Source organism: Arthrobacter sp. NPDC080086, from assembly GCF_040702285.1.
In genome coordinates, this window is sequence record NZ_JBFBKP010000002.1 from 57,672 (window position 1) to 227,883 (window position 170,212).

A 170,212-nucleotide genomic window follows, 5' to 3' on the forward strand; every position below is an offset into this window, starting at 1 on the left:
AACCCAGGCCTTCCACCACCTTGACGTGATCGACGCCGTAGCCGTTCAGCTCAGGCGCGTTCACGTTATCAAAGGCGAGCTGGACGCAGTAGTCCATCTCGAAGTTGCGCTGCGCCTGGCGGATCAGGCCCAGGTACGAGTTGTTCACCACCACGTGGATGTACGGCACCTTGAACTGCGCGGCCACCGCCATCTCTTCGATCATGAACTGGAAGTCGTAGTCACCCGAGATGGCTACCACGTCGCTGTTGGGCGATGCCACCTTCACGCCGATTGCGGCGGGAATCGTCCAGCCCAGCGGGCCTGCCTGGCCGCAGTTGATCCAGTGGCGCGGCTGGTTGACCGACAGGAACTGCGCAGCAGCGATCTGCGACAGGCCAATGGTCGACACATAGCGAACGTCACGCGGGAAGTACTGGTTCATCTCGCGATACACGCGCTGCGGCTTGATGGGCACGTTGTCGAAGTCCGAGCGGCGCAGCATCGTGCGCTTGCGCTTCTGCACGTCAGCGTTCCACGACTTGCGGCACGGCAGCTTGCCGGCGGCCTTCAGGTCGCGGGCGACTTCAATAAACTTCTCCAGCGCAGCCTTGGCGTCCGACACAATGCCCAGGTCCGGACCGAACACGCGGCCGATCTGCGTCGGTTCGATATCGACGTGCACGAACTTGCGGCCCTTGGTGTAGACCTCGACGCTGCCGGTGTGGCGGTTGGCCCAACGGTTGCCGATGCCGAACACGAAGTCCGACGCCAGCAGCGTGGCGTTGCCGTAGCGGTGCGACGTTTGCAAGCCAACCATGCCGGCGTTGAGCGGGTGGTCATCGGCCAGCACGCCCCAGCCCATCAAGGTGGGCACCACGGGCACGTTCACCAACTCGGCAAACTCAACCATCAGCTTGGCTGCGTCAGCGTTGATCACGCCACCACCGCACACCAGCAGCGGGCGCTCGGCTGCGCACAGCATCTCGATGGCGCGTTCAGCCTGGGCACGGGTGGCCGCGGGCTTGTAGACCGGCATCGGGCTGTAGGTGTCGATGTCGAATTCGATCTCGGCGACTTGCACGTCGAACGGCAGGTCGATCAGCACCGGGCCCGGGCGGCCCGAGCGCATCAGGTGGAACGCTTGCTGGAACACGCGCGGCACCAGCGCAGGCTCACGCACGGTGACGGCCCACTTGGTGACCGGCTTGGCGATCGACTCAATGTCGACGGCCTGGAAGTCTTCCTTGTACAGGCGCGCGCGCGGAGCCTGGCCGGTGATACACAGAATAGGAATCGAATCTGCCCAGGCCGAGTACAGGCCGGTGATCATGTCGGTGCCCGCCGGGCCCGAGGTGCCGATACACACGCCGATGTTGCCGGGTTCGGCACGCGTGTAGCCCTCGGCCATATGCGAGGCGCCTTCCACGTGGCGGGCCAGCACGTGGTCGATGTTGCCGGCCTTTCGCAGCGCCGAGTACAACGGGTTGATGGCGGCACCGGGCACGCCGAAGGCGGTGGTGATGCCTTCTTTTTCCATCACCGCAACGGCGGCATCGATCGCTCTCATCTTCGGCATGGGGTGTCTCCAGGAAGGGATGGTGGGAATGTGTTGGAGCCGATCCTATTCCCGCATGCCGATACCGATAAACGCAGCTTTCGTCAGTTGATTGCGAACTCCGTGTATTGAATGTTTTTGCGTGGCGCAGCAACGCGCGATCAACGAAACGACTCGGAAGGCCGTCGCAACGCCATGGACAAGTGATTTTGCGCGGCGCACCAATTCGCCTGGTTGCTCGAGCATCGATCACATCACCCCGCGTCATTTCAGTCATTCGTCACAGGTGAGTTGCGCTGGATAGCAGCAATCCGCGTACGCAATGCTTCCTACAATGTCTCGACATTGCGAACCGGAAGGATGGAATGGACAAACTCAAGCAGATCGAGGCGTTCATCGCCGTGGTGGAGCACGGCAGCATGGCCGCCGCCGCGCTCACGCAGGACGTGACGCCCGTCATGATCGGCCGACGCATCAACGCGCTGGAGGCGCGTCTTGGCGTGAAGTTGCTGCACCGGTCCACGCGCCGCATTGCCGTGACAGAGCAGGGCGCGGTGTTCATGGAGCAGTGCAAGAAGGCGCTGGGCGAGCTGGACCGCGCCGAGTTGCTCGTCGCCGAAGGGCGGCACAAGGCGACGGGGCACTTGATCGTGTCCGCGCCGGCCGCGTTTGGCCGCAAGCACGTCGCGCCGCATGCACCGGATTTCCTGCGCGCTAATCCGGACGTGCGCATCTCGTTCAACCTGACCGATCGCGTGGTCGACCTCGTGCGCGAGGGGTACGACCTTGGCATCCGCATTGGCGGGGCGATCGATCCGAACTTCGTGGCGATCCGCCTGGCGTCAAACAAGCGCGTGGTGTGCGGCACGCCTGCGTACTTCGCCAAGCACGGCGTGCCGCGCACGCTGGATGACCTGGCTAAGCACAACTGCCTCGCGTTTAACCTGCAGGGCGGTCAGCAGCGCGGCTGGTATTTCCAGCAGAACGGCAAGGCTGTCACCGTGAAGGTCAACGGCAATCTCGACTGCAACGACGGCGAACTGCTGCACCGCTGGATGGGCGAGGGCCTGGGCCTGGGCTGGCGTTCAACGTGGGAGATTCAGCCCGAGCTGGAATCCGGCGCGCTGATGACGGTGCTCGACGATTACGCGCTGCCCGACTATGACATCCTCGCCGTGTACCCACAGCAGCGGCCGGTGCCGGCAAAGATCCGGTTCTTTATCGAGCACCTCAAGACGGTGTTTGCGCAGCCGGGGTATTGGTCGCGCGTCGGGTGAGCCGGTTTACCGCTTGGTGTCAGGCATCGGGTGGGGCAGCGTGTCCTTGGCCTCGACGAGGGTCAACTCGTAGTCGACCCAGGATTTGGCGAGGCTGCCGGCGCCATCGCCTTGATCACGCAAACGCAGGAAGCGCGCCTTGGCTGCGTCGAACTTGCCCAGGCGGCGCTCCAGCTCGCCAGCCACCAGTTGGAACGTCAGCGCGTTGCCGGGTTTGATATCCGGTTGTGCGAGCAGTGCTTCCAACGCGGCCAGCGTTTCGGCCGCGTATTGTTTGTACTGCGCTTTGCCTTGGGCTTCCCAGGTGGCTTGCAGCAGCGTGTAGGCGACCTCGTCCGCTGGCGTGCCCAGCTTGCGTTGGAGTTGCGCGGCCAGGTAGTAGTTGGTGTGCTTGTCCTTGAGCGCTACGTACTCGGGCGAGTTGACGTAAGGCGTCAGCGTTGCCAGGTCGGCGTCGGAAAGACGCTCGGAGAACATCACAAAGCCGTTCGACGGGCACTTAGGCAAAGGCGCCGGCGCAGCGATTGCGCCGTACGGCCGCAGATCGAGTTCGCGCCCGAACACCGTGCCCGACACCGCCTGCTGGGCTTGAAACACCTCTTTGCCGATGGGGCAGACAAATTCGGCATCCCGCATCGTCATGGCGTTCGCCATGATGGGAAGGGCCAGCACGAGACCGAGAGCAAAGCGCATAGGGAATTCCTGCGTGATGAAAAGGCGCAATTGAAGCACAGCTGGGTGATGGCAATGTGATGGGCCCTGCATGCGCGACCGCCACACCGCAGTCGAGCCGGCCTTAGCGCACCACCACACGCCCCTGCGTCAGATCCCGCAGCGTGTCCCGCGCCTCGGCTTCGTCCGTGACCGGCAGCCGCACCGTCAGCGTGACGCCGGCATCGTAGGCGGCATCGAGCAACGCATAGCCGTGGTCGTCGATCCACCGCCGGATGCGCGCCTCATCGGCGTAGTCGGTGACGAGCGTGAGCGAGGTGCGCGCGATACGCTCCACGCGTTCGGCCTGCATGAGCGCGGTGGCAATGGCATCGGTGTAGGCGCGCACGAGCCCACCCGCGCCGAGCTTCACGCCGCCGAAGTAGCGCACGACCACGCCCAGGGTGCTGTCCAGATCGTGATGGCGCAACACTTCCAGAATCGGCCGGCCGGCCGTGCCAGACGGCTCGCCATCGTCCGACATGCCGGACTGGCCCCCAGCCAGCAGTGCCCAGCAGACGTGCGTGGCCGTCGGGTGCTCGGCGCGCAACTGAGCCACCACGGCCATAGCCGCAGCTCGGTCTTCGACCGGTATGGCCCATCCGATAAAGCGGCTTTTCTTGATATCGAGCTCGGCCGAGACCGGCGCGCGCAGTGTGTACGTCGCCACGCGTGCTCAGGCGAGGAGGGCGGCCACGAGGTCCGTCGCGCGGCCACCCGGCGATTCGAACTTGAGCGAACTCTCCGTGTGCGCCATGTGCTCTTCCATGAGCGCGATGGCGCCTTCCACGTCGCCGCGCTTGGCGGCTTCCAGAAACGCGGTGTGCTCGTCGGAGGAGCGCACCGCATCGTAGGTCGACTGATACAGCATGGTGATGACCGAGCTACGCGCAGACAGCTCGCGCAGCATTTCCTTGAGCACGCTGTTGCCAACCACGTCGGCCATCAGCAGGTGGAAATCGGCCATCAGGCGATTGCGGCGCGGAACGTCGGCGACGTTGCCACTGGCGGCCACCTTATGCTCTTCAGCCAGGTGCTTCTCGAGCCGCGCATAGTCGGCAGGCGTGGCCTTGGCGATGAACTCGCGCGCCAGCGCCACCTCCAGCACGCGGCGCACGGCAAACACCTCGCGCGCCTCGGTCTCGTCCGGCTTGGCTACGAACGCGCCGCGATCCGGCTCCATGCGGATCAGCTTGTCCTTGGCCAGCATCAACAGCGCGGCGCGGATCTTCGTGCGGCTGACGCCGTACACCTTCGCCAGCGCCTCTTCGCGCAGCTTGGTGCCGGGCGGCAAACGGTGCGCGACGATCGCCTGGGCGATGTCGTCGGCAATGCCTTCGGAGGAGATGTCGGCGGCGGTGGTTTCGGTCATGGGGCCAATTTTACCGCCGTCCGACAGGAGGGCCGCTTCAGGCATGCGGCAGCGTGTGGGCGGCCGGTGTCGCCACACCGTGGCCGTGGGCAACCGCTTCGCCTTCTTCGGTGATGTCGATCTTGCCGTCCAGCACCGCGTTGGCACGCACACGGTCGATGTCTTTCTCCCACGCGGCGATGACCACGGTGGCGACGCAGTTGCCGATCAGGTTGCCCAGTGCGCGGGCAATGCCGATGAACCAGTCGACGGAGAGCACCAGCACCAGGCCGATGGCCGGAATGGCGGGAATGACTGACAGCGTGGCCGCCAGGATCACAATGGCCGACCCCGGAATGCCGTGCGCGCCCTTGGAGGTGACCAGCGCCACACCCAGGATCAGCAGCAAATCCTGGAACGCCAGCGGCGTGTTGGTCGCCTGGGCGATGAAGACGGCCGCGAGCGTCAGGTAAATCGAGAATGCATCCAGATTGAACGAGTACCCGGTCGGGATCACCAGACCCACCACCGAGCGCTTGATGCCCATCTTCTCGAGCTTGTTCATGACCGACGGCAGCACCGCATCGGACGAAGCCGTCCCCAACACCACCAGCAACTCAGCACGCAGAAAACGGATCAGCTTGAAGATGTTGAAGCCCGCCAGGCGCAGGATGCCGCCCAGCACCACCACCACGAAGATCGCCACCGCTGCATAGAACAGCAGCACCAGGAAGCCCAGCTGCTTGAGCGAACCTGCGCCGTACTTGCCCACCGTGAAGGCCACCGCGCCCAGCACGCCCAGCGGCGCCAGGCGGATGATCACCGCCATCATGCGGAACAGCACGTGCGAGAGCTGATCGATCAGATTCACCAGCGGCTTGGTGCGCTCACCCAGCAGCGACAGCGAGCAGCCGAACAGGATCGACACCAGCAGCACTTGCAGGATGTCGCCCTTCACAAAGCCGCTGACGAACGTATCCGGAATCAGCTTGAGGAAGAACGCGGCCACGCCGGTCGATTCCACTTGCTTGGCTGTCGTCATGTACGACGCCATGGCGGCCGGGTCGAGCGATTTCGGGTCCACATTCATGCCGTGGCCGGGGCCAAACACGTAGGCCAGCCCGATGCCCAGCGCCAGCGCAATCGTCGTGACGACCTCAAAGTAGATGACGGCCTTGCCGCCCACGCGCCCAACCTTCTTCAGCTCACCCGCACCGCAAATCCCGACCACCACCACCGAGAACACGATCGGCGCAATCAGCATCTTGATCAGCTTCAGAAAGCCGTCGCCGAGCGGCTGCAGTTTCTGCGCAAATTCAGGCGCCCAGATGCCCAGCGCGATGCCCACCGCCAAGGCAATCAAAACCTGCCCGAACAAGGGGCGCGTAAAGCGTTGCATGGTGAATCCTCCTTTGGATTTCAGATGTCATGAGCCTCCTCTCTCGTCTATCGCGATTGTCGGAAAAGCCCTGTCACGCTCGCTGCATCGCATCAAATTGTTGTCGCGAATTGTTGAGCGGTGACGGCATCATAGGCGATACATTTTTTGTATGCAATTCTTGAATTCACGTGCTAGGATGCCCCGCATGCAGTCCTGCAATGCCTTGTGCATGTGCGCTTAAACGCTGCACCTCCGGCCCGCTCCGTTGCGCTGTTCTTGCCCGACGTGGCCCGCCGTATAACATCCACGAGACCGATATCAAGGAGATTCCCATGGCGATGCCCACGCTCGATCCGAACGCCCCAGACTTCACGCGCCGTTACCCGAACCTGGCCGACCCGCGCCTGGGCGCTGAAGCCCTGTTCGCGACCGACGAATTCTTCGCGCCGAAAGACCGCATGCTCAACCCCGAGCCGGCAGTGTTCATCCCGGGCAAGTACGACGACCATGGCAAGTGGATGGACGGCTGGGAAACGCGCCGTCGCCGCAATGGGGGTTACGACTACTGCATCGTCAAGCTGGCCCGCCCGGGCGTTGTGAAGGGTGTGGATATCGACACCAGCCACTTCACCGGCAACTTCCCGCCGGCGGCGTCCATTGAGGCCGCCTATCTGCCGGACGGCGAGCCGACCGATGCCACGCAGTGGACCGAAATCGTTCCGTCGACCACGCTGCAAGGCAACAGCCACGCCTACGTGGCCGTGACCAACACCGGTGCCTACACGCACCTGCGCGTGAACATCTTCCCGGACGGCGGCATCGCACGTCTGCGCGTGTATGGCCAGCCGCAAGTCGACTGGAAGGGCGCAGACCGCACCAAGCTGTTCGACCTGGCCGCCATGGAAAACGGCGCCTACGTGGTCGAAGCCAACAACGAACACTTCGGGCCGGCCTCGCGCATGCTGATGCCGGGCCGCGGTGTGAACATGGGTGACGGCTGGGAAACGCGCCGCCGCCGCGAGCCGGGCAACGACTGGTGCGTGATCGCCCTGGCGCACCCGGGCCGCATCCGCAAGATCGAAGTGGACACCGCACACTTCAAGGGCAACTTTGCCGACCGCGTGTCCATCCAGGCCGCGCGCGTAGTGGGCGGCACCGACAGCTCGCTGAAGACGCAAGCGATGTTCTGGCAGACGCTGCTGCCCGAGCAGAAGCTGCAGATGGATCTGCAGCACTACTACGAAGCCGAAATCGCCGACCTGGGCCTCGTCACGCACGTGCGTTTCAACATGTTCCCGGACGGCGGTGTGTCGCGTCTGCGCCTGTGGGGAGTGCTTGAATGAGTGAAGACACCGCAGTGGCGGCCAATCCCCGCGTGGCGCTGACCATCGAGCCGCTAACGCGCGAAGCCTTCGCCCCGTTTGGCGACGTGATCGAGCTGGAGGGGTGCAAGCAGTTCCCCATCAACCAGGGCACGACCACACGCTTTCATGACCTCGCCAACGTGGATGTGGGCGAGGGCGGGCGAGCGCTGATCAACCTGTTTCGTGGCCAGCCGCGGGCGCTGCCGTTCGAGGTGAAGATGCTGGAGCGCCACCCGCGTGGCAGCCAGGCGTTCATCCCGCTGAACGACAAGCCGTACCTCGTGGTGGTGGCGCCGGCGGGCGAGCTGGATCCGACCAAGCTGCGCGCGTTTGTCTCGCGCGGCTGGCAGGGCGTGAACTACGCGCGCGGCGTGTGGCACCACCCGCTGCTGGCGCTGGGCGAGGTGAGCGATTTCATCGTCGTCGACCGTGGCGGCGAAGGCCATAACTGCGATGAGCAGGACTTGCCCGAATCGGTGTGGCTGACCGAAGCGGCCATGCAAGCAGCCAAGTAACGCGACCCGCATCGTTGCCAATCCTGGGCCCCCGCACAACGGGGGCTCAGTCACTTTCCAATCCCCCTTCCAACCACAACTCGGGAGACATCGACATGACGCAGGCCCAACTCACCAGCCCCGGCACGAAAGCGGACACCCAGGCGGACATCCGCGCGTTTGTCGAGGCCGCGCATCCGCAGCAAATCGCGTTTCTGCGCGAGCTGGTGAAGGTCCCGTCGGACAACCCGTCCGGCGACTGCGCCCCGCACGCCGCGCGCGCCAAGGTGTTGCTGGAAGCGCTGGGTCTGACGGTCGAGGCACACGTCGTGCCGCAAGCGCAGGTGCGCGCTGTCGGCATGATCAGCGCCACCAATCTGATCGTGCGTCACACGTTCGGCAGCGGCGGCCCGACCATCGCCATGAATGCGCACGGCGATGTGGTCCCGCCGGGCCTGGGCTGGACGCACGACCCCTACGGCGGCGAGATCGTCGGCGATGAACATAGCGAACACGGCCCCACCATGTTCGGCCGCGGCGTGGCGGTCTCCAAGTCGGATTTCGCCACGTACACGTGGGCGTTGCTCGCGCTGATCGAGGCTGAGAAGCGTGGTGCCAAGCTCAATGGCACGGTCGAACTGCACTTCACGTACGACGAAGAAACCGGTGGCGACATCGGCCCGAAATGGCTGCTGGATCAGGGCCTGAGCCAGCCGGACTATGCCATCTCGGCCGGGTTTGCGTATGGCATCACCTCGGCACACAACGGCTGCCTGCACGTGCAAGTGACGGTGCGCGGCAAGCAGGCGCACGCCGCCATGCCGCATACCGGCATCGACGCCATCGAGGCCGCCACGCACATCCTGCAAGCGGTGTACGCGTATCGCGCGGAACTGGCGACGCGCACATCTGCTGTGTCGGGCATTGACCATGCGACGCTGAACGTCGGGTTGATCCAGGGCGGTATCAACACCAACGTCGTGCCCGATCTGGTGACGTTCCGCATCGACCGCCGGATGATTCCCGAAGAAGCTGGGCGTGATGCCGAAGGCGAACTGCGCGCCGTGATTGAGCGTGCCGCCGCCGAGCGCCCCGGCATTACCGTGTCCGTCGAGCGCATTCTGCTGGCCGAGCCGCTGGCCGAATTGCCGGGTGTGCAGACGCTGATCGGGGCGCTGCGGCGCCACGCGTTGGACGTGTTTGGCGGCGATGTCCCTGTACATGGTGTACCGCTGTATACCGATGCCCGGCATTACACGGCGAAGGGCGTGCCGACGGTGCTGTACGGCGCGGGCCCGCGCACCTTGATGGAAGCACGCGGCCACAACACCGACGAGAACCTGCGACTGAATGATTTGCGCGGTGCCACGGTGGTGGTGGGTTGTGCGGTGGCGGAGTTGCTCGGCGGCGCTTGATCATCGCCGTTGTGTTTTGGATTGGGCTGGCGTTTGCCGGCCCTTTTGCTTTGGGGTGTCGGGTTCAACCTCGACGAATCCCCTCTTAGCGAGAGGCGAAATCATCCACAACACCAACCCATTAAGATGGCATCCCCAAGCACCCGTCAGCCATCTCGACCATGCAGATCTATCACAACCCCCGCTGCTCCAAATCGCGCACCGCGCTTGAACAGGCCGAGGCCTTTGCGGAAAAGCAGGGCGAATCACTTGAAGTCATCGAGTATCTGAAGACGCCGCCCACGCTGGCTGCATTGAAGACCCTCGCCCAGCAGCTCGACACACCGTTGCGCAGCCTCGTGCGTGAAAACGAAGACGAATACGCGCAACTCAACCTGGCCACCGCCTCGGACGACGCGCTGCTCAAGGCGATTGCCGAACACCCGAAGCTGCTGCAGCGCCCCGTGCTCGTGCGCGATGGCAAGGCCACCATCGGCCGGTCGCCCGAAGCGCTCGACGCGTTCCTGAAGTAACGCAAACGCCCGCGCCCAAAAAGTTGAACGGCCTGCCGATTTCCATCGGACAGGCCGTTCAGGGTTGGCCGTGTCGCCTTGCGCGAGGGCCGGGGCTGCGTCCGTCAAGACGCGCACGGGCTCTGGTTTATTCCAGGCCCATCCATCGGGCCATTTCTGACCCGAATCCAATTGCCAGCAGGGCGGCAAGCACCACTGCCAGCGCCACCGCAGTCGACACCACGGTGACTTTCATCACTTCCGCGTCGTCGCTCTCGCTGCTGTGCGGACGATGCAACTGCGCGCGCATGCTCAGCGGAACAGCCTTCGCGGACGATTTGCGATGCCAATGCAAGCGCTCCGTCATCGCTCGCAAGTGTTGCGTATCAAACGCGTCACGGGAAAAGCGCATCGCAGGACCTCCCGTCGTTGCCTAGCGGATAGCCGACGCCGGCACGCACCGGCGTCGGGGGTACGTGCGGCCCGAAAACGATACGGCAAGCAAATGGCGTATGCGAGTGGCTTTGCTTGTCGGCGCCGGGTGGCGCAGTCGTCTGGTCGCCTCGCACAAGCCCAGCGTAGACGCGGGTTTGCAGTGCCGCAAGTTGCGTTGCGTCATGGTGCGCGGATCACGCGGGCAAGACGCAAACGGTGTGCGGCTCTTCGCAAAATGCGTGATGCCTTCGACGCCCCACCAGACGTCCAATCCGGCGTTCAATCCTGAGCGGTTTGGTCGGACACTTGTGCGGCGCGCGCGGCGGCCTGTTGCGCTTCGCGCTCAGTTGCCCGTTTATGCAACTCGGCGAGCATGTTGCAGAAGAGGGCGCCTTGCTCCTTCGCATCATCGAGGGCGATGTGCGTGTGGGGCAGCGGGTCATGCCACTGCGCAGGGAAGGCCGCCTTGACGTTGCGTCGATATGGCAAGCCCGTGAGCGCAAAGGCCAGCGTCTTGATGTCGAGCGCCGCCCACCCAAACGGCGAGCGCCCGGCAAAACGCATCATGTACCAGAACATGAACGTGAAATCGAAGCCCGCCGGAAACGCCACGAACACCGGCTTGCCAGGTAGGCTCTCGACCCACTCCACGTAGCGCGGCAATGCCGCCTCGGGCGCTTCCAGGTTGCTGCGGCACGCGGCCCAGGCCTCAGGCTGGGTTTGCCACCATTGCATCTGGATCGGGTGGCCTTCTGCGCCGGGCAGCGTTTCCAGGTTCGCTTCAAAGGTGCCGATGAGGGTCTTGTCCGCCAGATACGCCGCGCTCGCAAAGCTCAGCATCGAATGCGGGCCAGGGATGGGGCCATCGGCTTCGACGTCGGTGCTGACGTAGATCTCGGGCCGTGTGTCGGGCGGCTGGTTACCGCGTTTGCGGCGGGGCTTGTCAGCCGGTGCAGCGGGCGCGGTGTCGGCGAACGTGTCGTCGCTGCCGCTCGTATCGCTGGGGGTGGCGGTGTCGCTCATGATGTGCCTTCGTTGGCGAACAGACGATCGGCAACGTACGGGTTGGTCGCGCGCTCATCGCCGAAGGTGGACACCGGGCCATGCCCCGGCACAAACGTGACATCGTCGCCGAGCGGCCACAGCTTGGTGCGGATCGCGTGGATCAAGTCCGCATGGTTGCCGCGCGGAAAATCCGTGCGACCAATCGAGCCCGCAAAGAGCACATCGCCGACGATCGCCACGCGGTCTTCCGCGCCGAAGAAGACGACGTGGCCGGGCGTGTGGCCGGGGCAATGAAAGACCTGCAGCGTGCGGCCCGCGGCTTGCACGGTATCGCCGTCTTCCAGCCAACGGTCGGGCACGAAAGCCTTGGCCGGCGGAAAGCCGAAGCGCTGGCTTTGCGTCGGCAGTTGATCGATCCAGAACGCTTCATCCTTCTGCGGCCCTTCGATGGGCACACCGAGCTGTGTGCGCAGCGCATCGGCAGCGGCGCAGTGGTCGATATGGCCATGCGTGAGCAGGATTTTTTCGATGCGCGCGCCGTGTTGCTGGGCAGCCGCCAGGATGCGATCGATATCGCCGCCCGGGTCGGTGACGGCAGCCGCGCCATCGTCGCCGATCAGCAGCGTGCAGTTCTGTTCAAACGGCGTAACGGGAATGACGACGACTTTCATGTGATGTTTCGCGCATGTATCGCGTAAGAGAGGATGGGCAATTGTATCGGCCCAAGCCCGCGCCAGCATTGGGCTGGCGGCGTTCGCTGTTACACCGGAAAGAAAATATTACAAAAATGACGCCAGATGCCCGCATGATGCGGTCGTTTTAATAGGAAATGTAAATAGTCGGTGGAATCTTGCGTGGTAGACTCGCGCCCATGCCAAAGTTGACCCACCCGTTCTCCCGCCTGCCGGCTGGCCGCTCCGTGCGTGCCTGGCTGACGCACGGCGCCGCGCTGCTGGTGCTGGCGGGCTGTGCCGCCGTGCCCGGCGAGCCGCCCACGGCTGGGCAAGCTGGCCAGCAAGCCAACAAGGCCGCTGCACCCACCGCCAAACTGGCCGACCCGCGCGACAACCCCGATGCCTGGGGCACGCTGTCGTTCCGCGGTGTGCCGGAATCGAGCGGCCTGAAGCTCGAAGATGCCAACACCGAGCCCGGCCTGCGCGCCGATCTCGGTACGTTCGAGCAGCGCGGCGTCGCCTCGTGGTACGGCCGTGGCTTCCATGGCCGCCGCACGGCCAGCGGCGAGCGCTTCGATATGAATGCCTTCACGGTGGCGCACCCGTCGCTGCCGCTGCAAAGCTGGGTGCTGGTGCGCAACCTGTCCAACGACCGCGTGGTCGTCGCCAAGGTGACGGATCGCGGCCCGTACCACGGCAAGCGCATCCTGGATATGTCGTATGCCGCGGCTAAGCGGTTGGACTTCGTCAAGCGTGGCTCCACGCAGGTAGAGATCCGCCGACTGTCGCGCGCGGAAGTCGAAGCCCTGCGCCCGGAACTCACGCAAACGGATCTCGCCAGCAATGATGGCGACGCCGATGTGGGCGCCGACGAACCGGCGCCGATCAAGAAAAAGGCCGTCAAGCGTCGCGCCAAAGCCCGTCGCTAATCCTTCCCTTCGTTTTTCAGTGCCAGCGCGCTTTGATACAGCGCGTCCACCGATGCCCCCGTAATCGCCCCGGCCAGTTTGGCCGCGCGCTTGGCAGGCAACTCGGCCAATAGCAGGCGCAACACCTGATCCGCCGCCATGGCCGTCGGCGCCGCATCCTGCGTGCCTGCGCCTTCCACCACCAGCACGAATTCGCCTTTGGCGTGGGTGGCATCGGCAGCCAGCCACGCTGGCGCCTCGGCGGCCGGCAACAAGACGATCTGCTCGAACAGCTTGGTCAGCTCGCGGCCGATCAGGATGCGCCGGGCTGGCAGGTGCTCGGCCAGCGCGGCCAATGTGGCATCAATGCGATGCGGCGCTTCGTACAGCACCCATGCTGGCCCCTGCGCGGCCCATTGGCGGATGGCCGTATCGCGCGCGCCCGCTTTGGTGGGCAGAAAGCCGACAAAGGTGAATTGCCCATCCGATGTCGCAAGCAGCTCGCCCGCGGCGGAGAGCGCTGTCACCACCGCGCTCGCGCCCGGCAGCGGGATCACGCGATAGCCCGCCGCACGCACGGCCTCGACAATGCGCGCACCCGGGTCCGACACACCCGGCGTGCCGGCATCGGACACATAGGCGATGCGCTCGCCCTGCGCCAGACGCGCAACGATGCGCTCGGCGGCCTCGCGCTCGTTGTGCTCATGCGCGGCCAGCATCGGCCGAGACAGGCCCAGGCGATTGAGCAACTGCCCGGTGTTGCGTGTGTCTTCGCAAGCCACGGCGTCGACCAGGCCAAGCACGTGGCGCGCACGCAGGGACACGTCGGCGGCGTTCCCGATGGGGGTGGCCACCACATATAATGCGCCGGCGGGATAGTGCTGGTCGTGCGCCAGCAGGGTCCAGTCAGGATCACTCACGAGAACTTCTCTTAGTCAGTCGGTTCAAACCGCCAATGCACGCGCCGCAGCCCGTACCTCCCCAGCCCACCACCACCGCTGCCACTGGCGAGGCCGGTGAAGACCGCGCGCTGCGTTATCTGCAGGCACGGGGGTTGGGTCTGGTCAGCCGCAATTATCGCTGCAAGGGCGGCGAGATTGACCTCGTGATGCGCGATACCGCCGGCGTGCTGGTGTTTATTGAGGTGCGTGCCCGCGTGGCGCGCTCCACGCAACGCTTCGGTGGCGCCGCCGCCAGCGTCACGCCCGCCAAGCAGCGCCGCCTGATTGCCGCGGCCGAAGATTTTCTCGCACGGCAGGCTGACGATGTGCCTGCCTGCCGTTTTGACGTCATTGCCATCGACGGCAACCGCATCGAATGGATGCGCGATGCCTTCGGTGTCGAAGCATGAACCTGGCATGAGCGCGGCATGAACCTCGCGCTTCTTCGCTCTCTCTCTTCCGGACTTCTTTCAAGGACAGCATGAAACTCTCGTCGCCACCGTCTGCCCGCCTCCATCACACGATCAAGCGCACCGTTGTGCTGGCCGCCCTGGCTGGCATCACCGCCACGCAGTTGACCGCGTGCTTCCCGCTGTTTGCCGGTGCTGTGGCTGGCGGCGTGGCACTGGCCACCGACCGTCGCCCGACCGCCACGCAGACCATCGACCGCGGCTTGCAGATGGAAGCCGAAAACACGCTGATCTCGCGCTACGACGGTCGCGCGCACGTCAACGTCACCGTCTACAACCGCAAGGTGCTGCTGACCGGCGAGGCCGGTACCGAGCAGACCAAGCAGGAGATCGGCCAGTACGCGCAAAAACTGCAGAACGCGCGTGAGGTCGTCAACGAGATCGTGGTGACCCCGATGTCCAGCACATTCGGCTCGCGCACCAACGATACCTACATCACCACCAAGGTGAAGAGCGTGCTGGCCGGCACGGAGGGCGTGCCCTGGAACTCCATCAAGGTCACGACCGAAGCGCAAACCGTCTTCCTGATGGGCGTGGTGACCGAGGCCGAAGGCAACAAGGCCACCGAAGCCGTGCGTACGGTGGGCGGCGTGAACAAGGTGGTGAAGGTGTTCGACTACGTGAGCGAAGACGAGCGCAAGCGCCTGGACACCAACGCCACGTCGACCAATCCGTCAACCAACGCGTCGACAGCGCCCGATGCCTCGCAAGGCACGCCGGCGCCGGTGCAAGGTACGCCGACAGCCACGCAGGCACCGGCCCCCGTGACCTCGGCATCGCCGGGTGTGACAGTATCGCCAACAACCTTGCCGACCACCTCGCCGGCGCTGCCGCCGGGCAAGCAACTGCCCTGAGCCACCGCCACAGCAACGCAAAACGCAGCCACCGCGCTGCGTTTTTTGTTGGCCGCGCGCATCACACAGGCACATGGCAAGCGGTGCGTGCTAGCGTATGACGCTCGCCCGACTCCGCAGCCCCCAATGCCTGTCGTCCACCGTCTTGCCGCCGCAGCCTTGCTTGCGGCGCTGCCTCTGGCCTACTCGGCCCACGCGGCCCATGCCGCCGATCGTCCGCCTTCCAATCTGCAGGCCCGCACGTGGGCGGCGTCGTGTGCCAGTTGCCATCACGCCGATACCGCACCGGCTGCCAAGCGCACCGCGCAGACGTTGCCCTCGCTCGAGGGCCGCTCGCAGGCAGAGCTGATCGACACGATGCAAGCCTTCCGCAACGGCACGCGCCCCTCCACGGTGATGGGGCAGATCGCGCGCGGCTACGACGACGCGCAGATCGCCGCCATTGCCGGCTGGCTGTCGCGCCAACCGCAGGAGGCGCCATGACCGCATCCACGTTCATCCAAGAGCGGCGCACGATGCTGCGCGCGCTGGGCGCCACCGCGCTGGTGGGCCCGCTGTCTGCATGCGCATCGCTATCCGGCGTGCGCAATGCGCGTGTGGTGGTGGTCGGCGGCGGTTATGGTGGGGCGACCGCGGCGAAGTACGTGCGGGTGTTTTCCGGCGGCCGTGTCGACGTGACGCTGGTGGAGCCAAACGCGGCCTTCGTCTCGTGCCCGCTGTCGAATCTTGTGCTGTCGGGCGACCGTGACATGGCGTCGATCACCGTGCCGTACGACGCGCTGATCGAACGCCACGGCGTGCGCTGGGTGCGCGACCGCGCCTCGGCCATCGACATTGACGCCAAGCAGGTGCGACTGGCCGGTGGCGGCACGCTTGAGTACGACCGGCTCATCCTCTCGCCCGGCATTGATTTCGTGCCCGGCGCAATTCCCGGTCTCGCCAGTGCGGCCACCGCCGCGCAGGTGCCGCACGCCTGGAAGGCCGGTACGCAGACGCTCGCGCTGCGCCATCGGCTCGAAGCCATGCCCAATGGCGGCACGGTGGCGATCAGCATTCCGCTGGCGCCGTACCGCTGCCCGCCCGCACCGTATGAGCGCGCGTGCCTGATTGCCCACTGGCTGCAGCGCGCCAAGCCGGATGCACGCGTGCTGATCCTCGATGCAAATGACGACGTAACGTCCAAGGGCGCGCTGTTCAAGCGCGTGTGGGCGGAACGTTATCCACAGCACATCGAATATCGCCCGCAATACAACGCCGTCGATATCGACGCCACCGGCCGCGTGCTCAAGTTCGACGTGCAGGACGACGTGCAGGCCGATGTGGTCAACCTGATCCCGCCGCAGCGCGCCGGGGCCATTGCCGTGCAGGCCGGGCTGGCGACGGCCAACGGACGCTGGTGCGAGGTGGATTTCCTGTCATTCGAATCGAAGGTAGCACTGGGCGTGCATGTGATCGGCGATGCCATCCAGACCGCACCGCTGATGCCGAAATCCGGCCACATGGCCAATCAGCATGGCAAGGTGGCCGCCGCCGCCGTGGTGACGATGCTGGCCGGCCACGCGCCCGACGCATCGCCGCTGTACGCCAACACCTGCTACAGCTTCACCACGCCCGACGAGGCGATGCACGTGGCGACCGTCCACCGTTACGACGCGGCCGAGCACACCATGGTGACCGTGCCGGGCGCCGGTGGGCTCTCCGATGCACCTTCCGCCGCCGAGGGCAAGCTGGCACAGGGCTGGAGCCGAGCGATCTGGTCAGACATGCTCGGCTAGGCGTCGTGGACCGGGTGGCACAAACAATGCGCAAGATTGTGCAAGTCGTGCGGCCCGCACGCGCCTAGAGTGCATCACAAGGCTGCGCGGGCGGCCGTCTGACTTTGCCAATCATCATGTCTCCCAAGGATCTGCTGCTGGCCCTGCTCGTTGTGCTGGTGTGGGGCGTCAACTTCGTCGTCATCAAGGTGGGCCTGCATGGCGTGCCGCCCATGCTGCTGGGTGCGCTGCGCTTTGCGCTCGTGGCGTTTCCGGCGGTGCTGTTCGTGCCGCGCCCCAAGATTCCGCTCAAGTGGCTGCTGGCTTACGGCGCCACGATCAGCTTCGGGCAGTTCGCGTTCCTGTTCTCGGCCATGTACGTGGGCATGCCGGCAGGGCTGGCCTCGCTGGTGCTGCAGTCGCAGGCGTTCTTTACGCTGGCGATCGCGGCGGTGGCGCTGCGCGAGCCGATCCGCTGGTTTCACCTGGCGGGCATGGCGGTGGCGGCCTGCGGGCTGGGCATCATCGGCATGGCCGGCAATGCTTCGGCCACGGGCATGACTACGGCCGGCTTCCTGCTCACGCTGTGCGCGGCACTCTCGTGGGCCAGCGGCAACATCGTCACCAAACGCGTGGGGCCGGTGAACGTGGTGAGCCTCGTGGTGTGGGGCGCGGTCGTCCCGCCCGTGCCGTTCCTGCTGCTGTCGCTCTGGCTGGAGGGGCCGGAGCAGATCGCGCATAGCCTGGCGAACATCAGCGCGTCGAGCATCGGGGCGATCGTCTATCTGTCGTTTGGCGCCACCATTTTCGGCTACAGCCTGTGGAGCAAGTTGCTGGCGCGCTATGCGGCCAGCCGGGTGGCGCCGCTGTCGCTGCTGGTTCCGGTAGTGGGGCTGGTGTCGGCCGCCGTGCTGTTGGGCGAGCGACTGGCGCCGGCGCAGTGGCTGGGCGGCGCCGTGGTGATGGGTGGCTTGCTGCTGAACGTATTCGGCGGCCGACTGGCGGCGCGGCGCGCGATGGCCTGAGTCAACGTGCCAGCGTTGGACCTAAAAGGTCCAGCGACGCCCGTCAAAGGGTCAACGTTGAACCTAAAACCTCCGGCGTTGAACCTAAAACACGCAACGATGACCCTCGCAGGGTTCGCGCATGCCCCAAATAGGGGCATCGCTGCTGAAAAAAGCATCAACGGCGGAGCAAAAAGATGCGCCAGTGAGCCTCTCGAGGCCCAACGCTGCTGCTTTTTTATGCAGCGATGCCGCTTTTTTATGCGCCGCCGAAGGTCAAAAGCCCCGACGTTGATGCTTTGTGCCTCAACGCCGGGGCTTTTTGCTCCGCGCGTGGCTGTCTGACCCGCGCGGGCGAGCCTCAGCGAAGCGCTTCGGGCACAATATCGGCGCAAGCGGCCCGCAACGACATGCGGGCCGCCCTTTTTCCGGAGACCCCATGAAGTTCGCCCCCACGCTCGCCGCCGGCGCGGTGTTGGCCGGCCTGGCGCTGTCCGCCACGCCTGCGCTGGCAGCCGTTGATGCCGCCCGCGCGCAATCCCTCGCCAACCAGAACGCCTGCATGGGCTGTCACGCCGTCGACCGCAAGCTCGTCGGCCCGGCGTACCAGGATGTCGCCGCCAAGTACAAGGGCGATGCCGGCGCCGAAGCCAAGCTCATCAAGAAAGTGCGCGAAGGCGGCATGGGCAACTGGGGCCAGATCCCGATGCCCGCCAACCCCAAGATTGCCGATGCGGACCTGAAAACCGTGATCGACTGGGTGCTCGCGGGCGCCCCGGCCAAGTGAGGGCAGGGCGATGAACGATGCAATCAACCTGACTGGCGTGACGCGTCGGGACGTGCTGCGCGCGGGCGCCATGATGGCGCTGCTGGTGTCCGCCGGCATTGCCACGCCGGCGCAGGCTGCGGAGTGGAACAAGGCCGCGTTCTCCGTCAAGGGTGTGAACGAGGTGCTCAAGCAACTGGGCGGTGGCGCTGTGGATAAGGCTGGTGCGGGCGTGCACCTGACCGCCCCGGACATCGCCGAAAACGGCGCCGTGGTGCCGCTGGTGGTGACCAGCACGCTGCCGGGCACCGACATGATCGCCATCCTGGTGGAAAAGAACCCGAACACGCTGGCCGCCACGTTCGGCATTCCCGCCGGCACCGAGCCGTTCGTGAGCACACGCGTGAAGATGGGCGAGACCTCGGTGGTCTACGCCGCGGTGCGCGCCAACGGCAAGTGGGTGCTGGCGAGCAAGGAAGTGAAAGTCACGCTCGGCGGCTGCGGCGGCTGAACATCAGGAAAGGAGCACACCATGGCAGACCCGATGCGCATTCGCGCAATGGAAAACGGCGGCACGACCGACGTGAAGATCCTGATGAAGCACGACATGGAAACTGGCCAGCGCAAGGATGCCTCCGGCAAGCTGGTGCCAGCGTGGCACATCACCAACGTGACCGTGCAGCACAACGGCAAGACGGTGCTGGACGCGCAGTTCGGCACCGCTGTGTCGAAGGATCCGTTCCTCAATTTCAAGTTCAAGGGCGCCGCCAAGGGCGACAAGGTGAGCGTCACCTGGGTCGACAACCACGGCGACAAGCGCACCGACGAGACGGCAATCCAATAAGCCCAAGGAGGCCGAGATGCGACGCAGCTTCTTTCGCGTGACCGCCGCGCTGGCGGCACTGGGCGTGGCGGGCAAGGCCGCTGCGCAGAACACGCCGCGCGCCGCTGGTTCCAGTGCCGGTGCCGGTGCTCGCTACAAGGTGGTCTACCAGTTGAGCGAAGGCATCGATCAGGCCGTGCGCGCGATCGGCAACCTGCGCAACCACCTCAACGGTGCACCCGGCACGAAGATCGTGGTGGTGGCGCTGGGGCATGGCATTGAATTCCTCGTCGAAGGGGCCAAGGACGCGCAGGGCCGCACGTTTGATGCGCCGGTGGCCGCGCTGGCCAGCATGGGCGTGGAGTTTCGCGTGTGCCACAACTCGCTGATGGCCTTCAAGGTGCCGGAAGATAAGCTGCTGCTGGAGGCCAAGGTGGTGCCCGCCGGCGTGGTGGAAATCACCCGGTTGCAGCAGGAAGAAGGTTTCGCCTATCTCAAACCGTAGGCGACCCACGGAGGGGATGGTGAAACGACTTACATTGACGGTCGCGGCAGCGGCGGTACTCGCAGCGGGCACCAACATGGCGGCCCGCGCGCAAGATCCAAAAGACAGCACCGCTGCTGGCATCGCGCAGTACCGCGAAATGCTGGCCGACGGCAACCCGGCCGAACTCTGGGAAGCCGCAGGCGAAGAGCTCTGGAAGAAGCCCGCCGGCCCGAAACAGGCATCGCTCGAAGCGTGTGACCTGGGCCTTGGTCCCGGCGTGGTGAAGGGCGCGTACGCCAAGCTGCCGCGCTTCTTCAAAGACACCGGCCGCGTGATGGATGCCGAACAGCGCCTCATGTATTGCCGCATGACACTGCAAGGGCTGACGAAGGAACAGGCGTCGGCCAATCCGTTCTCATCGCTGGGCAAGCCGTCGGACATCGAACGGCTGATGGCGTACATCACCTCGGAATCGCGCGGCGCGGCCATTGATATTCCGCTCGCGCATCCGGAAGAAAAGCGCACGTACGAACTCGGCCGCCGCATGTTCTTCTACCGCGGTGGCGCGTATGACTTTGCCTGCGCCACGTGCCACGCGCAGCCGGGCCTGCGCATTCGCCTGCAAGAGTTGCCCGATCTGCTGACCGCTGACGGCGCCCGCTTTGCGTATTCGACATGGCCGGGCTATCGCGTCTCGCAAGGCGAGGTGCGCACGATGCAGCACCGCCTGTACGACTGCCTGCGCCAGCAGCGCTTTCCGGAACCGCTCTACGGCAGCGAGGTGATCACCGCGCTCGAGCTGTTCCTCGCCCGCAACGCCAACGGCGGCAAGATGGACGCGCCGTCGATCAAACGCTGAGGTCAACCGACCATGCCACACATGATCCGACTGACCCTCATTGCGTTGGCACTCGTTGCCGGCACCGCACACGCTGCGGATGCCGCCCATGCCATCACCGCGCCCAAGCCCGATGCGAAGGCCGACGCCGCACTCGCCAAGGTTATCCACGAGAGCTTTGTCTCCACGGGCCCGGCCACCGTGGAAGGCGTGACGGAGCGCGACGACGTACAGAAGACCTGCAGCCAGTACGCCGACCGCAACGCTGTGCCCGCTGCCGTCGCCAAGACGCTGGAAGACGCGCAGATGAAGACCATCCATTACCCGGCTGACGGCAAGTGGCTGGGCGACTGGAAGGAAGGCGAGAAGACCGCGCAGAGTGGCCGCGGCATGCAGTTCTCCGACCCGGCTGGCGGGGCCAACGGTGCCAACTGCTACGCGTGCCACCGGTTGTCGAAAGACGAGGTGTCGTACGGCACCATCGGCCCGTCGCTGTACCAGTACGGCAAACTGCGTGGCGATTCCGAGGCGATCCTGCGCTACACGTGGGGCAAGATCTACAACTCCAACGCGTATGCGGCGTGCTCGAACATGCCGCGTTTCGGGCACAAGGGCATCCTCACTGAGCAGCAGATCCGCGATGTGATGGCGCTGTTGCTTGACCCGGCCTCGCCAGTGAATCAATAACGCCATGCAAGCCATTCGACGGTTCGTGATGTGGGCAGCAGCGGCGATGGTGTTTGCTGCTGCGCAGCTTGCCAATCATGCACAGGCCGTTGAAGTCGGCGATGTGGTGACGATGCCCGACGTACAACTGCTCGACGGTACGCGGGTGCCGGGCGACGCGTGGCGCGGGCATCCGGTCATCATCGCGACGTGGGCATCGTGGTGCCCGTTCTGCGCGTTGCAGAACCCGCGCCTGCAGAAGCTGGTCGACGCCACGCGCGGCACCGATCTGCGCATCCTCACCATCAGCATCGACGCCAACCCGCAGCTTGCCCGCGACTACGTCGCCAAGCGCGGCTTCACCTTTCCAGTGACGATGGAAACCGACGCGCTGTGCGCCGCCACCGGCCCACGCAAGGGCTTGCCCGAACTGCTCGTGCTCGACGCCCATGGCCGCGTGGTGCGCAAGGAAGTCGGCGAGATGCTCGAAGACGACGTGGCGGACTTGGCTCAGTACGCCCACCCGGCACACAGCCACAAGCAATGAACCGCCGCGAATTCGTCCAAGCCCTGGCGATTGCCGCCGCCGCCGGTCTGCGCCTGACCGACGCCCACGCCGAGTCCATCGCCTACAACGTGCCGCATTTCGGCAACGTTCACCTGCTGCACTTCACCGATTGCCACGCGCAGTTGCTGCCCATTGAATACCGCGAGCCCAGCGTCAACCTGGGCGTGGGGCAATGGGCGGGACAGCCGCCGCATCTGGTGGGCAATGCGCTGCTCAAGCGTTACGGCATCGCACCGGGCTCGCACACCGCACACGCGTTCACCTCGCTCGACTTCACCGAAGCCGCACGGCGCTACGGCCGCATGGGTGGCTTTGCGCATCTGGCCACGCTCATCAAGCACCTGCGCGCCACGCGCCCCAATGCGTTGCTGCTGGACGGCGGCGATACGTGGCAGGGCTCGGCCACATCGCTGTGGACCAATGGGCAGGACATGGTCGACGCGGCCCTCGCGCTTGGCGTCGATGTCATGACTCCGCACTGGGAGATGACCTACGGCGCCGACCGCGTGCGCCACGTGGTCGACCACGACTTCAAGAACAAGGTCGCCTTTGTCGCACAGAACATCCAGACCGCCGACTTTGGCGACCCGGTGTTCGATCCGTACGTGCTGCGCGAGCTGAACGGCGTGCCGGTCGCCATCATCGGCCAGGCCTTCCCGTACACGCCCGTGGCGCACCCGGCGGATTTCACGCCCGACTGGACCTTCGGCATCCAGGAAGAACGGCTGCAGAAGATGATCGACGAGGCGCGCGGCAAGGGCGCCAAGGTGGTCGTGCTGCTGTCGCACAACGGCATGGATGTGGACCTGAAGCTCGCCTCGCGCGTGCGCGGGTTGGATGCCATCCTCGGCGGCCACACGCACGATGCCGTGCCGGTGCCGGTGAAGGTCAGCAACCCGGGCGGCGTGACGCTCGTCACCAACGCGGGCGCCAACGGCAAGTTTGTCGGCGTGCTCGATCTCGATGTGCGCGGCGGTGCCGTGCGCGACATCCGCTACACGCTGCTGCCCGTGTTCGCCGATCTGCTGCCGCCGGATCCGACCATGATGGCGCTCATCGAGCGCGTGCGTGCGCCGTATCGAGACAAGCTCGGCGAGACGCTCGCCACCAACCGTGGCCTGCTGTACCGGCGCGGCAACTTCAACGGCACGTTCGACCAGCTCATCATCGATGGCCTGATGCAGGCGCAGGGCGCGGAGATCGCCTTCTCGCCCGGCTTCCGCTGGGGCACGACGCTGCTGCCCGGCGAGGCCGTCACCATGGAAGCGCTGATGGCCCAGACCGCCATCACGTACCCCGCCACCACGCTCACCGAGATGACCGGCGCCACCATCAAGACCGTGCTCGAAGACGTGGCCGACAACCTGTTCAACCCCGACCCGTACTACCAGCAGGGTGGCGACATGGTGCGCACCGGCGGCCTGCGCTACACCATCGACCCGATGAAACCGATGGGCCAGCGCATCACCGACATGCGCCTGGGCGACAAACCGATCGACGCCGATCGACGCTACAAGGTAGCCGGCTGGGCCGCCGTGTCGCCCGAGGCACGCAAGGCCGGCGGCCGCCCGGTGTGGGATGTGCTGGCCGACTGGCTGCGCGACCAGCGCGAAGTGACCGCCCGACCACTGAATACCCCGCGCATCGTCGGCATGGAAGGCAACCCCGGCATGGAAAACGCGGGTTGACCCGCGATTGAAGGCGCGCGGGGACTTCGGGTAGACTTATTTTTCACGGGCCGATAGCTCAGCTGGGAGAGCGCCGCGTTCGCAATGCGGAGGTCGGGAGTTCGATCCTCCTTCGGTCCACCAACTTACCGGCAAAGCTTGTCCAGCGTGAGACAGGGACCATATTTTTGCAGCAGATGCAAGGATATGCTTCTCTGACAAAGTGCAGCCTTATGCTTCAACAACAAAGCCGGCCTTGTGCCGGCTTTGTTGTTTTTCGGATGTGGGAACGAGGGTGCCTTGATTCGCCTCACGAACCGGTGCAACGAGGTACTTTTGCCCCAAGGACAAATCGTGAGATGATTTTTCCCACCGATTCGTTGGACTACGGGCCCGCGAGTGTGGCTCGCGGGCTATTTGCCTGCCTGTGGACCTGATCGTTCAGAGGAACTCCCAAACCAAATATCTCTACTGCTGAACGTAGCGGGTAGAGTCCGGAGCAACCGCGCCGCATAGCTCGCCGCCGCTCGTGCCTATTCGTTATGGGTATCGCCGGCAATAGAAGGTGCCATGAAAGCTACTACACGTCGCCGCCGAAACGATACCAAGCAGTTCGAATCGCTTGAAGCTCTTCGCGAACGACTGGCAGCGTTTGGATTGGCCACGCGCGACTCGGCCTTGCGCCGTGCCAAGGTGGAAGAGCCGATTTTCCCTGGGCCAGTTTTGGTGGGGCGTCGCGTTCGCCGTCCAAACTGAATCTGGCACATCTCCAGCACGCAGGGGCGGGCCATATTTCTGCAGCATTTTGGGCGGGATGTGGCCACAGGTTCCATAGGGCGTGTGTGGCATACCGGAGCTGTGTTGTTCAGCCGGATTGCATCGCGTCCTCTTTGCCCGCCGAATCTGGTATCGCAGAGCTCACTAGCTCAGTGCCTAGTGGCGTGAAGTGATGCACACCAACGCTTTGCTCAATAGCGCGACGTGCACAATGCCGGTTTCGCACCTCCGCAAACTCGGCAAGCGTAACCAGCACAGACAAAGCGGTCAGCCCGCCCACGATGGCTGCCCCTTTGAAATTGCTAGCCAGCAAAGCTACGACGACGATGATGAAACCGAGCACCGTTATCGCTATTGGTGCTATGAGCTGGCGAGCGGACCCCGGCTCAGGCGGTACGAAGGTATTCTCCGCGCTGAAGCCGGTCGACTCGTTGAAGTCCAGGTATTGCCTCCCGGCAGCAACATTCCTCGCTAACCGTAGTGCTTCTGGGTGCCGAACGATATAGCGCAGCTCGGCAAGTGTGAAATCCGAACCGTACGCGGAAAACATGCGGCCGGCGTCTGCCAATGTCGGCGCGTCGGCATTGATCTGCTCCCAGGCCTTAGCTACCGCCTCTGGATTTCGTGCACAGTGTTCGCGCACTATCCAGGGCAAGAAGCCGCTAACCAGTGATGCGATACCGCTAGACTGACTAGTCATTCGGAGTGTTCATCCTATTGTCGCCAACCAAAGCACTTCGATAGAGCGCCCCGCTACGGATTCTTCTCCGGAGCTATTCGGTCCCGCCTTTGTCTCTATTGAGGGCGGAATCTGCACGCCGCGAGGCAGGTCTCGCCTGCCGGCGATCCCGCGATTGCTTCCCCTCTCGCTTCGTTTCGAAAGCGCCGGAAGCATACCGTGTGGCCGCAGCCTCCGCGGCATTCGCCAGCGAAGGCAGCAGGGTGCATGAGAACCCTCCCAAAATGCCAAATGCAGTTAAGAGGGCTGGTGACGTGGAGTGAACGATTGCAGCCATCACGGTCGACATTACGAATCCTGACGGTACTGCCAGCAGCAATCTGGAGCGCAAGTATGCCGCGTGCTCTCTTTGCGGGCGCCCTCTGCCAAGCTGGCTCAACTTGAGATTTTCGTGATCCACAATTTTGGACAGCACAAAGACGTAGCCTCCAATGACGCCACCCAAAATACCTGCAGACGCGCCAGCCCATCCTCTCTGTGTGATAACAGGCTCGAAAAACATGTCGTATAAGGCGCATAAAACAAGCGCGGCAGTAAGAACGGCGATTGTCATCACAGACCACACATAGCGCGTCCCGGTTAAGAAATCACCTGCCTCCTCTGTCAGGCCATCGGTTTTCTCAGTCATCGTACTTCCCTTTCTCAATAGGAAATGAATGTAGTAGCGACCGCAAGCTGAAGAACTTTACCCCGCTAGTGCTGACGACAGGCCGATCGCATCTGGATCTGTAAGCGGCTATTCGTTTGCGCCAAATGCTGATCAAAATCAACCCCGTATTACTCGGGTGGTGTCAGCACAAACGGATTGCTACACTGCCCACGCAACGCGGGCGTAGTTATTCAGAAAATCTGCGGAGATGAGAGGGAGGGTCTTATGGGAAGCACAGGTTCCGGCCGTTTTTCCGACTATTCTGGTACGCAAAGAAAAGATTCGACAGGCCCGGGAGGCCGCAGCGGCGGCGCGAGCGGTGTCGACAAATGTCAGCAAGCATTTTCGGCCGTCTTGGAGGAAGTGGCTCAGTGTGACTACTACGGCCAACACGCAACGGTTCCCCCTGCTGGCGCTGAGCTTAGCATTGCCTTAAGCAAACGAGTGTTTGCTGTTGACTCCAACGGCACTGAGGTTGGCGCGCTCCCAACATCGCTTAACTACCTCGCCGCATGCCTGGAAAGCGGTGTGAGGTATGTTGGAGTTGTCAAATCGTCGGCAGCTACGCCGATTCCCACAGTCGAAGTCGATTTTGTCGCCCAGTAATCGTGGCCAATACCGACGCGGTTTTGATTGTTGGGGAGATTGTTGTTGACTACACCGTCCCTCAACAAGGTGCCGAGTGCAAGCTCCGACTGGGCGGTATAGTGCATGCCGCAAGAGGACTCTGGGCAGCCGGCTTAGAATATTCGGTAGCAACCTTCTGCCCTCAGTACCTTGTCGACCAGGCGAGTCACTACCTCGCTGCTCATGGTTGCAAGGAGTTTATCTGTTTGGGCGATGTCGTCGGCGCACCGAATGTGATCATTATCGGTGACCCAACAGAAGTCTCACACCAGGGCTACGAGGATCTGCTTCGGGACGACAAGAAAATCGTACCGCGTGATCCTCTCCCGAGCCTCGAGAGCTACCACAAGGTAATAGTCTTTCCCGGTAAATTTGATGTTGGCGTACTACTGGATAGATTTTCACCCAACGCGAAGTTCACGTTTGATGTCGCCTATGACGTTGACAGCATTGCTTCGCTTCAAGCGTTCTCTGGACGCACACAGGCCATCATCCTCTCGACATCGTCTCCGCTTTTTAGCCGCCGGGGACATGAGAACATCGACGCTCTGATCGCAGAAATTAGGACACTTTCGCCGGACGTCTTCCTATTGAAAGAGAACCGCGGCGGGAGCAGGCTTTTCGATCTGCGCGATGGCTCCGTTGAGGAGATCCCCGCGCAGTTGGGGAAAACCGTCAACTCCGTTGGTGTGGGTGACGTCTATTCTGCCGTCATGCTTGGCTACTCAGGAAGGGGGTGGATCGAAGCTGCTTGGCGCGGATGTCAGGCCGCAACAGCATATTCGCAGACAACATACCCCGACGATCTACGTCGTGATGTTCAGCGAGGGCTCAACCTGTCGGTACAGACACTGCGTGCGCTGGGCGGTACTACTCTGCCGTGGCACGACCGCCAGCGCTTCTCTCTCTATCTCGCTGGCCCCGATTTCTCGTATGTTGCGAAAGCTGAACTGGACCGGGCAGTGGATAGCCTTACGTATCACAACTTCAGGGTGCGGCGTCCTATCCAGGAGAACGGTGAACTTGCACGACCAGCGAGTCGAGCTGAATTGATTCGCACATATCACAAGGACTATCAGCTACTTGAAGAGTGCGATGTCGTCTTCGCGGTGCCCCTGGATCGTGACCCGGGGACACTAGTCGAAATCGGCATGGCGATCGCGCTAGGTAAGCCCGTGATTACCTACGACCCTCGGAACGAGAACAACAACACAATGGTCGTTGTCGGAAGTTCTGTATACTCTGCGGACCTTGATGAGTGCCTGAATGGCACCTTCGAAGCTCTTGCTAGGTTGCGGACCAAATCGACATGAAGAAAGCACTTCTTCTTGCTTCGGGCGGCCTGGACTCCACCACCGTTGGATACCAACTCCTGTCAGAAGGCGTCGAAGTTGTCCCCGTATTCTTCGACTACGGTCAGCATTGCGCCGAAATGGAGTGGAGTCGCGTTGGTGAGGTATTGCCCGCGGATATGCAACCACCGGAGCGGTATGACATATCGGACATCTTCAGGGGCTCGCGGTCGCGTTTGATTCACGAGGCGGACCTCTGGAATGAGGAAGTCCAAGACGATGATCTGTACATCCCGTATAGGACGATGCTGTTCTTCGCTGCGGCAGCGGCTAGGGCACAAACCGTCGGTATCTTGGACGTGTACACCGGGTTCATCAACAGCAACCACGCCAAAGAAATTGACTGTACGGCCACGTTCATGAATAGCCTTGACGGACTTACATCGAGCATTGGTCCTGTTCGCTTCCATTCTCCGTTCCGCTACTCGTCCAAGGCCGACGTAGCCCGCGCTGCTGTCAAGCTTGGCGTACCGATCGGTCGTACGTACTCATGCCAGGCTTCCGCGCGGTTCCCATGCGGCGCATGCCCCAACTGCGTTGAGCGGCTAAATGCGTTGAAAGCGGCGGGGCTGGTATGAGTCGACCCGAAGAGAAAGGGGCCGCCATTGCCGTTCTGCGGGCAGCGCGTCGTATTGCAGACTACGCGAAGGACGAGGGGGCACTCGGGGAGCAGAGTTTGCCAAGAGCTACATGTGAGCACCTGGGCGCGGTTCTAGCTGACTCGGTGCTCCAGGCGGGGCTGAACTACGCCACCGTTGTGCGGCCGAGAGTGCTGGCCATTCTACGAGCCTATCCCCAGCTTGATACGATTGCGGCCCTGCTGGAGTTGATCCAGGAGGGGGGGACGAGGCAGTTTCTTAATTGGCGACATCATGAAAAGGTGACCCGCTTCGAAGCATTGGTTGCTTTCCTGAACGAGTGGGGAGTCGACAACGTCCAAGATCTGCAGGCTCACCTGACGGTCGAGCAATTTTGCGATGCGATCCAGACTATCAATGGGGTTGGTCCGAAGACCGTTGATTACATGGCCTGTCTGGTTGGTATTGACTCCATCGCAGTCGATCGACATGTTCGCTCCTTTGCGAAGAAGGTTGGGGTCGAGAATGATGACTATCATTTCTTGAGACGGTCGTTTTGTTGTGCGGCCGACCTCCTTACTTTGTCGAGGCGAGAATTTGACGCCTGGCTCTGGAGACGGGCCGCAGCTCCCACGCAAATTCAACTGAGCCTAGGTATCTAGGACTCGTTGCTCGTCAATGGCGCTCGGATATAGCCGCTGGAACGATGGCAAGAAGGTGATCACAGTCCCAGCGACTACCGGCGCTATGAAGATCTAGGCTTGCCTCCCCTTCTCAGCCTCTCTGTGCTCACGAAATCGGAGACCGCACGCCGTAGCGCGGCTCGAACCTCCGGGCACGCGATCGAAATGCGTTGAGCTGCCAGCTCTGCCTTCACGATTTTCCGCGTGATGCGCTGCTTCGACGACAGTAGCCGCATCATAATTTTCCGACTTTGCGTCACGCTCGCCGCCAGTTTGGCTTTGGAGCTGTCCGACTTGAACTTCAGATGGGCCGCAGAAATCCTCCTGCATTCATCCGGGCATCGATAGCGCAGGAACGTGTATTTCTCACCCAGCGTTTTGGCGACATCGGTCAGCGCAAGGTGGTGTGGCCCGTTTCGAGCGATGCCGTCCAGCACCTTCTTCAGATCATCCAAGCGCTGCTCACTAACTGGCGGTCGGTGTTTAATCGGCTCCATGGCCGCCCGCTGACTCAAGTCGAACGCAGTCGCTGGATCATTCCGAAGCAATGCTACAGGGCTGACGCCAACCCGCTCGGACAGTTCGAAAAGAGACTTGAGCGAGAGCAGCTGGTGTTTGCGCAACCAGTTCAGCATCACGTGGGGCCTGAATCCTAAGCGACGCTCCGCTTCTGCTGTGATGCCACCAAAACGCTGCTGTATCAGTTCGGTGATGACCGTCGCGTGCCGACCCCGCGCCCCCAATGTCAATGCTTCGGGCGTTTGCCCAACGACAATGAGCTCCCCTATTGCTCTAGCCCGCGAAATGGCGCGCTGAGGGAGCGCCGGGGCGTTGCCATCGGCACGTTCCTCTTTACCCAGCCATTCCCCACAATACGAGCAGTAGTCGAGATAGGCGTGCCGAGTCACAAAGGGCTGTTGCCGACCGCATTGAGTGCAGCGATCAATCAGCGGACGCTCGTGAGCTGGACATACGGCCACCTGCTCGCAAAACCATGCGAGCGGAAAGTACGGCTCCTGGCCAGCCGCTCGCCACTCGTGAAAGCATGTCGGGCACCAGCACGGACGAGGATGCAGCAACGAGTTTCCGTTCGATGCGAGAAGCTCCCGCCACGGCAAGAACGAACCTGATGCTAGGCCGGTTTGCCCTGTTAACTGCTCCAGCGCACTGACAATCTCATGCGCGTACTTACCCAGCCCGTTCGCCGTTTTCGCATGAGTGTTGACGAAGCTGCTGCTCGGTCTGCGCAACTGTATGTCGGTGCGCGGCACGATCTCCCGGTTCAGTAGATCCAACGGCTTGACCGTGTGCGCACGTGCAATGCGAACCAGCAGGCTGCTGACACTCTCCAGCATCTGCGTGCCCGCTCCCATTGGCTTGAGCGTGACTAGGCGGCTTCGTGCCGGCGGTACCCAATCGTCGTCGAAATCCAAGATGAGTGGATCGATCATGACAGCAACCCTCCGACCGGATCCTTCGACGGATTGCGCTTGCCCGGCCTTCTGCGTCCTCGCTTGGTCGGCATCGCCGTCGGACTCGTTCCGGACAGTGTGGGCACCACACTGAAGCCCATTAGGCTCGCGACCTCTTGGTCATCTATGTCCTCCAGCTGCAGCTCACCGAGCTGGTTCTCTACAGCCATGAGCTTGAGTCGCTTGTTGGATTGTCGATTACGCTCCACGATCTTGGCCGTCACCATTTTGCTGCCCGTCCCGTATGCCTCTTGCAGAGAGCGGCGCAACCAAGTTTTCAGGTGCCCCGTACATCCCAACGAGTTCATCAGAAAGTAGTCAGGACGGCTTCTGAGGCACGGCTCGTATGGGATTGGCATCGCATCGAGCAGGCTGGTGACGATGTCGACAAAGCCCTTGCCATACGGGTCCATTCGCTCAAGATCGTGCGCCGTATAGCGTCTGAAGTGAATTGGCCGGGTGCGACGAGTCAGCTGACCGTTGAACCCGTCGATCTTCAGTAGGTCGTACGCGCCAACAAGCAGGATCAAGATGTTGAACTCGTTGGCAAGCGATTTCAGTAGTTCGAATTGCAGGAGATAGGAATCTCTATTCTTAGTGATGAAGAGATGGCTCGCCTCGTCGATGATGAGCAGCAACGTGCCTCGGTTCTTGACGCAATTCTCCACAGCACGTCGAAGCTCTTCGCGCACGAGCCTCGTAGTGTTGGTGATTCGCTCTCCATCAAGTTCCAGATGCAGCCTACCAGTGCTCTTTCGGCCAACAAGAGGCTCTTCAAAGGCTGTTAGCAAACGAATGAATGTGTCTTTCCAGTTGAACTCACCGGCGACTGGTGCTGGCAGTCGAAGCGAGACCACAGGCACAAAGTTGGGATCGGCGAGCATGCGCTCCAGATGGTGCTTTTGGTAGGCTCGAATAAAAGAGCCAACAACAGTCGACTTGCCCACACCGCTTGGGCCCGTCATCACGAACACACACTCATCGGTCACAGGATGAAGAAGGTTGCTGAGCTCGCTCCTTAGGTCGTTGAGCCTTGGGTGCACGATCTTCTTCGCGTCATATGCACACAGTGCCTCGATTTCTTTTGGGCTTGGGATACGTAAGTTCATTCCAGGTCTCCCAGTGCTTTCGGTTGATACTCAAACCAAGCGTTGGATGACGCGAGCGCTGCGGTGTCGGGCGCTACCAGTTCGTTCGGCACTTGCCAGCGGACGGTGCGTTGCTCTTTGTCATGAAGCCGGCGCATGGCAAGCACCTCTTCCGATTCCGTTGCCTGCAGGAATGCAGCGGTTTTGGCCGCGTCGGCATCTCGCAGGCGCCCCCCGATTCGCTTATCAAGTCGAGAATGCACGCTCGCAAGTTCGATTTCGCGGGTGGTGCGCCCTTCGAATACATAGAAGTACTCGGACTGAACGTCCTGCCACCTGTCTTGAACGAACACGTAGCCTATGCCCGCATTGAATGGGTCGTAGCGGACGGGCACATCTTTTTTTCGCAACGACAGATCCGCCAACGCGGGACCTGTGAAGTATGTGTAGTTGATCTTCACACCACGTGGCCCAACGCGCGCCGTGCCTTTGGCGGTGGTGGGGCATGTTTCTATGATGAAGTTGCGCGTGTATGGGATATACACATGCCTACGTTCGCCGGCCGTCGCTACGCCATCGAGGAACTTCTGGCGAGGCGAGCAGTTCAGCGTGGAGTGATGGTTGTTGGCGTAGACAGTAAAGAAGAACTCTTCGAGACGGTTCTGCAGTCTCTCGTACGTCCAAATTGCAAGACGGGCTGGTGAGATCTCTCGGCTCACCTTCCTGTATTGACGTTCTGCCTCTGTGTTGCCCTGCAGACCACGCAAGAGCACTTTTTCCGTGGTGCCGAAGAAGCGCTCGATCACTGAGCCCTGCCGAGGGCTACTGGTTTGACGACTCTTCTTGTTAACACCCGATCGCGCCAGAAGCGTTTCATAGTAGACAGAGTCAAACTCCGGGCCACGGTCTGTCACCAGGAACTGCGGCAATCGACCATGCCGTCGGACGCAATCACGTATGACCATCATGCAGGACACGTGAGACGGATCGTCGAAGCTTAGGTAGTAGCCCAACACGGTTCGAGAGTATGCGTCGAACATCAAGGTGAGCCAGACGCTTTTAACTAACGTGGATAGAGATTCATCCAGAAGCTTGATGGCAAGCGGTGTGTGGTCAATGTGGGCGATATGGAACGGGTGTGTCCCATGCACCGGCGTTGTGTAGGAAAGGTGCCAGTTCTGGATCGACTCCAGGTCGTATGCTGCTCGTTTGCCGAGGCGCTTCCTTTCGGAATCGATCGACCGACTGCGCTTTATTTCGGCCGAAACGGTCTTTCGTGATGGGGGTGTGAACCCTTGCTCCAGGCAAAGCGCTTCAACCGCGCCAAAGACCTGCGCAACCGTTCTGCGTCTCGGATCCTCGTACTTTTCTGCAGCGACAGCCACTAGAATTTCGTGGACTGCTTGATCAAGCTTTTGCGTCTTGTTTCCCTGCCGGCGTTCCCAGTTCGATACCAGACCAACTAGACCATAACCGTACTGCTCCTGTGCACGCCGGTAACCGGCCTTCCAGTTGGCTCGAGTTCGCCGACACACGCTGACATAGGGGTTGTCCTTGGAGGGCTCTCCATAGAGAATCTGATGGCGCCAGATCGCTTGCTGCTGCGCTTCTGGGCCGAACCGCTGAAACACCTCACCGGCTTGCTTGAGGTGGTCTGTTGCTTGATCCGGCTCCGGGATGATCTTGCCGCGAGTGGCGAGCTTGGAGAGGTGGTCATGCGAGAGTTCGACGAACCGTGATGACTTTCCCTCGGAATCCAAGCATCGTGCAGCGATACCTTCGTCGCCATAGTTCAATACCTCCCATCGTCTTCCGTCCCAGCTGAACAGCGTGCCGGGGTAGAGGGAAAGCGTCGTTTGCGCATGGGTGCCTAGGTCCGGCGTTCGCGTTAGCGAGAAGGTGGCGTAGGCTTGAGCAGACTCTGCATCGCGAAACACCACGGCTTCCTCAACCTGAGTCAAACGCTGCCGCGTGATGTCGAAGTGCACCGCTCCCGATACGATGGCTGCATAGAGAACATCGGCGCGGATGCCTTCCGCCAGAAGGCCATGGATCGTCCACCACGGACTATCGATGAGCTTCGCAGAGAGCGCGGCGAGGTCGGATTCTTCCAGTTGTGCAGGCTCGACAATGAAGTCCCGAAGAAATTCGAGGTTCTCAATAAGAATCCAGTTGTTCTCTTCGGATGACCTGACGTGGAACGCACACCCTAGTTCGGCGGCAGCGTTCCGCGCTGGTGGCGAGGTCCATATCCCATTGTCGGCTCGTAGCCACCGAGCCGGCTGCTTGAGCGCCAGCTCGAGCAGCGTCTTCTGCAATTTGCACTCAACGAATGTGAACCCGTCCTTCCCAATCAGGAAGAAATCGGGTGTGGTCATATGGGAAGTGGTGCGGCCGTTCGCACCTCGGTAGCTCAGCTTCAGCTTGTGACAGGGCTGGCCATACATCTCGTAGACGTCGGGGTCATGCTCCCACGTGACGAGGGCTGCGTACTCACCTTCGTAACTCTCAGCCTCGACAACGAATCCCATCTTCTTGCTGCAATAGCGGATGGTCTGACTTCGTGAGCCTCCGTCGGCTCGTCTGCCTGGGGGTTCATGGCGAATTGCCTGGATGCGAAGGCGTCCCGCTTCAGGCACGTTATGTTTGTCGAACAGCGCTTGGATCTCGGCGTCGGTCAGCATGGCAACCTCCCGACTTCCTGGGCCAGCGCGGTGTCGGCACGGGATGTGCCATTTGAAGTGAAACTGTTTGGTATCCCTGGCTGAATGTGCGCCAAACTTGGCTGCGAGCAGCTCATTATGTTTCTCCGGGATGTCGGCCTCCCTGGCGCCCTCCAAATCGAGCTGCCACAGGAATCCGACGGGTAAAGGAGTCCACTGATCGGATCAAGATCCGGCCGAAAATGGACGAACGGAGAGACCCCCGTTGACAAACGGGGGAAAACGGGGGATAAATGAACCGTCCCACTCCAAGGACAGTGCATTCCCCAAGACGGCCGTGCTTGCCAGAGCAGCGGCCGTTTTCATTTTCACGGTGCACAACCGTCGTCTGTTGTGCGCCGCATCTCACTCATTGGCTTCGTATCTTTTGCTGGTGAGCACCTCCATTGGCTGGTCGATTTTGGGCCGAAAATCCCCTTCATATCTGACGGGATTAGTCCTTTAATTTACCAAAATTCCCCTTGTAAATCAACGACTTGTGATTATGTTTGTGCTGTGATTCGATTATTTAAAAAGACCAAATAATTTAAATCACTAGAGGAGGTGATTAAAATTAATCGGTATATTTGGTGATTAAAATTTTTCGGGATTCCGCGAGCGAATGCCGAGAGCTTGTGGCGTGGGCGCGTCATATCCTTGGCAGGACGCCAAGCGAGGCAAAATAGAACCTCTCGCGCTGGTGGGCCAACAGCCGTAACCTCACCTAAGAGAATCGAACGATAGCGATAGGAAATAGCGAATGGCAGCATTCCCAGGCCCGGATGACGAAACGTGGAAGAGCATGAGTTCACTGGCACGGAAGGTGTATTGGGCCGTGATATTGCTCGCCTTCGGGTCCACCTTGGTGGTGTGGCTGATGTAGTCGTGAACGCCCGCCGCAGTCATGTTCTGGATGTGAGGTCACAAGCAAAGCTAGGAGCAGGGGCCTGGTATGAGTGAGGCAATACCCACGCCGCCCACGACCCTTGAAGATGCACTTCAAGCCGCACGCGCGCTCCTGAGCAGTGAGGACAAGGTGCTCATGCAGACACGATCGCTGGAAGATGCAATCGCGTCTTTGTACCTGACGCTCGGCTACCAACTTCGGTGTGCGCTCTCACTCTGGAGCGATGCGGCCGACCCGCTGATACTGGATATGGCGAAGAAGATGCCGGAATGTCCTCCGTTGGAGGCGGATTCAGCGTCGAGAGCCTTGATTCGTGCGCTATGGCACGAGTTCCACAATCACTAGACGACCAACGATGATGCTGATGAAGGAAGCCTCGCTCAGCGTGAACGAGCTCGTCGACCGCATACAGAATCTCCACGGCCAGCCTGTTGAGGTTGTTGGTTTGCTGACCTTCGAGTTCGAGCATACTTCGATCGATCATTTCCCAAAGGCCGAGCGCCGCGAAATCACCGACGACATAGATGCACCGCTTTACCGATCGAGTGCTTGGCTCGCCTTTGGATCAGGAAGTATGCAGGCGAATGAGCGCGTGCTTTCGCGATGGAACGGGAAACGCGTGAGAGTCACAGGGATCGCTTACGGTCCGCGAGGCCCAGGTGGATGCGGGCATTTTGGAGGGTGGGCATGCGAGATCGAGCCCTATTCGATCGAGCGCGCAGAGTGAGGCGTCGCTGGGTCACATCGCAGACATCCAGTCGCGATCTTCCAGATAGACAATAAAGTCGTCGATGGCATCCGCGGATAGGTCGAAGCGAGTGCGGTAACCACCCTTCGGATGCGCATCGATGATCTCAACGTTCCGGGTTCCCGGAGCCGATACCAAGAGCTGAAATAGCTCGGTGCGCTCGTCCTCCGTATAGACGTTCGCACTCCGTCGCCTCATCAGCCTATGGTATTGCCTCATTTTTTCTCCCTCGCTCTATGGTTCGCTATGAGTCAATCACGCACATGCTTCATTCACTTGAGGTGATTGGCGGCCACGACATGCTTCGAAGAATGACCATGTTGCGTGTAAATTCATCAAGGTACTCCTTGATAACGAGACCCTGTCTCCGCTGAGCAGCCATTTTTCGCGTCGCTTCGGCCATTTGTTGGTCTGACGCGCCAATCAACTTCATCGTCGCAAGAGCCTGCTGGGCGGACTTTTCTACAAAAATCGGGCCCACCGACGGCCCTGTTACGGCGATGAGGTTGTATTCCATGCGTGCTGTAAGCCTTACAGCATTTAGGTGTTCGCCGATGTGATGAACCTGCCTAGAAAGCGCGTCTTGGTCTGGTTTGGTGAGATCCTTTAACGGCGCGAAGACTTGGAGCTGGTCCGACAAACATTTCTCAACGTCGGTGCCGAGCGCTTCAGTGTAGAAGTCTTTGCTCCCCGGTTTCGATTGATCCGGAGCGGGTGTTAGTAGACCGCTACAAGCAGGTCCGACTATCCGCGCGAACTCGGCGGCAATCAATTTTCGGTTTCTGTCGTAGTTTTCTTGTAGCCGCTGCGTAAGCTGCGTCAGCTGTACTTGCTGCTTTGCCACTTGCTCGTCGACGACAGCTTTTTGGTACAGCGGGATCACGGTGTGGAACAAGCCCCACGCGGTGAGCGCGAATAGGCCAACTTGAGCCAGATGACTCAGAAGAGGAACGGTGCGCTCCGCTAGTGCGAGCGCTCGTTCGAAGCGAGATTTCATGTTTGCGGGACGGTGTTGTTGAGAGAGAAACGGGCGAGACGATGTCGTTCTATGAGGCTATGCAGCTACCCGTCTAGCACAGCTGAAAATCCGCCAACCAGCGCAAAAGCTCCTGACCTGTTCGCTTTCGGAAGTCCAGCGTGTTAGCTTCGGACAGAGCCCATGACTTCCAGGCGATGAACCGGCCGTCCGCTCGCTCCTCAGTCGTTAGGCGAGTCTCCACCTCCGCCACCAGCATCCTGAGCCGATCGGCACGTTCTCTTCCGTCCATCGCAGAGTCGAGCAGTTCTTGCCTCTGCTTTACTAGCGCAGCCTGCTTCGCAGCGATCTCCTGTCGCTTTCGTTCCTCTGCCTCTTTTGCCTTCCGAGTCGCTTCTTCTCTGCGCCGGATCAAATCGCGGTATAGCCAGTCGACCCAATCACGAAGCCGCAGCTCCTGCTCGGATAGCAACATCAGCGTTATCGACTTGAAGGCCGGCATGTCAAAGTCAGCGAAGGTGTGGACACCTTCACCTGGCTTGCTATTGCGGCTGTCGGATTCAAACCGAAGCTGAAACGGTTCGTCAGTGGCCTTGACGCCCTTGAGTGACGACGGCCCGTCCTTGTTCGTGAGCCCGACTTCGAAAGACTTGTGGTACTGCCCACAAGCGACACCTAGGCGGATGTGTCGTGTACCGCTGGAACTAGGCTTGAAGCCCAGATCAGTCCACCACCAGAGCAATCGGCTCAAGCCAGCGAGGAGCCGGTGTCCCTGCGGGCTGGCGAACTCAGGTTTTGTTCCCCAGCTGTAAGTGGCCAAGAGTTGTGCGCGTCGCTCATCTTCGGCCACGAGCTTCTCGACGGCGGGATGCGCGCCTCGAGTCGACTTCGGTAGGGCTACACGATCAATCAGTCCCTCATAGCGACGCAAAGCCTGCTCGATGCTTTCCTTGAAAGCCGGCAATGACGGGATCGGGATGTCCAGCGCATTCGGGTCCACTCTAGGGACCAGCCCGATCATCTCTTCGCGGTCTTCTGCAATCCGCTCGGCTACGGTGTAGGTGAGATCAGGTTTCACATAGCGCCGCTTGGCGCTTGTCCCGGCTGCGAGGCTAGCCCAATAGTCAGGCATTGGTGCTGGCACATTGAGTTGCCGACACATCTTGCCGATCATTACGTCAGATACACCGAGCTCCTTGGCGAGCTGCGTCCGTGGCATGCTCCAAACGAGGTCGTAGAGTTGTCTTCGTCCAATCGTCAACGAGTTGCTCATTCGGCCCGATCCAGTATGTCGAGTCTCAACGATAGCAATAGAAGGTGATGCCAGCCAGCGCCGACGAAGATGACTTGTGACTTGCCACTGCACAATCACTGCCGGGGCTGAACGGCTCTACGTGGTCCCGCTAGTTTTGCAGCGCACTCGAGAGCAGCTGAGATGAACGGGAATCAGCCTATTCGCTGTCGCTTGGCACGGCCTGATTGCGAGATACGTCGGCGAGTGCCGTTGAAAGTTCGTCCAGGCTCCCCTCCTTCCAAGCGGTTACCAATGCTTTTCCCTTCTGGGTGAGCTTGACGTTATAGGCAGTCTTTGTAAGTTCGGATGCAGGCACCGAAAACTTATGGCCTTCAATTGGGAAAAAACTGACCGGGCCGTCACCAACGAAATCCCGATATACGGCCTCTGCTAGTCCAGAAACAAGAAGGTCAGCGAATCGGACTACACCATCGCCTGTCAAGAACAGGTTCTCCGCAAACGGCGTGTCCAAAAATAGCAGCGCGTTAGCGGTCTCCCTCGCCCACGCGTGATTGGCCGCAACCAGCATCACTTTCCATGCTCTGACTGACTCATTTGGAATCGTCCCAGTATGGACCATTGCATGACAATTTGGACATAGCGGAATTAGATTGCCAACCCTGTCCGGCCCTCCATGCTCGACATGCACAATATGATGGATGTGCAGAAGCGGCAAACGACACCGCGGGTTAGCGCATGTATATCCGGCTTCAAGAAGTACCTCCCGCTTAGTCGCGGCGGAAAGATTTTTTCTACGGCTAGGCTTCGAGTTCTTCGTGGATTTTCCCGGCTTACCAGAAGTTGGCGACATAGGGGCCTTCAGGGCATGTGGTAGCGACGATTTTAGCGTTGGAACACGCGCATGTGTCGCACATGCGTAGAGGTGTATCGTGTCGCAAGTGCATACCGTTGCGCATGGGTTGTTACCCCCGCGCTGGAACGGCCGTCGGTGAAGTCGTCAATTTTTTGCCACTATCCGTCTGCCGTCAGGAACGTGGCCATTGCCACTGACGTACGCCGAGAAAAATCCTTGCCGGATGGGAATTGCAAAGGCATATCTCTTGTCGGAGTTGTCCTCCATTCCGAATGTGCCGCCCACCTAGACACTGCTAGTCAACACGAACATGCCGCGCCGCCTCTACATGCCGAACGAAGTTCTCCAGTCGATCAAGGAGCATATTGATATCGCCATTCCGCAAGCGGTCGCGGGCTTCATGTCCGCGAACGAAGACGAAGACACCATGACAGGCCAGTTGGGCGCGTACCTGCGAACGGGAGTGCATACAGTACAGGTTAAACAAGCAGAGATCGATGGAGCCTGGAAATGGTCCATCGACTACACGAAGTTTCGAGGGCGTGGGAAAGACGCCACCGAGAGTTTCATTGGCGCCGATGGCATCATTGAACTATCAGTTGACTGGACGGGGCGCAAAGAAACGAAGGCACTGCTTTTCCAAGCAAAAATGGATTGGCAATCGGACAGTTCCCTGGTACAGCAAGCGATGTTGTTGTCGACTTGGCGTGAAGCGTCCATCTTTGTCAATTACACCGAGACAGCTTTTGAGGCACTCTCGATCGACAGTGTTCTAAGAAGCCGAGGCGTCCGCTCAGATGCCAAAGGATTAATACCATTAGCCGATGCTCTATCGGAGTATTTTTTGCAGTGTAAAGTCGGCAGCACAGATTTGGCTTATGACCCGGTTGCGCGGCAATTGCGGTGGCGCGCGATGACCGGTGTCACAGTTGCCACGCAGTTCTCTATTCCTCACCGATTACGCGTCAAGGTCAAGGCGCCGGGTTATAAGCACAAGCTTGAGTGGGACAAGCTTATTCCAAAATCGGAGATTCATTCGCATCGTATGGCTGTTGAGCCAGATGAATTGATTGCTCCTCTCTTGACTTCTGTAGCGGTTGAGCCGAAGAAGCAGTTTCAAGCACTAAGTTCAGCTTACCATCCAGATAAGCTAGGGCAGATGGATCAACTCGTAAAGGACCTCGCAAATCGCAGAATGCAAGAAATCAATGCGGCCTATGCCGATATCAAGGAAAAGGGGAAAACCGGCAGTAGTTGACTGTAGTTTGAGCGGACACCAAGAGCTAGTAGGAGGCGTTTGCGGCAGGGACACAGGTGGCTCAGATCATCAAGCCAATTACGCAGGCCTTGCACGGTTTTTCCGGCCTCGAGCCAACTTGAAAGGCTAACTGAAAGTACCTTCCGGAGGGGACAACGTGTCTTTGTTGCAAGAAATTCAGAGCGAATCCAATGGGGCGCAGTTCCGACGCGCGGACCTGCATATCCACTCGTTCGGCGAGGGGGGCTCATACGATGTTAAGGATGCGACGATGACTCCCGAGGGTATCGTCGATACGGCGATAGCGGAGCGACTCGACCTCATCGCGATTACCGATCACAACCAAATCGCCAACATTCGTCCGGCGCTGAAATATGCCGAAGGCAAGCGGTTGCTTGTCGTCCCCGGCGTGGAATTGTCGACTCCCCAGGGGCATCTGCTTGTTTACTTTGAGACGGCTGACCATCTGCAGCGCTTTTTCGGAAAGCTGACTATCTCGGACGACAGGAAAGCCTGCCACAACACCATTCCCCAGTGCCTCCGCTTCGCTGAAGAGTTCAACGGTTTTGGCATTTGCGCCCACATCGAGCTGGACAGTGGCCTTGAAAAAGCACACCCAAAGTTTGACGCATTCAAACAGGAGGTTTTCAACTGCCCGAACCTCCTGGGCCTGGAGATCTCCAATGCCTCGAACAGCGCATGGTTCTCTCACGACGACACCGACGCAAATCGACGGAACTGCGCTGTAGACCGGTGCAAGGCTCTAGGTCTCGAGGACGGGATTGACTTGGCAAAGGTGATGTCTTCTGACGCTCACAACCTCAACGCGCTAGGTCGCAATGCCAGCGGCAACAGAAAGCTGACCAGGCTCAAGATGGAGGCCTTGACGTTCGCATCGCTACGGATTGCACTCATGGATGCGGCTGCGCGCGTGCGCCTGGAAGACCTAATCCCCGCATCCATACCGAAGTTCATAGGAATGAAGCTGGAGGGAGGCTTCCTAAAGGACCAAGTTGTGCGCTTCAGTCCGAACCTCACCTGCATCATTGGCGGCCGCGGCGCTGGAAAGTCAACCCTCTTGGAGTCGCTTCGCGCGGCGTCCGGCAACGCAGCGGAAAGCACCATCATTGACTCCGAAGTCTGGCCAGACGCAATCTCTCTCGTCTATGAGGACGAAGTAGGACAACTGCATACACTGACCCGCAGCAAACTCTGCGAGGTCGTGAACAGCGATCCCGAAGGCCCCGCGTCTGTCACTATTGAAAGCTACGGACAGGGAGAAACGGCTAACACGATCCAGCATTGCGATGATGACCCGGCGATCCTTCTCCGGTTTTTGGATGGTTTCATCGACTTTGGCGAATTGCGCGAGCAAGACGAGGCTCTGCGCGACGAGATCCTTGCCAACCAGGAGGTGATCGAGGCACTGCAGCTCAACATCAACCAAATTGCGTCCACAGAGAAGGCAAAGGGCATCGCCGACACCCAAGTCGCAGCCCTTAAGAAGCAGAACGCGAGCCAGGTCGTCGAATTAGAGGAAAAGCTGGCCAAAGAGCATCGATTCCGCGATGGACTGAAGCGCAACCTGGACCAACTTCTCACTTCAATCACCAACAGCTTGACTGGCGGCGAATTGCGCAAGTTGACGGCCGACGTCGACGGCAACGGTCTGGCCGTTGGCAAGGCGGAATTTGAAGTTGTCAAAGCGCTCGTCGATGGTCTCGCGACTGAGATCGAAACGCTCTCCGGCCAGCTCAAGCAGAAGGTCGTCGGCGCGAATGACAAGATCGCGGCGCAGCTTCGGGTCTGGATTGCGCGCGAGAAGGAGACGCAGGAAAAGATTGAGGAGATTCGACGGGACCTGGAAAAGCAGAACATCAAGCTGGATATGGCGTTCATCCGTAAGGTCACAAAGGATGCCGCCGATCTGCAGGCTCGACTCGTCGAGTTAAAGAAGAGCCAGCCGAGACAACAGGAGGCCCTCAAGGAACGCAGGCGCCTGCTCCAGGAGCGTGTAGACCTACGTGCGAAGATATTTAACGCCCGTCAGGCGTTTGCGACGACGATGAACAGCAATCTCGCCGCCGCTGTGGTTGACTACAAGGTGAAGATCCAGTTCTATGAAGGTCTGCTCTCCCCAGACTTGGAAGAGTTAATCAAGACCACCATGAACTGGCGAACCTCACAGGTTCCACGTGCTGCGCTCATCGCCGCCACGCTTTCGCCGGCTCGATTTCTAGCCGCAGTGGCTGCAAAGGACGCCTCGCCACTCGAACAGTTGAGCGACGCTGAAGGCAACCGCGTATTCTCCAAGACTGATGCGGCAGACATTATCGAAAAGCTCGGAGAGTGGCAGGCGCGATCCGTTCTAGAGCGGATCGCGTTTGAAGACAGGCCTGAGATCAAGGTTACGCGCGTCATTGACAAGCCCGATGGCACAAAGTCCCATCAGGTCCGCGATTTCGCCAAGCTCTCGCTCGGCCAGCAGCAGGCCATCCTGCTGTCGGTGCTGCTGTTCTCGAAGAGCCGCGTTCCACTGATCATCGATCAACCGGAGGACAACCTTGATGGCGAGTTCATTTACAAGACGGTTGTGCGTTCGCTCCGCAGTATCAAAGAGCACCGGCAGGTCATCATCGTCACCCACAACCCCAACATCGCCGTCTTGGGAGACGCTGAACTGATCATCCCGTTACGCGGCGCTAGCGAAGTGTCCGTGATCAGGGATCGCGGGTCGATCGACACCGGCCAGACCAAGGACATCGTCTGCACAATTCTTGAGGGTAGCCAAAAAGCTTTCAAGCGCCGGCAAGAGGTGTACGGATACTGACTCATCAAGGGTCCGCCGCCCCTAGAGCGTCCACATCCGCAATCTATTGGTGTCTAAGCCAGCACCCCGCACATTCGACAGCATTTACGCAATACCGATCGGTTCATCGCCGTCCGCCGATGGGCCGATGCGTAGCCACCTACCCAGCACTTCCTGTACGCAGTGCTGGCATAGATCAACGCTAACCATATTGCCATCGCCAAACACTGACTCGAAGCCGCAGCTATGATCGAACGACAGTCGTTCTTGCCACTCACCGGGTTCTTCTGGGGTCAGACGGCGCTTACAGCGATCGCAGGTACACGCGGCTAGCTCTTGAATTGTGCGACCTTGGTATTCGCGCATGATTGCCTCAGGATTTTGGATGGTTGGATGCCGATCCAGCCATGCTGATGGCGAGAGGGCGCACCAATGCAAGGCCGTACCATGCTTCAGTGCCACCATGGTCGACGGCATGCCCCGAAGACTCGGGGCAACACTCTAGGTCGCGGCGCCGACGCAGCCACTTAATCCCCTAGCTCGCCGTCTTTGGTTCGGACTACTTTCTTACGAATCAGCTTGCCCTCGGTATTCATAAGTTCGAGCGTCGCTACTTGGCTGGGTGTCGCGGACACGATTGCGTAGACTTCGGCAGCTTTCACGAGCTCCTCAGTGAGAAAGGGATATGCCGCTTTCAGTGCAGGGAATCCGAGCCCGCCTTTCTTCAGCGCGAGCAGGTTTGCAACGGGCAAGCGCGTACCAGAAAAGCATGGCATTCCGCCCATTACCTGAGGGTCCGATTGTATGACGCTTCTAGCATGTGCCATCTGCGTTGCGCGTCCCAGCGACGCGACCACGAAAGGCCACATGTCAGCGGTGATGCAGGACCAGGTCACGGTCCAATCGAAATCGGTCGAACCAAGCTGCTCGTGAAGTCCTAGGAAAAGTTCGAAGTCTTCTCGGGCTTCGATGCGTTCAATTAGCGTGCGGATAACCCGCGCTTGCCCCCACGGAGTCAGGCAACCATGCGTCGCAAGACAGAAGCTGGCTACCGGCGCAACCATTGGCACAAGCCGCTCTGCGTCTCCGTCGCAAATGAGTAGAGGCGCCAGCACCCGGTCTACGAGGAGCGCGCTGATCTCACGCTCAGTAGTTCCCGCCATGAAGGCTGTTTCGGCCAGAGAGATAAAGTGGGTAACACGCATGCGAATCCCCAAATGCCGTGCCTGCGGCGCAGGAGCCGTGCCCGCCGTCGGTCATGGAAATCCCCAGCCCACTGCGCCAACACGCTCAGTCGGGCTTGGTGAGCAAGCAGCGAACCGCTACCCGGTGGCTTCAGGTCCGCCGCCCTTAGCTTCGCTCCATTCGTCCGGCCAATTTCGACTCCTTCGGATGCATCCAGTCTAGTGTCTTTCGCGGGGGCGGAGGCACGTGGTACGAGGCCGATTTTTGCGACCGGCTGCAGCGCCTCAACCCTGACAGGATAGCGATTCGCGACAAAGTGCTGAGAATTACAGCTCGTCTGAGCAAAGTGCACAGATATGGTTCTGAGCAACGCTCCTTGACGAGCCGCGATCCGTTGTGTCACCGTTCCAAGGCGCAAAGATATGGGTTCAGGGTAATGCAAAGAGATGATCCCTGTCTCAAGCGATGCCAAAAAAACCCGCGATGCTGCAAAGCCTCGCGGGTTTTTTATTGCCGGCATTGCCCTGGTTTTACCGTTGACCCCGAGGTACCTCCCGCTCGGAGAACCGTGTCACATCAAGTGCGAGTCATGGAGACGCCGCCCTCGACGAGCAGCGTCGTACCCGTCACGAAGCTCGACAGATCGGACGCAAGATACAGCGCCGACTTGGCGATCTCTTCTGGATGGGCCATCCGTTTTAGCGCGTGGATGCTTTCGACAAATGCTTTCTGCTCGGGCGTGCTGGTTGCCTCACGCCCCATCTCGGTGTCGGTACCGCCCGGCATCAGCACGTTGACGCGCAAACCGGACGGACCGTACTCGGCGGCGAGCGTGCGCGTCAGGCCCACGAGGGCAGCCTTGCTTGCGGAATACGCAGCCATCCCGGGAAAGCCAACCGTGTAGCCGACGAACGATGACGTGAAAATCAGCGAGCCGTGCTGGCGCGCGAGCAGCGCTGGAATCTGATATTTCGCACCGAGGAAAGCGCTCGTCAGGTTGGTCTCGAGCGTGTCGCGCCAGCCGTCCAGCGTGATGTCGGTGACGCTACCGAGCGCTCCCATCGTCGCGGCGTTGTTGAACGCCACGTCAAGCCCGCCGAAACGGCCGACGGCCAACTCAACAGCATTCTTCGCGCAACGCTCGTCCCGCACGTCGCCTGCGAGTGCCACCGCCTTGCCACCGCGGTCGGCAATCTCGTCGACCAGCGTGTCGAGCAGCGCCGCACGGCGCGCAACTAGAACGACGCTCGCGCCTTCCTTCGCAAACATCTTTGCCACCTCACGGCCGATGCCTGAGCTGGCGCCCGTCACGATCGCAGTCTTGTCAGTGAGAAGAGCCATGTCCATTTCATTTTGATGATCCGAGCGGCAGCGTAGGCGTCGGTGCGCCGTCCAACACTCCGATTCTTGCGACTCAAATCCATGCGGTGCGTTGGCGTTGACGGCGCGAAGGCAAGGAGAGCGCGGCACGCCATGGAACGTGCCGCAGCCGATCAAACCGTCACGACGATCTTGCCGAACTGCGTGTTCGATTCAAGAAAGCGGTGCGCGTCGACGATCTCGTCAAACGCAAATGTCCTGGCGATTACCGGTCGCAGCGCTCCCGACGCCAGTCCATCGAGGATGAACGCCTTCGCAGCCTCGAGCTTGACTGGGTTGCCGGTGATCTCGTGCACGAGATAGCCACGCAGCGTCAGGGTCTTGCTCAGCACAGCAAACAAGGGGAAAGGCGTCGGCTCCGGGCTCAGGCCACCGTATTCGATGAGGATTCCGCCACGCGACATGGCTGCCGTGAGCGGCTCGAAGATCGGGCCGCCGATCGAGTCCAGCACCACCCGCACACCTGCCGGCCCTGCAATCTGCTGCAGCCGGGCCGCGAGATCCACCTCCTCGGTCGCAACCACGTGGGCGGCACCCGCAGCGAGCAGGGCGGGGGCCTTTGCCGACGTCCGGGTGATGGCAATGGGTGTCGCGCCGACGGTGTTCGCGATCTGGATTGCAGCCAATCCGACACTGCTGGATGCCGCCGTCACAGCCACAAAGTCGCCTGGGCCAAGCTTGGCGATGCCGATCAGCGCACCGTAGGCAGTGAGGTACGGCATCCAGACCGCAGCCGCTGCCTCCCAACTGAGCAACGGCGGATGCTTGACGACCAGCGCGGCAGGAAACGTGACCAGCTCGCCGTATGCAGGCCAGCGGACCATCGACTGCGGCGGCACGATGCTGACGGCATCGCCCGGCGCAAACGCCGTCACACCGGCACCCACCGCCTCGACAACACCCGCTGCCTCCAGCCCAAGCCCGGAAGGGAACGTCGGCTTCTCGATATACGCCCCCGCGCGCAGCAGCGCTTCGGCCCGATTGAGCCCCAGCGCCCTGACGCGGATCTGCACCTCGCCCTGGCCCGGCGGCAGCACATCGACGTGTTCAATGCGCAAGACCTCCGGACCCCCATGCTGATGAAAACGGACAACGCGTGCCATATAGCCTCCAGTCGAAACTCAATAAAGTTAATCCACTGTAGCTGCGCACTTTTTTTCGATAAATGGTCGATAATCGACGAGAGTAGAAACCAATGGTTTTTAATATGGACCGTCTGACCAGCATGGCCGTGTTTGTGAAAGCCGTCGACCTCGGCTCGTTTGCGGCCGCCGCGGACGTGCTCGGCCTATCCGGCCCGATGGTCGGCAAGCATGTGCTCTCGCTGGAAACGCGCCTGGGTGTGCGCTTGCTCATTCGCACCACGCGGCGCCAGAGGCTGACCGACTTCGGGCAGGCCTACTACGAGCGCTGCAAGGTCGTGCTGGCCGAGGCGGAAACGGCAGATGCGCTCGCGGCCGATCAACTTGGTGAACCGCGCGGGAGGTTGCGCGTCACCATGCCCGTGCACTTTGGCCGGCGTTGCGTGGCCCCCGTGCTGCTGCGGCTCGTGCAGCAATACCCGGCGCTGGAGTTGGATCTCTCGTTCAACGACCGTTTCGTCGATCTGGCCGAAGGCGACTACGACATCGCCATCCGCACCGGCAGTCTGGAGGACAAGGCAGGTGTGATCGCGCGTCGTGTGGCCCGGCAGCGCATGATCGTCTGCGCATCGCCCGCGTATCTCAATGTGCATGGGTATCCCACGACCGTCGACACGCTTGGTCAGCACCAGGCCATCGTGTACCGCCGGTCTGGCCGCATCAGCCCCTGGCTCTTTCCGAGTGACGGGCATCCACCGGAGGAGATCATTCCGCTCAATCGGATGCGGATGGATGATCTCGACGCGATTGCCGATGCCGCAGCCCTCGGCATGGGGCTCGCATGGCTTCCGTCCTGGCTGGTCAGCGATCGCATCCAGACAGGCGCGCTGGTTGCGCTATTGCCCGACCGCCCTGCGTTTCTCTATGACGCCTACGCACTGTGGCTGCAGACGCCGCACTTGCCGCGCAAAGTCCGCGTCGCCGTTGATGCGCTTGCCGAGGCACTGCCCGCGCTGATGACGTAAGCAGCGCCTGTGTTGTGATGTGGATAACCCCCACCTCCCGTTGTGAATAACTCGTCGGACAAGCGTGTTGGTTTTGCGGGGGCGGAATGTCGATGGTGCGCGAACAACTTGTCCACACGCAGACGACCGTGGATGCGAATTACCCCACTCATCCACACCGGCACACATTCGGTCCGATGGGTTGTGCGTGCTGCAAGCCATTGACGCTAAAGGGCTTTTTGGAGATATCCACAGAAACTATCCACCGTTATCTACTACTACTATCTTTATATATACAAAGACGTAAACAGAAACAGACAGCAGGCAGGTTGGTGCCGCCTCATTTTGATGCGCGGCCGAATCGCGTTACGTCACGGCAGCGGCCATCGCCTGGGCGCTGACCACCAGGTTGCGTCCGGCGGCCTTGGCTTGGTAGAGCGCGGCGTCAGCAGCTTCCACCAGTGCGTCGGTGCTGATGGGTTCCGCGCCGGGCACCACAGTGGCACAGCCGGCGCTGACAGTGACGTAGCGTGACGGCGCGGCGGCTTCGATGCGCAAGCGCAGTACGGCTTCGCGGGCGCGCTCGGCAAGCGATTGGGCGTCGGCAGCGCTTGTTTCGGGCAGGACGATGACGAACTCTTCACCGCCGTAGCGCGCGACGAAATCCGCCGGCCGACGCACCACGCCCGCCAGCGCAGCGGCCACCGCCACGAGGCAGGCGTCGCCGCGCAGGTGGCCGAAGGCGTCGTTGTAGCGCTTGAAGTGGTCCACATCCATCATCACCAGCGAAAGCGGACGTCCGCTGCGTTGTGCGGCACGCAGGTGGGTGCCGATCCGCTCATTGAAGACGCCGCGGTTGTACACGCCGGTCAGGGCATCGTGCATGGAGGTCTGCCGCAACGACACGTGGGCGTCGGACAGTTGCCGGTACAGCGAGGTGATTTGCCACACCAGCACGCATACCAGTACGCCGGGTGCAAACATGCTGAACAGGCGCGCGACATACCAGCCGACGGTAAAGCGGTCTGGGCTGAGCAAGTTCAGGGTGGTATCGGTCAGGCAGGCGAGTGCAGCAATGGCCAGCCAGACATCGAGCACGGCGCGCAAGCGGCCGCTGACCACCACGGCCAGCACGGCAATGACGTTGATTGTCCACAGGGCGGCGGCCACCGGGTTGCCGGCATTGGCATGGCTCAGCGGAGGCGGCAGGTTGGCCAGCAACGCTACGCCGCACAGCAACCCGCCCACGGCCACCGGCCCGCCAATCAGCAGCCAGGCCCACTGGTAGACCTGGCCAGCGCGAATAGCGTCTTGCGACACCCGCTCGCGCACCAGCACCGCAACGATCACGAACCATGGAAAGCCGCCGTGCCAGAAGACCCACATCCACACCGCGCTGGCGGGCCGTGCGCCCAGCAGGCCGGTGGGCGAGAACAGGCCCGGAAACATCAGCAGTTGCAGGGCAACGGCCAGTGCCGTAAAGGCATAGGCCCCGCCCAGCGCCGCCAGCATCGGCTGACGCGTGACGGTGAACTGCGCGCCCAGCAAGAATGCCGCGATGACGGCCGTGGTGAAGACGGTCAACGCGCACATCGGCATGAACGGCGGGATGGCGGGCCAGGGCAGACTGGCACTCGGCGCGCATAGCCCCAGCGTCAGAACGATCAGTAGTGCGATGGTGCCGGCCATGACGAACTGCCCGCGCGTCGTCGGCTGGATCAGCAAGCTTTCCATCTACACCCCCGGGGCTCGTTGCGGTCTTAAATGTGCGATTCGCCAGGAGGGCGTTGTGATTCCGGCAGCGCCTGAGCATGCCATGTTGGGCGCCCTGGCGGCGCGTTGATGTGTCTCCATCATAGGCAGCCGCTAGCGAGGGGAAAAGCCTAGGCAGGGATCAGGGTCGCTGTGCTCCGCCTAAGTCTGGCGGCATAGGCTTGCGGGCAGTCCGGCTCCAAGGCAATTGAAGGGAACGCCCGGTACGGTGCACCGGACAAACCGCCGTCAATGAAATGACGCCAGCCTCTGGCCTACGTTGTATGGAATCGCTGAATCACACCCTGTTTCTCTGGATCAACGCGCCGGTCGAGCCGTCGCCTGCCATCGTCTGGCTGGCCATGGCGTTTGCCGAATACGCCATCTGGCTGGTGCCGCTCACCCTCGTGGCCGGCTGGCTATGGGGCGAGCCGACCACGCGCCGCCAAGCCTTGCAGACCGGGGTGGCTGCGGCGCTGGCGTTGCTCATCAACGTGGGTCTGGGCCTGATGTGGTACCACCCGCGCCCGTTTGCGATCGGCCTGGGCACGAATCTGTTGCCGCACGCGCCGGATTCCTCCTTCCCAAGCGATCACCTGACGGCGTTGTGGACGGTGGCATTCAGTCTGATGTGGAACGCCCGTCTGCGCCGCGTGGGCGTGTTGCTGGCGCTGCTGGGTTTGCCGATGGCGTGGGCGCGCATCTACCTGGGCGTGCACTATCCGTTCGACATGCTGGGGGCGGCGGCCGTGCCGGCGTTCAGTGCATGGCTGTGCAGCGGGCGCGTCGCGCATACGCTGTCGGAGCCGTTGCACCGCCTCGGGCTGGCGGTGCATGGCGTGGTGCTGGCGCCGTGCGTTCGGCGTGGGTGGGTGCGCCGGTAGGCGTTCACCCGTGCCGGCGCCACGCGCGCCAGAACAATACGAGGGCGACCACCGTGGCCGCCACGTTGTACAGCATCGCCATGGCAAAGGCGTGGTCGTAATGCGCGGCGTGGCTGGCGGCGTCCACACCCTCTGCGCCCTCCACATGGCCGAGCAGCGAGAACAGCAGCACACCCACCACCGTCACACCCACCGCATTGCCGACCGCCTGCATGGTGGTGACGGTGCCGGCGCCCATGCCGGCCTGGGCGGTATCCACACTGCTCAGGATGGTGTTGAGCGACAGCGGTAGCACCATGCCCTGGCCGAAGCCGCCAATCACCAATGGCACGAGTAGCCATGCATTGCTTGCACCGGCCTGCGCCATTGTCGCGAGCAGCGCTAGGCCGCCGGCAAACAGCGCCATCCCGAGCCATAACGCGCGCTGCCCGATGCGCTCGGCCAGTCGGGGCGCGATCAGTGAGCCGGAAAAATAGGCAATCGCCGCCGGCGTAAACACCAACCCCGCCATCAACGGCGACAACCCGCGCCCAAACTGCAGCAGGATCGTCAGCGCCAGAAAATACGAGCTGATGGCCGTGTAGAACAGAAAGATCGCCAGCACGCCTAGCACGAAGCTGCGGTTGTGGAACAAAGCCATCTCGATGATCGGCACGCCGCCCGCGGCCGACAGCGCGCGCTCCACCCGGACAAAGTGCCGGAACACCACCAGCGAGGCCAGCGGCACGGCCCAGGACCACCACGGCCAACCGGATTCGCGACCCTGCATGATGGGCACCAGCAGCATGCCCAGCGCCACCGCGCCGGCCACGGCACCGTGCACATCGAGCCGCGCCGCCACCGGCGCCCGCGACTCCGTGACAAAGGCACGCGCTGCCAGCAACGCCGTAATGCCGATCGGCACATTCACCAGGAACACTGTTCGCCAGCCCGCAGCCTGCGCGGCTAGCGGATGCGCGATCAGCAAGCCACCGATGATTTGCGAGACCGATGCCGCCACGCCCTGCACCGCGCCCATGGTGCCGAACGCGCGGCGACGTGCATCGCCATCAAACAGCACGCGCACCGAGGCCATCACCTGCGGCATCAGGATCGCCGCGCCCAGGCCCTGGCCGACGCGCATGGCAATCAGCATCCACGGTGTCGTCGCCAGCCCGCACAGCGCCGAGGCCAGCGTGAACAGCGCCATACCCGCCAAGAACATGCGCTTGCGCCCGAACAGATCGCCCAGGCGCGCACCGTTGAGCAGGAACACCCCATACGCCGCGCTGTAGCCCACCATCACAAGTTGGATCTGCGCAAAGCTGGCGTGCAGCCCTGCGCGGATGTCCGGAATCGCGACGTTGACGATGAACAGGTCGAGAATGGTGACGAAGTTGCCGGTCAGCAGCGCGGCCAGCGCCGGCCAATGTCGTGTAGCCGCAGGCGCGACGAGGCGGCCACCCGAAAGCGATTCCGTTGACATGAAGGAACTCGATAATTAATATACGGTCGTACGTATACTAAGACTGAATCGGCTTGCGTCAAGGACCGATTGCGGAGGCCCCACTTGTCCACAGGGTATTTGCCATGAATGAAACCGACGGTCGCCGCCTGCGGGGCGAACGTGCGCGCACCCAGGTGCTTGAACACGCCACCACCATTGCGTCTACCGACGGGCTTGAGGGGTTGACCATCGGCCGCGTGGCCGCGGATGCGGGCGTGGGCAAGGGCAACATCCAGGCGCTCTTCGGCGACAAGGAAACGCTACAGCTCGCCACGCTCAATGCCGGAGTCGAGCATTACTTCACAACGGTGGTGGAGCCGGCGCTGGCGCTGGACAGCCCGCTGGCCCGCCTGCGCGCGCTGACCGAGGGCTGGTTCGACTACGTGGCCAGCGGGCAGTCGCCGGGCGGGTGCTTTGTCTGCGCGGCCAGCTACGAATACCGCGCCCGCCCAGGCGCCATCCAGGATCGCGTGCGCAGCCACCGCCAAGCGATGCGTGCGCGTTTTCGTGACGTGATGACGGCGGGCATGGCCGCGGGCGAATTGCGCGCCGATCTGGATGTCGATCAGCTCATCTTTGAAATCGAGTCGTTTCGCTCCAACGCCAACGTCGCATTTTTGATGGACGACATGACGGTGTTTGAACGCGCCCGCCGCAGTACGCAAGCGTGCATCAATGCCGCCGTTGCTTAAACCGGCCCGGTGGTCGGGGCCGCCCCGCATAGCGGCGAGCGTCCGCACCGCATCGTGGTGTACGGAACGTTATGGCCACGGCCCTCTCTATGTCCGGGGTAGCCACAACACTCGGTATCTATTCAGTCGCATTCAACACAGTCCACAAAGACATTAATATGCGGGCTTTTCTGATGCGCAGAATGTATGGGTGGCGTGATGCCCGGGGCGCGCCTGCAATCTGACCTAAAATGTGTGCCGCAACGTTAATTTTTGCGGCGATGTTGTGGCACATTGGAGCCAGTTTTATTTGCAGCCGTCTCAAAACAAGTCGAATAGGAACCTGCCAACATGAACTGGACCGCGACCCGACCGATCCGCGTGGTCGTGCTCGATGACCATGCGGTCGTCCGTCACGGGCTGGCTGCGCGCCTGAAGCAAGAGGCCGACATCGAGGTGACCGGGATGTTCGCATCGGGCCGGGAAGTCTCGCGGGCCCTCAAGGACAACACCGTCGAAGTGGATGTCCTGCTGATGGACTACTCGCTGGGCCCGACCGAAATCGACGGGCTCAATCTGATCCGCCCGCTCCTCAAAAAGTATCCGGACTTGAAGATCCTGGTGGCCTCGGCACACCACAACCAGGCCACCGTCGGGATGGTCATGGATGCGGGCGCCCGAGGGTTTGTCGGCAAGGAAGAGGAACTGTCAGAGCTGGTCCGGGCGATTCGCACCGTGGCCGGCGGCGGCAAACGCCTAAACCCCGCGCTGGCCGCCGATATGGAGCGCGATACGCTGGCCAGTGGGTCGGGCGCTGCGCCCGACGGTGAGGCCGCTGAGTTGACCGCCCTCGTTGACCGCCCCGAACTGAGCCCGCGCGAGCGCGAAGTCCTGCGCTGCTGCCTCGACGGCATGTCGGTGACGGCCATCGCCGAAAAGTTTGCACGCAGCATCAAGACCATCAGCTCGCAAAAGCAATCCGCCTATCGCAAGCTGGGCATCCGCACGGATACCGAGCTCTTCAAGATCAAGCACGAGCTGGAGAAGCGGTGAGCGCTGGCGAATCGGCTCGGTCCTGCCCGCGCGTGTTGGTGGTGGATGACCAACCGGCCAATCTGCTGATCCTCGAGCACCAACTCCGCGCGCTTGATTGCGATGTCGAGCTGGCTGCCGATGGCGCCCAGGCGCTGGAGAAAGCCGCTGCTGAGTTGTTTCAACTGGTTCTGCTGGACTGCCAGTTGCCCGATATCGACGGCTACACCGTTGCCGAGCGCATCCGCACGCGGGAATCCGCCACCGGCGTTCACACGCCTATTCTTGCGATCTCCTCCGCCACCGACGACGAACACCAGCAACGCGTGATGGCGAGCGGCATGGACGGCTTGCTGACCAAGCCGATTCGAGACGACGTGCTGCGCGACCTGATCGCGCTGTGGTGTGACAGCGGGGATGCCTCGCCAGCGCATGCGCCCGGTGCCGCCGATGCCGGGCAGGATCTGTGGCGCGTCTATCTGGATTCGCTCGATGACGATCTGGACAGCCTTGCCCGCGCCGTGGTCACCGACGATCTGGCGGTGGCGCGGCATGTCGCGCACCGCATCAAGGGCGCGGCGTTGACGGTGGAGCAGGGCGCGATTGCAGAACGCGCAGGCGCGCTCGAAACCGCGCTGAAGCAAGCCAGCGCACTCCCAGGCGATGCATCCGAGGCCGTGGCCGAGCTGCGTCGCCAGCGCGACGCATTGCGTGCCGGCAGCGCCATCGGCTAACCGCCACGGAACGCCTGAGCGACTCAGGCGTTATGCAGCACGCGCAGCAGCAGGTTTTCCAACTGCTTGACCTCGGCTTGCGAGAACCCGCGCAGCATGTGGTTCAGCACGTCGATGATCAAGGGCCGGATTTCCGGATACAGCGCGCGCCCTTGCTCGGTGAGTGAGACCACCACCGAGCGGCGGTCCGCATCGCTGGGCGCGCGCTTGACGATGTTCTTCTTCTCCAGCCGATCGATCAGCCGCGTCATCGCGCCCGGATCGTAGTGCAGCAGGCGCGAAAGCTCGGCCGGTGTGGTGGCCAGGTCTTCGGCCAGGTAGATGACCACCGTCCACTGCGCGGCAGTTAAATCCAGCGACGCCAGGGCGCTGTCGATGTTCGTCACCAACGCATGCCGGACCCGATGCACGAGCCGGCCAATGTTGGTATCACGATCCATGGTGTCAAGCTGATAGGCGCCCTCCGTGATGGTGCTGGCGGTGGCGGCCTCTGGTGGTGTCTGTACGTCAATACTCATGATGGTGCTCCCCGTTCTGCCGGTGATCCGGCTTGTCAGGCGCGCCTTGCGTTTCCTGTCTGCCGCGGTTGCGCGGGCGTGCTTCGTTGCACACTAATCTTCGCTTGCCCAGGCCGTCAAGCCGGGATCGACACCAACGCGCATCATCAAATTCCATTGGATACCGCTCCAAAACGATTGCGGCTGCCAAGGGGCGGACGGGTTCGTATCATGGTTGAAACGTCGATGCCGCGCGTGGCGCAGAGCATGTGGCGCGACGTGCCTTTCCTCGTCCAAATTCCCTTTTTCAATGCCATGAACCTCCACCTTCAGAACAAGCTCGCCCTCGTCAGCGGGTCCACCAAGGGCATCGGCTATGCCATTGCTGTAGCACTGGCTGCCGAAGGCGCCCGCGTCATCGTCAATGGGCGCACCGAAGCGTCCGTGACCGACGCCGTCGCGCGCGTGCAGGCCGATGTGCCCGGCGCGCAGGTCGAAGCGTTTGCCGGCGATTTGTCCGATCCGGCCCAGGTCGATGCCCTTGTCAGCCGCTTTCCCAAGGTCGACATCCTCATCAACAACCTCGGCATCTTTGACCCGCAACCGTTCGAAGCCATCGACGATGCGCAGTGGCTGCACTTCTTCAACGTGAACGTGATGAGCGGCGTGCGCTTGTCCCGAGCGTACCTGCCCGGCATGCGCGCGCAGAACTGGGGCCGCATCGTATTTCTCAGCAGCGAGAGCGGCGTGCAGATCCCGGCCGAGATGATCCATTACGGCGTGACGAAGACCGCGCTGCTGGGCCTCTCGCGCGGGCTGGCGGAAGTGACCGCGGGCACGGCCATCACGGTGAACGCCGTGTTGCCGGGGCCGACGCGCTCGGAGGGCGTCGATGAGTTTGTCGGCAAGCTCTCGGGTGGCCAGAGCTTTGAGGCCTTCGAGAAGACCTTCTTCGAGACCGCCCGGCCCACCTCGCTCATCAAGCGTTTTGCTACCCCGCAGGAAGTAGCCAATCTGGTGGCGTATGTGGCGAGCCCGCTGTCGTCGGCGACTACGGGCGCTGCGCTGCGGGTGGATGGCGGCGTGGTCAAATCGGCGTTCTAGGTGCGCCGAGGTTGGCTCAGCACCCACCAAGCATTGCAATCGGCTGCCTGACCGTCACAATGCAGGCCTGAACGGCTTTTGAGGACCCTGATGCAACGGCGTTGGACGATGTGGCTGGCGGCAGCAGCGCTGGCGCTGGTGAGCTTACATGCACAGGCCCAGCCGGCCGCCCCCGAGGTCGAGCCGCAAATTGCGTTCTACTACGGGCGCGATGTGCCGGTTCCAGAACTGCAAGCGTTCGACTGGGTTGTGCTGGACCCGGCCAGCGCCGGTGCGTTTGACCCGAAGCAGCCATCGCCTACCGCGTGGTTCGCGCGGGTCGATCTTGCGCAGCAGGCCGATGCAATGCGCACGGCCAACTGGCCTGGCGCTGTGCTCGACACGGTGTTTGCCCCGCTGCTGGCGCAGGGCTACCAGGGCTTCCTGCTCGACGGGCTCGACACGCTGCAGCGTGTTGCCCCCGACGCCGGCAATGCGGTGGCGGCCTTGCTGCAGGCGCTACACGATCGCGCACCCCAAACGAAGGTGCTGGCCGGTGGCACCGCATGGCTGGATCGGCTCGCCCCGCAGCTGGCGGGTGTGGTCACCTCCGGGCTCGTACGCGAGCGGGCGGGCGACGCGAGTTTGCGGGACGTGTCCGAGGCCGATCGCGCTGCCCGCATCGCCGCGCTGCACAGCATCGGCACGCAGTATCACCTGCCCGCTGTCGCACTCGATTACTGCCCCAGCTACACCCGAGCGTGCTTGCGCGACACCGCCAACGTGGCGCGCACGGCGGGCGTCACCGCCTACGCCACCACGCCCGCCGTCGATGTCATCGGGATCGGCCGCCTGGAAGTGATGCCGCGTCGCGTGTTGCTGGTCGAGCCGCAAGAGCCGGGCACCAGCACCAATACGCTGCCCTCGGTGCTGTACCTCGCCATGCCCCTCAACTACCTCGGCTACCGGGTCGAGGTGGCGGACGCGTACCAGCCGTTGCCCGCTGTGATGCCGGATCGCTACGCCGGTGTCGTCACCTGGTTCGATGCCAATGCGCCGCACCCGGGTGCCTGGGCGGCGTGGCTCAGGCGCGTGATCGGTGCCGGCGTGCGCGTTGCGATGTTCAATCAGTTCGGCTTGCGCATGGACGCCGCCATGGCGCAGACGCTGGGGTTGGAGGCGGTGCCCGGGACGCCGCCTGAGGCGCTGTCGATCGTCTCGCGTGATCCCATGGTCGGTTTCGAGCTGCAACCGCACCCCGACCGACGCAGCGCCGTGGGCGTCAAGGTGGGCCGGGACACGCCGGGTGCGAAATCGCTGTTGCGTTTATCGGCGGGGAGCTATGTGGTTGACGCAGCGGCCATCATGCCGTGGGGCGGTTACGTGCTGCAGCCGTTTGGCGTGTTTCGCATGCCCGATGTGGACCAGGCGCGCTGGGTGATCCAGCCATTGGCGTTTCTGCGCGAGGCGCTGGCGTTGCCCGCCATGCCCGTCCCCGATACCACGACGGAAAACGGCCGCCGCCTGATGACGGTGCATATCGATGGCGACGGTTTTGCCTCGCGCACGGAGTTTCCGCCGGGCGAGTTTTCGGGGCAGGCGCTGCAGCGCGAGATCTTTGCGCGCTACAAGGTGCCGACCACGGTCTCCATCATCGAAGGGGAGGTGGCGGCCAGCGGTATGTACCCCAAGCTCACGCCCCAGTTGGAGCCGATTGCGCGCAGCATCTTTGCGCTGCCCTATGTTGAGCTGGCGAGTCACACGTTCTCGCACCCGTTCAACTGGCTGCGGACGGCCAGTCCACCTGAAGAGACGGTCACGCCCACGGCAGGCGCCGCCGATTCCTTCTCGCTCAGGATTCCCAACTATCGCTTCAACCTCGACCGCGAGGTGGGCGGCTCCATCGACTACATCAACACCCGCCTTGCACCGCCGGACAAGCGCGTGAAGGTGCTGCTGTGGAGCGGCAACGGCCAGGTGCCTCCGGCCGCCGTGCAAGCGGCCAACCAGGCCGGCGTATTCAGCATGAACGGCGGCGACACGTACATCACGCGTTCCAACCCCAGTTGGACGGCGGTGGCGCCGCTAGGCGTCGACAAGGGTGGTGGCCTGTTCCAGGTCTTTGCTCCCGCGCAGAACGAGAACATCTACACCAACCTCTGGCAGGGCCCGTATTACGGCTTCAGGCGTGCTGTCGAGACCTTCGAGCTGACCGACAAGCCCTATCGCTTCAAGCCGATCAGCATCTACTACCACATGTACTCGGGCACCAAGCTGGCGTCGTTGACGGCGCTGCGGCAGGTGTACGACTGGGCCCTCGCGCAGCCGGTCATGCCGGTGTACGCGTCGGACTACATCCGCAAGGTGCTCGACTTCCGCAGCGTGGCCGTCGCCCGTGACGGTGACGCCTGGGTTGTCCGAGGCGCGGGCGACTTGCGTACCGTACGTTGGAGCGCCGAGGGCGTGCCGCACCTGGCCGACGCGCACGATGTGGCGGGCTATCTGGCCGGCCCGGGCGGCACGTACATCCACCTGACCAGCGGCACCGCACGCTTCTCGATCGACAGCGCGCCACAGGCATTGCCCTATGTCCGCGAGGCCAGCGGACGACTGTCGAACTGGCGCAGAGGAGCGGATGGGCATTCGTTGTCGGTGGACGTGGCCGGCTATGTGCGCCCGTTCATCCGCTTTGCTAACGCGGGCGGATGCAAGGCCACCATTGATGGGCGTGATGCGGGCAGCGCACCCGGCGCAGATTGGCGGCTCGATCTCGGTACCGGCGACCCGGAGAAACTGGTGCCCAAGCACGTTGAGTTACGCTGCAGCCGCTGATACGGGGGCGGAATGTTCAAAAAAGCGCACGGATAAACGTTTGCGCTCAAGCTTTTCCCAGGCGATCCGTTGTTAACCCGACTGACGACCCTGAGGAGCAAGCATGCGAGCGTCTGCACCCCAACGCCCATCTTCTGAACGCGCCACGAGTCTCGGCACGCGGCTGGCCGTGATCGGCTTGGCTGCGCTGGTGCTCGTGTTCGGCCTCTTTGCGCTGGCGATTTCCCAATCGAGCCTGCGCACGCTCGAAGCCAACATGCAGTCCGCCATGCACGATCAGGAAGCCGCCATGCGCGACATGATCGCGCTGTTCGACGGCACCATGCGCACCGAGGCCGACCGCTTCCTCACCGCCTTTGCCGATGCCGCCCCGGGCCCATACACCGTCGATCCGGCGCAGACCGTGGAGGTGGCCGGCAAGCCCACGCCCACGTTCAAGAGCGGCGACACGGTGTTGAACCTCAACTTCGCCGTGCCGGACAAGTTCTTCGCGCGCACCGGCGGCACCATCGCCACCGTCTTCGCCCGCACGGGCGATGATTTCGTCCGCGTGACCACCTCGCTCAAGAAGGAAAACGGCGAACGCGCCATCGGCACGCTGCTTGATCGCGCCCACCCGAGCTATAAGGCCCTGATGTCCGGCGAACCGTTCCGCGGCTTGGCGTGGCTGTTCGGCGTGCCCTACATGAGCAAGTACGAGCCCGTGCGTGATGCGTCGGGCAAGGTCATTGGCGCGCTGTACGTGGGCGTGGATGTGCGCTCGGAACTCGCGCTGCTCAAGGACAAGATCCGCGCACACGGCATCGGCCAGAGTGGCGGCTACTTTGTCATCGACGGCAAGCCGGGCGCCGACCAGGGCAAGGTGCTGATCGATCGCAACACCGCGCGCGAAGGCAAGAACCTGCTCGACGCCAAAGACGCCGATGGCCTGGCCTGGGTACGCGAGATGATCGACCGCAAGGACGGTACGCTGCGCCATACGCTGGCCGACACCGACGGCGCGCAGGGTGGTAAGGCGCGTGAACGCTTCACCGTGTTCACGCAATACCCGGATTGGAAACTGGTGATTGCGGGTACGGCCTATGTGGATGAACTGGAAGCCGATCTGGTTTCCGCGCGCAACCGCTTCCTGCTCCTGGGCTTGGCCCTGGGCGCACTGCTGGCTAGCGGCCTGTACTGGATGCTGCGTCGTGCCGTGAGCACGCCGCTGGCCGAGGTGGTGCACGTGGCCCAGCGCGTGGCCGCTGGCGATCTCACGCATCGTCTACCCACCACGCGCCGCGACGAAATCGGCCAGCTCATGCGCGCCGTGAACGGTGTCGGCGATGGCCTCACAGGCATCGTCGACAAGGTCCGCGCCAGCGCCTCCACCATCGCTTCGAGCACTGGCCAGATCGCCGCCGGCAATGCCGACCTGTCTGCCCGCACGGAAGCGCAGGCCGGCAGCCTGGAGCGCACCGCGTCGAGCATCGAAGAGCTGGCCGCCACCGTGCGCCAGAACGCCGACAGTGCCCAGCACGCGCACGACATGGTGCAGTCCGCCAGCGAGGCAGCCCATGCGGGCGGCCAGACCGTCGAGCGGCTGGTCGGCACCATGTCGGGCATCCACGCGACGGCGCAGAAGATTGCCGATATCACCGGCATCATTGATGGCATCGCGTTCCAGACCAACATCCTTGCCCTGAATGCCGCGGTGGAAGCGGCGCGCGCGGGCGAGCAGGGCCGCGGCTTCGCAGTCGTGGCCGGCGAGGTGCGCAGCCTCGCGCAGCGCAGCGCGGCCGCTGCCAAGGAGATCAAGGCGCTGATCAACCGCTCGGTTGACGAAGTGCAGGCCGGCAACGAAGCCGCACGCGGCGCGGGCGACGCGATGCAGGACATCGTCACGCGCGTGGAGCGTATCGCCGGCCTGATGGGCGAGATCAGCCATGCTTCGCGCGAGCAATCGCAGGGCATCGAAGAGGTCAACCGTGCGGTGACGTCGATGGATGAAGTGACCCAGCAGAACGCTGCGCTGGTCGAGGAAGCGGCCGCCGCCGCAGAGAGCCTGCGCCAGCAAGCGCAGGAATTGCGCGGCGCAGTGGATGTCTTCCGGCTGACATGAGCCGGAAGACGCGCGGATCGTGACACCGCGTTGCAATTGACAAGGATCTAGCGGTCAATCGGTGCAAAGCTGTACCGGATGGAACTGCGGCGGTGCCGGGGCGCTCGCAACAGGCTATCCGCCGGTTCTTTTTGCAACGGAACGTGGCGGGCGACCCACCAGCTCAAGCACCAACGTCCATGTCACCTGTCGGTCACGCCTTTCATTCCGTCGTCGCCATTGACGACCACCCCATCGTCCTAGAGTCGATTCAGGCGCTATTGGCGGGCTCGCCGCACCTGCAACTGGTCGCGACTGCCGCCGATGGCGCGCAGGGCCTGCAACTGATCCGCTCGGCGCGGCCCAAGCTGGCCATCGTCGACATGAACCTGCCCGGTCTGGATGGCCTTGAACTGGTGCGCCGCGTACGAGCACAGCAGCAAGACATCGGCCTAGTGATGACCTCCGCCGAGACCACCGGCAACGAGGCCCGCCTTGCCTTCCTCGCCGGCGCCAACGCTTACGTTCCCAAATCCGAAGCGACGTCCGTGCTCACCGCAGCGCTCCTGCTGGCCGCGCGCGGCTACCTGTCCTTCCCGACGTCGGCGATGGGAGCATCGGAAGGCGCCGGTCTTGCCACGCTCACCAAGCGCGAAATGCGCGTGAACCAGCTCGTCGCAGAAGGCCATCGGAACACCGAGATCGCCAAGCGCCTGGGCATCTCGCCCAAGACGGTGTCTACCTTCAAGCACCGCATCAGCAAGAAGATCGGCCACCCCGCCTGATCGGCCAGCGTTCGAGCAAAAAAAAGAGACCGCTGTTGGGCGGCCTCTTAAAGTCGATATGAAGCTGTGAAACTGTCATTCAAGCTTCGATGCGAATCATAAGCGAAAACAGAGATCCCTCAGGATTTTAATTTTTATCATCGATCGGCTTATTTTAATAAATGACTGGATTACAAATCGTAAGCCGGTGGCTTTCAAATCTGTGAGGTGCACTTACGATGGTCACTGTTGTTTGTGTAAGTGGTTGATTTGTTTGGTTAATTTTGGATCGCCGGATTGGGTTTCATATTTACCACAGAAGGGGGCGTCCATTGTTTGATAAGCGGCATCGGCATACATAATGGCCGTCGATCGCAAATCCTTGCGATAGTGTTTTTCAAGGAAAACGATATGAAGATCAAGCTGTTTGCGGCCGCTGCTGCCGCCCTGGTTTCCGCCGGCGCATTTGCGCAATCGAGCGTGTCCCTGTACGGCGTGGCTGACGCTGGTGTTGAGTGGGTGAACAAGGCTCCGGGCAACGGCGACTCGCGCGTTGCACTGCAGTCGGGCAACATGTCGGGTTCGCGTTGGGGCCTGCGTGGCACTGAAGACCTGGGTGGCGGTCTGAAGGGCATCTTCAACCTGGAAAGCGGTTTCAACATCGATGATGGTCGTTCGGCACAAGACAACCGCCTGTTCGGCCGCGCTGCATACGTTGGTCTGCAAGGCCAGTGGGGCCAGCTGACCCTGGGCCGCCAGACCAACCTGCTGTATGACTTCGCGCTCCAGTACGATCCGATGGCCATCGCCTCGCGTTACTCGATCGCTTCGCAAGACGCTGCCATGGCTGGCCGCACTGACAACGCCGTCAAGTACACCGGTACGTTTGGTGGCCTGACCGCCTCGGCGCTGTACTCGACGCGCAATGATGGTCAAGAGGTTGCCGGCAACAACAAGCTGGGCCGTGAGTGGAGCGCTGGCCTGAACTACGCCAGCGGCCCGTTCGCAGTGGGTGCTGTGTATGACCAATTGAACAGCAACACCACCGGCCTGCTGGCTGACGTCAAGACGCAACGCGCCACCGTTGGCGGCACGTACGCCTTTGGCCCAGCCAAGCTGTACGCGGGCTATCGCTGGGCCCACGCAACCGGCCTGCCCGTCGACTCCGCTCGTTCGAACCTGTACTGGCTGGGCGCGGGTTACCAAGCCACACCGGCTCTGACGCTGACGGGTACCGCCTACTACCAGAACTTCAAGACCACCGGCGCGGGCAACCCGTGGCTGTTCGTGGTGAGCAGCGACTACGCGTTGTCCAAGCGTACCGATGCGTACCTGAACCTGGCCTACGCCAAGAACAGCAGCAACGCAGCACTGCCGCTGGGCGTGAATGGTATCGGCGACGTGTTCACGAGCGCCGATGGCAGCACTAACAACCAAATGGGTGCCGTGGTCGGTATTCGCCACAAGTTCTAATCGACGTTCTGTCGGCTAGATCAGAAAACCCGGGCTTCGGCCCGGGTTTTTCATTGGCGCATCGTGTGCGGCGGTCTAGTGCAGCATCACTCGCCGCACCAGCGCCACCAGCGGCGGCCGAATCGACCGCTCCAGCCCCGGACGCAGCCGCAACGGCTTGAGTAGCATCTTGGCCGCCATGTCGATTGGCAGGTGCGCCCGCACCATCGCGCTCACGCTGGAGTTCAGCGCGCGCACGTCGGCTTCGGGCACGTCTTCCTCGCCGCGTTCGATGCGCAGCACGTTGCGCAGGGCGATCATCGAATCTTCGTTTTTGATCTCGCGCAGGCGCGAGGCGAGTGCCTTGAGCACCCGCATCCGACCCACGCCTTCGCGCGCGTTACAGGCGTTGAAAAAGCGGAAGAAGTGTTTGTAATGCCGGACCTCGTCGGCCGAGATGCGGCTGGCGAGATCACGCAGCACGGGTTCGTCGGCCTCGGCAGCGGCCTGGGCGATGGCTCGGTAGAAGGTGGCGGTGCCCATCTCGACCACGCAGCGCGCGACCATTTCCAGCGCTTGTGTCGGCTCGAACTGGTCGACCGAACAGGTGACGGAGTATTCCTCGAAGAAGCGGGCGTAGCCGCGTTCCCAGTCGAACTCGGGCCACACGGTTTCGACGTAGCGGCGCAGAGCGCGGCCGTGCTGCAGTTCTTCGCGCTCCCAGTGGTGCATCAGCCAGTGCGCAGCTTCAGGTTGGTCTGCGTAATACTGGGCGAGGTTGCCGGCGTAGAGGTCGGAGCCGCTTTCCACGAACGAAGCACAGACCACCAGGTAGAACAGCGTGCGGTTCTCGCGCACGCGCGCGACGTTGATGCCGCTGTAGTCGATTTCCTGCATCGACCACGGCATCGGCGGGCTTGCGGATGATGTTGCTTGATGAGCCTGTGACACTGCGCGTCCTCCGTTGGCGGTGCCGCAAAAAGCGGGCCGCTTCTAACATGAGAATGAAACATCACGTCTCGTGTTTCAATGACAGATTCGCGTCAACAAAGGTTCCTAACAGTAATCTTCCGCCGTTTAAGTGACGATGTCGTCATGACGTCGGCGTCGCTTCGGCGTGTTGGACCCCCTCCCGCGCTGAACGCGTAGGCGCGTGCCGCAGCCCATACGTGAAGGCGCACAGGGCGATGAGCGCGCAGGCCACCATCGCCCATTCCACAGCCGCGTAGCCGCCCGTCGCTTTCCACAGCAGTGCCCCGAGCCATGGCGCGCTGGCCTGGGCCAGCAGCACGGGCGTCATCATCAGGCCGTTAAGGGTGGCGTACTGGTTGCGCGACACCAGCTCTGGCATGGCGATCGCGCGCAGCATGGTGTTGATGCCGTTGGCCGCCCCGTAGATGAGCGCGAAAGCCAGTAGCAGGGGCCCGCTGGAGAGCGCCAGCAGAACGAGCGCCACGGCCATTGCGGCATACGTGGCCGGGGCGACGCGGACGGGGTGTGGCAGGCGAAAACGCATCATCGCCAGCCGGCCGAGTACTTGCGCCGGGCCAATGAGCGCCGCGATCAGCAATTGACGGCCCGTCGGCACGCCTTTTTCGGAGAGCAGCGGGATCAGATGGGCGCCGAGCACCGTGGCGATCAGGCTGATGGCCACGAAGGCCAGCACCACGGCCCAGAACACGGGCAGGCGCAGCACCATGCGCCATGCTGAGGTGTGGATCGGCGCGGGATCATCGACGGTACTCGCTGATGCCTGCTGCTGCGGCCGCACGCGCAGTCGCAGATGCACTGGCAGGCAGACCAGCACCTGCGCCAGGGCAAATACCTGCAGCGTATGCCGCCAGCCGATGTGCTCCACCCCCCATTGCGCCAGCGGAATGCAGATCGTGCTTGAGAACCCCGCGATCAGCGTGAGCCCGATGATGGGCCGCTGATAGGCATCACCAAACGCCTGGCGCAGCACAACAAAGGCGGGGTCGTACAGCGTGGTGGCCATGGCCACCCCCATCGGTAGCCAGAGCAATAGGAACGCGGTTTGATTGGAGACCAGCGACCACGCCAGCAGGCTGCCCGCCGCCAGCATCGTGCCTGTGCCCATCACGCGGCGCGCGGGCCACCGGTCCAGCGCGCGTCCCACCCAGAACGAACACAGCGCCCACACCAGCAGCCCCAGCGAGAACCCGCCCGCCAGAAACGGCCGCGCCCAGCCGAGCGTGTCATGCATCGGCGCCAGGAAGACGGTGAAGGTGAAATACAGCGTGCCCCACGAGACCGTTTGTGCGAGGCCAAGCAGCAACACAAGGCGCCGACCTTCGGGCGAGGCCGGCGAGAGCGGGGAGGTCATGGGGGCGGAAGCGAAGGGGCGGTGGGCTTGCGTAGCGTGTGGGAAATTCTAGCGGCGCGCGCTGAATTGCGCGTGCCCCGATCGGAGGAGCACATCGTTAGTGGCTACCCGCGAGCGCGCGCAGCGCCGGCGTATCGACAATTTCCACCGTTCTGTAGTGGCAGCGAATCCACCCGGCGCGCTGCCACGCCTGCAAATACTTGGAGATGGTCTGTCGCGAGCGCGCCAGCATGCGGCCCAGTTCTTCATTGCTGGCGGCCACGGTCCGCCCGTCGCCGGCGCGGGCGAGTTGCAGCAGGCGCTGGGCGAGTCGCGCATCGGCGGGCATTTCGCTGGCGTGCTCGAACTCGTCAAAGATCAGCCGGATGCGCTGGCAGAGCTGCTGCATCAGCGCCCACATACCGGCCGGATAGGCAGACACCACGCGCGCAAATGCCGCACTGCCCAGCAGGATGAGCGTGGTCGGCCCTTGTGCATGGGCGCTGTGCGTGCGGCCGCCGCCGTCGATGAGGGCGATCTCGCCAAACCACTCGCCCGCGCGCAGGACGCCGTAGACGAGTTCGCTGCCGGCATCCGTCGTCCGGCTGATGCGTACGCGGCCGCGCACGATCAGGAACATGCCCTGGGCCGGTCCGCCGTGCGGGTGGATGCATTCACCGTCGGGATAGGTGATCAGGCGCGCGGTGGGCGCGATTTCGGTCAGCAGGTCGACCGGTGCGTCGCGCAGCCAGCCTTGGGCCAATTGCGCAGGCGTCGGGGCCGAAGTGGGGAGGCGTGCGGCGTGAGAAGCGTCTGCGGGCATGGCGACAAGATGCGGCAAGGGTGGTCCGATCATTGTCAAACGCTTGACAGTCTGCGGGCAAGGCCCGGGCAGAGAATGGCTCGGCGTTATCCACAGGAATTATCCACAGCAGTTATCCACAGTGGTTATCCACAGCAAGCTGCGCATCCACGACGCAGCGCCCCAGACCTCTTCAGGCGACGAAGGAGACACCCCATGACGCAACACACCGCCGCGCGCGCGACGTTCTCACACATGGAGCACGGCACGCGCGAGGACTGGGCCGCCATCTCCAGTGAGTTCATGCCCTACGCCCGTGCGCTGCCGGACCGCGTGCTTGCGCACCTGAAGCTGCTCGACGGCGATTGCGGCGGCTTCCCCATCGACCGCCTCGCGCACTCCCTGCAAACCGCCACGCTGGCCCACCGCGACGGCCGCGACGAGGAATACGTGGTCTGCGCGTTGCTGCATGACATTGGCGACACGCTGGGCAGCTTCAACCACCCGGACATCGCCGCCGCCATCCTCAAGCCGTTCGTCAGCCCCGAGAACCTGTGGATGGTCGAGAAGCACGGCATCTTCCAGGGCTACTACTTCTTCCACCACCTGGGGCTCGACCGCAACCTGCGCGAGCAGTACCGCAGCCAGCCCGCGCTGTTCGAGCGCACCGCCGAGTTCTGCGCCAAGTACGACGGCGCCGCCTTCATGCCGGATTACGACAACCTGCCGCTGTCGTTCTTCGAGCCGATGGTGCGCCGCGTGCTGGCCAAGCCGCGCAACTCCATCTACGTGAAAGAGGGCGAGAGCGAGCTGTCCCAGCCGTCGGAGGCCTAAGCTTTCACCACGTTGACGGGCGCACCGGCCGCCCATGCCGCCACGTTGGCGAGTGTGGTGTCGGCAATGCTCGCCAGCGCTTCGCGCGTGAAGAACGCCTGGTGCGCCGTGACGATGACGTTGGGAAACGTCAGCAGCCGCGCCAGCACATCGTCTTGCAGCACGTCGGCGGAGCGGTCTTCGAAGAACAGGTCGGCCTCTTCTTCGTACACATCTAGCCCCAGGTGGCCGAGTTGGCCCGTTTTGAGCGCATTGATCAGGGCGGGGCTGTCGACCAAGCCGCCGCGGCTGGTGTTGATCAGCATTGCGCCGGTCTTCATGCTGGCGATTGCGCTGGCGTCGATCAGGTGGTGCGTATCCGCATTGAGCGGGCAATGCAGGCTCACGATGTCGGACTGCGCCAGCAACTCGGGCAGTGGTAGATACGTCACCCCCGCCGCCGTCAGCGAGGCTTGCGGAAAAGGATCGAACGCCAGCACCCGGCAGCCGAAGCCGGCCATGATGCGCGCAAACACTTGCCCGATCTTCCCCGTGCCGACCACGCCGATCGTCTTGCCGGCCAAGTCGAAGCCGAGCAGGCCATCCAGCGAAAAGTCGCCCTCCCGCGTGCGGTTGCAAGCGCGGTGCAGGCGACGGTTGAGCGTGAGGATCATGCCGACCGCGTGCTCGGCCACCGCATGCGGCGAATAGGCCGGCACGCGCACCACCGTCAGCCCCAGGCGCTGTGCGGCGGCCAGGTCGACGTGGTTAAAGCCCGCTGAGCGCAGCGCAATCAGCCGCGTGCCAGCGGCAGCGAGCGCGGCCAGCACATCGGCGTTCAGGCAATCATTGACGAACGGGCACACCACCTCGAACCCCGCCGCAAGCGGCGCGGTGTGCGCGTCCAGATGGGCGCGCTGGAAGACCAGATCGAAGCGCTGCCCACCGCGCGCCAGGGCGGCGCGGAAGCTGTCTTCGTCATAACGGTGGCTGCTGAAAAAGAGAATGCGCATGGCGATAGAGCGGGCGAAGGTGACGCTCAGAGCTTACTCGCCCCGTGTCTGGCGTGAGGGTGAACCGGTGCTTACAGGGTCAGCACGATGCGGCCATCCACCTTGCCGGCCTTCAGATCGGCGAACACCTGGTTGATGTTGTCGAGCTTGTCGCGGTGGATATGGGCGCGTACCAACCCCTCGGCCGCAAACTGCAGCGACTCCTGCAAGTCGCGCCGCGTGCCCACAATCGAGCCGCGCACCGTGATGCCATTGAGCACCGTGGAAAAGATCGGCAGCGGAAAATCCCCCGGTGGCAGCCCGTTGAGCGAGATCGTGCCGCCGCGCCGCACCATGCCCAGCGCCTGTGCAAACGCACTGCGCGACACCGCCGTCACCAGCACGCCGTGCACACCGCCAACCTCTTTCTGGATGAAGGCTGCCGGGTCCTGCTGAGACGCATCGACGACCAGTTTGGCGCCCAGCTCGCGTGCCAGTGCCAGCTTGTCGGGCGCCACGTCCACAGCCACCACGTGCAGACCCATGGCAATCGCGTACTGCACCGCCACATGGCCCAGCCCGCCGATGCCCGAGATGGTGATCCACTGGCCGGGCCGCGTATCCGTCATGCGGATGCCCTTGTAGACCGTCACCCCCGCGCAGAGGATCGGGGCGATCTCTTCAAAGCTGACTTGTGCCGGCAGGTGGCCGACGTAGTTTGGGTCGGCCAATACGTATTCGGCATACCCGCCGTTGACGGAGTAGCCGGTGTTCTGCTGCGCGTGGCAGAGGGTTTCCCAGCCGCTCAGGCAGTGCTCGCAATGGCCGCAGGCGGTGTAGAGCCAGGGCACGCCCACGCGGTCGCCTTCCTTGACGTTGGTCACGCCTTCACCCACCGCCGCCACATAACCCACGCCCTCGTGCCCGGGGATGAACGGCAGGCTCGGCTTGACGGGCCAGTCGCCATCAGCGGCGTGCAGGTCGGTATGGCACACGCCCGAGGCCGCGATCTTGACCAGAATCTGCCCGCGCCCAGGTGTGGGAATCGGCACCTCCTCAATGCGCAGGGGTTCGCCAAACGCATGGACAACCGCGGCTTTCATCGACTGGGCCATGAGACATCTCCAGGGGTAGGGGGTGCTACCAGTCTGGTCGACGAGCGCCGGGTGCGGGTTGATGTGAGTCAAGCGCGGGGCCGGCCGCCAGAGGGCATCGGCAAGGCTGTTAGCATGCCGGCATCTCTGGCCTTTTTCTGCGAGCCACTGCTTTGCCCGTCACCCCAACCTTCCTCTGGCACGACTACGAAACCTTCGGCGCCGTGCCGCGCCGGGATCGCCCCGCGCAGTTCGCGGGTATCCGCACCGATGCCGAACTCAACGAAATCGGCGAGCCGGTCGAATTGTTTTGCCAGCCGTCCAACGACTGGCTGCCGGACCCCGTGTCGTGCCTGATCACCGGCATCACGCCGCAGCAGTGCGCCAAGCAGGGCATTCCGGAGTACCAATTTGCGCAGGCCATCGAGCGCGAACTGGGCACGCCCGGCACCATCGGCGTCGGCTACAACACCATCCGCTTTGACGACGAAGTCACGCGCCACCTGTTCTGGCGCAACCTGATCGACCCATACGCACGCGAGTGGCAGAACGAGTGCGGGCGGTGGGACTTGCTGGATGTGGTGCGCACCACGTGGGCGCTGCGCCCGGATGGCATCCAGTGGCCGAAACACGAAGACGGCAAGCCGAGCTTCAAGCTGGAGCATCTGTCCAAGGCCAATGGCCTGGTGCATGAAGCCGCGCACGATGCGGTGTCTGACGTGCGCGCGACGATTGCGCTGGCGCGCCTGATCCGCAACGCGCAGCCGCGCCTGTTCGACTTCTGCCTGGCGTTGCGCAAGAAAGACCGCGTGATTGCCGAGATTGGCAATGCACCGCGCCCGCTGCTGCATATCTCCGGCATGTACGGCGTGGAACGCGGCTGCATGGCCCTGGTGTGGCCGCTGGGCGGTCACCCGACCAACAAGAACGAACTGATCGTGTGGGACTTGGCGTTTGATCCGTCGGAGTTGTTCGACATGGATGTCGCCACCATCCGCGAGCGTATGTTCACGCGCACCGCAGACTTGGCCGAGGGCACCGCGCGCTTGCCCATCAAGTCGATCCACATCAACAAGTCGCCCATCGTCATCAGCAACCTGAAGACGTTGCAGCCGGCGCAGGCAGAGCGTTGGGGCATCGATTTCGCCCTCATCGAACGCCATGCCGGCATCGCCCAGGGCGCACCGGACCTGCGCGAAACGTGGCGCCAGGTCTACGCCCGCGAGCTGGAGCCGATCGAAGACGTGGACCAGAACCTCTACGGCGGCTTCGTCAGCAACGACGATCGCCGCACGCTCAACGAACTGCGCACGCTCAGCGGCGAGCAGCTTGCGAACCTGCACCCGGATTTCGCCGATGCGCGTCTGCCCGAGCTGCTGTTTCACTATCGCGCACGCAACTTCCCCGACACGCTTTCCGAAGACGAATACGAGCAGTGGGAGCACTTGCGTGCCGAGCGCCTGTTCGAGGGCAGCGGCGGCTATCTGACGTTTGAGGCTTTCGGTGAGCGGCTCCAACAGCTCGGCGCCGAAGCAGCAGAGTCCGGCGACGCGCGCGCGCAGAACATCCTGCAAGACCTATACGACTACGCGCAGCAGATCGTGCCGGGTTGACGGATCAGACGGTGCAAGCCGCCTGCATCGTCTCCAGCCGCCGCCACGCGGCTTTGATCTCGCGCGTCAGGTCGGCGCACATCCATAGGTAGGTGGCGTGGGTGACAGCGTCCAGATGCTGAAAGCGCTCGTTGCCCAAGTCTTCAATCACCTTGAACAGCGTATCGAGCTTGGCGATGCCCGCGCCGAGTTCTTCGCGCGCGGCATCGATGCAGGGTTGCAGGCTGGGTGCAATCGGGGAAGTGGTGCCGGTCATCAGCGTGTCTTCCTTGGCAGGGGTGAGGAACCACCCACCGCAAGGGGTGGGCGGGCACACGACAGGCTGGAAACACCGGCGAACAACCAAAGCCGGCACGGCCGAAGCCGTACCCGCCGAGGCCCGCCCGTATAGGCGAACGACGGCGCAGCAAAAACCTTCAGTGGTTTTTCCTGGGTTGTTCAAAAGGCGGGGTTTCCAAGCCCGGCCGCGCCTGTTTGACGCGAGCCCGGGCAGTGTAGCGAGCAGCGGCGGGCCTGGGCAAGCGGAAGGGGCGGGGCGCGCCGGGTTTCTTGAATATCGGAACCGTCCGATAGAGATCAGCCGGCAACTCAGCTAGCTTGGCCTGTTTTCGTCCGCCAGAGAGAAGACCATGTCGAGTTCTGCCGCTTGCATTGCCCGTGCCCAGGCCAGCACTGTTTGCCAGTCGTTGAATCGCTACCGCAACACGTTGCCAACCAACACCCTGCCGAACAGCGTTGATCCGCTCTGCCGAGCCGACGGTTGGCACATCGGCACCGAACTGCTGAATGGCGATTTCGACCTTGACCCAGCGTTGGCCGCGCAACTGATTGGCAGCATGCTCGCCGTCGATGCACAGCCGGCACCGCAGAACCAAGGCAATACGTCGTGGATGATGGAGTACCTGTATGGCAGCCCGGGTGGTGCGCCTGGTACCGCTGAGCGGTTCATGTCGGAAGCACGCGGCGCAGCCATTGGCCCCGGTGGCTTGCTGGCCAACTTGAATACGGGTGTGTCTGCAGCGCACGCCGGACATGCCGCACGCCTTGAGAAGTCGATTCAGACTGGGGCGCAGCGGATTCTGTCTGGGCAGAGCAAGTCTGTACGCATCAACGCCTACGTCACGCTCTACAACGGCAACACCAGCGGCAAGGGCCGACCACGGCCGAAGATTCGGATTACCAACATGCCGATCGAAACGGTGCAACCGGCGCTGCTAGGGCAGAACGGCAAGGTCAACCTCCGTACGCAAGTGGCGAGTGGGGCGATCAAGAATGCGAATTTGCGGGAGCTGGCGCCCAAGGTGTCGCCGCTGGCGCGGGTGTATATCCGAGGTGGAGTTGGAGCAGGTGTGTTGACGTTCGGCCCAAGTGCGGTGCTGGACTTGGCAGACGCTATTCGCCGGGATACCAATGGAAAGCTGAAGTTTGATGCGCGTCGGTTTGCTATTAGCTCGGCGCGGAGTCAGAGCGGGAATTTGGTGGGGTTTGGTGTCTCTCTTGCCACGAGCGCGGTGGCTGTGGGCTTGTTTGGACTTGCGGCGACAGGTGCCCCGGTTATCCTTGTCAGCTTCGGACTCGGTTTCTTTGCACAAATTGCCTGGGGAGCTCTCGATATGGGAAATAGATCGGCGTCTCTTGTGGAAGAAAGGATGGGGCGATGAAATGCTGGTAACAATTGAGCGTGCTACTTTCTTGGTTCCAAGGGCGCCTTACATTTTTTCTGCATTTAATGCATTTTTAGGGCTGCTTGTTGTGGGCGTTGCGATCGAGTTCAAGGCGGGGGATGGCCAAGGATGGTTTGTCTTGATGACTACTCTGGTGTTCTCTTGTGTTGGGATAATTCATGGAATTTTCGTTAAGTACAAGGCAAAATTCTCCGTTCAGTATGAAATAAATTCAATAATTCTAGGGTATCTATTGCTAGCCGTGGCGATGGGAGGAGGGGCGGCGTTGCTTGCGGCAGATGTTTCTGGTGCGAGTCATAAGAGACTGATTGTTCTAATAATTTACGAGTTATCAATATTGCTCCCTCTTTGGTTTGGTGCGAAGAGGCGCTTCAGTGGCCTCGGTTATTATCAAGCGGTCCGTACAGGCGAGTGGAAGAAAAAATTCAAAGGTGCTGTGGATTTCGACAGGTATATCGTGATGCCGGACCGATCCGCAGCTCTTTCACCCGAACGTAGTCCCCTCGCGTCGGTTTGGATGTGGGCGCCGGTGACCGTCAATGTGCCGTTGCTCTTCCAAATCTATACGGGTTCCAAAAACAATGCGATTTTCCTGGCTGTGCCATTGTTGGTCGGTGCGTTCGCATATCTAAGCTTGAAGGTCCTCGGCCCCAAGATCGCCAACCTATACGTCCTTCGCCAATACGAAAAACAAACCAGCCGCCGCTTCGTCAACGCCGACTACGAGAAAATCCAAGAACTCCGCCGCACGTTTTTCCTATCGCGCTGGCTGATGAAGGACTACCGCCCGGCAGCAAAGCAGTAAAAGAAAACGGAGGCTGAAGCCTCCGTTTTTTCATGGCGATGCTGAATGCCGATCAGGCCGCGCGTTGTGCCCCCGCCGGATCTCGCCACTGCGCCAGCAGCTTGTTCCAGCGGATGCGTGCGGCGGCAAGGTTGGCGTCCTTCACATGGCCGAAGCCGCGAATGTCTTCCGGCAAACGCGCCAGTTCCACGGCCTGCGCCAGCTTCTGCGCGGTCAGCCCCTTCACCAGTTCATCCACCAGCGCACGGTATTCGCTGATGAGCGCGCGTTCGGTGCGGCGCTCTTCGGTCTTGCCAAACACGTCGAACGCCGTGCCGCGCAGGCCCTTGAGCTTGGCGAGTACCTTGAAGATGCGCATCGTGTTCGGGCCGAAGCGCTGCTTGACCAGGTGGCCCTTCTCATCGCGCTTGGCCGTCATGGGCGGGGCGAGCCAGAAGTTGAGCTGGTAGTCGCGGCCGGGCTCGCCTTCAAACTGCGCGCGCAGCTTGTCGAGGAACGCCGGGTCGGTGTACAGGCGGGCGACTTCGTATTCGTCCTTGTACGCCATCAGCTTGGACAGGTTGCGCACCACGGCTTCCGTGAGCGCCAGCGGTTGGCCGGCGCCAACCACCGCCGTTTCCGCCGCACGCACCCGCTCGACCACCGCGCGGAATTCAGCCGCATACGCAGCGTTCTGGTACGCGGTCAGCAGATCGACGCGACGGGCGATCAGCGTGTCCAGCGAGGGCAGGGCGATGACGTCGGCCTTGGCACGCGGCGCATCGTCAGCCAACTTCAGCACCGCATCGCGGTCTTGCGCGAGGTGGCGGCCCCATTCGAACGCGGTCTTGTTCTTGTCGACCGCCACGCCGTTGAGTTCGATGGCGCGGATGAGCGCGTCGTACGTCAGCGGTAGCCAGCCTTTCTGCCACGCAAAGCCCAGCACCAGCGGGTTGGTGTAGATCGCGTCGCCCAGCAGGCGCACGGCCAGCGTGTTGGCGTCTTCAAATGCGCAGGCATCGCCGATGGCGGCGCGGATGTCGGCTTCCGCCGAGCTGCCCGGGAAGCGCCAGTTCGGGTTCTTGATGAAGTCGGCCGTGGGCGATGCCGTGCTGTTGACGATGGCGCGCGTCTGGCCGTACTGCACCTTGGACAGCACTTCGTCTGATGCCGAGACAATCGCATCGCAACCGATCACGAGGTCCGCCTCGCCCATGGCGATGCGCGTGGCGTGGATGCTGTCCGGGCGCTCGCCGATCTGCACGTGTGAGAGCACCGCGCCACCCTTCTGCGCGAGGCCCGCCATGTCGAGCACGGTCACGCCCTTGCCCTCGATGTGCGCGGCCATGCCGAGCAGGCCGCCGATGGTCACCACGCCCGTGCCGCCCACGCCCGTGACCAGCACGCCATACGCGCGCTGGATGGCGGGCAGCTCAGGGTGCGGCAGCAGCGGCAGGTCGCTCATCGACACGCCGTGCGATTCTGGCTTGCGCACCTGCGCACCTTCGGCCGTCACAAAGCTCGGGCAGAAGCCGTTCACGCACGAGAAATCCTTGTTGCACGACGACTGGTTGATCTTGCGCTTGGTGCCCAGCTCCGTTTCCAGCGGCTCGACCGACAGGCAGTTCGACTTGACCGAGCAATCGCCGCAGCCTTCGCACACGGCGTCGTTGATGAACGCACGGCGTGCCGGGTCAGCCATCGTGCCGCGCTTGCGGCGGCGGCGTTTCTCGGTGGCGCAGGTCTGGTCGTAGATCAGCACGCTGGTGCCTTCGACCTCGCGCAGCTCGCGCTGGATCGCATCCAGGCGATCGCGGTGATGCACGGTCACGCCTTCGGGCAGTTTGATGGCGGCGTTGTACTTCTCCGGCTCGTCCGTGACGATGACGATGCGCGACGTGCCTTCGGCATGCACCTGCGCGGCAATCTGCGGCACGGAGAGCGGGCCGTCCACTGGCTGGCCGCCGGTCATGGCCACGGCGTCGTTGTAGAGGATCTTGTAGGTGATGTTCACCTTGGCCGCGATGGACGCGCGAATCGCCAGCAGGCCCGAGTGGTAATACGTGCCGTCGCCCAGGTTGGCGAACACGTGCTGGTCGCCCGAGAACGGCATCTGGCCGATCCACGCCACGCCTTCGCCGCCCATCTGGCTGAAAGTGTCGGTGCGGCGGTCCATCCACACGGTCATGTAGTGGCAGCCGATGCCGGCCAGCGCGCGCGAGCCTTCCGGCACGTTGGTCGACGTGTTGTGCGGGCAGCCCGAGCAGAACCACGGCTTGCGCTCGGCGGTGATGCGCGGCTTGGCGAGCGCCTTTTCCTTGGCGTCGATGATGGCGATGCGCGCTTCAATGCGGGCGCGCACATCGGACGGCAGCTCAAACTTCTCCAGCCGCGTGGCGATGGCGCGGGCGATCAGCGCGGGCGAGAGCTCGTAGTGCGCCGGCAGCAGCCAGTTGGCCATCGGCACGGACCATTCGCCGCCGGCGTTGTCGCGTTCATCAAACTTGCCGTACACGCGCGGGCGCACGTCGTCGCGGTAGTTGTACAGCTCTTCCTTGAGTTGGTATTCGAGGATCTGGCGCTTCTCTTCCACCACCAGAATCTCTTGCAGCCCTTCGGCAAACGCGCGTGCGCCATGCGCTTCGAGCGGCCACACGCAGCCGACCTTGTACAGGCGGATGCCGATGCGGCGGCAGGTTTCATCGTCGAGGCCGAGGTCGACCAGCGCCTGGCGCACGTCCAGGTACGCCTTGCCGGCGGTCATGATGCCGAAGCGCGCCTGCGGCGAATCGAGCACCACGCGGTCGAGCTTGTTGGCACGCACGTACGACAGGCCCGCGTACCACTTGTAGTCGAGCAGGCGGGCTTCCTGCACCAGCGGCGGATCGGGCCAGCGGATGTTCAGGCCGCCCTGCGGCATGATGAAATCTTCCGGCAGGATGATCTCGGCGCGGTGCGGATCGACGTCCACCGAGGCCGACGATTCCACCACGTCCGTCACGCACTTCATCGATACCCACAGGCCGGAGTAGCGGCTCATCGCCCAGCCGTGCAGGCCGTAGTCGAGGTACTCCTGCACGTTCGACGGATACAGCACCGGAATGCCGGCGGCCTTGAAGACGTGCTCCGACTGGTGCGCCAGCGTGGACGACTTGCAGGCGTGATCATCGCCTGCGAGCACCAGCACGCCGCCGTGTGCGGACGAACCGGCCGAGTTGGCGTGCTTGAACACGTCGATCGTGCGGTCCACGCCCGGGCCCTTGCCGTACCACATGCCGAACACGCCGCTGAACTTGGCATTCGGATACAGATTGACCTGCTGCGAGCCCCAGACCGCCGTGGCGGCCAAGTCTTCATTAAGCCCCGCCTGGAAGACGATGTTGTGCCCCGCCAGATGCTTCTTGGCCTTCCACAAGGCCTGGTCCAGTGCCCCCAGCGGCGAGCCGCGATAGCCGGAGATGAAGCCCGCCGTGTTCAGCCCGGCAGCGCGGTCGCGCTCCTGCTGCAGCATCGGCAGACGCACGAGCGCCTGCGTGCCGCTGATGTAGATGCGGCCACGCTCGAGCGTGTACTTGTCGTCCAGGGAAACGGTTTCGAGCGCGCGGCGTAGCGCGTCGTTCAGAGGGGCATTCATGCGTGCTCCGGGTGGGGTGTGTCGGGATCACCGACAGCAGGTCTCTTTTGGTGCCGTCCGCGCCGCTTCTTGTGGAAACTGGCAGACGGCCATGGGTCGGGGCATCGTAGCATCGCGTGACATTCCGAACACCGTGCAACGCAGCAAGAATGGGGGTGGGTTTTCCCGAGGTTGCGGCGTTTTCGGCACAGAAGTGGCGCGTTGGTCGGGGCGCGGACATGGTGCTGCACCGCATGCAACGTCGGTTGCGGAAAGCGCCGCGTATTCGCAAACTTGCGTCAACAAGCTGCGCCTGCGTCACCTTGCTACTGGACTTTCGATGCGGCCGCGGCCATCCTTCGCGGTTACGTCTGAAGACCACCCAACCGCGATCATGCTCCGCCCCCAACCCCTCCACGCGCTGCGTCGGCAAGCCTTGCCGGCTGCCTGCACGCGCGTGCGTTGCGGTGCTGCGCATGACTCCTCGCTCCTGCACGTAGCCCTGCGGCACTTCCTGCTCGCCCGGCTTTCGTAAGCCGTGCGGGGCGCCGCCCCATCTGGCGCACCCGCCCCGCACGGCCTTCTCCGCTTTCACCCTCCCTTAACACCGGCCTGGCGCTGACACGCGCCGGCGCCGGCTCGCCTGCCATTGCCCGACACGACCCGGCACGGCGGCGCAGGAACCGCCATGGAACTCACGCAGAACTTCGTCAAGGCCAAGCGGCCTTGCGCGGATGGCTACCGCTGGTACATCCGCAACCGCCACAACGGCACCGACTACCAACACCTGCTCAACAGCCTCGTGCACGAAGGCCGCATTACCGATGCGATCTGGCTGCTCGACAACTTTGGCCCGACCGATGCCGTGCTCGAAGCCGACGACATCGAGGCCGATGCGCTGGTCTTCGCCGGCACCATCGTTGTGCGTGGTGGCATCCACGTGGGTGGCGTGTTGCGCGCGGGCCAAGCGATTCGCACGGGCGGTGGCGTGCGCGCTGGCGAGTCGATCACCACCGGCGGGGATCTTGAAGCCAAGGCTGGCCTCTACTGCGACGGCAGCGTGCACGTGGGCGGCGATCTGCGTGTCGGCTGGAGCGTGACGACCACCGGCGCATTGCATGTTGGTGGCGTCGCGCGCGTGCACCGCGATTTGCATTGCGATGCCGACATCGACGTGACCGGCGACCTGCTGATTGGCGAAGCGCTGGCTGCGCGCGGCAACGTGCGCTGCGGCAAGGGCTTGCGTGCCGGCGCCGACGCGCGCAGCGAGGCCTCCATCGTGAGCGCGCACGGCATCCTGGCTGGCGCCGACTTGCACGCCGGCACGCACCTGGAAGCGGGCTGGGGCATCAAGGCCTGGGGCGACATCGAAGCCGGTGGCGCCATCCGCGCAGGCGAGGGCGTGGAGGCGGGTGGAGTGATCATCGCCGGGCCGGGCTATGGCATCCACGCGGGCTTGAGCGTGCGCATGGACGACTGGCACGCCAGCGCCCGCATTCGCGCCACCGAGCCCCCGGCACGGCTCATCAGCGGCCATTGGGCGGAGGCCGCATGAGCACCGTACTGACCCTGCACATGCCGCCACCGGCCGTGCCGACGTTGGCATCGATGGTGCAATCGCTGCGTGGATGGCTTGCGCCGCTCGGCTTGCGCACCGACGTCGAATTCAACAACGAAGACATCGAGCGCGAACTCGATGCGTTGTATGAACGCATGCAAACGCCCGGCACGCCGCTGCATGGCATGACCGTCGACGACGGCACCTTGCCGGGTTTTCGCTTGCACACACGCGAGGCCGATGGCGAGATCTACGTCTATGTCGAAGACGTGGCTGCACGGCGCTTGGCCGGCTACACGGTCTTTAACCGCTTGATTGAGCTGGACAAGCGCGCGGATCGCTATCTGCGTGCACCGCACTCGAAGTACGCGTTGGCGTACCAGCGGCGCGGATTGGCCTCGACCGTATTCCGGCGCGCGCTCGACAGTGGGATGTGTCTGATGAGCGGCGCGCGTCAGTCCGTCGGGGTGCATGGGGTGTGGCAGTCGCTCGCCAGGCGCTACCCATCGGGGTATGTGGAGGTGCGCGACAAGCGCCTGCGCTACCTGGGCGAGCACGTGGACGATGTCGCGCTGCTGGAGGACTTGCACACCCGGCGCGTTCTGGTGGGGGCGGGCTGGAGCTTGGCCGAACTGGCCGCCGCCACAAGAATGGTTGTCTGATCAGCCGGTCAAGGTTTCGATGACGTTGCGGATGCGTACGACCAGCCCGTCCATCATGCTGGCCGGCACGTTGCCGTAGCCGAGCACGAGGCCGTTGTACTGCGTGGTGAATGTGCCCGGCAGGCAGAAGCGCGACAGCGGCCGCAGCACCATCCCGTGCGCGCGGGCCGCGGTGCTCACGTCCACATCGGGTACAGGCGCGTCGAGCCGGGTGGAGAGGTGCATGCCACCCGCGCCGCCGGACACCGTCACCATGCCGGTCAGATGGCGCTCAATGGCGGCTTGCAGCGCGTCGCGGCGCTCGCCATACAGGCGCCGCATGCGACGCAGGTGCCGCGTGAAATGCCCTGCCTCAATGAACTCCGCCAGCGCCAACTGCTCGGCCACGCGCCCACGCAGCATCATCGCGCCGGCAGCCTTGCGCAGTACGGGCGCCAGGGCCGGCGGCACGACCATGTAACCGAGCCGCAGCGCCGGAAACAGCATCTTGCTGAACGTACCCAGGTAGATGACGGGCGCGTCGGCGGTGAGCCCCTGCACGGCCGATAGCGGCGCACCGCTGTGGCGGAATTCGCTGTCGTAGTCGTCTTCGATGATCCACGCGCCGGCCGCCCGAGCCTGCTGAATCAAGGCCAGACGCCGCTCCAGGCTCATCACCGCGCCGAGCGGGTACTGATGTGACGGCGTGATGTAGATGAGTTTTGGCGGGCGATCGCGCCAGTCGTCTGCGGTTGGGGCGAGGCCGTCGGCATCCACGCCGATCGGTATCAGGCGCAAGTCTGCCGCTTGCAGGGCCGCGCGGGCGCCGTAATAGCCGGGGTTCTCGATCCAGGCGGTATCGCCTGCATCGGCCAGCGAGCGGGCGCACAGGTCCAGGCTGTTCTGCGTGCCATCGGTGATGAACACTTGCGCTGCTTCGCAACGCACGCCACGCGACACCCGCAGGTATTCCGCCACGGCCTGGCGCAGCGCAACGTTGCCTTCCACCGGCCCGTAACCCATCTGGCCTGGGCCGATGCGGCGCCAGCCGTGCTCCATGCAGCGCCGCCATTGCGCCAGCGGGAATTCATCCAGCGCTGGCGTGCCGGGCAGGAAGGGCAGTAGATCGCTCATCTCGCCGCTCGGGCGTTCCAGTCCGGCAACCCGGCGCGAAAGCACGGGCAGCGCTTCCGGCGTCTGCACCGGCGCCTGCTGCAGACCGACGCGCGCGACCACCGTGCCCTGCCGTCGGCTCAGCACAAAGCCTTCCGCGGCCAATTGCTCGTAGGCGTAGAGCACCGAATTGCGCGCAATACCGAGCTCTTCCGCCAGCGAGCGCGACGGTGCCAGACGTGTGCCTTCCTCGATCTGCCCGCTCAGGATGGCCGCGCGCAGGCACGCATACAGCCGATGCTGTTGCGAGGTCCGCACGCCGGCATCGCCGCGTTCACTGCCGCGCGCGGCGGTGCGTTCGTAGTTCGACAGCAAGACGCCGTAGTCCATCCTGGCTCCAAGGTTTTGCATTTTGGTGGGTCTACGCATGGTGCCACGGTTTTTCTATCGTCGGCGGATCGCATCCCTATCTGGAGCCTTGCCATGACGACCACTTCTGCAACCTCACCAACCGACCGTACGCGCGTGAACCGTGTCGCTCGCCGTGGCCACTACGATGCCGCCACGCTGCACGCCATCCTCGACGAAGCCTATGTCTGCCACATCGCCTTCGCTGACGAGCATGGCGTGCATTGCATCCCTACCGCGTGCTGGCGCGAGGGCGATCACCTCTACATCCACGGCTCCAACGGCAGTCGCATGCTCAAGCTGGCCGGCAGTGGCGCACAGGTGTGTGTGACCGTCACCCATATCGACGGGTTGGTGCTCGCGCGATCGGCGTTCAACCACTCGATGAACTACCGCTCGGCCGTGATCTACGGCGCCTTTGAGGTTGTGCCCGACGCGCACAAGCCTGCCGTGCTGGATGCCTTCATGGAATTTCTCGCACCGGGCCGTTCGCAGCAGGCCCGCCCGGGCAATGCGAAGGAGTTGGCGGCTACGACCGTGTTGCGCATACCGCTGCACGAAGCCGCGTGCAAGGTCCGCACGGGCGGGCCGAAGGATGATGCCGAAGACCTCGATCTGCCGGTGTGGGCTGGGGTGCTGCCGATGGCGTTGTTGCCGCTGGCGCCGGTGGTTGAGGCTGCGCCTGCTGGTACGCCGGATTATGTGCAGGAGTGGAGGGATAGTGCTCGGGAGGTGGTTTTGTGAGGGTGATTTTTGTGGGGATGGTTTTTTGTTTGTGGTGCATCCCTTGTTTCATCCCCTGCCGGGGCTGACCTACTTTCTTTGTCTTGCCAAAGAAAGTAGGCAAAGAAAGGCGCGCCCGAGATGGCAACCCCTCCCTTGAATTTCCGTAACCGGGCGGAGATGGGGAAAACTCGCTTCGCTCAGACAGTTCCCCATCTTTTTTCCGCCCGCTTACGAAAATTCAAGGCGCCATCAAGGGCAGGAACGTCAAAGGCCAAACCGGCGGAGTACAAAGGCGAGCGCCAAAGCGTGATTGATCGTGAGATGCGCGCAGAGGGACTCAAGACGAAGTCGTGCGCAGGCAAGAGATGGTTTGCTTTTCCCTTGCCCTATGCGGCGCCTTGAATTTCTGTTGCAAGGAGGAAAAAAGACGGGGAACTGTCTGAGCGCAGCGAGTTTTCCCCGTCTCCTCCTTGCGACATAAATTCAAGGAGTCTTTCGCCGCATCGGGCGCGCTTTTCTTTGCTTACTTTCTTTGGCAAGACAAAGAAAGTGAGTCAGCCCCGGCAGGGGATGAAACAAGGGATGCACCACAAACAAAAATTCAGTGCACCAGCTGATTGATCTCAATAATCGGCATCAACACCGCCAACACGATGAGCAACACAACCACCCCCATCGTCAAAATCAACGCCGGTTCCAGCAGGCCCGTGAGGAATAGCGTGCGACGCTCCAACTCCTGAGCCTCACCCTGTGCCGCCCGCTCCAACATCGCCGGCAGATTACCGGTCGCCTCGCCAGAGCGAATCAAATGCACCAGCACGGGCGGAAACTGATTCTGCGCCGCCAACGCCCGCGCTAGCGACGTCCCTTCCCGCACGCGTGTGGAGGCATCCTCCACGTTGGTCTTGAGCGCGACGTTGTTCAACGTCTCCCCGGCGGCCTGCAACCCACGCAGGATCGGCACGCCAGCGCTCGTGAGAATCGCCAGCGTGCTCGCAAACCGCGCGGTGTTGTAGCCGCGAACAAGCTTGCCGAACAGCGGCGCCGTCAGCAGCCACTTGTGCCACGACAAGCGCAACGCCGGCTGCTTGAGCAGATTGCGGATCAGCACGCCGATCACCGCCAGCACGATCGCCGCCAGCCACCCCCAGTTCCGCACAAAGTCCGACAGCCACAGCATGATGATCGTGAGGGTCGGCAGCTTCTGCTTGGTGTTGGCAAACACGCTCACCACCTGCGGTACCACGTATGACAGCAGGAAGATCACGATGGCAAACGCCACCACCGTGACGATGGCCGGGTAGGTGAACGCCAGCTTGATCTTGGACGTGAGCGCGTTGCGGCTCTCGATGTAGTCGGCCAGCCGCGAGAGCACGAGGCCAAGGTTGCCTGAGTGCTCACCAGCGGAAACCAGCGCGCGATAGATGTCAGGAAAATCCTTCGGATGCTGCGCCAGCGCGACCGACAGCGAGCTACCGCCCACCACTTCCGCGCGGATTGCTGCGAGCAGCTCGCCCACGTATGCGCGTTCGGCTTGATCGGCAAGCGCAGCCAGTGCCTCGTCGAGCGGCAGCCCGGCGACCAGCAAGCTGGCGAGCTGGCGCGTGACCAGTGCGTTCTCCTGCGCGGAGAGCCGCTTGCCAAAGCTCGAACCGCCGCGCTTGGTGGCCTGCGCGCCGAGCGCGTCGACCACCAGCGGCGTAAGCCCGCGTGCGCGCAGTACGGTACGCGCCTGGCGTGCGCTGTCGGCTTCGATGACACCTTTGTCGGTCTTGCCGGCGGCGTCGGCGGCTTCGTAGCGGAAGGCTGGCATGCGTTATTCGTTCAGTCGCGTCTTGGTCGCGGCTCAGTCGCGCGTCACGCGCAACACTTCTTCCAGCGACGTCGCACCCGTGTCGATCCAGCGCTGCGCATCCATGCGCATGGTCTGCATGCCCTGGCCGATGGCGAATGCCTTGATTTCGGATTCGGCGGCCTGGCGGTGGATCATGGTCTGGATCTCGGGCGTGACAGTCAGCAGCTCGTACACGCCGGTGCGACCCTGGTAGCCGGAGTTGCTGCAGCGCTCGCACCCGACGTGGTGCCACACGGATTTGCGTGCCGGTGCAGCCGGCACCACGCCCTCCGCAACCGGTGTGCCGGCCACGGCTTCGACTTCTGCGGGCGTGAGTTCGAGCACTTCTTCGCGGCGGCAATGCACGCACAGGCGGCGCACCAGCCGCTGCGCCAGCACGCCGAGCAGCGACGACGACAGCAGGAACGGTTCGATTCCCATGTCGATCAGCCGGGTCACCGCCGAGGCCGAATCGTTGGTGTGCAGCGTCGCCAGCACCAGGTGACCGGTCAGCGAGGCCTGCACGGCAATCTGCGCGGTTTCCAAGTCACGGATTTCCCCGATCATCACCACGTCCGGGTCCTGGCGCAGGATGGCGCGCAGGGCCTTGGCGAAGGTCATGTCGATCTTCGGGTTGACCTGCGTCTGGCCGATGCCGTCCAGGTCGTATTCGATCGGGTCTTCCACCGTCATGATGTTGGTGGAAGCCGAGTCCAGCCGCGACAGCGCGGCATATAGCGTTGTCGTCTTGCCCGAGCCGGTCGGGCCGGTCACGAGCACGATGCCGTGCGGCTGGTTGATCAGGTGGTCGAAGCGCGCCAGCGTGCCAGCGCCCATGCCGAGCTTGCCGAGGTCGAGCCGGCCGGCTTCCTTGTCAAGCAGACGCAGCACCGCGCGCTCGCCGTGGCCGGTGGGCAGGGTGCTCACACGCACGTCCACCGGGCGGCCACCGACGCGCAGCGTGATGCGGCCGTCCTGCGGCAGGCGTTTCTCGGCAATGTCGAGCTGCGCCATGATCTTGATGCGCGAGATGAGCGCGCCGTGCAGCGCTTTCTTCGGGCGCACCACGTCGCGCAGCGTGCCGTCGACGCGGAAACGCACGACGGACGCATTCTCGAACGGCTCGATGTGAATGTCCGATGCGCCCTCGCGCGCGGCCTGCGTGAGCAGCGCGTTGATCATGCGGATGATCGGCGCGTCGTCTTCGGATTCGAGCAGGTCTTCCACGGCGGGGATGTCCTGCATCAGGCGCGACAGGTCCACCTCGCCTTCCACCTCGCCCACCACCTGGGCGGCGCTGCCATCTTGCGCGTTGTAGGCCGTTTGCGTGGCGGTGGACAGCGCGGCGGCATCCAGCGTCACCAACTCCAGCGCGCCGAACACGCGGCCAAGCTCGGCCAGCGCCGTGCGCGAGGTTTCGGGGCAGACCCACACTTCCAGCGTGTCGACGTCCTGGCGGGCGACGAGCAGCTTGGCGTCGCGCGCAAACGCGTACGGCACCAGCCGCACGGCCGACTGCGAGGGGGCCTCGAGTGTGCGGGCGTCGGTGATGGGAGCTTGCGTCGTGGCCATGAGTCTTTAACCGCCCTTGCGCGGCGCGTTGCTGTCGTAGCCGCCGGAAGTGGGCGGCGCGAACTCTTGTTGGCGCGGCTGGCTGCGCGTGGTCGATTGCGGCATCGGCATCGGGGCGCCCGGGGGCACCTGCACGCCTGCGGGGCCCTTCGGCACGATCGACACATCGCCGTAGTTCTCGGCCGGGCGCATGGTGTTCGGCGACGGCAGGACCGGTGTGTCCTTGTCGTAGGTGCTCGGCAGCATGTTCGGCGAGACAAAGCCCTGCTGCGTGTCACGCATGTAGTTATAGCGGTTGTCTGACAGCGCACCGGTTGCATCGGCTGTGCGCAGGATGATCGGGCGCAGGAAGACGAGCAGGTTGGTCTTTACGCGCGTCTTGTTTTCCGAGCGGAACAGCGCGCCCAGAATGGGGATGTCGCCCAGGCCCGGCACCTTTTGCTCGCCGTCCTGGTAGTTGTCTTCCAGCAGGCCGCCCAGCACCACCACCTGGCCGTCGTTGGCCAGCACGTTGGTTTCGATCGAGCGCACGTTGGTGGTCGGGCCTTGCGTCGCATTCTGCGTGCCCGGCACCACGGCCGACGACTCCTGGAAGATCTGCAGCTTCACCAGCCCGCCGTCGGTGATCTGCGGCTTGACGCGCAGCGTGATACCGACGTCTTTGCGGTCAAACGTCTGGAACGGCGTGACCGAAGCCGCCGTGCCGGTCTGTGCGTACGAGCCCGTGGTGATCGGCACGTTCTGACCGATCAGGATCTTGGCTTCTTCGTTGTCCAGCGTGATCAGGTTGGGGGTGGAGAGCACGTTGACCGAGCCGTCCGAGCCCAGCGCCGACAGAAGCACGCCCAAGCCCGACGCCTTGTTGAATACGCCGAACTGGCCGCCGTTGAGCTGGCCGACGTTGACGCTGCCGAGCGCTGTCTGCGCGGCCGAGCTGCCGATGCCGCCTGAGGTGATGGTGGCAATCGTGCCGGCCAGCGTGAGCAGGTTGCCCGAGCCGGTGCCGAAGTTGGTACCGCCGCCGCCGTAGGTATTCGGGCCGCCCGCGCCCACCATCCACTGGATGCCAAGCTGCGACGCCTTGGTGGCTGTGACCTCCACGATCATCGATTCGATGTAGACCTGCGCGCGCCGCGCGTCCAGATCGTCGATCACGGCGCGCAGGTTGCGGTAGACCGGCTCGCTGGCGGTGATGATCAGTGCGTTGGTGGCCGGATCGGCCTGGATGATGCCACCGGTAGTGGGCGTGTTGTTCTGCCCGAACGAGGCGCGGAACGATGAGCTGCCGCTACCCGAGCCACTGCCCGAGCCGGAGCCGCTGCCGTAATTGGTGTTTTGCGTGTTCTGGTTGAACTGCGAGCCGGCCGCGCCGCCCGCGGGCTGCGAAGTTGCGCCTTGCGCAGCGCTCTGGCCGCCCGGGCCGGTCGATTGCGCGGCCGATAGCGTCGCGTCCGCCGCAACGATCGCGCGCAGCGTGGTAGCCAGTTGCACCGCGTTGGCGTTCTTGAGCGGCACCACCCAGATGTTGCCGGGGCGTGCGGACGGCACGTCCAGTTTGGCGATCAGTTGCTTGGCTTGCGCCAGACGCGCGGCGCTCGAAGCGCGGACCATCACGCTGTTCGAGCGCGGCTCGGCCACCACGGAGGTCCGCAGGCTGGGGTCCGACAGCGCGGCGCCGGCCCCCGCGCCTGCCGCACCGCCACCCGACGGGTCCAGCAGCTTCTGCAGCGTGGCGGCCACGTCGATGGCCACGGCGTTCTTCAGCGGAATCAGTTCAGTCTCACCCGCCGCCGGCGTATCGATCGACGCAATGATGCGGCCGATGCGGCGCAGGTTGTCGGCGTAGTCGGTAATGACCAGCGTGTTGTTGGCCGGGTATGCGGTGATGGTGTTGTTGGGCGCGATCATCGGCCGCAGCACCGGCACCAGGTTGTTGGCCGATTCGTGCTGCAGGCGGAAGACCTGCGTGACGACCTGCTCGCCGCCGCGCGATGCCGCGTTCACTGGCGAGCCCTGCAGCTTGGCATCGGCTTCCGGCACGACCTTGGTAAAGCCGTTGCCTTCGACAATCGCATAGCCCTGCATGCGCAGGATCGAGCCCAGCGATTCCAGCGCCTGCGAGCGTGTGACCGGCTTCTCGGTGACGAGGTTGACCGAGCCCTTGACGCGCGGATCGACGATGAAGTTCTTGCCGGTGGCCTGGCCGACGGCCTTCACCACCGATTCGAGATCGGCATTGACGAAATTGAGCGAGACCTCATCCCCCGGATTGCCCGGGTTGCCACTCTGGGCGGATGCCGCGCTTGGCGGGGCTGCGTAGGCGGGCATCGAGCCGGCCACCATTGCTGCGCAGCATGCCAGGACGATGGCGCGAACGGTGAGTCGGGAAGAGGCGTTTTGCATGGTCTCGTTCATGGTTGTCGGCGCGCTGGCTCGCGCACCGGCTGGGAATCAAAAGCGTAGTCGATGGTGCGACCCGTCGCGCGGGCCCAGCAGGCTCAACAGGCCAATCAATTGTGGTTCCGACTCCGGCGTGGCACTCGCCACCCCGTCAAAATGCGCGCCCTGACCGAGGGAGCCCTGGCCTTGCAGTGTCAACGGCCCTGCCAGCGTCGACAGGGCCAGTTGGGCTGTTGGTCGATCATTCGCGCCACCCGCGCCGCCAAACGACATGACGGCCTGGTAGCTGCCCAGCGGCCGCACCCGGCTGAGGCTGGATGATACCTGCTCAAGCGTGACGGTCAGCGCGCCCTGGGCCGTGCCCGGACGGCCCAGGCCGTGGCCAAAATCTCCCGACAGCGGCGTCCACCGCGCGCTCAGCCGGCCGTCCAGCTTGAGCGTATTGAACGGCGCGCCAATGCCCTCCAGCAACGAGGCCGGCAACGTCATCACACCGGGCTCGGCCTGCCAGCGCGCTGGCGACACCGTCAGCGTGACCGGCTGTTCGAGCGCGCGGTCATGCGTGACGTGGGCGCGCAGCGTGCCCGTCAGCAGCGGTAGGACATCCACCGACCACGACAGCCGCCCCGGCAGCACGGTCGCATCGGCACCACCGTTGCCGGCCGTGAGTGCCAGTGTGGCACTGCCATGCCAGATACTGCCTTGGCTATCGGCCAGCAGCACGCGGTGTCCGGTCGCTTGCGCGATGCGCTCGGCGGCCCAGGCGGCCGGATATTGCGATACCACCGTCACGCCCACCGCCAGCAACGCGACGACACACCACAGCACGCGCCTGCCGAGGCTCGGCCGTTCGTCGGCATCGGCTCGACGGCGCAGGCGCAGCGGCGGCAGTGTTTCGATCCCCATCGGCGGCGCGGTCCGTTAATGGCCTGCGGCGGCGGGGCCTTGCAGCGTCGCCGTCACGTTGACCAGGGCGGTAGCGCCCACGTACTTGATGCTTGCGTCAATCACCTTCATGCGCTGGGCCTGTCGCACTTCCTGCAGCCACTCGGCTACGGCGCCGAAGGGCACCTTGTCCAGTTGCACCTGCACGCTCTCCCCCGACATCGCCATCCGCGTGGCTTTCAGGCCGTGGTTGGTGAGGCTCGTGGTGAGTGCCTGTTGCAGCTCGGCGCCGTGCGGCACAGGGGCGGCCGCAATGGCGGACAGCCCGCGCGCCTCCTGCCCCAGCGTTTCCATTTCGGCCAGTTGGGTGCGCATCTGGGGCAGGGCCTTTTCGATGCGGCGTTGGCCCTCAAATGCCGGCTCCCACAGCAGCAGGTACACGATCACAAGCAGCAGGATCACGCCGCCCCCGGCCAGGATGCGCCGTTCACGCGGTTCGCGCTGCATCCAGAATGTGGTGGCCGCATCGCGCACCGAGTCCGGCACGCCGATGCGCGGCAAGCGGCGTGATGCGGATGCGCCCGAAGCGGAAGAGGGAGAAGTCGCCATGTCGAACTCGTTATTGGGCGATGGAGACCGTCCAGCGCGAGCCAGGTACGGTGGCTTCGGCGCTGCGCGGCGCCTCGGCGGTGTCCATGTTCAGGCCGACGCCGCGGGCTGCCGTGCGCAGGGCGGCGGTGTCGGTGCCGTCCTTGAGCGTGACCGTCAACGCGCGGCCGTGGTAGTCGAGCGCGAGCAGCGCATCGGGCGCGAGGCCTGTGGCGGCTTGGGCAAAGCGATCGGCCAGCGGCAGGAAATCTTCTGGCGCCGATTTGCCGGCGGCCAGGCGCAACTGTTCAACCTGGCGGCGCATCTGCGCGGGCGGGTCGAGGATCACCGGTGTGTTCGGGAAGGCGGTCTGCAGTTGCGTGCGCATGGCGGCATCGAGCCGCTTTTGCTCGGCACGCAGCGTGAGCCAGCGCGCGTTCATGCCGATGAGCTGCACCATCACGATCAGCACCGCCAATGCGATCGGCAGGCGCCAGCGCCGCCAGTCCACGCCGGCCATGCCGCCGTTGGCGAAATCGAACTGGCACAGATCCGCCTCGCCGGATGCCAATGCAGCGCGTGCGCCGGCAGCCCAGGTGGCCCAATCCAGCGTGGCAGCGGCCGGGTCGGTCGACAGGGTCGGCGCCAATTCGCGCAACGCGGGGGAGACCATCAGCGTGGCCGGTGCCGGGGCGATGGCGAGCCAGTTGCCGACGTTGGCCGGCATCAGGCGCAGGCCGTACCCATCGGCTGGACCGGTGCGCACGGTGATGTCGACGGCAGCGGGCGCGTCCGGGTCGGACGGCGGCGCAGCATCGAGCGCGATGGTGGCCACGGCCACGGCTGTTTCCGCCACCGCCACCACAGGTTCGGCCGGCGCATCGAGTGAGGGCTCGGCGCGCTCCGCGTCGTTGGCGGCCTCCGCTTGCAGCACTGTCGCCGGCGTTTCAAACGGCAGGCAAAGCTGGGCGGGCAGCAGATGGCAAGTGCGATGCTTGTGCGTGCCAAAGGTGTCCAGGATGAAACGGACCCACGCGCGGTCGGCAATCATCAGCGCGCGCGATTGCGGCTCGCGCGGGGCACGCCAGCCACGGGCCGGTGCGGCACCCAGGCGTGGGCCCAGGGCGATATGGCATTGCTGCGCGTCCTGCACGAGGCGGTCTTCCACCAGGTTCGGCAGCGCCAGACGCAGCTTGGGTAACGCCAGCGGGGGCACGTTGGCCGGCACCAGCAGCACATCGGCGGCGGGCAGCAGGAGGATGAGGCGATCAGCGGCCGGCAGCTCGTCGGTGCGCGACGTGCCTTCACGCAGAATGCGTTGCGACCCTTGCGTGCCTTCCTCGCGCACCAGCGCAAACGGCACGGAGGCGAGCGCACCCGCTTGCCAGCGCTCGGGCGATTGAATGGGCCGGTGCGGCAGGCGCACGTACAGGGAGGTCGTCAAACCGCTCCTCTATTGATCTTGAGAGTGTGGATGCGGGGTACCAACGGAGCCGCCGGATTGCGCAAGACCCGCGATGCTGAACGATGCGGATGACAATACGGCGAAGGCTGGGGTCTGTCTACTTGCGGAACCTACGCATAGGCAGGGGTGTTGTAGCGCCGTCATGACGGAATCGCATCCGCGCGGCGGACCCAGACAATGCGGGTGGCGTTATTGTTGACTGGATCACCACGTGAAACAAGCGCCACTTCGCCGATGCGGGCCCGCTCGTGGCGGGCCATGCCGTAGACCAGGAAATAGTGCGTCTGCACGTCCAGCAGGTTGGCGGCGGCGGTGGTATCTGCCCCGGGGGCGATGCCGCGCAACTGGTTGGTGACGTCGCCGATGTTGCGGAAGTACGCCCGATCGCGCGCCTGCACCAGCGCGCGGGCGCGGTCCAGGCTCAGGTTGGGGATGACGGCGGCCAGCACCTCGGCGCTGGCGGTGTTGGCGTTGATCTGCGTGCGGGTGGGCAGCACGATCACGTAGGGGCGCAGCTTGGTGATGGTGTCGGCGGTGTAGCCAGGGATGGTCAGCAGGCTGTCGACATCATCCAGCGGGCGAGGGCCGTTACCGTTACCGCTGCCGCCGCCGGTGTCTGCGCTGCCGGCCGGTTGGCCACCTTGGGTGCCCTCCTGCGATTGGAAGCCGCCCAGCATCTGCGCCAGGTATGTCGCCGTGACGTTGGCCAGGCTCGGATCCACATTCAGCGATTGCAGCAGCAGGCCGTAAGCCTTGATGCCGTCCTTGTCGCGGCCGGTGACGACGGTGCGCGTGCCCAACGTCTGCATGGTCAGCAGGTTCATCAGGTTGAAGCGCGCCTGGGCGTCGAAGATGCGGCCCGACAGGTACGACTCCTCGCCGGCGGCATCCGTGCGCAGCGAACTGCCAAGAAAATCCGACAGCTTGGTCTCTTGGATGGGCACGGCCCAGATTTCGCCCAGGTGATCGACGGCGCCGGTGCGGCGCTGGTCGTCGCGCAGGATCAGGCGCGCCCAGTCGACGCCCGCGCGCGCGATCCAGGAGGCCTGTGCTTTGAGGCGCTGGTTTTCCACGGCGCGGATTTCCACCTGCTGGCGCCAAAGCATGCCTGAGACGATCACCACCGCCAGCGTGACCACCAACAGCGCGGTAATGATGGCCGCGCCGCGCTGGCGTGCATCACGTTGAGTGAGTCGACGGGAGCATCGCGCCATGTCAGAGCCCCGTCATGCAGATGCGCGTAAAGCGCTGCGGCGCGCCCTGCGGGGTCATGCGCACGAGCAGGGCCAGCTCCACCGCGCGCACGGAGGCCGCCGGCACCACCACACCGGTGTTGTTGGCCGCCACACCCGACGCGGCGGGCGTGGACGCGGGCGGCACCTCTGTCAGCGTGGTCGTATTGCTGCCGGCCGGAAACAGCGCTGCAGACAGCGCGCCGGCGTTGTCCATCCAGCCGCCGGGTTCAACCCAGGCCCGCGCGCTGATGCCATCGACGTTGTTGGCGAGCAGGTAGCGTGCTGCAGTGCCGCCACCCTGGCGCAGGTTGTCCAGCGCGTTGCGCAGGTCGCTGCGGGTGGTGATGGGCGGGCTCTGCAGGCGCTCCAGGCGGCCATCGAGGGTGCGGTAGAGCACCACTTGCCATGCCGGCGGCTGGCCATCGTCGCGGCGGTCGCGCACCAGCAGCACGCGGTTGGCATCCACCTCGATGGGCGAGCGCGACAGCGTGTTCGGGTCGGCCAGTTGCGTGCAGTCGGCGTCGAACTGGGCGTAAGCGGTTTTGAGCGCTTCGATGCGTTCGTCGCGCTGGGCCAGCGCTTCGTGAGTGCGCGTCATGCTGTCCAGTCCGCGCCAGGCGATGACCGCCAGGATGGCCAGCAGCGTGATCGCCACCAGCAGCTCGAGCAGGGTGAAGCCGCGCGCGGGCTGCTTAGAAGACATTGCGCGCATCGTTGGGTAGCAGGGTCACGAGCCAGGCCAGACGCACGGATTTGGTGGCGTCCGGATAGACCGCCACCTCCACGCGGCGGAACACCGGGTTGGGTGTGCTCGCGATGGTCTCTTCGCACCAGAGCTGCGTATCGCCCTGCGGACACGCAAAGCCACGCGAGCCCGGGTCGGGGAAGGTGCGCGCCAGCCGGAGATTGGCGAGGTGGTTCTCGGCACTCCAGGTGGCGATCATGCGGGTTTGCAGGGAATCGCTGGCGGTGGTCATGCCGCCCATGGCGCGCATGGTGGCCGTGAGGGCGACGGCCACGATGGTCAGCGCCACCAGCACTTCGAGCAGGGTGAACCCACGGGCGCGTGCGCGTGGGAGGGAGCGGGCCGGGCTCATTGCATTTCCGTCAGCACGCGCGGGCCGCCGTCGGACAGCACATCCACGCGCGACCCCTGCGAGGACAGCGCCACGCGCCACGGCAGCCCGATCGCCTCGCGGCCGAAGACCAACCGCTGTGGTGCGCCCGGCGCCACAGCGGCACCGGCGACGATCTGTACGTTGTCCATGCCTTGGCGCCAGTGGCCCGGGGCCAGCACGTCGCGGTTGAGCAGGCGCCAGCCGTTGGGTGTCGATTCGTAGAAGCGCCAGCCCTGTGTGTCGCCTTCCCATGCGACGGGCAGCGAGGTCAGTTGCGCCTCTTCCTGTGCGAGTTCGATCAGGCGGGCCAGCTTTTGCGCGTCGTCGACCAGTTGCGAGCGCGGGTTAGGCGTGGCGTTCACGGCCACCACGCCCAGCACGATGCCGATAATGACCACCACCACGAGCAGCTCCAGCAGCGTAAAGCCGCGCAGGGGCCGGCGATGGCGAGGTTGGCCGAGCATGGCGAATTGGGTTCGGGTGGCCTGAGGTTCAGTTGTCCCAGTTGCCGATGTCGGCGTCGTTGCCTGTGCCGCCGGCTTGGCCGTCGGCGCCAAAGCTGAAGATGTCCACTTCACCGCGTACGCCCGGGTTCAGGTACTGGTACGGATGGCCCCACGGGTCTTTGGGCAGACGCTCCAGATAGCCGCCGGCCTTCCAGTTGTTGGGGATGGGCTCGGTAGTCGGCTTGGCAACCAGTGCGCCAATCCCCTGCTCAGTGGTCGGGTAGCGGCCGTTGTCCAGGCGATAGAGCTTGAGCGCCTGCGAGATCGAGGCGATGTCCTGCTTGGCGGCGATGATGCGCGCCTCGTCGGGGCGGCTCATGATCTTCGGCACCACCAGCGCGGCAAGAATGCCCAGGATCACCACCACTACCATGATCTCGATCAGGGTAAAGCCGCGCGCCGCATGGCGACCGAATGCGCGTTGCCGGAAAGATGAGCGGAGTTGGCCTTGCATCATGGCGAGAGAGTTGGCGATAAGAGGAAGGAAGACAGTATATCTGTGACATATGACCATAGAACGCTCGCCAGGGTCCTGCGGTTTCGGCGGGCAGACACGGCCATCCATGCGCTTCACCGAATCGGCATGAAGGGCGGATAGAATCGACAAATTCCACCGGTGTTTCACCAATGTTCATGAATGCTCAACAGTCGTCCCGCTTGCTCAGTCTTGTACTGTTTGCTGCCCTGTGTGCGCTGTTGACGCATTGGGTACTGACGCTGTCGTCGCTGCGCTCGCTGAGCGTGCCGCGTGAGGCCCGCGTGGCGCAGACGGATGCGCTGGAAACCGGCGCCGCCGTCACCCTGTTCGGCGGTGGCCCGCAGAGCGGCCCGCGCGACGTGCAGGTGATGGGCGTGGTGGCGGACCTGACGGACGGCTCCGGCGCAGCGATCGTCTCCGTCGACGGTGGCCCGCCGCAGGCTGTGCGTGCGGGCAAGTCACTGTCGTCCAACCTGAAGCTGGTGGAAATCAAGGCGCGCTCGGTGGTGATCGAACGCAATGGTGCGCGCCAGGAGATTCCGCTGCCGGCGAGTGCCATCGCAGGGGTGTCCCAAGCCGGTCGCAATGCGCCGCCGCCCATGCCGCTACCGCCTTCTGGCGCGGCCGCCCCGCTGGCCACGCCGGCGGCGCCACCCCCGCCCGCCGTGCCCAATAATCCTGCCAATACGGCCATGCCGGGCGCCATGCTGCCCATCGCACCGCCGCAGATCAATACGGGTGATGAGGGCGCAGCCCGCAGCGGCGGCATCGTCGGCCCGCGCCACCGGGCCGCTGCGGCCGCGCGCAAGGGCGATGTTGCGCAGCCGCCTGAGGAGTAGCGTGTTCTGGCCCACCGTGCTGTGGGGGCCATATTACAGCGCATGTCATTGGGGTAACAGCGTGTAAAACACGGCAACGCGCTGACATTGTCGGGTTCTAATCGGCATCACAGTCCTGTGAATCCATGTGAAAAGGAGCTGATCATGACCAACAAACGTGCTGTCCACGCCTTCCTCGCTACCTCGGCCCTGTTTCTGGCCATGTCGGGCATGAGCGCCCGCGCGCAGGATGCCAACGCACCCGCCGCCCAGGCGCCCGCTACCGCCCAGGCCCCGCAGAACACCGCCCGCGCCGGCAAGCCGGGTCACCACGGCGGTTTCAAGGCCCTCGACACTAACGGCGACGGCCAGATCTCGCGTGACGAGGCCAAGGGTCACGCCTGGCTGGAGAAGAACTTCGACCAAATCGACACCAACCACGACGGCCAACTCAGCAAGGACGAACTGGCCGCCTGGCACAAGGCGCACAAGGGCGAAATGCGCGAGAAGATGGCGCAACGCTTCGACGCCAAGTTCAAGGCCGCTGACAAGGACGGCGACGGCGCCCTGACCAAGGAAGAGGCGCAAGCCGGCATGCCGCGCCTGGCCAAGAACTTCGACCAGGTTGATGCCAACCACGACGGCAAGGTCACGGAAGACGAAATCCGCGCCTACATGAAGGCCCGCCACGACGCGCGCAAGGCGCAGAAAAACACGCCAGCCGCTGCCGCCATGCCGGGCGGCCCGTCGGCCACCAAGGGCGAATAAGCCTCAGAACCCTTCCGCACTTGCAACGCATGGCGCCTTCGGGCGCCGTTTTTCATGTGCGCAAAAAAACACCCCGATGGCGAACCACCGGGGTGCGGGTGCAGCTTGTCTGAAGTTGAGGGCTTCAGGCTGGCTGATCGTCGGCCTTGAGCACGCCGCGGCGCATCTGGTCGAGCTCGATCGACTCGAACAGCGCCTTGAAGTTACCCTCGCCAAAACCTTGGTTGCCCTTGCGCTGGATGAACTCGAAGAAGATCGGCCCAAGTTGGTTTTCCGAGAAAATTTGCAGCAGCAGGTCGCCCGGGGCACCGTCGATCAGGATCTTGCGCTTCTTCAGTTCTGCCACGTCTTCGCCATGGCCGGGGATGCGCTTGTCGACCAGTTCGTAATACGTGTCGATGGTGTCCAGCAGCTTGATGCCGCTGGCGCGCAGTGCGTCCACCGTGGCGGACAGATTGGTCGAACCCAGCGCGATGTGCTGGATGCCCTCACCGTGGTACATGTCCAGATACTCTTGAATCTGGCCGGCCTTTTCCGTCCCTTCCTCATTGATGGGGATGCGGATGTTGCCGCACGGGCTCGTCATCGCCTTGCTCTTCACGCCCGTGACCTGGCCTTCGATATCGAAGTAGCGCACTTCACGGAAGTTGAAGAAGCGTTCGTAAAACTCGGCCCATTCCTTCATGCGGCCACGGTAGACGTTGTGCGTCAGGTGGTCGATGTAGGTCAGGCCGTGCCCGGTGGGGTTCGGGTTGGCGCCCGCGATGGGCACGAAATCGACGTCATAGATGCTGATGTTGCCGATGTCGCCCGCCTTGGCGTCGTTCTTGCCGGTCCAGCGGTCCACCAAGTAGATCAGCGAATCGCCGATGCCCTTGATGGCCGGAATGTTCAGCTCCATCGGGCCGCTGTGCGTGTCGAAACCCCAGGCGCCCAGTTCCAGCGCGCGCTTGTAAGCGAACGCGGCATCCTGCACGCGGAACGCAATCGCGCAGATCGACGGGCCATGCAGACGCGCAAAGCGCTGCGCGAACGAATCGGGCTCGGCGTTGATGATGAAGTTGATCTCGCCCTGGCGGTACAGCGTCACGTTCTTGTGGCGGTGCTTCGCAATGGCGGTAAAGCCCATGTTCTCGAACAGCTTGCCCATGGCGACGGGGTCCGGCGCAGCGTATTCGATGAACTCGAAGCCGGCCGTGCCCATCGGGTTTTCCCAAGGCGTGAATTGCATAGCGATCTCCTGCAGGGCGGGCGCCGCGTGGATCAGTCCCGGGCGCTCAGGTCTTTGACGATCCTCGCAGTGTAGAAGTGTCACGCAAAGCAAAAATTGCGAAGTTGTGCCCGCCTTGCTAAATTTGCGCAAGAAAATTGCCGAATTAATTGGTGCGGAGCAACAAAATGAGCAAGGTGGAACTCGACAAGATCGACCGCAAGATCCTGGAAGTCCTCCAGAACAACGGCCGCCTCACCAACCTGGAAGTCGCCGAGCGGGTGAACCTGTCGCCCAGCCCGTGTTTGCGACGCATTCGCCGCCTGGAGGAAAGCGGCGTGATCCGCCAATACGCTGCGCTGCTCGACCCGACCAAGATCGGCCTGGGGCTGTCCGCATACATCAACGTGCGGCTGGAAAAGCAGGGCGGGGCGCCCAAGGGCAAGGGGCCGTCAGACATCTTCCGCGCCGCCGTGGCGACGTGGCCCGAGGTGGTCACGTGCTACGCCATGACCGGCGAGATGGACTACCTGCTCAAGGTGTTCGTGGAAGACATGGAGCACTTCGCGCGCTTCATCCGCGACCAACTGCTCGCGCACCCGGCGGTGATTGATGTGAAGAGCAGCTTTGCGCTGGAGCGGATTAAGGATACGACGGCGTTGCCGGTGGTGGTTTGAGGGGGAGAAGATAGTCTCCCTTGAAAATCTATACCACCGCCGGCGCAGGCCTCTTGTAGCTTTTCATGGATGCGGCGTTCTGTAGGTCGGTTTTATAACCGCGCATCAATTGGAGTACTTCGTCGACAAGATCGCCAAATTCTCTTCCTCCGAGGTCTAGGTACTCCCCATGCGCAACCTTGTTGCGTCGGCTGACCAGGCTTTCATCGATAAGATTGAATTTCGTTTCATAGCCACTGACGCTTATGTCCAGCGACGTGGCGATGTTTGCAAATACCTTGGACGTGAGGTTCGATTCAGTATCGATTGCCGAGGACATGTGCATGCGTGCGGGTTGCTCCATCTCTGAGAAAATAAAATCGAAAGCTTCAATATTTGAGGCTGATTTTCTAGAGGAGGATAGCATTTGGAGCTTACTTTTTAGGACAAAAACTGCAAAGCAGCTTTTTAGCTCGCGATAGGTGTGATTTTGATTTTTTATGAAATTCAAGTAATGTTCGGATGAAGTTTTTATAAATCCTTCCCAATGAGCGTAGACAAGGGTAACTCCGGCTCGAATAAAAAATTTTCTCTCAGGGCCGTTTACTTTGGATGCTATTCTGAAAGCCCCGATTTCCTTCACTCGCCAGCCCATTTCCCCATCCAGAGTGTCCTGTAGTTGAGTCAAGGTATGGATATCCGCCATGAACTTGGCCTCTATGGTTTCAACAAGTCCGCTGCGATTGGCAGCAGCCGCGAGAGCCGTGTAGTGCCTCTGACGCCGGCGCCGGAATTCTGATTGAATACGGGATTGCCCCAGAGGTCTCTGGCGGCCCGCGCGATGAAATCTACTCGTTGCTGCGGCTGTAAGGCTTCGAGTTCATCTACATTGTGGGACACGCCCGTTGCCAAGACTTCAAAAACAGACATCAAAAACTTACCGGAGAAGGTGTGGCCGTTCCAACGCTTGAATGCCATGTCGCCGAGTGCTTCGTCGAGGAACTGAAATGTCTTGGAAAAAACCGCGGCCTCCGTCTCCATATCAAAATGTGGGTCAGTTGCCATCTTCATCAGCGCCCCGTCTAGGTATTCGTGAACGTCCAAGCCTGCGTCATAAGGAACTGATCTGAATGAGGCGAAGCGCAGTGCGAGCTCCACGCCGGCCTGCGATTCCAACGCGGCTTCTGTCTGATTGGTCGTCCGCACGAACGCTTCCTCTGTGGAGCGATCTATCAGCCAGTTATAGAATTGCCTATTTAACGAAACTGCGATGCTATTTCTGACTTCTTGTTCCGACAGGCCAGCACCGCCAGTGTTCAGGCGTTGAAATAGTTCGAATTTTGCAGAAATATCGCTGTCAGCCTTGAGTATTTCGACTCTGATTCTGGCGCGTTTGATTTCTATCTGCAAAGCTTGACCGATGCCGTCGTTTGCCTCAGGGGCTGATTCTTTCCAGCGCTTGCCGTTCAGACTCGGCAAAAATCGCGTCCCATTAAGAATAAGAGGTCCCAACTGTTCAGCGCGCTCACCTTTGAGGTCACCTGTGAGTTGTAGTACCGTCGAAAGGCGCTGCAATCCATCAATAAGCTCCCAAACTCCGTTGTCGTCCTGGTAGACGAAGATTGGTGGAATGGGGATTCCTAGAATAAGGGATTCAATGAATCGCGTTTTGCGTTCGTCCTCCCAGCGATACAGACGTTGGAAAACAGGGTCGATGACCAATTCCTTGTCTCTGTACAGATTGATGATTTCGCCAAGCGACATTTCATATCCGTCGGTGACAACCTTCTTTCTTGCCGCTAGGATTTCTTCTGCCAGTGCCATGCTTTCTCCAAATGTCGGCACGCAGGCCGATCAAGATTTTCGGTGATTCTATCTCCGTCACAATACTAGTGACTATATCAATGTGGGTTGAATAGCGTACTGGGGGTGAATCATATCCGCTCAAATCGCGCTAAGCCAAGGCGAGTCGGGGGACAAAATTGATGCTTCGCATTGTCAGTGGGTGGACCTCAGCACCGGTTGGAGGTGGGGTGTTAGTGGTCTTGCTGGCTTCGGTAGCTGGGGTCTTTTGCCCGGTCGGTTGAGCCTGTGACACTGCGGGCAAGGATGCGTCGCATTTTTGGGGTAAGGCGCAGTCATTCGGTGGCGTGAATTCAGGGCTATATCGCGGAAAGCGGTCATCCCATCGACCGCGCCACCTGCTTCTCGCAATCGATTCGCGGTCGGCTAGGCTTGTTCGAAAATCAGAACACGCCACGTGTTTGCGGAGGCGCTTTCAAGGCATCACTCGCTATAATTCGGGCGCTGCTGCGCAAGCGGTGGCACGGGTCTGGCGACCCACAGGACTAGGACGGCGAACGCGTTACGCGCTCGCCGCGCTCGCGCACGTCATGTCTCATATGGCGGGCCGGGTGGGGAGACCGCAAGGTCTGCCGAGTCCTAGCCTCGGTTCGCCAGCCCCGCCGTCAGGCCCGCCACCCTCGTCTGGCGATGAGGTTGCGGCCTGTTTTCAACAGTCGCTAGGAGACGCTATGTCGTTCGCCTCTTGCGGGCACCGCCCCGCATCCTACCCATCCCCACCGCCTCGCACCCCTGCGCGCACCGCTCACGGAGGTGCCCAATGACTCACCGCAAACGCCAATACCTCGCCGGCGCACTGGCCGCGCGGGAATTCCTGCGTCGCACGCAATCTGATTTGCACGTGCACCGGCAATTCCGGCCGAACGCCTTGCGCTGGGAATTTGCGTACGCGGTCGGGATGCATCCACCCGAATATCGCGCCGGCTTTCTCGACGCGATCGGGGCGTATCTGCTGACCACGCTGGAGGGCGTGTTGGTCGATCCGTACCGGTGGGAAGTGTTGGACCTGCTTGAGCGGGAAGAGAACTAAAACAGCAGGAAGGCTTCCCCGAGACGGGCGGGGATGCTGAGTCAGGCGGGCTCTAGCGAGCCATCACCGAATACTAGCGGCGGATGTTTCGTGGGGTCCCATGATTGCAATGCGGCGCCCAAGCGGTTGATTACCGCAGCCTCGACTGAAACAGCAAAGCGGGCAGCCTCGCGATTCAGCCGATTACCGCGCTTCTCATAGTCGATTTCTAGTGCCGTTGCGCCAGCGTCGTTCACCACAAACGCGCGGATAGCTAGCCAGAGATTGGTGTTGTCGCCCTTGACGCCTCTTTCGAACGTTGCCTCGTCGCTGATGCTGGCTGGGAACGCCGCCAATCGTGCGCCCCACGCTGTCAGACTGGGCGCGTAATCATAGAAGTCGACTGCGACGGATTGCGTTGCGTTCTGGGTTGATAGCCGTAGTTCGAGCATGCCGTCGTCGGGATCGCACCAGAGTCGTTCGAGAGAGAGTCGCATGAGGGACGGGGCCTAGGTCGACGTCAGGTGCTCTACCCAAATGGGCTCGCCTGGATGGTGCTCCGCGATCGTATCGACCGCACCTTGTAGCGCTTCGGCGGAGGCGCTACTCAGTGGGTAGACAAACCGCGAGACGTTGCGTCCAGCGAGTTTGCTGTAGTCGGCATCGGATACGGCATCCGATCCGCACCAGATCGGCAAACCGGTATCGCCTGCTAGTTGGAGCGCGCGCTGCAAACCTTCCGGAGTAATAGTTAAGAAGACCATGCTTACGATGTCGCCTCTGCCATCACCAAATTCGCATCCCGCACCAACCGCCACTTCCCATCGGCTTCCTTGCGCAAGATGGTGAGCGTCTGCCCCGATCGCCGCGCCACCTTCCCGTCCGGTATGGTGATGACGATACGCAGCGCGTTGCGCAGGTAAGCAATCTCGCCAAACACCTGCACCTCCTGAATATCGCTCGTGCCGTCGACGTGCACGTCCTTCATGCCCTCGGACATCTTGGCGAAGGCGTCCTTGCCGAAGGGCGGCTGACCGGGCGTGAGGAAGAGCACGTCGTCGGTCATCAGGCTGAGCACCGTGGCTAGATCGCCCGCCTTGCTGGCAGCGAGCCAGGTATCTACTACGTTGCGGATGGCGCGTTCGTCGTCGGTCATGGCGGTGCGGGTGTCGGTGAAAACGGGGTCTTTCACTCTACACCGCGGGCTCGACCGGCGGCGCCACACGGCGCTTGATGAAGACGGCGGGCGACAGCACCGGGATGTGCCGCGCGCGCAGCGTGACCAGCCAATCGCCGACGGCATCCTCGCAGGTCAGGCGGAAGTGGTTCGCGTCGATCCATTCGATGTCATCCAGCCAGAACGTGTAGTACGCCGCACCGATGGTGCCGGTGCTGATTGCGCGCGAAAGGTCGGGGGCGACCAGCGTGATGGAGACGGCCTCTTCAAACGGGCAGTCGTAGTTGGTGATGAGGACGAAGCCGAGATCGGTCTGGTACTGCCGCAGCAGTTCGTAGCCGGGGATGGCGAGTGTGGGGTGCGGCACGCCATCGACGATCACGCGCGTGCGCATGGGCCATTTCTCATACGGGCCGCTGTGTTTCTCCAGGGCGAAGCGTTGGAGCGGCTGCATGGCGGCGGTGCCGGGCTAGTCCTTGCGCATGCCGCAGTTGGCCACTTGGCGGCCAGGCTCGGTGGCGTCTTTCCAGCCGGGTTCGTTGCGCTTCTCGTACGCCTCCAACGACGGATAGCCGTTCACGTTCCAGAAGGTGTCGTTGTAGCGCTCGACTTCAATGACGGCCAGGCCGCAGCGCTTGCGGTGGTCTGCGATCTTGTAGGCGGCGCGCGGCTTGTCGCCGGCCAAGGCCTGGTCGAGCACCTTGTAGCGCGCGGGGCCGCATTTGAAGAAGCTGGCGTTCCACTCGATGGTCTTGGGCCGCACGAACAGCGCGCCGAAGCAGGCACGGCCATCGCCGCGGTAGGTGCCGGCGAGGGGGCTCGTCGCGGTGTCGGCGGCCATGGCCGAATGCGCGGTCAGCAACGACAGCGCGATGAGCAGGCGGCTTACTTGCATGCGACGGGCTTTCCGGTGTGGATGAGCGTGAGCGCGTAGTCGAGCTTGCGCGTGTACGCAGGGTCTCCGATGTTATACAGCGCCCCGACGTTCTGCGTGGTCACCGGACGCCAGCCGGTAATGACCTGGCGCATCGCCGCCTTGCGGTACTTGATCACCTGGCCGGGTTTGAGTGCGTTGGCGCCCGGGTTGAGCGCACGCAGTTCTTCAAGCGTCGAGCCTTGTGTGCGGGCGATCTTGTCCAGGCTGTCGCCGGGTTTGACGGTCACGTCGTAGATCTTGTTGTCGGCGTCTGGCACGCTCTGGATGCTGAACTTGGCCATGCGCGTGAGCATGTAGCCGATGCCCGCGCGGATGTTCAGCGCCGGCTGCGTCGTGGCCGATGCGACGTTCAGCTTGGTGCGGATGGCGGGCGGCACGACCAGGTTGCTGCCTTCCTTGCCGTTGATGAGCGTGTTCAGCGCCGGGTCACCGGGGTTGCCGATCTGGATCGGGTTGCTGCCCCACTTGGGCGAGTCGGCCCCGGTTTCCACCCACAGCATTGCCTTGATGATCTGCCAGTCCAGCGGCAGGTAACCGGCGTTGCCCATCAGGTAGCGGTTGTACTCGATCACGGCGGACTGGATCTCGCAGTCATAGCCGTTCCAGCGATCAGGGTGCTGGGTGGCGGTGTTGACGTAAGCCTGCCAGCGTTCGAAATCGGTTTTCGGTTTGGCTTGGGCCTTGGTGACCATGTGCCCCTCCGTGGTTGCATGACCTGTGGAGGGGCATGGTAGCCAGCGCCGGCCAGCCGAGTGTTAAGGGCTGTTTATGTAGTTTGCTAGCGGCTGGCGGTCATGGATGCTGCGCGCGTCACTGCTTGGGCGACGGGTCGTCTTGTGGATTGACGTACTTCACGTCCAGCGGCCCCGTGCCGTGAATCTGCACGACCGTCGTTGTCTTGGTGAAGGCGTAGTGATGCATGCCGCCCGGCAGGTTGTGGAAACCGCCCGTCTTGAGCGCGTGCGCGGCGCCCATGTCCATGGTGTCGCCGCTGCCCAGGTAGAGCGTGCCCGAGATCACCGTGAGGTTCTCGGTTTGGGTGTGCCAGTGCGGCGGCACCTTGTAGCCACCGGGCGCTTTCAGGCGGATGACGTAGGGGCCATCCTTGCCGGGGTCGCCGTAAAGCACGGCGAGCTTCGCACCCTTGGGGAGGCCCGGCGGGGCATCGACCCATTTGAGATCGGACGGATTGGCCATCGTCATGTCGGCCATGGCGGTGTCCTGTGCGCTTGCGGGCAGGCTGCCCAGGCACAACAGCACGGTAGCCGCGAGCAGCGGCCATTGTGCAGAGGGGGTCTTCTTCATCGTGGTCTCCTTCTTGCCGCGGCACGGGCTCGCGGGCGACGCGGATGGCTGCCACTGGAGGGCGAGCGGTGCCACATCCTCATCGTAGGGAAGGCCCCTGCGCGGCTGACAAGCACGCAATTGTTCTAGGCGACCACCTTGTGGATCGGAACGAAAAAACGCCCGGTCAGAGCCGGGCGTTTTCTTGCGTAGGCGGATGCAATCAGACCACGCGCTTTTGCGGCACCAGCGAGCGCCAGAAGCGCTGGCCGAAGCGGCGCACATCGCGCAGGTTGCGCTTGAGCATGTAATCCAGATCGGCCACTTGCTCGTCGATGGCCTCGGTCAGCAGGCTCATCGTGTCGGCGGGCGGCAATTCCAGGTAGGCATCGGCCTCGCCGTAGGCGTATTGCACGCGCATGCCCGCCTTCTTGGCGATGTGCATCATGGCCGCGTTGCGCGACAGGCAGTGCATGTACAGCGTACGCACCTTGGTGTTCTGGCCGTGCATCGCCGCGCGTTGGAACAGCGCACTGCCCACGCCCTTGCCGCGCGCCGATTCCGACACCGACACGCCAAACTCCGCCACGCGCCCTTGCGGGTTGTCGCGCAGATAAGCAAGGTGGCCCACGCCGACCAGCGTCAGGCGGTCGTCATACACGCCAAACACCTTGTCGTGGTCAAAGTCGATGCTGTCGACGTACGCTTCGATGACGTGATCGCCCACCACCTGGCCAAAACGCAGCAGGCGGTCTTCCTGACCAAGGGCGAGCAGGTGTTTGAGCAGGCGCGACCGGTGATGCGCGGCAAGCTCGCGCACCAGCACGGTGGAGCGCGGCGCGCCTTGCGCCGCCTCGGTCTTGTCAATGTCGTCCTGGGTGACGACGCCGATGGCCTTGCTCAGTTCGAGCGGGTTCACGACAACGTTTCCTATGCGGATTGCCCCCGTTCATACGCGGGCAAAAGGGATCGGATGCAGAGGCGGATAGCGCCTGCTGAGGCACACAGTCGGATGCAACTGGGTGTTGTGCAATGCACCATGCTATTGTAGGGCAATCAGGGATTTCCCGTAAGGCTGACGTCAGCCTCGCGCCGGAATTTCTCGTCAAATCATTGATTTACCGCTGTGGAACGCGCCCTCTGGCTTTGTGGTACATCAACAACGGGCGTTGTTGCGTTGCGCAAAAAGCGGCGTCGGCATCGCTTGTTTTGCGCAAATGTCGCGGCGTCACGCAACGAACGGCGTAGCGGCTGTAACGCTGCTCCACATTAGCCGTGCGAAGATGCGCGTTCAAGCTGCCCCGCCTCCTGATTTTCCCTTTCTCGTCTATGCAGCCTTCGCGCATTCTTGTGATCTACGCGCACCCTGCGCCGCGCCGTTCGCGTGCTAACAAACCGCTGGCGCGAGCGCTGGCCAGTCTGCCTGGCGTGGCCATGCACGATCTGTACTGGCACTACCCCGATTTCGACATCGACGTGCGCCTTGAGCAGGAAGCGGTGGAGGGGGCGGAACTGATCGTCTTCCAGTTTCCGGTGCAGTGGTACGCCACGCCGTCGCTGCTCAAGGAGTGGATCGACGTGGTGCTGGAGATGGGCTGGGCCTACGGCCCGGGCGGTACGGCGCTGCGCGGCAAGCACGTGATGGTGCTGGCCACCACGGGCGGCCGTGCCCACGCCTACAGCCAGGAGGGCACCCACGGCCACACGTTCGACATGTTTCTGTTGCCGCTGCAGCAGACGGCCGCGCTGTGCGGCATGCAATGGGAGCCGCCGCATGTGCTGCACGACGCCGACGATGCGTCGCCCGAGATGATCGCCGCCCATATCGATCGCATTCGCACGGCTTTGCAGCCGTGGCTGCCGGTTGAACCCGACTGACTCCTCTTCGTCCATGCAATCGCACGATCTGCTCGTCAATTTCGTCATCTACCTGGCAGCGGCCGTGGCGGCGGTGCCGCTGGCGCGCCGGCTGGGGCTGGGCTCGGTGCTTGGCTATCTGCTGGCCGGGGTGATCGTGGGCCCGTGGGGCTTGCGGCTGATCACCAATGTGCAGTCGATCCTGGATTTCTCTGAGTTCGGCGTCGTGCTGATGATGTTCGTGATTGGGCTGGAGCTGGAGCCGGCGCGGCTGTGGTCGCTCCGGCGCAGCATCTTCGGCTACGGCGGGCTGCAGCTGATGGTGTGCGCGCTGGCCGTCGGCCTGGCTGTGATGGCGGTGGGCCATCCGTGGCGTGCTGCGGTGGTGGCGGGGTTGGGGCTGGCGCTTTCATCCACGGCGATCGCGCTGGCGACGCTCTCCGAGCGCAACCTGATGCGCACGCCAGCGGGCACGGCCAGCTTCGGCATCCTGTTGTTCCAGGACATTGCGGCCATCCCGATGATCGCGCTGCTGCCGCTGCTCGCCACCGACGCCAGCGACACCTCGGGTGGCCATCACTGGATGGCGGCGGCCAAGGCCGTGGGCGTGGTGGCGGCGGTCATCTTTGGCGGGCGCACGTTGCTGCGACCGGTGCTGCGTGCCATCGCCCGCACCAACATGCGCGAGATGTTCACCTCGTTCTCGTTGTTGCTGGTGGTGGGTATTGCGTTGCTGATGCACAGCGTGGGCCTGTCGATGGCGCTCGGTGCCTTCATTGCCGGGGTGCTGCTGGCCGATTCCGAATACCGCCACGCGCTGGAAACCGACATCGAGCCGTTCAAGGGTCTGCTGCTCGGGCTGTTCTTCCTGGCCGTCGGCATGTCGATCGATTTTGGCGTGCTGATGCGCCAGCCGCTGGCGGTGATCGGCCTCGTGGCCGTATTCCTGGCGGTGAAGATCGGTGCGCTGCGCTTGCTGGCCACGCGCTTTGGCATTGCACGCGGGCAGGCATGGCTGTTTGCGTTCCTGCTCTCGCAGGGCGGTGAATTTGCGTTTGTGGTGTTCGGCCCCGGCGTGGCGGGCGATGTGCTCGGCGCCGAAACGGCTGCCGCGCTGAACTTGGTGGTGGCGCTGTCGATGGCCGCCACCCCATTGCTGCTGCTCTTCCACGACAAGGTGCTCGTGCCCCGCCTGATGGATGGCAAGAAGCGCGCGCCCGATGCCATCGACCCGCAGGACAACCAGGTCATCATCGCTGGCTTTGGGCGCTTCGGGCAGATTGTTGGCCGGCTGCTCTACAGCCAGGGCTACAGCGCCACCGTGCTCGACCACGACCCCGACCAGATCGACATGCTGCGCCGCTTCGGCTTCAAGGTCTTTTACGGCGACGCCACGCGCATGGACCTGCTGGAAACCGCCGGCGCCGACAAGGCCCGCATGATGGTCGTCGCCATCGACGACATGGAAACCAGCCTGGAAGTGGTCGACCGCGTGCGCGAGCGCTTTCCGCACCTGAAGCTGTACGTGCGGGCGCGCAACGTGTCGCACGTGTACCAGTTGCGTGACCGCGGCGTGGAGGTGATCGAGCGCGAGATGTTCGAGGGTTCGCTGATGATGGGCCGCCGCGTGCTGGAGGGGTTCGGCAAGGAGCCGTACGAGGCACACCGCATCGCCCAGACGTTCCGCCGCCACACGCTCAACGCCATGGAGCAGGTCTACCCCGTCTACCGCGATCAGAAGAAGCTCGTTTCGCTCGCGCAGCAAGGCCGGGATGAGTTGGCCGAGATGTTCCAGCGCGACCGCACACAGCGCAAACGCCTGCGCGAATCCGGCTTGCCGTGGGGCGAAGGCGATGCGCACGACGACATGGCGGACAGCCAGCCGGATGCCGACCTCGCCAACGAGGTCGATGGAGGGGAACCCGGCGCGCCCATTGATTGCCCGGCACGCGCCGGCCTGCGCCGGGAAGGCTGAATTCGGAACAGGAAAGAAAAAAAGGAGCGCTTCGGCGCTCCTTTTTGGGGGGGCGGCATGAACGGCGCTAAACCGCCACGCTCACGTTCCGCCGCAACTCGCAGGTATTGAGCGAATCGGCCTCGCCGCGCAGCAGCAGTTGGCCGTTGCCGACCAACTCGCGGCAGCGCCAGAACACGAACCAGTCGCTGGCGAGCAGCCCATCGATGGCGCCCATGATGCTGCCGACCACGTCGCGCGCGCTGGCCCAATCGGTCGGCACGTGCTCGAGGATCACCTCATCGACGGTGCCATACGACACGGGTACCAGCGTGTTGCCCTTCCACAGGCGCACGTCGGCGTTCTCGCGCACGGTCTGCTGCCATTCGTACGCCAAGCGACCGATACGCAACACCGACACCGGCGCGATGGTCGAAAACCGCCGCGCCAGCCGCGCGCCCGAATACATGCCGATGGTCGTGAGCGGGCCCTGGCCATTGGGGGCCTCAAGTTCACGTACATCCATGCCGACTTCATTGATGCGCTGGGGCGACTGATGCAGGTGAAAGGCGACCCGGCGCAGCATGAGCTGATCCGACGCGCTCTGGCCGTGCCAGATGGCCACTTCGGTCGTGGCGTCTCGCAGGTCGGCTAGCGAGGCCAGGCCGTTGCGCATTTCGGCGGCGAAGTCGATGTTGCTGTTCGGGGCCACACGCTGCCAGAAGCCCGAGCGCGCCATCGCCACGCTGTCGACGTCGGCCAGCGGCCCGACGGCGAGATCGTCGCGCAGTACCACTACGGAATCGGGGCGGCCAGCCTGTGCGAGCGCCTGCTTGAGCGTGGCGCCGGCAACATCGCCGTTGACGACATGGATGTATTGCATGGCAGCAATTGTAGCGATAGTGCTCGCAATGCGCTGTCGTTTTGCGCAAGTCTGTCGGGATTCCTTTGCGTTGCGTCATGGCGCCCGGCGCGACGGAGAAATGGGATGCAGGCAACGCTCAGATGCTCATGCGAAAATCGCCGCTTTGCTGCAAACCATAACGAAAAACAGGTGAGGAAACAGTCATGAGAGCCCCATTGTTTGCCCAGGGAACGCGACCGGCAGTGCTGGCCGTGCTGGCAATGGTCGGTGCGCTGGCAGCGGGTCAGGCCGCCGCCGTGCCGCCGGCTGAAATCTACAAGCGCGCCCAGCAGGAAAAACCAGCGCTGATCGATACCATGAAGACGCTGGTTTCGATCGAGTCCGGCAGCAAGGACATCGAAGGCCTGGACAAGATTGCTGGCGTGATTGCCGAGCGCCTGCGCGGCATGGGCGGCGACGTCAAGCTCATTGACCCGAGCGACCATGCCTACCGCATGGCCGACACCCCCGAGAAGGTCGGCAAGATGGTGCTGGCGCGCTTCAAGGGCGAGGGCAAGCGCAACATCATGCTGATCGCGCACATGGATACGGTGTACCTGAAGGGCATGCTCGCGCAGCAGCCGTTCCGCATCGACGGGGACCGCGCCTACGGCCTGGGCATTGCCGATGACAAGAACGGCGTGGCGGTCATCCTGCACACGGTGTCGATCCTGCAGGCGGTCAACTTCAAGCAGTACGGCACGCTCACCGTGCTGATCAACGGCGATGAGGAGATCAGCTCGCCGGGCGCGCGCGCCATGCAGGCCAAGTTGGGTGCCGAGCAGGATGCTGTGTTCTCTTGCGAGGGCACGCGCGTGACGTCGGACAAGCTGTCGCTGGCCACCAGCGGCATCGGCGCGATCCTCCTGGATGTGAAGGGCAAGGCATCGCACGCTGGCGGCGCGCCGGAGCAGGGGCGCAACGCGCTGTACGAGTTGTCGCACCAGGTGCTGCAGATGCGTGATCTGTCCAATCCGCAGTCTGGCCTGAAGGTCAACTGGACGGTGGCGCAGGCTGGCACCAACCGTAACGTGATCCCGGCCGTGGCCACTGCCCAGGCCGACGTGCGCCTGCTGCGCGCAGCCGATGCCGACAAGCTGGAAGAGACCGTCAACGAGCGCATCAAGAACAAGCTGATTCCGGATACGCAGGTCACGGCCAAGTTCGAGCGCCGCCGTCCGCCGCTGGAAGCCACACCGGCCTCGCGCGCGCTGGCCGAGCACGCCCAGAAGATCTACGGCGAACTCGGCAAGACGCTGGAGATCGACGACAAGGCCGAAGGCGGCGGTACCGATGCCGCCTTTGCCGCGTCGAAGACCAAGGCGCCGGTGATCGAGCGCTTCGGCCTGGCGAGCTTTGGTGCGCACTCGAACGACGCGGAGTACGTCGACCTGAACTCAATCGTGCCGCGCCTGTATCTGCTCACGCGCATGGTGATGGATGTGTCGCGCGACCGCGTCGGCACGGCCAAGTAAGACCCTGCAACGCGGCGCGTAAGCCTTACACGCGCCGCAGCCAATCGCCTGCGCGAGGCCGCTGGTCTGTGGCCTCCACTCGCCCGGGTGCCGGGTATTTCTCTTGCTTTCGCCTCACGCATGTCCCCGTTTCGGCCGCTGGCCGGTGGAGCATGCGTGATGTCAGAAGAGCGTTCCGAACATTTCCCCACTGCGCCAGGTGGCTCCGATCATGGATCGGACGGGTCACCCGCGCGACCAAGCCGGCGCGGTTTTCTGCAGAGCGCAGCGGCGGCGGCGACGGCATTGGCGCTGCCGCATGAGGCGGCTGGTGCCTCTGCTTCCGCCTACACCCCCGCGCGTCCGGCTGCGTTGGCGCCGGCGCGGCCGGTGTCGCTCAATATCAACGGCAAGCCGTATGCGCTGTCCCTGGAGCCGCGCGTGACGCTGCTTGATGCGCTACGCGAAGTGCTCGGCCTGACCGGCACGAAGAAAGGGTGCGACCGTGGCCAGTGCGGCGCGTGTACCGTCCTCGTCAACGGCCGACGCATCAACAGTTGCCTGACCCTGGCGATCATGCACGAGGGCGATGCCGTTACCACTGTGGAAGGGCTGGCCCACGGACATGACGGCGTGATCGACCGCGCCGCGCTGCACCCGATGCAAGCGGCGTTTCTTGAGCACGATGCCTTTCAGTGCGGGTATTGCACGCCGGGGCAGATCTGCTCGGCCGTGGCGGTGCTCGACGAAGCCCGGCGGGGTATGCCGAGCACGGTGACCCGGCCTGCGGCGCTGGGCAACGACGGGCCTGTCGCGCTGACTGAAGATGAGATCCGCGAACGCATGAGCGGCAACCTCTGCCGCTGTGGCGCGTACCCCAACATCGTGGCGGCGGTTCGCGTGGTGGCTGCCAAGTCCGGCAATACCGTCTGAGGAGCCGCCATGCAATCGATTGCCTATGACCGCGCCTCTTCTGTGGAGGCCGCCGTGCGCCTGGGCCGCGAGCCGGGCGCGCGCTATATCGGCGGCGGGACGAACCTGCTGGACCTGATGAAGGGCGGCGTCGAGCAGCCCCTGCGGCTGGTGGATGTGAGCCGACTGCCGTTGGCAGAGATCCGCGCGTTGCCCGACGGCAGCCTGCGTTTGGGTGCGATGGCGCGCAATGCCGATACGGCGGCGCATCCGCTGGTGCGCTCGCGCTATCCGTTGCTGACAGAGGCGATTGTCTCGGGCGCGTCCGGCCAGTTGCGCAACATGGCCACCAACGGCGGCAACCTGATGCAGCGCACGCGCTGTCACTACTTCTACGACACGGCGTACCCCGCCTGCAACAAGCGGCAGCCCGGTTCCGGCTGCGCGGCGCGCGAGGGGTTCAACCGTATGCACGCCATCCTTGGCGCGAGCGAGGCTTGCGTGGCGACGCATCCGTCTGACATGGCCGTTGCACTGGCTGCGCTGGATGCCACGGTGGTGGTGCATGGCGCGCACGGCGAGCGGCGCATTCCCATCGAGGCGTTTCATCGGCTGCCGGACGCGCATCCCGATGTCGATACGACACTGGAGCCGGGGGAGTTGATCGTCGCGATTGATCTGCCGCCGCCCGCGTTCGGCATGCACGTGCACTACCTGAAGGTGCGTGACCGCGCGAGCTACGCGTTTGCGCTGGTGTCGGTCGCGGCTGCGCTGGTGTTGCAGGCCGATGGGCGGACCATTCGCGAGGCGCGCATTGCGCTGGGCGGCGTCGCGCACAAGCCATGGCGCGCGCATGCGGCCGAGCAGATGCTGGCGGGGCAGGTAGTTGACGCGCAGTTGTTCGCCCAGGCCGGTGCGCTGACTGTGCAGGGCGCGCAGCCGCTGCGCGACAACGGCTTCAAGGTGCCGCTTGCACAGCGCGCGGTGGCGCGCGCGCTGACGGTGGCGGCCAGGCCGGCGAAGGAAGTGACAGGAGGTGTGGCATGAGCAACGTCGGTCAACCGCTGGACCGCACCGATGGTCTGCTCAAGGTCACGGGGCAGGCGCGCTATGCGGCTGAGTTTCAGGTGCCGCATCTGGTGCATGCCGTGCTGGTGCAAAGCACCGTGCCCGCCGGACGCATCACACGCGTCGACACGCATGTCGCGCAGGCCATGCCCGGCGTGCTGCTGGTGATGACACACGAGAACGCGCAGCGCCTGCCCAATGGCGGCAAGCCCGCGCTGGAGCCGCCGGCCGGCCGCATGCTGTCGTTGCTGCAGGATGATCAGGTGCACTACAACGGCCAGCCCGTCGCGCTGGTGGTGGGCGACACGCTGGAACACGCGCAGGCTGCCGCGCGCATGGTGCGGCTGGAGGTTGCGCAACAGCCGGCACGGCTCGATTTCGAAACCGCCCGGGCGGATGCGCATTCGCCCGGCAAGGTGCAGATGCAAGCCGCTGATACCACCCGCGGCGACATGGCCGCCGGCATGGCGCAGGCGGCGCAGCGCATCGAGGCTGTGTACGGCACGCCCATGGAAACGCACAACCCCATGGAGCCGCACGCCACCATCGCCGTGTGGGACGGCGATGCCCTCACGCTCTACGACAGCACGCAGTACGTCTCGGGCGTGCGGCGCACCGTCGCCAAGACGCTGGGCCTGTCGCCCGACAAGCTGCGCGTGGTGTGCCCGTTCGTTGGCGGTGGGTTTGGCTGCAAGGGGTCGGTGTGGTCGCATGTGGTGCTGGCGGCGATGGCCGCGCGGCAGGTGGGGCGGCCCGTCAAGATCGCGCTGGAGCGCCCACAGATGTTCGGCCCCGTCGGGGGTCGCCCGCGTACCGAGCAGCGCATCGCATTGGGTGCGACTCGCGACGGCCGCTTCACCGCCATTTCGCACGACGCGTTGACCACCACGTCGATGATCGAAGACTGGACCGAGCCCTGCGCCATCGTCACGCGCATGCTGTACGACACGCCCAACCAGCGGACCACGCACCGGCTGGCGCGGCTCAACATTGGTACACCGACCTTCCAGCGCGCACCGGGCGAGGCCACCGGCACCTTCGCGCTGGAAGTTGCATTGGATGAGATGGCCTACGCGCTCGGCATGGATCCGGTGGAGCTGCGGCTGCGCAACGACGCCGCGCAAGACCCCGAAAGGCGCATCCCTTGGTCGAGCAAATCGCTGGCGGCGTGCTACCGCGCCGGCGCCGAGCGCTTCGGCTGGGCGCGCCGCAACCCGCAGCCTGGCAGCATGCGCGAGGGCAACACGCGCATCGGCTGGGGCATGGCGACGGCCACGTATCCCGCCAATCGCAGCCCGGCCGGCGCCACCGCGCGCTACCTGCCGGACGGCAGCGCGCAGGTTGAATCCGGCTCGCAGGATCTTGGCACCGGCACCTACACGGTGATGACGCAGGTGGCGGCGGATGCCATGGGCATGCCCGTCGCGCGCGTGCACTTCAGCCTGGGCGACACGCGCATGCCCGAGGCACCGGTCTCGGGCGGCTCGCAGAGCGCCGCCAGCGTGTCGCCCGCCGTGCAGGCCGCCGGCGCCCAGGCGCGCGATGCGTTGATTGCCGCGGCCATTGCCGATGCAAGTTCGCCGCTGCATGGGCTGGCTGCTGGCGACATCACCGTGACCGATGGCGTTTTGAGTGCCCGCAGCGGTGTGCGCGAGCCGGTGGCTGCCGTCGTCGCGCGCCACGGCCGGCCAATCGAGGCGACCGCCAAGGTGCAGCCCGGCGAAGAGAAGCAGAAGTTCTCGATGCACTCGTTTGGCGCGGTGTTTGCCGAAGTGCACGTCGATGCGGACTTGGGCGTGATCCGCCTCTCGCGCATCGTGGGGAGTTATGGGGTGGGGCGGTTGCTCAACGCCAAGACGGGCCGTAGCCAACTCATGGGCGGCATCGTCTGGGGCATGGGCATGGCGTTATTCGAAGAGAGTCTGCTCGACCCGCGCTACGGCCGCATCGTCAACAACAACCTGGCGGAGTACCACGTGCCCGTCAACGCTGATGTGCCCGACATCGACATCCTCGTGCTCGATGAGATGGACCCGCATATCAACCCGCTGGGCGCCAAGGGCATAGGCGAGATTGGCATCACCGGGGTGCCCGCTGCCATCGCCAACGCGGTCTATCACGCCACCGGCCGGCGCGTGCGCGAATTGCCAATCACGCTGGATAAACTCATTTGATGGATCCGGCCCGCGCATGAAAAAGCCCCGCTGGCGCAATACCAGCGGGGCCTGAGTGGGCCAAAGGCGGGAACGGAGGTGCCTGGAGACCGGCCCGTAACCGGTAAATGCGGTTGCCTGGGTCAATGCCCCAATTTGGCACCGGATACCCTAGACTGCGCCGCCGCCTTCACGCGCGCGGCCGGCAGGGTCAGTGCGCATGCCTTCTGCGTACGGATCAAACCGCCCGCTGCGCGCGCCTTCTGTATACGTATCGAAACGTCCGGTGCGGGCACCGTCGCTATACACGTCAAAACGCTCGGCCCGTGCGGCCTGGCCGAACACTTCCACGCGGCTGGCCTGCGCCCAAGCGCTGCCCGCCGCCAGGGCGCTAGCCGCCAACAGCGCGGCCATTCCAATCTGCTTGAGTCGCATGGCGAACTCCTTCTTCAACTGATTTTCGGTGCTGTTTTTTTAAGCGTGGTCTTGTGATGTCCTGCCACGGTCTACAGCCTAGGTCAGGGGGCATGGCGTATCCACGGTGGTGCGACGAACGGTTTGTTGTCGGCGCCGAAATGATGCGGGCCAGCGTGAATCGCGCCAAAAAGCGCCTCGCTGGCGTAATGGCGCGGTCGGCCGCTTCACCTTTTTGCTTAATCAGCAGGATGTTTGGGGCGCTACCCCAGCATTGATGCACCACAGCAGGGCGCAACGAGCCGGCAAGCCTTGTCGGAGGCCGGTCTGGTGCGGTGCACGAAAAGCGATGCGCGCTTACCACACTTCGCAGAACGATTCTGTGAATTGCTTTGCCCGCCATAAGGGCTTTTGTTAAATTTGCGCGGCACTTCCGACACGGAAGTAAAGGAACGGAGGAGCCCAACCTCATGCACACGGGGGCGGGCGGTTTGAGACAACTTTTTATTTACGAGCCCACATGAAAAAGTCTGCCATTCTGGTTGCAGTCGGCGCCCTGTTCGCAGGTTCGGCCTATGCCCAATCGAGCGTGACGCTGTACGGTATTGTCGATACCAGCATTCACTACATCAACAACGCGAACCAAGCTGGCAACAGCGTGACGCAGATGGAAAGCGGTGCTGTGTCCAACAGCCGCTGGGGCCTGAAGGGCTCGGAAGACCTGGGTGGCGGTAACAAGGCGCTGTTCGTGCTGGAAAGCGGCTTCAACTCCGACTCGGGCAAGATGAGCAGCTCGGGTACGCTGTTCAATCGTCAATCGTTCGTGGGCCTGTCCAACAAGGACCTGGGCACCATCACGCTGGGCCGTCAATACAACTTCGGCTTCACGACCGGTGGCAATTTCGACCCGCTGGGCGTGGGTAACTATGACGGCAACTCGTGGATGTACTACGGCCTGACCGGCCTGCGTGAATCCAACATGCTGAAGTACGAAGGCAAGTGGAGCGGTCTGTCGGTTGGCCTGGCTTATGGCTTCGGCGAAGTGGCAGGCAGCACGAGCCAGAACTCGTACGTCGGCGGCACGGTGGCCTATGAATTCGGCCCGGCCTACATCGGTGCCTTCGCACAGCAGCACAAGGATGTTGCTGGCAACAAGCAAACCGTGTGGGGTATCGGTGGTAACTACACCATCGCCGCAGCCAAGCTGTTCGCTGGCTACATCGACAGCAGCGACGCCACGGGTTGCGTGAACAGCTCGTCGAACTGCGTTGGCGGCAGCGCCTTCGGCCTGAACATCTACGGCAACGCCACCACGGGTGCTGGCCTGACCCCGGGCGCCACGAAGCGTCGTGACCACGTTGGCATCCTGGGTGTGACGTACAACATCACCCCGGCACTGGCTCTGACGGGCGCGTTCTACTACGACAGCATCAGCAACGCAGCACTGACCGCCGGCAACGACGGCAAGCGCTACACCGGCGTTCTGCTGGCCGAGTACGCCCTGTCCAAGCGCACGCAAGTGTATGGCACGGTCGACTACAACAAGGTCAAGGACGCAGCTCTGCCGGAACTGTCGGGCGGCGGCAACACGACCGGCACCGGCAAGTCGAACCAGACCAGCGTTGGCGTGGGTATCCGCCACATCTTCTAATCGACGCTGTCACTCGATTGGGAACGGAAAGGCGCCTTCGGGCGCCTTTTCTTTTGCCTGCGAGCTTGCCTTGGCATCCGCCTACAATGTCAGCATCTGTGTCTTCTCTGACTGCTGAGCTATGCGTTTTGCACGTACTTCCCGTCGCGCGCTGATTACCGTTGCCGCGCTACTGACCGTGGGTTTCATGCCTGCCCAGGCGCAGGACTACCCTGCCAAGCCGATCCATATCATCGTCGCGTACCCGACCGGTGGTATTTCCGACAACGTGGCGCGCGCGCTGGGCGAGAAGCTTTCCGCCCAGCTCGGCCAGCCGGTGGTGGTGGAAAACCGCGCCGGCGCTGGTGGCAGCATCGGCATGGACGCGGTGGCCAAAGCGGCGCCCGACGGCTACACACTGGGCTTTTCTTCTGTGAGCCCGCTCACGCTCAACCCCTATTTCGGCAAGCTGCCGTACGAGCCGCTCAAAGACATCGCGCCCGTGGCCAACGTCATGTACGCACCGATGATCCTGCTGGGCACGCCGTCGTTCACCGGCAAGAGCTTTGCCGACATGCTGAGCCAGTCGCGCACCAAGCCGGGCTCGATCCGCTGGTCGACGTCGGGCGTTGGCACGGTGGGGCACTTGGCGCTGGAGCAGGTCAAGGCGCAGGCGCGCGTGGACATCACGCTGATCCCGTACAAGGGCGGTGGTCAGCAACTGACGGATGCCCTGGGTGGCCAAGTGGAGGTGATGTCGACCAACGTCGGCCCCACGCTGATGCAGCACATCACCAGTGGCAAGTTGCGCCCGCTCGCCGTGGGCGCGCCGCACCGTCTGGACGCGCTGCCCAACGTGCCCACCTTCACCGAGCTGGGTTATGCCAAGGCCAATATGGCGTCGACGTTCGGTGTATTCGCGCCGGCCAAGACGCCCGCACCGGTCATCACACGGTTGAACGCGGAGATCAACAAGGCGCTGTCCGCGCCTGACCTGCGCGATCGGCTTACGCAAGCCGCCGTGGTGCCGGTGGGCGGCACGCCGCAGCAGTTCGCCGCCGCCATCCGCGCGGAATACGACAGCAACGGCCGCATCGTGCGCGCCGCTGGTATCAAGGAGCAGTGAGCCGGCGCTGATGCGGATTTAAGCGGTGAAGCGGTAGCCGACACCGACTTCGGTCAGCAGATGCTCGGGCCGCGCCGGATCGCGTTCAAGCTTGTGGCGCAGGTGGCCCATGTAGATACGCAGATAGTGGCTGCTGTCGGAGTGCGCGGGGCCCCAGACTTCGCGCAGCAACTCGCGATGCGTCATTACCGTGCCGCGCCGGCCGAGCAGCACGGCCAGCAGCCGATACTCGATGGGCGTGAGGTGTATCGCTTCGCCGTTGCGCGTGACCAGACGGCGCGCCAGGTCGACTTCCACCTCGCCGAAGCGGATGACGCTGCCGCCGTCCTCGCCGCGCTTGGCGTGTCGCCGCAGCAGGACGCGCAAGCGCGCAATCAGCTCGCCCACGCCGAAGGGTTTGGTGAGGTAGTCGTCGGCGCCGGCATCGAGGGCGGCGATCTTGTCGCGCTCGTCCACGCGGGCGGAGAGCACCAGCACCGGCACCTCCGTCCACGTGCGCAGCTCGCGGATCAACTGCATGCCGTCGCCATCGGGCAGGCCAAGGTCGAGGATCACCGCATCGGGCTGGCGCGTGCCCGCTTCGATCAGGCCGCGCTCAATGCGATCGGCTTCATGGACTTCGCAGCCTTCTTCCTCCAACGCAGCGCGGACGAAGCGGCGGATGTGCGGCTCGTCATCGATGACGAGGACGGTGGGCGTGAATGTGAACGGCATGGCTCGCATTGTAGAGCGAGCGACCATGAAAAACGGACCCCGCAGGGTCCGTTTTGCTTGGGCGCGAAGCCGCGATACCGCTTAGGCCTTCTTCGCCCAGGCGCTGCACCAGCCCTTGTTGGCGACATCCTTGCCGGCAAACAGCGGGCAGCCGCCTTGTGCGGCGGTACCACCCTGGTACAGGGCGCAGTTGCCGCAGTGCTGATCCGGCGTGTGCTTGGGGAACTTGGCCTTGTCGGCCTTGGTGGTGTCGGCCACGTAGCCCAGGGCTTTGGCTTGCGGGTCGCTTTCAGCAACCAGCGGTGCTGCCAGTGCCAGATCCGACATCGACATGACGGCGCCTGCGGCGGCCACGATGGGGATGCTCTTCAGGAATTGACGACGATTGGACATGCTGATTCCTTTTGTGGGAGTGTGTTGTGTGGCGTCCCGTGCCGCGCCCGTGCCAAACACCGGCTCGCCCTGGGGGACTACGGACGGCGTCGGCGCGCCGCTTTCCGCTCGTGCATTCTGGCACAGCAATCGCCCGCCAGCATCTGCGCGCGGTCAATGTTCCCCATACCTGGATGCAGCAATCGCGCACATTCGATGGAGGCAAGCCGCGTGCGATCGCGTTGGCCATCCCCCATCCGGCCGGCGGTCGATGACAATTTGCCGCAGGGTCAGGCCAGCAGCGTGCGCAATGCCCCAATCAACGCGTCACATTCGTCATTGGTACCCACGGTGATGCGCAAATGCTGGTCGATGCGTGGCAGCTTGAAGTGGCGCACGAAGATCTCCTGCGCTTTGAGATGCGCCGCGAGCGTGGCCGCGTCGTGCGCCGGATGTCGCGCGAAGATGAAGTTCGCCGCCGATGGCACGACATCGAATCCCAGTGCCCGGAGGCTTTGCGTCAGCCGTTCGCGGGTCGCACCGACACGCTGGCATGTGGCACGGAAATACGCGTCGTCTTCGTAAGCGGCCTGGGCGGCAGCCTGGGCGAGGCGATCCAGCGGATACGAGTTGAAGCTGTCTTTCACCCGGTTGAGCGCCTCGATGAGCGCGGCGTGGCCAAACGCAAAGCCCACGCGCATCCCTGCAAGCGAACGCGACTTGGACGTCGTGTGCACGACGAGCAGGTTCGGATAGCGGTCGATCAGCGCGATGGCCGACTGCGCACCGAAATCGACGTACGCCTCGTCGATCACGACCACCGACGACGGATTGGCCGCGACGATGCGCTCGATGTCCGCCAGGGGGAGGGCGCGCCCGGTGGGGGCATTCGGGTTGGGAAACAGGACGCCGCCCGCATCGCCGAGGTAATCGTCGGCATTGATGGAGAAGTCGTCTGCCAGCGGTACCACTTCACACGGCACGCCGTACAGGCGCGCGTAGGTCGGGTAGAAGCTGTACGAGATGTCGGGAAAGCGCAGCGGTTTGTCGTGCTTGAGCAGCGCCTGAAACACGTGTGCGAGCACTTCGTCCGAGCCGTTGCCGGCAAAGACCTGTTCGGGTTTCAGGCCGTGATGGGCCGCCACTGTTTCGCGCAACCGACGCGACAGCGGGTCGGGATAGCGACGCAGGCTGTCGCCGGTCGCGCCCAACTCATGCGCAATGGCTGCGACCACGCGCGGCGATGGTGGATAGGGATTTTCGTTGGTGTTCAGCTTGATGGGGTGTGCTAGCGCCGGCTGTTCGCCCGGCACATACGGCACAAGTTGCTGAACCACATCGCTCCAGTAACGGCTCACTGCTTGACTCCTGATCGGGCAAGGGGCGTGTGACTGCGCGGGGCCGTGTTGGACAGCGGAACCGCATGTTGCGGACCCTGCAGTTCGGGCGCAGGAACGTCCCCAAAACGCCTCAAAACGTGGATTCTTGGCGCGCCCGGCTGGGATCGAACCAGCAACCCCTGCCTTCGGAGGGCAGTACTCTATCCATTGAGCTACGGGCGCATGTCGGCACAGAACGTGCCGAAAGGAAGCCCCGCAGAATAGCGTATTTGTCGCCGGGCGTCCATTGCGCCCAGGTGACGGCGCGCGGCGCAACGCCGTTTTCAGGGGTTTTTGACCCAGGTCGAAAAGCGCTGCCTAGGGCTCTCCCGCGTGTCAATGGCCTAGGCATTGCGGCTATAATCGCCCGACATTTGCCAAGAAATAATGCGGGGACAGGTCTGTTTGGGCCAATCGGCAATCAGCAAGCGGCGATTGCCCGGGTCTTCCTGCCCTCATCGTGACCCAACGTGGCCCCACGCACTGTCGGCAGAGCTCGTGACTCATGCCGGTGGCGCTCGGAGGCCTCCCGAGAGCGGTTCCACCATCCTGAGAGTTGAGCATGAGCGACGCGCAACACGACGAACACGAGCCCCTGATCAAGACCCCGAAGCAGTTGATCATCGCGGTGGTTGCCGCGTTTGTCGTCCCGATTCTCGTCATCATTTTGCTGGCCAATTATGTTGGCCTGGGCGCCAAGGAAGGCGCCGGCAGCTCCAGCACATCGGAAGAGGCTGCCAACGACCGCATCAAGCCGGTTGCGCACCTCGAACTGAAAGACCCGAATGCGCCGCGCGTTTTCAAGACCGGCGAGCAACTCTATAAGGAAGTCTGCGCAACCTGCCACGCGGCCGGTGTGGCCGGCGCCCCCAAGTTTGGTGACGCGGCAAGCTGGGGCCCGCGCCTGTCGCAAGGCCTGGACGGCATGACCAAGGTGGCGCTGGCTGGCAAGGGCGGTATGCCCGCACGTGGCGGCACGTCGCCGGATGATGTGAGCGACTACGAAATCGAACGCGCCATCGTCTATATGGCGAACTCCGGTGGCGGCAAGCTCCAAGAGCCGGCCGCGCCGGCAGGTGGCGCGGCGGCACCGGCTGCCGCACCGGCAACGGAGGCTGCTGCGCCTGCCGCATCGGCCGCTGCCCCCGCTCCCGCTCCCGCAGCGGCTGCCCCGGCAGCGCCTGCTGCAGCCGCGGCTCCGCAGGCTTCCACGGGCGATGTCGGCAAGAAGGTCTACGACTCGACCTGCCAGATGTGCCACGCCGCCGGGGTGGCTGGCGCGCCGAAGTTTGGCGACAAGGCCGCCTGGGCGCCGCGCATTGCCGAAGGCAAAGCCAAGATGTACGACATCGCACTGCACGGCAAGGGCGCAATGCCGCCCAAGGGCACCTACGCCGGCTCGGACGACGATGTCAAAGCCGCCGTCGACTACATGGCAGCCGCCGCCAAGTAAGTCGTTACGCCCCGCCTGAAGAAGCCCGCCCCGTGCGGGCTTTTTGCTGCCTATCAACGCAACATTGCAAGCGCGGCATACCGATTGCTAGTCTGTTTTCTGATGTGCGGAGTCCGATGCAGCGGCGCTGTCGTCGCCCGCACGTGCCCAGGATGATCCGAACGGAGGTAGCCATGCGAAGGAATCGAACAACAGTGGCCAATTGGGCAACACGCGGGGCAACATGCGGGGCGATATGCGCCCTGATAACTTGCAGTGCAGCGGCCATGGCCGCCGACAACTGGGTGAAGCTGACCCCCTTGGCCGACAATGCCGGCACGCTCTACTTGGACAAGGATTCCATCGAGCGCAACAACGACGGCACGGTACGCGCCACCTCGCGCGATGCCTACGACGCGCCACGCAAGCTCGCCAACGGTAAGGCGTATCAATACGATTCACGCACGTCGGTTTACGACTGCAAGAACGATCGCATCCTGCCGGTCAGCGCGCTGATCCAGGACAGCCAGCACGCCACCGTGCTGGCCCGCAACATCGACGGCCCGCGTTGGGAGGCCGTGGTACCCAATTCCGAAGGCGAAGCCGTACTGCGCGCGGTCTGTCAGAAGTAGGGCTGCAGCGTTATTGCACGGCGGCGGCGGGGGCTAAGTCCACGCGCAGCGTGCCGTCTGCATCCATGCGCGTGGTGCCGCGCGCTGCGGCTTCGCGGTAGTGGTAGAGATCGAAACGCAGCGGCCCTTTCGTCGATGTGTCCGTCACGAGCACCCGGCTGTTGGTGACCAGCACGTTGTACATCTTCAGATCGCCGGACTGGATCCAGATGCGGCTGGCGGCAGTGGTCGGGGCGGGTGCGCACGCAGCCGGCGCCGGGCCGAAACCGAGCACCAGCCCATCGGGCGTCACGCGCGCTGTCTTCATCTGGCCGACGAGGCGCGGCGGCGGGAACACCGTGTATTGGTCCAGCACCATGTCGTTGCCTTCGAGCTTGGCGCCGGGCCGATCCAGCGGCGCGAGCTGCGATAACTGCAACCCCATCGCCTTGAGCAACGCGAGCGTCTGGATGCCCGTCACGCGCGCCTCGGTGGGCGTGTAGACGAGGTAGCGCGATTCCTTGAGCTGCAGGGTGCCGCGCATGCCGAACGGCAGCCATACGCCGGGAAAGTGATTGCGCAGCTTGAGCCCGCCCGATACATCGAGCACGCCATCGCCCGGCGTAAGCGACAGCGCATTGAGCGAGCGCGGCGAGTAGTCGAGCAAATAGGTGTTGAACAGCGCATCCAGCGAATCCTTGGGCACCGTGACTTCCCCGCCGAGAATACGGATGTCGAACTGGCCGGGGTCGTCCATGTCGACGGCTTGGCCCGGCGTATGTGGCACGAGCTGCGCGGTGAGTTGGTGAACGTGGAAGCCGATGCTGCCGGTGATGCGGAAATCCACGTCGCGCATCTGCACCACGGGCGGCGCGGTGCCGGAGTTGCGCGGCGTGGCGGCATCGCTTGCGTTGGCGGCGCCAGAGCTTGGGTCGCAGCGTTGCATCCACTGCTGGCGGACCGGGCTCAACGCCTTGCGCTGGGCGCCGGCCATGGGCGGTTCGGCGGCGCGGGATAGTGCGCTGGCCATGAGGCCAGCCAACCCAAGCGCGACCAGCGCCAGGCGCAGCATCAACACGGCAAAAGCGAAGGCGGGGGCGATCATGGCGCGGTCCTCTTGGCGAGTTGCACGGCGGGCTTGGCCGCTTTCGCGGTCAGCGTGTCGAACGACGGCATCAGCACGCGGATACCCCCATCCGGCGAGAAACGCAGCGACCCTGCCACGAGCTGATCCCGATAGCGATACAGGTTGAACACGAACGGCTTCGCCGGATCGGCCACGACGATATCGATGCGCGCATTCATCGGCATCGAGCGCATGAAGCGAATGTCGCCGCCACGAAAGAGGATGTAGGGGCGCTGCGCGTCGGAGGCATTGGCCAGCGGCGGCATCTGCGGGTTGCCATCCCCGATCTGCATGAACAGCCCATCGCGTGTGACGCGGATGGCGGAGAGCTTCAGGTCCAGCGCTGGCGGCGGAAATAGCTTGGGCACCTGCATGACGATCTCGCTGCCGGCAAGTTGCACCGCGGGCGTGGATACCGGCAGCAGATCGGCCAACTCGATATGCGCGGCGCCCATCAACGCGCTGGCATCCTGCCCGCGCACCTTGACGACGTTGGGCCGGAACACGAGGGTCTGCGCATCGCGCAGCACCAACGGGCCACGCAGCTCGATCGGCACCCATGCGCCGCGGCGGCGCATCTCGGCGCGCATGTCGAGCGTGCCGTCGTCGAGCGTGAAGCTGAAGTTGCGCAGCGGCGGGTCACTGTTCGGACCACGTGCGAACACCACGGTGTTGAACAGCGCGGCCATGCTCTCGGCCGTGACTCGCACGTTGCCGCTCTCGGGCTGCAGCGTGTACGACGACACGTCATCAAGCCAGACCGGATCACCCGCCTGGCGCGGCACCATGCGCAGCGCGAGCTGGTCGATCACGAAGCCGACGCCGCCGTCAAAACGGAAATCCACATGGCGCAAGTACGAGATGGCATCGGGCTGCCCGGAATCGCGCAGCGTGACGGCCCGCACCTCGCGCGTGGCAAGTCCACCGGACTGGAATGGCGCGCGCGCCTGCGCCCGGGCGTCTTCAAGCTGCTTGGCCTTCTCCGCCTCGATACCGCCGTGGTTGTCACCCGCACTGGCGCAGCTTTGCAACAACAACGCAGCCATCAACGCGCCAGCAGCCCGAAACCACGCCGCCCGCGCCTGCACCGCGACGGTTTGGCCGTACCCTGCCCTAGATGGCGCCTTGGATTTTTGTCGCGGGGAGGAAAAAGAGGGGAGGCTTGTCTGAGCGCAGCGAGTTTGCCTCCCCTCCCTCCCCGTGACACAAATCCAAGGGGAGGTCGCCATCTCGGGCGCGCCTTTCTTTGCTTCCTTTCTTTGGCAAGACAAAGAAAGGGAGTCGGCCCCGGCAGGGGACGAAACAGGGGATGCACCATCAGCATCCACTCGCAGCCAACGCAAACGCAACACCGAATCCCACATCGACGGTCTCCTCGTCGTGAGAGGCCGGAAACCACCCGGCGACTGGCGCGGTCGTTTGCCGCGCTCGTGTAGAATTTTTTCCATGCCCGCCCGCAAATCCACCGGCGATGCCGGTTCACCCACCGCTCCGTCTGCCCGCGAGTTCACCATCGACGAACTCGCGCGCGCAGCCGACACCACCGTCCGCAACGTCCGCTCATACCAGGACCGCGGCCTGATCGACCCGCCCGAGCGGCGCGGCCGCGTCGGCATCTACACGCAGGTGCATCTCGGACGGCTCAAGCTCATCAATCACCTGTTGGCGCGCGGCTACACGCTCGCCAACATCCAGGAACTGCTCAAGGCCATTGTCGAGGGCCACGACCTGCGCTCCATCCTCGGGCTCGAATCCGCCATCGCCAGCCCGTGGTCGGACGAGTCCCCCAAGCACTACTCGCTGCTGGCGCTGGCCAAGTTGTTCGGCAAATCCATGTCGCGTCAGGCGCTGGCGCGGGCCATCTCGCTCGGTCTGCTCGAACCCGATGGCCTCGGCTATCTGGCGCGCAGCCCGAAGGCGCTGATGGCCGGTGCGCAGATGGCCAAGGCCGGTTTCTCGCTCGTCGAAGTGCTCGACATCATCGAGCGCGCCCGGCCGCATACGCAGGCGGTGGCCGATGACCTAGTCTCCATGGTCGTGCGCGAACTCGACAAGTACGGCAGCGACTTGCCGCCGGTCGAAGACGTGCCGCGTCTGGTCGACGTGATCTGGCGCATCCGTCCGCTGGCGCTGGTGGCGGTCGAAGCCGAACTCATGCGCGCGCTCGAAACCGCCGCCAACAAGTACCTGGGCGATCGCGTGGCGCAAGTCATCGAGCACATGCACGAACCGTCGGGCCCGCCGCCCGCGTCGGACAAGGGTTAGTGTCTCCGGCGCGCCCATGCGTGGGGCGCGCTTTCTCTATTTCTAGTTTGATCCCGATGCCGCCGCGATTGGCAACGACGGCAGGCGTTTTGAATGCCTGTTCAGGATCCGGCTGCACCGGCTGCTGACAACTTGCGGCGGATCGATGGCGACGGCGCTTCGCCATTGGCGGCGGCATACGCTTCGATCTCCGAGATCAGCTTGGGCAGGCGTTCGAGTGCTGCACGGTTGTCCTCATCCCACGGGTGGAACGACGGCCGGAAGAAATCGAGGAACTCCGGAATGATCTTGCGCAGCGGCGCCGGGTAGATCCACAAATAGTGGAACGCTTTGCCCAGGCCGAGGAATTTGTGCTTGATGGTGCGGTCGGCAAAGATCAGCCGCAGGTGCACGTAGAACACCATCGCCCAGAACGTGAGGGTCGTCAGCAGCATCGTCGAGGTGCGCAGGATGTAGCGACGCAGCCCCGGCTTGATGGCGAGGTTCCACACGTCGTAGCTGACCGCCTTGTGCTCGGTCTCTTCCATGGCGTGCCACAGCCAGACCTGACGATAGCCGGGTTGGGAGTTGCGTCCCAGGCCATCCTCATGGGCGAGCACCTGCCCGGCCAGCATGGCGGTGTAGTGCTCCAGTGCTACGGTCACGGCCAACTGGTGCGACTTGGGCGTGTACTTGCGCAGCACGTTGAGGAACTTGCCAACAAAGCGGTCGATGCGCGTGGCAGGCAGGCCGGCGCGGTCGAGTAGGTCGTTGTACAGCACGTGCTCACGCGTATGCATGGCCTCCTGGCCGATGAAGCCGGCCACGGCCTGCTTGAGTTCGGGGTCGGTCACCAGATGGCGGTAGTTGCGCACGCTGTCCATGAAGAAGCGCTCGCCGGTGGGGAAGAAGATCGACAGCGCGTTCAGGAAGTGGGTGACATGCGTGCCTCGCTCGTGCCAGTTGCTGATGCGATCAGCCGGCAGGTGAGGATGCACGTCGCGGCGGACTGGCATCATGGGCGGTTCTCCTGGTATGTGGTTTCTGCAAGGTGCGCTGCTGCGCGGCCCTGGTCTAGGAATGCACAGAGGTCGGTCCCCACGCGTACGGGGTCTTCCTCCATCGGGATATGGCCGAGCGCCGGATACATGCGCAGCGTGGCACCCCGAATGCGGCGGGCAAATTCACCGGCGTGCGCGGGCGGGATCCACCGGTCGCGCTGGCCCCACAGGATGAGCGTCGGCACGCGGATAGCGGCCAGCCCGCTGGTATCGACATCGTCAAAGCGGAACTTCGGCACCATCTGGCCGATGGCCTGGCGGGCACCGTCGGCATAAAAGAAATCGGTGTAGCGGCGCAGCGTGGGTTCGGACACGCGCGACGGGTCGCCATACACATCGCGCGTGGCGGCGCGGATGATGCCTTCGGGCAGCATCCACGGCGAGGTCAGCCGCACGGCGAGGTGGTTGAACAGATCGATGTAGATCGGCAGCTTCATCGGGAAGCCGGCCGAGTCGATCAGCACGAGCTTCTCCACGCGGCCCGGATGCCGCACCGCAAAGTCCCACGACACCATGCCGCCGAGCGAGTTGCCGATCAGCGTGAGCTTCGACAGGCCGAGCGTGTCGACAAACGCGTCGATGAAGTCGCGGTACAGCGGTAGCTCCATCGTGCGCGGGCGGCCTTGCGCATCGCGCAGCGGGCCGGTGATGCCGAACGGCGGCAGGTCGAGCCGGATCACGCGGTAGCGGCGCGTGAGCTGCGGCAGCACACCGTCCCACGTGTGCAGCGACGCGCCAAAGCCGTGGATGAGTAACAGCGTGCCTTCTGCGTTGGCGGCGCCCTCATCGGTGTAATGCACGCGCGTGCCCATCAACGGCAGGTAGCGCGATTGGGGCTTGGCGTAACGGGCGATCAGCACGTCGCGCCCGATGCTGCGCAGGCCGATGCGGCCGGGGCGCAGCATCGCGCGGGCGACGTTGAGCAGGTTCGCGCGCGGGGGGCTGGCGAATTGTTCAAGTTCAGCGGTGGTGGCCGGGTTCATCGGCGGCCTCCTACTTGGCGCGTGCGGTAGCGGGCGCGGTGTCGTCGCGCAGGCTCTTCTTGCGCGTGCGGCGGGCTTCGCGCACGACCAGCGCCTGATAAGCGGCGGGCAGCACGCGGGCCATCACGTCGGCGGCGTGAGCGTCGGGGCCGATCAGCACGCGGCGCTTGTTCTTGCGCACACCGTCGAGAATCACACTCGCCGCCTTCTCGGCGCTGGTGATGAAGAACTTCTCGAACTCGGCCTTGCCCTGCTGCTCGTCGCGCACCAGGAAGCCGTTCATGCTCGGCGACACGCGGCTCGACTTGGCAATGTTGGTCTTGATGCCGCCGGGGTGCACGCAGGTGGCAGAGACGCCGCAGTTCATCAGGTCAAGTTCCTGGCGCAGCGCTTCGGTATAGCCGCGCACGGCGTACTTGCTGGCGTTGTAGGCGCCCATGCCGGGCTGCGCGAAGATCCCGAAGATGCTCGATGTGTTGATGATGTGTCCATCGCCTGTGGCTTTGAGCAATGGCAGGAACGCCTTGGTGCCGTGCACGACGCCCCAGAAGTTGATGTTCATGATCCAGGCCAGCTCGTCGTCGTCCATGCCTTCGATCGTGCTGGACAGCGCCACGCCCGCGTTGTTGAAGATCAGGTTGACCTTGCCGTGAATAGCGTGTGCTTCTTCGGCCCAGCGGTAGACGGCGGCGCGGTCGGCTACATCGACGGCGTGCGTGGTCACGCGGATGCGGTCGCCTTCATGCGCGCGTACCAATTGCAGCGTCTGTGCGAGTGCGGCTTCATTGCGATCGGCCAGGGCGAGGTGGCAGCCCTCGCGTGCCAACTGCAGTGCCAGCGCGCGGCCCATGCCCGATGCTGCACCGGTGATGGCGGCGACCTGGTTGTTGAATGACTTCATTGGCGTGGTCTCCTGAACTTTTTGCTTGCTATGCGCTGGTGGTGCATCTCTTGTTTCATCCCCTGCCGGGGCTGACTCACTTTCTTTGTCTTGCCAAAGAAAGGAAGCAAAGAAAAGCGCGCCCGAGATGGCGACCCATCCCTTGAATTTCTGTCGCAGGGAGGGAAGGGAGGCAAACTCGCTGCGCTCAGACAAGCCTCCCTTCTTTTTCCTCCCTGCAACAGAAATTCAAGGCGCCATCTAGGGCAGGAAACGGCCAAACCATCGCGGCGCTTGGCTTGGCGGCAAGGCATGCGTGGTGGTGTCTTAAACACGGTCGAGCGCTTCTTCGTTTGAGGTGTTCTGGGCCGCGGCTGGCACCGTGCGGGCAGGCACGCGCAGCGGCACGCTCTTGGGCACCGGCATCGGGCGCGTGCGGTAATCGGCCAGCCGGAAATGCGCGGTGGCGCGGCGGAATTGCCACGTGAATCCCGGCCACAGCGTGGTGTTCTTGCCGGTCTTCGGATCGAGGTACCAGCTCACGCAGCCACCGGCCGACCAGATCGCGTTCGAGAGACGCTTCTGGATGCCGTCGTTGAAACGGCGCTGCACATCAAGACGCACGTCAATCGTCGCGACGTTGTGCGCACGCATCGACTTGAGCGCGTCGACGATGTACGCCACCTGCGACTCGATCATGAACACCATCGACGAGTGGCCGAGCCCCGTGTTCGGGCCCACCACCATGAAGAAATTCGGGAAGCCCGACACCGTGGTGCCCAGGTAGGCCTCGGCGCCGCGCTTGTCCCACGCATCCACGATGTCTACGCCTTGGGCACCGAGCAGCACGCCACGCGGGAAAGGGTCGGTGGCGTGGAAGCCCGTGCCGAAGATCAGGCAATCGACTTCGCGCCGCGTGCCGTCGGTGGTGACGATGGCGTTGGGCTCAACACGCGCGATGCCGGTGGTGATGACGTCGACGTTCTCGCGCGTGAGCGCCGGGTAGTAGTCGTTCGAGATCAGGATGCGCTTGCAGCCGATGGTGTAGTCGGGCGTGACCTTCTTGCGCAGTTCCGGGTCCGCAATGCGGCGCTTGATGTGGCCGCGCGCCATACGCTCGACCGCCTTCATCAGCTTGGGGTGCACCACGAAGCCGAGCACGCGCGATTCGAGCATCCAGTAGATGCTGGTGCGCATCAGCTTTTGCGTGAAGGGCAGGTGGCGGAACAACCAGTGCTCGGCGCGCGATACCTTGCGGTCGGGTTTGGGCAGGATCCACGGCGGGGTGCGCTGGTACAGGTCAACGCGGCCGGCCTTGGGCGCGATCTGCGGAACAAACTGAATGGCCGATGCGCCCGTGCCGATCACGGCGACGCGTTTGCCACGCAGGTCGTAGTCGTGTTCCCACAGCTGCGAATGGAAGGCCTTGCCCTGGAAGGTTTCGATGCCGGGAATGTTCGGCCACGCCGGACGGCTCAGCCCGCCCATGCCCGAGATGAGCGTGCGGGCGCGGTAGCGGCGGCCGTCGGCCATGTCGAGGTTCCACACGCCGGCGGCATCGTCGAACGCCGCGCGCGCCAGCTCATGGTGAAAGCGCACGTGTGGGCGCACGCCAAAGTCATCGGTGCAGCGCTCCAGATATGCGCGGATTTCCGGCTGCGGCGAATACATGCGCGACCAGTCCGGATTCGGCGCGAACGAAAACGAGTACAGGTGCGATTGCACGTCGCACGCGCAGCCCGGGTAGTGGTTGTCACGCCACGTGCCGCCCACCGAGCCCGCTTTCTCGAAGACGAGGAAGTTGTCGATGCCATGCTGCTTGAGCTGGATCGCCATGCCCAGGCCGGCAAAGCCCGTCCCGATGATGGCGACATCGATCAGGGGGGCGGCCTCGGTGTTTGGATCGGGGCGATGGAATTCGGACCGTGCGTTCACGTGGCGTCTCCGTGGGCACCACATGATGGGCGCCTCTTAATGTGACATTGATCGATGTCATCGTAGGGGGCGCCGCCCGAGCGAGTCAATCGCCCGATTGGAGTCGAACTTCTAGAAGCGGCGCATGCACCGCTTGAAACGGATTTTCCTTACGAATCCGCGACTTGCGTGCGGTGCACAGCGCTCTCGCACGTTGTTTTGAGGGTGCCCAGCAGTTGCCTGATGTGCGCGAGCAGCCGGACAACTTGGGCACCGGCGGTGCGGATGTCGCTGTCCGTACCGCCGTGGATGGCATGGCGGAAGGCTTCCGTCTCGGCATCCACGACAGGGCTGCGCAGCAACGCCAGGGCGCCGCTGGTCCGGTGTACCCATTTGCGCAGGGCGGGGCGGTCGAGGCTGTCGAGCAGCGGGCGCAGCCGCTCGGCATCGTCGTCCAGTGAGGACAGGAAGACCTGCGCCAGGCTCACAGCCGCTGGGCCTGTGCCCAAGGTACGGCGCAGGTCTTCGAGCGAGATTGGGAAGGCGTTGTCGTCCGCCGCTGTGGCATCCGGGGCGGTGCCGGGTGGTGGCGGTGCGTTGGTCCACAGCGCAGACAATGCTTCTTGCAGTGTGGCCAGAGTGGTCGGCTTGAGCAGGCAGGCGTCCATGCCGACAGCCCGGGCGCGGGCGTGCTCCTCGGCCAGCGTGGTGGCGGTGATGGCAACGATGGGCAGGCGGCGGCCCCCGGCCTGTTCTGCCTCTTGCTGACGGATCTGCTGGGCCAGGTCGAAGCCGTCCATGTGCGGCATGTGGCAGTCGGTGAGCAGGGCGTCGAAGCGGCCCTCGCGCAGGCGCTCGAGCGCGACGACACCGTCTTCGGCCAGCGTGACACGGTAGCCGAGCAATCGCAGTTGCTTGGCGATCAGCTCGCGGTTGATGGGGTGGTCTTCCGCCACCAGGATGTGTGCGCCCAGCGCTTCGCTGGCGGGCGCGGCCACCACGGGGCGTGCCGGCGCGCTCGGTGCCTGGGTGGCTTCTGGCCGCGGCAGGGCGCGCTCGCAGGCGCGCACGAAGGCGTACCAGCTCAGCGGGTTGGTGCTCAACGCCGCGCCGCGCTCGGCGTAGCCCACTTCGCTGGTGACGTGGATGGCGCCAGGGTGTTTGCGTGCTGCGGTGCTGAATACCAGGTCAGCATCGTCCCCCGATGCCGCGCGCAACCCGGCCGCCATGGCGAATTGCGTCAGGCTGTGTCGGTCTGCGACGTCATCCACCACGATCGCGACACTGCGGCCCGCCAATTGCGGCAGCGTGTAGCGGGCGTTGATGATCGGCACCGGCAGCCGCAGCGTGATGGTCGTGCCCATGCCGGGGGCGCTGTCCATCGATAGCGTGCCGCCCATCAGACCGGCGAGCTGACGCGAGATGGCCAGACCCAGCCCGGTGCCGCCGTAGCGGCGTGTCGTGGAGCGCTCGGCCTGCACGAACGGCGCGAACAGCGTCTTCTGCACGTCAGACGCGATGCCGATGCCCGTATCGCTGACATGGATCGCCAGGTGCGCCGTGTCGGCGTCGATGGCGCTGCATTCCGCCGTGACGCGCACGCTGCCGCGCTCGGTGAACTTGATGGCGTTGGAGAGCAGGTTGAACAGAATCTGCCGCACACGCACGCTGTCCACCGACACGATGGCTGGCACGTCGGCCGCCACATCGACGCGCACCATGAGCGATTTTTCGTGCGCGCGACTGGCCAGCAGGCCGACCGTGCCGTCGAACACCTCGCGCAGGTCGGTATCCACGGGGGAGATGTCCAGGCGCCCGGCTTCGATCTTGGCGTAGTCGAGGATGTCGTCCAGGATGTGCAGCAGCGCGCGGCCCGAGTCCTGCACCAGCGACACCATCTGCTTCTGCTCGCCCTCCAGTCGCGTCTGTTGCAGCAGTTCAACCAGGCCCAGCACGCCGTTCATGGGCGTGCGGATTTCATGGCTCATCATGGCCAGGAAGCGGTCTTTGGCGAGCAGCGCCGATTCTGCTGCGTTCTTGGCGGCTTCCAGCGCGTCGGCCTGTTCGCGCTCCACGGTGGCATCGCTCAGGTAGCCATTCCAGACCGTGCGGCCGTCTGATGTGCGCTGCGGAATCGAGCGCGCGTGTAGCCAGCGGATCGAGCTGTCGTCGCCCAGATGTCGGAACTGCTGGTCAAACGGCGTCAGTTGCGCAGCGGAGACGTGCACCGCTTCGAGCACGCGTTCGCGGTCGTCTTCGTGGATCAGCAGCTCGGGCGTGGACAGGTAGGTCAGCAGATCATCGGGCTGCCCGCCCAGGGTTTCGTGCGCCTTGCCGGCCACGTAGGTCATGCGGCCCAACGGCTGGCCGGGGCACAGTTCAAACTGGTAGACCAGCGCGGGCAACGACTCGGTGACTTGGCGCAGGCGTTGCTCCAGCCGCTCCGCACGGGCCTGCGCCTCGCGGATCTCGCTGATGTCGACCAGCGATGCCACGGTGCCAGCCGGTTGCCCGTCGGGCAGGTGGAACGGCTCGATCCAGTACAGCACATTGCGTGCTTGCCCATCAGGCGTGACGATGTGCAGTTCTTCCCGCGTGCTTTCGCTCAGGTCCACCGCGTGCTGGTTAATCTCCGACAGGTGCGCGACGTTCTCTGCCGAAAACAGACCAAGCTCTTGCGGCGTGCGGCCCAGCAGCGCCTTGCGCGACAGGCCGAACATATTGCAGAACGCGGCGTTCACGGCCATGTAGCGGTGCTCGGCGTCCTTGGCGACCAGCGGAAACGGCACGGCTTCCATCAGCGCACGCTGAAAGCTCAATTGCTGCGCCAGGGTTTGCTCGGCCAGGCGACGCTGATGGTTTTCCCGACGCAACTGCATCTGCTTGATGAACAGCGCCACCAATGCCACCAGCACCAACGCCGCCGCCGGCCCGAATCTGGTGAGCACGGCCGAGGCTGTCGGTCCCAGTTGATAGCTGACCGACAACCATTTGTTGCGGATGCTGATCTGCTCCCCTTCCGGCATGGCGAAGAGCGCACGGTTGATGAGCGGCACCAGCGTGGCATAGCGGGCCGATACGCCCACGCCAATGCTCTCGACGGTATTGGCCGAGCCCGTGACCTTCAGCTCCCCCGGAAAATGATGGCGGATCAGCGCGTCGGCCACCGGCAGATTGACGATGGTGAAGTCTGCGTCCCCGTGCGCCACCATGGACAGCGCATCGTTGACGGAGATGGCGGACAGGATGCGGATCTTCGGTACGTTCTGGTGCAGCAGGTTGGCGAGCGTGTCGCTCGTCGGCAGCGCAACCGTCTTGCCGGAAAGCTCGGACAACGACGCCACCGTGATCGCATCGCTGCGCCCGACGATCACCATCGGCGTGGCATCGATGGCTTGGCTGAGCGTAAAGCCAGGCGGGCGCGAATCCTGGTCGGACATGCCGAGCAGGATGTCGAGCTCACCATTGCGCGCCTTGGCGAGCGCGTCAGACCAATCGCGCACGCTCACGCGTTCGAAGCGCAGGCCAAGCGTGCGCGAAAGATAGCTCTGGTACTCCGGCAGGATGCCGAGCACGTCGCCGCGCGCCTCGTTGAAGGTGTACGGCATGTAGTCGGGGTCGGCCGCATAGCGCAGCGGCGGCAGCGCCGCCAGCATGCTGCGCTCGCTGGCAGACAGTTGCAGACCAACGCTGCTCGCGCCGCCTTGCGTGATCCAGCGTGTGCGCAGTTCGCTCATGGTGGCGTCGGGCAACTGCGCGAGATGGCGGTCGAGATAGCGGATCAGCATGGCGCGATCGCGCGGCGCAGCAAAGTGCAGCGCGTCGACCTGCTGGTTCACCAGTTGCACGATCGAGAGGCGCCGATAGCGCGATAGCGACAGCAATTCGCGGGTGGGGTAGGTCACGCCCACGTAGGCATCGGCCGTGTCCTGCAGTACGGCGTCCAGCGCATCGGCGGGTGTGGGAAAGCTGACCACGCGAATGGTGGGGTACTGGTGCGCCAGTTCTTCTTCCAGCGAGGAGCCTTGCTCCACCGCGATGCGCATGCCCGAGGCAAACGGGTTCTGTGCTACCCGCGCGTTGTCGCTGCGCGCGACCACGGCTGTGGGGCGCTCGAGGTAGGGCGCGGAATATTCAAGGCAGCGCTCGTATTGCGAGCGCGGCGCCACGCTCATCACGATGTCGACCTCGCCCCGGCAGGCGGCCTTGAGCAATTCGTCGCGGCGCGTGAACACACGCGGCACGACGCGCACCTGATCCTGCGGAATCAGGTGCATGAGCAAGTCGCCAGAGAAGCCGTTGAGCCGGCCAGCCTCTACGCCTTCGAGCGGCATCATCGCGTCGCCGATCACACCCACGGTCAGCCGGGGTGGAAACGAAGCCATACGCGGGATGGTGCGCGCGGCGTCTTCCGCATCGGCGTTGCGCGTGCCGCCCAGCCAGGCCAGCACAGCCACGCACAGGAGCAGCCCCGCACCGATGCCGATACGCAGCCGGGCCCGGGTAGAGAGCTTGACGCGCGCTTTCATCGCGTCAGACCTCGCTATGGCCGAGCAGCCCGTGTCGCACGGCAAAGTCGAACAGCGCGGCTTCGGTATCGAGCTTGAGCTTGCGCATGGCGGTCTGCTTTTGCGCGCTGATGGTCTTGACGCTGCGGTTGAGCTGCAAGGCAATCTCGCTGACCGTCTTGCCGGTGACGTACATGCGCAGGACTTCGAGTTCGCGCTTGCCCAGCAGGCGGATGGGGTCGTCTTCGTCGGGCTCGGGCGCTTCGAAGCGGCGGATCAGCTTGGCGTCGAGCTGCGGTGATAGATAGATGCGGTTGTTCAGCGCCGCCTGCACGCCCTCGAGAATGTGCTGCGGCTCGTCCGATTTGCTGACGATGACCTTGACCCCCGCACGCAGGATGTTGCTCATCAGCGCGCGCGTCTCGAGCATGGTCAGCACCATGACGCGCAGGTCAGGGTGGCGGCGCATGAGGAATTCAAGCATGACGATGCCGTCTCCATAGCGGCTGCCGGGCATGGCGTAGTCGGTGATGGCGATATCGCAGCGCACGCGGCTAAGCAGGGCGAGCAGCTCGTCGGCGTCACCGGCCTCGCCCACCACTTCAAAGCCGTCAACGGCCGATACGAGGTGACGCACTGCGGCCACCACACCGGGGTGGTCATCCGCAATGACGAGTTGAATGGGGGGCTGCATGTCGACGGGTCTCCGGAAGCGCGTAACGTGCGGCAACCTGTTTGCCGCATTGCTGAGAATCGCCGATGCCGCAAGCGTCGAAAATCGGAAAAGTCTTATTAATAGGGCGTTATCTGCGCCCTTCTGGTGCAAATTTGTCCAAACATGTTGCCTATGCCGTCCGGCATCCGAAATCGGGGCCGACATGACCGCGTGGCACAATGCTGGCGATTTCCTGCGTGCCCATCTCCATGACCTCCCATCAGCCCATCGCCTCTTCCGTCGCCACACGCCAGCAGAGCGCCGAGCGCTCCACGCTCGTGAGCGCGGGCGTCAATTGCGTGCTGTCCGTGGGGCAGATCGCGGCGGGGTTGTGGTCGCATTCGCAGGGTCTGGTGGCCGATGGGCTGCATACGCTGTCGGATTTAATTGCCGATGGCATCGTCTTCATTGCCAACCGCAACAGCCACAAGGGGCCCGATGAAGATCACCAGTACGGCCACGCGCGCTATGAGAACGCCGCATCGCTAGGGCTTGGGTTGCTACTGATTGGCGCAGGCGCCGGCATGATCTGGGCCGCGGTGGAAAGCCTGCGCTCGCCGCAAGGGCCGACACCGGTGCATGGCCTGGCACTGGTGGTGGCGCTGATCGCGCTGGTGGCCAAGGAAGGCCTGTTTCGGTACATGCTGGCGGTGGCCAAACGGATCGGCTCGCGCATGCTGATCGCCAATGCGTGGCATGCGCGCTCGGACGCGATTTCATCGTTGGTGGCGGCCGTGGGGGTGGCCGGCAACCTGATGGGCTACCACTGGCTGGACCCCGTGGCCGCCTGCGTGGTGGGCGCGATGATCGGCCGCGTGGGCCTGCGCTTCGGCTGGGAGGCGCTCAACGATTTGATGGACCGTGCGCTGCCGCCGTCGCAGGTGCAGGCCATTCGCGCGAGCCTGGCGGGCACGCCGGGCGTGATCAGCGTGCATGACCTGCGCACGCGCGTCACGGGCGACCAGGCCCTTGTCGATGCGCATATTGAAGTGGACCCGCGTGTGTCCGTGAGCGAAGGCCACGCGATTGCCGTGCGCGCCCGCACCAACGCGCTCGCCGCACATACCGCGATGGCGGTTCTCGATGTGCAGATCCACGTAGACCCCAGCGAGCGTATCGCTACCGACCCGCTACCGCTGCCCGACCGCGATGCGCTGGTGGCCGTGCTCACCCCGCTGCTGCCAACCGGCACGCCGCTGGATGCGCGCCACTGCGTACTGCATTACGTGGATGGCGTGGTCGAGATGGACCTGATCGTGCCGGCCGCGCTGGCCGCTGAACCTGCGCGTATTACCGACGCCATTCACGCAAAGTGGAATGGCCTGGTGCGGGTGCGCGTGCTGGCTTCGCGCGCTTGAAGGCCTAGCGGCATTGATCCGCTGCGTTGGCCGCCTGGGCCTTCTCGGGGTCGAAGCGTAGCGGTTCCAACCCTTTTTCCGTCAGCGACAGCCAGTCGAGCGCTCCTGACGTGCGCAGCAAGCCGACGCTGCCCACCGGCCGCCAGTGCACTGGTTTGCCGTCGGTGTTCATCAGCGTGCCGGACAGCGTGAGGGCGTCCGGCCCCGCCTGCAGTTGCAGCAGGCGGCCATCTGCGGCGGGCGTATAGGCGGTGCGCTGGTTGACGGCGATACCCGCCTCGCGCACGGTGGCCGGCATGCACGGGATGGACGCACGCACGTTGCCCGCGCTGTCGATCAGATCGGCAAAGCCGTTGCCCTTTGCCACACCCACCAGCAGAAAGCGCTCCACTGCCGGCAGCCACGCCACGCTGTAGGTGTAGTACTGCAGGTGCTTGTGCAGGACCTGCTCGCCGGTGATGCGGCCGCTCACTGGGTCGAAAATGGCGATCTTCAGGTTGGCCTCCGTCTGCCCCGGCACGAACTCCTGCCAGACGAGCAGCGCGTGGGTGGCACCACCTGCCACGAGGGGCCACCACTCGCGGCGGTCATGCGCCACGTCGACACTGCGCAGCAGCTTGCCGTGCCCGTCGTACACCTTGACGTAGACGCCGTTGCCGCTGCCAAGGTTGTCGACGCCGCCGCCGTTGACCCAGCCGTCGGAATAGAACACCACGAAGCGATCACCCACGGCCGTGATGTGGCCCGAGTGCCCGCCCGACTCTACCTGCTGCGGATACGGCTTGATCGGCCGCAGCGCGGTGTCGTAGATGCCATAGCGCTGCGTGACGTTTTCCGGCGCATTCCAGCCATCTTCAAACGACACCATCACGTGGCCCGCGCGGTTGCGCGCCACCGTCACCGGCTCCTGCGCCTCGGGCTTCTGGATGAAGAGGTGCGGTGCGTCCAGCGTGCCGGTGTCCGCATGCCATTGCGCAACGTACACATCATGCGGCCAGCTTCCACTGCGGTCCGCCCCGCGCGGCGGCAGGCCCGAAGCACTGAAGAACACGTTGAACGTGTTGACGGTCGTGGCCGGCACCGCACCGATGCCGTGCATGTACTGGCGCGGGTCAGGCCCGCCGGCCATGGCGATGGTCGGCGCCACCAACTGGCAGACGAGTGTGCAGGCCAGGGCCAGCATGGGGCGGCGCAGTAAGGAGGATCGGGCCACGTCATGCTCCATCTAAGGCTCCATCTTTGTGTCGGTTCCGGAACCGATTGGGCCACATGCCCGCGCCGAAGTTGCTGCGCGAATGGGGGAGCCCGTTTGGTGGAGGCCCTCGGTTTACCCCTCGCCAAAGCCGTCAAGTTTCAGTCCTGCGTGCCGTTCTCCATGGACAAGAGCGGGAGCCATTCCGCCGAACCCTTCCCAGCACGGCCAGAGCGGGCATCAGCCGGCCGACCCTCCGTGCCCGACCCAGACCGACAACAACATGAACCAGCGACTCGACGCCCGATGGCGCAGCGAAGTGACGGAGGCTCTACGTACCGTGGAGGCGCAGTTCGGCGTGGCACCGCAAAGTCTGCCGCGCGATGCGCTGCTCGCCGCGCTGACGGACGCCATCTGGGCCCAGCGCGCCGCCTATGCGCGCGTGCGCCAGACGCTGGTGGTGTCGCCCGAACTGGCCGACGAATCGATGTAACGCGCGTGCCCCCGTGCCGCGCCAATGTTTGAAGGTGATGTGATGCGGTACTGCGGTTCGCTCGATCTGGAACATCTGCTGCACCAGCCGTTTGCCGAGCTTGGCCGGCTGGTGCGTGATCAAGCCACGGGGCAGGCTTTGCCACCGGTGGAAGTGGCCGCGCGCGCGGTATTGCTGCGCGCCGCCGGCTACGAAGTGATGCCGATGTGCGCGCATCACGACCTGCGCGGCTTCTGCCTGGGCCACGCAGACGAGAGCATCGGGATGTAGGCGCCGCGCCTACGACGCACGCTTCACCTGCGCGCAGGCCTCCGCACACCCTGTTGCGAAGTCGCATCACCCGCGCGAAAAACGCGCCCATGGCGTGAGGTGTACGACACCTGAGAAGCGTTGACTGGCGCACCTTTGCGGGCGATTCGTTGCCAAAAAGCAAACGGTAAAAATGACTTACATTCCCGTGCTTTTTCGGCCCATGGTTCTCGTGCATCCTGAACCAAGATAGGTCGTACGGAAGGCCTGTCGCGCGATGTTGGATCGGATGTCAGACCGAACGTTGAAAGCGAGTCAAGCGGATCAAGCGAGTCGGCAGCGAGTGCACACCCGGGGTCAGGGGAAAGAACATGAAGACGCAATATCTCAGCAAACAAGAAATCTACGACGGCGCGGTTCGCCATCTGTTCGGCCAGGGCGGCGCCGCCATCCTGCCGCGCGGTGGTGCCGCGTACCACGGCCAGGGCGGCCGCTGCTGCCCCATCGGCAACCTGATCGGCGTGCGTGACTACACCACGTCGATGGAAAGCGTGCCGGTACGCTACATCCTCAAGCCCGCCAACGAGATCCCGCGCTACATGGATGCCGGCGTCATCGCGCTGCGCCGCGCACTCAAGAAAGCCCGCATCGACGTGGACGACCAGGACACCGTCGAACTGCTCTCCAAGCTGCAGAACGCACACGACGTATTCGGCACGTGGGAGTGGAAGGAGCGTCTGCACTCGATCGCCCGCCAGTTCGGCCTGAACGGCGCGGTTGTCGATACGTTCTAAGCCGCCGATTGAACAGATCACCAACGATAAGGTGACACCCATGCAAGGGAAGGAGACGTTCCTCGCCATCGAGGACATTTTTGAGCGTGTGCGCACGCACCTGCTGGCGCAGCAGTGTCGCTCCGAAGACGCCGACGGCGAGCCCCGCTATCGCGGGCTGGACAACCGCCGCTGCGGTGTCGGCATTCTCATCAACGACGCGTGTTACAGCGCAGACATCGAGCGACTGGGCGTCAGCCTGCTGCGCGTGCCTGGCGACGATGCGCTGGCGCGCGCGCTGCGCTGCTCCGGTGTGAATGTCGACGATGACCGTGTGGTCGAGTTGCTGATTGATCTGCAGGACATCCACGACCTGGCGGCCATCGAAAACTGGCCGACCGCACTCGAAGACGTCCGGCGGCGGCTCCCCGCCTGACGTGTTCGCACCCCGCCCAGACCCGGCCTTGCGCCGGGTGTGTCACTTCAGCGCATCCAATTCTGAATAGTGGCGAAAGATGCCCATGGTGTTGAACGGAATGCGGCGCGGCGACTGCAGATAGGCGGCGATGTTCGGCAGCCCGGCCACGCGATCATGCAATGCCGCGAGGTGGGGAAGCTCACGCTCGTAACGCTGCATGTGATGCGGAAACGCATAGCGCAGCCCCGCCACGATCTGGAATAGCGACAAGTCCACATATGTCAGTGCATCGCGCACGGCCCAGGTGGGGCCGGCGGGGTTGCGATCGAGCACGCTCTCGAAGTAACGCAGGAACTTGGGCGCACGGTGCGCGAGGAAATCCCGCGTGCGCCGTTTGGCTTCGGCCAACTGGTCTTCGTAGTATTCGCCCGAGGCAATGGGGTGGTGCGTATCGTGAATCTCCACCACGAAGTCGGCAATTGTGAGTTGCAGGCCATGCGTCCACAGACCGCCGGCTTCGTCGCTGGGCGCGAGGCCGTAATGCTGACCCAGGTAGAGCAGGATGTTGGCCGTTTGCGCAATCACCAGCTTGCCGACCACCAGAAACGGCGGCGCGAACGGCGGCGTGGTGATGCCCGCATCGTCGAGAAACGCTTCGATGGCGGCGGCATCCTCGCGGCCGAGGTCGATGTAGGGCACGGCGGCCTGCTCCAGCGCGAGGCGGACGAACTCGCCGCGACCTTGGATCTCAGGCCAGTAGTAGAGCGTGGTCTGCATGATGGGCGGAAAAGAAGACATGCGAGGGGCGACGCAAGACCGGTGCCGCGCGGCGCTCCGCAGCGGGCACGGCGGCTGCGAACGATAATAGGCGGCTTCCCCAGCGTTTGTTCTCCACCTGCCAGCCGCGAACACCTTGTCCAGCGCCACACCTGCTTCCTCAACCGAACCCGCTGACCCTGCGCACTGGTTGGTGCGCGGCTCTCCCGGGTACCTGCGCGCCAACCTGGCGCTGTTTGCGGCGGGCTTTTCCACCTTCTCGCTGTTGTATTGCGTGCAGCCCCTGATGCCGCTGCTGGCGCACGACTTTGGCCTGACGCCCGCGCAGACGAGCCTGGTGCTGTCGGTGTCCACGCTGCTGCTGGCCTTTGCGATTCTGTTTGCGGGACTGCTGTCGGAGTCGATCCATCGCAAGACACTGATGGGCGTGTCACTGGTGTTGTCATCGGTGCTCACGCTGGCGGCGGCCGTGCTGCCGGGCTGGCATGGGCTGCTGGCCACGCGGGCGTTGCTGGGTATCGTGCTGGGTGGGGTGCCGGCCGTGGCGATGGCGTATCTGGCCGAAGAGGTGCATCCGCAGGGCTTGGGGCTGGCGATGGGCTTGTATATCGGCGGTACTGCGTTCGGCGGTATGGCGGGGCGGGTGCTGACTGGCGCCGTGGCCGACCACGTTGGTTGGCGAGCGGCCATCGGTTTTACGGGCGGACTGGGTTTGCTGGTAGCGCTGGCCTTTCTGTGGCTGCTGCCGCCGTCGCGCCGCTTTGTGCCGCGCAGGGGCGTCGCGCTGGGCGATCTGCTCGACACGCTGGGCGCGCATTTGCGCGAGCCGGGTTTGCGTGCGCTGTTTGCCATGGGCTTTCTGCTGATGGGCGGCTTCGTCACCATCTACAACTACGCGAGCTTCCATCTGCTCGATGCGCCGTATGCGCTCAGCCAGACGGCGGTGGGTGGCATCTTCCTGGTCTATCTGGTCGGCATTGGCGCTTCCGCATGGTTTGGCCGACTGGCCGATCGCCATGGCCGGGGCCGCATGCTGCTGGGGGGCACGGCATTGATGTCGACGGGCGTGCTGTTGACGCTGGCTGCGCCGCTGGCGCTGGTGGTTGGCGGCATTGCGCTGCTGACCTTCGGGTTCTTTGGCGCGCATGCGGTGGCCAGCGGCTGGGTCGGGCGTCGCGCACAGCGGGCCAAGGGGCAAGCCGCGGCCCTGTATCTGCTGGCGTACTACCTGGGCTCCAGCCTGGTCGGCACGACGGGCGGCAAGCTCTATGCGCCATGGGGCTGGCCCGGTGTGGTGGCGCTGGTGATGGCATGCATGGTGTGCGCGCTGGGGGCGGCTGCTTGGCTGTGGCGCCGCGCGCCGCTGCCTGCGGGCGCCAAGCGCTGAGGTCGGCGGCTCCGCGAATTCGCCCCCATGGGAATTCGCCCGCAAGGGGAATTCGCGTATCGTGCCGTGATTGTTGTCTGCACGATCGCTTTCCTGTCATGCGTACTCGTTCCTTCTTCTGGATGCGGCGGCTGTGGCCGGTTGCGTGGCTCCTGCTGATGCTGGGCATCCCCCATCTGGCGGCGGCTGTGCCGGTGTCGTTTGCCAAACTGGCCGGGCTGCCATCGTCCACGGCGAGCGCATCGGCGCCGCCCGCCACGCCTGCACAGACCCGTCAATCGCTCGACGCCGTCATCACGCTGCTCGACAACGACCAGCAACGCGCCGCGCTCGTCACGGAACTCAAGCAGTTGCGCGATGGTGTGGCCGCGCAGCAAACCGCGCAGACGGAGCAGGCGCCCGGTTTGCTCGGCGCGGTGGCCTCACTCATCGAGCATGGTTCTGTCGAAGCCGATGTGGAAGCCGGTGCGCCGCGCTACTGGCTGCGCCGCGTCGATGCGGCCATCGGCAACGTCAGCCTCCTCACCGCGCCGGACAAGCGCATGCCGCTGGCCGCCGATTTTGCGAGCACCGTCGCCGTCTGGGCCGCGATTGCCGGTGGGCTGCTTGGCCTGGGCTGGCTGTTCCGGCGTGTATTCGGCCTCAAGGCGGGGCTCGGCCCCCATCCGACCACGCGCGCGTTGTTTGTCGATGCGCTGCGCAAGATCGGCCCGTGGGCCGTGTCGTTTGCCGTGATCATGCGCGTCTCGCACGACGCCACGCCCGGCTTTGTGCTGGCGCTGGTGCTGGCTTACGCCATCGTGTGGGGGGCCATCATCACCGCGGCCGTGGCGATGCTGTTCTCGTTGTTTGCCGGCAGCGCCCACCGGCGTGTGGCGGTGGAGCACCTGCTCAAGCACGGCATGTGGCCGATCTTCCTGACCGCCACGCTCGGCGCGTGCGGCGATGCGCTGCTGGACCCGCGCGTTGCACTGGTGCTCGGTGGCGCGCTCAGCCTGTTGCTGTCTACGGTGTGCAACGCGGTCTCGTCGATGATGCTGGCGGTGGGCGCGCTGTGGGCCCGTCGCCCGGTTGGCCAGTTGATTGCCAACCGGCCGCTGGAGCAGCGCCAGGGCGAGCACGCCGGCAACCAGGTCCGCCATGTGATTGCCGCGCTGTGGCCGGTGCCGGTGCTGGTATTGGCGGGCGTGACGGTGCTGGCCACATTGACCATGCCCGACAACGTCGATGTGGTATCGCGCCGCGCGGTGATGACCTCACTGCTGCTGGTGGCGGCGCTCTTTCTGACGGCGGTGGTGCGGCCGCGCAAGAGCTGGCGGCGGCATTTGCGGCTCGCGCGCAGCTCGCCATACGTGGAGCGGCTCAAGCATTTCTTCACCGCGCTGCTGCAGCTCGGCATCTGGGTCGTCTTTGTCGAACTGGTGCTGCGCGTGTGGGGCCACACGCTGGTGGAGGTCACGCACAGCTCGGTCAACGGCAAGCGCATTGCCGATGCGCTGGTCGGCCTGGTCAGCACCGTGTTTGCCACGTGGCTGGCGTGGATTCTGCTGGACACGGCGATCCTGCGGGCGCTGTCGCCGGCCTCGGCGCGCGCGCAACCCAGCACGCGTGCGCTCACCATCCTGCCGCTGCTGCGCAATGGCTTGAAGGTGACGCTGGTGGTGACGGCCAGCATCGGCGTGCTCGCCAACCTGGGCGTGAATGTGACGCCGCTGGTGGCTGGCGCCGGGGTGGTGGGCTTGGCGGTCGGTTTTGGTGCGCAGTCGCTGGCGCAGGATCTGATTACCGGCATCTTCATCCTGATGGAAGACACCATCAGCGTGGGCGATACGGTGGACGTGGGCGTGGCGACCGGTACGGTGGTCAACCTGACCATCCGCACCGTGCGCCTGCGCGACGGCACGGGGGCGGTGCTGTCGATTCCGTTCAGCCAGATCAAGACGGTGCGTAACCTCTCGCGCGATTACTCGTTTGCCGACTTTGAGGTGCGCGTGGCGATGGACGCGCACCCGCAGCAGGCCATTGACCTCGTGCGTACCGCCGCGGACCAGGTGGCCAGCGAACCGCGTTTCACGGCCACGCTGCTCGGCAGTGCGGAGGTGTTCGGGCTGGATCGCTTCGAGGGAGGCGCGATGGTGGTCAAGGGGCGCTTCCGGACGCGCCCGCAGAAGCAGGCCGATGTGCTGCGGGCCTTCAACGTCGTGCTCAAGGATGCGTTCGACAAGGCGGGCATCCCGCTGGCGACGCCGGCAACGGTGTTGCGGACTTCGGCGGCATTCGAGCAGTGGATGACGCGGGCGGCGCCGGATGGGGAGAAGGCGCCCACGCCAACCGCACCACCCGCGACCCCGGCTTGAGACGACACGTATTGCCCTCGTGTGACGGCGTTCCCAACGCCAGCATCGGAGCCCCAAGCCTCGACATCGGCACTAAAAGGTTCGAATCTGGAGCTGCGGAGCCCCGCGTGTGAGGCGCAAAGCGCCCGACGTTGCTGCAAAAAGCAGCAGCGGTGATGAAAAAAGCAGCAGGGTTCGCGTGTTTGAGCTCCGGCGCCGGACCTTTAAGCTCCGCCGTTGCTGCTTTTTGCATCAACAGCGGCGCTCTGGGGCTCCGGCATCGGCACTTAAGGCTTCGAATCCGATGCATGCCCTCTCTGCTGGGATCAATCACCCATGCGGCGGAGCAGGGTGGGTGGGGGCGATCCAGCGGCCGCTGACAGAACGCAGCGTAGATCGTCCATGAAGGCGCAAGGTTACAGGCGCGAGACCGCCAACCCGATCGCCAGCAAACTTCCCAGCCCGAAGATCGTCCAGCCGACCGTGCGGCGCTTGGTGGTCATCACCCACAGGCACAGGCCCGAGAGCGACAGGAAGATCAGGCAGCCGGCCAGCGTATCCACCAGCAGAATCCACGGCACCGTCATGCCGGTGCCCTTGTGCAGGTTCATCAACGTGCCGAGGAAACCGTTATCCGTTTGCCGGATCGACACCGAGCGGTTGCCGGCCCAGTACTCGGCCTGGATCTGCCGGGTGGCGCCGCCAAAGTTGAAGGTCCACTGCTCAGGCTGCATCAGTGGTTTGGCGCTGCCTGCCTCGCCCTTCTCGTCACTCTTGGCCGGGCGCTCGGCCCACGCGACCGGTTTGGCTTTTTCCACGCGCACGCGGTTGGCGGGCTCCGGCACATTCAGTGCCTGCTGCAGCCAGGTGTTCATTGCCTCCGGCGTGGCGGGCAGCGGATCGGGCAGGGCGATCTGCGTGTTGGTGCGCTCTTGCGCCACGGGCAGCTTGAGCACCGCGCGATGGTTCAGCCAGATGCCCGACACGCCGAAGATCAGCCCCATCACCGCGCCCCACAACCCGAACCAGCCGTGCGTCTTGCGCAGCCAGCGCACTGCCGTGGCACGGCGGTTGACAGGGTGCTGGGCATGGGTCCGCGCAGGGCGAGCGTGTGCGGCGGGCTCGGCTGAACGTGGGGGCTGGGACAGGTCGGTCATGAAGCACAAGGCGGCGCTGCGGCCGCAGACTAAGGGGCAAATCGACCGGCCAATATAAGTGAGAATGATTCTCGTTGCAATGCGGGCGTCGTTACAGCGTAATACGTTCCAGGGCGCCCCGCGATGCGTCATCCGCCGGATAGAAGCACTCGATGCGCATCTCCTGCAGCCCCGCATCGCGCGGGGTGCCCAGCGTGGTGAGCGTGGTGAACAGCGAGATCGTCACGCCATCGCGCTGCAGCGTGACGGGCAGCAGGGGCGGCGGGTCGTCCGTGTCGTGCACGGGCGGGGTGGGCGCGGCCAACTCACTGGCCTCGAACAGGGCCGGCTGCAGCGCGCGAATGCCGTGCAGCAACCGTTGCGTGGCCGGGTCGATGGTGTGCAGCGCCAGTTCCTGCCGTACGCGCCGGGCGAGGTAGCGGCCGACGGCGTCGCGATTGACGATCGCCGGCCACAGCGCGGTCGGATCGAACACCAGCTTCATCATATTGACGGTGCCCGGCGCGCCTTCGGCCCGGTCATCGCCGATGGCCCAGCGCATCAGGCGGCGGTGCGCGACATTGGCGTCGAGCACATGCCAGAAGCGGTCGAGCACGATGGCCGGATAGGGTGCCTGCTTGTCGAGGATCAGCTTGACGGCGTGGCGGACCGCCTGCCGCATGGGTGAGGCCTCGTCGGCCGGTGCGCTCAGGCCCTGCTCGGGGTACGCGGGGGCAAAGCCGGCCGCCAGCAGCATCTGGTTGCGGTGGCGCAGCGGCACGCTCAGTTCCTCGGCCAGTTGCAGGATCATGTTGCGGCTGGGCGTGGCGCGTGCCGACTCCAGAAAACTGACATGCCGCTGCGACACGCCCGCCGCCAGCGCCAGGGCCAACTGGCTGTAGCCACGGCGCGTGCGCCAGAAGCGCAGCAATTGCGGGAAGCGGGCAATGGGTGGGACGGCGGCTTCGGGCGGTTCACCGGCCACCTGGGCGGTATCGGCTTCATCAAGCATGGGCATCTCGGCGGGTTGGGCGCGTCTTACATCATCGATCACGTCATCTATTGAAGCAGGGCGAGGTAGGTGCCGCGATTACCTGTGGCGTTATTGTGAGCCGACTGGCCGCCGCCAATACTGCCTCCATCCCGACACCGCAGCGGAGTGCCTCATGCAGCGCGAGCCGATCGATTATCCCGCCGACGCCCTCCCCACCCGCGAAGACCATGTCCGCACCGCCGACGGCTGGACGCTGCCCATCACGGTCACAAGCCCAGGCCTGGGCTCGCACGGCACGGTGGTGATCTGCTCGGCGCTGGGTGTGCCGCGCCAGTTCTACGCCGCCTTTGCGCGGGCGCTGTGCCTGGCCGGCTGGCGCACGGTCACGTTCGACTATCGCGGCATTGGCGAGGCGCTGGCCAGCGGTCCCGCATCACCCACTGCGCCACGCTTTGCCGACTGGGGCCGGCAGGACATCGACGCGGTGCTGAAGTGGGCACACGACACGCTCGTCCCCGAAGGTTGCGGCGGCCGCAAGCTGGTGGTGCTCGGGCACAGCGCGGGCGGGCAGCTGGCCGGGCTGGCGCCGCATATCGTGCATGCGGATGCGCTGGTGCAGGTGGCATCGCCGCTGGCGAATGTACGTGGGTGGCCATGGCGCGGCGCCCTGGGGCGGCTGCCGTTTGCATGGCTGCTGCATGTGCGGATTCCCCTGGCGGTGGCACGCGCGCGTGGCGGCATGCTGCCGCTGGCGGACGTGGGCATGGGGCCGATGTCGATTCCCGCCGCCATCCTCAGCGATTGGGCGGGCTTTGCTCGCCAACGCGGCTATTTGTTTGCGCCACGCGCCGGGCTGGACACCCGCCGCTATGCACGCCTCAAGGTGCCGCTGCTCGCCTGGGGGTTTGACGACGATCCGCTGGCGCCCGCGCAAGCCATCGACGCGCTGGTGGCGCGCTTTCCTGCCGCGCGCATCACGCGGCGGCAGATTGGGGGCGCCGCGCTGGGCAGCAAGGGTGTCGGCCACATGGGTTTTTTCCGGGCATCGTCCGGGGCGCCGTGGTGGCGCGAAACCGTGGCGTGGCTCGATACCCGCGTCCGCACTCAGAACGCTCAGAACGCTCAGAACGTATAGGCGATGCCCGTGCCGACGAAGTAGCCCTGCTTGTTCTGCACGATCGGGCTCTTGGCGGCATTGCCGAGCAGGCGCGACGTGCCGACGGCCGTGCGCAATGCCCAGTGGCTTGAGAAGACGTGGGTCCACGCCACCGTGACGGACGCGGCCTGCAAGCCACCGTTGGTCGAATACTCCGCAAAACCGCTGTTGGCCGATTGCTCGGCCGTCACGCCAAAGTACGTCTGCATGTACTTGCGCGAGCCGAATTGCAGGCTCGGGTTCACGGTGATCTTGTTGGTGCCCCAGCTGACGACCGGCGCGTTCAGGTCGAGGTGGCCGGACCAGCCGCGCTCGCGGTGGGTGAGCGGCACCTCCAGCGTGGCGCTGGCCGTGGCTTCGCCGACGATCTTGCTGCCCACCGTGAAGACGCCCAGCAGCGAGCCCTTGACGTTGCCCATGCCCTTCAGGTGGTCGGAGCCGGGGCGGCCGAAGCTGTTGTGGTCGGTACGGCCGGGGTCGTAAGACAGCGCGCCCGAGGCGAACATGCCGTTCAGAAAGCGGATGGCGTAGCCTGCGCCGCCCTGCAGCGGGTCGATGAACCAGCCGTTGCCGAAATCTGCCCGCACGCCGGGACCGCCGATCAAGGTGCTCTGGCTGCTGCCGGCATAGCGCGGCCGTGTGCCCACGTTGAGTGACACCGTATACGAAGCCTCCTCGGCATACACCGCAGAGGGCGACCACCACAACGCAGAGAGCAGGGCGAGAGACGAAACCGTCAGGCGCGGAGCCAGACGCAGGGGGAGACGTAGATGCACGTTGGACCTCTTGTTGGATCTCTGGAGAGAGAGACCGCAGTCTGGCGAGATCCGCCGCGCACGTCTGTCTGCAAATTGCCGGGAAGTTGTGCGCAATTGTGCGCGAGTGTTTTCAAGTTTCTGCGCAGCAACCATTGGCAAGGCAGTGCGCATACACTGCGCGCCATCAGAAAAACAACGGGGCGAATGGACGATGACGGCGATCACCGATGGGCCGCTCAAGACCAAGGTGCTGCTGATCGAAGACGACGACCGCCTTGCGCAGCTCGTCAGCGAATACCTGGGCAACTACGAATTTGCAGTGGAAGTGGTGCGCCGTGGCGACATTGCCGTGGCCGCCGTGCGCGAGCATCAGCCGGCTCTGGTGATCCTGGACCTGATGCTGCCCCACATGGACGGCATGGAAGTGTGCCGGCGCATCCGCGCGTTTTCGCGCGTGCCGGTGCTGATCCTGACTGCGCGGGTCGATACGTACGACCAGGTGGCGGGGCTGGAGATCGGCGCCGACGATTACGTGCTCAAGCCCATCGAGCCGCGCCTGCTGGTGGCGCGCGCCCGGGCACTGTTGCGTCGCGCGTTGCCGGCCATGTCAACGTCGGAGCCGGCCATGCCGCGTGACGACACGCTCGTCTTCGGTGAACTCACCATCTCGCCCCCGAACCGTGCCGTCACGTGGCGCGGGCAGTCGGTCGACCTGAAGACGGCCGAGTTCAACCTGCTGTTGATCCTCGCGCGTGCCGCCGGCACCGTGCTCAGCCGCGACGACATCCTCAAGCAACTGCGCGGCATCGAATTCGACGGGCTGGACCGCACGGTCGATTCCGGCATCTCGCGTCTGCGCCGTCGCTTTGGCGACGCCTCGCCCGAGCCGCACAAGATCAAGACGATCTGGGGACGCGGCTATCTCTTCAGCCCCTCGGCGTGGGAGGACTGAACGATGATCCGCTCCCTGATCAAGCTCTACGCGATGGTGGTGCTGGCCGCGGCCCTGGCGGTGTTCGCCGTCAACCGATCGTTTGTCTGGATGTTCTACGACACCCTCACGCAAGGCGAGCGCGAAGTGCGCAAGGGCTATGCCTTCGTGCTGCGTGACTATCTGGACCGCGCCGGCGGCGACCGCGCTGCCGCCATCACGCGCCTGAACCAGAACGCGTGGGAGCAGTTCGATTTTGTCGACCCCGCCACGGTGCCCACGCTGTCGGCCGAGCAGCGTGACGACCTCGCGCACGGCAAGATGGTCCTGCAGACCAACGGCCGGGATTACTACCTGCCGCTGCGCGACGGTAGCGTGCTGCACGCCTACAACGCCGACATGGACTACGGCCGCATCCGCGCCATCGCCTACGCCCTCATCGCCGTGGCTGCATTGGTGCCACTGCTGCTCTGGGTGTGGCTGCATTGGCGTGACCTGCGCACGCTTGAAGACGCCGCACGCGGCTTTGGCGCAGGCAAGCTGGCCACGCGTGCGCGCCTGAGCAAGCGTTCCAACGTGTACGGCCTGGCACGCCAGTTCAACGACATGGCCGAACGCATCCAGGGCTCGATCCAGCACCAGCGCGAGATGATGAACGGCATCTCGCACGAACTCAAAACGCCGATCGCGCGGCTGGAGTTCGGCATTGCATTGCTGCAGACGCCGGTGCCCGATACGCAGCGTGCCTCCCGTCTGGATGCCCTGCGCCGTGACGTACGCGAGCTAGACGAACTCGTGAGCGAACTGTTGGCGCTCAGCCGCCTGGAGCAGGGCGCCACCCATCTCGTACTGATGCGTGTGGCGGTGGGCGAATGGCTCGACAGCGTGGTCGCCAGCGTCGCCAACGACGTGGCCGACCGCCAGCTCAGCCTGACCGTGCATACCGATGCTGCGCCCGCGTACCACGTGTGTGACCCACGCCTGCTGGCACGCGCGCTGCTCAACCTGATCCGCAATGCCGCGCGCTATGCGCGCAACACCATCACCCTGCGGATTGAAGCCGGCCAAGCAGGCGCGCTCTGCGTAGTGGTGGAAGACGACGGCCCCGGCATCCCCGTGCCAGACCGCGCCCGCGTGTTCGAGCCCTTCCTGCGCTTGGATGCCAGCCGCGACCGGCATACCGGCGGGTTTGGCCTGGGCCTGGCGATCGTGCGGCGCATTGCGCTCGTACACGGCGGCGAGGTCCAGCTGGATGCCGCGCCCAGCGGCGGCGCACGCTTCACGGTATCGCTGCCGGCGATGCCCCTACCGCTGATCTAGCGCCGCTCAAGCGGCTTCGTTATCGGAGCCCGGCCGATGCAGGAACGCGCTCGGGCTTTGCCCAAACGCCCGCCGGAACATCGCGGAAAACGCGCTCTGGCTGTTGTAGCCCAGCGTTTGTGCCACCTGCGCCAGCGGCATCCCCTGCGACATCATCGGGATGGCGCTGGCGAGCACCGCCTGTTGGCGCCATTGCGAAAAGCTCACGCCCAGCTCGTCACGAAAACGCCGCGCCAGCGTGCGCGTGCTGGCACCCACGTCACGCGCAAGATCATCGAAGTTGAGCGCCGAGCCCGGGTCGGCCATCACGCGTTCGCACAGGGCGCGCAGGCGTTTATCGGCGGGCATGGGCAGATCGAGCGGCAGCGGGGCGCTGCGGCGCAGCTCGTCCAGAATGAGCGCGGCCAGCGCCTGCTCGCGCGCGGGCGGCAGCGGCTGACGCACGTCCATCGCGGCGATCAACTCGCGCAGCAGCGGCGAGACCTCCATGACCCGGCACTCGGCCAGCGTGCCCGTCACCACGGACGGATCGGCATACAGCGTGCGCAGGAACGCCGCCTCCACCACCCACACCTCGTGTTCGATGCCGGGCGGAATCCAGATCGCCCGCGAGGGCGGCACCACCCAGGCCGTGTCGCCCGCCTGCACGCGCAGCACGCTGTTGTGGCTGTACGCCACCTGTGCCCACGGGTGCGTGTGACGCGGAAAGCGCGTGTTGGCCTCCATCTGGCGCGTGTACAGCCGCACGGGGTGCGCGAGCGATGGCGGCGTGCGGCCTTCAACATCGGTGGGCAGAATGCGCTGCGGCATGGTGGCGTGGGAGGTTTGCGACAGAACGATCGAGCGAGTCTAAAACGCCCCCGTCAGGACTTGTCGAAGCCCCTGCCCGATGGCAGGCTATCGACCTCGCGGGGCAATGTCTCGCACGACCAGAACAACAAAAGTGAGCCGCCCTTGGCACAGCCGGGCGGTCTCGACAAAACGCCGCCGCCCACGAGGCCGCGGTGAAGGGTGCTAGGAATGCAAACGGGAAATCACGCGCGCTGCCGGGGTGCGCGCTGGCGCCGGCCTCTGGCTGCCGCATTGACGCTCTGCGCCGTACTCGGGGCGCCGGCCGTCCGCGCCGATATCAGCATCATCCAGTCATTGCCGTTGACGGGCTCGCAGGCCGCCACGGGGCGCGCGCTCAACGCCGGCGCACGGCTGTACTTCGACTGGCTCAACCTCGACGGCGGCATCAACGGCGAAACCATCCGCCTGGTCGCCCGCGACGACGAGCAGAAGGTCGAGCAGACCCTGCGCAACGTGCGCGACATGGCCAAGATCGACAACCCCGTGGCCGTGCTGACCGTGGTCGGTACCGCTAACGTGGAAGCGCTCATGCGCAACGGCGTGCTGGCCGAAGCCGGTCTGCCGCTGGTCGGCCCCGCCACGGGTGCCTCGAGCATGACGAGCGACCCGCTGGTCTTCCCCATCAAGGCCAGCTACCAGCAGGAAATTGACAAGATGGTCGGCGCGCTGGTCACCATTGGCGTGACGCGCATTGGCGTGTTGTATCAGGACGATGCGCTGGGCAAGGAGGCGCTGGGCGGCGTGGACCGCACGCTCAAGGCGCACAAGCTGGCGATGGCCGCCACGGCTTCGTACCCGCGCAACACGGCGGCGGTGGGGCCGGCGGTGGACAAACTGCTCAGCGCCGATGTGCAGGCGATCTTTCTGGGCGCCACGGCGGAGCCTGCCGCGCAGTTCGTCAAGCAATACCGGGCCCGAGGTGGCGGGGCGCAACTTCTGGGGCTGTCGTCGATCGATCCCAGCATCCTGCTCAAAGTGGCCGGCATCGACGCCGTGCGCGGCTACTCGCTGGCGATGGTGATGCCCAACCCCGGCAAGAGCGTGAACCCCGTCATCCGCGAATTCAACCGAGCGCGTACCGCCGTGGGTGCCAAGGACGTGGAGTTGTCCTTCCGTGCGATCGAAGGGTTTGTCGCCGCCAAGGTACTGGCGGAAGCGGTGCGCCGCGCCGGCCCCAAGCCCACGCGCGAACAGGTGCGCCGCGAGCTTGCCCGCCTGCGCAACTTCGATGTGGGCGGCGGGTTCATGGTCGATTTCTCTGATCGGACGCGGCCGGCTTCGCATTACGTGGAGCTGGGCGTGGTGGGGCCGAACGGGCTGGTGATTCAGTAACGCTGATGGGGCCGGGGTGGGATTGTTTTGGTTTTGGTCCATCCCCGGTATCGTCCCCTGCCGGGGCCGACTCACTTTTCTTTGTCTTGCCAAAGAAAAGTAAGCAAAAGAAAGGCGCGCCCGAGATGGCGACCCCCCCTTGGATTTGTGTAACCGGGCGGAGAGGGAGGCAAACTCGCTGCGCTCAAACAGGCCTCCCTCTTTTTTCCGCCCGCTTACAAAAATCCAAGGCGCCATCAAGGGCAGGAACGGCCAAACCGCTGGTGCACTGCCGACGACGCTTCTTTCACCGTCGTCCCCGCGTAGGCGGGGACCCAGTGTCGTTGCTTGCCCCGAAAACGCCGCTGGGTTCCCGCCTTTGCGGGAACGACGAAACTGCGATGGTGTGGCCGTTGATGCCCTAGATGGCGCCTTGAATTTCTGTAAGCGGGCGGAAAAAAGAAGGAGGCCTGTTTGAGCGAAGCGAGTTTGCCTCCTTCTCCGCCCGGTTACATAAATTCAAGGGATGGGTCGTCATCTCGGGCGCGCCTTTCTTTGCTTACTTTCTTTGGCAAGACAAAGAAAGTGAGTCAGCCCCGGCAGGGGATGAGGGATGCACCACCAAGCAAAACGCCCCTCAGAGGAGGCCCTCCGAGAGGCGTTTTATTCATACACGCGGCTGGTCAAGCAGCGCGAGCAGCGTCCGCGCCATGTACATGCTTGCCGGCCGGTTTGACGATGGCCAGCGTGGCCACCAGCCCGCACAGTGCAGCAAACGACACCCACACACCCGGCATCGCCTTGTTGCCGGTGGTGTGGATCAGCCAAGTAGCAATCGCCGGGGTGAACCCACCGAAGATGGCGGTGGCCAGGCTGTATGCCAGCGAGAAGCCGGTGGTGCGCACTTCCGGCGGCATGATCTCGGTGAGCGTGACGACCATCGCGCCGTTGTAGCTGCCGTACAGGAACGACAGCCACAGCAGCACGGTCAGCATGCGGGCGAACGACGGTGCGCCCACCAGCCACTGCATGGCCGGGTAGGCGGTCAGCAGCATCAGCACGGTAAAGAGAATCAGCAGGGGGCGGCGGCCGACACGGTCAGACACCGCGCCCATCACCGGCAGCCAGAAGAAGTTGGAGGCGCCCACGCACAGCGTGACGATCAGGCTGTCGAAATCCGACAGGTGCAGCACGCTCTTGCCGAAGGTCGGCGTGTATGCAGTGATCAGGTAGAACGACACCGTGGTCATCACCACCATCAGCGTGCCCGCGCCCACCAGGCGCCAGTTCTGGCCCATCGAGCGGAACACGGCGGCCAGGTCCGGGCGGTGCTTGCGCTTCTGGAACTCTTCCGTCTCTTGCAGCGAGCGGCGGATGATGAACAGGAACGGCACGATCAGGCAGCCGACGAGGAACGGCACGCGCCAGCCCCACGCGCTCATCTCAGACGGCGGCAGCAGCGACGACATCAGCACGCCCAGCAGCGCGGCAAACATCACCGCCACTTGCTGGCTGGCCGATTGCCAGCTCACGAAGAAGCCCTTCTTGCCCGGGGTGGAAATCTCGGCTAGGTAGACCGATACCCCACCCAGTTCCACGCCGGCCGAGAAGCCCTGCAGCAACCGGCCGATCAACACCAGCAGCGGCGCCGCCAGCCCGATGGTGGCGTAGCCCGGCACCAGTGCGATCAACAGCGTGCCGCACGCCATCAGCGCCAGCGTGACGATCAGGCCCACACGGCGGCCGTGGCGGTCGATGTAGGCGCCCAGGAAGATCGCGCCCAGCGGCCGCATCAGGAAGCCGGCGCCGAACGTCACCAGCGACAGCATCAGCGAGAGGAACTCGTTGCCGGCCGGGAAGAAGGTGTCGGCAATGGCCTTGGCGTAATAGCCATAGACCATGAAGTCGTACATCTCCAGGAAGTTACCGCTGACCACCCGGAAGATGGCGCGGGCCTTGGATTCGTTGGGGTTGTGGTTATGCATGATGTGTCTCACTCAACAGCTTGGGGTATTGCATGAAGATGAGGCGGACAGCGTTGTGCGGGCTGCCTCATAGAACGTGGTGATGTGGTACGGGGTGCTCGACGGCATGTCGGCGCGCAGGCGCTGGCCCGTTGCGTCGATGACTTCATGCCAGCCGTGTGCGTGCAGGAAGCGCGCCGACCAGGCGGGTAGCAGACGCGCGAGCATGGTGCCCTGCGTTTCGGTGCACAGCGCGAGTGCGCGGCCGTATTCGGTCTGAGCCCAGATGCGCTGGGTGGTGTCGCGCGGCGTGCCGTCCAGGTTCAGCGACAGGCAGACGCCTTGCGTTTCGGCATCCACGCCCTGGCGGCAGGCGGCATCCACCGCTCGGCCGAGGGTGTCGGCCAGTTGCCGGCCGGCGTCCGAGCGGGTGAACACATCGGTATGTGCGCGCACGAGATAGAACCACTCGAACTGGTGGCCGGGCTCGATCCGGTTGTCCGCGTTGGGCTCATCGATCGGCAATTCGGTGATGCTGCCCGTGCGCGGCTCGATGAAGCGCGCCAGGATGCCCTCGGTCAGGGTACGCACGCAGGCTTCGGCCCAGGCGGGCGGTTCGTCCAGCGCGGCGGCTGCCAAGTAGGCCTCGGTCAGGTGCATCACCGGGTTCTGGGCGACACCCGACAGGGTCTCGGTCAAGGTGGCGTCCATGGCGGCCACCGGCAGCGGTGTTGTGCCCGATTCACCAGCGGCGCGCACAAAACGGTGCGCGATCACGTTATGTGCGTCGTGCATCAGCGCGGCGGCGCGCGGGTCGTCGCTCACGGCCAGCCAGTGCGCAGCCGCAAACAGCACGAAGGCGTGCGTGTACAGGTCTTTGCTGCTGTCTTGCGGCGCCAGGGCGCTGTCGATCGAGAACACCCAGCCGCCGTGGAGCGTGTCGCGAAAGCGCGTATCCAGCGCATGGCACAGCGCGGCGGCGCGCTCGGCGCAGAGATCGCGATGTTTGGCGGAAAGCTGCGTCGCACGGGCAAATGTATACAACTGGCGAGCACAGGCCATGGCCCGGTAGCGGGCCGTGGAGGCGGGCACCAGCGCGTCGTTTTCAACGACGAGCGCCTCATAGCAGAGACCGGCCTGCGCGTTCCAGCCCGGCCCGAGCCACATGGGCAGCAGGACGTCGTCGTAATAGCGGTCAAACGCCTCCAGGGCCGTGGCCGCCGCAGTCGCGGGGGACAGTTCGGCAACGCCGGCAAGCGGTAGCGTGGAAGACAGTGGAAGCATGTGCGCCGTGAGGATCGTGGCGGAGTGGGCCCGAATCTGGGCCCCCGGGCCCGGTAGGGCGTAGATTGTGCGCCAATTGAAGGATAGGCGCCACGCGTGCTGCGCGGAATCCCAATTGCGGCGCAGGGTTGTGGGTCCAATGAAAGCTTTCTGTCGGATGCTGCCCGGGCGAGGGTTGTGCCACACTGCATGGACTCTGGCTCCGCCCTGATCCATGCATCGTCGCGACCTGCTCAAGCAGTTGGCCGCCGGGCTGCTCGCCCTGGCGCCCGGTGTCCCTTATAGCGCCACCCCCCGCGCCACGCCCGGCGTGCCGGAACCCTTTGATGAGACCCGCCTGCTAGCGCGCGCCCGGGCCTTGGCGGATCGGCCATATCGCCGCCGGAGCACGCAGTTGCCGCCACCGCTGGCCGCGCTCGACTGGGACGGCTATCAATCCATCGGCTATCGCGCCGATCACGCCTTGTGGGCCGGGCAGCACCTGCCGTTCGAGGCGCGCTTCTTCCACCTTGGGCTGTTCTTCAAATCGCCGGTGCGCATGTACGAAGTCGTGGATGGGCAGGCGCGCCTGATTGCCTACGACCCTGCCATGTTCGACTACGGCCGCAGTGGGCTGGACCACCAGTCTCTGCCGGCCGATCTCGGCTTTGCCGGCTTTCGGCTCACCACCAAGGCCGACCCGACGCGCGATGTGGCTGCCTTCCTGGGCGCGAGCTACTTCCGCGCGGTGGGCGGCCAGTGGCAATACGGCATGTCGGCGCGCGGGCTGGCGATCGACACTGGCCTGCAGCGCGCGGAGGAGTTTCCCGATTTCACCGAATTCTGGTTGGTGCGCCCGTCGGCAGATGCCGAGGTGTTGCGCGTCTACGCCTTGCTCGATTCGCCCAGCGTGGCGGGCGTCTACCGCTTTGACGTGCGCCCAGGCGACACCCTGGTGATGGACGTTCGCACCACGCTCTATGTGCGCAAGCCGATCGAACGCTTGGGCATCGCGCCGCTCACCAGCATGTTTCTTTATGGCGAAAACGACCGCGCTGATCGTGCTGGCGACCGGCGCAGCGCCGCCCGCCGCTGGCATGCGTCTGACTGGCGCCCGGAAATTCACGATTCCGATGGGCTCGCCATCTGGCGCGGCTCGGGCGAGTGGATCTGGCGCCCGCTGGCGAACCCGCCCATGCTGCGCAGCCAGCGCTTTGCCGACGACGGCCCGCGCGGCTTCGGTCTGCTGCAGCGTGACCGCAATCCCGATCACTATCAGGACGACGGCGTGTTCTACGAGAAGCGCCCGAGCGTGTGGGTCGAGCCCACGCATGACTGGGGCGAGGGCGCGGTCGAGCTGGTTGAGCTGTCGGCCAATGACGAGACCTTCGACAACATCGTTGCGTTCTGGCGGCCGGCGGTGGCGCCGCACGCCGGGCAGGAGATGGCGTTCGGCTATCGGCTGACGTGGGGCGCGCAGCCGGCTGCGGCTTCACCGCTGGCGCGGGTGGTGGCCACGCGCACGGGGATCGGCGGCGTTGTCGGGCAGCCCCGCAAATATTTTTCCTGGCGGTTTGTGGTGGATTTTGCGGGTGGGGAGTTGGCCCGCTTGGGGCGTAGCACCGCTGGGTCGACGGTGGAACCCGTCATTCGGGCTTCGCGGGGGCGGGTGGAGATTGCTTCGGCGCGGCCACTGGCCAGTATCGATGGGGTGCGGGCGATGTTTGATGTGGTGCCCGATGCGAGCAATGCGCCGATTGAGTTGTCGCTGACGTTGCAGTCGGGGGAGCGGTTGCTTTCTGAGACTTGGGTGTATCAGTGGACGCCGCCGGGGGATCGGGCGGTTTGAGGTTTGGTTTTTTGACCGCGTGGGGCTTTGCTACCGGCGGTGGTGCATCCCTTGTTTCATCCCCTGCCGGGGCTGACCTACTTTCTTTGTCTTGCCAAAGAAAGTAGGCAAAGAAAGGCGCGCCCGAGATGGCGACCTCTCCTTGGATTTTTGTCGCGAGGAGGGGAAAGAGCCAAACTCGCTGCGCTCAGACAAGGCTCCTTCCTTGATCCTCCCCGCAACAAAAATCCAAGGCGCCATCAAGGGCAGGAACGTCAACGGCCAAACCGTTGGTCTGCTTGGGTTGGCGGCTCAGTCTTGGTGTGGCTTCCCGCTGAATTTTTCTACCATCGCCGCCCAACCTTCTGGGCCCAGTTGCTCCATCGTCGCGATGTTCCGTTCGTAGATGTCCGCTGCATCGGGTACGGCCGCGGCGGCGCGCGCGATGCTGTCTTCGCGCAGCAGATGGAGGATGGGGGCGGGCGCGCGGTTGGTGGCGTTGGCGATGTCGTCGGGCTCAGCGTCGGCGAAGACGAAGTCGGGGTGGAAGCTTGCGAGTTGCAGTTCGCCTTCGAAGCCGGCCTTGGCGAGCAGCGCTTCGGCGCGGTCGGTGAGGGTGTGGAAATCCAGAAAATCGGCCAGGGCGGGGACGATGAGCAGCGTGGTGTCGATTTCGCTGGCGGGGGTGGTGTGCAGCAGGTCGGCTTCGGCGCGCAGGTGGTCGAGTACGTCGCCGTCCATGGTGGCGCGGCTGACGACGTAGCGCACCTGCCGTTTGACGTGCACGGCCTTGGCGAAGGGGCACAGGTTCAGGCCGATCACGGCGTCTTCCAGCCAGCGCTGCACGCGCTTGACGTGGCCGGCGGCGGCGTCTTCGGCCAGGGGCAGGGCGTCGGCGGGCGGGTCGAGCAGGGTGAAATCGGGGGTGGAATCAGGCACGGCGCAGCATCCGGGGAGAAACAGCGCGCAGTGTAGTGCATGGCCCGGGAGCGGTTCTTGCGCCACCAAGGGTGTTGTCTCTTGCAACGCTCCGGCACGTGATCTTTGATGCGCGCCGAGACCGTTTTTGTGGTGCGTTGCGCGCCGCTTTAGTGGTCAGACATTCCCGTGACTGTGTAAAAGAAGGAGCCCAACCATGATTGAACTGCGCCTGAAACCCGCCCTTGCCGTGGCAGCCACGCTTGCTGCGTCGGCTGCTTTCGCTCAGATGACACCGGCGCCGCAGACTTCGCCGCAGACGACCGGCACTGTGCAGGCCGCACCGCAAGGCGGACCGGCCACTTCGTCGTCGGATCCGCTGGTGCAGAAGCGTATTGAAGACAAGGCGGCGAATGACGAATACAAGGCTCGCAAGTCCGACGCCAAGGCCGCTTACAAGGAAGAAAAGAAGGCCGCCAAGGCCAACCGCAAGGCTGAGAAGAAGGAAGCCCGCGCCGAGCGCAAGGAGGCCATGAAGGAGCAAGGCGGCCCTGCCCAGACGCCGAATAGCGAAGGCAAGTAAGCCATCCACCGCACCATGAAAAAAGGCGACCCGCGAGTCGCCTTTTTTCTGGCCGCGAGATGACGCTTCAGTGCCCGCGGGTGGTCGGCAGGCGGACCTGCGCGACGGCCATTTCCCACTGGGCGATGCGGTGCGCGGCCTCGTCGCGGCTGATGACGGGGTGGAACGTGCGCGAGGCACGCCATTGCTGGGCGACCTCGTCCTCGCCTTTGTAGAAACCGGTGGCGATGCCGGCCAGGTAGGCCGCGCCGAGTGCCGTGGTCTCGATGATCTCCGGGCGCACGACCGGAATGCCGAGCAGGTCAGCCTGGAATTGCAGCAAGAGGTTGTTGGCCGAGGCGCCGCCGTCCACGCGCAGTTCCGAGATGGTGGAGACGGCATCGCGCGTCATGGCCTGCAGCAGGGCGGTGCTCTGGAAGGCGATCGACTCCAAAGCGGCCCGCGCGATGTGGCCGATGGTTGTGCCGCGCGACAGGCCGACGATGGCGCCTTGTGCGGTTGGGTCCCAGTACGGCGCGCCCAGGCCGGTGAACGAGGGGACGAACACCACGCCGCCGGAATCGGGCACCGAGGCGGCCAGGCCTTCCACGTCGGCCGAGCGCTGGATGGCGCGCAGGCCGTCCCGCAGCCATTGCACCACCGCACCGCCCACGAACACGCTGCCTTCCAGGGCGTAGCTGCGCTTGGGGCCGCTCTGGCAGGCGGCTGTGCTGATCAGGCCATTGTGCGATTGCACCGCGCGGTCGCCCGTGTTGAGCAGCATGAAGCAGCCGGTGCCGTAGGTGTTCTTGGCCATGCCGGGTTTGAAGCAGGCCTGGCCGAACAAGGCCGATTGCTGGTCGCCCGCAATGCCGCCAATGGTGAGCGAGGCGCCGAGCCAGTCGGCATCGGTCTGCCCGAATTGATACGCCGACGGATGCACCTCGGGCAGCAGGCTCGGGTGAATGTCGAGGGCGCGCATGAGGTCGGCATCCCACTCGCCGGTGTGGATGTTCCACAGCATCGTGCGCGAGGCGTTGGACACGTCCGTCACATGCAGGCGCCCGCGCGTGAGTTGCCACACGAGCCAGCTGTCGATGGTGCCGAAGGCGAGTTCGCCACGCGCGGCGCGCTCGCGGGCACCGTCGACGTGGTCGAGAATCCAGCGCAGCTTGGTGGCCGAGAAGTACGGGTCGATGACGAGGCCCGTGCGCTTGCGCACTTCGTCCTCCAAGCCCTGGGCGCGCAGGCGTTCGCAGATGCTCTCGGTGCGGCGGTCCTGCCACACGATCGCGTTGAAGATGGGTTTCCCGGTGGCGCGCTCCCACACCACAGTGGTTTCACGCTGGTTGGTGATGCCCAGCGCCGCCATATCGGCGGCAGTGAGCTTGGCTTGTTCGAGTGCGGCGCGGCAGGTGGCGAGCTGGCTGTTCCAGATGTCGAACGGGTCGTGCTCAACCCAGCCGGGCTGCGGAAATTGCTGCGGAAACTCCTGCTGGGCACTGGCGACGATCTGGCCGGCGCGGTTGAAGACGATGGCGCGTGAGCTGGAAGTGCCCTGGTCGAGCGCGAGGAGGTATTCCATAAGACGACTGATGAAGTAGAGCTACAGAAAGCGGGCGAACCGCTGCGTTGTCGTCCCCGCGCAGGCGGGGACCCAGTGACTTTAACGGCGCTGGGCTCCCGCCTGCGCGGGAGCGACAACAATTTAACGCAGGCTTAACGCACCTTGCCGGCCTTCCAGGCGGCGAGCAGCTTGTCGTAAGCCACCGTCTCACCCTTCGGACGCTCGTTGTCGAGCTTCTTCCACGGGGCGTGTTCGGTCGACAGCCACTTGTTCGGATCGCTTTCCGGGTTCAGCTTGGGCGCGCAGTTCTTCATGCCGGCGCGCTGCAGGCGGCCCATCACCTGATCCATTTCCTTGGCCAGGTTGTCCATGGCGGCTTGCGGGGTCTTCTCCGCGGTCACGGCCGTGGCGACGTTCTTCCACCAGAGCTGCGCCAGCTTCGGATAGTCGGGCACGTTGTTGCCGGTCGGCGTCCAGGCCACGCGGGCCGGGCTGCGGTAGAACTCGATCAGGCCGCCGTACTTGGCTGCGTTCTTGGTGAAGTAGTCGCTGTGGATGTCGGAGTCACGAATGAACGTGAGGCCGGTGATCGACTTCTTGAGCGACACGGTCTTCGACGTGACGAACTGCGCGTACAGCCACGCAGCCGAGCGGCGCTCGAACGGGGTGGACTTGAAGAACGTCCACGAGCCGACGTCCTGATAGCCGTTCTGCATGCCGTCCTTCCAGTACGGGCCGTGCGGCGATGGCGCCATGCGCCACTTGGGCGAGCCATCGGCGTTCACGACCGGGCCCGGCTTGGTCATCGGCGCGGTAAAGGCGCTGTACCAGAACACTTGCTGCGCGATGTGGCCTTGCGCGGGCACCGGGCCGGCTTCGTTGAAGGTCATGCCGGTCGCCTCGGGCGGGGCGTACTTCTTCATCCAGTCGATGTACTTGGTGAGGGCGTACACGGCGGCCGGGCTGTTGGTGGCACCGCCGCGCGAGACCGATGCGCCCACCGGGGTGCACTTGTCGTCGGCCACGCGGATGCCCCATTCGTCGACCGGCAGGCCGTTCGGGATGCCCTTGTCGGCGGAGCCGGCCATCGACAGCCAGGCATCGGTAAAGCGCCAGCCGAGCGACGGGTCTTTCTTGCCGTAGTCCATGTGGCCATAGACGCGCTTGCCGTCGAGCTCCTTCACGTCGTTCGTGAAGAAGTTGGCGATGTCTTCATAGGCCGTCCAGTTGACGGGCACGCCGAGGTCGTAGCCGTACTTGGCCTTGAACTTGTCCTGCAGGTCCTTGCGCGCGAACCAGTCGGCGCGGAACCAGTACAGGTTGGCGAACTGCTGGTCGGGCAGCTGATACAGCTTGCCGTCGGACGCGGTGGTGAAGCTCGTGCCGATGAAATCCTTCAGGTCCAGGCCCGGGTTGGTGAACTCCTTGCCTTCGCCAGTCATGTAGTCCGACAGCGGCATGATCACGCCGTAGCGGTAGTGCGTGCCGATCAGATCGGAATCGGAGATCCAGCCGTCATAGATGCTCTTGCCGGACTGCATCGAGGTCTGCAGTTTTTCGACGACATCGCCCTCTTGCATGATGTCGTGCTTGACCTTGATGCCGGTGATTTCTTCGAAGGCCTTGGCCAGCGTCTTCGATTCATAGGCGTGCGTGTCGAGCGTTTCCGACACGACGTGGATCTCGGTCACGCCCTTGGCCTTGAGCTTGGCCGCGGCGTCGATGAACCACTTCATTTCCGCCATCTGCTTGTCTTGCGACAGCGTGCTGGGCTGGAATTCGCTGCTGATCCACTTCTTGGCTTCGGCTTCGCCGGCATGTGCTGCGCCGACTGCCAGGGCGCTTGCCAGTGCGATGGCACTGATCTGAAGCGTCATGCGCCAGGATGTTTTCATCGGTATCTCCTCGTGCTTTTTGTTCTCCCCGCAGCGAAAACATCCGACATTCCGACGCGGGGAGCGTGGTGGAATGCGTGTGCCCGACTATCAATTCGGGCGTGGAAGCGCGGCATTCTGCCGGCGCTTCCGGTCTTGCGTAATCGAGACTGCGTTCTCACCCAACTGCGAACTCAGCCGCGCCACATCACGATGACGAGCACCACCATCGAGGCGATGAAGCCGCCCCAGGCGCCGGTCTCTTCCGACGTGAGCCCAACCCACGCCAGGTTGATATAGGCCGCGGTCAGCAGCCCGATAAAGAGGCGGTCGCCGCGCGTGGTGGCAATCGGCAAAAAGCCCTTGCGCTCCACGGTCGGGCGAGCGATCTCCCACACCGTCATGCTGGCCAGCATCAATGCGATGCAGCCGAAGAAGATCGCCACTTCGGGCGTCCAGGCCATCCAGCTGAACATGGCTGTGTCTCCCGTTTTCGTTGTTAGACGCGGCCCATCGCGAAGCCCTTCGCGATGTAGTTCCGCACAAACCAGATCACCAGCGCGCCGGGAATGATCGTCAGCACACCGGCGGCCGCCAGCACGCCCCAGTCCATGCCCGAGGCCGACACCGTGCGCGTCATTACGGCGGTGATCGGTTTGGCATCGACCGAGGTGAGCGTGCGCGCGAGCAGCAGCTCCACCCAGCTGAACATGAAGCAGAAGAACGCCGTCACGCCCACGCCCGCCTTGATCAGCGGCAGGAAGATCTTCAGGAAGAACGCGGGGAAGCTGTAGCCGTCGATGTACGCCGTCTCGTCAATCTCGCGTGGGATGCCCGACATGAAGCCTTCCAGAATCCACACCGCCAGCGGCACGTTGAACAGCATGTGCGCCAGCGCCACGCCCAGGTGGGTGTCCATCAGGCCGACCGTCGAATACAGCTGGAAGAACGGCAGCAGGAACACCGCAGGCGGCGTCATCCGGTTGGTCAGCAGCCAGAAGAACATGTGCTTGTCGCCCAGGAAACGGTAACGCGAGAAGGCGTAGGCCGCCGGCAGCGCCACCACCGTCGAGAGCACCGTGTTCATCGTCACGTAGATGATGGAGTTGATATAACCCCAGTACCACGACGGGTCGGTGAAGATGATCTTGTAGTTGTCGAACGTGACGAGCTTGGGCCAGAGCGAGAAGCCGGCCAGCGTCTCCTCGTTGGTCTTGAGCGACATGCTCAGCATCCAGTACAGCGGCAGCACCGCAAAGGCCACGTACACGACCAACGTGATGGCGCGGGCGATCTTGCGCTGCTGTTCGTTGTTGTTGTTGTTGTTGTTGTTCTGCTTAGGCATGGTCGTCTCCCACGGCCGCGCTGGCGCTGCCCACACGCTGCATCCAGTTGTAGAGGACGAAGCAGAACAGCAGGATGATGAGGAAGTACACGATCGAGAACGCTGCCGCCGGGCCCAGATCGAACTGGCCCACCGCCTTCTGCGTCAGGTACTGCGACAGGAAGGTCGTGGCATTGCCGGGGCCGCCGCCGGTGAGCACGAACGGCTCGGTGTAGATCATGAAACTGTCCATGAAGCGCAGCAGCACGCCGATCATCAGCACGCCGCGCATCTTCGGCAGCTGGATGTAGCGGAACACGGCCAGGCGGCTCGCACCGTCAATCTCGGCGGCCTGGTAGAACGCGTCCGGAATCGAGCGCAGGCCGGCATACGCCAGCAGCGCCACCAGCGGCGTCCAGTGCCACACGTCCATGATGAGCACCGTGATCCACGCGTCGAACGAGTGCGACGTGTAGTTGTAGTCAATGCCGATCTGGTTGAGCCAGTAGCCCGCCAGGCCGATGTCTGAGCGCCCGAAGATCTGCCAGATGGTGCCGACCACGTTCCAGGGAATCAGCAGCGGCATGGCGAGTACCACCAGCGCGGCCGAAGCCTTCCAGCCCTTGCTCGGCATCGACAGCGCCAGGCCGATACCCAGCGGAATCTCGACCGCCAGCACGCACAGCGAGAAGATCAACTGACGGGTGAGGGCGTCCTGGAGATCGCCATCGCGCAGGATCTGGCGGAACCAGTCGACGCCCACGAACACGTGCTGCTCGGGGCTGATGATGTCCTGCACCGAGTAGTTCACCACCGTCATCAGCGGCAGGATGGCGGAGAACGCCACGCACAGGAACACCGGCAGGATCAGGAACCACGCCTTGTTGTTGAGCGGCTTGTTCATCGGCCGATCCTCTCGTCATTGCTGTAGTACAGCGTCTGCGGCGCATCCAGGCGCAGCCACACGCGGGAATCGGTCACGCTCACTTCGTTCGGTAGCTTGGCCTTGATGGGAAGGCCGACCGTGCTGTCGCCATTCGCTCCGAGGCTTGCTGTCAGCAACTGGTGCGTACCGAGTTGCTGCACCTGGTGTACATCCGCCGCCACTGTGCCGACTTCACCCGGCGCAGCCAGTTGCACGAACTCCGGACGGATGCCTAGCTTGAGCGAACCGTTTGCGCTCTTGAGCGTGGCGAGCGTGTCGCGCCCGACCGACAGGCGCTGGTCACCCAGTGCGATCACATCCCCATCCACCGTCACCGGGTAGAGGTTCATGCCCGGGCTGCCGATGAAGTAGCCGACGAAGGTGTGGTCCGGCCGCTCGAACAGCGCTTCCGGCCCACCTTGCTGCACCACCTTGCCTTCGGTCATGACGACCACCTCGTCGGCAAAGGTCAGCGCTTCCACCTGATCGTGCGTCACGTAGATCAGCGTGAGCTTCAGTTGCTGGTGAATCTTCTTGAGCTGGCGGCGCAGTTGCCACTTCAGGTGCGGATCAATGACGGTGAGCGGCTCATCAAACAGGATGGCTGCCACGTCCTTGCGCACCAGGCCGCGGCCCAGTGAGATCTTTTGCTTGGCGTCCGCCGCCAGGCCCGAGGCGCGGCGCTTGAGTGCGTGCTGCAGCTCAAGAATCTCGGCCACTTCCTCCACGCGCTTCTTCACTTCGGCTTCCGGAGTCTTGCGATTGCGCAGCGGGAAGGCGAGGTTGTCGAACACGGTCATCGTGTCGTAGATGACCGGGAACTGGAACACCTGCGCGATGTTGCGCTCGCGCGGCGTGGCGTGCGTCACGTCCTGGCCGTCAAACAGCACCTGGCCCTCAGACGGCACCAGCAGCCCCGAGATGATGTTCAGCAGCGTGGACTTGCCGCAGCCCGACGGGCCCAGCAGTGCATAGGCACCACCGTCGCGCCAGGTCATGTTCATCGGCTGCAGCGCGTAGTCGCTCAGGCTTTGCGGATTGGGGCGGTAGCTGTGCCCCAGGTTGCGGAATTCAATGCGCGCCATGTGCGTCTCCCTGCTTGGGCGCGCTCACCAGCTTGCCCGCGTCATCGAACAGGAACAGCTCGGCCGGATCGACAAACACATCCAGCGCCGCACCCAGTTCGAACTCGTGCACGCCCGGCAACTGCGCGACCAGGCCGATGCTGCTCGGCTGGCCGGCGGCATGCGCGCGCACGTGCAAATAGGTTTCGGAGCCCGACAACTCGGCCAGCTCGACCGCGCCCGGCAGGGCAACGCTGCCGCCGTTGCGCGGCGCCAGGCGGATATGGCTCGGGCGCAGGCCGATGCGGCAGCGCGTGCCGGCCGCCATCGGCAGCGGGCGCGTCCACGGCACGTCAATGCCGCTTGCGCCGGTCTGCAAGCGGATGTGGTCGCCTTCGGCCACGGTGGCGTCCAGCACGTTCATCGGCGGGTCGTTGAAGATGGCGGCGGCGTTGACCGACACCGGCACTTCGTACATGTCGAGCGTCGGGCCCGACTGAAGCACGCGGCCTTCATGCATGACGACGGTGTGGCCGCCCAGCAGCAGCGCTTCCTGCGGCTCGGTGGTGGCGTACACCACGGTCGTGCCGCCATCGGCAAAGAGCGAGGCCAGTTCGGCGCGCAGTTCTTCGCGCAGTTTGTAGTCGAGGTTGACCAGCGGCTCGTCCAGCAGCACCAGCGGTGCACGCTTGACCAGCGCCCGCGCCAGCGCGCAACGCTGCTGCTGGCCGCCCGACAGCTCGGCCGGTAGGCGCTGCAGCAGGTGTTCGATGTGCAGCTTGGCGGCGACTGCGCGCACGCGCGTATCGATCTCGCCCTTATTGGTGCCCTGCAGACGCAGCGGCGACGCGATGTTGTCGTACACCGTCATCGCCGGGTAGTTGATGAATTGCTGGTACACCATCGCCAGATTGCGATCGCGTACGCCCACGCCCGTCACGTCCTTGCCGTCGACCAGTACGCGGCCGGTGGTCGGCCGGTCCAGCCCGGCCATGATGCGCATCAGCGTGGTCTTGCCGGCTTGCGTCGGCCCGAGCAGTACGTTGATCGCGCCGGGCGCCAGCCGCAGGCTGGTCGGGTACAGATGCGTCTGCGCCCCGACCATGGCTGTTACCTGGTCCAGTTCCAGAATCAATTGCGTCTCCCGTCTTTGTATTTCGACTGCTTGTTTTTTTTGGGCCCCCCGGCCCCGGGTACTGCTATGTCGCTTGCCTCAGGGGGCGCGTTCTGCGACTGGTACGGCTTCGTTCTCAGGCAGATGCCGCATCAGCCAGCCCTCCAGCCGGCTGCGATCGGCATCGCTCGCATGCAACCCCAGCTTGGTCCGCCGCCACAGGATGTCCTGCGCCGTGCGAGCCCATTCGTGTTCGACCAGATAGCGGATTTCCGCCTCATACAGGCCGGGTGTGATCTCGGTGCCGAGTTCTTCCAGGCGCGTTGCGCCGGCCAGCAACGTGTTCACGCGCGTGCCGTACTGGTGCGCATAGCGCGTGGCCAGCTTGGTCGGCAGCCACGGCAAACGTTTTTGCAGGCGCGCCACAAAATCGTCGAAGGTGTATTCGGCAACCAGTTGCCCCGGCGCTTCCAGATCGCCACCCGGCAACGATGCGGTGGCCGTCCACGATGGCTTGCCGGCTGCGGGCAGATGCGGAGCCAACTGGTCCAGCGCTTCTTCGGCCAACTTGCGGTAGGTCGTGATCTTGCCGCCCCAGACGTTGATGAGCGGCGCGCTGTTGCCGTCGGCGCCGGTCTCGCATTCGACCAGGTAGTCGCGCGTGATGGCCGAGGCGTTGGCGGCGCTGTCATCCAGCAGCGGGCGTACGCCCGAGTAGCTCCACACCACATCGGCCGGCGTCAGTTGTTGCTCGAAATAGCGGCTGGCCATCTCACAGAGGTACTGCGTTTCGCCTGCATCGATGGCGACGTGGTCCACCGAGCCCTTGTATTCCAGGTCGGTCGTGCCAATCAGCGTGAATTCGTTCTGGTACGGAATCGCAAAGACGATCCGCCCATCCGGGTTCTGGAAGATATACGCGAACGGATGGTCGAACATCCGCCGCACGACAATGTGGCTGCCCTTGATCAGGCGCAGGCCACGCGTGCTCGGCAGTGCGTGCGCCGAGCGGGCGAATTCCGCCGCCCACGGCCCGGCCGCGTTGACGACGGCCTTGGCGCGTACCGAGCGGATGCCGTCCGGACCCGCCAGCGAGGCGTGCCAGCCGTCGGCGCGGCGCTCGGCGTTCAGGCAACGCGTGCGGGTGAGGATGTGCGCGCCGCGGTCGGCTGCGTCGCGTGCATTGAGTACGACCAGCCGGGCGTCGTCCACCCAGCCATCGGAATAGACGAAGCCACGCGTGTAGCCGGGCTTGAGCGGCTTGCCTGCCGGATGCCGCCCCAGCTTGATCGACGCCGAGCCCGGCAGAAAGCGCCGGCGCGCCAAGTGGTCATATAAGAACAGACCCGCGCGGATCATCCAGGCCGGGCGTTGCGCGGCATCGTGCGGCATCACGAAGCGCAGTGGCCACATGATGTGCGGCGCCATGCGCAGCAGCACTTCACGCTCCTGTAGCGCCTTGCGCACGAGGCTGAATTCGTAATATTCGAGATAACGCAGCCCGCCGTGGATCAGCTTGGTCGAGGCCGAAGAGGTGTGCTGGGCCAGGTCGTCTTTTTCACACAGGACGACCGACAGGCCCCGCCCGACAGCGTCGCGTGCAATGCCGACGCCGTTGATGCCGCCTCCGACCACCAGCAGATCACAGTCCAGATGCGACGCATCGGTGTGTTGCATGGGTTTGGGTTGGATTCTGTTGGTTTGCGCGCCTTTTCTTGCGAACTGCAACGCGTTCGCGGATAGTGTAGTGAAGGGCGAAAATAAAGCAACGTAGGGAATCGCCTAATTCGATCATATGTGTTCGTTTGTGTTCATTTGATGCTTCCGCGACACCGCCAAATTCTTGAGTACGTCCGCCAGCACGGCGATGCGTCCGTCGACGCGCTCGCTCGCGTGCTCGGGGTAACCACCCAGACCATCCGTCGCGACATCCGCCAGCTCGAAGACGAGCGGTTGCTTGCGCGCTATCACGGCGGCGTCGGCCTGCCGTCCTCGGTGGAGAACATCGACTACGACCAGCGCCAGGTTCTGCACATCGACGCCAAGCGCCGCATTGCCGAAGTCGTCGCCCGCCATGTCGAGCCCGGTCGCTCTCTCATCATCAATATTGGAACGACCACCGAAGAGATCTCCAAGGCGCTCGTTGGTCAGAACGGGCCGCGAGGGTTGCGCGTCATCACCAACAACCTGAACGTGGCGTCCATCCTGTCCGGCAGCCCGGACGCTGAAGTCATCGTCGCCGGCGGCCTGGTGCGCAACCGCGACCGCGGCATCGTCGGCGAAGCGACGATCGACTTCATGAAGCAGTTCCGCGTCGACATCGGCATCATCGGCGTCTCCAGCATCGACGAAGACGGCACGCTGCTCGATTACGACTACCGGGAGGTGCGCGTGGCGCAAGCCATCATCGAGCAGTCGCGCGAAGTCTGGCTCGCCGCCGACCACTCCAAGTTCGGCCGCCGCGCCGTGGTGCGCCTGGGGCGCATCTCGCAGATCGACAAATTTTTCACCGACATCCCCGTGCCCGAGGCCATGACGGAAGTCTTCCGCGCTGCTGAGGTCGACGTGGTTGTTGCCAGCGAAGCGCGCTGAGGCTTGATCTACGCCGCCACAGTTTTTCCCCGTCGCCTACAGTGAAATGACAGGGCGCGCACCTTGCGTGCCTGTCGGCGTATTCGGCCAAGTCCAACGGGGAGCATCGTGAGCCAGCACTCACATGCTGAAATTCTTTCTGTTTTCGCCGGCATCGTCACCGAACATGTCGCGGCACTGCGCGATGCGCTCATCAAGCTGGGTGAGCCGACCGCCAGTGGCGAGGATCTTCATCAATTCCGCGTGACGCTGCGGCGGCTGCGGTCTGCGTGGGTGACGTTCGCCCCAGTGCTGCCTCGCGCGTTCATCGCCGAATGGAAGCCGCGCCTGCGCACGCTGGCGGGCTCGACCGGCCCCGTGCGCGAATGGGACGTCATGCTCACAGACTGGCTCCCGGCCGCCCGAGCCGCGCTTACAGAAGACGATGAGGCGGGCCGCGCATGGCTCGCCGCCGCATTTGATAGAGCAAACCAAGCCCGCCATCTCGCCTGGCAAACATTACGTGTGGAGTTGGCGTCGCCCGGTGTCACGGATGCCCTGACGGAGTTGGCGGGCGCCGTGGCTGCGTTTCGCTTGCCCGCACAGCCACCGAGACTTGCGCGCTTTGCGCATTCACGAGCCGTGGCACTCAGAAAGAAGCTACTGCACCGCGGGCGTCATCCCAAGCGGGCCACGGCTGCGCGTTTGCATCGCGCGCGCATCGCGGCCAAGCAGTGGCGCTATCTATATGACGCGTTTTACCCGGCCCTCGGGGTACGCGCAGCCAAGCGCTACCGAAAGCACCTGCGCAAGCTCCAAGAGGTCTTGGGCGAGATCCATGACGCCAGCGTCTCTTTAGAGCGGGTTGCCTCGCTTGTGAATGAGGCTCCCCCAGCCTCCGTAGTGAATACCTTTCACATGCGTGCGCGTGCGGCCAGAATGCGCGCCGCCGAAGGGCTGCGCTGGATGCGCGGCCATGCAGCGGTTTGAGCCCATCAAAAGCGGCCAAAAAACCCTACTAAAAGAAAGGGCTTGCCAAGTTCGGCAAACCTGCCTATAGTTCGCCCCTCGCTGCACGACACGGCGCCGAAACGAAGGTTGAGGCGGAGTGGTTGGAGCGGTGGAGAAGTAGGAGTGGTGCGGGTT

159 protein-coding genes, 2 tRNA genes and 1 pseudogene (1 of these 162 running past the window's edge) are annotated in these 170,212 nt (G+C 64.0%); 76 read left to right on the forward strand and 86 right to left on the reverse strand.

Annotated elements, in window-relative coordinates; all coding sequences use genetic code 11:
* A protein-coding gene (gene gcl / locus AB0305_RS01400) for a glyoxylate carboligase (RefSeq protein ID WP_366170754.1) crosses the window boundary here: on the reverse strand, nt 1-1,558 show its 5' portion. 218 nt of this gene lie to the left of the window's left edge; only the first 1,558 of its 1,776 coding nucleotides appear in the window; its start codon is at nt 1,556-1,558; its stop codon lies off the left edge, out of view.
* A gap of 344 nt (nt 1,559-1,902) precedes the next feature.
* On the opposite strand from gcl, the gene AB0305_RS01405 reads away from it, so the two are divergent.
* Nucleotides 1,903-2,814: a LysR family transcriptional regulator gene (locus AB0305_RS01405; protein WP_366170756.1), complete on the forward strand. Its 912-nt coding sequence runs from the start codon at nt 1,903-1,905 to the stop codon at nt 2,812-2,814.
* A 6-nt stretch (nt 2,815-2,820) separates the two neighbouring features.
* Here AB0305_RS01405 and AB0305_RS01410 read toward each other — a convergent pair whose 3' ends face one another.
* The 4 genes from AB0305_RS01410 to AB0305_RS01425 form a co-directional block, all read right to left on the reverse strand.
* Entirely contained in the window at nt 2,821-3,507 is a 687-nt protein-coding gene (locus AB0305_RS01410) for a hypothetical protein (protein WP_366170758.1), read from the reverse strand.
* 103 nt (nt 3,508-3,610) lie between these two features.
* Nucleotides 3,611-4,195, reverse strand: coding sequence for a YigZ family protein (locus tag AB0305_RS01415; protein WP_366170760.1), 585 nt, complete (start codon nt 4,193-4,195; stop codon nt 3,611-3,613).
* Between the two features lie 6 nt (nt 4,196-4,201).
* Nucleotides 4,202-4,897: a GntR family transcriptional regulator gene (locus AB0305_RS01420; protein WP_366170762.1), complete on the reverse strand. Its 696-nt coding sequence runs from the start codon at nt 4,895-4,897 to the stop codon at nt 4,202-4,204.
* Between the two features lie 37 nt (nt 4,898-4,934).
* Complete coding sequence (locus AB0305_RS01425; RefSeq protein ID WP_366170764.1) at nt 4,935-6,275, reverse strand: C4-dicarboxylate transporter DctA; 1,341 nt, start codon at nt 6,273-6,275, stop codon at nt 4,935-4,937.
* 314 nt (nt 6,276-6,589) lie between these two features.
* On the opposite strand from AB0305_RS01425, the gene alc reads away from it, so the two are divergent.
* The 4 genes from alc (at nt 6,590) to arsC (ending at nt 10,042) form a co-directional block, all read left to right on the forward strand.
* The gene (alc, locus tag AB0305_RS01430) at nt 6,590-7,600 is read left to right on the forward strand and encodes an allantoicase (RefSeq protein ID WP_366170766.1); all 1,011 of its coding nucleotides are present in this window, start codon (nt 6,590-6,592) and stop codon (nt 7,598-7,600) included.
* The gene (locus AB0305_RS01435) at nt 7,597-8,136 is read left to right on the forward strand and encodes an ureidoglycolate lyase (protein ID WP_366170768.1); all 540 of its coding nucleotides are present in this window, start codon (nt 7,597-7,599) and stop codon (nt 8,134-8,136) included. Before alc ends, AB0305_RS01435 begins: the two co-directional genes overlap by 4 nt.
* A gap of 95 nt (nt 8,137-8,231) precedes the next feature.
* Entirely contained in the window at nt 8,232-9,530 is a 1,299-nt protein-coding gene (locus AB0305_RS01440) for a M20/M25/M40 family metallo-hydrolase (protein ID WP_366170770.1), read from the forward strand.
* Nucleotides 9,531-9,691: 161 nt separating this feature from the next.
* On the forward strand, nt 9,692-10,042 hold the full coding sequence (gene arsC / locus AB0305_RS01445) for an arsenate reductase (glutaredoxin) (protein ID WP_366170772.1): 351 nt from the start codon (nt 9,692-9,694) through the stop codon (nt 10,040-10,042).
* A 127-nt stretch (nt 10,043-10,169) separates the two neighbouring features.
* Here arsC and AB0305_RS01450 read toward each other — a convergent pair whose 3' ends face one another.
* The 3 genes from AB0305_RS01450 to AB0305_RS01460 all read right to left on the reverse strand — a co-directional run bounded on the left by AB0305_RS01450 (nt 10,170) and on the right by AB0305_RS01460 (nt 12,132).
* The gene (locus tag AB0305_RS01450; RefSeq protein WP_366170774.1) at nt 10,170-10,388 is read right to left on the reverse strand and encodes a hypothetical protein; all 219 of its coding nucleotides are present in this window, start codon (nt 10,386-10,388) and stop codon (nt 10,170-10,172) included.
* Nucleotides 10,389-10,735: 347 nt separating this feature from the next.
* Nucleotides 10,736-11,479 carry a hypothetical protein gene (locus AB0305_RS01455; protein WP_366170776.1) on the reverse strand — a complete coding sequence of 248 codons (744 nt, stop codon included), beginning with the start codon at nt 11,477-11,479 and terminating at the stop codon, nt 10,736-10,738.
* Nucleotides 11,476-12,132 carry an MBL fold metallo-hydrolase gene (locus AB0305_RS01460; RefSeq protein ID WP_366170778.1) on the reverse strand — a complete coding sequence of 219 codons (657 nt, stop codon included), beginning with the start codon at nt 12,130-12,132 and terminating at the stop codon, nt 11,476-11,478. Before AB0305_RS01460 ends, AB0305_RS01455 begins: the two co-directional genes overlap by 4 nt.
* A 200-nt stretch (nt 12,133-12,332) precedes the next feature.
* Between AB0305_RS01460 and AB0305_RS01465 the strand changes: the two genes are divergently transcribed.
* The gene (locus AB0305_RS01465) at nt 12,333-13,064 is read left to right on the forward strand and encodes a septal ring lytic transglycosylase RlpA family protein (RefSeq protein WP_366170780.1); all 732 of its coding nucleotides are present in this window, start codon (nt 12,333-12,335) and stop codon (nt 13,062-13,064) included.
* Here the strand turns inward: AB0305_RS01465 and rsmI are convergent.
* Nucleotides 13,061-13,963 (reverse strand): 16S rRNA (cytidine(1402)-2'-O)-methyltransferase, encoded by a 903-nt coding sequence (gene rsmI, locus AB0305_RS01470; RefSeq protein WP_366170782.1) that lies wholly within the window; start codon nt 13,961-13,963, stop codon nt 13,061-13,063. The genes AB0305_RS01465 and rsmI overlap by 4 nt on opposite strands.
* Before the next feature lie 35 nt (nt 13,964-13,998).
* Between rsmI and AB0305_RS01475 the strand changes: the two genes are divergently transcribed.
* The 14 genes from AB0305_RS01475 (at nt 13,999) to AB0305_RS01540 (ending at nt 24,025) form a co-directional block, all read left to right on the forward strand.
* Nucleotides 13,999-14,394: a YraN family protein gene (locus AB0305_RS01475; protein ID WP_366170784.1), complete on the forward strand. Its 396-nt coding sequence runs from the start codon at nt 13,999-14,001 to the stop codon at nt 14,392-14,394.
* Between the two features lie 71 nt (nt 14,395-14,465).
* On the forward strand, nt 14,466-15,308 hold the full coding sequence (locus AB0305_RS01480) for a BON domain-containing protein (protein WP_366170786.1): 843 nt from the start codon (nt 14,466-14,468) through the stop codon (nt 15,306-15,308).
* A gap of 126 nt (nt 15,309-15,434) precedes the next feature.
* Nucleotides 15,435-15,791: a c-type cytochrome gene (locus AB0305_RS01485; RefSeq protein ID WP_366170788.1), complete on the forward strand. Its 357-nt coding sequence runs from the start codon at nt 15,435-15,437 to the stop codon at nt 15,789-15,791.
* Nucleotides 15,788-17,083, forward strand: coding sequence for an NAD(P)/FAD-dependent oxidoreductase (locus AB0305_RS01490; protein ID WP_366170790.1), 1,296 nt, complete (start codon nt 15,788-15,790; stop codon nt 17,081-17,083). Before AB0305_RS01485 ends, AB0305_RS01490 begins: the two co-directional genes overlap by 4 nt.
* Nucleotides 17,084-17,199: 116 nt before the next feature.
* Nucleotides 17,200-18,087, forward strand: coding sequence for an EamA family transporter (locus AB0305_RS01495; protein ID WP_366170792.1), 888 nt, complete (start codon nt 17,200-17,202; stop codon nt 18,085-18,087).
* 418 nt (nt 18,088-18,505) lie between these two features.
* The gene (locus AB0305_RS01500) at nt 18,506-18,853 is read left to right on the forward strand and encodes a c-type cytochrome (protein WP_366170794.1); all 348 of its coding nucleotides are present in this window, start codon (nt 18,506-18,508) and stop codon (nt 18,851-18,853) included.
* Between the two features lie 10 nt (nt 18,854-18,863).
* Nucleotides 18,864-19,343 carry a thiosulfate oxidation carrier protein SoxY gene (gene soxY / locus AB0305_RS01505; protein WP_366170796.1) on the forward strand — a complete coding sequence of 160 codons (480 nt, stop codon included), beginning with the start codon at nt 18,864-18,866 and terminating at the stop codon, nt 19,341-19,343.
* Between the two features lie 21 nt (nt 19,344-19,364).
* The gene (gene soxZ / locus AB0305_RS01510; RefSeq protein ID WP_366170798.1) at nt 19,365-19,676 is read left to right on the forward strand and encodes a thiosulfate oxidation carrier complex protein SoxZ; all 312 of its coding nucleotides are present in this window, start codon (nt 19,365-19,367) and stop codon (nt 19,674-19,676) included.
* Nucleotides 19,677-19,692: 16 nt separating this feature from the next.
* Nucleotides 19,693-20,160 carry a DsrE family protein gene (locus AB0305_RS01515; protein WP_366170800.1) on the forward strand — a complete coding sequence of 156 codons (468 nt, stop codon included), beginning with the start codon at nt 19,693-19,695 and terminating at the stop codon, nt 20,158-20,160.
* Between the two features lie 16 nt (nt 20,161-20,176).
* Nucleotides 20,177-21,001 (forward strand): sulfur oxidation c-type cytochrome SoxA, encoded by an 825-nt coding sequence (soxA, locus tag AB0305_RS01520; protein WP_366170802.1) that lies wholly within the window; start codon nt 20,177-20,179, stop codon nt 20,999-21,001.
* 21 nt (nt 21,002-21,022) lie between these two features.
* On the forward strand, nt 21,023-21,667 hold the full coding sequence (gene soxX / locus AB0305_RS01525; protein ID WP_366170804.1) for a sulfur oxidation c-type cytochrome SoxX: 645 nt from the start codon (nt 21,023-21,025) through the stop codon (nt 21,665-21,667).
* Between the two features lie 4 nt (nt 21,668-21,671).
* Complete coding sequence (locus AB0305_RS01530; RefSeq protein ID WP_366170806.1) at nt 21,672-22,193, forward strand: TlpA disulfide reductase family protein; 522 nt, start codon at nt 21,672-21,674, stop codon at nt 22,191-22,193.
* The gene (gene soxB / locus AB0305_RS01535; RefSeq protein ID WP_366170808.1) at nt 22,190-23,902 is read left to right on the forward strand and encodes a thiosulfohydrolase SoxB; all 1,713 of its coding nucleotides are present in this window, start codon (nt 22,190-22,192) and stop codon (nt 23,900-23,902) included. Before AB0305_RS01530 ends, soxB begins: the two co-directional genes overlap by 4 nt.
* A 47-nt stretch (nt 23,903-23,949) precedes the next feature.
* A tRNA-Ala gene (locus AB0305_RS01540) sits at nt 23,950-24,025 on the forward strand.
* Nucleotides 24,026-24,746: 721 nt separating this feature from the next.
* Here the strand turns inward: AB0305_RS01540 and AB0305_RS01545 are convergent.
* Nucleotides 24,747-25,358, reverse strand: a complete 612-nt coding sequence (locus AB0305_RS01545) for a hypothetical protein (protein WP_366170810.1) — start codon at nt 25,356-25,358, stop codon at nt 24,747-24,749.
* A 73-nt stretch (nt 25,359-25,431) separates the two neighbouring features.
* Entirely contained in the window at nt 25,432-26,025 is a 594-nt protein-coding gene (locus AB0305_RS01550; protein ID WP_366170812.1) for a hypothetical protein, read from the reverse strand.
* A 246-nt stretch (nt 26,026-26,271) separates the two neighbouring features.
* Here AB0305_RS01550 and AB0305_RS01555 point away from each other — a divergent pair, with 246 nt between their 5' ends.
* Genes AB0305_RS01555 through AB0305_RS01570 form a run of 4 tightly spaced genes read left to right on the forward strand, consistent with a single transcriptional unit; the run spans nt 26,272 to nt 29,265 of the window.
* Nucleotides 26,272-26,652, forward strand: coding sequence for a hypothetical protein (locus tag AB0305_RS01555; protein ID WP_366170814.1), 381 nt, complete (start codon nt 26,272-26,274; stop codon nt 26,650-26,652).
* A gap of 2 nt (nt 26,653-26,654) precedes the next feature.
* Entirely contained in the window at nt 26,655-27,986 is a 1,332-nt protein-coding gene (locus AB0305_RS01560; RefSeq protein WP_366170816.1) for a nucleoside 2-deoxyribosyltransferase, read from the forward strand.
* A complete protein-coding gene (locus AB0305_RS01565) occupies nt 27,983-28,603 on the forward strand; it encodes a 7-cyano-7-deazaguanine synthase (RefSeq protein WP_366170818.1) in 621 nt (206 codons plus the stop codon). Before AB0305_RS01560 ends, AB0305_RS01565 begins: the two co-directional genes overlap by 4 nt.
* The gene (locus AB0305_RS01570; RefSeq protein ID WP_366170820.1) at nt 28,600-29,265 is read left to right on the forward strand and encodes a hypothetical protein; all 666 of its coding nucleotides are present in this window, start codon (nt 28,600-28,602) and stop codon (nt 29,263-29,265) included. The genes AB0305_RS01565 and AB0305_RS01570 overlap by 4 nt, the downstream gene beginning before the upstream one ends.
* Nucleotides 29,266-29,348: 83 nt before the next feature.
* On the opposite strand, the gene AB0305_RS01575 is transcribed toward AB0305_RS01570, so the two are convergent.
* From AB0305_RS01575 to AB0305_RS01585, 3 genes are read right to left on the reverse strand one after another with little or no spacing between them, the layout of a single operon-like run.
* Nucleotides 29,349-30,737: a TniQ family protein gene (locus AB0305_RS01575; RefSeq protein WP_366170822.1), complete on the reverse strand. Its 1,389-nt coding sequence runs from the start codon at nt 30,735-30,737 to the stop codon at nt 29,349-29,351.
* Complete coding sequence (locus tag AB0305_RS01580) at nt 30,734-31,867, reverse strand: AAA family ATPase (protein WP_366170824.1); 1,134 nt, start codon at nt 31,865-31,867, stop codon at nt 30,734-30,736. The genes AB0305_RS01575 and AB0305_RS01580 overlap by 4 nt, the downstream gene beginning before the upstream one ends.
* Entirely contained in the window at nt 31,864-34,530 is a 2,667-nt protein-coding gene (locus AB0305_RS01585; RefSeq protein WP_366170826.1) for a DDE-type integrase/transposase/recombinase, read from the reverse strand. Before AB0305_RS01585 ends, AB0305_RS01580 begins: the two co-directional genes overlap by 4 nt.
* Nucleotides 34,531-35,308: 778 nt before the next feature.
* Between AB0305_RS01585 and AB0305_RS01590 the strand changes: the two genes are divergently transcribed.
* The 3 genes from AB0305_RS01590 (at nt 35,309) to AB0305_RS01600 (ending at nt 36,182) form a co-directional block, all read left to right on the forward strand.
* The gene (locus tag AB0305_RS01590; RefSeq protein WP_366170827.1) at nt 35,309-35,431 is read left to right on the forward strand and encodes a hypothetical protein; all 123 of its coding nucleotides are present in this window, start codon (nt 35,309-35,311) and stop codon (nt 35,429-35,431) included.
* 69 nt (nt 35,432-35,500) lie between these two features.
* Nucleotides 35,501-35,800 carry a hypothetical protein gene (locus tag AB0305_RS01595; RefSeq protein WP_366170828.1) on the forward strand — a complete coding sequence of 100 codons (300 nt, stop codon included), beginning with the start codon at nt 35,501-35,503 and terminating at the stop codon, nt 35,798-35,800.
* 10 nt (nt 35,801-35,810) lie between these two features.
* Nucleotides 35,811-36,182 carry a hypothetical protein gene (locus tag AB0305_RS01600; protein WP_366170829.1) on the forward strand — a complete coding sequence of 124 codons (372 nt, stop codon included), beginning with the start codon at nt 35,811-35,813 and terminating at the stop codon, nt 36,180-36,182.
* Between the two features lie 12 nt (nt 36,183-36,194).
* Here AB0305_RS01600 and AB0305_RS01605 read toward each other — a convergent pair whose 3' ends face one another.
* The 5 genes and pseudogenes from AB0305_RS01605 to AB0305_RS01625 all read right to left on the reverse strand — a co-directional run.
* Nucleotides 36,195-36,401, reverse strand: a complete 207-nt coding sequence (locus tag AB0305_RS01605; RefSeq protein ID WP_366170831.1) for a hypothetical protein — start codon at nt 36,399-36,401, stop codon at nt 36,195-36,197.
* Between the two features lie 70 nt (nt 36,402-36,471).
* Nucleotides 36,472-37,200 (reverse strand): hypothetical protein, encoded by a 729-nt coding sequence (locus AB0305_RS01610; protein ID WP_366170833.1) that lies wholly within the window; start codon nt 37,198-37,200, stop codon nt 36,472-36,474.
* Nucleotides 37,201-37,273: 73 nt separating this feature from the next.
* Entirely contained in the window at nt 37,274-38,452 is a 1,179-nt protein-coding gene (locus tag AB0305_RS01615; protein WP_366170835.1) for a hypothetical protein, read from the reverse strand.
* A 178-nt stretch (nt 38,453-38,630) separates the two neighbouring features.
* Nucleotides 38,631-39,002 (reverse strand): hypothetical protein, encoded by a 372-nt coding sequence (locus tag AB0305_RS01620; RefSeq protein ID WP_366171069.1) that lies wholly within the window; start codon nt 39,000-39,002, stop codon nt 38,631-38,633.
* A 51-nt stretch (nt 39,003-39,053) separates the two neighbouring features.
* Nucleotides 39,054-39,284: pseudogene (locus tag AB0305_RS01625) on the reverse strand (HNH endonuclease); the annotation flags it as partial.
* A gap of 313 nt (nt 39,285-39,597) precedes the next feature.
* Between AB0305_RS01625 and AB0305_RS01630 the strand changes: the two are divergent.
* On the forward strand, nt 39,598-40,545 hold the full coding sequence (locus AB0305_RS01630; protein WP_366170837.1) for a J domain-containing protein: 948 nt from the start codon (nt 39,598-39,600) through the stop codon (nt 40,543-40,545).
* 157 nt (nt 40,546-40,702) lie between these two features.
* Nucleotides 40,703-43,375, forward strand: coding sequence for a TrlF family AAA-like ATPase (locus AB0305_RS01635; RefSeq protein WP_366170839.1), 2,673 nt, complete (start codon nt 40,703-40,705; stop codon nt 43,373-43,375).
* Nucleotides 43,376-43,459: 84 nt separating this feature from the next.
* On the opposite strand, the gene AB0305_RS01640 is transcribed toward AB0305_RS01635, so the two are convergent.
* From AB0305_RS01640 to AB0305_RS01655, 4 genes are all read right to left on the reverse strand, one after another.
* Nucleotides 43,460-43,831, reverse strand: a complete 372-nt coding sequence (locus AB0305_RS01640; protein ID WP_366170841.1) for a hypothetical protein — start codon at nt 43,829-43,831, stop codon at nt 43,460-43,462.
* Between the two features lie 50 nt (nt 43,832-43,881).
* Entirely contained in the window at nt 43,882-44,559 is a 678-nt protein-coding gene (locus AB0305_RS01645; protein ID WP_366170843.1) for a DUF433 domain-containing protein, read from the reverse strand.
* Between the two features lie 556 nt (nt 44,560-45,115).
* Entirely contained in the window at nt 45,116-45,880 is a 765-nt protein-coding gene (locus AB0305_RS01650) for an SDR family oxidoreductase (protein WP_366170845.1), read from the reverse strand.
* A 152-nt stretch (nt 45,881-46,032) separates the two neighbouring features.
* On the reverse strand, nt 46,033-47,022 hold the full coding sequence (locus AB0305_RS01655; protein WP_366170847.1) for a zinc-dependent alcohol dehydrogenase family protein: 990 nt from the start codon (nt 47,020-47,022) through the stop codon (nt 46,033-46,035).
* Between the two features lie 104 nt (nt 47,023-47,126).
* Between AB0305_RS01655 and AB0305_RS01660 the strand changes: the two genes are divergently transcribed.
* The gene (locus tag AB0305_RS01660; protein WP_366170849.1) at nt 47,127-48,026 is read left to right on the forward strand and encodes a LysR family transcriptional regulator; all 900 of its coding nucleotides are present in this window, start codon (nt 47,127-47,129) and stop codon (nt 48,024-48,026) included.
* A gap of 345 nt (nt 48,027-48,371) precedes the next feature.
* On the opposite strand, the gene AB0305_RS01665 is transcribed toward AB0305_RS01660, so the two are convergent.
* Nucleotides 48,372-49,739: a sensor domain-containing diguanylate cyclase gene (locus AB0305_RS01665; protein WP_366170851.1), complete on the reverse strand. Its 1,368-nt coding sequence runs from the start codon at nt 49,737-49,739 to the stop codon at nt 48,372-48,374.
* Nucleotides 49,740-50,041: 302 nt separating this feature from the next.
* Here AB0305_RS01665 and AB0305_RS01670 point away from each other — a divergent pair, with 302 nt between their 5' ends.
* Nucleotides 50,042-50,641 (forward strand): undecaprenyl-diphosphatase, encoded by a 600-nt coding sequence (locus AB0305_RS01670; RefSeq protein ID WP_366170853.1) that lies wholly within the window; start codon nt 50,042-50,044, stop codon nt 50,639-50,641.
* Nucleotides 50,642-50,645: 4 nt separating this feature from the next.
* On the opposite strand, the gene AB0305_RS01675 is transcribed toward AB0305_RS01670, so the two are convergent.
* On the reverse strand, nt 50,646-52,106 hold the full coding sequence (locus tag AB0305_RS01675) for an MFS transporter (RefSeq protein WP_366170855.1): 1,461 nt from the start codon (nt 52,104-52,106) through the stop codon (nt 50,646-50,648).
* A 104-nt stretch (nt 52,107-52,210) separates the two neighbouring features.
* Between AB0305_RS01675 and AB0305_RS01680 the strand changes: the two genes are divergently transcribed.
* The 3 genes from AB0305_RS01680 (at nt 52,211) to AB0305_RS01690 (ending at nt 54,564) form a co-directional block, all read left to right on the forward strand.
* Nucleotides 52,211-52,819 (forward strand): TetR/AcrR family transcriptional regulator, encoded by a 609-nt coding sequence (locus tag AB0305_RS01680; protein WP_366170857.1) that lies wholly within the window; start codon nt 52,211-52,213, stop codon nt 52,817-52,819.
* Between the two features lie 330 nt (nt 52,820-53,149).
* Nucleotides 53,150-53,851 (forward strand): response regulator transcription factor, encoded by a 702-nt coding sequence (locus AB0305_RS01685; RefSeq protein ID WP_366170859.1) that lies wholly within the window; start codon nt 53,150-53,152, stop codon nt 53,849-53,851.
* Nucleotides 53,848-54,564, forward strand: a complete 717-nt coding sequence (locus tag AB0305_RS01690) for a response regulator (RefSeq protein WP_366170861.1) — start codon at nt 53,848-53,850, stop codon at nt 54,562-54,564. The genes AB0305_RS01685 and AB0305_RS01690 overlap by 4 nt, the downstream gene beginning before the upstream one ends.
* A 23-nt stretch (nt 54,565-54,587) precedes the next feature.
* Here AB0305_RS01690 and AB0305_RS01695 read toward each other — a convergent pair whose 3' ends face one another.
* A complete protein-coding gene (locus AB0305_RS01695) occupies nt 54,588-55,082 on the reverse strand; it encodes a MarR family transcriptional regulator (RefSeq protein WP_366170863.1) in 495 nt (164 codons plus the stop codon).
* A 210-nt stretch (nt 55,083-55,292) separates the two neighbouring features.
* Here AB0305_RS01695 and AB0305_RS01700 point away from each other — a divergent pair, with 210 nt between their 5' ends.
* The 5 genes from AB0305_RS01700 to AB0305_RS01720 all read left to right on the forward strand — a co-directional run bounded on the left by AB0305_RS01700 (nt 55,293) and on the right by AB0305_RS01720 (nt 63,293).
* Nucleotides 55,293-56,165 carry an SDR family oxidoreductase gene (locus AB0305_RS01700; RefSeq protein WP_366170865.1) on the forward strand — a complete coding sequence of 291 codons (873 nt, stop codon included), beginning with the start codon at nt 55,293-55,295 and terminating at the stop codon, nt 56,163-56,165.
* Between the two features lie 90 nt (nt 56,166-56,255).
* Nucleotides 56,256-58,976 (forward strand): bifunctional glycoside hydrolase 114/ polysaccharide deacetylase family protein, encoded by a 2,721-nt coding sequence (locus AB0305_RS01705; protein WP_366170867.1) that lies wholly within the window; start codon nt 56,256-56,258, stop codon nt 58,974-58,976.
* A gap of 103 nt (nt 58,977-59,079) precedes the next feature.
* Nucleotides 59,080-61,077: a Cache 3/Cache 2 fusion domain-containing protein gene (locus AB0305_RS01710; RefSeq protein ID WP_366170869.1), complete on the forward strand. Its 1,998-nt coding sequence runs from the start codon at nt 59,080-59,082 to the stop codon at nt 61,075-61,077.
* A gap of 179 nt (nt 61,078-61,256) precedes the next feature.
* Complete coding sequence (locus AB0305_RS01715; protein WP_366170871.1) at nt 61,257-61,841, forward strand: response regulator transcription factor; 585 nt, start codon at nt 61,257-61,259, stop codon at nt 61,839-61,841.
* 390 nt (nt 61,842-62,231) lie between these two features.
* Entirely contained in the window at nt 62,232-63,293 is a 1,062-nt protein-coding gene (locus AB0305_RS01720) for a porin (protein WP_366170873.1), read from the forward strand.
* A gap of 75 nt (nt 63,294-63,368) precedes the next feature.
* On the opposite strand, the gene AB0305_RS01725 is transcribed toward AB0305_RS01720, so the two are convergent.
* The 3 genes from AB0305_RS01725 to AB0305_RS01735 form a co-directional block, all read right to left on the reverse strand.
* Nucleotides 63,369-64,169 carry a ferritin-like domain-containing protein gene (locus AB0305_RS01725; protein WP_366170875.1) on the reverse strand — a complete coding sequence of 267 codons (801 nt, stop codon included), beginning with the start codon at nt 64,167-64,169 and terminating at the stop codon, nt 63,369-63,371.
* 196 nt (nt 64,170-64,365) lie between these two features.
* Entirely contained in the window at nt 64,366-65,616 is a 1,251-nt protein-coding gene (locus tag AB0305_RS01730; RefSeq protein WP_366170877.1) for an MFS transporter, read from the reverse strand.
* 97 nt (nt 65,617-65,713) lie between these two features.
* Nucleotides 65,714-66,358, reverse strand: a complete 645-nt coding sequence (locus tag AB0305_RS01735) for a Crp/Fnr family transcriptional regulator (protein ID WP_366170879.1) — start codon at nt 66,356-66,358, stop codon at nt 65,714-65,716.
* A gap of 255 nt (nt 66,359-66,613) precedes the next feature.
* On the opposite strand from AB0305_RS01735, the gene AB0305_RS01740 reads away from it, so the two are divergent.
* Nucleotides 66,614-67,231: an HD domain-containing protein gene (locus AB0305_RS01740; protein WP_366170881.1), complete on the forward strand. Its 618-nt coding sequence runs from the start codon at nt 66,614-66,616 to the stop codon at nt 67,229-67,231.
* On the opposite strand, the gene AB0305_RS01745 is transcribed toward AB0305_RS01740, so the two are convergent.
* A complete protein-coding gene (locus AB0305_RS01745) occupies nt 67,228-68,223 on the reverse strand; it encodes a 2-hydroxyacid dehydrogenase (RefSeq protein ID WP_366170883.1) in 996 nt (331 codons plus the stop codon). The two genes, AB0305_RS01740 and AB0305_RS01745, sit on opposite strands and share 4 nt — an antisense overlap.
* Nucleotides 68,224-68,294: 71 nt before the next feature.
* Nucleotides 68,295-69,317: an alcohol dehydrogenase AdhP gene (gene adhP / locus AB0305_RS01750; RefSeq protein ID WP_366170885.1), complete on the reverse strand. Its 1,023-nt coding sequence runs from the start codon at nt 69,315-69,317 to the stop codon at nt 68,295-68,297.
* A 152-nt stretch (nt 69,318-69,469) separates the two neighbouring features.
* On the opposite strand from adhP, the gene sbcB reads away from it, so the two are divergent.
* Nucleotides 69,470-70,909 carry an exodeoxyribonuclease I gene (gene sbcB / locus AB0305_RS01755; RefSeq protein WP_366170887.1) on the forward strand — a complete coding sequence of 480 codons (1,440 nt, stop codon included), beginning with the start codon at nt 69,470-69,472 and terminating at the stop codon, nt 70,907-70,909.
* A 4-nt stretch (nt 70,910-70,913) separates the two neighbouring features.
* Here sbcB and AB0305_RS01760 read toward each other — a convergent pair whose 3' ends face one another.
* Nucleotides 70,914-71,165 (reverse strand): hypothetical protein, encoded by a 252-nt coding sequence (locus AB0305_RS01760; protein WP_366170889.1) that lies wholly within the window; start codon nt 71,163-71,165, stop codon nt 70,914-70,916.
* Between the two features lie 373 nt (nt 71,166-71,538).
* Here AB0305_RS01760 and AB0305_RS01765 point away from each other — a divergent pair, with 373 nt between their 5' ends.
* Nucleotides 71,539-72,570, forward strand: a complete 1,032-nt coding sequence (locus AB0305_RS01765; protein ID WP_366170891.1) for a hypothetical protein — start codon at nt 71,539-71,541, stop codon at nt 72,568-72,570.
* A 1-nt stretch (nt 72,571) separates the two neighbouring features.
* Nucleotides 72,572-73,399, forward strand: a complete 828-nt coding sequence (locus tag AB0305_RS01770; RefSeq protein WP_366170893.1) for a hypothetical protein — start codon at nt 72,572-72,574, stop codon at nt 73,397-73,399.
* A gap of 52 nt (nt 73,400-73,451) precedes the next feature.
* On the opposite strand, the gene AB0305_RS01775 is transcribed toward AB0305_RS01770, so the two are convergent.
* Nucleotides 73,452-77,012, reverse strand: coding sequence for an indolepyruvate ferredoxin oxidoreductase family protein (locus tag AB0305_RS01775; RefSeq protein ID WP_366170895.1), 3,561 nt, complete (start codon nt 77,010-77,012; stop codon nt 73,452-73,454).
* Between the two features lie 667 nt (nt 77,013-77,679).
* Here AB0305_RS01775 and AB0305_RS01780 point away from each other — a divergent pair.
* Together AB0305_RS01780 and AB0305_RS01785 are read left to right on the forward strand one after the other, a co-directional pair.
* Nucleotides 77,680-78,546 carry a hypothetical protein gene (locus AB0305_RS01780; RefSeq protein ID WP_366170897.1) on the forward strand — a complete coding sequence of 289 codons (867 nt, stop codon included), beginning with the start codon at nt 77,680-77,682 and terminating at the stop codon, nt 78,544-78,546.
* Nucleotides 78,543-79,211, forward strand: a complete 669-nt coding sequence (locus AB0305_RS01785) for a hypothetical protein (RefSeq protein ID WP_366170899.1) — start codon at nt 78,543-78,545, stop codon at nt 79,209-79,211. The genes AB0305_RS01780 and AB0305_RS01785 overlap by 4 nt, the downstream gene beginning before the upstream one ends.
* On the opposite strand, the gene AB0305_RS01790 is transcribed toward AB0305_RS01785, so the two are convergent.
* Nucleotides 79,212-80,693 carry a PLP-dependent aminotransferase family protein gene (locus tag AB0305_RS01790; RefSeq protein ID WP_366170901.1) on the reverse strand — a complete coding sequence of 494 codons (1,482 nt, stop codon included), beginning with the start codon at nt 80,691-80,693 and terminating at the stop codon, nt 79,212-79,214.
* Nucleotides 80,694-80,786: 93 nt separating this feature from the next.
* Here AB0305_RS01790 and AB0305_RS01795 point away from each other — a divergent pair, with 93 nt between their 5' ends.
* Nucleotides 80,787-81,455 carry a pyridoxamine 5'-phosphate oxidase family protein gene (locus tag AB0305_RS01795; RefSeq protein WP_366170903.1) on the forward strand — a complete coding sequence of 223 codons (669 nt, stop codon included), beginning with the start codon at nt 80,787-80,789 and terminating at the stop codon, nt 81,453-81,455.
* Between the two features lie 583 nt (nt 81,456-82,038).
* Here AB0305_RS01795 and gspF read toward each other — a convergent pair.
* The 11 genes from gspF to gspG all read right to left on the reverse strand — a co-directional run bounded on the left by gspF (nt 82,039) and on the right by gspG (nt 93,494).
* Entirely contained in the window at nt 82,039-83,250 is a 1,212-nt protein-coding gene (gene gspF, locus AB0305_RS01800; RefSeq protein WP_366170905.1) for a type II secretion system inner membrane protein GspF, read from the reverse strand.
* Between the two features lie 33 nt (nt 83,251-83,283).
* Nucleotides 83,284-84,843, reverse strand: a complete 1,560-nt coding sequence (gene gspE, locus AB0305_RS01805; RefSeq protein ID WP_366170907.1) for a type II secretion system ATPase GspE — start codon at nt 84,841-84,843, stop codon at nt 83,284-83,286.
* Nucleotides 84,844-84,849: 6 nt separating this feature from the next.
* On the reverse strand, nt 84,850-87,258 hold the full coding sequence (gene gspD, locus AB0305_RS01810; protein WP_366170909.1) for a type II secretion system secretin GspD: 2,409 nt from the start codon (nt 87,256-87,258) through the stop codon (nt 84,850-84,852).
* Between the two features lie 36 nt (nt 87,259-87,294).
* Nucleotides 87,295-88,149, reverse strand: coding sequence for a type II secretion system protein N (locus tag AB0305_RS01815; protein ID WP_366170911.1), 855 nt, complete (start codon nt 88,147-88,149; stop codon nt 87,295-87,297).
* A gap of 15 nt (nt 88,150-88,164) precedes the next feature.
* On the reverse strand, nt 88,165-88,737 hold the full coding sequence (gspM, locus tag AB0305_RS01820; protein ID WP_366170913.1) for a type II secretion system protein GspM: 573 nt from the start codon (nt 88,735-88,737) through the stop codon (nt 88,165-88,167).
* A gap of 10 nt (nt 88,738-88,747) precedes the next feature.
* Nucleotides 88,748-90,160: a type II secretion system protein GspL gene (gene gspL / locus AB0305_RS01825; protein ID WP_366170915.1), complete on the reverse strand. Its 1,413-nt coding sequence runs from the start codon at nt 90,158-90,160 to the stop codon at nt 88,748-88,750.
* A 161-nt stretch (nt 90,161-90,321) separates the two neighbouring features.
* The gene (gene gspK, locus AB0305_RS01830) at nt 90,322-91,395 is read right to left on the reverse strand and encodes a type II secretion system minor pseudopilin GspK (RefSeq protein WP_366170917.1); all 1,074 of its coding nucleotides are present in this window, start codon (nt 91,393-91,395) and stop codon (nt 90,322-90,324) included.
* 1 nt (nt 91,396) lies between these two features.
* Complete coding sequence (locus AB0305_RS01835) at nt 91,397-92,119, reverse strand: prepilin-type N-terminal cleavage/methylation domain-containing protein (RefSeq protein ID WP_366170919.1); 723 nt, start codon at nt 92,117-92,119, stop codon at nt 91,397-91,399.
* Complete coding sequence (gene gspI / locus AB0305_RS01840; protein WP_366170921.1) at nt 92,109-92,513, reverse strand: type II secretion system minor pseudopilin GspI; 405 nt, start codon at nt 92,511-92,513, stop codon at nt 92,109-92,111. The genes AB0305_RS01835 and gspI overlap by 11 nt, the downstream gene beginning before the upstream one ends.
* Nucleotides 92,510-92,998 (reverse strand): GspH/FimT family pseudopilin, encoded by a 489-nt coding sequence (locus tag AB0305_RS01845; protein WP_366170923.1) that lies wholly within the window; start codon nt 92,996-92,998, stop codon nt 92,510-92,512. The genes gspI and AB0305_RS01845 overlap by 4 nt, the downstream gene beginning before the upstream one ends.
* A gap of 28 nt (nt 92,999-93,026) precedes the next feature.
* Entirely contained in the window at nt 93,027-93,494 is a 468-nt protein-coding gene (gene gspG, locus AB0305_RS01850; protein WP_366171067.1) for a type II secretion system major pseudopilin GspG, read from the reverse strand.
* A 203-nt stretch (nt 93,495-93,697) separates the two neighbouring features.
* On the opposite strand from gspG, the gene AB0305_RS01855 reads away from it, so the two are divergent.
* The gene (locus AB0305_RS01855) at nt 93,698-94,357 is read left to right on the forward strand and encodes a type II secretion system protein N (protein WP_366170925.1); all 660 of its coding nucleotides are present in this window, start codon (nt 93,698-93,700) and stop codon (nt 94,355-94,357) included.
* A gap of 144 nt (nt 94,358-94,501) precedes the next feature.
* Nucleotides 94,502-95,104, forward strand: coding sequence for an EF-hand domain-containing protein (locus tag AB0305_RS01860; RefSeq protein ID WP_366170927.1), 603 nt, complete (start codon nt 94,502-94,504; stop codon nt 95,102-95,104).
* Nucleotides 95,105-95,228: 124 nt separating this feature from the next.
* Here the strand turns inward: AB0305_RS01860 and hppD are convergent, their stop codons facing one another.
* Complete coding sequence (gene hppD, locus AB0305_RS01865; protein WP_366170929.1) at nt 95,229-96,335, reverse strand: 4-hydroxyphenylpyruvate dioxygenase; 1,107 nt, start codon at nt 96,333-96,335, stop codon at nt 95,229-95,231.
* 167 nt (nt 96,336-96,502) lie between these two features.
* Here hppD and AB0305_RS01870 point away from each other — a divergent pair, with 167 nt between their 5' ends.
* On the forward strand, nt 96,503-96,991 hold the full coding sequence (locus tag AB0305_RS01870; RefSeq protein WP_366170931.1) for an Lrp/AsnC family transcriptional regulator: 489 nt from the start codon (nt 96,503-96,505) through the stop codon (nt 96,989-96,991).
* Nucleotides 96,992-97,019: 28 nt separating this feature from the next.
* Here AB0305_RS01870 and AB0305_RS01875 read toward each other — a convergent pair whose 3' ends face one another.
* Nucleotides 97,020-97,676, reverse strand: coding sequence for an MAE_28990/MAE_18760 family HEPN-like nuclease (locus tag AB0305_RS01875; RefSeq protein ID WP_366170933.1), 657 nt, complete (start codon nt 97,674-97,676; stop codon nt 97,020-97,022).
* Nucleotides 97,677-97,687: 11 nt separating this feature from the next.
* Complete coding sequence (locus tag AB0305_RS01880; protein WP_366170935.1) at nt 97,688-98,794, reverse strand: DUF262 domain-containing protein; 1,107 nt, start codon at nt 98,792-98,794, stop codon at nt 97,688-97,690.
* Nucleotides 98,795-99,593: 799 nt separating this feature from the next.
* Here AB0305_RS01880 and AB0305_RS01885 point away from each other — a divergent pair.
* The gene (locus AB0305_RS01885; protein WP_366170937.1) at nt 99,594-99,863 is read left to right on the forward strand and encodes a hypothetical protein; all 270 of its coding nucleotides are present in this window, start codon (nt 99,594-99,596) and stop codon (nt 99,861-99,863) included.
* Nucleotides 99,864-99,904: 41 nt separating this feature from the next.
* Here the strand turns inward: AB0305_RS01885 and AB0305_RS01890 are convergent, their stop codons facing one another.
* The 7 genes from AB0305_RS01890 to AB0305_RS01920 form a co-directional block, all read right to left on the reverse strand.
* Complete coding sequence (locus AB0305_RS01890; RefSeq protein WP_366170939.1) at nt 99,905-100,339, reverse strand: hypothetical protein; 435 nt, start codon at nt 100,337-100,339, stop codon at nt 99,905-99,907.
* A gap of 269 nt (nt 100,340-100,608) precedes the next feature.
* The gene (locus AB0305_RS01895) at nt 100,609-100,998 is read right to left on the reverse strand and encodes an SgcJ/EcaC family oxidoreductase (protein ID WP_366170941.1); all 390 of its coding nucleotides are present in this window, start codon (nt 100,996-100,998) and stop codon (nt 100,609-100,611) included.
* A gap of 37 nt (nt 100,999-101,035) precedes the next feature.
* Nucleotides 101,036-101,413 carry a hypothetical protein gene (locus AB0305_RS01900; protein WP_366170943.1) on the reverse strand — a complete coding sequence of 126 codons (378 nt, stop codon included), beginning with the start codon at nt 101,411-101,413 and terminating at the stop codon, nt 101,036-101,038.
* A gap of 75 nt (nt 101,414-101,488) precedes the next feature.
* Nucleotides 101,489-101,914, reverse strand: coding sequence for a hypothetical protein (locus AB0305_RS01905; RefSeq protein WP_366170945.1), 426 nt, complete (start codon nt 101,912-101,914; stop codon nt 101,489-101,491).
* Nucleotides 101,905-102,648, reverse strand: a complete 744-nt coding sequence (locus AB0305_RS01910; protein ID WP_366170947.1) for a LysM peptidoglycan-binding domain-containing protein — start codon at nt 102,646-102,648, stop codon at nt 101,905-101,907. Before AB0305_RS01910 ends, AB0305_RS01905 begins: the two co-directional genes overlap by 10 nt.
* A gap of 118 nt (nt 102,649-102,766) precedes the next feature.
* A complete protein-coding gene (locus AB0305_RS01915) occupies nt 102,767-103,261 on the reverse strand; it encodes a cupin domain-containing protein (protein WP_366170949.1) in 495 nt (164 codons plus the stop codon).
* A gap of 202 nt (nt 103,262-103,463) precedes the next feature.
* Entirely contained in the window at nt 103,464-104,159 is a 696-nt protein-coding gene (locus tag AB0305_RS01920) for a GNAT family N-acetyltransferase (protein ID WP_366170951.1), read from the reverse strand.
* A 410-nt stretch (nt 104,160-104,569) separates the two neighbouring features.
* On the opposite strand from AB0305_RS01920, the gene AB0305_RS01925 reads away from it, so the two are divergent.
* Both AB0305_RS01925 and kefC read left to right on the forward strand, forming a co-directional pair.
* Entirely contained in the window at nt 104,570-105,118 is a 549-nt protein-coding gene (locus AB0305_RS01925; protein WP_366170953.1) for an NAD(P)H-dependent oxidoreductase, read from the forward strand.
* 13 nt (nt 105,119-105,131) lie between these two features.
* Nucleotides 105,132-107,072, forward strand: coding sequence for a glutathione-regulated potassium-efflux system protein KefC (gene kefC, locus AB0305_RS01930; RefSeq protein WP_366170955.1), 1,941 nt, complete (start codon nt 105,132-105,134; stop codon nt 107,070-107,072).
* A gap of 67 nt (nt 107,073-107,139) precedes the next feature.
* On the opposite strand, the gene AB0305_RS01935 is transcribed toward kefC, so the two are convergent.
* The gene (locus tag AB0305_RS01935) at nt 107,140-107,934 is read right to left on the reverse strand and encodes a DUF1835 domain-containing protein (RefSeq protein ID WP_366170957.1); all 795 of its coding nucleotides are present in this window, start codon (nt 107,932-107,934) and stop codon (nt 107,140-107,142) included.
* Between the two features lie 185 nt (nt 107,935-108,119).
* Here AB0305_RS01935 and AB0305_RS01940 point away from each other — a divergent pair, with 185 nt between their 5' ends.
* The 4 genes from AB0305_RS01940 to AB0305_RS01955 all read left to right on the forward strand — a co-directional run bounded on the left by AB0305_RS01940 (nt 108,120) and on the right by AB0305_RS01955 (nt 113,563).
* Nucleotides 108,120-109,430: a M20/M25/M40 family metallo-hydrolase gene (locus AB0305_RS01940; protein WP_366170959.1), complete on the forward strand. Its 1,311-nt coding sequence runs from the start codon at nt 108,120-108,122 to the stop codon at nt 109,428-109,430.
* A gap of 369 nt (nt 109,431-109,799) precedes the next feature.
* Nucleotides 109,800-110,342: a 2Fe-2S iron-sulfur cluster-binding protein gene (locus AB0305_RS01945; RefSeq protein ID WP_366170961.1), complete on the forward strand. Its 543-nt coding sequence runs from the start codon at nt 109,800-109,802 to the stop codon at nt 110,340-110,342.
* A 9-nt stretch (nt 110,343-110,351) separates the two neighbouring features.
* Complete coding sequence (locus AB0305_RS01950; protein ID WP_366170963.1) at nt 110,352-111,368, forward strand: xanthine dehydrogenase family protein subunit M; 1,017 nt, start codon at nt 110,352-110,354, stop codon at nt 111,366-111,368.
* Nucleotides 111,365-113,563: a xanthine dehydrogenase family protein molybdopterin-binding subunit gene (locus tag AB0305_RS01955; RefSeq protein WP_366170965.1), complete on the forward strand. Its 2,199-nt coding sequence runs from the start codon at nt 111,365-111,367 to the stop codon at nt 113,561-113,563. The genes AB0305_RS01950 and AB0305_RS01955 overlap by 4 nt, the downstream gene beginning before the upstream one ends.
* Before the next feature lie 150 nt (nt 113,564-113,713).
* Here the strand turns inward: AB0305_RS01955 and AB0305_RS01960 are convergent, their stop codons facing one another.
* A complete protein-coding gene (locus tag AB0305_RS01960) occupies nt 113,714-113,977 on the reverse strand; it encodes a hypothetical protein (protein WP_366170967.1) in 264 nt (87 codons plus the stop codon).
* A 499-nt stretch (nt 113,978-114,476) separates the two neighbouring features.
* Between AB0305_RS01960 and AB0305_RS01965 the strand changes: the two genes are divergently transcribed.
* Both AB0305_RS01965 and AB0305_RS01970 read left to right on the forward strand, forming a co-directional pair.
* Nucleotides 114,477-115,607 (forward strand): porin, encoded by a 1,131-nt coding sequence (locus AB0305_RS01965; RefSeq protein ID WP_366170969.1) that lies wholly within the window; start codon nt 114,477-114,479, stop codon nt 115,605-115,607.
* Nucleotides 115,608-115,728: 121 nt separating this feature from the next.
* Nucleotides 115,729-116,712: a tripartite tricarboxylate transporter substrate binding protein gene (locus tag AB0305_RS01970; RefSeq protein ID WP_366170971.1), complete on the forward strand. Its 984-nt coding sequence runs from the start codon at nt 115,729-115,731 to the stop codon at nt 116,710-116,712.
* An 18-nt stretch (nt 116,713-116,730) separates the two neighbouring features.
* On the opposite strand, the gene kdpE is transcribed toward AB0305_RS01970, so the two are convergent.
* The 4 genes from kdpE to AB0305_RS01990 all read right to left on the reverse strand — a co-directional run bounded on the left by kdpE (nt 116,731) and on the right by AB0305_RS01990 (nt 119,360).
* On the reverse strand, nt 116,731-117,426 hold the full coding sequence (kdpE, locus tag AB0305_RS01975; RefSeq protein WP_366170973.1) for a two-component system response regulator KdpE: 696 nt from the start codon (nt 117,424-117,426) through the stop codon (nt 116,731-116,733).
* 81 nt (nt 117,427-117,507) lie between these two features.
* Nucleotides 117,508-117,819 carry a high-potential iron-sulfur protein gene (locus AB0305_RS01980; RefSeq protein ID WP_366170975.1) on the reverse strand — a complete coding sequence of 104 codons (312 nt, stop codon included), beginning with the start codon at nt 117,817-117,819 and terminating at the stop codon, nt 117,508-117,510.
* Between the two features lie 269 nt (nt 117,820-118,088).
* Nucleotides 118,089-119,156, reverse strand: a complete 1,068-nt coding sequence (hisC, locus tag AB0305_RS01985; RefSeq protein WP_366170977.1) for a histidinol-phosphate transaminase — start codon at nt 119,154-119,156, stop codon at nt 118,089-118,091.
* Between the two features lie 128 nt (nt 119,157-119,284).
* Nucleotides 119,285-119,360 (reverse strand) — tRNA-Arg (locus tag AB0305_RS01990).
* 379 nt (nt 119,361-119,739) lie between these two features.
* Here AB0305_RS01990 and AB0305_RS01995 point away from each other — a divergent pair.
* The gene (locus AB0305_RS01995) at nt 119,740-120,630 is read left to right on the forward strand and encodes a c-type cytochrome (protein ID WP_366170979.1); all 891 of its coding nucleotides are present in this window, start codon (nt 119,740-119,742) and stop codon (nt 120,628-120,630) included.
* A 266-nt stretch (nt 120,631-120,896) separates the two neighbouring features.
* Entirely contained in the window at nt 120,897-121,241 is a 345-nt protein-coding gene (locus tag AB0305_RS02000; protein WP_366170981.1) for a surface-adhesin E family protein, read from the forward strand.
* Nucleotides 121,242-121,251: 10 nt separating this feature from the next.
* Here the strand turns inward: AB0305_RS02000 and AB0305_RS02005 are convergent, their stop codons facing one another.
* A complete protein-coding gene (locus tag AB0305_RS02005; RefSeq protein WP_366170983.1) occupies nt 121,252-122,325 on the reverse strand; it encodes a hypothetical protein in 1,074 nt (357 codons plus the stop codon).
* Nucleotides 122,322-123,392 (reverse strand): hypothetical protein, encoded by a 1,071-nt coding sequence (locus tag AB0305_RS02010; RefSeq protein ID WP_366170985.1) that lies wholly within the window; start codon nt 123,390-123,392, stop codon nt 122,322-122,324. The genes AB0305_RS02005 and AB0305_RS02010 overlap by 4 nt, the downstream gene beginning before the upstream one ends.
* 400 nt (nt 123,393-123,792) lie before the next feature.
* Between AB0305_RS02010 and AB0305_RS02015 the strand changes: the two genes are divergently transcribed.
* On the forward strand, nt 123,793-124,611 hold the full coding sequence (locus tag AB0305_RS02015; protein WP_366170987.1) for a MerR family transcriptional regulator: 819 nt from the start codon (nt 123,793-123,795) through the stop codon (nt 124,609-124,611).
* 101 nt (nt 124,612-124,712) lie between these two features.
* Here the strand turns inward: AB0305_RS02015 and AB0305_RS02020 are convergent, their stop codons facing one another.
* From AB0305_RS02020 to AB0305_RS02045, 6 genes are all read right to left on the reverse strand, one after another.
* A complete protein-coding gene (locus AB0305_RS02020; RefSeq protein ID WP_366170989.1) occupies nt 124,713-125,609 on the reverse strand; it encodes a metal-dependent hydrolase in 897 nt (298 codons plus the stop codon).
* Nucleotides 125,606-126,634, reverse strand: coding sequence for an alpha/beta hydrolase (locus tag AB0305_RS02025; protein WP_366170991.1), 1,029 nt, complete (start codon nt 126,632-126,634; stop codon nt 125,606-125,608). The genes AB0305_RS02020 and AB0305_RS02025 overlap by 4 nt, the downstream gene beginning before the upstream one ends.
* Before the next feature lie 10 nt (nt 126,635-126,644).
* Entirely contained in the window at nt 126,645-127,730 is a 1,086-nt protein-coding gene (locus AB0305_RS02030) for an SDR family NAD(P)-dependent oxidoreductase (RefSeq protein ID WP_366170993.1), read from the reverse strand.
* Nucleotides 127,731-127,841: 111 nt separating this feature from the next.
* On the reverse strand, nt 127,842-129,449 hold the full coding sequence (locus AB0305_RS02035) for an NAD(P)/FAD-dependent oxidoreductase (protein ID WP_366170995.1): 1,608 nt from the start codon (nt 129,447-129,449) through the stop codon (nt 127,842-127,844).
* Nucleotides 129,450-129,598: 149 nt separating this feature from the next.
* Nucleotides 129,599-133,957 (reverse strand): transporter substrate-binding domain-containing protein, encoded by a 4,359-nt coding sequence (locus AB0305_RS02040; RefSeq protein WP_366170997.1) that lies wholly within the window; start codon nt 133,955-133,957, stop codon nt 129,599-129,601.
* A gap of 4 nt (nt 133,958-133,961) precedes the next feature.
* Complete coding sequence (locus AB0305_RS02045) at nt 133,962-134,630, reverse strand: response regulator transcription factor (protein WP_366170999.1); 669 nt, start codon at nt 134,628-134,630, stop codon at nt 133,962-133,964.
* A gap of 200 nt (nt 134,631-134,830) precedes the next feature.
* Between AB0305_RS02045 and AB0305_RS02050 the strand changes: the two genes are divergently transcribed.
* Nucleotides 134,831-136,009 (forward strand): cation diffusion facilitator family transporter, encoded by a 1,179-nt coding sequence (locus AB0305_RS02050; protein ID WP_366171001.1) that lies wholly within the window; start codon nt 134,831-134,833, stop codon nt 136,007-136,009.
* 4 nt (nt 136,010-136,013) lie between these two features.
* Here AB0305_RS02050 and AB0305_RS02055 read toward each other — a convergent pair whose 3' ends face one another.
* Nucleotides 136,014-137,234, reverse strand: a complete 1,221-nt coding sequence (locus AB0305_RS02055) for a hypothetical protein (protein WP_366171003.1) — start codon at nt 137,232-137,234, stop codon at nt 136,014-136,016.
* Nucleotides 137,235-137,484: 250 nt separating this feature from the next.
* Between AB0305_RS02055 and AB0305_RS02060 the strand changes: the two genes are divergently transcribed.
* From AB0305_RS02060 to AB0305_RS02075, 4 genes are all read left to right on the forward strand, one after another.
* A complete protein-coding gene (locus AB0305_RS02060) occupies nt 137,485-137,694 on the forward strand; it encodes a hypothetical protein (RefSeq protein ID WP_366171005.1) in 210 nt (69 codons plus the stop codon).
* Nucleotides 137,695-137,718: 24 nt separating this feature from the next.
* Entirely contained in the window at nt 137,719-137,964 is a 246-nt protein-coding gene (locus tag AB0305_RS02065; RefSeq protein ID WP_366171007.1) for a hypothetical protein, read from the forward strand.
* Between the two features lie 350 nt (nt 137,965-138,314).
* Nucleotides 138,315-138,737: a hypothetical protein gene (locus tag AB0305_RS02070; protein ID WP_366171009.1), complete on the forward strand. Its 423-nt coding sequence runs from the start codon at nt 138,315-138,317 to the stop codon at nt 138,735-138,737.
* A 40-nt stretch (nt 138,738-138,777) separates the two neighbouring features.
* Nucleotides 138,778-139,152 carry a hypothetical protein gene (locus AB0305_RS02075; protein ID WP_366171011.1) on the forward strand — a complete coding sequence of 125 codons (375 nt, stop codon included), beginning with the start codon at nt 138,778-138,780 and terminating at the stop codon, nt 139,150-139,152.
* Nucleotides 139,153-139,194: 42 nt separating this feature from the next.
* On the opposite strand, the gene AB0305_RS02080 is transcribed toward AB0305_RS02075, so the two are convergent.
* A complete protein-coding gene (locus AB0305_RS02080; protein WP_366171013.1) occupies nt 139,195-139,911 on the reverse strand; it encodes a glutathione S-transferase in 717 nt (238 codons plus the stop codon).
* Nucleotides 139,912-140,047: 136 nt separating this feature from the next.
* Here AB0305_RS02080 and AB0305_RS02085 point away from each other — a divergent pair, with 136 nt between their 5' ends.
* On the forward strand, nt 140,048-141,298 hold the full coding sequence (locus AB0305_RS02085; protein WP_366171015.1) for an MFS transporter: 1,251 nt from the start codon (nt 140,048-140,050) through the stop codon (nt 141,296-141,298).
* A gap of 98 nt (nt 141,299-141,396) precedes the next feature.
* Nucleotides 141,397-143,655, forward strand: a complete 2,259-nt coding sequence (locus tag AB0305_RS02090) for a mechanosensitive ion channel family protein (RefSeq protein WP_366171017.1) — start codon at nt 141,397-141,399, stop codon at nt 143,653-143,655.
* 395 nt (nt 143,656-144,050) lie between these two features.
* Here AB0305_RS02090 and AB0305_RS02095 read toward each other — a convergent pair whose 3' ends face one another.
* Both AB0305_RS02095 and AB0305_RS02100 read right to left on the reverse strand, forming a co-directional pair.
* Nucleotides 144,051-144,791 (reverse strand): PepSY-associated TM helix domain-containing protein, encoded by a 741-nt coding sequence (locus tag AB0305_RS02095; protein WP_366171019.1) that lies wholly within the window; start codon nt 144,789-144,791, stop codon nt 144,051-144,053.
* Nucleotides 144,792-144,882: 91 nt separating this feature from the next.
* Nucleotides 144,883-145,824 carry a helix-turn-helix transcriptional regulator gene (locus AB0305_RS02100; protein ID WP_366171021.1) on the reverse strand — a complete coding sequence of 314 codons (942 nt, stop codon included), beginning with the start codon at nt 145,822-145,824 and terminating at the stop codon, nt 144,883-144,885.
* Between the two features lie 112 nt (nt 145,825-145,936).
* Here AB0305_RS02100 and AB0305_RS02105 point away from each other — a divergent pair, with 112 nt between their 5' ends.
* Nucleotides 145,937-146,899 carry an alpha/beta hydrolase gene (locus AB0305_RS02105; protein WP_366171023.1) on the forward strand — a complete coding sequence of 321 codons (963 nt, stop codon included), beginning with the start codon at nt 145,937-145,939 and terminating at the stop codon, nt 146,897-146,899.
* Here the strand turns inward: AB0305_RS02105 and AB0305_RS02110 are convergent.
* Nucleotides 146,887-147,579, reverse strand: a complete 693-nt coding sequence (locus AB0305_RS02110; protein ID WP_366171025.1) for a MipA/OmpV family protein — start codon at nt 147,577-147,579, stop codon at nt 146,887-146,889. The two genes, AB0305_RS02105 and AB0305_RS02110, sit on opposite strands and share 13 nt — an antisense overlap.
* Before the next feature lie 310 nt (nt 147,580-147,889).
* Here AB0305_RS02110 and AB0305_RS02115 point away from each other — a divergent pair, with 310 nt between their 5' ends.
* Both AB0305_RS02115 and AB0305_RS02120 read left to right on the forward strand, forming a co-directional pair.
* On the forward strand, nt 147,890-148,630 hold the full coding sequence (locus tag AB0305_RS02115; protein WP_366171027.1) for a response regulator: 741 nt from the start codon (nt 147,890-147,892) through the stop codon (nt 148,628-148,630).
* 3 nt (nt 148,631-148,633) lie between these two features.
* Complete coding sequence (locus tag AB0305_RS02120) at nt 148,634-149,929, forward strand: ATP-binding protein (RefSeq protein WP_366171029.1); 1,296 nt, start codon at nt 148,634-148,636, stop codon at nt 149,927-149,929.
* Nucleotides 149,930-149,935: 6 nt separating this feature from the next.
* On the opposite strand, the gene AB0305_RS02125 is transcribed toward AB0305_RS02120, so the two are convergent.
* Nucleotides 149,936-150,739 carry a helix-turn-helix transcriptional regulator gene (locus tag AB0305_RS02125; RefSeq protein WP_366171031.1) on the reverse strand — a complete coding sequence of 268 codons (804 nt, stop codon included), beginning with the start codon at nt 150,737-150,739 and terminating at the stop codon, nt 149,936-149,938.
* Between the two features lie 210 nt (nt 150,740-150,949).
* On the opposite strand from AB0305_RS02125, the gene AB0305_RS02130 reads away from it, so the two are divergent.
* A complete protein-coding gene (locus AB0305_RS02130; RefSeq protein ID WP_366171033.1) occupies nt 150,950-152,113 on the forward strand; it encodes an ABC transporter substrate-binding protein in 1,164 nt (387 codons plus the stop codon).
* Between the two features lie 662 nt (nt 152,114-152,775).
* Here the strand turns inward: AB0305_RS02130 and AB0305_RS02135 are convergent.
* Both AB0305_RS02135 and AB0305_RS02140 read right to left on the reverse strand, forming a co-directional pair.
* Complete coding sequence (locus tag AB0305_RS02135) at nt 152,776-154,077, reverse strand: MFS transporter (RefSeq protein ID WP_366171035.1); 1,302 nt, start codon at nt 154,075-154,077, stop codon at nt 152,776-152,778.
* A 12-nt stretch (nt 154,078-154,089) separates the two neighbouring features.
* Nucleotides 154,090-155,340, reverse strand: coding sequence for an AGE family epimerase/isomerase (locus tag AB0305_RS02140; protein WP_366171037.1), 1,251 nt, complete (start codon nt 155,338-155,340; stop codon nt 154,090-154,092).
* A gap of 214 nt (nt 155,341-155,554) precedes the next feature.
* Here AB0305_RS02140 and AB0305_RS02145 point away from each other — a divergent pair, with 214 nt between their 5' ends.
* Nucleotides 155,555-157,168: a glucan biosynthesis protein D gene (locus AB0305_RS02145; protein WP_366171039.1), complete on the forward strand. Its 1,614-nt coding sequence runs from the start codon at nt 155,555-155,557 to the stop codon at nt 157,166-157,168.
* A 291-nt stretch (nt 157,169-157,459) separates the two neighbouring features.
* On the opposite strand, the gene AB0305_RS02150 is transcribed toward AB0305_RS02145, so the two are convergent.
* Nucleotides 157,460-158,086 carry a DUF1415 family protein gene (locus tag AB0305_RS02150; protein WP_366171041.1) on the reverse strand — a complete coding sequence of 209 codons (627 nt, stop codon included), beginning with the start codon at nt 158,084-158,086 and terminating at the stop codon, nt 157,460-157,462.
* Nucleotides 158,087-158,282: 196 nt separating this feature from the next.
* Here AB0305_RS02150 and AB0305_RS02155 point away from each other — a divergent pair, with 196 nt between their 5' ends.
* The gene (locus tag AB0305_RS02155) at nt 158,283-158,648 is read left to right on the forward strand and encodes a hypothetical protein (protein ID WP_366171043.1); all 366 of its coding nucleotides are present in this window, start codon (nt 158,283-158,285) and stop codon (nt 158,646-158,648) included.
* A gap of 67 nt (nt 158,649-158,715) precedes the next feature.
* Here the strand turns inward: AB0305_RS02155 and glpK are convergent, their stop codons facing one another.
* The 8 genes from glpK to glpD all read right to left on the reverse strand — a co-directional run bounded on the left by glpK (nt 158,716) and on the right by glpD (nt 168,172).
* A complete protein-coding gene (gene glpK / locus AB0305_RS02160; RefSeq protein WP_366171045.1) occupies nt 158,716-160,212 on the reverse strand; it encodes a glycerol kinase GlpK in 1,497 nt (498 codons plus the stop codon).
* A gap of 134 nt (nt 160,213-160,346) precedes the next feature.
* Nucleotides 160,347-162,089 (reverse strand): ABC transporter substrate-binding protein, encoded by a 1,743-nt coding sequence (locus AB0305_RS02165; protein WP_366171047.1) that lies wholly within the window; start codon nt 162,087-162,089, stop codon nt 160,347-160,349.
* Between the two features lie 173 nt (nt 162,090-162,262).
* Nucleotides 162,263-162,544, reverse strand: coding sequence for a DUF2160 domain-containing protein (locus tag AB0305_RS02170; RefSeq protein ID WP_366171049.1), 282 nt, complete (start codon nt 162,542-162,544; stop codon nt 162,263-162,265).
* Between the two features lie 23 nt (nt 162,545-162,567).
* On the reverse strand, nt 162,568-163,413 hold the full coding sequence (locus AB0305_RS02175) for a carbohydrate ABC transporter permease (protein WP_366171051.1): 846 nt from the start codon (nt 163,411-163,413) through the stop codon (nt 162,568-162,570).
* Complete coding sequence (locus tag AB0305_RS02180) at nt 163,406-164,296, reverse strand: sugar ABC transporter permease (RefSeq protein ID WP_366171053.1); 891 nt, start codon at nt 164,294-164,296, stop codon at nt 163,406-163,408. Before AB0305_RS02180 ends, AB0305_RS02175 begins: the two co-directional genes overlap by 8 nt.
* Nucleotides 164,293-165,402 carry an ABC transporter ATP-binding protein gene (locus tag AB0305_RS02185; protein WP_366171055.1) on the reverse strand — a complete coding sequence of 370 codons (1,110 nt, stop codon included), beginning with the start codon at nt 165,400-165,402 and terminating at the stop codon, nt 164,293-164,295. Before AB0305_RS02185 ends, AB0305_RS02180 begins: the two co-directional genes overlap by 4 nt.
* Nucleotides 165,389-166,516 (reverse strand): ABC transporter ATP-binding protein, encoded by a 1,128-nt coding sequence (locus tag AB0305_RS02190; RefSeq protein WP_366171057.1) that lies wholly within the window; start codon nt 166,514-166,516, stop codon nt 165,389-165,391. The genes AB0305_RS02185 and AB0305_RS02190 overlap by 14 nt, the downstream gene beginning before the upstream one ends.
* 78 nt (nt 166,517-166,594) lie before the next feature.
* Nucleotides 166,595-168,172, reverse strand: coding sequence for a glycerol-3-phosphate dehydrogenase (gene glpD / locus AB0305_RS02195; RefSeq protein ID WP_366171059.1), 1,578 nt, complete (start codon nt 168,170-168,172; stop codon nt 166,595-166,597).
* A 141-nt stretch (nt 168,173-168,313) separates the two neighbouring features.
* Between glpD and AB0305_RS02200 the strand changes: the two genes are divergently transcribed.
* A complete protein-coding gene (locus AB0305_RS02200; protein ID WP_366171061.1) occupies nt 168,314-169,087 on the forward strand; it encodes a DeoR/GlpR family DNA-binding transcription regulator in 774 nt (257 codons plus the stop codon).
* Nucleotides 169,088-169,195: 108 nt separating this feature from the next.
* Nucleotides 169,196-170,056: a CHAD domain-containing protein gene (locus tag AB0305_RS02205; RefSeq protein WP_366171063.1), complete on the forward strand. Its 861-nt coding sequence runs from the start codon at nt 169,196-169,198 to the stop codon at nt 170,054-170,056.
* Nucleotides 170,057-170,212 lie beyond the last annotated feature (156 nt).

Excerpts from the sequence above, each read along its gene's own strand:
- AB0305_RS01405 (WP_366170756.1), top strand. The coding sequence starts at position 1,903 with ATGGACAAACTCAAGCAGATCGAGGCGTTCATCGCCGTGGTGGAGCAC.
- AB0305_RS01410 (WP_366170758.1), bottom strand. The coding sequence starts at position 3,507 with ATGCGCTTTGCTCTCGGTCTCGTGCTGGCCCTTCCCATCATGGCGAAC.
- AB0305_RS01420 (WP_366170762.1), bottom strand. The coding sequence starts at position 4,897 with ATGACCGAAACCACCGCCGCCGACATCTCCTCCGAAGGCATTGCCGAC.
- AB0305_RS01425 (WP_366170764.1), bottom strand. The coding sequence starts at position 6,275 with ATGCAACGCTTTACGCGCCCCTTGTTCGGGCAGGTTTTGATTGCCTTG.
- alc (WP_366170766.1), top strand. The coding sequence starts at position 6,590 with ATGGCGATGCCCACGCTCGATCCGAACGCCCCAGACTTCACGCGCCGT.
- AB0305_RS01435 (WP_366170768.1), top strand. The coding sequence starts at position 7,597 with ATGAGTGAAGACACCGCAGTGGCGGCCAATCCCCGCGTGGCGCTGACC.
- AB0305_RS01440 (WP_366170770.1), top strand. The coding sequence starts at position 8,232 with ATGACGCAGGCCCAACTCACCAGCCCCGGCACGAAAGCGGACACCCAG.
- arsC (WP_366170772.1), top strand. The coding sequence starts at position 9,692 with ATGCAGATCTATCACAACCCCCGCTGCTCCAAATCGCGCACCGCGCTT.
- AB0305_RS01450 (WP_366170774.1), bottom strand. The coding sequence starts at position 10,388 with ATGACGGAGCGCTTGCATTGGCATCGCAAATCGTCCGCGAAGGCTGTT.
- AB0305_RS01455 (WP_366170776.1), bottom strand. The coding sequence starts at position 11,479 with ATGAGCGACACCGCCACCCCCAGCGATACGAGCGGCAGCGACGACACG.
- AB0305_RS01460 (WP_366170778.1), bottom strand. The coding sequence starts at position 12,132 with ATGAAAGTCGTCGTCATTCCCGTTACGCCGTTTGAACAGAACTGCACG.
- AB0305_RS01465 (WP_366170780.1), top strand. The coding sequence starts at position 12,333 with ATGCCAAAGTTGACCCACCCGTTCTCCCGCCTGCCGGCTGGCCGCTCC.
- AB0305_RS01475 (WP_366170784.1), top strand. The coding sequence starts at position 13,999 with ATGCACGCGCCGCAGCCCGTACCTCCCCAGCCCACCACCACCGCTGCC.
- AB0305_RS01480 (WP_366170786.1), top strand. The coding sequence starts at position 14,466 with ATGAAACTCTCGTCGCCACCGTCTGCCCGCCTCCATCACACGATCAAG.
- AB0305_RS01485 (WP_366170788.1), top strand. The coding sequence starts at position 15,435 with ATGCCTGTCGTCCACCGTCTTGCCGCCGCAGCCTTGCTTGCGGCGCTG.
- AB0305_RS01490 (WP_366170790.1), top strand. The coding sequence starts at position 15,788 with ATGACCGCATCCACGTTCATCCAAGAGCGGCGCACGATGCTGCGCGCG.
- AB0305_RS01495 (WP_366170792.1), top strand. The coding sequence starts at position 17,200 with ATGTCTCCCAAGGATCTGCTGCTGGCCCTGCTCGTTGTGCTGGTGTGG.
- AB0305_RS01500 (WP_366170794.1), top strand. The coding sequence starts at position 18,506 with ATGAAGTTCGCCCCCACGCTCGCCGCCGGCGCGGTGTTGGCCGGCCTG.
- soxY (WP_366170796.1), top strand. The coding sequence starts at position 18,864 with ATGAACGATGCAATCAACCTGACTGGCGTGACGCGTCGGGACGTGCTG.
- soxZ (WP_366170798.1), top strand. The coding sequence starts at position 19,365 with ATGGCAGACCCGATGCGCATTCGCGCAATGGAAAACGGCGGCACGACC.
- AB0305_RS01515 (WP_366170800.1), top strand. The coding sequence starts at position 19,693 with ATGCGACGCAGCTTCTTTCGCGTGACCGCCGCGCTGGCGGCACTGGGC.
- soxA (WP_366170802.1), top strand. The coding sequence starts at position 20,177 with ATGGTGAAACGACTTACATTGACGGTCGCGGCAGCGGCGGTACTCGCA.
- soxX (WP_366170804.1), top strand. The coding sequence starts at position 21,023 with ATGATCCGACTGACCCTCATTGCGTTGGCACTCGTTGCCGGCACCGCA.
- AB0305_RS01530 (WP_366170806.1), top strand. The coding sequence starts at position 21,672 with ATGCAAGCCATTCGACGGTTCGTGATGTGGGCAGCAGCGGCGATGGTG.
- soxB (WP_366170808.1), top strand. The coding sequence starts at position 22,190 with ATGAACCGCCGCGAATTCGTCCAAGCCCTGGCGATTGCCGCCGCCGCC.
- AB0305_RS01545 (WP_366170810.1), bottom strand. The coding sequence starts at position 25,358 with ATGACTAGTCAGTCTAGCGGTATCGCATCACTGGTTAGCGGCTTCTTG.
- AB0305_RS01550 (WP_366170812.1), bottom strand. The coding sequence starts at position 26,025 with ATGACTGAGAAAACCGATGGCCTGACAGAGGAGGCAGGTGATTTCTTA.
- AB0305_RS01555 (WP_366170814.1), top strand. The coding sequence starts at position 26,272 with ATGGGAAGCACAGGTTCCGGCCGTTTTTCCGACTATTCTGGTACGCAA.
- AB0305_RS01565 (WP_366170818.1), top strand. The coding sequence starts at position 27,983 with ATGAAGAAAGCACTTCTTCTTGCTTCGGGCGGCCTGGACTCCACCACC.
- AB0305_RS01570 (WP_366170820.1), top strand. The coding sequence starts at position 28,600 with ATGAGTCGACCCGAAGAGAAAGGGGCCGCCATTGCCGTTCTGCGGGCA.
- AB0305_RS01575 (WP_366170822.1), bottom strand. The coding sequence starts at position 30,737 with ATGATCGATCCACTCATCTTGGATTTCGACGACGATTGGGTACCGCCG.
- AB0305_RS01580 (WP_366170824.1), bottom strand. The coding sequence starts at position 31,867 with ATGAACTTACGTATCCCAAGCCCAAAAGAAATCGAGGCACTGTGTGCA.
- AB0305_RS01585 (WP_366170826.1), bottom strand. The coding sequence starts at position 34,530 with ATGCTGACCGACGCCGAGATCCAAGCGCTGTTCGACAAACATAACGTG.
- AB0305_RS01590 (WP_366170827.1), top strand. The coding sequence starts at position 35,309 with ATGGCAGCATTCCCAGGCCCGGATGACGAAACGTGGAAGAGCATGAGT.
- AB0305_RS01595 (WP_366170828.1), top strand. The coding sequence starts at position 35,501 with ATGAGTGAGGCAATACCCACGCCGCCCACGACCCTTGAAGATGCACTT.
- AB0305_RS01600 (WP_366170829.1), top strand. The coding sequence starts at position 35,811 with ATGATGCTGATGAAGGAAGCCTCGCTCAGCGTGAACGAGCTCGTCGAC.
- AB0305_RS01605 (WP_366170831.1), bottom strand. The coding sequence starts at position 36,401 with ATGAGGCGACGGAGTGCGAACGTCTATACGGAGGACGAGCGCACCGAG.
- AB0305_RS01610 (WP_366170833.1), bottom strand. The coding sequence starts at position 37,200 with ATGAAATCTCGCTTCGAACGAGCGCTCGCACTAGCGGAGCGCACCGTT.
- AB0305_RS01615 (WP_366170835.1), bottom strand. The coding sequence starts at position 38,452 with ATGAGCAACTCGTTGACGATTGGACGAAGACAACTCTACGACCTCGTT.
- AB0305_RS01620 (WP_366171069.1), bottom strand. The coding sequence starts at position 39,002 with ATGCTGGTTGCGGCCAATCACGCGTGGGCGAGGGAGACCGCTAACGCG.
- AB0305_RS01630 (WP_366170837.1), top strand. The coding sequence starts at position 39,598 with ATGCCGCGCCGCCTCTACATGCCGAACGAAGTTCTCCAGTCGATCAAG.
- AB0305_RS01640 (WP_366170841.1), bottom strand. The coding sequence starts at position 43,831 with ATGCCGTCGACCATGGTGGCACTGAAGCATGGTACGGCCTTGCATTGG.
- AB0305_RS01645 (WP_366170843.1), bottom strand. The coding sequence starts at position 44,559 with ATGCGTGTTACCCACTTTATCTCTCTGGCCGAAACAGCCTTCATGGCG.
- AB0305_RS01650 (WP_366170845.1), bottom strand. The coding sequence starts at position 45,880 with ATGGCTCTTCTCACTGACAAGACTGCGATCGTGACGGGCGCCAGCTCA.
- AB0305_RS01655 (WP_366170847.1), bottom strand. The coding sequence starts at position 47,022 with ATGGCACGCGTTGTCCGTTTTCATCAGCATGGGGGTCCGGAGGTCTTG.
- AB0305_RS01660 (WP_366170849.1), top strand. The coding sequence starts at position 47,127 with ATGGACCGTCTGACCAGCATGGCCGTGTTTGTGAAAGCCGTCGACCTC.
- AB0305_RS01665 (WP_366170851.1), bottom strand. The coding sequence starts at position 49,739 with ATGGAAAGCTTGCTGATCCAGCCGACGACGCGCGGGCAGTTCGTCATG.
- AB0305_RS01670 (WP_366170853.1), top strand. The coding sequence starts at position 50,042 with ATGGAATCGCTGAATCACACCCTGTTTCTCTGGATCAACGCGCCGGTC.
- AB0305_RS01675 (WP_366170855.1), bottom strand. The coding sequence starts at position 52,106 with ATGTCAACGGAATCGCTTTCGGGTGGCCGCCTCGTCGCGCCTGCGGCT.
- AB0305_RS01680 (WP_366170857.1), top strand. The coding sequence starts at position 52,211 with ATGAATGAAACCGACGGTCGCCGCCTGCGGGGCGAACGTGCGCGCACC.
- AB0305_RS01685 (WP_366170859.1), top strand. The coding sequence starts at position 53,150 with ATGAACTGGACCGCGACCCGACCGATCCGCGTGGTCGTGCTCGATGAC.
- AB0305_RS01695 (WP_366170863.1), bottom strand. The coding sequence starts at position 55,082 with ATGAGTATTGACGTACAGACACCACCAGAGGCCGCCACCGCCAGCACC.
- AB0305_RS01700 (WP_366170865.1), top strand. The coding sequence starts at position 55,293 with ATGGTTGAAACGTCGATGCCGCGCGTGGCGCAGAGCATGTGGCGCGAC.
- AB0305_RS01705 (WP_366170867.1), top strand. The coding sequence starts at position 56,256 with ATGCAACGGCGTTGGACGATGTGGCTGGCGGCAGCAGCGCTGGCGCTG.
- AB0305_RS01710 (WP_366170869.1), top strand. The coding sequence starts at position 59,080 with ATGCGAGCGTCTGCACCCCAACGCCCATCTTCTGAACGCGCCACGAGT.
- AB0305_RS01715 (WP_366170871.1), top strand. The coding sequence starts at position 61,257 with ATGTCACCTGTCGGTCACGCCTTTCATTCCGTCGTCGCCATTGACGAC.
- AB0305_RS01720 (WP_366170873.1), top strand. The coding sequence starts at position 62,232 with ATGAAGATCAAGCTGTTTGCGGCCGCTGCTGCCGCCCTGGTTTCCGCC.
- AB0305_RS01725 (WP_366170875.1), bottom strand. The coding sequence starts at position 64,169 with ATGCAGGAAATCGACTACAGCGGCATCAACGTCGCGCGCGTGCGCGAG.
- AB0305_RS01730 (WP_366170877.1), bottom strand. The coding sequence starts at position 65,616 with ATGACCTCCCCGCTCTCGCCGGCCTCGCCCGAAGGTCGGCGCCTTGTG.
- AB0305_RS01740 (WP_366170881.1), top strand. The coding sequence starts at position 66,614 with ATGACGCAACACACCGCCGCGCGCGCGACGTTCTCACACATGGAGCAC.
- AB0305_RS01745 (WP_366170883.1), bottom strand. The coding sequence starts at position 68,223 with ATGCGCATTCTCTTTTTCAGCAGCCACCGTTATGACGAAGACAGCTTC.
- adhP (WP_366170885.1), bottom strand. The coding sequence starts at position 69,317 with ATGGCCCAGTCGATGAAAGCCGCGGTTGTCCATGCGTTTGGCGAACCC.
- AB0305_RS01760 (WP_366170889.1), bottom strand. The coding sequence starts at position 71,165 with ATGACCGGCACCACTTCCCCGATTGCACCCAGCCTGCAACCCTGCATC.
- AB0305_RS01765 (WP_366170891.1), top strand. The coding sequence starts at position 71,539 with ATGTCGAGTTCTGCCGCTTGCATTGCCCGTGCCCAGGCCAGCACTGTT.
- AB0305_RS01770 (WP_366170893.1), top strand. The coding sequence starts at position 72,572 with ATGCTGGTAACAATTGAGCGTGCTACTTTCTTGGTTCCAAGGGCGCCT.
- AB0305_RS01775 (WP_366170895.1), bottom strand. The coding sequence starts at position 77,012 with ATGAATGCCCCTCTGAACGACGCGCTACGCCGCGCGCTCGAAACCGTT.
- AB0305_RS01780 (WP_366170897.1), top strand. The coding sequence starts at position 77,680 with ATGGAACTCACGCAGAACTTCGTCAAGGCCAAGCGGCCTTGCGCGGAT.
- AB0305_RS01785 (WP_366170899.1), top strand. The coding sequence starts at position 78,543 with ATGAGCACCGTACTGACCCTGCACATGCCGCCACCGGCCGTGCCGACG.
- AB0305_RS01790 (WP_366170901.1), bottom strand. The coding sequence starts at position 80,693 with ATGGACTACGGCGTCTTGCTGTCGAACTACGAACGCACCGCCGCGCGC.
- AB0305_RS01795 (WP_366170903.1), top strand. The coding sequence starts at position 80,787 with ATGACGACCACTTCTGCAACCTCACCAACCGACCGTACGCGCGTGAAC.
- gspF (WP_366170905.1), bottom strand. The coding sequence starts at position 83,250 with ATGCCAGCCTTCCGCTACGAAGCCGCCGACGCCGCCGGCAAGACCGAC.
- gspE (WP_366170907.1), bottom strand. The coding sequence starts at position 84,843 with ATGGCCACGACGCAAGCTCCCATCACCGACGCCCGCACACTCGAGGCC.
- gspD (WP_366170909.1), bottom strand. The coding sequence starts at position 87,258 with ATGAACGAGACCATGCAAAACGCCTCTTCCCGACTCACCGTTCGCGCC.
- AB0305_RS01815 (WP_366170911.1), bottom strand. The coding sequence starts at position 88,149 with ATGGGGATCGAAACACTGCCGCCGCTGCGCCTGCGCCGTCGAGCCGAT.
- gspM (WP_366170913.1), bottom strand. The coding sequence starts at position 88,737 with ATGGCGACTTCTCCCTCTTCCGCTTCGGGCGCATCCGCATCACGCCGC.
- gspK (WP_366170917.1), bottom strand. The coding sequence starts at position 91,395 with ATGGCGCGATGCTCCCGTCGACTCACTCAACGTGATGCACGCCAGCGC.
- AB0305_RS01835 (WP_366170919.1), bottom strand. The coding sequence starts at position 92,119 with ATGTCTTCTAAGCAGCCCGCGCGCGGCTTCACCCTGCTCGAGCTGCTG.
- gspI (WP_366170921.1), bottom strand. The coding sequence starts at position 92,513 with ATGAGCCCGGCCCGCTCCCTCCCACGCGCACGCGCCCGTGGGTTCACC.
- AB0305_RS01845 (WP_366170923.1), bottom strand. The coding sequence starts at position 92,998 with ATGCTCGGCCAACCTCGCCATCGCCGGCCCCTGCGCGGCTTTACGCTG.
- gspG (WP_366171067.1), bottom strand. The coding sequence starts at position 93,494 with ATGCAAGGCCAACTCCGCTCATCTTTCCGGCAACGCGCATTCGGTCGC.
- AB0305_RS01860 (WP_366170927.1), top strand. The coding sequence starts at position 94,502 with ATGACCAACAAACGTGCTGTCCACGCCTTCCTCGCTACCTCGGCCCTG.
- hppD (WP_366170929.1), bottom strand. The coding sequence starts at position 96,335 with ATGCAATTCACGCCTTGGGAAAACCCGATGGGCACGGCCGGCTTCGAG.
- AB0305_RS01870 (WP_366170931.1), top strand. The coding sequence starts at position 96,503 with ATGAGCAAGGTGGAACTCGACAAGATCGACCGCAAGATCCTGGAAGTC.
- AB0305_RS01875 (WP_366170933.1), bottom strand. The coding sequence starts at position 97,676 with ATGGCGGATATCCATACCTTGACTCAACTACAGGACACTCTGGATGGG.
- AB0305_RS01880 (WP_366170935.1), bottom strand. The coding sequence starts at position 98,794 with ATGGCACTGGCAGAAGAAATCCTAGCGGCAAGAAAGAAGGTTGTCACC.
- AB0305_RS01885 (WP_366170937.1), top strand. The coding sequence starts at position 99,594 with ATGACTCACCGCAAACGCCAATACCTCGCCGGCGCACTGGCCGCGCGG.
- AB0305_RS01890 (WP_366170939.1), bottom strand. The coding sequence starts at position 100,339 with ATGCGACTCTCTCTCGAACGACTCTGGTGCGATCCCGACGACGGCATG.
- AB0305_RS01895 (WP_366170941.1), bottom strand. The coding sequence starts at position 100,998 with ATGACCGACGACGAACGCGCCATCCGCAACGTAGTAGATACCTGGCTC.
- AB0305_RS01900 (WP_366170943.1), bottom strand. The coding sequence starts at position 101,413 with ATGCGCACGCGCGTGATCGTCGATGGCGTGCCGCACCCCACACTCGCC.
- AB0305_RS01905 (WP_366170945.1), bottom strand. The coding sequence starts at position 101,914 with ATGCAAGTAAGCCGCCTGCTCATCGCGCTGTCGTTGCTGACCGCGCAT.
- AB0305_RS01910 (WP_366170947.1), bottom strand. The coding sequence starts at position 102,648 with ATGGTCACCAAGGCCCAAGCCAAACCGAAAACCGATTTCGAACGCTGG.
- AB0305_RS01915 (WP_366170949.1), bottom strand. The coding sequence starts at position 103,261 with ATGAAGAAGACCCCCTCTGCACAATGGCCGCTGCTCGCGGCTACCGTG.
- AB0305_RS01925 (WP_366170953.1), top strand. The coding sequence starts at position 104,570 with ATGCAGCCTTCGCGCATTCTTGTGATCTACGCGCACCCTGCGCCGCGC.
- kefC (WP_366170955.1), top strand. The coding sequence starts at position 105,132 with ATGCAATCGCACGATCTGCTCGTCAATTTCGTCATCTACCTGGCAGCG.
- AB0305_RS01935 (WP_366170957.1), bottom strand. The coding sequence starts at position 107,934 with ATGCAATACATCCATGTCGTCAACGGCGATGTTGCCGGCGCCACGCTC.
- AB0305_RS01940 (WP_366170959.1), top strand. The coding sequence starts at position 108,120 with ATGAGAGCCCCATTGTTTGCCCAGGGAACGCGACCGGCAGTGCTGGCC.
- AB0305_RS01950 (WP_366170963.1), top strand. The coding sequence starts at position 110,352 with ATGCAATCGATTGCCTATGACCGCGCCTCTTCTGTGGAGGCCGCCGTG.
- AB0305_RS01955 (WP_366170965.1), top strand. The coding sequence starts at position 111,365 with ATGAGCAACGTCGGTCAACCGCTGGACCGCACCGATGGTCTGCTCAAG.
- AB0305_RS01960 (WP_366170967.1), bottom strand. The coding sequence starts at position 113,977 with ATGCGACTCAAGCAGATTGGAATGGCCGCGCTGTTGGCGGCTAGCGCC.
- AB0305_RS01965 (WP_366170969.1), top strand. The coding sequence starts at position 114,477 with ATGAAAAAGTCTGCCATTCTGGTTGCAGTCGGCGCCCTGTTCGCAGGT.
- AB0305_RS01970 (WP_366170971.1), top strand. The coding sequence starts at position 115,729 with ATGCGTTTTGCACGTACTTCCCGTCGCGCGCTGATTACCGTTGCCGCG.
- kdpE (WP_366170973.1), bottom strand. The coding sequence starts at position 117,426 with ATGCCGTTCACATTCACGCCCACCGTCCTCGTCATCGATGACGAGCCG.
- AB0305_RS01980 (WP_366170975.1), bottom strand. The coding sequence starts at position 117,819 with ATGTCCAATCGTCGTCAATTCCTGAAGAGCATCCCCATCGTGGCCGCC.
- AB0305_RS01995 (WP_366170979.1), top strand. The coding sequence starts at position 119,740 with ATGAGCGACGCGCAACACGACGAACACGAGCCCCTGATCAAGACCCCG.
- AB0305_RS02000 (WP_366170981.1), top strand. The coding sequence starts at position 120,897 with ATGGCCGCCGACAACTGGGTGAAGCTGACCCCCTTGGCCGACAATGCC.
- AB0305_RS02005 (WP_366170983.1), bottom strand. The coding sequence starts at position 122,325 with ATGATCGCCCCCGCCTTCGCTTTTGCCGTGTTGATGCTGCGCCTGGCG.
- AB0305_RS02010 (WP_366170985.1), bottom strand. The coding sequence starts at position 123,392 with ATGGCTGCGTTGTTGTTGCAAAGCTGCGCCAGTGCGGGTGACAACCAC.
- AB0305_RS02015 (WP_366170987.1), top strand. The coding sequence starts at position 123,793 with ATGCCCGCCCGCAAATCCACCGGCGATGCCGGTTCACCCACCGCTCCG.
- AB0305_RS02020 (WP_366170989.1), bottom strand. The coding sequence starts at position 125,609 with ATGATGCCAGTCCGCCGCGACGTGCATCCTCACCTGCCGGCTGATCGC.
- AB0305_RS02025 (WP_366170991.1), bottom strand. The coding sequence starts at position 126,634 with ATGAACCCGGCCACCACCGCTGAACTTGAACAATTCGCCAGCCCCCCG.
- AB0305_RS02040 (WP_366170997.1), bottom strand. The coding sequence starts at position 133,957 with ATGAAAGCGCGCGTCAAGCTCTCTACCCGGGCCCGGCTGCGTATCGGC.
- AB0305_RS02045 (WP_366170999.1), bottom strand. The coding sequence starts at position 134,630 with ATGCAGCCCCCCATTCAACTCGTCATTGCGGATGACCACCCCGGTGTG.
- AB0305_RS02050 (WP_366171001.1), top strand. The coding sequence starts at position 134,831 with ATGCTGGCGATTTCCTGCGTGCCCATCTCCATGACCTCCCATCAGCCC.
- AB0305_RS02055 (WP_366171003.1), bottom strand. The coding sequence starts at position 137,234 with ATGGAGCATGACGTGGCCCGATCCTCCTTACTGCGCCGCCCCATGCTG.
- AB0305_RS02060 (WP_366171005.1), top strand. The coding sequence starts at position 137,485 with ATGAACCAGCGACTCGACGCCCGATGGCGCAGCGAAGTGACGGAGGCT.
- AB0305_RS02065 (WP_366171007.1), top strand. The coding sequence starts at position 137,719 with ATGTTTGAAGGTGATGTGATGCGGTACTGCGGTTCGCTCGATCTGGAA.
- AB0305_RS02070 (WP_366171009.1), top strand. The coding sequence starts at position 138,315 with ATGAAGACGCAATATCTCAGCAAACAAGAAATCTACGACGGCGCGGTT.
- AB0305_RS02075 (WP_366171011.1), top strand. The coding sequence starts at position 138,778 with ATGCAAGGGAAGGAGACGTTCCTCGCCATCGAGGACATTTTTGAGCGT.
- AB0305_RS02080 (WP_366171013.1), bottom strand. The coding sequence starts at position 139,911 with ATGCAGACCACGCTCTACTACTGGCCTGAGATCCAAGGTCGCGGCGAG.
- AB0305_RS02090 (WP_366171017.1), top strand. The coding sequence starts at position 141,397 with ATGCGTACTCGTTCCTTCTTCTGGATGCGGCGGCTGTGGCCGGTTGCG.
- AB0305_RS02095 (WP_366171019.1), bottom strand. The coding sequence starts at position 144,791 with ATGACCGACCTGTCCCAGCCCCCACGTTCAGCCGAGCCCGCCGCACAC.
- AB0305_RS02105 (WP_366171023.1), top strand. The coding sequence starts at position 145,937 with ATGCAGCGCGAGCCGATCGATTATCCCGCCGACGCCCTCCCCACCCGC.
- AB0305_RS02115 (WP_366171027.1), top strand. The coding sequence starts at position 147,890 with ATGACGGCGATCACCGATGGGCCGCTCAAGACCAAGGTGCTGCTGATC.
- AB0305_RS02120 (WP_366171029.1), top strand. The coding sequence starts at position 148,634 with ATGATCCGCTCCCTGATCAAGCTCTACGCGATGGTGGTGCTGGCCGCG.
- AB0305_RS02125 (WP_366171031.1), bottom strand. The coding sequence starts at position 150,739 with ATGCCGCAGCGCATTCTGCCCACCGATGTTGAAGGCCGCACGCCGCCA.
- AB0305_RS02130 (WP_366171033.1), top strand. The coding sequence starts at position 150,950 with ATGCAAACGGGAAATCACGCGCGCTGCCGGGGTGCGCGCTGGCGCCGG.
- AB0305_RS02135 (WP_366171035.1), bottom strand. The coding sequence starts at position 154,077 with ATGCATAACCACAACCCCAACGAATCCAAGGCCCGCGCCATCTTCCGG.
- AB0305_RS02140 (WP_366171037.1), bottom strand. The coding sequence starts at position 155,340 with ATGCTTCCACTGTCTTCCACGCTACCGCTTGCCGGCGTTGCCGAACTG.
- AB0305_RS02145 (WP_366171039.1), top strand. The coding sequence starts at position 155,555 with ATGCATCGTCGCGACCTGCTCAAGCAGTTGGCCGCCGGGCTGCTCGCC.
- AB0305_RS02155 (WP_366171043.1), top strand. The coding sequence starts at position 158,283 with ATGATTGAACTGCGCCTGAAACCCGCCCTTGCCGTGGCAGCCACGCTT.
- glpK (WP_366171045.1), bottom strand. The coding sequence starts at position 160,212 with ATGGAATACCTCCTCGCGCTCGACCAGGGCACTTCCAGCTCACGCGCC.
- AB0305_RS02165 (WP_366171047.1), bottom strand. The coding sequence starts at position 162,089 with ATGAAAACATCCTGGCGCATGACGCTTCAGATCAGTGCCATCGCACTG.
- AB0305_RS02170 (WP_366171049.1), bottom strand. The coding sequence starts at position 162,544 with ATGTTCAGCTGGATGGCCTGGACGCCCGAAGTGGCGATCTTCTTCGGC.
- AB0305_RS02175 (WP_366171051.1), bottom strand. The coding sequence starts at position 163,413 with ATGCCTAAGCAGAACAACAACAACAACAACAACAACGAACAGCAGCGC.
- AB0305_RS02180 (WP_366171053.1), bottom strand. The coding sequence starts at position 164,296 with ATGAACAAGCCGCTCAACAACAAGGCGTGGTTCCTGATCCTGCCGGTG.
- AB0305_RS02185 (WP_366171055.1), bottom strand. The coding sequence starts at position 165,402 with ATGGCGCGCATTGAATTCCGCAACCTGGGGCACAGCTACCGCCCCAAT.
- glpD (WP_366171059.1), bottom strand. The coding sequence starts at position 168,172 with ATGCAACACACCGATGCGTCGCATCTGGACTGTGATCTGCTGGTGGTC.
- AB0305_RS02200 (WP_366171061.1), top strand. The coding sequence starts at position 168,314 with ATGCTTCCGCGACACCGCCAAATTCTTGAGTACGTCCGCCAGCACGGC.